At 73.5% G+C, this 227690-nt stretch carries 203 protein-coding genes, 5 tRNA genes, 1 pseudogene and 1 riboswitch (1 of these 210 running past the window's edge); of the genes and pseudogenes, 92 read left to right on the top strand and 117 right to left on the bottom strand.

Features of this window, described 5'->3' with window-relative positions:
- Positions 1–726 carry the 5' portion of a hypothetical protein gene (locus OG689_RS20375; RefSeq protein WP_266322287.1) on the bottom strand. 345 nt of this gene lie to the left of the window's left edge, so the window shows 726 of its 1071 coding nt (coding positions 1–726); its start codon is at positions 724–726; its stop codon lies beyond the left edge, outside the window.
- A gap of 95 nt (positions 727–821) precedes the next feature.
- Entirely contained in the window at positions 822–1277 is a 456-nt protein-coding gene (locus OG689_RS20370; protein WP_266322286.1) for a hypothetical protein, read from the bottom strand.
- A gap of 293 nt (positions 1278–1570) precedes the next feature.
- Here OG689_RS20370 and OG689_RS20365 point away from each other — a divergent pair, with 293 nt between their 5' ends.
- Positions 1571–2173 carry a DUF6083 domain-containing protein gene (locus OG689_RS20365; protein WP_266322285.1) on the top strand — a complete coding sequence of 201 codons (603 nt, stop codon included), beginning with the start codon at positions 1571–1573 and terminating at the stop codon, positions 2171–2173.
- 67 nt (positions 2174–2240) lie between these two features.
- Here OG689_RS20365 and OG689_RS20360 read toward each other — a convergent pair whose 3' ends face one another.
- Both OG689_RS20360 and OG689_RS20355 read right to left on the bottom strand, forming a co-directional pair.
- On the bottom strand, positions 2241–2933 hold the full coding sequence (locus OG689_RS20360; RefSeq protein WP_266322283.1) for an SDR family oxidoreductase: 693 nt from the start codon (positions 2931–2933) through the stop codon (positions 2241–2243).
- Complete coding sequence (locus OG689_RS20355) at positions 2930–3853, bottom strand: SGNH/GDSL hydrolase family protein (protein WP_266322281.1); 924 nt, start codon at positions 3851–3853, stop codon at positions 2930–2932. The genes OG689_RS20360 and OG689_RS20355 overlap by 4 nt, the downstream gene beginning before the upstream one ends.
- A gap of 69 nt (positions 3854–3922) precedes the next feature.
- On the opposite strand from OG689_RS20355, the gene OG689_RS20350 reads away from it, so the two are divergent.
- From OG689_RS20350 to OG689_RS20340, 3 genes are all read left to right on the top strand, one after another.
- Positions 3923–4438, top strand: coding sequence for a MarR family winged helix-turn-helix transcriptional regulator (locus OG689_RS20350; protein WP_266322280.1), 516 nt, complete (start codon positions 3923–3925; stop codon positions 4436–4438).
- 225 nt (positions 4439–4663) lie between these two features.
- Positions 4664–5188, top strand: a complete 525-nt coding sequence (locus tag OG689_RS20345; RefSeq protein ID WP_266322279.1) for a luciferase family protein — start codon at positions 4664–4666, stop codon at positions 5186–5188.
- Positions 5189–5327: 139 nt separating this feature from the next.
- A complete protein-coding gene (locus OG689_RS20340; protein WP_266322277.1) occupies positions 5328–5492 on the top strand; it encodes a hypothetical protein in 165 nt (54 codons plus the stop codon).
- A 67-nt stretch (positions 5493–5559) separates the two neighbouring features.
- Here the strand turns inward: OG689_RS20340 and OG689_RS20335 are convergent, their stop codons facing one another.
- Positions 5560–8595, bottom strand: a complete 3036-nt coding sequence (locus OG689_RS20335) for an AfsR/SARP family transcriptional regulator (RefSeq protein WP_266322275.1) — start codon at positions 8593–8595, stop codon at positions 5560–5562.
- A gap of 248 nt (positions 8596–8843) precedes the next feature.
- Here OG689_RS20335 and OG689_RS20330 point away from each other — a divergent pair, with 248 nt between their 5' ends.
- Positions 8844–9824: a helix-turn-helix transcriptional regulator gene (locus OG689_RS20330; protein WP_266322273.1), complete on the top strand. Its 981-nt coding sequence runs from the start codon at positions 8844–8846 to the stop codon at positions 9822–9824.
- A gap of 31 nt (positions 9825–9855) precedes the next feature.
- On the opposite strand, the gene OG689_RS20325 is transcribed toward OG689_RS20330, so the two are convergent.
- The 10 genes from OG689_RS20325 to OG689_RS20280 all read right to left on the bottom strand — a co-directional run bounded on the left by OG689_RS20325 (position 9856) and on the right by OG689_RS20280 (position 23715).
- Entirely contained in the window at positions 9856–10872 is a 1017-nt protein-coding gene (locus tag OG689_RS20325; protein ID WP_266322271.1) for an NADP-dependent oxidoreductase, read from the bottom strand.
- Positions 10872–12236: an MFS transporter gene (locus OG689_RS20320; RefSeq protein ID WP_266322269.1), complete on the bottom strand. Its 1365-nt coding sequence runs from the start codon at positions 12234–12236 to the stop codon at positions 10872–10874. Before OG689_RS20320 ends, OG689_RS20325 begins: the two co-directional genes overlap by 1 nt.
- A 2-nt stretch (positions 12237–12238) precedes the next feature.
- On the bottom strand, positions 12239–13657 hold the full coding sequence (locus OG689_RS20315) for a hypothetical protein (protein ID WP_266322267.1): 1419 nt from the start codon (positions 13655–13657) through the stop codon (positions 12239–12241).
- A gap of 74 nt (positions 13658–13731) precedes the next feature.
- A complete protein-coding gene (locus tag OG689_RS20310) occupies positions 13732–15672 on the bottom strand; it encodes a phenylacetate--CoA ligase family protein (protein ID WP_266322266.1) in 1941 nt (646 codons plus the stop codon).
- A complete protein-coding gene (locus OG689_RS20305) occupies positions 15669–16955 on the bottom strand; it encodes a hypothetical protein (RefSeq protein WP_266322264.1) in 1287 nt (428 codons plus the stop codon). The genes OG689_RS20310 and OG689_RS20305 overlap by 4 nt, the downstream gene beginning before the upstream one ends.
- On the bottom strand, positions 16952–17911 hold the full coding sequence (locus OG689_RS20300) for a 3-oxoacyl-[acyl-carrier-protein] synthase III C-terminal domain-containing protein (protein ID WP_266322263.1): 960 nt from the start codon (positions 17909–17911) through the stop codon (positions 16952–16954). Before OG689_RS20300 ends, OG689_RS20305 begins: the two co-directional genes overlap by 4 nt.
- Entirely contained in the window at positions 17908–18783 is an 876-nt protein-coding gene (locus OG689_RS20295; RefSeq protein WP_266322261.1) for a TauD/TfdA family dioxygenase, read from the bottom strand. Before OG689_RS20295 ends, OG689_RS20300 begins: the two co-directional genes overlap by 4 nt.
- Before the next feature lie 50 nt (positions 18784–18833).
- The gene (hemA, locus tag OG689_RS20290) at positions 18834–20042 is read right to left on the bottom strand and encodes a 5-aminolevulinate synthase (RefSeq protein ID WP_266322260.1); all 1209 of its coding nucleotides are present in this window, start codon (positions 20040–20042) and stop codon (positions 18834–18836) included.
- Between the two features lie 564 nt (positions 20043–20606).
- Positions 20607–22553 (bottom strand): hypothetical protein, encoded by a 1947-nt coding sequence (locus tag OG689_RS20285; RefSeq protein ID WP_266322258.1) that lies wholly within the window; start codon positions 22551–22553, stop codon positions 20607–20609.
- A 304-nt stretch (positions 22554–22857) separates the two neighbouring features.
- Entirely contained in the window at positions 22858–23715 is an 858-nt protein-coding gene (locus tag OG689_RS20280) for a helix-turn-helix domain-containing protein (protein ID WP_266322256.1), read from the bottom strand.
- A 165-nt stretch (positions 23716–23880) separates the two neighbouring features.
- Here OG689_RS20280 and OG689_RS20275 point away from each other — a divergent pair, with 165 nt between their 5' ends.
- Entirely contained in the window at positions 23881–24483 is a 603-nt protein-coding gene (locus OG689_RS20275) for an NAD(P)H-dependent oxidoreductase (protein WP_266322254.1), read from the top strand.
- A gap of 48 nt (positions 24484–24531) precedes the next feature.
- Positions 24532–25385: pseudogene (locus tag OG689_RS20270) on the top strand (IS5 family transposase).
- A gap of 269 nt (positions 25386–25654) precedes the next feature.
- Here the strand turns inward: OG689_RS20270 and OG689_RS20265 are convergent.
- Genes OG689_RS20265 through OG689_RS20255 form a run of 3 tightly spaced genes read right to left on the bottom strand, consistent with a single transcriptional unit; the run spans position 25655 to position 29189 of the window.
- Positions 25655–28396 (bottom strand): right-handed parallel beta-helix repeat-containing protein, encoded by a 2742-nt coding sequence (locus tag OG689_RS20265; protein WP_266322252.1) that lies wholly within the window; start codon positions 28394–28396, stop codon positions 25655–25657.
- A 50-nt stretch (positions 28397–28446) separates the two neighbouring features.
- On the bottom strand, positions 28447–28878 hold the full coding sequence (locus tag OG689_RS20260) for a hypothetical protein (protein WP_266322250.1): 432 nt from the start codon (positions 28876–28878) through the stop codon (positions 28447–28449).
- A complete protein-coding gene (locus tag OG689_RS20255) occupies positions 28875–29189 on the bottom strand; it encodes a hypothetical protein (RefSeq protein WP_266322249.1) in 315 nt (104 codons plus the stop codon). Before OG689_RS20255 ends, OG689_RS20260 begins: the two co-directional genes overlap by 4 nt.
- An 80-nt stretch (positions 29190–29269) precedes the next feature.
- Between OG689_RS20255 and OG689_RS20250 the strand changes: the two genes are divergently transcribed.
- The 9 genes from OG689_RS20250 (at position 29270) to OG689_RS20210 (ending at position 38452) form a co-directional block, all read left to right on the top strand.
- Positions 29270–30157 (top strand): LLM class flavin-dependent oxidoreductase, encoded by an 888-nt coding sequence (locus OG689_RS20250; protein WP_266322248.1) that lies wholly within the window; start codon positions 29270–29272, stop codon positions 30155–30157.
- A 290-nt stretch (positions 30158–30447) separates the two neighbouring features.
- Positions 30448–31437, top strand: coding sequence for a hypothetical protein (locus OG689_RS20245; RefSeq protein WP_266322246.1), 990 nt, complete (start codon positions 30448–30450; stop codon positions 31435–31437).
- Positions 31438–31654: 217 nt separating this feature from the next.
- On the top strand, positions 31655–32518 hold the full coding sequence (locus tag OG689_RS20240) for a hypothetical protein (RefSeq protein WP_266322245.1): 864 nt from the start codon (positions 31655–31657) through the stop codon (positions 32516–32518).
- A complete protein-coding gene (locus OG689_RS20235) occupies positions 32515–33534 on the top strand; it encodes a hypothetical protein (protein WP_266322243.1) in 1020 nt (339 codons plus the stop codon). Before OG689_RS20240 ends, OG689_RS20235 begins: the two co-directional genes overlap by 4 nt.
- Positions 33531–34607 carry a hypothetical protein gene (locus OG689_RS20230; RefSeq protein ID WP_266322241.1) on the top strand — a complete coding sequence of 359 codons (1077 nt, stop codon included), beginning with the start codon at positions 33531–33533 and terminating at the stop codon, positions 34605–34607. Before OG689_RS20235 ends, OG689_RS20230 begins: the two co-directional genes overlap by 4 nt.
- A 178-nt stretch (positions 34608–34785) precedes the next feature.
- Positions 34786–35814: an ABC transporter ATP-binding protein gene (locus OG689_RS20225; RefSeq protein ID WP_266322239.1), complete on the top strand. Its 1029-nt coding sequence runs from the start codon at positions 34786–34788 to the stop codon at positions 35812–35814.
- Positions 35798–36700: an ABC transporter permease gene (locus OG689_RS20220; protein WP_266322238.1), complete on the top strand. Its 903-nt coding sequence runs from the start codon at positions 35798–35800 to the stop codon at positions 36698–36700. The genes OG689_RS20225 and OG689_RS20220 overlap by 17 nt, the downstream gene beginning before the upstream one ends.
- A gap of 26 nt (positions 36701–36726) precedes the next feature.
- Positions 36727–37644: an ABC transporter ATP-binding protein gene (locus OG689_RS20215; protein WP_266322237.1), complete on the top strand. Its 918-nt coding sequence runs from the start codon at positions 36727–36729 to the stop codon at positions 37642–37644.
- A gap of 91 nt (positions 37645–37735) precedes the next feature.
- Positions 37736–38452 (top strand): ABC transporter permease subunit, encoded by a 717-nt coding sequence (locus OG689_RS20210; protein ID WP_266322236.1) that lies wholly within the window; start codon positions 37736–37738, stop codon positions 38450–38452.
- Between the two features lie 139 nt (positions 38453–38591).
- On the opposite strand, the gene OG689_RS20205 is transcribed toward OG689_RS20210, so the two are convergent.
- Both OG689_RS20205 and OG689_RS20200 read right to left on the bottom strand, forming a co-directional pair.
- Entirely contained in the window at positions 38592–39821 is a 1230-nt protein-coding gene (locus tag OG689_RS20205) for an MFS transporter (protein WP_266322234.1), read from the bottom strand.
- A gap of 69 nt (positions 39822–39890) precedes the next feature.
- Positions 39891–40622 (bottom strand): FadR/GntR family transcriptional regulator, encoded by a 732-nt coding sequence (locus OG689_RS20200; protein ID WP_266322232.1) that lies wholly within the window; start codon positions 40620–40622, stop codon positions 39891–39893.
- 314 nt (positions 40623–40936) lie between these two features.
- On the opposite strand from OG689_RS20200, the gene OG689_RS20195 reads away from it, so the two are divergent.
- Positions 40937–41704, top strand: a complete 768-nt coding sequence (locus OG689_RS20195) for a sporulation protein (protein WP_266322231.1) — start codon at positions 40937–40939, stop codon at positions 41702–41704.
- Between the two features lie 77 nt (positions 41705–41781).
- Here the strand turns inward: OG689_RS20195 and OG689_RS20190 are convergent, their stop codons facing one another.
- The 10 genes from OG689_RS20190 to OG689_RS20145 form a co-directional block, all read right to left on the bottom strand.
- On the bottom strand, positions 41782–43527 hold the full coding sequence (locus OG689_RS20190; protein WP_266322230.1) for an LCP family protein: 1746 nt from the start codon (positions 43525–43527) through the stop codon (positions 41782–41784).
- A gap of 434 nt (positions 43528–43961) precedes the next feature.
- Positions 43962–44804, bottom strand: a complete 843-nt coding sequence (locus OG689_RS20185) for an HAD family hydrolase (RefSeq protein WP_266322228.1) — start codon at positions 44802–44804, stop codon at positions 43962–43964.
- A gap of 67 nt (positions 44805–44871) precedes the next feature.
- A complete protein-coding gene (serS, locus tag OG689_RS20180) occupies positions 44872–46149 on the bottom strand; it encodes a serine--tRNA ligase (protein WP_266322226.1) in 1278 nt (425 codons plus the stop codon).
- 1022 nt (positions 46150–47171) lie between these two features.
- Positions 47172–48107, bottom strand: coding sequence for a prephenate dehydratase (pheA, locus tag OG689_RS20175; RefSeq protein WP_266322225.1), 936 nt, complete (start codon positions 48105–48107; stop codon positions 47172–47174).
- A gap of 210 nt (positions 48108–48317) precedes the next feature.
- Positions 48318–49574, bottom strand: coding sequence for an iron uptake transporter deferrochelatase/peroxidase subunit (gene efeB, locus OG689_RS20170; RefSeq protein WP_266322223.1), 1257 nt, complete (start codon positions 49572–49574; stop codon positions 48318–48320).
- Between the two features lie 5 nt (positions 49575–49579).
- Positions 49580–51775 carry a FixH family protein gene (locus tag OG689_RS20165; RefSeq protein ID WP_266322221.1) on the bottom strand — a complete coding sequence of 732 codons (2196 nt, stop codon included), beginning with the start codon at positions 51773–51775 and terminating at the stop codon, positions 49580–49582.
- Positions 51776–51787: 12 nt separating this feature from the next.
- Positions 51788–52282 carry a copper chaperone PCu(A)C gene (locus OG689_RS20160; protein WP_266322220.1) on the bottom strand — a complete coding sequence of 165 codons (495 nt, stop codon included), beginning with the start codon at positions 52280–52282 and terminating at the stop codon, positions 51788–51790.
- Complete coding sequence (locus OG689_RS20155) at positions 52279–52971, bottom strand: SCO family protein (protein WP_266322219.1); 693 nt, start codon at positions 52969–52971, stop codon at positions 52279–52281. The genes OG689_RS20160 and OG689_RS20155 overlap by 4 nt, the downstream gene beginning before the upstream one ends.
- Positions 52972–53074: 103 nt before the next feature.
- Positions 53075–53821, bottom strand: coding sequence for a YcnI family protein (locus OG689_RS20150; RefSeq protein WP_266322217.1), 747 nt, complete (start codon positions 53819–53821; stop codon positions 53075–53077).
- A gap of 157 nt (positions 53822–53978) precedes the next feature.
- Positions 53979–54803: a hypothetical protein gene (locus OG689_RS20145; protein WP_266322216.1), complete on the bottom strand. Its 825-nt coding sequence runs from the start codon at positions 54801–54803 to the stop codon at positions 53979–53981.
- A gap of 308 nt (positions 54804–55111) precedes the next feature.
- Here OG689_RS20145 and OG689_RS20140 point away from each other — a divergent pair, with 308 nt between their 5' ends.
- The 7 genes from OG689_RS20140 to OG689_RS20110 all read left to right on the top strand — a co-directional run bounded on the left by OG689_RS20140 (position 55112) and on the right by OG689_RS20110 (position 61699).
- Positions 55112–55768 (top strand): ATP-binding protein, encoded by a 657-nt coding sequence (locus OG689_RS20140; protein ID WP_266322214.1) that lies wholly within the window; start codon positions 55112–55114, stop codon positions 55766–55768.
- Positions 55769–55967: 199 nt separating this feature from the next.
- On the top strand, positions 55968–56882 hold the full coding sequence (locus OG689_RS20135; protein WP_266322213.1) for a LysR family transcriptional regulator: 915 nt from the start codon (positions 55968–55970) through the stop codon (positions 56880–56882).
- 102 nt (positions 56883–56984) lie between these two features.
- Positions 56985–58100, top strand: coding sequence for an allantoicase (alc, locus tag OG689_RS20130; RefSeq protein WP_266322211.1), 1116 nt, complete (start codon positions 56985–56987; stop codon positions 58098–58100).
- Positions 58101–58226: 126 nt separating this feature from the next.
- A complete protein-coding gene (locus tag OG689_RS20125; protein WP_266322210.1) occupies positions 58227–58457 on the top strand; it encodes a hypothetical protein in 231 nt (76 codons plus the stop codon).
- A 28-nt stretch (positions 58458–58485) separates the two neighbouring features.
- The gene (locus tag OG689_RS20120; protein ID WP_266322208.1) at positions 58486–59799 is read left to right on the top strand and encodes an amidase; all 1314 of its coding nucleotides are present in this window, start codon (positions 58486–58488) and stop codon (positions 59797–59799) included.
- 220 nt (positions 59800–60019) lie between these two features.
- Positions 60020–60658, top strand: a complete 639-nt coding sequence (locus tag OG689_RS20115) for a TetR/AcrR family transcriptional regulator (RefSeq protein WP_266322206.1) — start codon at positions 60020–60022, stop codon at positions 60656–60658.
- Between the two features lie 120 nt (positions 60659–60778).
- Positions 60779–61699, top strand: coding sequence for an alpha/beta fold hydrolase (locus OG689_RS20110; protein WP_266322205.1), 921 nt, complete (start codon positions 60779–60781; stop codon positions 61697–61699).
- A 92-nt stretch (positions 61700–61791) separates the two neighbouring features.
- Here the strand turns inward: OG689_RS20110 and OG689_RS20105 are convergent, their stop codons facing one another.
- The gene (locus OG689_RS20105; protein WP_073925038.1) at positions 61792–62028 is read right to left on the bottom strand and encodes a DUF5302 domain-containing protein; all 237 of its coding nucleotides are present in this window, start codon (positions 62026–62028) and stop codon (positions 61792–61794) included.
- 450 nt (positions 62029–62478) lie between these two features.
- Between OG689_RS20105 and OG689_RS20100 the strand changes: the two genes are divergently transcribed.
- Positions 62479–63300 (top strand): protein phosphatase 2C domain-containing protein, encoded by an 822-nt coding sequence (locus tag OG689_RS20100; RefSeq protein WP_266322204.1) that lies wholly within the window; start codon positions 62479–62481, stop codon positions 63298–63300.
- A gap of 135 nt (positions 63301–63435) precedes the next feature.
- Here the strand turns inward: OG689_RS20100 and OG689_RS20095 are convergent, their stop codons facing one another.
- Both OG689_RS20095 and OG689_RS20090 read right to left on the bottom strand, forming a co-directional pair.
- The gene (locus tag OG689_RS20095) at positions 63436–64386 is read right to left on the bottom strand and encodes a pirin family protein (RefSeq protein WP_266322202.1); all 951 of its coding nucleotides are present in this window, start codon (positions 64384–64386) and stop codon (positions 63436–63438) included.
- A 120-nt stretch (positions 64387–64506) separates the two neighbouring features.
- Positions 64507–64935: an SseB family protein gene (locus OG689_RS20090; protein WP_229927140.1), complete on the bottom strand. Its 429-nt coding sequence runs from the start codon at positions 64933–64935 to the stop codon at positions 64507–64509.
- Positions 64936–65263: 328 nt separating this feature from the next.
- On the opposite strand from OG689_RS20090, the gene OG689_RS20085 reads away from it, so the two are divergent.
- Positions 65264–67093 (top strand): acyl-CoA dehydrogenase, encoded by a 1830-nt coding sequence (locus tag OG689_RS20085; RefSeq protein ID WP_266322200.1) that lies wholly within the window; start codon positions 65264–65266, stop codon positions 67091–67093.
- Between the two features lie 186 nt (positions 67094–67279).
- On the opposite strand, the gene OG689_RS20080 is transcribed toward OG689_RS20085, so the two are convergent.
- The 3 genes from OG689_RS20080 to OG689_RS20070 form a co-directional block, all read right to left on the bottom strand.
- On the bottom strand, positions 67280–68527 hold the full coding sequence (locus tag OG689_RS20080) for an ABC transporter permease (RefSeq protein WP_266322199.1): 1248 nt from the start codon (positions 68525–68527) through the stop codon (positions 67280–67282).
- Positions 68527–69210, bottom strand: coding sequence for an ABC transporter ATP-binding protein (locus OG689_RS20075; protein WP_266327291.1), 684 nt, complete (start codon positions 69208–69210; stop codon positions 68527–68529). The genes OG689_RS20080 and OG689_RS20075 overlap by 1 nt, the downstream gene beginning before the upstream one ends.
- A gap of 101 nt (positions 69211–69311) precedes the next feature.
- Positions 69312–70967, bottom strand: coding sequence for a hypothetical protein (locus OG689_RS20070; RefSeq protein WP_266322197.1), 1656 nt, complete (start codon positions 70965–70967; stop codon positions 69312–69314).
- A 504-nt stretch (positions 70968–71471) separates the two neighbouring features.
- Between OG689_RS20070 and OG689_RS20065 the strand changes: the two genes are divergently transcribed.
- Positions 71472–72782: a M18 family aminopeptidase gene (locus tag OG689_RS20065; protein ID WP_073925032.1), complete on the top strand. Its 1311-nt coding sequence runs from the start codon at positions 71472–71474 to the stop codon at positions 72780–72782.
- A gap of 72 nt (positions 72783–72854) precedes the next feature.
- Here the strand turns inward: OG689_RS20065 and OG689_RS20060 are convergent, their stop codons facing one another.
- Both OG689_RS20060 and OG689_RS20055 read right to left on the bottom strand, forming a co-directional pair.
- Complete coding sequence (locus OG689_RS20060) at positions 72855–74690, bottom strand: NHL domain-containing thioredoxin family protein (protein WP_266322194.1); 1836 nt, start codon at positions 74688–74690, stop codon at positions 72855–72857.
- Positions 74691–74759: 69 nt separating this feature from the next.
- A complete protein-coding gene (locus tag OG689_RS20055; protein ID WP_266322192.1) occupies positions 74760–75287 on the bottom strand; it encodes a GNAT family N-acetyltransferase in 528 nt (175 codons plus the stop codon).
- A gap of 91 nt (positions 75288–75378) precedes the next feature.
- Here OG689_RS20055 and OG689_RS20050 point away from each other — a divergent pair, with 91 nt between their 5' ends.
- Both OG689_RS20050 and OG689_RS20045 read left to right on the top strand, forming a co-directional pair.
- Positions 75379–75867 (top strand): LURP-one-related family protein, encoded by a 489-nt coding sequence (locus tag OG689_RS20050; RefSeq protein WP_266322190.1) that lies wholly within the window; start codon positions 75379–75381, stop codon positions 75865–75867.
- Positions 75868–76035: 168 nt separating this feature from the next.
- Complete coding sequence (locus OG689_RS20045; RefSeq protein WP_266322189.1) at positions 76036–76458, top strand: DUF350 domain-containing protein; 423 nt, start codon at positions 76036–76038, stop codon at positions 76456–76458.
- A 79-nt stretch (positions 76459–76537) separates the two neighbouring features.
- Here the strand turns inward: OG689_RS20045 and OG689_RS20040 are convergent, their stop codons facing one another.
- Together OG689_RS20040 and OG689_RS20035 are read right to left on the bottom strand one after the other, a co-directional pair.
- Complete coding sequence (locus OG689_RS20040; protein ID WP_266322187.1) at positions 76538–77140, bottom strand: GNAT family N-acetyltransferase; 603 nt, start codon at positions 77138–77140, stop codon at positions 76538–76540.
- Positions 77141–77271: 131 nt separating this feature from the next.
- The gene (locus OG689_RS20035; protein ID WP_266322185.1) at positions 77272–78555 is read right to left on the bottom strand and encodes an adenylosuccinate synthase; all 1284 of its coding nucleotides are present in this window, start codon (positions 78553–78555) and stop codon (positions 77272–77274) included.
- Between the two features lie 135 nt (positions 78556–78690).
- On the opposite strand from OG689_RS20035, the gene OG689_RS20030 reads away from it, so the two are divergent.
- The 3 genes from OG689_RS20030 to purM all read left to right on the top strand — a co-directional run bounded on the left by OG689_RS20030 (position 78691) and on the right by purM (position 82593).
- A complete protein-coding gene (locus OG689_RS20030) occupies positions 78691–79533 on the top strand; it encodes a diacylglycerol kinase (RefSeq protein ID WP_266327289.1) in 843 nt (280 codons plus the stop codon).
- Positions 79534–79852: 319 nt separating this feature from the next.
- Positions 79853–81436, top strand: a complete 1584-nt coding sequence (gene purF / locus OG689_RS20025) for an amidophosphoribosyltransferase (RefSeq protein WP_266322184.1) — start codon at positions 79853–79855, stop codon at positions 81434–81436.
- A gap of 71 nt (positions 81437–81507) precedes the next feature.
- On the top strand, positions 81508–82593 hold the full coding sequence (purM, locus tag OG689_RS20020; RefSeq protein ID WP_266322182.1) for a phosphoribosylformylglycinamidine cyclo-ligase: 1086 nt from the start codon (positions 81508–81510) through the stop codon (positions 82591–82593).
- 242 nt (positions 82594–82835) lie between these two features.
- Here the strand turns inward: purM and OG689_RS20015 are convergent, their stop codons facing one another.
- On the bottom strand, positions 82836–83090 hold the full coding sequence (locus OG689_RS20015) for a DUF3073 domain-containing protein (RefSeq protein ID WP_190209048.1): 255 nt from the start codon (positions 83088–83090) through the stop codon (positions 82836–82838).
- Positions 83091–83467: 377 nt separating this feature from the next.
- Positions 83468–84628, bottom strand: a complete 1161-nt coding sequence (locus tag OG689_RS20010; protein ID WP_323189310.1) for a Glu/Leu/Phe/Val dehydrogenase dimerization domain-containing protein — start codon at positions 84626–84628, stop codon at positions 83468–83470.
- Positions 84629–84847: 219 nt separating this feature from the next.
- Here OG689_RS20010 and OG689_RS20005 point away from each other — a divergent pair, with 219 nt between their 5' ends.
- Positions 84848–85747 carry a hypothetical protein gene (locus OG689_RS20005; protein WP_266322180.1) on the top strand — a complete coding sequence of 300 codons (900 nt, stop codon included), beginning with the start codon at positions 84848–84850 and terminating at the stop codon, positions 85745–85747.
- A gap of 624 nt (positions 85748–86371) precedes the next feature.
- Entirely contained in the window at positions 86372–86578 is a 207-nt protein-coding gene (gene bldC, locus OG689_RS20000) for a developmental transcriptional regulator BldC (protein ID WP_014137253.1), read from the top strand.
- Positions 86579–87071: 493 nt separating this feature from the next.
- Here bldC and OG689_RS19995 read toward each other — a convergent pair.
- Together OG689_RS19995 and hrpA are read right to left on the bottom strand one after the other, a co-directional pair.
- Positions 87072–87145 (bottom strand) — tRNA-Asp (locus tag OG689_RS19995).
- A gap of 103 nt (positions 87146–87248) precedes the next feature.
- Positions 87249–91202, bottom strand: coding sequence for an ATP-dependent RNA helicase HrpA (hrpA, locus tag OG689_RS19990; RefSeq protein ID WP_266327285.1), 3954 nt, complete (start codon positions 91200–91202; stop codon positions 87249–87251).
- A 321-nt stretch (positions 91203–91523) separates the two neighbouring features.
- On the opposite strand from hrpA, the gene OG689_RS19985 reads away from it, so the two are divergent.
- Positions 91524–92045 (top strand): SigE family RNA polymerase sigma factor, encoded by a 522-nt coding sequence (locus tag OG689_RS19985; protein WP_266322179.1) that lies wholly within the window; start codon positions 91524–91526, stop codon positions 92043–92045.
- Positions 92042–92983, top strand: a complete 942-nt coding sequence (locus OG689_RS19980) for a hypothetical protein (RefSeq protein WP_266322178.1) — start codon at positions 92042–92044, stop codon at positions 92981–92983. Before OG689_RS19985 ends, OG689_RS19980 begins: the two co-directional genes overlap by 4 nt.
- Before the next feature lie 90 nt (positions 92984–93073).
- On the opposite strand, the gene OG689_RS19975 is transcribed toward OG689_RS19980, so the two are convergent.
- The 22 genes from OG689_RS19975 to OG689_RS19870 form a co-directional block, all read right to left on the bottom strand.
- Positions 93074–94603 (bottom strand): DHA2 family efflux MFS transporter permease subunit, encoded by a 1530-nt coding sequence (locus tag OG689_RS19975; protein ID WP_266322177.1) that lies wholly within the window; start codon positions 94601–94603, stop codon positions 93074–93076.
- A 372-nt stretch (positions 94604–94975) separates the two neighbouring features.
- A complete protein-coding gene (locus OG689_RS19970) occupies positions 94976–95326 on the bottom strand; it encodes a hypothetical protein (protein ID WP_266322175.1) in 351 nt (116 codons plus the stop codon).
- 167 nt (positions 95327–95493) lie between these two features.
- Entirely contained in the window at positions 95494–96609 is a 1116-nt protein-coding gene (locus OG689_RS19965; RefSeq protein WP_266322173.1) for an alpha/beta hydrolase, read from the bottom strand.
- Between the two features lie 50 nt (positions 96610–96659).
- Complete coding sequence (locus tag OG689_RS19960) at positions 96660–97136, bottom strand: DUF4260 family protein (RefSeq protein ID WP_266322171.1); 477 nt, start codon at positions 97134–97136, stop codon at positions 96660–96662.
- A gap of 28 nt (positions 97137–97164) precedes the next feature.
- Positions 97165–98427, bottom strand: a complete 1263-nt coding sequence (locus OG689_RS19955) for an FAD-dependent oxidoreductase (protein ID WP_266322169.1) — start codon at positions 98425–98427, stop codon at positions 97165–97167.
- Between the two features lie 182 nt (positions 98428–98609).
- Positions 98610–99485: a 4'-phosphopantetheinyl transferase superfamily protein gene (locus OG689_RS19950; RefSeq protein ID WP_266322167.1), complete on the bottom strand. Its 876-nt coding sequence runs from the start codon at positions 99483–99485 to the stop codon at positions 98610–98612.
- Positions 99397–100272: a 2-oxo acid dehydrogenase subunit E2 gene (locus OG689_RS19945; RefSeq protein ID WP_266322165.1), complete on the bottom strand. Its 876-nt coding sequence runs from the start codon at positions 100270–100272 to the stop codon at positions 99397–99399. The genes OG689_RS19950 and OG689_RS19945 overlap by 89 nt, the downstream gene beginning before the upstream one ends.
- Positions 100269–100505, bottom strand: a complete 237-nt coding sequence (locus OG689_RS19940; protein WP_229912177.1) for an acyl carrier protein — start codon at positions 100503–100505, stop codon at positions 100269–100271. Before OG689_RS19940 ends, OG689_RS19945 begins: the two co-directional genes overlap by 4 nt.
- 129 nt (positions 100506–100634) lie before the next feature.
- On the bottom strand, positions 100635–101657 hold the full coding sequence (locus OG689_RS19935) for a 3-oxoacyl-ACP synthase III family protein (RefSeq protein ID WP_266322160.1): 1023 nt from the start codon (positions 101655–101657) through the stop codon (positions 100635–100637).
- A 199-nt stretch (positions 101658–101856) separates the two neighbouring features.
- Positions 101857–104898 (bottom strand): beta-ketoacyl synthase N-terminal-like domain-containing protein, encoded by a 3042-nt coding sequence (locus tag OG689_RS19930; protein WP_266322158.1) that lies wholly within the window; start codon positions 104896–104898, stop codon positions 101857–101859.
- Positions 104895–105194, bottom strand: a complete 300-nt coding sequence (locus OG689_RS19925) for an acyl carrier protein (protein ID WP_073925013.1) — start codon at positions 105192–105194, stop codon at positions 104895–104897. The genes OG689_RS19930 and OG689_RS19925 overlap by 4 nt, the downstream gene beginning before the upstream one ends.
- Before the next feature lie 62 nt (positions 105195–105256).
- Complete coding sequence (locus OG689_RS19920; RefSeq protein WP_266322155.1) at positions 105257–107020, bottom strand: acyl-CoA dehydrogenase; 1764 nt, start codon at positions 107018–107020, stop codon at positions 105257–105259.
- The gene (locus OG689_RS19915) at positions 107014–108792 is read right to left on the bottom strand and encodes an acyl-CoA dehydrogenase (protein ID WP_266322153.1); all 1779 of its coding nucleotides are present in this window, start codon (positions 108790–108792) and stop codon (positions 107014–107016) included. Before OG689_RS19915 ends, OG689_RS19920 begins: the two co-directional genes overlap by 7 nt.
- Before the next feature lies 1 nt (position 108793).
- Complete coding sequence (locus OG689_RS19910; protein ID WP_266322151.1) at positions 108794–110593, bottom strand: fatty acyl-AMP ligase; 1800 nt, start codon at positions 110591–110593, stop codon at positions 108794–108796.
- A 222-nt stretch (positions 110594–110815) separates the two neighbouring features.
- Complete coding sequence (locus OG689_RS19905; RefSeq protein ID WP_266322150.1) at positions 110816–111070, bottom strand: DUF6059 family protein; 255 nt, start codon at positions 111068–111070, stop codon at positions 110816–110818.
- Positions 111071–111389: 319 nt separating this feature from the next.
- Positions 111390–113606, bottom strand: a complete 2217-nt coding sequence (locus OG689_RS19900) for an MMPL family transporter (protein ID WP_266322148.1) — start codon at positions 113604–113606, stop codon at positions 111390–111392.
- 391 nt (positions 113607–113997) lie between these two features.
- Positions 113998–114222, bottom strand: coding sequence for an acyl carrier protein (locus OG689_RS19895; protein ID WP_190209031.1), 225 nt, complete (start codon positions 114220–114222; stop codon positions 113998–114000).
- 91 nt (positions 114223–114313) lie between these two features.
- A complete protein-coding gene (locus tag OG689_RS19890) occupies positions 114314–116242 on the bottom strand; it encodes an HAD-IIIC family phosphatase (RefSeq protein WP_266322145.1) in 1929 nt (642 codons plus the stop codon).
- An 86-nt stretch (positions 116243–116328) separates the two neighbouring features.
- Positions 116329–117375, bottom strand: a complete 1047-nt coding sequence (locus tag OG689_RS19885) for a ketoacyl-ACP synthase III family protein (RefSeq protein ID WP_266322143.1) — start codon at positions 117373–117375, stop codon at positions 116329–116331.
- A 124-nt stretch (positions 117376–117499) separates the two neighbouring features.
- Positions 117500–118717: a cytochrome P450 gene (locus OG689_RS19880; protein ID WP_266327283.1), complete on the bottom strand. Its 1218-nt coding sequence runs from the start codon at positions 118715–118717 to the stop codon at positions 117500–117502.
- Between the two features lie 5 nt (positions 118718–118722).
- Positions 118723–119523 (bottom strand): alpha/beta fold hydrolase, encoded by an 801-nt coding sequence (locus OG689_RS19875; protein WP_266322142.1) that lies wholly within the window; start codon positions 119521–119523, stop codon positions 118723–118725.
- A 115-nt stretch (positions 119524–119638) separates the two neighbouring features.
- Complete coding sequence (locus OG689_RS19870) at positions 119639–120676, bottom strand: alpha/beta fold hydrolase (protein WP_266327281.1); 1038 nt, start codon at positions 120674–120676, stop codon at positions 119639–119641.
- A 276-nt stretch (positions 120677–120952) separates the two neighbouring features.
- Between OG689_RS19870 and OG689_RS19865 the strand changes: the two genes are divergently transcribed.
- From OG689_RS19865 to OG689_RS19850, 4 genes are read left to right on the top strand one after another with little or no spacing between them, the layout of a single operon-like run.
- Positions 120953–122860 carry a 2-oxoacid:acceptor oxidoreductase subunit alpha gene (locus tag OG689_RS19865; RefSeq protein ID WP_266322140.1) on the top strand — a complete coding sequence of 636 codons (1908 nt, stop codon included), beginning with the start codon at positions 120953–120955 and terminating at the stop codon, positions 122858–122860.
- Entirely contained in the window at positions 122853–123962 is a 1110-nt protein-coding gene (locus tag OG689_RS19860; RefSeq protein ID WP_266322138.1) for a 2-oxoacid:ferredoxin oxidoreductase subunit beta, read from the top strand. Before OG689_RS19865 ends, OG689_RS19860 begins: the two co-directional genes overlap by 8 nt.
- The gene (fdxA, locus tag OG689_RS19855; protein ID WP_266322136.1) at positions 123959–124297 is read left to right on the top strand and encodes a ferredoxin; all 339 of its coding nucleotides are present in this window, start codon (positions 123959–123961) and stop codon (positions 124295–124297) included. The genes OG689_RS19860 and fdxA overlap by 4 nt, the downstream gene beginning before the upstream one ends.
- Positions 124294–124968, top strand: a complete 675-nt coding sequence (locus OG689_RS19850; RefSeq protein ID WP_266322134.1) for a TetR-like C-terminal domain-containing protein — start codon at positions 124294–124296, stop codon at positions 124966–124968. Before fdxA ends, OG689_RS19850 begins: the two co-directional genes overlap by 4 nt.
- A gap of 87 nt (positions 124969–125055) precedes the next feature.
- Here the strand turns inward: OG689_RS19850 and OG689_RS19845 are convergent, their stop codons facing one another.
- Positions 125056–125802: a response regulator transcription factor gene (locus OG689_RS19845; RefSeq protein WP_266322132.1), complete on the bottom strand. Its 747-nt coding sequence runs from the start codon at positions 125800–125802 to the stop codon at positions 125056–125058.
- A gap of 332 nt (positions 125803–126134) precedes the next feature.
- Here OG689_RS19845 and OG689_RS19840 point away from each other — a divergent pair, with 332 nt between their 5' ends.
- On the top strand, positions 126135–127334 hold the full coding sequence (locus OG689_RS19840; protein ID WP_266322130.1) for a transaldolase family protein: 1200 nt from the start codon (positions 126135–126137) through the stop codon (positions 127332–127334).
- Between the two features lie 146 nt (positions 127335–127480).
- Here OG689_RS19840 and pabB read toward each other — a convergent pair whose 3' ends face one another.
- The 3 genes from pabB to OG689_RS19825 form a co-directional block, all read right to left on the bottom strand.
- A complete protein-coding gene (gene pabB / locus OG689_RS19835) occupies positions 127481–129655 on the bottom strand; it encodes an aminodeoxychorismate synthase component I (RefSeq protein WP_266322129.1) in 2175 nt (724 codons plus the stop codon).
- Between the two features lie 140 nt (positions 129656–129795).
- A complete protein-coding gene (locus tag OG689_RS19830; RefSeq protein WP_266322127.1) occupies positions 129796–130503 on the bottom strand; it encodes a class I SAM-dependent methyltransferase in 708 nt (235 codons plus the stop codon).
- A 466-nt stretch (positions 130504–130969) separates the two neighbouring features.
- Positions 130970–131242, bottom strand: coding sequence for a hypothetical protein (locus OG689_RS19825; RefSeq protein WP_266322125.1), 273 nt, complete (start codon positions 131240–131242; stop codon positions 130970–130972).
- Between OG689_RS19825 and OG689_RS19820 the strand changes: the two genes are divergently transcribed.
- Complete coding sequence (locus OG689_RS19820; protein WP_266322124.1) at positions 131222–132823, top strand: helix-turn-helix domain-containing protein; 1602 nt, start codon at positions 131222–131224, stop codon at positions 132821–132823. The genes OG689_RS19825 and OG689_RS19820 overlap by 21 nt on opposite strands.
- 135 nt (positions 132824–132958) lie before the next feature.
- On the opposite strand, the gene OG689_RS19815 is transcribed toward OG689_RS19820, so the two are convergent.
- Positions 132959–134245, bottom strand: a complete 1287-nt coding sequence (locus OG689_RS19815; RefSeq protein WP_266322122.1) for a transposase — start codon at positions 134243–134245, stop codon at positions 132959–132961.
- Between the two features lie 617 nt (positions 134246–134862).
- Between OG689_RS19815 and OG689_RS19810 the strand changes: the two genes are divergently transcribed.
- Both OG689_RS19810 and OG689_RS19805 read left to right on the top strand, forming a co-directional pair.
- Positions 134863–136017, top strand: a complete 1155-nt coding sequence (locus OG689_RS19810) for an AfsA-related hotdog domain-containing protein (protein ID WP_266322120.1) — start codon at positions 134863–134865, stop codon at positions 136015–136017.
- A 157-nt stretch (positions 136018–136174) separates the two neighbouring features.
- The gene (locus OG689_RS19805) at positions 136175–139057 is read left to right on the top strand and encodes an AfsR/SARP family transcriptional regulator (protein WP_266322118.1); all 2883 of its coding nucleotides are present in this window, start codon (positions 136175–136177) and stop codon (positions 139055–139057) included.
- A gap of 77 nt (positions 139058–139134) precedes the next feature.
- Here OG689_RS19805 and OG689_RS19800 read toward each other — a convergent pair whose 3' ends face one another.
- From OG689_RS19800 to OG689_RS19785, 4 genes are all read right to left on the bottom strand, one after another.
- Positions 139135–139992: a hypothetical protein gene (locus OG689_RS19800; protein ID WP_266322116.1), complete on the bottom strand. Its 858-nt coding sequence runs from the start codon at positions 139990–139992 to the stop codon at positions 139135–139137.
- Positions 139992–140516 carry a SigE family RNA polymerase sigma factor gene (locus OG689_RS19795; protein WP_266322115.1) on the bottom strand — a complete coding sequence of 175 codons (525 nt, stop codon included), beginning with the start codon at positions 140514–140516 and terminating at the stop codon, positions 139992–139994. Before OG689_RS19795 ends, OG689_RS19800 begins: the two co-directional genes overlap by 1 nt.
- A gap of 126 nt (positions 140517–140642) precedes the next feature.
- Positions 140643–142031 carry a polysaccharide lyase family 1 protein gene (locus OG689_RS19790; RefSeq protein WP_266322114.1) on the bottom strand — a complete coding sequence of 463 codons (1389 nt, stop codon included), beginning with the start codon at positions 142029–142031 and terminating at the stop codon, positions 140643–140645.
- 105 nt (positions 142032–142136) lie between these two features.
- A complete protein-coding gene (locus OG689_RS19785; protein WP_266322113.1) occupies positions 142137–142829 on the bottom strand; it encodes an NAD(P)H-binding protein in 693 nt (230 codons plus the stop codon).
- Positions 142830–142912: 83 nt separating this feature from the next.
- Here OG689_RS19785 and OG689_RS19780 point away from each other — a divergent pair, with 83 nt between their 5' ends.
- From OG689_RS19780 to OG689_RS19770, 3 genes are all read left to right on the top strand, one after another.
- Positions 142913–143527: a TetR family transcriptional regulator gene (locus OG689_RS19780; protein ID WP_266322112.1), complete on the top strand. Its 615-nt coding sequence runs from the start codon at positions 142913–142915 to the stop codon at positions 143525–143527.
- Between the two features lie 89 nt (positions 143528–143616).
- Positions 143617–144372, top strand: a complete 756-nt coding sequence (locus tag OG689_RS19775; protein ID WP_266322110.1) for a hypothetical protein — start codon at positions 143617–143619, stop codon at positions 144370–144372.
- Complete coding sequence (locus tag OG689_RS19770) at positions 144369–145658, top strand: nucleotidyl transferase AbiEii/AbiGii toxin family protein (RefSeq protein ID WP_266322108.1); 1290 nt, start codon at positions 144369–144371, stop codon at positions 145656–145658. The genes OG689_RS19775 and OG689_RS19770 overlap by 4 nt, the downstream gene beginning before the upstream one ends.
- A 205-nt stretch (positions 145659–145863) precedes the next feature.
- On the opposite strand, the gene OG689_RS19765 is transcribed toward OG689_RS19770, so the two are convergent.
- From OG689_RS19765 to OG689_RS19745, 5 genes are all read right to left on the bottom strand, one after another.
- Positions 145864–146106, bottom strand: a complete 243-nt coding sequence (locus tag OG689_RS19765) for a hypothetical protein (protein WP_266322106.1) — start codon at positions 146104–146106, stop codon at positions 145864–145866.
- A gap of 472 nt (positions 146107–146578) precedes the next feature.
- A tRNA-Phe gene (locus OG689_RS19760) sits at positions 146579–146652 on the bottom strand.
- Positions 146653–146679: 27 nt separating this feature from the next.
- A tRNA-Asp gene (locus tag OG689_RS19755) sits at positions 146680–146753 on the bottom strand.
- A 58-nt stretch (positions 146754–146811) separates the two neighbouring features.
- Positions 146812–146884, bottom strand: a tRNA-Glu gene (locus OG689_RS19750).
- A gap of 163 nt (positions 146885–147047) precedes the next feature.
- Positions 147048–147389 carry a metallopeptidase family protein gene (locus tag OG689_RS19745; protein ID WP_266322104.1) on the bottom strand — a complete coding sequence of 114 codons (342 nt, stop codon included), beginning with the start codon at positions 147387–147389 and terminating at the stop codon, positions 147048–147050.
- A 69-nt stretch (positions 147390–147458) separates the two neighbouring features.
- On the opposite strand from OG689_RS19745, the gene crcB (OG689_RS19740) reads away from it, so the two are divergent.
- The 6 genes from crcB (OG689_RS19740) (at position 147459) to OG689_RS19715 (ending at position 153175) form a co-directional block, all read left to right on the top strand.
- On the top strand, positions 147459–147983 hold the full coding sequence (gene crcB / locus OG689_RS19740) for a fluoride efflux transporter CrcB (protein WP_266322102.1): 525 nt from the start codon (positions 147459–147461) through the stop codon (positions 147981–147983).
- Complete coding sequence (locus OG689_RS19735; protein WP_266322100.1) at positions 147980–148357, top strand: DUF190 domain-containing protein; 378 nt, start codon at positions 147980–147982, stop codon at positions 148355–148357. Before crcB (OG689_RS19740) ends, OG689_RS19735 begins: the two co-directional genes overlap by 4 nt.
- Entirely contained in the window at positions 148354–148728 is a 375-nt protein-coding gene (gene crcB / locus OG689_RS19730; protein ID WP_266322099.1) for a fluoride efflux transporter CrcB, read from the top strand. The genes OG689_RS19735 and crcB (OG689_RS19730) overlap by 4 nt, the downstream gene beginning before the upstream one ends.
- A 286-nt stretch (positions 148729–149014) precedes the next feature.
- The gene (locus OG689_RS19725) at positions 149015–149620 is read left to right on the top strand and encodes a hypothetical protein (protein WP_266322097.1); all 606 of its coding nucleotides are present in this window, start codon (positions 149015–149017) and stop codon (positions 149618–149620) included.
- A 194-nt stretch (positions 149621–149814) separates the two neighbouring features.
- A complete protein-coding gene (locus OG689_RS19720; RefSeq protein ID WP_266322096.1) occupies positions 149815–152160 on the top strand; it encodes a DEAD/DEAH box helicase in 2346 nt (781 codons plus the stop codon).
- A gap of 178 nt (positions 152161–152338) precedes the next feature.
- Positions 152339–153175 (top strand): TIGR02452 family protein, encoded by an 837-nt coding sequence (locus OG689_RS19715; RefSeq protein WP_266322095.1) that lies wholly within the window; start codon positions 152339–152341, stop codon positions 153173–153175.
- Between the two features lie 22 nt (positions 153176–153197).
- Here the strand turns inward: OG689_RS19715 and OG689_RS19710 are convergent, their stop codons facing one another.
- Positions 153198–153500 carry a hypothetical protein gene (locus tag OG689_RS19710; RefSeq protein ID WP_266322093.1) on the bottom strand — a complete coding sequence of 101 codons (303 nt, stop codon included), beginning with the start codon at positions 153498–153500 and terminating at the stop codon, positions 153198–153200.
- A gap of 106 nt (positions 153501–153606) precedes the next feature.
- Here OG689_RS19710 and OG689_RS19705 point away from each other — a divergent pair, with 106 nt between their 5' ends.
- From OG689_RS19705 to OG689_RS19695, 3 genes are all read left to right on the top strand, one after another.
- On the top strand, positions 153607–154854 hold the full coding sequence (locus OG689_RS19705; protein WP_266322092.1) for an SLC13 family permease: 1248 nt from the start codon (positions 153607–153609) through the stop codon (positions 154852–154854).
- Positions 154855–155067: 213 nt separating this feature from the next.
- Positions 155068–156294: a low temperature requirement protein A gene (locus OG689_RS19700; protein WP_266322091.1), complete on the top strand. Its 1227-nt coding sequence runs from the start codon at positions 155068–155070 to the stop codon at positions 156292–156294.
- Positions 156295–156358: 64 nt separating this feature from the next.
- Complete coding sequence (locus tag OG689_RS19695; RefSeq protein ID WP_266322089.1) at positions 156359–156811, top strand: RICIN domain-containing protein; 453 nt, start codon at positions 156359–156361, stop codon at positions 156809–156811.
- An 88-nt stretch (positions 156812–156899) separates the two neighbouring features.
- On the opposite strand, the gene OG689_RS19690 is transcribed toward OG689_RS19695, so the two are convergent.
- From OG689_RS19690 to OG689_RS19680, 3 genes are all read right to left on the bottom strand, one after another.
- Positions 156900–157292, bottom strand: a complete 393-nt coding sequence (locus OG689_RS19690; RefSeq protein ID WP_266327279.1) for a very short patch repair endonuclease — start codon at positions 157290–157292, stop codon at positions 156900–156902.
- A gap of 323 nt (positions 157293–157615) precedes the next feature.
- Entirely contained in the window at positions 157616–158380 is a 765-nt protein-coding gene (locus OG689_RS19685; RefSeq protein WP_266322087.1) for a tyrosine-protein phosphatase, read from the bottom strand.
- Positions 158381–158431: 51 nt separating this feature from the next.
- Positions 158432–159178, bottom strand: coding sequence for an SDR family oxidoreductase (locus OG689_RS19680; protein WP_266322086.1), 747 nt, complete (start codon positions 159176–159178; stop codon positions 158432–158434).
- A gap of 246 nt (positions 159179–159424) precedes the next feature.
- On the opposite strand from OG689_RS19680, the gene OG689_RS19675 reads away from it, so the two are divergent.
- Together OG689_RS19675 and OG689_RS19670 are read left to right on the top strand one after the other, a co-directional pair.
- The gene (locus OG689_RS19675) at positions 159425–160207 is read left to right on the top strand and encodes a nucleotidyltransferase domain-containing protein (protein WP_266322084.1); all 783 of its coding nucleotides are present in this window, start codon (positions 159425–159427) and stop codon (positions 160205–160207) included.
- A gap of 156 nt (positions 160208–160363) precedes the next feature.
- Positions 160364–160439 (top strand) — tRNA-Lys (locus OG689_RS19670).
- 84 nt (positions 160440–160523) lie between these two features.
- Here OG689_RS19670 and OG689_RS19665 read toward each other — a convergent pair.
- Together OG689_RS19665 and OG689_RS19660 are read right to left on the bottom strand one after the other, a co-directional pair.
- A complete protein-coding gene (locus tag OG689_RS19665) occupies positions 160524–161732 on the bottom strand; it encodes a site-specific integrase (protein ID WP_266322083.1) in 1209 nt (402 codons plus the stop codon).
- A complete protein-coding gene (locus OG689_RS19660) occupies positions 161732–162304 on the bottom strand; it encodes a helix-turn-helix transcriptional regulator (protein ID WP_266322081.1) in 573 nt (190 codons plus the stop codon). Before OG689_RS19660 ends, OG689_RS19665 begins: the two co-directional genes overlap by 1 nt.
- Before the next feature lie 125 nt (positions 162305–162429).
- On the opposite strand from OG689_RS19660, the gene OG689_RS19655 reads away from it, so the two are divergent.
- The 9 genes from OG689_RS19655 to OG689_RS19615 all read left to right on the top strand — a co-directional run bounded on the left by OG689_RS19655 (position 162430) and on the right by OG689_RS19615 (position 168267).
- Entirely contained in the window at positions 162430–162630 is a 201-nt protein-coding gene (locus tag OG689_RS19655; RefSeq protein ID WP_266322079.1) for a helix-turn-helix domain-containing protein, read from the top strand.
- A gap of 124 nt (positions 162631–162754) precedes the next feature.
- Complete coding sequence (locus tag OG689_RS19650; protein WP_266322077.1) at positions 162755–163435, top strand: hypothetical protein; 681 nt, start codon at positions 162755–162757, stop codon at positions 163433–163435.
- On the top strand, positions 163432–163650 hold the full coding sequence (locus tag OG689_RS19645) for a hypothetical protein (RefSeq protein WP_266322076.1): 219 nt from the start codon (positions 163432–163434) through the stop codon (positions 163648–163650). The genes OG689_RS19650 and OG689_RS19645 overlap by 4 nt, the downstream gene beginning before the upstream one ends.
- Positions 163644–165989: a DUF3987 domain-containing protein gene (locus OG689_RS19640; protein ID WP_266322074.1), complete on the top strand. Its 2346-nt coding sequence runs from the start codon at positions 163644–163646 to the stop codon at positions 165987–165989. Before OG689_RS19645 ends, OG689_RS19640 begins: the two co-directional genes overlap by 7 nt.
- Positions 165986–166243, top strand: a complete 258-nt coding sequence (locus tag OG689_RS19635) for a hypothetical protein (protein WP_266322072.1) — start codon at positions 165986–165988, stop codon at positions 166241–166243. The genes OG689_RS19640 and OG689_RS19635 overlap by 4 nt, the downstream gene beginning before the upstream one ends.
- Positions 166240–166419: a hypothetical protein gene (locus OG689_RS19630; RefSeq protein WP_266322070.1), complete on the top strand. Its 180-nt coding sequence runs from the start codon at positions 166240–166242 to the stop codon at positions 166417–166419. Before OG689_RS19635 ends, OG689_RS19630 begins: the two co-directional genes overlap by 4 nt.
- Positions 166420–166427: 8 nt before the next feature.
- Positions 166428–166814, top strand: a complete 387-nt coding sequence (locus tag OG689_RS19625) for a helix-turn-helix domain-containing protein (RefSeq protein WP_266322068.1) — start codon at positions 166428–166430, stop codon at positions 166812–166814.
- An 11-nt stretch (positions 166815–166825) separates the two neighbouring features.
- Positions 166826–167449 (top strand): hypothetical protein, encoded by a 624-nt coding sequence (locus OG689_RS19620; RefSeq protein WP_266322067.1) that lies wholly within the window; start codon positions 166826–166828, stop codon positions 167447–167449.
- Positions 167446–168267 (top strand): hypothetical protein, encoded by an 822-nt coding sequence (locus tag OG689_RS19615; RefSeq protein ID WP_266322065.1) that lies wholly within the window; start codon positions 167446–167448, stop codon positions 168265–168267. Before OG689_RS19620 ends, OG689_RS19615 begins: the two co-directional genes overlap by 4 nt.
- Before the next feature lie 409 nt (positions 168268–168676).
- Here the strand turns inward: OG689_RS19615 and OG689_RS19610 are convergent, their stop codons facing one another.
- Entirely contained in the window at positions 168677–169432 is a 756-nt protein-coding gene (locus OG689_RS19610) for a GntR family transcriptional regulator (protein WP_266322063.1), read from the bottom strand.
- A 114-nt stretch (positions 169433–169546) separates the two neighbouring features.
- Here OG689_RS19610 and OG689_RS19605 point away from each other — a divergent pair, with 114 nt between their 5' ends.
- A complete protein-coding gene (locus OG689_RS19605) occupies positions 169547–169771 on the top strand; it encodes a hypothetical protein (protein WP_266322061.1) in 225 nt (74 codons plus the stop codon).
- The gene (locus OG689_RS19600) at positions 169768–169995 is read left to right on the top strand and encodes a hypothetical protein (RefSeq protein ID WP_266322059.1); all 228 of its coding nucleotides are present in this window, start codon (positions 169768–169770) and stop codon (positions 169993–169995) included. Before OG689_RS19605 ends, OG689_RS19600 begins: the two co-directional genes overlap by 4 nt.
- A gap of 212 nt (positions 169996–170207) precedes the next feature.
- On the opposite strand, the gene OG689_RS19595 is transcribed toward OG689_RS19600, so the two are convergent.
- The 9 genes from OG689_RS19595 to OG689_RS19555 all read right to left on the bottom strand — a co-directional run bounded on the left by OG689_RS19595 (position 170208) and on the right by OG689_RS19555 (position 175539).
- Positions 170208–171221, bottom strand: a complete 1014-nt coding sequence (locus OG689_RS19595; protein WP_266322058.1) for a hypothetical protein — start codon at positions 171219–171221, stop codon at positions 170208–170210.
- On the bottom strand, positions 171221–171745 hold the full coding sequence (locus OG689_RS19590; protein ID WP_266322056.1) for a hypothetical protein: 525 nt from the start codon (positions 171743–171745) through the stop codon (positions 171221–171223). Before OG689_RS19590 ends, OG689_RS19595 begins: the two co-directional genes overlap by 1 nt.
- A 1-nt stretch (position 171746) precedes the next feature.
- Positions 171747–172199 (bottom strand): hypothetical protein, encoded by a 453-nt coding sequence (locus OG689_RS19585; RefSeq protein ID WP_266322054.1) that lies wholly within the window; start codon positions 172197–172199, stop codon positions 171747–171749.
- Positions 172192–172341, bottom strand: coding sequence for a hypothetical protein (locus tag OG689_RS19580; RefSeq protein ID WP_266322052.1), 150 nt, complete (start codon positions 172339–172341; stop codon positions 172192–172194). The genes OG689_RS19585 and OG689_RS19580 overlap by 8 nt, the downstream gene beginning before the upstream one ends.
- Positions 172342–172349: 8 nt before the next feature.
- Entirely contained in the window at positions 172350–172502 is a 153-nt protein-coding gene (locus OG689_RS19575) for a hypothetical protein (protein ID WP_266322051.1), read from the bottom strand.
- Positions 172503–172516: 14 nt separating this feature from the next.
- Positions 172517–173944, bottom strand: a complete 1428-nt coding sequence (locus OG689_RS19570) for a DUF2637 domain-containing protein (protein WP_266322049.1) — start codon at positions 173942–173944, stop codon at positions 172517–172519.
- Positions 173944–174459 (bottom strand): hypothetical protein, encoded by a 516-nt coding sequence (locus tag OG689_RS19565; protein ID WP_266322047.1) that lies wholly within the window; start codon positions 174457–174459, stop codon positions 173944–173946. The genes OG689_RS19570 and OG689_RS19565 overlap by 1 nt, the downstream gene beginning before the upstream one ends.
- Complete coding sequence (locus tag OG689_RS19560; protein ID WP_266322046.1) at positions 174456–174761, bottom strand: hypothetical protein; 306 nt, start codon at positions 174759–174761, stop codon at positions 174456–174458. The genes OG689_RS19565 and OG689_RS19560 overlap by 4 nt, the downstream gene beginning before the upstream one ends.
- A gap of 508 nt (positions 174762–175269) precedes the next feature.
- Positions 175270–175539 (bottom strand): hypothetical protein, encoded by a 270-nt coding sequence (locus OG689_RS19555; RefSeq protein ID WP_266322045.1) that lies wholly within the window; start codon positions 175537–175539, stop codon positions 175270–175272.
- Positions 175540–176180: 641 nt separating this feature from the next.
- On the opposite strand from OG689_RS19555, the gene OG689_RS19550 reads away from it, so the two are divergent.
- The 11 genes from OG689_RS19550 (at position 176181) to OG689_RS19500 (ending at position 191478) form a co-directional block, all read left to right on the top strand.
- Positions 176181–176417 carry a hypothetical protein gene (locus OG689_RS19550; protein ID WP_266322044.1) on the top strand — a complete coding sequence of 79 codons (237 nt, stop codon included), beginning with the start codon at positions 176181–176183 and terminating at the stop codon, positions 176415–176417.
- A gap of 69 nt (positions 176418–176486) precedes the next feature.
- A complete protein-coding gene (locus tag OG689_RS19545) occupies positions 176487–177446 on the top strand; it encodes a hypothetical protein (RefSeq protein ID WP_266322042.1) in 960 nt (319 codons plus the stop codon).
- 66 nt (positions 177447–177512) lie between these two features.
- Complete coding sequence (locus OG689_RS19540; RefSeq protein WP_266322041.1) at positions 177513–177770, top strand: hypothetical protein; 258 nt, start codon at positions 177513–177515, stop codon at positions 177768–177770.
- Positions 177771–177857: 87 nt separating this feature from the next.
- Positions 177858–178751 (top strand): S8 family serine peptidase, encoded by an 894-nt coding sequence (locus OG689_RS19535; RefSeq protein ID WP_266322039.1) that lies wholly within the window; start codon positions 177858–177860, stop codon positions 178749–178751.
- Positions 178752–179004: 253 nt separating this feature from the next.
- Positions 179005–180078 (top strand): LacI family DNA-binding transcriptional regulator, encoded by a 1074-nt coding sequence (locus tag OG689_RS19530; RefSeq protein WP_266322038.1) that lies wholly within the window; start codon positions 179005–179007, stop codon positions 180076–180078.
- A gap of 429 nt (positions 180079–180507) precedes the next feature.
- Positions 180508–181911, top strand: coding sequence for an extracellular solute-binding protein (locus OG689_RS19525; RefSeq protein ID WP_266322036.1), 1404 nt, complete (start codon positions 180508–180510; stop codon positions 181909–181911).
- Between the two features lie 88 nt (positions 181912–181999).
- Positions 182000–182977 carry a carbohydrate ABC transporter permease gene (locus OG689_RS19520; RefSeq protein ID WP_266322035.1) on the top strand — a complete coding sequence of 326 codons (978 nt, stop codon included), beginning with the start codon at positions 182000–182002 and terminating at the stop codon, positions 182975–182977.
- 14 nt (positions 182978–182991) lie between these two features.
- Positions 182992–183882: a carbohydrate ABC transporter permease gene (locus OG689_RS19515; RefSeq protein ID WP_266322033.1), complete on the top strand. Its 891-nt coding sequence runs from the start codon at positions 182992–182994 to the stop codon at positions 183880–183882.
- Positions 183883–184001: 119 nt separating this feature from the next.
- The gene (locus OG689_RS19510) at positions 184002–185639 is read left to right on the top strand and encodes a glycoside hydrolase family 13 protein (protein WP_266322031.1); all 1638 of its coding nucleotides are present in this window, start codon (positions 184002–184004) and stop codon (positions 185637–185639) included.
- 725 nt (positions 185640–186364) lie between these two features.
- Positions 186365–190630 (top strand): discoidin domain-containing protein, encoded by a 4266-nt coding sequence (locus tag OG689_RS19505; RefSeq protein ID WP_266327277.1) that lies wholly within the window; start codon positions 186365–186367, stop codon positions 190628–190630.
- A 185-nt stretch (positions 190631–190815) separates the two neighbouring features.
- Positions 190816–191478 carry an HAD family hydrolase gene (locus tag OG689_RS19500; RefSeq protein WP_266322029.1) on the top strand — a complete coding sequence of 221 codons (663 nt, stop codon included), beginning with the start codon at positions 190816–190818 and terminating at the stop codon, positions 191476–191478.
- Here OG689_RS19500 and OG689_RS19495 read toward each other — a convergent pair.
- On the bottom strand, positions 191459–192733 hold the full coding sequence (locus OG689_RS19495; protein ID WP_266322027.1) for a transcriptional regulator: 1275 nt from the start codon (positions 192731–192733) through the stop codon (positions 191459–191461). The genes OG689_RS19500 and OG689_RS19495 overlap by 20 nt on opposite strands.
- 409 nt (positions 192734–193142) lie before the next feature.
- Here OG689_RS19495 and OG689_RS19490 point away from each other — a divergent pair, with 409 nt between their 5' ends.
- Positions 193143–193430, top strand: coding sequence for a hypothetical protein (locus tag OG689_RS19490; RefSeq protein ID WP_266322025.1), 288 nt, complete (start codon positions 193143–193145; stop codon positions 193428–193430).
- 241 nt (positions 193431–193671) lie between these two features.
- Here the strand turns inward: OG689_RS19490 and OG689_RS19485 are convergent, their stop codons facing one another.
- From OG689_RS19485 to OG689_RS19460, 6 genes are all read right to left on the bottom strand, one after another.
- Complete coding sequence (locus tag OG689_RS19485; RefSeq protein WP_266322023.1) at positions 193672–196563, bottom strand: discoidin domain-containing protein; 2892 nt, start codon at positions 196561–196563, stop codon at positions 193672–193674.
- Positions 196564–197169: 606 nt separating this feature from the next.
- Positions 197170–198636 carry a cytochrome P450 gene (locus OG689_RS19480; RefSeq protein ID WP_266322021.1) on the bottom strand — a complete coding sequence of 489 codons (1467 nt, stop codon included), beginning with the start codon at positions 198634–198636 and terminating at the stop codon, positions 197170–197172.
- Between the two features lie 189 nt (positions 198637–198825).
- Positions 198826–199443 carry an ATP/GTP-binding protein gene (locus tag OG689_RS19475; protein WP_266322020.1) on the bottom strand — a complete coding sequence of 206 codons (618 nt, stop codon included), beginning with the start codon at positions 199441–199443 and terminating at the stop codon, positions 198826–198828.
- The gene (locus OG689_RS19470) at positions 199424–199783 is read right to left on the bottom strand and encodes a DUF742 domain-containing protein (RefSeq protein ID WP_266322018.1); all 360 of its coding nucleotides are present in this window, start codon (positions 199781–199783) and stop codon (positions 199424–199426) included. The genes OG689_RS19475 and OG689_RS19470 overlap by 20 nt, the downstream gene beginning before the upstream one ends.
- Complete coding sequence (locus tag OG689_RS19465) at positions 199780–200187, bottom strand: roadblock/LC7 domain-containing protein (RefSeq protein WP_266322016.1); 408 nt, start codon at positions 200185–200187, stop codon at positions 199780–199782. The genes OG689_RS19470 and OG689_RS19465 overlap by 4 nt, the downstream gene beginning before the upstream one ends.
- Positions 200184–201743 (bottom strand): ATP-binding protein, encoded by a 1560-nt coding sequence (locus tag OG689_RS19460; RefSeq protein WP_266327275.1) that lies wholly within the window; start codon positions 201741–201743, stop codon positions 200184–200186. Before OG689_RS19460 ends, OG689_RS19465 begins: the two co-directional genes overlap by 4 nt.
- 624 nt (positions 201744–202367) lie before the next feature.
- On the opposite strand from OG689_RS19460, the gene OG689_RS19455 reads away from it, so the two are divergent.
- The 6 genes from OG689_RS19455 (at position 202368) to OG689_RS19430 (ending at position 209366) form a co-directional block, all read left to right on the top strand.
- Positions 202368–203153 (top strand): VOC family protein, encoded by a 786-nt coding sequence (locus OG689_RS19455; RefSeq protein ID WP_266322014.1) that lies wholly within the window; start codon positions 202368–202370, stop codon positions 203151–203153.
- A 167-nt stretch (positions 203154–203320) separates the two neighbouring features.
- Complete coding sequence (locus OG689_RS19450; RefSeq protein WP_266322012.1) at positions 203321–204070, top strand: beta-phosphoglucomutase family hydrolase; 750 nt, start codon at positions 203321–203323, stop codon at positions 204068–204070.
- Entirely contained in the window at positions 204067–206478 is a 2412-nt protein-coding gene (locus OG689_RS19445) for a glycoside hydrolase family 65 protein (protein ID WP_266322010.1), read from the top strand. The genes OG689_RS19450 and OG689_RS19445 overlap by 4 nt, the downstream gene beginning before the upstream one ends.
- Before the next feature lie 125 nt (positions 206479–206603).
- Positions 206604–208337, top strand: coding sequence for a pyruvate dehydrogenase (locus OG689_RS19440; protein ID WP_266322008.1), 1734 nt, complete (start codon positions 206604–206606; stop codon positions 208335–208337).
- Positions 208338–208465: 128 nt separating this feature from the next.
- Entirely contained in the window at positions 208466–209071 is a 606-nt protein-coding gene (locus OG689_RS19435) for an XRE family transcriptional regulator (RefSeq protein WP_266322007.1), read from the top strand.
- Between the two features lie 115 nt (positions 209072–209186).
- Positions 209187–209366 (top strand): DUF6126 family protein, encoded by a 180-nt coding sequence (locus OG689_RS19430; RefSeq protein ID WP_266322005.1) that lies wholly within the window; start codon positions 209187–209189, stop codon positions 209364–209366.
- Positions 209367–209422: 56 nt separating this feature from the next.
- On the opposite strand, the gene OG689_RS19425 is transcribed toward OG689_RS19430, so the two are convergent.
- Entirely contained in the window at positions 209423–210850 is a 1428-nt protein-coding gene (locus tag OG689_RS19425; RefSeq protein WP_266322003.1) for a PLP-dependent aminotransferase family protein, read from the bottom strand.
- Between the two features lie 50 nt (positions 210851–210900).
- Here OG689_RS19425 and OG689_RS19420 point away from each other — a divergent pair, with 50 nt between their 5' ends.
- Together OG689_RS19420 and OG689_RS19415 are read left to right on the top strand one after the other, a co-directional pair.
- Positions 210901–211413 (top strand): carboxymuconolactone decarboxylase family protein, encoded by a 513-nt coding sequence (locus OG689_RS19420; RefSeq protein ID WP_266322001.1) that lies wholly within the window; start codon positions 210901–210903, stop codon positions 211411–211413.
- A 98-nt stretch (positions 211414–211511) separates the two neighbouring features.
- Positions 211512–212360, top strand: a complete 849-nt coding sequence (locus tag OG689_RS19415; RefSeq protein WP_266321999.1) for an isocitrate lyase/phosphoenolpyruvate mutase family protein — start codon at positions 211512–211514, stop codon at positions 212358–212360.
- A 52-nt stretch (positions 212361–212412) separates the two neighbouring features.
- Here OG689_RS19415 and OG689_RS19410 read toward each other — a convergent pair whose 3' ends face one another.
- The 12 genes from OG689_RS19410 to OG689_RS19355 all read right to left on the bottom strand — a co-directional run bounded on the left by OG689_RS19410 (position 212413) and on the right by OG689_RS19355 (position 223781).
- Positions 212413–212646: a hypothetical protein gene (locus OG689_RS19410; protein WP_266321997.1), complete on the bottom strand. Its 234-nt coding sequence runs from the start codon at positions 212644–212646 to the stop codon at positions 212413–212415.
- Positions 212647–212714: 68 nt separating this feature from the next.
- Entirely contained in the window at positions 212715–213821 is a 1107-nt protein-coding gene (locus OG689_RS19405) for a cytochrome P450 (protein WP_266321995.1), read from the bottom strand.
- Positions 213785–215293 carry a cytochrome P450 gene (locus OG689_RS19400; RefSeq protein WP_266321993.1) on the bottom strand — a complete coding sequence of 503 codons (1509 nt, stop codon included), beginning with the start codon at positions 215291–215293 and terminating at the stop codon, positions 213785–213787. The genes OG689_RS19405 and OG689_RS19400 overlap by 37 nt, the downstream gene beginning before the upstream one ends.
- On the bottom strand, positions 215290–215907 hold the full coding sequence (locus OG689_RS19395; protein ID WP_266321991.1) for an ATP/GTP-binding protein: 618 nt from the start codon (positions 215905–215907) through the stop codon (positions 215290–215292). Before OG689_RS19395 ends, OG689_RS19400 begins: the two co-directional genes overlap by 4 nt.
- On the bottom strand, positions 215885–216229 hold the full coding sequence (locus tag OG689_RS19390) for a DUF742 domain-containing protein (protein ID WP_266321989.1): 345 nt from the start codon (positions 216227–216229) through the stop codon (positions 215885–215887). Before OG689_RS19390 ends, OG689_RS19395 begins: the two co-directional genes overlap by 23 nt.
- Positions 216226–216639 (bottom strand): roadblock/LC7 domain-containing protein, encoded by a 414-nt coding sequence (locus tag OG689_RS19385; RefSeq protein WP_266321987.1) that lies wholly within the window; start codon positions 216637–216639, stop codon positions 216226–216228. Before OG689_RS19385 ends, OG689_RS19390 begins: the two co-directional genes overlap by 4 nt.
- On the bottom strand, positions 216623–217879 hold the full coding sequence (locus tag OG689_RS19380) for an ATP-binding protein (protein ID WP_266327273.1): 1257 nt from the start codon (positions 217877–217879) through the stop codon (positions 216623–216625). The genes OG689_RS19385 and OG689_RS19380 overlap by 17 nt, the downstream gene beginning before the upstream one ends.
- A 163-nt stretch (positions 217880–218042) precedes the next feature.
- Positions 218043–220334: a SpoIIE family protein phosphatase gene (locus tag OG689_RS19375; RefSeq protein ID WP_266321986.1), complete on the bottom strand. Its 2292-nt coding sequence runs from the start codon at positions 220332–220334 to the stop codon at positions 218043–218045.
- Positions 220335–220408: 74 nt separating this feature from the next.
- Positions 220409–221569 carry a PP2C family protein-serine/threonine phosphatase gene (locus OG689_RS19370; RefSeq protein WP_266321985.1) on the bottom strand — a complete coding sequence of 387 codons (1161 nt, stop codon included), beginning with the start codon at positions 221567–221569 and terminating at the stop codon, positions 220409–220411.
- Positions 221570–221805: 236 nt separating this feature from the next.
- Positions 221806–222375: a TetR-like C-terminal domain-containing protein gene (locus OG689_RS19365; RefSeq protein ID WP_266321983.1), complete on the bottom strand. Its 570-nt coding sequence runs from the start codon at positions 222373–222375 to the stop codon at positions 221806–221808.
- Positions 222376–222462: 87 nt separating this feature from the next.
- Positions 222463–223317, bottom strand: a complete 855-nt coding sequence (locus OG689_RS19360; protein WP_266321981.1) for an alpha/beta fold hydrolase — start codon at positions 223315–223317, stop codon at positions 222463–222465.
- A 173-nt stretch (positions 223318–223490) separates the two neighbouring features.
- Positions 223491–223781: a YiaA/YiaB family inner membrane protein gene (locus tag OG689_RS19355; protein ID WP_073925623.1), complete on the bottom strand. Its 291-nt coding sequence runs from the start codon at positions 223779–223781 to the stop codon at positions 223491–223493.
- A gap of 232 nt (positions 223782–224013) precedes the next feature.
- Positions 224014–224176: riboswitch (cyclic di-AMP (ydaO/yuaA leader) on the top strand.
- Positions 224177–224188: 12 nt separating this feature from the next.
- Here OG689_RS19355 and OG689_RS19350 point away from each other — a divergent pair.
- Positions 224189–225040, top strand: coding sequence for a M23 family metallopeptidase (locus tag OG689_RS19350; protein WP_266321979.1), 852 nt, complete (start codon positions 224189–224191; stop codon positions 225038–225040).
- A gap of 142 nt (positions 225041–225182) precedes the next feature.
- Here OG689_RS19350 and OG689_RS19345 read toward each other — a convergent pair whose 3' ends face one another.
- Complete coding sequence (locus OG689_RS19345; protein WP_266321977.1) at positions 225183–226226, bottom strand: hypothetical protein; 1044 nt, start codon at positions 226224–226226, stop codon at positions 225183–225185.
- Between the two features lie 34 nt (positions 226227–226260).
- Between OG689_RS19345 and OG689_RS19340 the strand changes: the two genes are divergently transcribed.
- Both OG689_RS19340 and OG689_RS19335 read left to right on the top strand, forming a co-directional pair.
- The gene (locus tag OG689_RS19340; protein WP_266321976.1) at positions 226261–226824 is read left to right on the top strand and encodes a GNAT family N-acetyltransferase; all 564 of its coding nucleotides are present in this window, start codon (positions 226261–226263) and stop codon (positions 226822–226824) included.
- Positions 226825–226944: 120 nt separating this feature from the next.
- Positions 226945–227667: a sensor domain-containing protein gene (locus tag OG689_RS19335; RefSeq protein ID WP_266321975.1), complete on the top strand. Its 723-nt coding sequence runs from the start codon at positions 226945–226947 to the stop codon at positions 227665–227667.
- Positions 227668–227690: the final 23 nt, after the last annotated feature.

Raw genomic sequence — 227690 nt, 5'->3', positions numbered from 1 at the left:
ACCGGTGGCGGTGCCGGCCGGAGCGGGCCCGGCCGCGCCCGGCACCTTCACCGGGCGGCTGAGGACCAGTCCGGTGCCCTTCCCCGGCCCGCTGTCCGGGGTGAAGGAGGCGTACAGCCGCCAGTCGCCCGGGGCCAGCGCGTCCAGCGGGGCCGTCCAGGTGCCGTCGGCCGCCATCTCCGGGTGCAGGTGCTGGAAGCCCGTCAGGTCCGCGCGGATCGCGTAGAAGTGCAGCCGCTTGGTCTGCTCGACGGCGAACGCGGTGACCGGGCCGCCGTCCGGGCCGGTGACGGTGAACCGGTACGCGGTGGGCACGCCGGTCGGCAGCGTCTCGGCGGCCCCCGTCAGGCGGTAGCCGTTCTGCTCGGACGCCAGACCGGCGCCGCCGGCCGACCCGTCGGGCGTCGCCGCGGTCATGCCGGGCATGTCGTGGCCCGCGTGGGCGCCGCCGGAGGCGGCGGAGGTGGCGCCCGGGTGACTGTGGCCGGTGTGGCCGTCGCCCGCGCCGGCCTTGCCGGCGGGGGAGCCGCAGGCGGCCAGGGTCAGGGCGAGCGCGGCGGCCGCGCCGGCCAGAGCCGTGCGGGTGGCGAGCGCCGTGCGGGTGGCCAGAGCCGTGCGGGTGGCGAGCGCCGTGCGGGTGGCCAGAGCCGTGCGGGTGGCGAGCACGGCCCGGGCGGGCGACGGGCGGTGGCGCGCGGACGTACGCGGGGGCAGGTGAGCTGACATGGTTCGGTGACTCTCCAGGAGAAGCGGCCGCCACGGCGGCACGCGAAAGGGCAGGACACGGCACCCGGACTCACGGTGGAGCCGGGCGGTGCCTGTCACGTCCGCGCGACGCAGACCTGGAGCAGGATCTGCCGCCCGCCCCCGGGCCCGGCCCGGGCACAGCCCGCGAACCCGCCGAAGCCCGCGGCCACCACGGCCGGCAGCACGACGGCCGAGGCGCTCGGGGCCGGTCCGGGGGCCGGCAGGGCCGCGCCGTCCCGGGTCTTGGTGGCCAGGCAGAGGGTGTCGCGGGCATGCGGCCCGGGCGCGGCGGGCGGCGGGGCCGAGAGCTCGGCGGCCCGCGCGGACATGGCACCGGAGGCCGCGGTCGGGTGCCGGTGCGCATCGAAGGACGCCGCCGGTGACCCCGTCATCGCGCCGAGGGCACGGTGGCAGTCACCGGCCGCCGCCGGGGCGCCGTGCATCAGGAAGAGACCGGCCAGCACCGCGCAGAGCAAAAGCAGTTGGGCCGTCGCCCGGTCGCGCGTCCTGCTGCCGCCGCTCGTCGTCATCCGGCCCTGTCCTCGGTGGGGGCTTTCGGCTGCCGACAATACCCGGGTCCGTACGGGGCGGCGGATTCCCGCACCCGGCGGCGCACCGGGCCGGGGCGGTCGGCTAGGCCGCCGGGTGCGGGCAGGACCCTCTCCGGGCCCGGTCAGGCCTGTTCCGTCCCCGATCGGGTCCTTTTTCGGACCGCTTTTCCGTTCGGTGTCCGGCAGTTGCCCCGGATTTGTTCCCGATCGGGGAATCACGGGTAGGGATGCGGGCAGGAATGACTCGGCAATCCCCCTCCGCAGGAAGTCCGATGCCGCCTCGCTACCGCAATGACGAGCGTGACCCGGCCGGTGCAGCAGAATCGCACCGGGCCGACCGTCCTGGACCCTCCGTCTGCGATTCCTGCCGCCGGCCGCTCACCCGGTGGACGACCGCCGTCGGCGGCACCCGCTGCACCGGCTGCGCACCCGCCGCCGCCGACCCGACGGACCGTGAACCCGTCACCCTGGGCGAGGCGTTGGCCGGGGCCTTCGCGGAGGTCGCCCGCAGTGTCCCGGCCGCGCCGCTGCTGCCCGCGCAGCGCACCGGCCCGGCGGCCGCCGAGGCTCATGCCGAGGCCGGTCTCGACCCCGGCGCCGAAGCCGGCGCCACCTGCCGCCGCTGCGGCGCCCGGGCGGTCTGGCACCTGACCGTCCGGGGCCGGTGGATCCTGATGGAGCCCGGCGAGTGGCCGACCGGCGCCGTCCCCGTCGGCAAGCGGTGGCGGATCACCGCCGACGGCATCGCCGTCAACCTCGGCGCGTCCGGCCGCACCGACACCTGCCGGATCAGCCACTTCGACACCTGCTCCGAGGAGCCGGCCCCCTACGAGTCCTCGGTGATGCTCGGGCTCTGGCACCAACACGCGCGCTGATCCGTCAGGTCGGCGTGCTGCTTCGCCGACTCATGCTCCGGGCGGGCCGGTCCGGCCGGCCGGTCGGTCAGGCGGAGATCTCGACCACCGCCCGCCAGGTGCTCCGGTCGCCGACCCGGGTGAGCAGGTAGTCCGCCAGGTCGGCGCGGGAGAGCGACCTCCCGTCCGCGAGCGGGCCGTTGACGGCCGTCCGGTACCGGCCGCCGAGCGGCCCGTCGGTGAGCATCGGCGGCCGGACGATCGTCCAGGCGAGGTCGCTCTCCCTGACCAGGGCCTCCATCCGGGCCATGTCCGCGTATCCGTGCCGGTAGAGCCGCTGGACCACCAGGCGGGTCACCAGGCGCTGCGGCAGCGGCGTGCCCGGTGCGATCTCCAGTCCGGCGGAGGACAGGCAGAGCAGGCGGCCCACCCCGGCCGCCCGCATCGCTCCGACGATGTTCCGGGTGCCCTGCGAGTAGACCGTGGTGGGGTGCCGGCGGTCGATGCTGCCGAGGCAGGACAGCACGGCGTCCTGCCCGGCGAGCGCTTCCGTCCAGGCGCCGGGGTCGAGCACGTCGCCGCGGACCAGGGTGAGCCCGTCCGGCCCGTCCGGCCCGTCCGGCCCGTTCGAGGCGCCGGTGCTGCCCGGTGCGACGCCTGGCGGGCGGGTGACCCGGGCGGGATCGCGGACGACGGCGGTCACCTGGTGGCCCGCCGCGAGGGCCTGCTTCAGGAGCTGGGCGCCGGTGCCCCCGGTGGCGCCGAAGAGCGCGAGTCTCATGCCGGCTCCGCGAGGCGGCGGACCAGCGCGGCGACGACCGACCGCTGGCCCGCCAGGGTGAGGTGGAGCCCGTCGGGCTGGTGCGGGTCGTCCGCGCGGTCCGTGCCGTCGTCGGCGGTGGTGGTGGCGGGGCGGGTGTCGACGGTCGGCTCCGGACGGGACAGCAGGAAGGCGGCGAGGGCGTCGATGTCCTCGTTCGCCCAGCCGATACCGGCCCGCCGGAAGTGCGGGTAAGCGGCCACCCGCTCGGCGTGCACCCCGGTCGGGGTGAGCCAGATCCACCGGGCGGAGGTCCGGCGGCCCGCCAGCTCGCGCAGGAGCAGCAGGTTGCGCCGGGTCTCGTCCGCGCCGACCAGGCTGACCGCGTCCGGGCCCAGGCGCTGGACGTCGTTGGCGCCGAGCATGCACAGCACCCGGTCGGGGCGCAGCAGGGCGAGGGCCGGCAGCTGGGCCAGTGCCTGGGTGGTCGTGCAGCCCGGGACGGCCAGACTGCTGAGGCGGACGCCGGGCGGAAGCAGCCGGCGCAGGATCTCGAACCAGGACAGCCGGTCCGCGGTGGTGCTCTCGCCCAGCGCCACGATGTGCTCGCCGGGCCGGAACGGCAGCCGGGCGACCAGGTCGGCGAAACCGGTGTCCGCCAGCAGCTCGGCGGCGGCCTGGCGGACCTGTTCCTCGAAGCCCAGCAGCAGCTCGCGGTGGGCCGCCGGGTCGAGGCCGAACCGGGCGGCCTCCCGGGCGTCGTCCGGCTCTCCGGGGGCGGCCGGTGCCGGCTGCCGGAACCGGACCAGCCGGGCGGTCTGCTCGGCGCTCGGGGTCGGGGCGGTCCCGGTGGTCGGACGGCCCTCCGCCCGTGGGTCGGTGCTGGTGGGCGGCAGGAGGGCTTGTGGTGCGTGAGGGGCGTTCGGGTGCGTCGGCTGCACGGCAGAATCCGTTCTCTCGCAAGAATCGTTCACCATGGAGAATCATTCCTCGTCGCGTACGATAGTCGGGTGAGCAGCGAGCGGCAAGCAGTCGAAGAACCCGGCGGACCGGCCCCCGCACCCCGGGGCGCGGCCTTCCTGCTCACCCAGCTCGGCACCCACGCCGCCGACCGCTTCGCCACCCGGGTCGCCGAACTCGGCCTGACCCCGCCCGACATCGGGCTGCTACGCACCATCGCCACCCGCCCCGGGCGCAGCCAGCGCGCCCTCGCCGCCGATCTCGGGGTGGTGCCCAGCCGGGTGGTCGCGCTGATCGACCGCCTCGACGGCAAGGGCCTGGTGGAGCGCCGGCGCAGCACCGAGGACCGCCGCAACCACGAACTCCACCTCTCCGCGGAGGGCGGACGCGTGCTCGGCGAGGTGTGGCGGATCGCCGCCGCCCACGAGGACGACATCCTGAGCGCGCTGGACGACGACCAGCGCGCCCGGCTCACCGAACTGCTCGGGCTGGTCGTCGCCCAGCAGGGCCTCACCCCCGGGGTCCACCCGGGATACCGCAACCTGCCCGGCGGTCAACGGAGTTAGCGCAGGGCCGACCAGGCCCGCCCCGGCGGTCCGACCTGCCGCGCGGCGACGGCACCGCCCCGGGTCTCCCAGGGGATCGCCCGCGCCCGGGCCGCCGGCTCTGTAGCATGACGGTGCATCAGGACGAGTATCGGGGCGGGATCGGCACGGGAACGGCCGACACCAGTGTGGGCAGCCGGTACTTGGCGGGCCCCTGCGCCGCGCCGACTTGAACAGGAGGATCCCATGACCTCGCCCAAGCGCTCCGGCCATCCTCCGCTGGTGTCGACGGACCTCCCCGTCGAGCAGCTCACCCAGTCCGCGCCCGTCCCGCTCCAGGAGCGGCTCCGGACGGCGTTCGCCGCGCTGCCCGGGGTGCAGCTCGGGCCCTCCTTCGTCTGCGTACCGGGCACCCGGGCCGGACACCTGGCCCCCACCGTGGCGCACGGCCCCGTGGAGGCCTTCCTGGCGGGCACCGAGTTCGGCCACCTGCACCCGCCCTACGACGGCAGCGTGCACCTGATGCTGCCCGGCCCGGTGGCCCGCCGGGCGGTCGCCGACGGCTGGGGCGAGCCCGCGCAGCCGCCCGGCTCGGTGCTCGTCTACGGACCGCGCGACGACGAGGAGGCGGAGACCGTCCGGGCCCTGGTGCTGGCCTCGTACCGGTTCGCCTGCGGCGACGGCGCCACCGCCCCGGACTGCGGCGACACCCCGGACTGCGCCGCCACCCCGGACGGCGGCGACGCGGCCCGGATCGTTTCAGCCGTGTGAACTCTCCCGGACCCGCCACGCCCGCGGCCGGTTCCCTGGATACTCGGCCGAGCGGTATCGCCAGGGGAACGGTCCGGGAACGGACGTGGCGAGTATCTGCGGTGTCGGAACAGGACACCACAAACAACGGGGTGGGAACATGCGCGGCAAGCTCGTCGGTCTGGTCGGAATCATCGCGGCGGCACTGGTGGCCGGCCTGGGTGCACAGGTGCACCAGGACGGCCGGGCCACCGACCGGCCGGGCGGCCCGGTCGTGGTCGTGGCGGACGACCGCCCGGTCTCCAACACCATCGGCCCCTTCTGACCGGCGGGGGACGCACGGCGCGGGCGGACCTCCGGGTGACACCCCGGCCGGTCCTGCCCGCCCACGCTCAGCCCGGCCGGCGGACGTGCTCGGGGATGCCCATCCCGTCGAAGAGCCGGTCGGCCCGGGCCCGGTAGGTCCGGGCCTGCGCCGTCTCACCGAGCGCGGCGGCCGTCGCCGCCAGCCCCTCCAGGGCGTGGGCCGCCTCGATGCCGGAGCCGATCTCCTCCGCCAGCCGCAGCGCGTGCGCGTGCCGCTCCTGGGCCTGCTGGTACTCGGAGCGCCCGCGGTGGATCCGGCCCAGGATGTTCTCGACGGTGGCCTTCCAGCCCGCCGACCCGCTGGTCCAGACGAGATCCAGCGCGCGCAGCCCGAAGTCGTACGCCTCGGCGAGCCGCCCGGCCCGGTGGTAGGCGTCCGCGAAACGGGCCAGCACCAGGCCGGCCGTGGCGGGGCGGTTGAGCCGCTGGTGCCGCTCCTGGGCGGAGGTCAGTGCGGCCAGCGCGGCCTCGTGCTCACCGAGACCGAGGTAGGCGTTGGCCAGGTTGACCAACGCCAGCACCCCGTTGTCCAGTTCGCCGAGCCGGCGGCTCAGTTCGTCGGCGGCCAGCGCCGCCTCGGCGGCCTCCCGATGGCGGCCGAGCAGGGCGCTGACCGAGCTGATGCTGATCAGCGTCACCGCCTCCTCGCGCGCACTGGCCAGCTCCCGGTGCAGCGGCAGCGCCTGCTCCAGCCTGGCCAGGCCCTCGCCGTAGTGGCCGAGACCGTTGTGGAACGCGCCCAGCCGGCTGAGGCAGGCCGCCTCGCCCTGCCGGTCGCCGATCTCCACCGCGATGTCGAGCGCCTGGTTCAGGCAGTCGATGCCCTCCTGGAACCGCCCGAGCGGCCAGAGCGCCACCGCCAGGTTGGTCAGGCTCACCCGCAGCAACAGCCGGTCGGCCGACCGGCGGGCGGCCTCCACCGCGATCCGCCCGGTCTCGTACAGCTCGGCGGAGAAGCCCCACATGTTGAGGTACATGCCGAAGCCGCGCGGCAGGTAGGCGGCCTGCCGGTGCAGCCCGTCGGCGGCCGCGCGGCGGACGGCCGCCAGCAGGCTGCGGTGCTCCCGCTCGAACCAGGCCATCGCGGCGGCGGTGTCCGCCATCGGCGGCAGCGCGAAGCCCGGGGCCGGCAGGTCCAGACCCAGGTCGACCCGGCCGGGGAACAGCAGGTCGCAGGCGGCCTCCACGGCCAGCACGTAGTAGTCCATCAGCCGCTCGACGGCCGCCGCGTCCGCGCCGGCCGAGTCCGGCCCGCGCAGGCTCTGCGCGAAACTGCGGACCAGATCGTGGAAGGCGTACCGCCCCAGCTCGTACTGCTCCAGCAGGTGGGCGTCCAGCAGCTGCTCCAGCAGGTCCTCGGCCTCGACCACCGGCAGGCCCAGCAGTGCCGCCGCCGAGTGCGGGTCCAGGTCCCCCGCCGGGTGCAGGCCCAGCAGGCGGAACGCCACCTGCAACTCGGGCTCCATCACCAGGTACGACAGCCGCAGGCTCGCCGCCACGCTCCGGTCCCCGGAACTCAGCTCGGCCAGCGTGCGGCTCTCGTCCAGCAGCCGGTCGACCAGGTACCGCACCGTCCAGCGCGGCCGATTGCGCAGCCGCGCCGTGGAGATCCGCAGCGCCAGCGGCAGCCGGCCGCACAGCCGCACCAGCTCCTCGGTGGCGGCGGGCTCGGCCGCCGCCCGGCCGCCGCCGAGCGTACGCTCCACCAGCTCCATGGCGTCGGCCATCGGCAGCAGCCCGACCGAAACCCCCTGCGCGCCGTCCAGGTTGACCAGCCGGACCCGGCTGGTGATCAGCACCAGGCAGCCGGGGGAGGCCGGCAGGAGCGGGCGCACCTGGTCCGCGCCGACGGCGTTGTCCAGCAGGATCAGCAGCCGGCGCCCGGCCGTGACGACCCGCCAGAGCGCGATCCGGCTGAGCAGGTCGTCCGGGATCTGGTCGCCGGCCAGCCCCAGCGTTCTCAGCAGGATGTCCAGCACCTCGGCCGGTGCCAGCGGCCGCTGCTGCGGGGTGAAGCCGTGCAGGTCGATGTAGAGCCGGCCGTCCGGGTAGTCCTCGGCCAGCCGGTGCGCGGCGTGCACGGCCAGCGCCGTCTTCCCGCTGCCGCCCATGCCGTCGACGGCGATGATCCGGGTGCCCCGGCCGGCCGGGGTGGCGGCCGCGCCCACCAGCTGGCCCAGCTCGGCCGCCCGGCCGGTGAAGTCCGGCAGGTCGTAGGGCACCGAGTTGGGAGCCGGGCCGAGCCGGCGGACCTCCGGCGGCCCCGGGGCCTCGGCGGCCGGCCGCTGCGGGGCGGCGAGCTCGGGGCTGCTCCGCAGGATGGCCTGGTGCAGGGCGGTCAGCCCGTCCCCCGGGTCGATCCCCAGCTCCTCGGCCAGCAGATCGCGGACCCGGCCGTACTCCTCCAGCGCCTCGGCCTGCCGGCCGGACCGGTACAGCGCCAGCATCAGCTGCCCGCGCAGGGTCTCGCGCAGCGGGTGGGCCTGCGCGACCTCGGTGAGGTCCACCACCAGCTCGGCGGCCTCGCCGAGCCCGAGCCGCAGCTCGAAGAGCTGCTCGGTGGCGGTCAGCCGGCGCTCCTCCAGGGCGGTGGCGGCGGCCTGGATCACCGGGCTGCCGTCGCCGGCCAGCACGGCGCCCCGCCAGAGGTCGAGCGCCGCGCGGAGCTGGCCGACGGCGTTCTCGCGCAGTCCGGCGGCGGCGGCCTCCCGGGCGCGCTGCAGCCGGATGCCGAACAGCACCAGGTCCAGCTGGTCCTCCTCGACCGCGATCCGGTAGCCGGGCCCGTCGGTGAGGATCAGATCGGCGCCGCCGGGGATCCGCCGCCGCAGGTCGGCGACGATCTTGCGGACCTGGTGCGAGGCGGTGGCCGGGGGCAGGTGGTCCCAGGCGGCCTCCACCAGCCTGGCGACCGGGACGACCCGGCCGTGCTCCAGCAAGAGGGTGACCAGCACCCGCTCCTGGAGGAGCCCGCCGAGCTTCAGCCGCTCGTCCCCCACCCAGCATTCGAGCGAGCCGAGGATCTTGAAGCCGACCCGGCCCGGTGGGGCGTCGACCCGCATGCGTGGATCACCTCGAGGCTCTGCGTCGGCCCAGGTCCGGGCCCATCGGCCCTGGTCCGGGCCACAGCGCGCGATCATACAGAACAGGTCCGGACCAGGCCCCGCCGACGTCCGGGACCGGATCGGGACCGGACGGGGAACGCCCCCGCCGATGCTGCGAGGGTCGGCAGGTCCCCGGGACTCCAGGGCGACCGCAAGCAGCCGGCCGGGCGATACCCGCCCGCCACCCCGGCCTCCGGAGACGAGCCGTGCTGAACCTCACGAACCTGGATGCGACGTCCATCGCCGTGTACCGGACCCGCGTCGCCCACCCCGCCGCCACCGCGCAGCAGGTGTCCGCAGAACTGGGCATCCCGGTGCCGGAGGTGCACCGGGCGGACGGCCGGCTGGCCGGACTCAGACTGCTGCGCCCGGCGCCCGCCGACGGGTGGGCCGCGGTCAGCCCCGAGACCGCCTCCGACCTGCTGCTCGCCGAGGCGGAGCGGGCCCTGCTCGAACAGCGCACCGCGGTGGCCGCCGCCCGGGCCGGGCTGAGCGCGCTCACCGGCGACTACCTGGACGCCCGCAGCCGGCGCACCGGCCCGGGCGGGGTGGAGACCGTCGAGGGCGAGGACGCGCTGCGCGCCGTCGTCCAGGAGCTCAGCCAAGCCTGCCGCTCCACGGTCGACGCGATGGTGCCGGTCGGCGCCGGCGACCGGACACCGCTGCCGGAGATGCCGCTGGACCTCGCGGTGCTGGCCCGCGGCGTGACCGTCCGCACGCTCTTCCAGCAGGCCGGCCACGGCCACCGGGCCACCGCCAGCTACGCCCGGGCGATCTCCACCGCCGGCGCGCTGGTGAAGAGCGTGACCCTGCTCCCCGCCCACATGCTGGTGTACGACGGCACGGTGGCCGTGCTGCCGCTCGGGCCGGGGCCGTCCGGGGCGGACGCGGTGGTGATCCGCGACCCCGCGGTGCTGCAGGTCCTGATGCAGCTCTTCGACCAGCATTGGGAGCGCGCCAGCGACTTCGGCGCGGTCGAGCAGCCGGGCGGGGAGGGCCCCTCCGACCTGGAGCGGGCCGTCCTGCGGCTGATGGCCGCGGGCAAGAAGGACGAGGTGATAGCCCGGCAGATCGGGGTCTCGCCGCGGTCGATCAGCCGGATCGTCGCCACCCTGATGGAGCGCCTGCAGGCGGCCAGCCGGTTCCAGGCGGGGGTGCGGGCGGCCGCCAACGGATGGCTGGCCTGAACCGTGGGCCCCGGCGACCCGGCCGGCCCGCTCACTCCTCGGCGACCCGGACCAGCATCTTGCCGGTGTTCTCCCCCCGCAGCACACCCAGGAAGGCGTCCACCACCCGGTCGAAGCCGTCCACCACGGTCTCCCTGCTGGTGATCCGCCCGGCCAGCAGATGCGGGACCAGCCACTCCTCCGCCTCCGGCCGCAGGTGCAGGTGATGGCGCACCTGGTAGCCGCGCAGGTGGATGCTCCGGTCCGACACGGCGTACAGGTTGCGGGGCGCGGCCGGCGGCTCGTCCGGGGTGTTGTACTGCGAGATCGCGCCCACCCAGGCGATCCGACCGAACTCCCGGGTCGCCCCGATGGCCGCTTCGAGGTGGTCCCCGCCGACCCCCTCCAGGGCCGCGTCGATCCCGTCCGGCGCGGCGGCCGCGAGCAGCTCCGACACCGGGCCGTCATGGTGGTCGAAGGCCGCGTCGAAGCCCAGCTCCCCGGTCAGGTAAGCGACCTTGGCAGCCGAGCCCGCGCTGCCGATCACCCGGCCCGCGTCCAGCAGCCGGGCGATCTGCCCGGCCACGCTGCCCACCGCGCCGGCCGCCGCCGAGATGTAGATCGACTCGCCGGCCCGCAGCTTCAGGATCTCCCGCACGCCCACGTAGGCGGTCAGCCCGGTCCCGCCGAGCACCGAGAGGTACGCCGAGAGCGGGATGCCCGCCGGCGGCCGGACGATCCGCACCCCCGGCCGCCCGGGGGCGACCACGGCATGGGTGCTCCACCCCTCGCTGTGGGCCACCAGGTCGCCCGGGGCGAACTCCGGGCTGCGGGACTCCAGCACCCGGCCCACCGCCCGGCCGTACCCGAGCGGCTCGCCGATCTCCCACCCCGCGTCCATCAGCTCCCGCATGTACGGGTCCACCGACAGGTGGATGTTCTCCACCAGCGCGGTGCCCGGCGCGAGCGCGGGCAACTCCTCCTCGACGAAACGGAAGTGCTCCGCCGTGGGGAACCCCTTCGGCCGGGCCGCCAGCCGCACCGACCTCGTCACGGTCTTCTTCGTCATCACACACTCTCCTTGGCACCAGGAACGGACCCGGCACTGCCGGCGGGGACGTAACTCTCGGCGGGGACGGGACTCTCCGGGACTGTGGCGCCGATGCCACTCGCGGACGGCCACCGCAGCATGGTGGGCACGAACAGCAGCGCCACCACCAGATTGAGCAGCCCGCCCACCACCCACGGCGCCCGCAGTCCGTAGCCCGCCGCCACGAAACCGCCGGCCAGCGCGCCGAGCGGGATCGCGCCGAAGCAGACCATCCGGGTACTGGTGCTCACCCGCCCCCGCAGCTCGTCCGGCACCAGCCGCTGACTGACCGACTGCGCCATCACGTTCCACAGCGACAGACCGGCCGACCAGACGCAGAACAGGGCTACCACGACGGCGGTCTGCCGCCCGAACAGGCCGATCGCCAGCAGACTCGCCGCACCGGCCGTCGACACGGTGATCGCCACCGCCCGGGCGCCGCAGCGCTCCACGATCCGCCGGCTGGCCAGCGCCCCCACGACACCGCCGATCGCCATCGTCGCCACCAGCACCCCGTAGCCGCTCCGGCCCACGTGCAGGACATCCGTCGCGAACAGCACCAGCACCGACTGGGCCATCGTGACGCAGAAGTTGCTGACGGCGGCCAGCACCACGATGGCCCGCAGGACCGGGTGCCGGACCAGCAGCCGCAGCCCGCCGGTGGCCTCCGCGAGCATCCCGCGCAGCCCCGGCCCGGCCGCCAGGTCGGGGGCCCCCCGGTCGGCCCGGAAGCGGCCACCGCCGCCGCGGATCCGCGAGATCAGCACCAGCGAGCCGACGTACGTCAGGGCGTTCGCCCAGAACGGCAGCGGCAGCAGGAAGGCGAACAGCGCGGCGCCCAGCGGCGGGCCGACGAACTGCCGGCCCAGCGTCTCGGCCGTCACGTTGCGCCCGTTCGCGGTCTCCAGCGCGGCGCTCGGGACGACGTTGGGGATCACCGCCCGGTTGGCGCCGGTGAACAGCACGTCGCCGGCGCCCAGCCCGAAGGCGAGCAGGTAGAGCATCCAGATCCGGGTCAGGCCGAAGGTCGCCAGCAGGGCGACCGCGACCAGCAGGACGGCCTGCACGGCCTGGGTGACGATCATCAGCCGGCGCCGGTCGTAGCGGTCGACGATCATGCCGCCGGGCAGCGCCAGCAGCAGCCAGGGCAGGCCCTCGGCCAGCGCGACGCCGGAGATCAGCTCCGGGTCGCTGGTGATCGCGCCCGCCAGCAGCGGCAGGGTCGCGAGCAGCATGCCCTCGCCGAGGGTCTGGATCGAGTAGGCGGACAGCAGGTGGTGGTAGTCCCGGCCCAGGCCGGGCTTGCGGTCCGGGGGCGCGGTGAGGTCGACGGTCCGGGACATGGTCAGCTCTCCTCGGTCCGGTCGGCGGCGGCCGGATACTCGGCGGCGTCGGCGTGTTCAGCGGTGTCGGGGTGCTCGGCTGTGTCGGGGTGCTCGGCGGCGTCGGGGTACAGGTAGATGCCGGCCAGCCGCTTGTGCTCGGCCTCCAACGTGAACGGCCGGCCCGAGGGCACCAGCCGGGCGCCGCCGCCGGCGAAGCCGCCGGGCATCCAGTACAGGCCGAGGCAGGAGTCCCACGCCTCGGTCCGGCCGGTGGCCGGGTCGAACACCGGCTCCTGCCGGGGAACGACCCGCTCCTGCACGACCGCCCCCACCGAGGCGGCCTGACGCAGCGCCTGCTCCCACTGCCGGTCGTCGACCAGCCAGCCGCAGGTGATGCCCTGGCTGGCGAAGCTCTCGTCCAGCTTCAGGATCAGGTGCTCGCGGCGCTCGCGGCACAGCTCCAGCAGCTCCCGCCCGTGAGGCGTCGTCGCCCCGGGGGTCAGCGCCCTGGTCCAGGGCAGCACCCGGTCGACCAACTGCCGCTCCTCGGTGGAGAGGTGGGAGCGCAGCGCGGGATCGGAGAGGTAGGCCATCCAGCGCTTGTTGGCGTTCAGGTCGGTCTCCAGCGGGCTCCAGAGCGCCACCCGCCCGTCCCGGTGGGCGTCCCGCAGCTGCTCGGCCAGCTCCCGGCCCTGCGGATGGCCGACCACCTGGTCGAGGTCGAAGAGGCGGTAGACCACGTCGACCGTCACCTCGCCGAGCAGGACCTTGCCGCCGCGCACCCGCAGGTCGCCGATCTCCCCGAGGTGGCACTCCAGGCCCTCGGCGCGCAGCAGCCGCTGCAGCGGACGCCAGGCGTGCCCGTACGCGGCCATCCCGCCGGGGCCCTCGATCAGCGCCACCACCGGTTCGGGCGCCGAGACGGCGGCGCCGACCCCGCGCAGCGCCTCGGCGAGCAGCGCGGTGGTGTCCAGGTGGTGCAGCCCGTGCCGCCCCGCGAACGAACGGAAGCCGTCGAACTCCAGCAGCGCGGCCGCCGCCGGGCCCACCCACTCCTGCCCGCCGGTCTGGCTGGAGGCGTTGAACTCCAGGATCTTCAGCGACTCGCCGTCGTGGTACGCGTCGACCCGCCCGAAGCGGGCCGGTCGCTCCTTGCCGAAGCCGCCCACCAGCGCGGCCTTGGCCGGGTCGACACCCAGCGCCCGGCAGACCCGCTCGGCGTCGCCGTCGAAGAGGCGCTCAGGCAGCGAGGTCAGCAGGTCCACCACGCCCAGCAGGTCGGCCTCGAAGCGGCGCATCTCGCCCTCGCCGAAGAACATCGGCCGCGAGAGGTACCGGTAGCCGAGGCCGGTCAGTTCGGGGAACCGGCCGGAGCCGAGGTCGATGCCGAGCAACGGGCTCCCCGGCCGGGCCAGTTCCTGGTTGAACAAGCGAGTCATGCGGTCAGTCACGGGATTTCCATTTCTGCGTCCGGCCCGCGGGCGGGGAGCGTACGGCGGGGTGGGCGGTCGGGTTACCGCAGCCGGAGGTCGATCACGGTCTTGATCTTGCCGCTGACGGTGTTCCGGGGCAGGCCGCCCTCGGGGTGGCACTCCACGGTGAACTCGAAGACGTCCAGCGACTCGTCGAAGGAGTGGTAGTCGCTGAGCACCTCGAAGCGGGCCTTCAGGTGGTCGCGCAGCTCGTCCGGGTCCAGCTTCCCGGGCGACTCGGTGCGGACGGTCACGCTCTCCCGGCCGCCCTGCGAGTCGATCTCCACCTGGAGCTGCGACACCTCGAACCGCGCCAGCTCGGCCATGATCTCGCCGTACAGGACGGTCCGGCCCTTCACCTTGATCTGGCCGTCCGAGCGCCCCAGGTACTCCAGCACCCGGCCGCTCACCCCGCAGCCGCAGTCGTGCGGGAAGATCCGCCCCAGGTCACCGATCCGGTAGCGGATCAGCGGGCCCTCGAACTTCTGCATGCTGGTGACCAGCAGCTCGCCCGGCTCGCCCTCGGGCACCGGGCGGCCCTGCTCGTCCACCACCTCGATCAGGTTGTAGTCGTCGCAGAGGTGGTGCAGGGTGCCCGCCAGGTCGCTGCACTGGTAGCCCAGCTGCGCGCCGTCGTTGGCCGCCAGCACGCTGGAGACGACCCGGGTGCCGAGCTCCTCGCGCAGCCACCGCTTGTCGGACTCCGTCATCGGCGTGCCGCCGTACAGCACCTTCTCGATCCGCAGCCCGGGCTCGCGCGCCTTGGCGTCGCGCAGCACCGGCAGCAGCAGGGCCGGCTGGCCGAGGATGACGTTCGCCGAGAAGCTGCGGGTCAGCATCAGCACATCGTCCGCGGTGATCATCTGTGCGGTGCTGTACGCCTCCACCGGCATCCGGGACAGCTCGCTGCTGCTGGTGATCAGACCGCCGTAGAGGCCGCCGCCGAACAGCGAGTTGATCAGCCGGTCGCCCGGCCGCACCCCCAGCGCGTAGAACAGCGGGACGGCCTCGCGCACCATGTTGTCCCAGTCGGTGCGCGAGTACACGATGTAGCGCGGCGGGCCGGTGGTCGCGCCGCTGCGCAGCACCTCGCCGCTCGGCCGGTCACCGCTGCACAGACCCCGGGCGGCCGGCAGCGAGTGCCGCTCCAGCGCGGACTTCTCCAGCACCGGCAGCCGCTGCAGGTCGGCCCGCTCGTCGATCCGGGGCAGGTCGCGGTAGTACGGGGTGCGGCGGGCCCGCTCCACCAGGTACCGCAGGCGGGCGGCGATCCGGCCGTCCTCCTGCGCGGTGTCCGCGCCACGCGCGTCGGAGAGCCGGGTGCCCCGCAGGTAGGTGCGGTACTGGAGGGCGCCGGCCCACCCGGAGCGGCAGTCCAGCCGCAGGACCTCACCGGCGAACGGGCCGCCGGTGCCCGCGCGCCCGGCGGCGTCCACCCGGATCCGCAGCACCGGCACGCCCTCGGCCTGTGCGGTGGCGTACAGCGCCTCGTCCGCCCAGTCCTCGCCGGGCAGCAGGTCGGGCACCAGCACCGGGTGCCCGCCCGGCACGTCCGTGCCCGGCGCGACCGTCCGGCTCGGCGGCAGCGGGAACCCCGCCTCCCGCAGCAGCCCGGTCAGCGCGGCCCAGAACTCCTGCCGCTCGCCGCGGATCACCACCTCGTTGCCGGTCGCCCAGCCGAGCAGCAGGCCGCGCAGGGTGTTGCCCGGACGGCGGTCGTCCAGCACCACCGTGCCGAGCGGCGAGAACTCCATCACGTCGTTGCTGTCGACCAGGGGCTGCCAGGGGTACTGGCTGAGGCCGTCGAACAGTTCGTCCAGGCCCTCGGCGAGTTCGGCCGAGGCGAACAGGCCGGCCAGGCCCGGCAGGCCGGCTCCGGCCAGCAGCCGGGCGAGCTCCGGGTCCGGGCCCTCGGCGAGTGCCCGCTCGGCGTGCTCGACCGCGAGCAGCAGGTCGGTCGGGTAGTGGCGGGTGGCGCTCATGCCGCGGCCCCTGCGAGCACGGCGGGCAGCGGGGCGGCGGCGGCCGGCTCCCGCTCGGCGGCCGGCACCGCGGTGGCGGGCACTGCGGGCGCGGCCGGCTCGGCGGCGGGCAACTCGGTGACCGTGACGGCCCGGGCGCACTCCGTCAGGAAGCCGGCGACCACGGCCGGGTCGGGGTGCGAGGCCTCGATGAACACCGGGACCTCCCACTCCTGGTAGGAGATGCCGCCCGCCCCCGCCGACTCCTCCAGCAGGTGCAGCCGGTCCACGCACGGGTGCTCGCGCAGGTGGTCCGGGAAGGACACCACCGTGCGGGCCCCCGGTGCCAGCTGGTGCCCGGGGAAGATCAGGAACCCGTGGTGGCGCCCGCTGGGTTCGGCCGGCTCCGGCCGCTCGAAGCCCAGCCGGACGGCGATCTCGTGCGAGGGCAGGTGGACGCCGGTGTGCCGCAGGTGCGAGTCCACGATGCCGCCGCCGCCCAGCCGGTTGGCCACCTCCAGGAAGACCAGCTCACCCTCGGCGGTCTCGAAGAACTCCAGGTGCAGGCAGCCCTCCTCGATCCCGAGCGCCGTCACCGCCCGCGCCACGAAGGCGGCGTAGCGCTCGTCGAACGGCAGCTGGCTCGACCCGACCGGCGCGCCGTTCGCGAAGTCGACCGGCTTGCCGATGTACCGGCTGACCACCAGGTCCAGCACCGTTCCGGCGCTGATCAGCCCGTCGGCGTGGAACAGCTCACCCTCGACGTACTCCTCCAGCTGGTACTCGCCGGGGTCCGGCAGCGTGCGGTAGAAGGCGAGTGCCTCCCGGGCCGTCGGGTGGATGCTGACGCCCTCGCTGGACGCCCCCTGGCGGGGCTTGACCACCGTCTTCCCGGGCCACGGCAGCGGCCCGCAGGCGGGGGGCGCGGCGACGAACCGTGGGTGGCGCACGTCGGCGTCCACCAGGGCCTGCTTCATCGCGACCTTGTCGCGGACCTTCTCCAGCTGCGCCAGCGACGGCCCGGGGACGCCCAGGTGCTCGCGGATCCGATGGGCGCCGAGGATCCCCGACTCCGACAGGGCCAGCACCTGCTCGAAGCCGTCCGCCCGCGAGGTCCGGGCGATCACCTGCTCGGTGAGGTCCAGCGTCGGGTCGATCAGCAGCCGCTCGCAGCGCAGGCCGGCGGGCAGCTGCGCGTCGCCGATCGGGCCGCAGACGTAGGTCACGTCGTGCTGCTCGTGGTCGATCCCCAGGTGGTACTGGATCTTGCGGTAGGGGACCTGATTCATCACCAGGATCTTCATTCGTGATACTCCAAAGCCGTGATGCCCCAGCTGAAGCCCATCGCGCTGGTGGCCAGAATGATCAGGTCGCCGGGCCGCAGCTTCCGCTGCTCCCGCAGGTCCTGCAGGGCGATCAGGGTGTCCGTCCCGCCCATGTGCCCGAACCGGTGGTAGTTGAAGACGCTCTTCTCCGCCGGGAGGTCCAGCTCGCGCAGCAGCCGTTCGTGCATGTCCCGGTCGCCCTGGTTGATCAACAGGTGGGCGACGTCCGGGAGTTTCGCCCCCACCGCGTCCAGCGTCCGGTCGATCAGCGCGGTGAAGTTCGCCACGTACGCCGCGGCCAGACCACTGCGGTGCGCCGCGCGGCGGATCGCCACCCGGTCGCCCCGCTGCTCGCCGGCGTAGTAGTCGGACCAGCTGGGGTCGGTGCGCATCTCGCTGTGCAGCACCGAGAAGGCGCCGCGCCCCGGCTCGACCAGCATCGCCCCCGCCGCGTCGCCGAAGTTGAACAGCGCCTTGGACGCCGGGTCGGTGTAGTCGACCATCCGGCTCAGCCGGTCGCCGACCAGCACCAGCCCGTAGCCGCCGCCGTCCAGCTCGACCCGGTCGGCGACGATCTTCAGGGCGGCCATCCCGGCGTTGCAGAAGTTCGCCACCTCGAAGCAGTGCGCCCGTTCGATCCCCAGCTCGTGCGCCACCTTGGCGGCGGGCGACCAGAACGGGTGGTCCCACTGGCCGGAGCCGGCGACCACGACGTACCGGATCTCGTCCACGTCCACCGGCTGGCGGCCCAGCAGCTTCCGCGCCGCGCTCAGCGCCAGCTCCCAGGCCTGCTCCCCGTCGGCCAGCGCCGGGAAGCTCTCGGCGTGGGTGATCGCCAGGATGTCGGCCACCGGGACCCCGGAGGCGGCGTGCATCGCTTGCACGTCGGCCCGCCCCCGGGGGTAGCTCACGGCGAAGTCGGCGATGCCGCTCACTGAACCTCTTCTTCGACCAGCTGCACCTCGGCGTCGACGGCCTCGATGCTGACCCGGTGCACGGTGCGGCCCACGCCCGGCTCCACCTCGGTGGCGATGTGGTACGTCGTCCGGGTCTTCCAGATCACCAGGTCGTTCTGGGTCCAGCGGTGGGTGTAGACCCGCTCCTCGTCCTGGATCAGCTCGTCGAGCAGGGTGAAGAAGGCCTCGTTCTCGTTGGGGTCGAAGCCCGCCACCGAGTCCATGTACTCGCGCGAGCCGTAGATGTACTCCCGGCCGGTGTACTCGTCCTTGCAGATCAGCGGGTGCTCGACCTTCGGGTGCTCGACGTCGATCAGCGCCTTGAACTCCGCGACCGACAGGCCGACGTGCTCCGGACGGATGCGCAGCCGCTTGCCGACGGTGTGCACGCCGATCCGGTCGGCCAGCCGGGCCTTCCACTCCTCCGGCAGCCGGTCGTGGACGTCGACCGCACTGGCGAACTTGGTGTGGCCGCTGGTGGACGGCACGTTGACGCCGTGCAGCATGGTGAACGGCGCCGGCTCGGCCACGAAGGACGAGTCCTGGTGCCAGAAGTTGCCGACCCGGGCGACGCCGATCGGCTTGTCGTCCTTCTTCTCGTTCGAGGAGATCATGATCTCCTCGAACTCCGGGTGGCGGTACTTGCTGATCACGAAGGGCACCGGCCGGCCCAGCCGGGAGGCCAGGTCGATCTGCTGCAGCGGGGTCAGCTCGATGCCGCGCACGACCACCAGCTCACGCTCGCGGACGCCCTCGACCAGCTTCTCCCAGACCTCCGGCCGCACCAGGTCGTCGTAGCCGACGCCGGTCAGCTCCAGACCGATGAAGGGGGTGATCTCGGTGATGTTCATGGTTCCTCCGGTTGTGTGCCCTGAGGCCGCATCGGCCCAGGTGCTCGGTTTCAGTTCTCCTGAAGGCACTTCTGCATGGCGTCGGCGAAGTTCGCGATCTGCTCGGGCGTGCGGAACGGCGCGACGGTGACCCGGAACCGCTCGCCACCACGTGCCACCGACGGGAAGTTGATCGGCTGGACGTAGATGTCGTGCTCCTCCAGCAGCTGCCGCGACACCCGCCGCACCCGCTCGCCGCCGGGCACCATCACCGGCACCAGGTGGCTGTCCGCGTCGATGAAGTCGATCCCCCTGGCCCGCAGTTCGGCCTTCATCAGCTCCGTCTTGGCGGCCAGCTCGGCGCGCAGGGCGTCGCCCTCCTGGACGAGCCGCAGGCTCCGCAGGGTGGCGTCCATGGCGGCCTGCGGCAGCGCGGTGGTGAAGATGAAGCCCGGCGCGAACGAGCGGACGTAGTCCAGCGCCGCGTCGGGGCCGGCCACATAGCCGCCGACCGTGCCGATGGCCTTGCCGAACACCCCCTGGACGAAGGTCGCGCGGTGGTCGCCGATCTCCGCGCTCAGCCCCGCGCCCAGGGGCCCGCGGACCCCGATCGAGTGGGTCTCGTCGAGGAAGGTCAGCGCGTCGTACTTCTCCGCCAGGTCGAAGACGGCGGACACCGGGGAGGTGTCACCGTCCATCGAGTACACCGATTCGAAGACGATCAGCTTCGGGCGGTCCGCCTCGTAGAGGGCGAGCTTGGATTCGAGGTCCGCCATGTCGTTGTGCGCGAACACGTGCTTCTTCGCACCGGAGCGGACGATTCCCTCGATCAGCGAACGGTGGTTCAGCGAATCGGAGAACACCACCAGTCCGTCGATCGCGGATATCAGGGTGCTCAGCGTCTCGAAATTCGCGACGTATCCGCTGGAGAAGACCAGGGCCCGCTCCTTGCCGTGCCAGGCCGCCAGCCGGTCCTCCAGCTCGACGTGCGCGGTGCTGGTGCCGGCGATGTTCCGCGACCCGCCGGTGCCGGTGCCGTGCCTGCCCGTGGAGTCGATCTGGGCCTGGATGACCTCGGGGTGCTGGCTCATACCCAGGTAGTCGTTGCTGCACCAGACCTGGACCTTCCGGCCGCGGTACCCGGTGTGGCCGCGGTCCGAGGCCAGGTGCCCGACCGGGAGGAACTCCCGGTAGAGCTCGCTGGCCTTCAGCTCCTCGATCTTCTGCCCGAAGATGTCGAGAACGGCGTTCCGCTGGCTTTCGAGAATGGAGACGGACATGTCGGCCTTTCCAGGAGGATCTGCAATCGGCGCTCGGTGATGGCGGTGCCGCCCTACCGGCCGGAGGCATGGGTGTGCCCGGGCGGCAGGCGATCGTGAATTCCGGTGCGCGGGGAGCGGGCGGTCGATCGCCGCCCCGTTTCCGCGGTGCTTTCTCTGCAGACATCCTGACCCGGCGCCAGGTCCCTCACCAAGGGATTCCGCTGGCGCGAGATCGCCTGGCGTCAGCACGCCAGCGGGCGCGGAGCGCGGCGGGGGGAAGCAGGCGGCGGGGTGGGCGCGCGGGACGGGGCCGACGGCGGGTGGGCGCGGTCGGACGGGGACCGACGGGGACCGACGGCGGGGTGGGCGCGCGGGGCGGGAACAGCGCACCGGCCCGGCCCCCGCGTCACGGGCGGGGGCCGGGCCGGTGGGTGGCCGGTGGCGGCCTGGTCAGCCGGTGGCCGTCCGGGCGGCCGGCCGTCGCAGCGGGAAGCTGGACGGTGGGCCCGAACGGCGGAGGCCGGCCGCGCCCCACCGCCCGAGGGCGGTTTCCGGGGCGCGGCCGGCCTCGGCCGGAATCGGTCAGTTGGAGCGGACGTAGTAGCTGAACGACATGGTCTGGGAGGTCCAGCCGGAGACGGTGGACGCCGAGACGTACTGCACGTGGGTGCCCCAGCCGGAGGCGGTGACCGTGATGCTGGCCTTGCCGTTCGTGGCGGCCAACCTGGTGCACATCTGCGGCGTCTCCGAGTAGCAGAAGCTCGCGATCCGCTGGCCCTCGGTGGCCCCCACCGAGGTCGCGGCCAGGGTGAAGGTCACCTGCTGCCCCTGGACGATCTCACCGGGTGCGCGGTCCGAGGTGATGGTCACTCCGGTGATGCCGGAGTCCAGGTCGGCCTGGAAGTAGCAGGGCCGGCTGGGCGCCGAGACCACGGTGCCGTTCGTCTCGTAGGCGTACCAGCTGTACTCGCCCGGCCCGGACTTCGCCAACTCGACAGAGGTGTCGGCCGGTGTCTGCGGGAAGGCCAGGCCGCCCTCGTAGGAGGCGACGCTGCCGTCCGGCGCGGTGACGACCACGACCAGCCACCCCCGAGCAGTGGTGCCGCCGGTGAGGCCGGGCATGGTGGCGCCGAGGCGGTACCTGGTACCCGGTGCGACGGGGACCCACGGTCCCGGGGCGGCCGTGGCGCACGCCGAGGCGGGGAGTTCCGGCATCCGCAGGTTGGTCGGCCCGCCCTCGGGGAGGCTGAACCAGCCGAAGATGTCCACGATCACGTCCACCCGGCCGAGGTGGTTGTAGACGTTGACCAGCCCCGTGTCGTCGACCGGCACGATCACCAGGTTCGGCACGGTCTGCCCGGCACGGAAGTTGAGGTTCGAGGTGCTCGGCCGTCCGGTGCCGTTGCCCGGGAAGACGGTGAGGAAGCTGTCGTCGGTGGCGTTGGTCGCCGTGACGTTGAGGACGACGGCGGACACCTTGGTGGTGCCCAGGCCGCCGGTCGCGACCGGCAGGTTCATGAGGCCGTCCGCGCCGAGGGTGTGGAAGATGTCGCTCGTCCGGGTGTCGACCATGCGCTTGGGGCCGGTGGCCGAGTAGGCCGAGCCGGCGGGGCTGCTCTGGTAGTAGCCGAAGACGTCCGCCACCACCTGGGTCGCCCCGATGTGGTTGTACAGGTCCACCGAGCCGTCCGCGCCCAGCGGGACGGTCACCAGGTTGGGGGTGGTCTCCCCGGCCGTCCAGTTGAGGTTGGAGGTGCCGGGCCGCGCGGTGCCGTGCGGATACACGGTCAGGAAGCTGTCCGAGGTGGTTCCGGTGGCGGTGACGTTCAGGACGACGGCGGTCGCCCCGGCGGCAGGCACCCCGCCGGTGCCGGTGACCTTGAGGTTGACCGTCCCGTCCGCGCCCACCGGGCCCGCCCCGCCGGAGCGGGTGTCGAGCAGCCGCGCCGGGCTGACCGGGACGTAGCTGGACCCGGGGATGCCCACGCTGTCCGTGTAGTAGCCGGCCAGGTCGGCGACGACGTCGGTGCTGCCGGAGTTGTTGTAGAAGTCCACGAAGCCGTTGGAGACCGGCACCGTGACGGCGTTGGGGACGGTCTGTCCGGCCGTGAAGTTGAGGTTCGAGGCGGTCGGCAGCGGGGTGCCGTCCGGGAAGACCGTCAGGTGGCTCTCCTCGGAGGGCCCGGTGACCGTCACGTTCATGACGACGGCCTTGACGTCCCCCGCGGGCAGGCCGACCGGCACCCGGATGTGGGTCCCGCCGGGGACCTTGCCCGCCGTCGGAACCCCGACCGCGGACCTGGTGTCGAGGATCCGGTGCGGATCCGTCGGGACGAACTTGCCGCTCTGTGCCGCGGGCGGCAGGGCCGCCGCCTGCTGGGCGGCCGGTGCGCCCGTGGCGGCCGGCGCGCCGGTGGCCGCGATCGCGGGCGTTGCCACGGTCAGGGCCAGCGTGCTGGTGGCGGCCACGGCCAGGGCGAGCCGGCGTACCGGCCCGGCCAGCCGTGCGGGAGTGCGATACCGGTCCAACTGGTACTCCTGCGAGTGAGGTTGACGGAGTGCTGATGGGCCGGCCCGGGGCAGGCCTCGCCGTCGACGGTGCGCAGCGCGCAGCCACGTCGACTTGACCCCCCGGCCGGCCGAACGCACCAGCTGCTGATTCATATCATCAGTACGCAAGCGGTTTTCCACTCGGAGCGGGTGCTCGGCCCGGGGCCCCCACACCCGCTGACCTCCACTGTCCGGCCATGGGCGGACATCACCCGACCGGTGCCCCGACGAGGGGTTTCGCCCGGCATGACCCGAGCTTCCACCCGCCGGAGCAGTCGGCGCCCTACCGGGCCCGGACCGCTCGTAGAGCACCCGGCCGGCGGCCGCTGAGCCGGTCGAGAGCGGCGGAGGTCGCCTCGTCCGCGGGCAGGTGGACGACGAGGCGTTGGTCGTCGTCGGCGGCCAGTTCGAGCATCTCGTACGCCAGTCGAAGCTCCCCCGTCGCCGGATGGACCATCCTGGTGACTCCGCTCGGCCTGGGCAGTCCCGGCACGCGGTCCAGCCGTCCGGTGAAGTCCGCCCCGGCGGAGACCGTCAACTCGTCCATCAGTGCCGCGACATGGGGGTCGGACCGACCGGGCCCCTGCTTCAGGGCGGCGACCTGCTCGTCGGCGACGTGCTCCCAGTCCGGGTAGACGGCCCGCGCCCGTGGGTCGGTGAACACGAAGCGGGCGAGGCTCGGCGGGACGCCGTCCAGCAGCCCGACCGGCCCGGCCAGGCGCCGGTAGCCCTCCGTACGGGCGAGCATCTCGCCCAGCCGGTTGACCAGCACGGCAGGCGCGGGTTCGAGACGGTCGAGCAGCGCCCGTACGGTGGGACGCACCGCCCGGTTCGGCGCCGCACCCCCCGTACAACTGAACCCGCCACCAGCCCCCTTGGCGAGTCGGTGCACGTGGACCCGCTCGCCCGTGGTCAGCCGCAGCGCGTCGGCCAGGGCCGAGAGCACCTCTGCGGACGGCCGCCGGTCCCGCCCCTGTTCGAGTCGCGTGACGTACTCGACGCTGACCCCGGCGAGCGTCGCCAGCTCCGCCCGGCGGAGCCCCGGCGTACGGCGGCGGGGGCCGGCGGGGAGCCCTACCTGCGCCGGTGCGACGGCTTCACGGCGCAGGCGCAGGAACAGTCCCAGCTCGTTGTCGCTCACCCGCCGAACCTAACAGCCCGGCTCCGCCGGGTCGTGGCCCTGCCACTACCAGCCTCGGCCCGGCCTTCCTCCCGCGGCGCCGGCGCGCCAGTTTGGAGTTCGCACCCCACGGGGGCCACCCCGGCAGCCCGCAGCCACATCCGGATCCGCATCAGGAGCACAGTCATGTCCAGCCAGCAGCTCAACCTCGTCGTGATCACCGGGAGCGTCCGGGAAGGCCGGTTCGGCCCGGTGGTCGCGAACTGGTTCGCCGAACAGGCCCGGCAGCACGGTCGGTTCACGGTGGACGCGATCGATCTGGCCACCGTCGACCTGCCGCTCGAACTACCTTCGCTGTCACCGGCGATGCAGGCCGACCCGATCCGCCCCGCCGGGGCGGCCGCCCTGACCCGGGCGCTCGCGGCGGCCGACGCGATCGTCGTCGTGACGCCGGACTACAACCGCAGTTTCCCGGCCGCGCTGAAGGCCGCCATCGACTGGCACCACGCCGAGTGGCAGGCCAAGCCGATCGGTTTCGTCGGCTACAGCGGGGCCAGCGGCGGCCTCCTGGCCATCGAGCAACTGCGCCAGGTTTTCAACGAGTTGCAGGCGCACACGGTCCGCGACTACGTCTCGTTCCCCCGCTACTACGAGCTCTTCTCCCCGGAGGGCACCCTGCACGCCCCCGAGGGCCCCGAGGGCGCCGCCAAGGTCATGCTCGACCAGCTCCTGTGGTGGGGAGTCGTCCTCCACGACGCCCGACGCGACCGCTCGTACGCCGCGAGCTAGAGCGCGTCTTCAAAGGCGATGGGCTGATGAGCGATCATGTTGGTCGTGATTCGTCGTCATGAGCTGTCGGACGTGGAGTGGGAGGTGCTGTCCCGTCTCCTGCCGCGAGCGGGGACGGGACGGCCTCGGGCGGACGACCGGATGGTGCTGAACGGGATCGTGTGGAAGCTGCGGACCGGCTCGGCGTGGCGGGACGTGCCGGAGCGGTACGGCTCGTGGCAGAGCCTGTACACGCGTTTCCGCAGGTGGGCCTTGGACGGGACCTTCACCCGGATGCTGCGCTCGATCCAGGCGGAGAAGGACGCGGCCGGAGACATCGACTGGCTGGTGTCGGTCGACTCCACGATCGCCCGTGCCCACCAGCACGCGGCCGGCGGCCGCAAAGGGGGGCTCCCGACTGGGACAAAGCGGATGATCACGCCCTCGGTCGATCCCGGGGCGGACTGACCACGAAGCTCCACCTCGCCTGCGACGGGCGGGGACGCCCACTGGGCCTGGTGGTCACCGGCGGGAACGTCAACGACTGCACGCGCTTCGAACAGGTCATGGCCGACATCCGCGTGCCCCGCCTCGGGGCGGGCCGCCCGCGCACCCGCCCCGACCACGTCCTGGGCGACAAGGGCTACAGCTCCCGCGCCATCCGTACCTACCTCCGTCGGCGCGGCATCGCCCACACCATCCCGGAACGCGCTGACCAGGCAGCCGGCCGCCGCCGAAGGGGACGACACGGCGGACGGCCGCCCGGTTTCGACAGGGAGAAGTACACCCACCGGAACACAGTCGAACGCTGCTTCAACCGGCTCAAGCAGTACCGCGGCATAGCAACCCGCTACGACCAGACCCGCGAGTCCTACCAGGCCGCCGTCACTCTCGCCTCAACCCTGCTCTGGATCAACCTTTGAAGACGTGCTCTAGCGCCTGCCCGACGGCCGAGGCCCGGCCGGCCCCCCGGTGCCATGGGGTCTGGGCCGGCCAGGCCGCCCGGGGCCGCCGGAGGGCCGTGTGCGCGGCGGCCCGGGCGGCGTGTCGGAGAGCGACGCGAGAGAGGTGCCTTGCGTGCCGGCCGGCCGGAAGCATCGGGAGCTTCCGTCGTCCGAGGCACAGCAGGCACCTCTCGGCGTCGTCCCCGCCCCGGTCGGCCATCGGCCGGCGGCAAGGGACTGAGAGTACGTCAGTCGTTCTGGTAGTAGCCGAAGATGTCGACGACCAGGTCGATGTTGCCGTCGCTCTCGTTGAAGAAGTCGATCAGGCCCCGGCCCGGCGCGACCTGCACCAGGTTCGGCACGGTGCTGCCCCGCCGCCAGTTCAGCGAGGAGGTGTTCGGTGCGTACACCGGATACGGGTAGCCGCCCTTGTAGTCGGCCAGGGTGTTCGGGTCGGAGGCGACGGTCAGGTGGCCGTCGTCGCCGGTGTTGGTGACGGTGGCGTTGAAGACGAACGCCGGGATGTCGGTGCGCGTGGTCATCGGCAGGTAGGCGTAGTAGCGGCCCTTCAGCGGGCCGCCGCCCCAGGTCGCCGGGTCACGGGTGTCGATCAGCCGCTCCGGGTCGACCGGGATGAACGCGCCCTTCTCGGAGGTGCTGTAGTAGCCGACCACGTCGACGATCACGTCGGTCCCGGCCCAGGCGCCGTTGAACACCTGGACCCGGCCGTCCGCGCCGACCGGGACGACGACCGAGTTGGCCACGGTCTGCCCGGCGGTGAAGTTCAGGTTGGACGCCGTGGGCACGGCCTGCCCGCTCGGGTAGACGATCAAGTGGCCGTCCTGGTGCGGGTTGGTGACGGTGACGTTCAGCGCGACCGCGGTGATGCCGGCGCCCGGCAGGCCGGGGGTGGCGCCGGCGATCTGCACCGGGATCGAGCTGCGGCCGGGGATCTGGTTGCGCGGGGCGCCGGTGCCGTCCCGGGTGTCGACCAGCCGGCTCGGGCCCACGGGCGTGAAGCCGGCCGCGGCCGTCGGGGTGAAGTAGCCGGTGATGTCGGCGATCAGGTCGGTGGTGCCCCAGCTGCCGTTGTACAGGTCGACGTAGCCGTTGGCGCCGATCGGCACCATCACCAGGTTCGGCACGGTCTGCCCGGCCCGGTAGTTGACGTTCGAGGTGGTCGGCGGCTGCCCGCCGTCCGGGTACGCCGTGATGTGGCCCTCGGCGGCCGGACCGGTCACGGTCAGGTTGAGCACCGCGGCGGTGGCGTCGGCCGGGACGCCGCCCGCGCCGCCGACCTTCAGCTTGACCGTCCCGTACGCCGGGATCCGGCCGGCCGCCGCGAGACCGGTGCCGTCCCGGCTGTCCAGCAGCCGCTTCGGGCCGTACGCGGTGTACTGCGAGCCGAGGGTGGAGACCTTCACCGTGTTGCGGATGGTGTTGCCGGTCTTCTCGTAGTCGGTGACCGTGATCGTGTAGTCGCCGAGCTTCTGGTAGCTGTGACCCGCCGTCGTCGTCACCGGCTTGTCGCCGTAGAAGTTGAGGACGTCGGTGGCGCCGTCGCCCCATTCGACGTAGATGTCCTGGGCGACCGGCAGGGTGGTCACGTCCAGCTTCAGCGAGATGCCGAACGCGCTGGAGTTCTTGGCGGTCAGCGCCATCGCGAAGCCGGGGTTGTTGCTCCGGAACCTGACCGCGCCGCGGTCGGACATCGGGCCGTGGCCGAAGTAGTCGGTGGTCAGCGCGCCGGGCGCGGACTGGTTGGCGGTGCCGATCGCGGCGGAGCCGGCCTGCAGGGCGTAGGCGACGCCCCAGTCCGCACCGTTGTTGACCGGCTGCGGCGCGACGGGTTCGACGGTGTCGTGCGCGCCCTGCGTCTGCGCGGCCCGGAAGACGGCGACGGTCGGGTACGCGGTGCCGGCCCACTGGTAGGGCCCGGCGCCGGTGGCGGACGCGGTGTAGAAGTCGTTGTAGTCGGTGGTGGTCGCCGGGGCGGACTCGGCCGAGACCGTCACGGCGGGCCGGCCGGCGTCGCAGGCGGCCGCGTTCTCGGTCTCGACCAGCAGGTTGTTCTGGATCGACACGGCCGTCGAGGCGCCGTCGACCACGATCCCGGGGAGGCAGCCGCGCTGGACGGTGTTGCCGGTGATGTTCAGGCCCTGCACCCCGGTCGCGGTGATGCCACTGATCTGCTGCTCGTACGTTCCGGAGTTGGTGATGCCCGAGGCGCCGATCAGGTTGCCGGCCAGCGTGACGCCCTTCGCCCCGGCGGCCACGGAGATCGCCGTGGCACCGGCGCTGAACAGTGCGACGTGCGACCGGGTGACGGCGACCGTGTCGGACGCGCCGTCGACGGCCACGGCGGTGCCGTACGCGCCGACGTTGACGGAGTCGAGGGTGATCCGGCTGGAACCCTTGACGGTCAGTGCGGCCGGCACGCCGGCGGTCAGGACCGTGAGGTGGCTGATCGTCACATCGCTCACCCCGTCCAGGGTCAGCCCGGGCTTGGTGGAGCCGGTGTTGTCCCCGTCGATCCGCGGGGCGTTGGTTCCGCCGGTGATGGTCAGCCCGGAGGTGTGGACGACCACGTTCTCCGCGGTGCGCGGCGGGCTGATCCCCTCGTCCTTCCCGTCGACCCGGACGGTGTCGCCGGGGGCGGCCGCGTCCACGCCGTGCTGCAGGGTGCAGAACGGCGCCGCCTGGGTGCCCGTCCCGGTGTCGGAGGTGCAGGTGGTGCGGGTGAGCACGTAGACGGTCCGGCCGGTGGACGGCGCGGCGGCGGACCGGGCGGCAACCGCGGCCTGGCCCTGCACCCGGTACGAGTTGCCCGCCGGGCTGGTGAACGTCTTGGCGTCCGGCAGCTCCCACCCGCTGGGCGCGGGAGCCGGTACGGCGTTCGGGGCCGGGTCGGCGGCGTACGCCTGCCCCGGCAGGAAGGCGAGCCCGGCGGCGAGAGCCGCAGAGGTCGCAACGAGACGGCGGTTGTGCACCGGTCCCCCATATTTGAAAGTCTGACAATCGCCCCAATGGCGGGGTCACCTTACAAGGGGCCGTTCCCGCACCGGTAACGGGTTTCCCTCCCGGCCGAGCCCGTCAGCTTCGGTCGTTGCGACGGGTGTTGCCGGTCGGACCGCTTGAACCGCGACGCGGCGGTGGCACCGGCTTCGGTCAGGTCCCGCCGCCCGGCGACGAACCGGTCCACCACGGTCGAACCGTCCGGCAAGCGGTACCGCAGGATGAAATGGTCGGTGATCCGGATTGCCTCACCCTCATCCAGCAGCCGCTCAGGGCCCGCGCCCTCCAGCAGGAGGGGAGTCAACCACCGGTCGAAGCGCGCGCTCCGCGCGAAGGCGACGAGTTCGCCCTTCAGTTCGGAACATCGCTCGATCAGGCCTCGCAACGACGCCTCGTCCTCGCTCCGTACAGCAGCAGTCATGCGAGCCCTCTCGGTCTTGAAGGCGCCGACGCTCACTGCGCCCAGTAGTAGCGATATGCCTCGACCCACTCCGCTCCGGCCGGAGCCGGGTCCGGCAGTGGAAGGTCCAGCAGCCCGATCGTCTGCCGGAATCCGTCACGGGTGCACAGGGCGACGATCCTTCCGTCCCGCGACAGGTCGACGCCGCCCACGGTCACCTCGACGCCCAGCACCAAAGTGCCGAACGGCACCGCCAGGTTCTCCTCGACGGCGGTGAACAGAGCCGACACCTGCTCGTGCTCGTCGTAGGTGTCGACCGTCGCCTCATCGACCAACGCGGCCAGTTCTCGCCTGCTCGACGTGCCCATGGCGCCACGCTAGCCGACCTGCCCGTGCCGTCTCACGGGCGGTTCGAAGCACCGCCGATTTGCGCGCGTATCGTCGCTGCATGCGCTTGAGTACCGTTATCCTCCCCATCCACCGGTGGAGCGAGGGGCAGAAAGTCTGGCGGCGGGCCGAGGACCTCGGCTTCCACGCCGCCTACACCTACGACCACCTCTCCTGGCGGAGCTTCCGCGAGGAGCCCTGGTTCGGGGCCGTTCCCACGCTGACGGCCGCCGCGACCGCCACCGAGCGGATCCGCCTCGGCACCCTGGTCACCTCGCCGAACTTCCGGCACCCGGTGACCCTCGCCAAGGAGCTGATCTCGCTCGACGACATCTCCGGCGGGCGGATGACGGTCGGGGTCGGGGTCGGCGGGGCAGGCTTCGACGCGACGGCGACGGGACAGGAGGCGTGGACGCCCAAGGAGCGGGCGGACCGCTTCGACGAGTTCCTGCCGCTGCTGGACAAGCTGCTCACCCAGGACGCCACCACCGACCACGGCCGCTACTACTCGGCCATCGAGGTGCGGAACATCCCCGGGTGCGTGCAGCGGCCGCGAGTGCCGTTCTACGTGGCCGCCACCGGACCGCGCGGGCTGAAGCTGGCCGCCGAGCACGGGCAGGGCTGGGTGACGTACGGCGACCCGCGTGGCCCGGCGGACGTGCCGGTCGAGCAGGCGCCGGCCGTGATCGAGGCTCAGCTGGCCAAGCTCGCGGCCGCCTGCGAGGCGCGCGGGCGGGACGTGGCGACGCTGGAGAAGGTGCTGCTGCAGGGCTCGACGGCCGAGCAGCCGCTCGCCTCGCTGGACGCTTTCGTCGACTGGGCGGGGCGGTACCAGGAGTTGGGCATCACGGAGCTCGTCATCCACTGGCCGGTCCCGGACTCGATCTTCGCGGTCGACCCGGCGGTCTTCGAACGGATCGCCACCGAGGGTCTCGCGCAGCTGAGCTGATGCTCGGACGGACTGCCCGCCCGTCTGCCCGTCCTCGGGCGGGCGGGCGCCGTCGTCAGGGCCGCGGGTGCTCCCGGGACGAACGGCGGTGCATTCTCATTGCGGTTCGATCACGGCATGTCCGATTGATTGATCATTGTGCGGAGTGTGTGGGTTAACTCGGTTGGCGGGGGGGAGCGGCGGCTCTCATAATTCCAGCTGACGCGCGTGGCGGTCGGTCCGGAGAGGCCTCGGGGGTGGCCTGTGGTGGGCCCGCACGCGGCCCATTCCACATGCTCTGGGGGAACCCCTTGTCCGCGCCCGAAAACGTGCCGTCGGCCGCTCCGGCCGACGCCGCGCCGCCCGCACCCGAGCGCGCACCCGTGCCCGCGCCCGAGCCCGGAGCCGAAGCCGGCCCGCAGGCCAAGCCCGCCGCGCCCGCCGCCGAGCCCGCCACCGCGCCTGCCGACTGGCCGGCCGGCGTACCCACCGACGTCGCCGACGTCCCTGCCGTGGCCGAGGCGTCCGCCGACGGCCGTCGGCTGCCGCGCGCCGCCGGCGTGGCGCTGGCCGCGTTCGCGCTTCTCGCGGTCACGGCGACCAGTGCCGCCGTCACGGTGGCGGTCGGCCGTCCGGACGCCCGGACCACGGTGGCCCAGGGCGTCCCGTCCCCGGCGGCGGCCCCGGCCTCGGCCGCCCCGACCGCCTCGCCGTCGCCCACGGCCTCGCCGTCCCCGGTGGTGACGCTCGCCGCGCCGCCCGCACCCGCGCCCAAGCCGAGCAGCACCCTGCACGGCACGGTCAACGGCAGCACGCACGGCGGCGACCTGAGGTACTTCTTCGCCCCCATTCCGGACGGCGCCGAATCCTTCGGCCCCGCCGACGGCTTCAAGATGACCGACGAGGAACTTGTCGCGGAGTACGACAACCAGAAGAACATCATGTCCGTCCTCGGGTCGTACGGGTACAAGGAATCGGCGGAACGCTCGTACCGGACGGCCGACGGAAAGGCGAATGTCCGGATCCGGCTGATGCGCTTCTCCAGTGCGGGCAACGCCTCGGAGTTCGCCAAGGGCGGGAGCTTCTCGGAGAGCGAGAGCATCGACGTCAGCGGTGTCCCGGGGGCTCGCGGTTTCCTGTTCAAGCCCGAGCAGAAGGCCTACACCGGCGCGATGGTCGGCATCGCCAGCAAGGGTGATGTGGAGTTCGAGATCACCGTCGAGGTGAAGGGCGATCCCGACAAGGCGGTGCTCGGCGACGTGATGAAGCGTCAACTCGACCGCCTTTCCTCCGGCGGCTGAACCCCGCTTCCCTCTTCTTCCACCTTTCTGGAGCCACCTCGTGAGCACCGAGCCCGTGGAGCCGTCGCCGGCCGACGCGCCTCCCCCCGCCGCCGTACCGGCTGTCGTGACCGAACCTGCCCCACCTGCCCCACCTGTGACCGCTGAGGCCCCTGAGGCGCCCCAGGCCACCGAGGCCTCTGCGGCCCCCGTGTCACCTGCCGCCCCCGTGCCGCCGGTGGCGGTCAGCCCCTGGGCCGCGCCGGGATCGCCGGCCGCCGCCCCGTACGCCCTCCCCGACGAGTCGGCCTCGGCGCCCGCCGGTTCCGCCTCCGCCGGCGCACCGGTCGCTGGGGCACCCGTCGTGGACGTCCTGGTGGCGGGCGGTGTCGAGTCCGGGGTACCGGCCCCGGTACGCCGGCCCCGTCCCGTCCTGCTGCTGACGTCCGCGCTGGTGCTCGGCGTGCTGCTGGGTGGCGGCGCCGGGTACGGGATCCAGGCGGGTCGCCCGCCGACGCCGCTGCCGCCCCTGCAGGTGGCACTGCCCAGCTACCCGGCGGCCGTGCTCGACGCGGCGGCCGCCGCCGAGGCCGCGCCCAAGCCGCTGGCGATCGACGGCGACCTGCGCAAGCTGGTGATGGAGCGTCCGGGGGGCACCGAAGCCTGGGGGGACAACCCGGACGTGCCCAGCTGGATCACCGTCGGTGAGCTGGCCGAGCGCACCGGCAACGCCAAGCGGACCTTCGCCGACTTCAACCGGGACGGCTTCCGCCGTGCGGCGGGCGTCGACTGGAAGCAGGGCGGCACCAGGTACCGGGTGACGCTGCTCCAGTACGGCCCGGACGACGCGGACCGTGCCCTCGCCGAGGCCCGGAGCATGAACGGCGCCGCCGTCACCAAGTTCGCGGACGGGGTCAACGGCGGCTACCAGGTCGAGTCGGAGCCCGAGAACTGGGCCGAGAGCACCGAGAAGTACTACTACGGCTCCGCCGTCGCGCGGCGCGGCACCGTGGTGATGGAGATCGAGGTCTTCGCACCGCAGTCGGTGGACGCCGCCGCACTCAAGGATCTCGCCAAGAAGCAGTGGGAGCGGCTGGCATGAGCGACACCACCGTGGGCCCGGTCCCGTCCGACGCGGCCGACACCCCGCCGAACGACCGGACCCCGACGCCCGACCTGCCGCCCGAGCAGGCCCTGTCCGGCACCCCCGCGGGGCCGGACACCGCCGCCACGGTCCCGGACACCGCCGCCACGGTCCCGGACCCCGCCGCCACGGCCCCGGCCGGGAACCCCCTGACCCCGGACACCCCCGGCCTCCCGTACCCCATGCCGGAGCAGGCCGCCCTCGTCCCGGCGCCGCCGGCCGCCCCGCGCGGCACCGGCAGCCGGGTCCTGCGCGGCGCCGCCGCGACCGTGGCCGCCGCGCTGGTCGGCGTGGTCATCGGCGTCGGCATCATCGAGGTCCGGTACGACGACCCGGCCCCCGTGGCCGCCGCCGGCCAGGGCGGCGGTCCCGTCCCGGCCCCGGCGCCGAGCCCGACCGCCTTCGGCGCCAAGTCCAACGGCAACCACTTCGGCGGGCTGCGCGACCTGCTGCTGCCCGTCCCGGCCGGGTTCGCCCTCGGGCCGGACTACGGCAGCTACGGCAACGACACCGAGCTGACCGCCGAACAGCTGGCGGCCGAGGTCGACGAGGGCGTCAAGGACGTGCCCGCCGACAAGCGCGAGCGGGTGAAGGAGTACTGGAACGGACTGCACGTCAAGGGCACCGGGGTCCGGACCTTCAAGTCCTCGGCGGGTGATCTGGTGGTCAGCCTGAAGCTGCGCCAGTTCAACCAGCAGGAGGTGCAGAAGGAGAACGAGTACACCGCCATCTTCACCGGCGACACCGGCCTGTTCCGGACCGGTCCGGAGATCCCGGGCCACCCCGAGGCGCACTGCTACCTGATGCCCGTCGCGCCCAGCGCCCAGATCGACTATCTGGAGTGCTCCGCCGCCGAGGGCGACCTGCTCGTCGTCATGGACGTCGAGGGTGTGGCGCAGCTGCCCAAGGACAAGATCGTCAGCCTCTTCACCGCGCAGCTCGACCGGCTCGCCAGCCCTGGAGCGTCAGCATGACCGACAGCATCGCCCCGGCGGAGAACCCGCCCACCGCGGCGGAGAACCCCGCCACCCCGGCCGGCACCCCCGCCGGTGCCGTCCCCGCCGCCCCGGGCCGGGGGAGCGCCGCCCCCGCGACGGGCATCGTCCTGGAGGACGGCCCGGTGCCGGCCGCCGGGGTGGTGGACGTCTGGGCGGCCGCCGGCCTCGGTCACGGACCGTACGGACCGACCGAGACCGACGAGCAGCGCCTGCAGCGCATCCGCCGCCGGCGCCGCACACTGCTGCGCCGCGGCGCGGCCGCGTTCGTCCTGGTGATCGCGGGCACGGCGAGCGCCTACGCGGTCACCGTCCCGGACCGCACGGACATCCCCGGCCTGGCCACGCCCAAGGACGGTCGCTACACCTTCCCGGTGCTGGTGCTGCCGCCGCTGCCCTCCGGGAAGCCCGCCCCGGGCGCCCCGGGTGCCGAGCTGCGCCACGAGGCGGACCTGCGCCGCCTGGTGCTCCCCGCGCCCGACGAGGCGACCGACCCGGCCGCCGCCACCGGCAGCGCCTCGCCCGCGGCCTCGCCGTCGGCCACCGCCGCCGCCTCGGGCACGTCGGCCGCTTCGCCCGCCGCCGTTCCGGTCGGGCCCGCTCCGGCCCGGTGGGCCGCCTGCGAGGACCTGGCGGCCGAGCTGGCCCAGCCGGAGTCGCTGAAGTCCGACCTGATGACGAACGCCTGCCGGGCCGGCGTCGTCCGGGAATGGACGGCGACGGACGGGACGAAGACCCGGATCCGGCTGCTGCGCTTCGGCTCCCGGGAGGAGGCCTCCAACGTCTCCAACTCGCTCTGGCTGACGAGCGAACTCAAGGGCGAGGGCAAGCTGGAGCTGGAGAAGGACGCCAAGGGCCTGCCCACCACGGTCGGCGTCGGGGCCCAGCTCCGGCACAACGGCGACCCGGACAAGGACAAGCCCGACACCGTCCGGGCCGGCTACCTGCTCTCGGGCGACGTGGTGGGCATGATCGTGATGTCCAACCCGGCGGGCGTGCCGGAACAGGCCTTCCACCAGGTCGTCCTGCTGCAGTCCGACCTGCTGGCCTGAGACCGGGCCGGTCCGCCCGGTCCGCCTCCGCCCGGTCCGCCTCCGCCCGGTCCCGGGCCGTCCCCGGGGAGTGCCGCACTCCCCGGGGCGGTCCCGGCCGGTCCCGGCACGGCACCCCTTAGGGGACGGGTGAGCCCCCGTCATCCCGGAGTACCGCAAAGGGTCGTCATTCCAGCCCATGTCCAGCGCGGCCTCCGGCCACTACCTTGTGAGCGTGTCCACTGTCATCAAGACGGACGGCCTCACCAAGAGGTTCCCCCGGGTCACCGCCCTCGACCAGCTCACCGTAGAGGTGCAGCCCGGGGTGGTCGGTCTGGTCGGGGCGAACGGCGCGGGCAAGTCCACACTCATCAAGATCCTGCTCGGACTGGCCCCGGCCACCTCCGGCACCGGCCAGGTCCTCGGCCTGGACATCGCCACCGAGGGATCGGCGATCCGTGAACGGGTCGGCTACATGCCCGAGCACGACTGCCTCCCGCCGGACGTGTCGGCGACCGAGTTCGTGGTGCACATGGCCCGGATGGCCGGCCTGCCGGCCGCCGCCGCCCGCGAGCGGACCGCCGACACGCTGCGCCACGTCGGCCTGTACGAGGAGCGGTACCGCCCGATGGGCGGCTACTCCACCGGCATGAAGCAGCGGGTGAAGCTCGCCCAGGCGCTGGTCCACGACCCCCGGCTGGTGCTGCTGGACGAGCCGACCAACGGCCTCGACCCGGTCGGCCGGGACGACATGCTCGCCCTGATCCGAAGGGTGCACTCCGACTTCGGCATCTCCGTCCTGGTCACCACCCACCTGCTGGGCGAGCTGGAGCGGACCTGCGACCACCTGGTGGTCATCGACGGCGGCCGGCTGCTGCGCTCCTCCTCCACCGCGTCCTTCACCGAGGCCACCCAGGTGCTCGCGGTCGAGGTCACGGACCATCCGGACGACGCCTCGTACGACGCCGGCGACGCCGTCCGCCGGCGGCTCGCCGACGCCGGGCTGACGGTCGGCGCGGAGGGTACCCGGGTGCTGCTGGTCGGCATCGAGAACGACGGCACCTACGACACGATCCGCGACACGGTGGCCGGCCTCGGCCTCGGCCTGGTCCGGCTGGAACAGCGCCGCCACCGGGTCGCCGAGATCTTCACCGACGAGGCCCCGGCGCCGGCCGCCGGGGCGGCGGACGCACCCGAGGGAGGTACCGCAGATGTCGCTGCCTCCTGAGACCAGGACGGCCGAGACCGGCGTCATCCACGACATCGGCTACCGCGGCTACACCGGCCCGCGACTGGGCCGCGGCTACGCCACCCGCTCGCTCTTCACCCAGGGCCTGCGCGCCGCCTACGGGCTCGGCCGCTCCGGCAGGTCCAAGGTGCTGCCGATGCTCGTGCTGGCCGTGGTCGCGCTGCCGGCCGTGGTCGTCGTGGCCGTCGCGATCGTGCAGGGCCGCGCGGAGCTGCCGCTGGACTACCCGAACTACCCGAGCGCCCTGGGGCTGGTCGTCGAACTGTTCGTCGCCGCCCAGGCACCGGTGCTGATGTCCCGGGACCTGCGCCACAACACCGTCCCGCTGTACTTCTCCCGGCCGATCACCCGTGGCGACTACGTCCGCGCCAAGTTCGGCGCCATGGTCGTCGCGATGCTGCTGCTGATGACCACCCCGATGGTGCTGCTCTACCTCGGCGCGGTGCTCGGCGGGATGCCCTTCGGCCACAACACCGCGCACTTCCTGTACGGGCTGGCGGCGGCCCTGCTGTACGCCCTGGTGTACTCGGCGGTCGGCCTGCTGATCGCGGCGAGCACACCGCGTCGCGGCTTCGGCGTCGCGGCGATCATGGGGTTCCTGGTGGTCAGCCAGGGCATCGCGACCGTCATCCTCGGCATCGCCGGCGGCCTGGACGGCCGGGTGCCGCCGGAGTCCGCGAACTGGGTCGGCCTGCTGTCGCCGGGCTGGCTGGTGGGGGGCCTGGTCACCCGGCTCTTCGGCCTGGGCACCGCCGCCGACCTGCACGCCCCCGGCGCCCTCGGCGTCACCGTGTTCGCCCTGGAGGCGGCCGTCATCGTGGCCGGCTCGTACGGGCTGCTCCGGCGCCGCTACCGCGGCATCTGACCGATCCGACTGTTCGAGAGGGCGCCATGGCCACCATCACCATCGACAAGGTCTCCCGCTGGTTCGGCAACGTGGTCGCCGTCAACGACGTCAGCATGACGATCGGCCCCGGCGTCACCGGTCTGCTCGGCCCCAACGGCGCGGGCAAGTCCACCCTCATCCACATGATGAGCGGCTTCCTCGCGCCCTCGGCCGGCGAGGTCACCCTGGACGGCGCCCGGATCTGGCGCAACCAGGAGGTCTACCGGCAGATCGGGCTCGTCCCGGAGCGGGAGTCGATGTACGACTTCCTCACCGGCTGGGAGTTCGTCCTCGCCAACGCCGAGCTGCACGGCCTGGCCGACCCGGGCGCCGCCGCCGAGCGGGCGCTCGGCCTGGTGGAGATGACGTACGCCCAGGACCGGAAGACCGGCACCTACTCCAAGGGCATGAAGCAGCGGGTCAAGATGGCCTCGGCCCTGGTCCACGAGCCGGCGGTGCTGCTGCTCGACGAGCCGTTCAACGGCATGGACCCGCGCCAGCGCCTGCAGCTGATGGAGCTGCTGCGCCGGTTCGGCGCCGACGGCCGGACGGTGCTGTTCTCCTCGCACATCCTGGAGGAGGTCGAGCAGTTGGCCCGGCACATCGAGGTCGTGGTGGCCGGCCGGCACGCCGCCTCCGGCGACTTCCGCCGGATCCGCCGGCTGATGACCGACCGCCCGCACCGCTACCTGGTCCGCTCCAGCGACGACCGCAGGCTCGCCGCCGCGCTGATCGCCGACGGTTCGACGGCCGGCATCGAGCTGGACCGGCAGGAGAAGGCGCTGCGCGTCCAGGCGATCAACTTCCAGGGCTTCACCACCCTGCTGCCGAAGGTCGCCCAGGAGGCCGGCATCCGGCTGTACACCGTCTCCCCGGCGGACGAGTCGCTGGAGAGCGTCTTCTCCTACCTCGTCTCCTCCTGAACCGGCCCGCTCCCGAAGCGGTTCGGACCCGGCGCCGCCCGCCCCGTCCAGACCCGGCACCGACCCGGTCACCGAAAGAAGGCCGATCACCGTGAACACGACCGTCGCCAGGCTGACCGTACGCGGCCTGCTGGGCCGCCGGCGCGGCGTCCTGCTGCTGGTCGTCCCCGCCCTGCTGCTGATCATCTCGGTGATCGCGGCGAACACCGACGGGGACAAGCACGACCTGACCGTCAAGATCCTCGGACAGCTGTCGCTCGGCACCCTGGTGCCGATCCTCGGCCTGGTCGTCGGCACCGGCGCGATCGCCACCGAGATCGACGACGGCTCGATCGTCTACCTGCTGTCCAAGCCGCTGCCCCGCCGGCTGATCATCACCACCAAGCTGGCCGTGGCGATCGGCACCACCTGGGTCATCGCGGCCGTCCCCACCTTCGTCGCCGGGCTGATCCTGTACGGCACGAAGGACGATCTGGCGCTCGCCTTCACCGTCGGCACCCTGGTCGCCGGCGCCGCGTACAGCGCGCTGTTCCTGCTGCTCGGCGTGGTCACCCGGCACGCCGTGGTGGCCGGCCTGGCGTACGCGCTGGTCTGGGAGAGCCTGATCGGCAACTTCGTGAAGGGCGCCCGGACGCTGAGCATCCAGCAGTGGGGCCTGTCGGTGGCCGAGGCGGTGGCCGGCGAGGGCGCGATCACGGCGGACGTGGCGCTGGGCGTGGCCGTCCCGCTGCTGGTCGTGGTCACGGTGGCGGCAGCGGTGCTGGCCTCGGTGAAGCTGGCCGGGCTGACGCTGGCCGCCGAGGACTGAGAGCGCCGGCCGCCGCTTCCGCAGGCGCTCCGGCCCGCCGACACGACTCGGGCCCGGGCGGTGATGCCCGGGCCCGAGGTGCGTACGGCCGGTGGGGTGGTGCGTCCGGCGCCCGCGTCGCGGCCGGTACGCCGGCCGGTCAGAGCGTGCGGTTGCGGCCCGCGCCCCAGCCGGCCACCGCGGCCACGCCGGCCAGCACCAGCAGCAGCACCAGCGGGGTCGTCCAGCTGCCGGTCAGCTGGTGCAGGGCCCCGGCGCCGACCGGGCCGGCCGCCGCCACCAGGTAGCCGACCGCCTGGGTCATGCCGCCGAGCTGGGCGGCGCCCGCCGCACTGCCGGTCCGCAGCACGATGAAGGCCAGTGCCAGGCCCAGCGAACCGCCCTGGGCGATCCCGAGGACGGCGGCCGACACCCAGGCGCCGGACACCGGGGCGAGCAGCAGGACGGCGATGCCCAGGCCGTTCAGGCCGGCCATCGCCACCGCCAGGCCGCGCTGACGGGTCATCCGGCCGGCCGCGAGCGGCACCAGGAACGCGCCCGCCACCTGGACCAGGTTGCTGAACGCGAAGACCAGACCGGCCTCGCCGCGGTCCATGCCGTGGTCGGCCAGGATCGTCGGCAGCCAGGCGACCAGGGTGTAGACCAGCAGCGAGGAGATGCCCATGAAGAGGCTGATCCGCCAGGCCAGCGGGGAGCGCCAGATCCCCTCGATCGGCCGCCCGACCGGGGCCGCGGCCACCACGGCCCGCTCCTGGCGGGAGCGCAGGACCTGCGGCAGCCAGGCCACCGCGGCGATCAGCGCCAGCACCGACCAGGCGCCGAGCGAGGCCTGCCAGCCGCCGCCGAGCGCCTTCTCCAGCGGCACCGAGACACCGGCCGCCAGCGTCGCGCCGACCAGCATGGTGGTCGAGTAGACGCCCGTCATGGTGGCCGCCTTGGTGGGGAACTCCCGCTTGACCAGCCCCGGCAACGAGACGTTCAGGACGGCGATCGCCACCCCGATCACCACACAGCCCCCGTACAGCGCGGCGATCGACGGCAGCACCCGCAGCAGTACGCCGGCGCCGAGCACCAGCACCGCGCCGAGCACCACCCGCTCGGTGCCGAAGCGCCGGGTCAGCCGGGGGGTGAGCGGTGCGCCGAGGCCCTGGAACAGCACCGGCACGGTGGTGATCAGTCCGCTCGCGGTGGAGGACAGGCCGAAGGTCTGCTGGACCTCGCCGACCATCGGCGAGATCGCGGCCAGGCAGGCCCGCATGTTGAGGGCGACCAGCAGGATGCCGGTGAGCAGCAGCGCCGGGTGGGCGAGCCTGCTGCGGACGGGGAGCGCGGGGGTGACCAGCGGCTGCCGGGCACGGGTGACTGCCATGGAACGGGGCTCTTTCCGAGGTGCGGGTGCGGGTGCGGGAGACGGACGGGGGCAGCGGTGCCCCACGGGTCACTTCCGCGCGGCGATGCTGGCGAGGAGCTGCTCGACGGCGGCGATCGGCTCGTCCAGCAGGGCGCGACAGGCGGCCTCGGCACGGTCCGGGTCGCCGCTCTCGATCGCGTCCACCAGGGCCTCGTGGGTGGCGACCACCACCTCGGGCATCTCGTGGTCGCCGAAGGCCGTCCGCATCGACTCGCGCACCGAGGCGCCGAAGTAGCGGTACACCTCGGTCAGCGCCGGGTTGTTGGCGGCCTCGACCACGGCGGTGTGGAACTCCAGGTCGTGCTCGACGGTGGCCTCGCGGCCGGCCCGCTCGGGGTGCGAGGCGATCACCTCGGCCTCGCGGGCCAGGACGGCCCGCATCCGGACGATGTCCTCGGGCGTGTGCCGCAGCGCGGCCAGCCGGGCCGCCTCGGTCTCCAGCGCGGCGCGGACCTCCAGCACGTCCCGGACGCCGGAGCGCTGGACGCCGCGCAGCACCGAGGCCGGGTCGCTGCTGCTGCGTACGAAGGTGCCCTCGCCCTGCCGGGTGACCAGCATCCCGGCGTGCACCAGCACCCGGATCGCCTCCCGGACGGTGTTGCGGCCGACCTTGAGCCGCTCGGCCAGCTCGTGCTCGGTGGGGATCCGGGCCCCGACCGGCCAGCTGCCGCCGGCGAGCTGCTCGCGCAGCTGCTCGATGGTGGCGTCCACCAGCGAACGCTTGCCGGCGGCCTGCAGACTGTCGTTCGCGCTGGTCACGGTGATCCCCTCGGGTCGGTCGCGGTGTCGGCGCGGGCCCGCCCCGATGCGGAGGCGGCCGCTCCGGCAGTCATCCTACAACTGCTTGTCCGGTCATCCTACAACCCATTTGGGGCGGGGCCGGGAACCGCCCGGTACCGTGTGGCGTTCCTCCGATCGGCCCCGCGAGCGGGCCCGTACCCGCAAGTCCCGCGGGCGCGGCCCCGTACCCGCGGGCCGGTACCCCGTACCGAGCCCGAACCCGCACCCGTACCAAGCCCGTACCCGTACCAGCCCGCACCCGTGCGGATCCGACATCCAAGGAGAGCACCCGCATGGTGTTCAAGAAGCTCCTCGGCGCCCTCGGCGTCGGCGGCCCCGGCGTCGACACCGTCCTGTCCACCCCCGTGGTGCTGCCCGGCGGGTTGCTCCAGGGGCAGGTCAACCTGACCGGCGGCACCGTCGCGGCGGACATCGCCGGCATCACGCTGACCCTGGTCGCCCGGGTGGAGATCGAGCACGAGGAGGGCGAGAGCACCGGCCTCCGGTCCTTCGCCCGGTTCTCCGTCACCCCGCCGCTGCACCTCGCCCCCGGCGAGAACCGCAGCATCCCGTTCGCCTTCCCGGTGCCGTACGAGACCCCGGTGACCACCATCGCCGGGCAGCGGCTGTCCGGCATGGCGCTCGGCGTGCGCACCGAGGTGGACATCAGCGGCGCCCTCGACAAGGGCGACTCCGACCCGCTGGACGTCGAGCCGCTGCCCGTGCAGCGCCGGCTGCTGGACGCCTTCCTGGCGCTCGGGTTCCGCTTCCGCTCCGCGGACCTGGAGGCCGGCCACATCCGCGGTACCGGCCAGAGCCTGCCGTTCTACCAGGAGATCGAGTTCTCGGCCGCGCCGCAGTACGCGCACGCCTGCAACTCGGTCGAGGTGACCTTCCTCGCCGACCCGCACCGGGTGGAGGTCGTGCTGGAGGCCGACAAGCGCGGCGGCATCTTCGGCCACGGTGGTGGCGACGTCATCCGCACGCACGTGGTGGAGCACTCCGCCGCCGACCAGGACCTCACCGCCCTGGTCGACAGCTGGGTCCGCGCGGCCCTCTAGCCCTGCCGGTTCCACGAGAACGGGTGTGCCCGCCGGTCCCGACCGGCGGGCACACCCGTTTCCGCGCGGGGCCGGGATCAGCCGCCGGCGCCGTAGGTGGTGTTGGCGCAGATGTCGTCGTCGGCCGAGCGGGCCTCCGCGGTGACGCTGGTGGGCAGCGGCGGCGGATCGGCCGGGGTCGCGGCGGTGCCCGGCGTGACGGCGGTGGCGTTGGCGGCCGCGTAGTCCTTGCCGAGGACGAGGCTGATGCCCGGGGCGCTGGTGGTCACGGTGGTGGCACCCGGGAACAGGGCGGCGACCTTGTCCGCCTTGGCCTTCATGCCGGGGCCGTACTCCACCACGGTGGTGGCGTGGGTGGTGGAGGAGGCGGTGGCGACCTTGGTGACGGTGAACTTCGCGCCCTTGAGGGTCTCGCTCGCCTTGCCGGCCATGCCGGTCGCCGTGGTGCCGTTGTAGACGGCGACCTTGATCCCGGTGCCGTCGGTGTCGGCGGCCGGGGCGGGCGCGGCCGGGGCGGGCGCCGCGGCGCTCGCCGGCGCGGCGGGGGTCGCCGCCGCGTCCGGCTGCTGGCCGGTGGCGTCCTGGCCGTCGATGGTGCGGTCCGCCTTCAGCGTCGCCCACAGGTTGTCCACCGCGGGGTGGACCAGGTCGATCCGGCCCTCGTGGGCGGTGCTGAAGGCCCAGGGGGTGGTGATGAACTTCAGGTCGTGCATGTCGATGTTCTTCATCGACAGGGCGAAGGAGAGCAGCTTGTCCGCGCTGCTGAGCTCCGGGTCGACGGTCATCGACTTGGTGGCCGCGTCGGCCAGCGGCAGCAGCGTGGTGGGGCTGAGGCCCTGCTTCTTCACCTTGGAGATGAGCGAGCCCATGAAGGCCTGCTGGCGCTTCATCCGGCCGACGTCGGAGCCGTCGCCGATGCCGTGCCGCAGTCGCACGTAGTCCAGCGCCTGCTTGCCCTGCACGGTCTGCGGGCCCTTCTTGAAGACCTCGGCGCCCTTCTTGGGCAGCTTCTCGTTCAGGTCGTTCTCGTAGATGGCGTTCGGCAGGCAGACGTCGACGCCGTTCACCGCGGCGGTCATCGCCGCGAAACCCTCGAAGTTGACCTCGATGGTGTGGTCCACCCGGATGCCGGTGAGCTTCTCCACGGTGTTCTGGGTGCAGGCCGGGTTGCCCTCCTCGGAGTTGCCCACCGAGAAGGCCGAGTTGAACATCTGGTTGGTCAGTTCCTTGGTCCATTTCCCGTTCGGGAGCTTGCAGGACGGAACGGTGACCAGGGCGTCGCGGGGGATGGAGATGCCGACGGCGTGCTTGTGGTCGGCGTAGACGTGCAACAGGATCGTGGTGTCGGAGCGGGCCCCGCCCTCGTCACCGCCGCCGAGGTCGCTGTTGTTGCCGCTGCGGCTGTCGGAGCCGATCAGCAGCACGTTGACCGGCTTGTTGCCGTTGGCGTCGGCCTGGGTCTCGGGCGGGCGGTCGGCGCTGATCGCGTCGGAGTCGAAGGTCTTGATGTTGCCGTTGATCTTCAGATACAGCGCGCCGCCCGCGGCGACTATCAGCACCATCGCGCCGGCCGCCGTCCAGGCGATGTACTTCTTCTTGCTGCGCTGCGGCTTCTTGCCGCGTCCGCTGCCCGCCGCCCGGCCCCCGCCGGACCCGCCGCGGCCGCCGCGCCCCTGCGCCGCCCGCCGCGCCTCGGCCCGGCCCCCGGTTCTCGGGGCGGGTACGCCCGCGCCGGCCGGAGTGGTGCGCACGGCACCGTCCGTCGTGTCGTCACGCCACTGCCCGTCGCCCCCGTAGGGGCTCTCGTCCCACTGGCCTGACATGCGCGTACCTTTCACCGGCGGAAGCAGCACCTCGCACTGCCCCTGGGAGCACCGCACCCGAAGAGCGCCGTGTGCAAAGGAGCACCACACCCAAAGAGACGATCGAGAACGCCCCCAGGTTGCACGGACGAGGATCGCAGGAGCTGCCGAGCGCACCGGTGGTGCTCTCGGTGGTACCTCCTACAGAGCTCCGGCCTGGGCCTGGAGCTTCAGCGGAGCATACAAACTCTTCCTGGGAGAACGGCATCCGGGTGGCGACGATCACGTTCGCAGGCCCTGCTCCGGCCGGCGCGAAGGCCCGGTCAGACCACCGGAAGGGGTGTCGGCAGGGGCATCGGGCCGGGCACTGCGGGGGCGTCGGGAGGGCGGCCGGGGCCGGTCCCGGCCGGGCGTCGGCCGGGTCCCGTCAGGTCCCGACCGTCGGGCCGGCGCCGTCAGGCGCCGAGGAACAGCCGCTCCAGGACGACGGCCACGCCGTCCTCGTCGTTGCTCACGGTGACCTCGTCGGCCACGGCCAGCAGCTGCTGGTGGGCGTTGGCCATCGCCACGCCGTGCGCGGCCCAGCCGAACATCGGGATGTCGTTGGGCATGTCGCCGAAGGCGATGGTGTCGGCCGCGCGCAGGCCCAGGCGGCGGGCCGCCACGGCGAGGCCGGTGGCCTTGCTCAGCCCCAGCGGGAGCAGCTCCACGATGCCGGGGCCGGCCATCACGACGCCGACCAGGTCGCCGGCCACCTGGCGGGCGATCTCGGCGAGGCCGTCGTCGGTGAGGGTCGGGTGCTGGATGTAGAGCTTGCTGACCGGGGTGCTCAGCAGTTCGTCGGTGGTCACGTCGACCATCGGCAGGTCGGCGCCGATCAGCAGCGCGTACCCGGGGCCCGCCAGCACCTGACCGTCCAGGCCGTCCTGGTTGGCGGCGACGGCGAGCGTGCCGGTCTCGGCCTCGATCTTCCCGATCGCGAGGGCGGCGAGCCGGCGGTCCAGGGTCAGCGAGGTGAGCAGCTGGTGCGCGCCGGCGTCGTAGACCTGGGCGCCCTGCCCGCAGACCGCTATGCCGGTGTAGCCGATCTCGTCGAAGACCGGGCGGGCCCAGCCGGCCGAGCGGCCGGTGACGATGATGTGCGAGGCCCCGGCGGCGGTCACGGCGGCCAGCGCGGCGCGGTTGCGCGCGGAGACGGTCTCGGCGGTGTTCAGCAGGGTGCCGTCGAGGTCGGTGGCGACCAGCCGGTAGGGCAGGTCGCCACCGGGGGAGACGGAGTCGGCGCTTGCGGTGCTCATGGGCCTTGCGTCTCCCGGGAGTTGCGTGCGTGCGGGGGCCGCGCGGCAGGTCCGCGCGGCGGTCCGGCTACTTGACGGGTTCCAGCACCGTGCGCCCGCCGAGGTACGGCCGCAGCGCCTCCGGGACCACCACCGAGCCGTCGGCCTGCTGGTGGTTCTCCAGGATCGCCACGATGACCCGCGGGACGGCGACCAGGGTGCCGTTCAGGGTGGCCAGCGGGCGGACCTTGTTGCCCTCCTCGCGCACCCGGATGGAGAGCCGGCGGGCCTGGTACTCGGTGCAGTTCGAAGTGGAGGTGACCTCGCGGTACTTGCCCTGGGTCGGGACCCAGGCCTCGATGTCGAACTTGCGCGCGGCCGAGGAGCCGAGGTCGCCGGAGGCGAGGTCGATCACCCGGTACGGCAGGTCGAGCGCGTTGAGGAAGTCCTTCTCCCACTGGAGCAGGCGGCGGTGCTCGGCCTCCGCCTCCTCCGGGGTGGTGAAGACGAACATCTCCACCTTCTCGAACTGGTGCACCCGGATGATGCCGCGGGTGTCCTTGCCGTACGTACCGGCCTCGCGGCGGAAGCAGGAGGAGTAGCCGGCGTAGCGCAGCGGAAGCTTCTCCGCGTCGATGATCTCGTCCATGTGGTACGCCGCGAGCGGGACCTCGCTGGTGCCGACGAGGTAGCGCTCGTCGTCCTCCAGGTAGTACACGTTCTCGGCGGCCTGGCCGAGGAAGCCGGTGCCGTCCATGGCGGCCGGGCGGACCAGGGCCGGGGTGATCATCGGGGTGAAGCCGGCCGCGACGGCCTGCGCGATCGCCATGTTGACCAGGGCGAGCTCCAGCAGCGCGCCGACGCCGGTCAGGTAGTAGGAGCGCGAGCCGGCCACCTTGGCGCCGCGCTCGGTGTCGATGGCGCCGAGGATCTGGCCCAGCTCGACGTGGTCCTTGGGCTCGAAGCCCTCGGCCGCGAAGTCGCGCGGGGTGCCGATCTCCTCCAGGGTGACGAAGTCCTCCTCGCCGCCGATCGGCGCGGCCGGGTCGATCAGGTTCGCCAGCCGGCGGACGAGGCCGTCGGCCTCCTCCTTGGCGGCGTTCTGCTCGGCGTCGGCGGCCTTGACCTCTTCGGACAGGGCCTTGGTGCGCTGGAGCAGGGCGGTCTTCTCCTCGCCCTGGGCCTTGGCGACCTGCTTGCCGAGCGTCCTCTGCTCGTTGCGCAGTTCGTCGAAGCGGGTGCCGGAGGACCGCCGCCGCTCGTCGGCGGAGAGAAGGGCGTCGACCAGGTCGACGTCCTCGCCACGGGCGCGCTGCGAGGCGCGCACTCGGTCTGGGTCCTCACGAAGCAGGCGAAGGTCAATCACGGGGCCAAGCCTACCGGGACGGGGCCGGGGCATCGGTACCGGTTTACCGCCCGGGGTGGCGGTCGCCCGGCTGCCGGGGCGTGGCCGGCGGCCGATCGCGGCCGGGAGGGCGCCGCCGGAGCGGAGGCGCTCCGACGCCGGGTCGTTTCGTCCGGCGGATTCACGGCTTTCGCCGGACCGGCACCGGGCTGTGGTCGGTCATCCGGATATGTCGCTTTCTGTCCGGTTCTCTGTCACCATACGCCGGGCCGCCGGCCGGGTCGCAGGTCGCAGGGCCGGGGAGGGGTTGTGGGAGTGCGGTCCGGGCCCTGCGGGCCTGTTGATCCGGGCTGGGGATAACCGCCCCGATCCTGTGGATAACTCCGGTGGACGACGCCCGGAAGGGCGCTTATCCACAGGCGGCGGCGAGCTCCTGTGGATCGTGGAGAACTCAAGGTTCATCCCGAGATCCACTGAGGAATTGAGGTTTCAAACCTCAATCAACCTTCTCGGGCGAGGGAATTGGTCCGCTCGGACGGGTGATTTGATGGTACAAGGGTGACTCCGGTCCGATTAGTCAACTCTGCGGCGCTAACCGATGATCTGACCGGTACTGCTAGTGGCTATACCGTTATGTCGACTAACGCCCGGACCTGTGGATAACTCCGGGCTGTGGATACCACGGGCCGCCTGTGGATAGCTGTGGACGGCCACCGCCGCCGGGAGCACCTGTGGACGACGCTCCCCGACCGGCCGGGAGGGCCTTCGCGGGCGGAGGCCCTCCCACCCCTCCGAGCCGTCCGGCGGCCGCGGCCACCGGACGGGTGAACTCACCCGCGTGTCGAAAAAGGCCGAATTCGGTCGTCATCAATCACAAATGATCCGCCGATGACACCCGGACCGGACCGACCCGCCTCGGCGCCGCCTCGGCGCCGACCCGGCGCCGAGGCGGCGCCGAGGCGGACCGGCAGAGCGGCGGACCGGCGGACCGGCAGCCGGGCGGCGGAAGGCCCCGGGGCCGCGCGGCCCGGGCAGGCCCGCCCTCAGACCTCGCCGCGCCCGTCGAGGCAGCGCGACAGCCAGTCCGCCGCCCGCGTGAAGTCGCTGTCGGTGGTGCCCGGCCGCTGGTACGTGGAGGGCTGCCGGTCCGCGCGCGGGTAGGAGCCGAGGAAGCGCACCTGCGGGCAGATCCGCTTCAGCCCCATCAGGGCCTCGCTGACCCGGCGCTCCGCCAGGTGCCCCTCGCAGTCGATCAGGAAGCAGTAGTTGCCGAGCCCTTCGCCGGTGGGGCGCGACTCGATCCGCATCAGGTTGACCCCGCGCACCGCGAACTCCTGCAGCAGCTCCAGCAGCGCACCCGGGTGGTCGTCCGGCAGCCAGGCCACCATCGAGGTCTTGTCCAGGCCGGTGGGCGAGGAGACCCGGCCGGGCGGACCGACCAGGACGAACCGGGTGGTCGCGTTCTCGGCGTCGTGGATCTCCTTGACCAGCGGCTCCAGGCCGTACAGCGCCGCGGCGAACTCGCCGGCGAAGGCCCCGTCGAAGCGGCCCTCCTGGACCAGCCGGGCACCGTCGGCGTTGGAGGCGGCCGACTCCCAGCGGGCGTCCGGCAGGTTGGCGGCGATCCATTTGCGCACCTGCGGCTGGGCCACCGGGTGGCTGGTGACGGTCTTGATGTCGTCCAGCGTCGTCCCGGGCCGCACCAGCAGTGCGAAGGAGATCGGCAGCAGCACCTCGCGGTAGATCATCAGCGGTGTGCCCGAGGCCAGTTCGTCGCTGGTCGCGGTGACGGCGCCCTCGACGGAGTTCTCGATCGGCACGAACGCCCCCGACGCCTGCCCCTCGCGCACCGCGTCCAGCACCGCGGGCACCGAGGTCAGCGGCACCAGCTCCCGGGTCCCCGCCTCGGGCAGGGTTCGCAGAGCCGCTTCGGTGAAGGTGCCCTCGGGCCCGAGGTAGGTGTAGCGGGTGGCCGACATTGCCGCCTCCGTACGAGAAAGGGTGCCGCGCAGCGGTCTGTGCGCAGGTGTTGCAGAGCGGTACCAGGCTTGCCACCTTAGTCACTCCCCGGGCGGGGCAACGAAGCATCCGCATGATGGGCATGCGAACCCTCCGGCCCGCGCGGCGCCCGGGTCGTCCCGGCGTCCCGCCGCCCCGGATCCAGGACGGCGCGGCCGGGACCGGCCCGGTCAGCCCTCCAGCAGGGCCTGGCCCACGTAGCCGCCCTCCGGCGCGCCCGGCGGCACCGCGTACAGGCCGCTCGCCTCGTGCCGCAGGAAGCGGGACAGGCTGTCCCCGCGGGCCAGCTTGCGCTGCACCGGGACGAACCCGCGCCCGGGGTCGGCCTGGAACGCCAGGAAGAGCAGCCCGGCGTCCGGGGAGCCGTCCGGCAGCGTCCCGTCGTGGAAGGAGAAGCCCCGGCGCAGCATCGCGGCCCCGCCGTTGGACGCCGGTGCGGCCACCCGGACATGGGCGTCGGCCGGCACCGCCAGGGTGCCGTCGGCGTTCTGCGCGGCCAGGTCGACGGGGGTGCGCTCGCCGCCGCCGGAGAGCGGGGCGCCGTCCGACTTGCGCCGGCCGATCACTCGCTCCTGCCGGTCCTCGGGCAGGTTCTCCCAGTTGTCCAGCAGCATCCGGATCCGCCGCAGCACCACGTACGAGCCGCCGGTCAGCCAGCCGGGCTCGTCGGCGCCGCAGAAGATCCTCGTGGCGAAGTCAGGGTCCTGCGGCCGCGGGTTGTTGGTGCCGTCGACCTGGCCCATCAGGTTGCGGCCGGTCGTCGGGCGGGCGGTGGCGCCGGGGGTGCGGCCGAAGCCGGCCATCTGCCAGCGCTGCGCGGCGGTGCCGGCGGCCTGCCGCTGGAGCACCCGCAGCGCGTTGAAGGCCACCAGGGCGTCGTCGGCGCCGATCTGCACCCAGAGGTCGCCGTCGCTGCGGGCCCGGTCGATCGCGTCCTCGGGGAAGTCCGGCAGCGGGTCGAGCGCCCGCGGCCGCTGATCGGCCAGGCCGGCCTTGTCGAAGAGGGTCGAGCCGAACCCGAAGGTGACGGTCAGCGAGCAGGGGCCGGCGTCGGCGGCGATCCGGCTCTCGTACTCGTCGGCGGGCTCGCCCCGGCCGAGCCGGGCGGAGGTCCCGGACCAGCGCCGGAGCAGCGCCCGCAGCTCCGGCCGGCCGGCGCCGGGCAGCAGGTCGAAGGCGGCGAGGTGGACCCGGGCCTGCTGCGGCTCGACGATGCCGGCCTGCCGGGGCCCGTGGAACGGGACCTGCCCGCTGCCGACCGCGCCGCTCCCCGCCTGCCCGGCGGGAGCGGACGCGGACGCGGTGGCCCGGCCGAGCACCGCGCCGCCCGCCGCCCCGGCGACCAGCCCGGCGCCGGCCCCGCCCAGCAGGGTGCGCCGGGAGAAGCCCGCGGCGGCGCCCGCCTCGGGCCCGGTCGTGCTGTTCATCGTGCTCAGCCGATCTTCAGGGACTTGGTCTCGGTGGCCTGGTCGATGTCCGAGGAGCGGACCACCACCGACACCACCCAGTTCCCGGCCAGCGGCAGCTGCGCGGTGCCCGTCCAGCGTCCGGTGCCCTCCGTCGTGAGGGCGACCGGCAGGGGGCCGAGGTCGCGGTCCGGCAGGGTGAAGGCGAGCTGCACCTCGGGCACCTCGACCGGCTGCCCGTCCGGGCCGTCCAGCTTGAGGTGCACCTCGTTGGCCCCGGCCCTGGCCGGGTTGAGGGTGACGGTGGCGGTGCCCTTGGCGTTGGCGGTGCGGCCGCCGGTGTCGTAGGGCAGCTTCAGCTCCATGGTCTGCCCGGGCACGGTCTGCGGCGCCTGCGCGCCACCGGCGGCGCCGCCCGCCGGGGCGGACGCGGCGGGCCGGTCGGCGCTCGCCGCGACGGCCTGGGCGACCCGGCCGGGCGGGGAGTTGGTGAGCATGGTGGTGACCACCAGGACGGCGACCGCCACCCCGGCCTCGACCAGCACCGAGCGGCGCAGCCCGGCCTTGGCCGGGGTGAAGTCGCGCTCCCGGCCGGCGTTCCTGCGGGCGGCCCGCTGGCGATCCAGCTGGGCCTGCCGGGCGGGGTCCACCGGCCCGGTCGCGCCGTTCGACCCGGTGCCGGCCGTGACCAGCTCCTCGGCGGGCCGCTCGATCCTCGCGTCCCGTTCCTCGCTGCTGTCCCGCTGCTCGGCCGCGCCGGCGACGCCGGTGGCCTCCTGCTCCGCCGCTGCCGCCGCTGCTGCCACGGCGGCCGGCTCGGCGCCGGCGGTCCGGAGCCGGGCCACCCAGGAGCGTGAGATCCAGGCCACCCCGAGCATCGCGGCCACGCAGCCGACCTTGATCAGCAGCAGCCGGCCGTACTCGGTGTCGACCAGGGCGCCCCAGCTGCCCAGCCCGCGCCAGGACTGGTAGATCCCGGTCACGGTGAGCGCCGCCACCGAGCCGAAGGCGATCTTCGAGAAGCGGTCGGCGGTCTCCGCGCCGAGGCCGTGCCGCAGCCCGACCAGCAGGGTGGCCAGGCCGCCCAGCCACAGGGCCATCGCGATCAGGTGCAGGATGCCGAAGGGCAGGGCCAGCCAGACCTGGATGCCCACCGAGGCGTGGTCGGCGCCGACCCAGGTGGCGGAGAGTGCGACCGCCAGCAGCAGCCCGGCCACCCCGAGACCGATCCGGGCCTCGCGTTGCGGCCGGTCGGCGGCCCGCTCCTCCAGCCGGCGCAGCTCGTCCTCGTCGGCGTCCTCGTCGGCGTCCTCGTCGGGGCCGGTGCCGGGGCCGGTGCCGGGGTCGGTGCCGGGGTCGGTGCCGGTGTCGCTGCCGGTCGCCGTGCGCGTGTCCGGGTCCGTCCCGCCGTCGGCCTTCGCCGGCACCGGGCCGCCGAGCTGGCCGACCAGCAGGGAGAGGAAGACGCCGGCGGTGGCCAGCAGCAGCAGCCGGGCGGCCAGCGCGGTGCCGATCCGCTCGTCCAGGGTGGTGCGCACCAGCGAGAGGTCGAAGGCCTGCCCGAGGCCCGAGCCGCGCTCGTACGGCCCGCGCAGCAGCAGGACCGCGATGGTGGACAGCAGCAGCGCGACCCAGCCGGTCATCAGCAGCCGCTGCACCGTGCGCACCGCCGCGCCGGCCGGCCAGCAGAGCAGGACGAAGCCGGCGGCGCCCATCAGCAGGGCGAAGGCGCCGTACGCGACGGTGCGGCCGGTGCCGTAGAGGGCGGCGACCAGGCTGTCGGCCTTGGCCTGCTGCAGGGCGGTGGTGGACACCGAGGTGTCCGAGGGGGCGCCGATGGAGAAGGTGAAGGCGCCGCCCACCGGGTGCGAGTCGTCCGACACGGCGCGCCAGGCGACGGTGTAGGTGCCGCCGGCGAGCCCGCTGTTCAGGCCGACCCGGGCGGTGTTCTCGCGGCCGTCGGCGTGCCCGGGGTTGCCGGAGTCGACGGGCCGGCCGGCCGGGTCCAGGACGCGGACCGAGTCGCCGGAGAGCGAGACGCTCTCGCTGAAGGTCAGCGTGACGAAGCTCGGCGCGGTGGCGACCACCGAGTTCTGCGCCGGGTCGGTGGACTGCAGTGTGGCGTGGGCGGAGGCGGGCCCGGCGCCGGCGACCATCAGCGCGAGCAGCGCGCCGAGAATCCCGAGCAGTCCGGTGAGCCTGCGGTGGCTGGCCTTCGGCATCTGGCGAATCCCCTAGTTTCCTGAGTCCTGCTGGCCGGGCCGGTAGGTGAGCGGCTTGACCGGCACCCGGACGGCGATGGTGCCGGACCTGGCGAAGGTCAGGTCGAGTTCGATCACGTCACCGAGGGCGGGCTGCTTCGACCACCCCATGATCATCAGGTGCGTCCCGCCCCGGGCGAGCTCCAGGGCGCCGCCGGCCGGGACGGCCAGCGGTCCGGCGCTCTCCATCGAGGTCTCCGTCGAACGGTGCATGGTGACCGAGGATGCCCCGGGACTGCTCACCTTGACCAGCTCGTCCTCGCCGCCCGCGTTGCGCACCGTCAGGTAGCCGGCGGCCATCGCGCCGCCGGCCGGCAGCGGGATGTACGGGTCGGCGATGCTCAGCCGCGCCTCGCCGCCGGCTGCGCCGTGGTCCGGTCCCCAGGCGACCAGGATGGTCCCCGCGCCGAGCACGGTCGCCACCACGGCGCCGGCGATGGCGGTGGTCCGGAAGGAGCGGCTGCTCACGCCGGGACCCCCTGGGCGAGCAGCGGCAGGTCGTGCTGGTAGGTCTGCACCGAGGTGGCGCTCAGGTAGAGCAGGTGCGCCTTGTCGTCGGGCAGGAAGGCCAGCACCTGCGCGCCGTGGGTGGAGGTGACGCTGCCGTCCTTGTTGACCACCGGGTCCTCGACCAGGATGCCGAGGGGCTTCGCGGCCGCCTTGACCTTGTCGAGGTCGCCGGTGAGGCCTATGAAGTTCTTGCCCATCGAGTCGAGCCAGGTGCGCAGCACCTGGGGGGTGTCCCGCTGGGGGTCGGTGGAGACGAACACCACGTCGACCTTCTGCTGCTCCTCGGGGGAGAGCTTCTGCATGGCCACGCCGATGTCGCCCATGGTGGTGGGGCAGACGTCGGGGCAGCTGGTGTAGCCGAAGAACAGCAGCGTGCTGCGGCCCGCGGTCTGCTTGCGCAGGTCGTACGGCCGGCCGTCGGTGTCGTTCAGCAGCAGGTCGGGCTTGTCGAAGTGCTTGCTGAGCACCGTCCCCTGGTACGGGGTGTCCTTGGCCTCCTTGGAGACCTTCGCCGGGCCGGCCTGGGCCTGGCCGCCGGAGCCGCAGGCGGTCAGCGCGAGGACGGCGGCCAGGCCGACGGCCGCCGCGCCGAGCAGCCGGGATGCGCCGTGGCGGGCGGCGCGGGTACGCGTGGTGCTACGAGACATTGCTGGTTCCGATCGTGCGCGCTGGTCTCACCGGCCGGGCCGTACCAGGTGGGTACGGCCCGGCCGGCGCGGGGACCTCCCGGCCGGGGCCGGGGGGGGAGGGTCAGGAGGCGGCGCTGTCGCCCTTGCGGCGCAGGCCGAGGAAGCCGACGCCGGCGCCGATCACGCCGACGACGATGCCGACCACGCCGAGCACCCGGGCGGTGGAGTCGCTGCTGGAGCTGCTCGACGTGCCGGCGGAGTCCTGCGAGGCGGTGGCCTCGGCGTGGTGCCCGTCGGCGGCCGGGGAGGCGCCGGCGGCCGCGGCGGCCTTGGTGAGGGTCAGCACGGGCGCCGGCTTGGCGGGCTCGGGCTGACCCTCCTTGGCCTCGTCGATCCAGCGGACGACCTCGCCGTTGTCGTAGCTCTGCAGCGCCTTGAAGGTCAGGCTCCCGGTGTCGGTGGGCAGCGGGCCGAGCGAGACCCGGAACTCCTGGAACTGCCCGGCGGCGATCTTGGTGCCGGGGTCGGCGGTCCAGGTGATCTTCGAGACGGCCTCGTTGACGTCGCTGCCGTGCACCTTGATCGGCTTGTCGAGCTTGGACTTCTCCAGCGTGGCGGTCCAGCCGGGCAGCGGCAGCGTGCGGACCGAGGCCAGCGGGTGGTCCATCGGGAGGTTGACCTCCAGCTTGACGGTGCTCGCGGTGTCGCTCTCGTTGGGCACCCGGAAGTCGACGGCGGTGTACGCACCCTGCTGGGCGTTGCCCGGCTGCACGGTGACGTGGGCGAAGGCCGGGCCGGCCAGGGCCACGACGCCCGCGGTGGTGGCGAGGGCGAGGGCGGCGATGCGGCGGGCAGGAGTGGAACGCATGGCTGTGGGTCTCCGATCGGAGGAGGGCGGGCCGCGACCGGGTACGGGGGTTCCCGCACCACGGGCGGACCGCGCCGTGGGGTGGCCGGACAGCCGTACCGCTCGACGGGTACGGCTCCGTGTGCGCACCCGGGCGGCCGCTGTGGCGGCGCTCCCGTCAGTGCGCGAAGGCCACCTTCGGCGGACCGCGCCGCACCACGCTGTGCCGCAGGGCGGCCGCCACCGGCAGCCGCAGGTTCCCCGTACCGGCGCCGGTCCGGCGCACCGAGCCGCCGGGCGTGCCGAGCAGCCCGCGCAGCAGTACCGCGACCAGGGCGAGCACCGTGCGCAGCGGGGTCGCCAGTTGCTTCGCGGCGGCGGCGGTGATCCGCAGCAGCCGCCAGAGCGCCGCCTCGCCGCGCCGCAGCCACCAGCCGGCCACCAGCGCGGCGGCGAGGTGGCCCGCGAACATCCCCGGGGTCAGGCCGAACAGGCCGTCCTGCCACCAGGGCGCGGCCGCGTACGCCGTCGGGTCGAGACCGGCGTCGCTGATCAGCTGCTCGGCGGTGGTGCCGGCGGGCAGGCCGGCGAGGGTGCCGGGGTGGGTCTCGTTGCAGAGCAGCCGGACGGCGAGCTGCGGCGCCGTCATCGGGCCGGTCCCGCCGTGCGTCATCCCGGTCATCGCGGTGGCGTGGGCGGCGGTGCTGTGGAAGAGGCCGTGCAGGCCGAGCTGACCCGCCGCGAGGGCGCCCGCGATGCCGGCCAGCGAGCGCTCCCGCCCGCCGAGCAGGGCCGCGAACGCGAGCACCGCCGTGAAGCCCGCCGCCAGGGCGGGCAGGGCGACGTTCCCGCCGCCGGACGCGGCGTGGCCGACGGCCGCCGCCAGGGTGCAGACCAGCGCGAACGGGAGTGCCCGCGCCAACCGCAGATCCCAGGCGGCCGCCCGGACCGGGGCATCCGGTACGGCGGCACCCGGACGCGCGGTGGCGGGGTGGTCAGTCATGGCCGGGACATCATCTCACCGAGCCTCCGGCGCCAAGGGGGAGGGTGGGAGTTAGTCCTTCCGGCGGCCGGAAAACCCCGATGGCACGGCCGGATCCCGCTGCTCGGGGATGCGGTCGGAGCGGAGGGATTGGCTGCCGAATAGCCCGTTCGGCCCCGGCGCGCGGGCGCTGCCGTGCGCCGCTCGGCATACACCCGGGCCCCCGTCCATCCGCCGTACGAGTGATGGCTTGCCGTCCGGACGGTTCGCCGCCGGATCGCCCGGAGATAACTGGAGACATGTGGAGCCGCAGCCAGGAGGGACCTCCCGTGGACATCTGGTGGACTCTGCACCTCAAGCGCGACCCCGCCAGCGTGCCGCTGGCCCGGCGGCTCCTGCTCGGCGCGATGGACAGCGCCGGGGTGGACCCCCAGGTCTCCTACGACCTCGGCGTCGCCCTCACCGAGGCCTGCGCCAACGCCGTCGAGCATGCGGCGGCCGGCTGCCCCGACGAGAAGTTCCAGGTCACCGCCTCGATCAGCGGTGACCGGCTGCGGATCGAGGTCACCGACTCGGGCCCCGGGCTGCCCGCCGCCCTGCCGGCGGCCCTGCCCCGGCCGCCGAGCCGTCCGGCCGGGGCGGCCACCCGCCCGGCGGTCCGCTGCCGTACCCGCCGGGGCCGCGCCTCGCTGCCCGCCGCGGCGCTGACCGCCCACCGCACCCGGCCGGTCGGTGCCCCGGCCCCGTACGACACGCATGTCCTCCCATCCGGGGCCTTCCCGGCCGGCCGCCCCTCCCCGGCGCCGCGGACGGTCGACCCGGACACCCTCCCCGACCTCGGCGCGGAGAGCGGGCGCGGGCTCTTCCTCATCCACGCCCTCACCGACCACGTCCAGCTGCGCAACCACCCGCTGCGCGGTGCCATCGTCAGCTTCGACAAGATCCTCACCTGGCGGGACGGCGCCCGGCTGCGGGTGGCCTCCTGAAGCCCTGGGCCCTGGGCCCCGAGCCCCGAGCCCCGAGCCCCGAGCCCCGAGCCCCGAGCCCCGAGCCCCGAGCCCCGAGCCCCGAGCCCTGGGCCCCGAGCCCCGAGCCCCGAGCCCCGAGCCCCCCAGCCCTGCCGTCCGGGCCCCGGGCGCCCCGGCCCCGCCCGGCCGCCCGCCGTGCGCCGCCTACCCTGGCCCGATGACCGACTGGGACCTCAGGAAACTGCGCGTGCTGCAGGCGCTGGACGAGTGCGGGACGGTCACCGCCGCCGCCGAGCGGCTGCGGATGTCGCCCTCGGCCGTCTCGCAGCAGCTGTCCGCGCTGGCGAAGCAGCTGGGCGCGCCGATGCTGGAGCCGTACGGCCGGCGGGTACGGCTGACCAGCGCGGCCCGGCTGGTGCTGGGCCACGCCGAGCGGGTGTTCGGGCAGCTGGAGCGGGCCGAGGCGGAGCTCGCCGGGTACCTGCACGGTGAGGCGGGCGAGGTGCGGGTGGGTGCCTTCGCCACCGCGATCGGCGGCCTGCTGGTGCCGGCCGTCACCCGGCTGCGGGTGCAGGCCCCGGGCCTGACCGTGCGGGTGGTCGAGGCCGAGGCCGCCGAGGCGTACGGGCTGCTCGCGGCGGGGGAGGTCGACCTGGCGCTCTCGCTGTCCGTCCGGCCGCCCTCGGCCGGCGACCCGCGCTTCGTGCGGTACCCGCTGCTCAGCGACCCGATGGACGTGGCGCTGCCGCCGGGCCACCCGCTCGCCGCGGCCCCCGGGCTCCGGCTGGCCGACCTCGCGGCCGAACCGTGGATCTACGGGGCGGCCGGGCCCTGGCGGGACATCACCCTCGGGGCCTGCGCCGACGCCGGCTTCGTGCCGGAGCGGGCGCACACCGCGTCGGACTGGTCGGCGATCCTGGCGATGGTGGCGGCCGGGATCGGGGTGGCGCTGGTCCCCCGGCTGGCTTCGGCGGGGCGCGGCGGGGCGGCGGTGGTCCGCCCGCTGCCCGCCGATCTGCCGGCCCGCCGGGTGATCGCCGCCGTCCGGATCGGCACCGAGCAGGCCCCGCCGCTGCGGCGGGTGCTGGCGGCGCTGGAGGCCGCGGCGGGCGGGATCGTGAAGACCGGCTGAACGTTTCGGGCAGATCTTTGCGATGGACCTGATGGTTCGTCCGGCGCCACAGTGGAGCGACCGGCCGACCGCACCGTCCGCTCCGTCCGAGAGGTGACCCGCATGCCCGCCAGCCCCACCGACCCCGAGAGCACCCCCGGCGCCCCCGGCACCCCCGGCACCGACAGCGCCGACGCCCGCCCCTACGCCGGGGGCAACCCGTACGCCGACTACCGGCACGGCGCGTTCGCCTTCGCCGCGCTGACCGACCTGGCCGACCGCCGGCTCGGCGGCGCCGTCCTGGCCGCCAACGACGAACTCTTCGCCGAGCGGGAGAACCTCCTGCTGCCGGAGCCGGCCGAGTTCCGCCCGCACACCTTCGGAAACAAGGGCCAGATCATGGACGGCTGGGAGACCCGCCGCCGGCGCGGCGCCGCCACCGCCCGCCCGCACCCCGCCGCCGAGGACCACGACTGGGCGCTGATCAGGCTGGGCGTGCCCGGGATCGTGCACGGCGTGGTCGTCGACACCGCGCACTTCCGCGGCAACCACCCGCGGCAGATCGCCGTCGAGGCCACCGAACTGCCCGGCACCCCCGGCCCCGAGGAGCTGCTGGCCGCCGACTGGGAGCCGCTGGTGCCCCGCTCGCCGGTACGCGGCCACGCCGCCAACGGCTTCGCCGTGGCGAGCCGGCGCCGCGTCACCCACCTGCGTCTCAGCCAGTACCCCGACGGAGGCATCGCCCGGCTGCGGGTGCACGGCGAGGCCCGGCCCGACCCGGCCTGGCTGGCCGCGCTGGGCACCTTCGACCTGGCGGCCCTGGAGTACGGCGGCGCCGTCGAGGACGCCTCCGACCGGTTCTTCTCGCCGCCCGCCAACATGATCATGCCCGGCCGGCCGCGGGCGATGGGCGACGGCTGGGAGAACCGCCGCCGCCGCGACGAGGGCCACGACTGGGTCCGGCTGCGGCTGGCCGGCCGCGGGGTGATCCGGGCCGTCGAGATCGACACCGGCTACTACGTCGGCAACGCGGCCGGCTGGGCCGCCCTGCACGGCCGCGACGAGCACGGCGGCCCGGACGACTGGTTCGAGCTGGTGCCGCGCACCCGGCTCCAGCCGGACGCCGTCCACCGCCTGCTGCTCCCCGGCGCCCGGCCGGTCACCCAGGTCCGGCTCGACGTCTTCCCGGACGGCGGGATCGCCCGGCTGCGCCTGCACGGCAGCCTGCTGGACGGCTGAGCGGGTCGGACGGCGCCCCAAGGCGGCCCGCCGCCCCCGCCCCCGCCCCGGAGCCGGGCCGGCCCGCCGGCGAGGGTGATCGGGGCCCGGGTTGCCGGGCCCGAACGGCCGCCGGACGATGGGGACATGTTGCATCAGATGCGTGCCGAGTACGGGTCCGGCGGCCCCTCCGCCGGGGTGAAGATCTGGCACATGGTCCGGGAGGGCGAGGCGGCAGCGATGTGCGGCCGCGAGATCGCCCCCGGGGCCGCCACCAAGGAGCCGACCGACTGGGGCAGCACGGCCGAGCTGTGCTGCCACACCTGCGGGGCGGTCTTCCTGCGTGAGGCGCCCTACCTGCCCGCCGAGCACCAGTAGCCGGCGGGCGCAGAGGGACGGCGCCGACGTGCAGCCGCCGACCGCCCCGCTTTCGCTGACCCGCGAGGCCGCCGCCCTGCGGGCCGGCCGGCCGCCGCTCCCCGAACACACCGACCGGCTCTGCGCCCGGATCGAGCAGGTCGACCCGCTGCTGCACGCCTTCGTCCCCGAGCCCGGCCGGCACCACCGGCTGGCCGGCGAGGCCCGCGCGCTGGCCGCCCGGTACCAGCGGCCGGCGGACCGGCCCCCGCTCTACGGCGTGGCGGTCGGCGTCAAGGACATCGTGCGGGTCGACGGCCTGGCCACCCACGCCGGCTCGGCGCTGCCGCCCGGGGTGCTGGGCGGGCGGCAGGCGGAGCTGGTGGGCCGGCTGCGGGCGGCCGGCGCGCTGGTCGCGGGCAAGACGGTGACCGCCGAGTTCGCGATGAACGCGCCGGGCCCGACCCGTAACCCGCACGGCCCCGCGCACACCCCGGGCGGTTCCAGCAGCGGATCGGCCGCCGCCGTCGCGGCCGGGCTGGTGCCGCTGGCGGTCGGCACCCAGACCGTCGGCTCGGTGATCCGCCCGGCGGCCTACTGCGGGGTGGTGGGGTTCCGGCCCACGTACGGGCGGATCCCGTTCGACGGCGTGATCCCGAACGCGCCGAGCCTGGACACCGCCGGGTTCTTCACCGCCGACGTCGCGGGCGCCGCACTCGCCGCCTCGGTGCTCTGCGACGGCTGGCGGCCCGGCGGCGACGCCGACGACCCGCCCGTGCTGGGCGTCCCGGCCGGCCCGTACCTCGACCAGGCGGGCCCGGCCGCGGCCGCGGCCTTCGCGGCGCAGCTGGAGACCCTGGCGGCGGCCGGGCTGACACTGCGCCGGGTGGAGCTGATCCCCGACTTCGACGAGGTCGCCCGGCACCTGCGGACCGTCTGCCGGTACGAGGCGGCGCAGGCGCACGCCGACTGGTTCGCCCGCTTCGGCGGGCTCTACCGGCACGAGACGGCGGCCGCGATCCGGCACGGCCAGGAGATCGACCCGGACGACTACCTGGCGGCGCTGCGCGCCCGGGCCCACTTCGCCGCGCGGGTCGCCGAGATCGCCGTCCGCGAGGGCGTCGGCCTCTGGCTGGCGCCGGCCGCCACCGGGCCCGCGCCGCTCGGGCTGGAGAGTACCGGCGACGCCGTGATGTCGGTGCCGTGGAGCTGGGCCGGGCTGCCGGCGGTGACACTGCCGGCCGGACGGAGCGCGGACGGGCTGCCGCTCGGGCTGCAGTGCGTGGGGGCGGCCGGCGCCGACGAGCGGCTGCTGGCCGGGGCGGCCCGGCTGGAGCGGGCGCTGGCGGCCGGCACCCGGTAGCGGCGCCCCCGACCCCCCGGCAGCACCCGACCCCTCGGCAGCACCCGACCCCCTCGGCAGCACCCGACCCCCCCGGCAGCACCCGACCCCCCGGCAGCCCCCGGCCGAACGGGCCGCCGCTCCGGCGCCGGGCTATACGCTGGCGGGACCAGGGCGTGCGGGCGGTTCGCGGGTGCGGACGGCGGCCGGCGCCGTCCCGTCGCGACAGCTGAGGTGGGCAGTGGCCGGCTCTTCCACGGACGGACGTGTGCTGCGCGGTGAGGAGACCCGCCGGGCGGTCCTGCGGCGCGCGGTCGAGATCGCCTCGGTGGAGGGCCTCGGCGCGCTGTCGATCGGCCGGCTGGCCACCGATCTGGGCCTGAGCAAGAGCGGGGTGTTCGCCACCTTCGGGTCCAAGGAGGAGCTGCAGCTGGCGACCGTCCGGGCGGCCCGGCGGATCTTCTTCGACGCCGTGGTCGAGCCGGCCCGGTCGGCTCCCCCGGGGCTGGCGCACGTGTGGGCGCTGTGCGCGGGCTGGCTGGCGTACTCCCGGTCCAGGGTCTTCCCCGGCGGGTGCTTCTTCTACGAGGTGGGCGCCGAGTTCGACGCTCAGCCGGGGCCGGTCCGCGACCTGCTCGCCGAGGCGGCCCGGGACTGGGACGCGTTCGTCCTCGGTGCGCTGGCGAACGCCCGCGCGGCCGGCGAACTGCGCCCGGACGCGGACCTCGAACAGCTCGCCTTCGTGCTGATCGGCGTGATGGAGACGGCCAACTCGCACGGGCTGCTGTACGGCGGGCCGCTGCCGTACGACCGGGCCGAGAAGGCGGTCCGCAGTCTGCTGCGGGCCGAGGCGGCCGATCCGGCGCTGCTGCCCGGCTGAGAACGACCGGGGCCGGGCCCTTGCCAGGGGGCTTTTCCTGCCCCGAAAACTGCACGAACGATCGTGCTAATATCTCCGCAAGTTCGGCCCCCACTCAGCCAACCCCGACAGGGAGAACAGATGGATCCGGCCGTCGCACTCATCGGCAGTACCCTCAACGCCACCTCGCTGCTCTCGCCCCGCGCGGCGGGCCGGGGTGCCTTCGAGATCTTCCTCCGCCCCGGCCGGCGGGGCCGGGTGCGCCCCGCCGAACGCGAGGTGCACGAACGTGCGGTCACCGAGGAGCTGACCGTCCACGGCACCCGGGTGGTCGCCTACCGCTGGGGCGACGGTGCCCGGCCCGTCCTGCTGCTGCACGGCTGGCAGTCCCGGGCGTCCCGCTACGCGGCCCTGGTGCCCCGGCTGCGCGCGCTCGGCCTCACCCCGGTCTCCTTCGACGCGCCCGGCCACGGCGACTCCGGCGGCCGGACGACCACGATCCTGGAGTACCGCGAGGCGATCCGGCGGATGCAGGACCGCTACGGGGTCTTCGACTCCGTCGTCGCGCACTCCTTCGGGGTGACCTGCGCCTTCCTGGCGCTGCGCGAGGGCGTCCGGGCCGGGCGGCTGGTCGCGGTGGCCGGCGTCAGCGAGTTCGGCTACCTCCCGGCCCGCTTCTCCGCCGGGCTCGGCCTGCACGCCAGGGTCGAGCGGGAGCTGCGGCGCCGGATCGAGCAGGAGCTGTTCGCGGGGACGGACGACGTCTGGGAGCACTTCGACGCCGCCCACGACCCGGCCGCCGTCCCGCTGCCGATCCTCGCCGTGCACGACGAGGGGGACACCGTCGCCCGGATCGGCCAGGCGCACCGGCTCAAGGCGGCGTACGGGGACCGGCTGGAGCTGCTCACCACCCGGGGTCTCGGCCACAACCGGATCCTCACCGCCCCGGCCGTGATCGACAACATCGTCGGCTTCCTGGGCGAGGCCAGGACCGGGGGCGGCGGCGAGGGCCGTCCGGCGGCCCACGCCGGGTCCGGGTCCGCTGCGGGCGCCGCCGGGTGACCGCCCCCCGGGTGACCGCGGCAGTCGGGCCGCACGACGGAGCGGGCGGCCCCCTGGGGGACCGCCCGCTCCGTCAGCCACCCGGGGGAGGCTCAGCCGCCGCTCTTGCGGCGGAAGTTGCGCTTGCCGCCGGCCGCGCCGTGGGTGCCGTGGATCTTCCCGTCGGCGCCCGGGCCGCCGCCGGCCGCGTCCGACCGGTTGCCGTGCTTGCGCTCCAGCGCGGCGAGGAACTTCGCCTTGACGTCGTCCTGGGCGGGCGCCTCGGTCTCGGGCGTCTGCGCCGTCGCGGCCTGCTCGGTCTCCGCTGCTTCGCTCGTGTCGCTGGTCATTCAGGACCTCCTGGACGGGGGTGGCGCCGGATCATGCGTTCACGGACACGATGCCACGTCCGACAGGGGGCGGCGGCCCGATTGCCGCCCGTCCGGCGCACCGGCCGCCACCGCGGGAAGCCCCCGGGTGCCGCAGCGGGGCCCGCGGGCCAGGGTCAGTGCGGGCGCTCGCCCTCGTCGGGGAAGCGCGGCCCGCCGATCAGGAACAGCAGCGCGGCGGTGGGGAAGCCGATGGAGGCGGCCACCAGGACGATGAATTGCCAGACCATCGGAGCTCTCCTCGGTCGGGTTCGGGGCCGGGCCGCCGACCCGGCCAAGGCCGGAAGGCGATGGTGGACGGCGGTGATATACGACGGTATGTCGGCATCCGTCCGGTGGCCACCGGACACGTGCGAGGGATCGCGTGCAGGGGTATGGGCACCGCGCCCACCCGGCGGCCACACTGGCGGGATGCACGTACAGCTCGCAGGGGAACCGCAGGAGCCGGGCCGGGAGAGCGAAGACTTCGCAGTGGCCTCCTCGGAGGCGCTGGTGCTGCTCGACGGGTCGAGTTCGCCGGAGGCGATGGAGTCGGGGTGCCGGCACGGCACCCCCTGGTTCGTGCGCAGACTCGGGGTGCACCTGCTGGCCCGGCTGACCGACCGCGCCGACCGCTCGATCGCGCAGTGCCTGGCCGACGCCATCGCGGAGACGGCGGCGCTGCACGGCGGGCGCTGCGACCTGGGGCACCACAACACCCCCGCCGCGATGGTGGTGGCCGCCCGCCGGCACGGCGCCTCGCTGGAGTACCTGGTGCTCGGGGACTCGCTGCTGGTCCTGCAGTACAAGGACGGCCCGCCGCGGGTGATCGGCGACAACCAGCGCTTCCCGGACGGGGAGGAGCTGCGCCGGCAGATCTGGACGACGGTGCCCGGCTCGGCCGAGCGCGAGGAGCTGCACCTGCGGTACGCGCTGGCCGTCCGCGCGGCCCGCAACAGCGGGAACGGACCGTGGATCGCGGCGGCCTCGCCCAGGGCGGCCGGCCACGCGGAGACCGGCTTCGTACCGCTGGAGGACCTGCGGGCGCTCGCCGCCGTCTCGGACGGCGCCTCCCGGTTCACCGAGCGGTTCGGTCTCGGCAGCTGGTCGGACGCCCTGCAACTGCTCGCCGAGTCGGGCCCGGCCGAGCTGATCGCGCAGGTCAGGGCGGTCGAGCGGGCCGATGCCGGGTGCGAGCGCTGGCCGCGCGGCAAGGCGCACGACGACGCCTCGGCCCTCTACGCCAGGATCTGACCGGAGGCCGGGATCCCGGGCGCCGAGGGCCGAGGCGGGGTGTGCCGGGGCGGGCTGCGCCGAACGTGCTGCGCCGGGGCGGCGCGTCCGTGCCCGCGCACGGTCGCGCCCCGGTGAGTCGGTCGATCGGGTGGGTCAGTCGATCGGGTGGCCGAAGGAGCCCGACTGGAAGTCCTTCATGGCCTGCTCCAGTTCGCGGTGGCTGTTCATCACGAACGGACCGTGCCAGGCCACCGGCTCCCGGATCGGCTGCCCGCCCAGGATGATCACGTCCAGGTTGGGGTGCCGGGAGTCCTGCAGGGCGTCGGCGGAGATGGTGAGGGTGTCGCCCTCCCCGAAGACCGTCGCCTGGCCGGTGCGTACCGGGCGGCCCTCGGCGCCCACCTTGCCGTCGCCGTTCAGGACGTACGCCAGGGCGTTGAAGTCCCGCCGCCAGGGGATGGTGACCTGCGCGCCGGGGGTGATCGAGGCGTGCAGCAGGGTGATCGGGGTGTGGGTGGCCCCGGGGCCCTGGTGGCCGTCCAGCTCGCCGGCGATCAGGCGCAGGATCGCGCCGCCGTCCGGGGTGGAGAGCAGCTTGACGTGCCCGCCGTGGATGTCCTGGTAGCGCGGGGCGGTCATCTTGTCGGAGGCCGGCAGGTTGACCCAGAGCTGGATGCCGTGGAAGAGACCGCCGGTGGCGACCAGCGACTCCGGCGGGGTCTCGATGTGGAGGATGCCGGAGCCGGCCGTCATCCACTGGGTGTCACCGCCGCCGAGGTGGCCGCCGCCGCCGTGCGAGTCCTTGTGGATGAACTCGCCGTCGATCAGGTAGGTGACGGTCTCGAAGCCGCGGTGCGGGTGCCAGGGGGTGCCCTTGGGCTCCCCGACGCCGTACTCCACCTCGCCCATCTGGTCCATCATGATGAACGGGTCGAGGTACTTGGTGTTGATCTTCGCGAAGGCGCGGCGGACGGGGAAGCCCTCGCCCTCGAAGCCCTCGGGGGCGGTGACCACCGTCAGGACCGGACGCGGCGTGTTGGCTGCGGGGTCGGGGGTGGCGACGCGCGGGAGGGTCAGCGGGTTGTCGACGGTCACGGCGGGCATGTCGGCCTCCTTCGGGGTGTGTGGCCTACGTCCAACAGATTAGTTCAATTCTCAACCACAGGCAAGTTGAAGGTTGAACTAAATGGGTGGACCAATGCCCGTCGGGCACCGCCCGCCGGATCAGCCGTACATCCGCCGCATGGTGAAGTCCACCATCTGCTCCACGGCCTTGGCGTCGAACACCATCCGGTGCTCGCCCTCCATGTCCAGCGCGAAGCCGTACCCCGTCGGCAGCAGGTCCAGCACCTCGGCGCCGGAGACGCTGAAGTGCTTGGACTCCTTGCCGGCGTAGCGGCGCAGCTCCTTCAGCGAGCTGAACATCGGGATCACCGGCGTGGGGGTGTTGTGCAGGGCGAGGAAGCCGGGGCGGTCGCCGCGCGGGCAGTGCACCTTGGAGGTGATGAAGATGGCCTGGAAGTCCTCCACCGCCATCGAGCCGGTGGTGAAGGCCCGGACCGCGTCCGCCAGCGAGGGCGGGGACGGTTCCGGGTACAGGGACTGCTGCGGCGCGGCCTGCGGCTGCTCGCCGTACGGTCCGGGGCCGGGCATGCCGTTCATCCCCGGCTGCGGCCCCGCCTGCTGGTAGGGGTCGCTCGGGTATGCGGTCTGGTCATAGCCGTACACACGGACAGGCTATCGGGAGCGCGCTCCCCTGTGGGGCGGTCGATCCTGACAAGGACTACCCGTTCGGCGTTGTGGAAGGTTGCCACGGGTACACGTCCTGGTGACGTGACAACGTTCATAGCTGATTCGCCACTGATTCGCCGCGAAGGGCTTGAACAAGTTACCGCCGGGTAGCATCATGATGTCTACTGGTGGGTAAGTGGGGTGCCCGGCGCGGCGAACCCCCGGAAGCGACGAACCGGAGAAAACGGCCATGGGTCACTACAAGTCCAACCTGCGGGACGTGGAGTTCAACCTCTTCGAGGTGTTCGGCCGCGACCAGGTGTACGGCACCGGTCCGTTCGCCGACATGGACGTCGACACCGCGAAGAACATCCTCAGCGAGATCGCACGCCTCGCCGAGAACGACCTCGCCGCGTCCTTCACCGAGACCGATCGCACCCCGCCGGTCTTCGACCCCGCGACCAACACCGCGCCGATCCCGGCCGCGTTCAAGAAGAGCTACCAGACCTTCATGGACGCCGAGTGGTGGCGCCTGGGCATCCCGGAGGCCATCGGCGGCCAGGTCACCCCGTCCTCGCTGATCTGGGCCTTCGCCGAGCAGATCCTCGGCTCGAACCCGGCCATCTGGATGTACTCCTCCGGCCCGGCCTTCGCCGGCGTCGTCTACGAGGAGGGCACCGAGGAGCAGGCCAAGGTCGCCCAGCGCATGGTCGACCGCCAGTGGGGCGCCACCATGGTGCTGACCGAGCCCGACGCGGGCTCCGACGTCGGCGCCGGCCGCACCAAGGCGATCAAGCAGGAGGACGGCTCCTGGCACATCGAGGGTGTGAAGCGCTTCATCACCTCGGGCGAGCACGACATGTCCGAGAACATCATCCACCTGGTGCTGGCCCGCCCCGAGGGCGGCAAGCTCGGCACCAAGGGCCTGGGCCTGTACATCGTGCCCAAGTACGACTTCGACTGGGAGACCGGCGAGCTCGGCGAGCGCAACGGTGCCTACGCCACCAACGTCGAGCACAAGATGGGCCTCAAGGCCTCCAACACCTGCGAGATGACCTTCGGCGCCAAGCACCCGGCCAAGGGCTGGCTGCTCGGCGAGACCGTCGACGGCATCCGCCAGATGTTCAAGATCATCGAGTTCGCCCGGATGATGGTCGGCACGAAGGCCATCGCCACCCTCTCCACCGGCTACCTGAACGCCCTCGAGTACGCCAAGGAGCGCGTGCAGGGCGCCGACATCTCCAACTTCCTGGACAAGGCCGCCCCCCGGGTCACCATCACCAACCACCCGGACGTCCGCCGCTCGCTGATGACCCAGAAGGCCTACGCCGAGGGCATGCGCGCGCTGGTCCTGCTCACCGCCTCCACCCAGGACGACGTCCTCGCCGCCCGCCTGCGCGGCGAGCACGACGAGGCCGCCGAGCGCCTCAACGACCTGCTGCTGCCGATCGTCAAGGGCTACGGCTCGGAGAAGTCGTACGAGCAGCTCGCCCAGTCCCTGCAGACCTTCGGCGGCTCCGGCTACCTGCAGGAGTACCCGATCGAGCAGTACATCCGGGACGCCAAGATCGACACCCTCTACGAGGGCACCACCGCGATCCAGGGCCTGGACTTCTTCTTCCGCAAGATCGTCAAGGACGGCGGCCAGGCCCTCACCGCCGTCTCCGAGCAGATCCAGAAGTTCCTCGGCGCGGGCGAGGGCGGCGACGCCCTCGCCACCGAGCGCGAGCTGCTCGCCAAGGCCGCCGGCGACCTGGAAGCGATCGTCGGCAAGATGCTCGCCGACCTGTCCTCGGTCGAGCAGGACGTCAAGAACATGTACAAGGTGGGCCTCAACAGCACCCGCCTGCTGATGGTCTCCGGCGACGTCGTCATCGGCTGGCTGCTGCTGCGCCAGGCCGCCGTCGCGCTCGCCAAGCTGGAGGCCGGCGCCTCGGAGAAGGACGTCGCCTTCTACCAGGGCAAGGTCGCCGCCGCCCGCTTCTTCGCCCGCAACATCCTGCCGACCATCACCCCGCAGCGGGTGATCGCCGAGGGCGTCGACAACGAGATCATGGACCTCGCGGAGGACGCGTTCTAGGAACGCCCGCCGGTCACCGCGACCACCCCGACCGGGGGCGGACCGCGCCCGGCACCTCCCGAACGACCGCCTGATCCACCCTCAGCACGAAGGGGGCCCGCCGCACCGGTGGGCCCCCTTCGTGCTGCCCGCCGCCGCCCGGCCGCCCGGCCGCCCGGCCCCGACGGCGCGCCCCGGCTGCCGGGCTCAGCCGCTGCGCAGCGCCTTCAGCGGATCCGTCCGCGCGGCCCGCAGCGCCGGGTACAGGCCGGCCAGCAGGCCGACCACGCTGCCGACCAGCGGGGCCGGCAGGGTCGCCGCCGGCTGCAGCACCGCCGTCCAGTCCCGAGCCGCGGCCACCGCCAGCACCGTCACCACCCCCAGCCCGGTGCCGACCAGCCCGCCGAGCGTGCCCAGCGCCGTCGACTCGGTCAGGAACTGCGCCGCGATGTGCCGCGTCCTGGCGCCCAGCGAGCGGCGCAGCCCGATCTCCTCGGTGCGCTCCAGCACCGCCACCAGCGTGGTGTTGGCGATCCCGACCGCGCCGACCAGCAGGCAGATCGCCGCCAGGGCCAGGAAGAGGCCGGTCAGGTCCGAGGTCACCCTGTCCTGCAGGCTGTGCGGGTCCGGCGGCGGCACCACGGTGAAGGCCTCCGGCGCGTCCGGGCGCAGGGCGAGCGGCAGCTGCCGCGCCACCACCTCGGCCGCCCCCACCCGGGTCGAGACCAGCGCCTGGGTGCCCTGGTCACCGCCGGCCGGCGGACTGCCGAAGCGCTCCAGCGCCGTGGACGCCGGGATGATCACCCCGAGCAGTGCCCCCGACTGCCGCCGCACGTCCGAGTAGATCCCGACCACGGTGTACGGGATCCCGGCGATGAAGATCGCCGGCTGGGCGTCCAGCCGGCTCACCCCCAGCCGCTTGGCGGCGGCCGCACCGATCAGCGCCACCGGCTGGCGGGACTCCTGCACGTACGGGTCGAAGGGGACCCCGGCGACCATCGTCGGCTCCATCGCCGCCACCGCGCCGGGGGTGGCGGCCAGCAGGGCCAGCCCCTGACCGGCGTCCGGCCCGGTCGGCGTGGCGGCCATCGGCGCCACCGCGGGGACGGGCCACCAGACCCCGCCCGCGCGCACCCCGTCGATCCGGGCCAGCCGGGCGTCGGTGTCCGGCGGGAAGCTGGTCGGCGGATTGACGCCGGCCGGCAGGCCGTCCCCGGACGGGTGGTCGCCGGCCGTCACCGTGGTGGCCCTGGTCAGGCTGAACTGCTCGCCGATCTGCCCCGAGGCGGTCGCCGTCAGGCCCAGCACGGCCACGAACGCACCGATGCCGAGCACCGTGCCGAGCATGGTCAGCGCGGTACGGCCGGGGCGCTGCAGGGTGCCCGACAGGGCCTCGGCGAACAGGTCGCGCAGGCCCAGCCGGGAGGCCGGCCCGGGCAGGACGCTCCGGGCCATCAGCCGTCCACCGCCGGCCCGGTCAGCTCGCGGAGCCGGCCGTCGCTCATCCGCACCGAGCGCTGCGCGCGGGCCGCCACGGCCGGGTCGTGGGTGATGACGACGAGGGTGAAGCCCTGGGCGTGCAGGTCGTCGAACCGGGCCAGCACGGTGTCGGCGTTGGCCGAGTCCAGATTGCCGGTCGGCTCGTCGCACAGCAGCAGGCTCGGGCGGTTCACCAGCGCGCGGGCGATCGCCACCCGCTGCCGCTCGCCGCCGGAGAGCGTGCTGGGCAGCGCCTGGGTGCGGTGCGACAGGCCGACCCGGGCCAGGGCCTCGCGGGCGGCGTCCCGGCGGCGGGCGCGCGGGGTGCGGTTGTAGAGCTGGGCGAGCAGGACGTTCTCCTCGGCCGTGCGGTGGGCCAGCAGGTGGAAGGACTGGAAGACGAAGCCGATCCGCTGCCCGCGCAGGGTCGAGCGGTCCCGGTCGCCCAGCCGGGCGGTGTCGATCCCGTCGAGTTCGTAGCCGCCGGTGCTGGGGGTGTCGAGCAGGCCCAGCAGGTGCAGCAGGGTGGACTTGCCGGAGCCGGACGGGCCGGTGACCGCCACGTACTCCCCCCGGCGGATCTCCAGGTCGGACGGGTGCAGCGCGGTCACCGGCGGCGGGCCGGGGAAGCTCCGGCCGACGCCGGCCAGCCTGATCACCGGGGGGTCGGGGCTGCTGTCGGGCGCGGTGTCGGAGGCGGGGGTGGGCGCGGGCGCGGTGTCGGGGGTGGGGGTGGGCGCGGGCGCGGTGTCGGGGGCGGTCACTGCCCGACCACCACCAGGTCACCGGCGTTCAGCTCGCCGCCGTCGGCGGGAGTCACCGCCACGAAGCCCCTGTCGGTGGCGCCCAGGGTGACGGCCAGCGTGCTGCGCAGGCCCGCCGCGTCGACCCGGGTCACCGACGTCCGGCCGGCGGAGGTGGTGAAGACGGCGGCCACCGGCACGCTCAGCACCGGCACGTCCGAGGTGCCCTTGAGAACGGTGATCCGGACGTTCTGGCCGTTCAGCTCGGCCGGCAGCGGCGCCTTCGGTGCGACGGACAGCGGAACGTACGGCGCGCCGCCGGCCCCGCCGGCCTTCCCGCCGCCCTGGCTGCCCCCGCCGCCCTGGCCGACCGCTCCGCCACCGGATGCGGCGCCCGCCCCACCGCCCGCGCCGCCGATCGGGATCACCTTGCCCGCCGGTGGCACCGTGGTCGGCGCGCCCAGCGCCCCGACCGTGCCGGTGACCGTGATGTTGCCGGCCTCCGAGAGCACCTCCACCGGCATCCCGGGCCGCACCGCGGCGGCCTGCGCCTGGGTGAGCTGCCCGGTCAGCGACAGGCCGCCGCTGGTGAGGGAGAGCAGCGGGCCGGATACCGGTGAGCCCACCGAGCCGTTCACCGCGGTGACGGTCGCGGGGAAGGCCGGCAGGAAGACCACATGGGCGGCCGGCACCATCGGGCCGTTCAGCGACTCCGCCTTGGCCAGGGCGGCCCTGGCGGCGGTCAGCTCCTTCTTCGCGGTGGCGAGCTGCTGGTCGAGGCCGGGCCCGGGGGCGGAGTCGGCCCCCACCCTGGCGGGCGCGGCCGACGGGTCCGTGGTGGCGCCGGCGGCCGCCTTCTTCCGGACGGTCAAGGCGTCCACGGTCTGCTGGGCGGTGTCCGCCGCCTTCCGGGCCGTGTCCACGGCCTGCTGGGTGACGGCGCCGGTGGTCGGCACCGGGTGGCCCAGCCGGGTGTAGAAGTCGGTCACCGCCCGCGCCGTGCCGGCCGCGAACTCGCCCCGGTCGTCGCCGTGCGCAGGTAGGCCGAGCGCGGCCAGCGCGTCCTGCAGCTCCGCGACGTCGGGGCCGGTGCTGCCCGGCTTGAGGTCGCGGTACGCGGGCACCGCCCCGGCCAGGGCGAACAGCGGCTGCCCCGACACCTCGGCCAGCAGCCGGCCGGCGACCACCTGGTCGCCCGCCTTCACCTCCAGCCTGGACACGTACAACTGGGTGATCTCGGTGGAGGCCGAGGCAGGGGTGACGTCGTACTGCGTCGGCGGGTACACCGTGCCGCGCAGCACCACCGAGGGGTTGAGCACCTGCAGGGTCGCGGCCGCCGTCAGCGTCGTGTTCGGCGGCGGAGCCGTGCGGGCGGCCCGCTCGGCGGGGGACTGGATCAGCGAGGAGGCCGCCAGGCCGCCGACGGAGACCAGCGCCGCGACGGCGGCCACGGCCAGCAGGACGCGCCGGCGGCGGGCCGTCCGGGACAGGCCGCCGGCCGGGTCGGCCCCTGTCGGGTCGCCACCCACCGCATCGAGGCTCCCGGCGAGGTCCCGGTCGAGGTCCCGTTCGAGTGCCACCCCGGGCGCCTCGCCGGGCCCCTGGTCCGGCCGTCCGCCCCCGGTGCCGTCGGTGCTGTGCTGCGCGCGCCCGAACAATCCGCTCTCCCCCAAGACCTCTGATCCTCAGTCCACGTCGTCGCGGCGGCCGGGCCGGTTCGCACACCGACGGGCGCCCGGGCTCCGGCCCGGGCCGTCCGGCTCCCGGTGGCGTTCGGTCGCCCCCGCCGCTGCCCCGCCGCTGCCCCGGTGCTGCCCGGCGGGGCGGGCCCGGTACCGATCCTTGCGGCAACTCTGCAGCAAGAACAGGCAGTTCCGGCGGAAAATCGCGAAGACTCGGGCCTGGGCGCCGCAATCGTCCCGAAACGCCGGGCCGGCCGCCCGCGCGGGCGTCCACGGCAACCCCGACGGACGGTCAGCCGCCCCCCGCGCGAAGGCAGTTGCCGACGTCCGTCGAAAGAGCTGACGGAGCGCGTTCGCCCCGTTACTTTCACGGCGCTGTCCGCGTTCTGTACCCGTTCACGGGTTCCGGCTGTCATGTCCGTGTACGGGCATATGCTCAATGATGCCAAGCCGACCCCCCATCCGGTTTCGGCCCTCCCTCGACCCAGGAGCAGCATGTCGACCGCCGCCCGCCAGGCCTTCTTCGACCGGACGCACACCGATGACCTGATCGCCTTCCTCGGCTCCTCGCCGTCGCCGTACCACGCGGTGGCGAGCGCGGCGCAGCGACTGGAGAAGGTCGGCTTCCGCCAGGTCTCCGAGACCGACGCCTGGGACGGGACGACCGGCGGCCGGTACGTCGTCAGAGGCGGTGCGCTGATCGCCTGGTACGTGCCGCAGGGGGCCGGCCCGCAGACGCCGTTCCGGGTGGTCGGCACCCACACCGACTCGCCGAACCTGCGGGTCAAGCCGGTGCCGGACACCGGTTCGGCGGGGTGGCGGCAGGTGGCGGTGGAGATCTACGGCGGCGTCCCGCTGAACACCTGGCTCGACCGGGACCTCGGCCTCTCCGGCCGGCTGGCTCTGCGGGACGGCAGCGTGCGGCTGGTCCAGATCGACGAGCCGCTGCTGCGGGTGCCGCAGCTGGCGATCCACCTCGACCGGCAGGTCAACGACGGCCTCAAGCTCGACAAGCAGCGCCATCTGACGCCGATCTGGGGCCTGGGCCCGACCGACGAGGGATCGCTGATCGAGTACGTCGCCGAGCGGGCCGGCGTCCCCGCGGACGACATCGTCGGCTGGGACCTGATGACCCATGACGTCCAGCCGCCGTCCTACCTGGGCCGGGACCGCGAGCTGCTGGCCGGCCCCCGGCTGGACAACCTGCTCTCGGTGCACGCCGCCACCGCCGCGCTGGCCGCCACCGCGGCGGCCGCGGCCGAGGGCGCCGAGCTGCCGTACATCCCGGTGCTGGCCGCCTTCGACCACGAGGAGACCGGCAGCGAGTCGGACACCGGCGCCCAGGGTCCGCTGCTCGGCAACGTTCTGGAGCGCAGCGTGCACGCGCGCGGCGGCAGCCCGGAGGACCGCGCCCGCGCGCTGGCCGGCACGGTCTGCCTGTCCTCCGACATGGGCCACGCCGTGCACCCCAACTACAGCGAGCGGCACGAGCCGGGCCACCACCCGATGCCGAACGGCGGCCCGATCCTCAAGGTCAACGTCAACAACCGGTACGCGACGGACGCCGTGGGCCGGGCGGTCTTCGCCGCCGCCTGCGAGCGGGCCGGCGTGCCGTGGCAGACCTTCGTCTCCAACAACGCGATGCCCTGCGGCACCACCATCGGCCCGATCACCGCGGCCCGGCTCGGCATCACCACCGTGGACTGCGGGATCGCCGCGCTGTCCATGCACTCGGCCCGCGAGCTCTGCGGCGCCGACGACCCGTTCCTGCTGGCCGGCGCGATCAAGGCCTTCCTGGAGGGCTGACCGACGCGCGAAGGGCCCCCGGAAGCCGCTCACGGCGGTGTCCGGGGGCCCTCGGCACGTGCGGGCGCGCGGCTACTCCATGCCGGCCAGCACCAGCGGCAGCCGGCGCACACCGCCCGGGGTGAGCTTCACCGGCACGCCCCAGTCCTGCTGGTGCACATGGCAGGCCGGGTACTCGATCTCCGGGTCGTCGTCGCAGGACGCGGCCATCGCCGACACGTGCAGCACGCCCTCGGTGATCTCCTCGGAGAGCACCAGCTCCCGGTTGAGCGCGGAGTCCGCGCCCGCGCCGGAGAGCAGCAGCTCCGGCGGGGTGGAGCTGATCAGCAGCCGGGTGGACGGGCCGTAGCGCTCGTCCAGCTTCTGGCCGCTCGGCGCGGAGAACACCACGTCCAGCTGGAACACGCCGGGCGCGACCTCGGTGGCCGCGCGCCGGGTGCGGTGCGCCACCGACTCGACCTGGACGGCCTCCTCGGGCAGCCGCAGCCGGGTCAGCCGGTGCCGGGCGGACTCCACCACGACGATGTCCCCGTCCACCAGGACGGCGCCGGAGGGCTCGCGCAGGTCGGTGGCCAGCGTGGTCACCTCGCCCTCGCCGCCCTCCTCGGCCGCGGGGACGTACCGGCGCAGCGCGTGGTTGTAGGTGTCGGCGATCGCCACCGAGCCGTCAGGCAGCACCGTCACCCCGAGCGGGTGCTGGAGCAGGGCCTGCCCGGCGGCGCCGTCCCGGTGCCCGAAGTCGAACAGGCCGGTGCCGACAGCGGTGTGCACCGTCCTGGTTTCACGTGAAACCCAGCGGACCGCGGAGGTCTCCGAGTCCGCGACCCAGAGCTTGCCGCCGTCCGCCGAGACCGCCAGGCCCGAGGGCTGGGCGAACCAGGCCTCGGCCACCGGCCCGTCCACCAGGCCCTCGTTGGTCGTGCCGGCCGCCACCGCGACCGTGCCCTCGGCCGGGTCGAACGCCCAGAGCTGGTGCACCCCGGCCATCGCGATCCAGACCCGGCCGTCGAACCAGGCGACGTCCCACGGCGAGGAGAGGTCCACCTCACGGGCCGGGCCCTCGGTCGCCGTGCCCTGCCACCACTGCTTCCCGGTGCCGGCCAGCGTCCGGACCTCGCCGTCCGAGAGCCGCACCCCGCGCAGGGCGTGGTTCACCGTGTCGGCGACCACCACGTCGTACCCGAGGTCCAGGCCCGCCGGCACCAGCACCAGTCCCTGAGGCTCGCTGAAGCGGGGGGACGTCCCGTCCACCAGCCCGCGCTCGCCGTCGCCGATCCGCCGCACCACCCGCTCGCCGTCCTCGGCCAGCTCCACCAGGGAGTGGTGACCCGAGTCGGCGACCAGGAAGTTCCCGTTCGGGAGCCGGACCGCCTTGCCGGGGAACTTCAGGTCGCCCGCCACCGGCTCGGGTGCCACGTACGGGCCGTCACCGCGCCGCAGCGTGCCCTTCGCCGCGTGCTCGGCCTCCAGCTCCTCGACCAGCCGGGCGATCGCGTGCGCGTGCCCCTCGCCGGCGTGCTGCGCGACCACGTACCCCTCGGGGTCGATCACCACCAGCGTCGGCCAGGCCCGGACCGCGTACTGCTTCCAGGTGGCCAGCTCCGGATCGTCCAGCACCGGGTGGTGCACCTCGTAGCGCGCCACCGCGTCCACCACGGCCTGGTGGTCCGCCTCGTGCACGAACTTGGGGGAGTGCACGCCGACGATCACCAGGGTGTCGCGGTGCTTCTCCTCCAGCTCGCGCAGCTCGTCCAGGACGTGCAGGCAGTTGATACAACAAAAGGTCCAGAAATCAGCGATCACGATCTTGCCGCGGAAGTCCGCGAGGACGAGATCCTTGCCGCCGGTGTTCAGCCAACCGCCTGCCCCGACCAGCTCGGGGGCGCGTACACGTGCACGAGATGCCATACCCCCATCAAACCGCACCGCTGTCCTTCGCATTCCGGACGGTCGGCCGCATCGTGGCCGCGGGGCCGTTCAGCCGGCGGGCCGCTCCGGGGAAAGCTCCGCCCGCCAGCGGACCTCCCCGTCCTGCCGTTCGGCGGTGGGGGTGAGGCCGGCGGCGCGGGCGACGGCGGCGGAGGCCTCGTGCCCGGGGTGGATGTGGGCGACGACGGTGCGGACGCCCTGGGTGCGGAGCCAGGCGAGCAGGGCGCGGGCGGCCTCGCCGGCGAGACCGCGGCCCTGCCAGGGGGTGCCGACCACCCAGGCGATCTCGGCGCTCTGTGCGGTGAGGGTGCCGGTGGCCTGGACGTAGCCGACGGCGCGGCCGTCGACGCGCAGCCGCAGGATCCAGTTGCACCAGCTGACGTCGGGGTCGGGGGAGCCCGCGCCCAGGCGCCGGTAGCGGGCCCGCAGGGCGTCGGGGCCGTCCGGCTCGCCGCCGGTGAAGGCGTGCAGGGCCGGGTCGGCCAGCACCACGGCCATCTCCTCGGCGTCCGCCGGCTCCAGCGGGAGCAGGTCGAGGCGGTCGGTACGGATGGCGGCTGCTACCAGGGTTCGCATACCGGGATTCAACCCGGCCCGCGCGGGTGCTGGGCATGCGGCCCGGCATCGGGTCGAATGGAGGCCCGACACGGAGCACGCAGGAGGCGGCATGAAGTACCTGATCAGGGAGCGGCTGTTCGCGATCGGCGACGACTACTGGATCGAGGACGAGGACGGCCGCAAGGCCTACCTGGTGGACGGCAAGGTGCTGCGGCTGCGGGACACCTTCGAGCTGAAGGACGCGGACGGCCGGGTGGTGGCCGTGATCAAGGAGAAGGCGTTCACCGTCCGCGACGCGATGAAGATCGAGAACACCGAGGGCGACGTGGTCGCGACCGTTCGGGAGAAGCTCTTCACGCCGTTCCGCGACAAGTACCGGGTGGAGCTGGCCGCCGGCGGTGAGCTGACGATCCACGGGAACCTGATCGACAAGGACTACCGGATCGAGGACGACAACGGCGACGAGGTGGCCCGGATCTCCCGCAAGTGGTTCCGGATCCGGGACACCTACGGCGTGGACATCGTCGACGGTGCGGACGCCGGGCTGCTGCTCGCCGTCGCGGCCTGCGTGGACCACCTCGTCGACGAGGAGGACTGAGCCGGCCGCCGGCGCGCCGGGACCCGCGACGCGGGCCGGTACGGCGGGGCGGGGAGCGGATGTCGCCCGGGCCTGCCGGGGCCGCGGGGTCATGGGATATGTTTTGCCGATCCTTGACCCGTGCCCGGGAGATCCGGCGCGGGCACCGGCGGACCTGGGGGAGCGCCCATGAACGACATCGTGCACGGTCTGGGCGCCGCCGCGGCCTTCGGCGGCGTGGGCGTGGTGCTGCTGCTGCTCGGGGTCGGGCTGGTCGACCTGCTGACCCCGGGCAAGCTGGGCCGGCAGATCTGGGTGGAGCGCAACCGGAACGCGGCGGTGCTGCTCAGTTCCGCGCTGCTCGGGATCGGCGGCATCGTCTTCACCGCGATCCTCTACACCTACGAGGAGTTCGGCAAGGGGCTGGCCTCCACCGCGCTGTTCGGGCTGCTCGGCCTGGTCCTGATGGCGGTGGCGTTCTGGGCGGTGGACCTGCTGACCCCCGGCAAGCTCGGCGCGATCCTGGTGGACCCCGAGCCGCACCCGGCGGTGTGGGTGACGGCCAGCTGCAACCTCGCGGTGGCCGCGATCGTCGCCGCGGCCATCGCCTGACCCGGCCGGCCGGCCGCCGGCCCGCTCCGCCCGCGGCCCGACCTGCCGTCCGCGAGCGGCCCGCCGGGCCCCCGGGCCGTCAGCCGCGGGCCAGACGCTCCGTCAGCCGCCGCTTGGCCGGCGGCCACTCGTCCGCGAGCATCGAGAAGTACACGCTGTCGCGCCAGCTGCCGTCGGCGCGGCGGCGCTCCCGCCGGTGGATGCCCTCGAAGGTGGCGCCCAGGCGGAGGATGGCGTTGCGGGAGCGCTCGTTCAGGTGGTCGGTCTTCCAGAACACCCGCCCCATGCCCAGCTCCTCGTAGGCGTGGGTGAGCAGCAGCAGCTTGGCCTCGGTGTTCACGGCGGTCCGCCAGGCGGACCGGGCGTACCAGGTGCCGCCGATCTCGACGAGTTCGTCCTCGGCGTCGAAGTCGTAGTAGCCGGTCATGCCGACGGCCCGGCCGCTCTGCCGGTCGATGACGGCGAAGACCACGGCGGTGCCGGCCTCGATCTCGGCGAGCCGCTTGTCGATGACCGCGCCGAGCTCGTCCGCGCTGCGCGGGGTCCCGGAGGGGATCCAGCGCCAGACCTCCTCGTCCCCGCCGGCGGCGGCGAACAGGTCGGGCAGGTGGTGCCGGCCGAGGGGCTCCAGACGGATGGTCCGGCCGGTCAGGGTGAGGGGTGCGGGCAGCTTGGCGGTCATGCCCGGCAAGGTAGCCCGAGTTTGCACTAGATGCAACAGCATTATGCACTAGTTCAAATGCCCGGGCTGGCGGCGCCGGGCAGCCGAAAGGGCCCTGCGGCGAACCGCAGGGCCCTTCGACAGCGGACGGACTAGATGAACGAGTTGATCTGGATCGTCTCGGTCCGGCCCGGGCCGACACCGATGGCGGAGATCGGGGCGCCCGACATCTCCTCCAGCGCCTTCACGTACGCCTGCGCGTTCTTCGGCAGGTCGGCGAAGGTCTGCGCCTTGCTGATGTCCTCGGTCCAGCCGGGGAGGTTCTCGTAGATCGGCTTCGCGTGGTGGAAGTCCGACTGGTTGTACGGGAGCTCCTCGACGCGCTTGCCGTCGATCTCGTACGCGACGCAGACCGGGATCTGCTCCCAGCCGGTGAGCACGTCCAGCTTGGTGAGGAAGAAGTCGGTCAGGCCGTTGACGCGGGTGGCGTAGCGGGCGATGACCGCGTCGAACCAGCCGCAGCGGCGGTCACGGCCGGTGGTGACACCGCGCTCGCCGCCGATCCGGCGCAGCGCGTCGCCGTCGGCGTCCAGCAACTCGGTCGGGAACGGGCCCGAGCCGACGCGGGTGGTGTACGCCTTCAGGATGCCGATGACCCGGTCGATCTTGGTCGGGCCGATGCCGGCGCCGGTGCAGGCACCGCCGGCGGTCGGGTTCGACGAGGTCACGAAGGGGTACGTGCCGTGGTCGACGTCCAGCAGGGTGCCCTGGCCGCCCTCCAGCAGGACGACCTTGTTCGCCTTCAGGGCCTCGTCCAGGACGAGGGTGGTGTCGGCGAGGAAGGGGCGCAGCTTGTCGGCGTAGCCGAGGTACTCCTGGACGACCAGGTCGGCCGGGATGGCGCGGCGGTTGTAGAGCTTGACCAGCAGCTGGTTCTTGTCGTGCAGGGCCGCTTCGACCTTCTGCTGCAGGATCGACTCGTCGAAGAGGTCCTGGACCCGGATGCCGACGCGGTTGATCTTGTCGGCGTAGGTCGGGCCGATGCCGCGGCCGGTGGTGCCGATCCGGCGCTTGCCGAGGAAGCGCTCGGTGACCTTGTCCAGGGTGCGGTGGTACGGCGTGATCAGGTGGGCGTTGCCCGAGATCAGCAGCTTCGAGGTGTCGATGTCGCGCTCGTTCAGGCCGTTCAGCTCGGAGAGCAGCACGCCCGGGTCGATCACGACGCCGTTGCCGATCACCGGCACCACATTCGGGCTGAGGATGCCGGAAGGGAGCAGGTGCAGGGCATACTTCTGGTCGCCGATGACCACCGTGTGACCGGCGTTGTTGCCGCCCTGGTAGCGGACGACATAGTCGACGGAGCCACCGAGGAGGTCGGTCGCCTTCCCCTTGCCCTCGTCCCCCCACTGAGCGCCAACGAGCACGAGTGCCGGCACAGGCGTACACCCCTTCCGGTTGGGGCATCCTGCGTAGGCCGCAGTCTGCCCCGAGATAGACGAAGCCCCTGGCGCAATAGCGCAAGGGGCTCTTGCACCGAGAGATTACCTGAGGAAGGACCGGTCGTGTCGTCCCTGTCCACGCCCGCATCCCACGCTGCCACCCCCGGCAACGGCGAGCCACTGCTCGTCCTGCTCGACCCGGCCGCCAAGCAGACCGACGGAGAGTCGGTCCGGATCGCGAAGGATGTGCTCTGCGGAGGAGCGGACGTCAAGGTGGCGCACCCGGAGAGTCCGTCCGAACTGGACCGGGTGCTTTCGCACCGGGGCCGTCGTCGACCGGTCGTGATCGGGTCCGATCTGGCGCTGCAACGGGTCCTCCAGGCCCTGTACCGGCAGCGTGAACTGGGCAGCGACCCGGTCGGGCTGATCCCGGTGGGCCGGCCCGCCGAGCTGAACGCGGCCCGGGCCCTGGGGGTGCCCGCGGAGCCGGTCCGAGCGGCCCGGGCGGTCCTCACGGGGGCGCCGCGCGAGCTGGACCTGCTGGTGGACGACGGCGGCGGGGTGGTGCTGGGCGCGGTCCGGATCGCGGGGACGGGCGTCCGCCGCGGGCTGGGCCGAACGGGCGGTTGGCGTTCGCTATGGGCGAAACTGGCTGCGGCCGAGCAGGCGACCGGCAAGCCGCCGCAGGGGGCCGGCGAGCACCCCGAGGCGCGGCTGCGGGTGGAGGCGGACGGACGGCTGCTGGCGGACGTCCACCGGCCGGTGCGGGTGGTCCAGGTGAGCCTGCCGCTGGGCGAGGGCGTGATGGAGATCGTGGTGCGCGCCCCGGGCGCGCTGGTCCGGGCCCGCGCCGGGTCGGTCACGGTGGCCGGCCGCGGCTTCGGCTACGAGGCGGACGGGCACCCGGTCGGCCCGGTCCGCACCCGGACCTGGACGGTGCACCCGGCCTGCTGGCGACTGCTGCTGCCGGGCTGACCCGCGGGCCGACTCCGGGCGGCCGCCGGGAGCCCTGCGGCCCCGGGGAGCGGGGTGCGCCGGGGGCGCGCGGCCCCGGCCCGGACGGACCCGGGTGAGCAGGGTCACGTTTTCGCCGTCCGGGGCGCCTCGGGCGGCCCGGCCCGGCCGAGGCCAACGGGCGCGCGTCGCAAGGCAGGGGGGGTGGTCGGGCCGATTCCCGGATTCGAAATGCGCTGACGGTAAGGGGTTTTGTCTACGCGCGTCGCCGGTTGATCGTCCGACCGCTGCCCCCTCCCCCGTTCGGGAAGGCTGTGCCAACTGCCCTAGACTCGAAGACGTGCCACGTGGTGACGGAAGACTCAACCACGATCTTCTTCCCGGCGAGAAAGGCCCCCAGGACGCTTGCGGCGTCTTCGGTGTCTGGGCTCCCGGCGAGGAGGTCGCCAAGCTCACGTTCTTCGGCCTTTATGCCCTGCAGCACCGTGGACAGGAATCCGCGGGCATCGCAGTGAGCAACGGCTCCCAGATTCTCGTCTTCAAGGACATGGGACTTGTCTCCCAGGTCTTCGACGAGGCCTCCCTGGGGTCCTTGCACGGGCATATCGCCGTCGGACACGCCCGCTACTCGACCACCGGTTCCTCGGTCTGGGAGAACGCCCAGCCGACCTTCCGCGCGACCGTCAACGGTTCGCTGGCCCTCGGGCACAACGGAAACCTGGTGAACACCGCCGAACTGGCGGAGATGGTCGCCCGACTGCCCGGTGAGGAGCACGTCTCCCGCTCCGGCCGCAGCGCCGCGACCAACGACACCGATCTGGTGACAGCCCTGCTCGCGGGCCACCCTGAGCTCTCCATCGAGGAGACCGCCCAGCAGGTGCTGCCCAAGGTCAAGGGCGCCTTCTCGCTGGTCTTCATGGACGAGCACACGCTCTACGCCGCCCGTGACCCGCAGGGCATCCGCCCGCTGGTCCTCGGCCGGCTGGAGCGCGGCTGGGTGGTCGCCTCCGAGACGGCCGCCCTCGACATCTGCGGCGCCTCCTACATCCGTGAGGTGGAGCCCGGCGAGCTGATCGCCATCGACGAGAACGGCATGCGCAGCAGCCGGTTCGCCGAGGCCAAGCCGAAGGGCTGCGTCTTCGAGTACGTCTACCTGGCCCGCCCCGACACCTCCATCGCCGGCCGCAACGTGCACCTCTCCCGCGTGGAGATGGGGCGCAAGCTGGCCAAGGAGGCACCCGTCGAGGCCGACCTGGTGATAGCGACCCCGGAGTCCGGCACCCCGGCCGCCATCGGCTACGCCGAGGCCAGCGGCATCCCGTACGGCTCCGGCCTGGTGAAGAACGCCTACGTGGGCCGTACCTTCATCCAGCCCAGCCAGACCATCCGCCAGCTCGGGATCCGGCTCAAGCTCAACCCGCTCAAGGAAGTCATCGCGGGCAAGCGCCTGGTCGTCGTCGACGACTCCATCGTGCGCGGCAACACCCAGCGCGCGCTGGTGCGGATGCTGCGTGAGGCGGGCGCCGCCGAGGTGCACATCCGGATCTCCTCGCCGCCGGTGAAGTGGCCCTGCTTCTTCGGCATCGACTTCGCGACCCGCGCGGAGCTGATCGCCAACGGGATGACCGTCGAGGAGATCGGCCGCACGCTCGGCGCGGACTCCCTGGCGTACATCTCGATCGACGGCATGATCGAGGCGACCACGCAGCCCAAGGACAAGCTCTGCCGGGCCTGCTTCGACGGGGTCTACCCGATGGAGCTGCCGGACCCGGCACTGCTGGGCAAGCTGCTCCTGGAGGCCGAGATCAAGGGCAGCCAGCAGCCGCCGGCCGTCCGCGGCAAGCCGCACTCCGGAGCGGACCTGGACGGTGTCCAGTCGCTGCTCGGCGGTGGCGGCGCGGCCGACGCGCTGCGACGCCCGTAGTTTTCCCGCTGCGGGGCCCGTCACCGGGCCCCGCGGTCGTTCACCCCCCTGACCCGAGAGGGCCGCACGCAGTGACCAGCAACGAGAGCGGTGCCACCTACGCCGCCGCAGGTGTCGACATCGAGGCGGGCGACCGCGCCGTCGAACTGATGAAGCAGTGGGTCAAGAAGGCCAACCGCCCCGAGGTGGTCGGCGGTCTCGGCGGCTTCGCCGGGCTGTTCGACGCCTCCGCCTTCAAGCGCTACGAGCGGCCGCTGCTGGCCTCGGCCACCGACGGCGTGGGGACGAAGGTCGCCATCTCCCGGGCGATGGACAAGCACGACACCATCGGCCACGACCTGGTCGGCATGGTCGTCGACGACCTGGTGGTCTGCGGCGCCGAGCCGCTCTTCATGACCGACTACATCTGCGTCGGCAAGGTCGTCCCCGAGCGGGTCGCCCAGATCGTCAAGGGCATCGCCGAGGGCTGCGCGCTGGCCGGCTGCGCGCTGGTCGGCGGCGAGACCGCCGAGCACCCCGGCCTGCTCGGGCCGGACGACTACGACGTCGCGGGCGCCGGCACCGGTGTGGTGGAGGCCGACGCGCTGCTGGGCGCGGAGCGGGTCCGCGCGGGCGACGTGGTGATCGCGATGGCCGCCTCCGGGCTGCACTCCAACGGCTACTCGCTGGTGCGCCACGTGCTGCTGAACGAGGCCGGCTGGAAGCTCGACCGCAAGGTCGAGGAGTTCGGCCGGACGCTGGGCGAGGAGCTGCTGGAGCCGACCAGGATCTACTCCCTGGACTGCCTGGCGCTCACCCGCGCCACCGAGATCCACGCTTTCTCGCACGTCACCGGCGGCGGCCTGGCCGCCAACCTGGCCCGGGTCGTTCCGGCTGGCCTGCACGCCCGTCTGGACCGCGGCACCTGGACGCCGCTGCCGGTCTTCCAGACCGTCGCCCAGGTCGGCAAGGTGGCCACCCTGGAGATCGAGAAGACCCTGAACATGGGCGTCGGCATGGTGGCCGTCGTCCCGCCGGAATCGGTGGACACCGTGCTCGCGATCCTGGAGGACCGCGGCGTGGAGTCCTGGCTGCTCGGCGACATCGTCGACCGCACCTCGGAGCACGCCGACGGCGCGGCCCTCTACAACGAGTACGAGGGCTTCACCGCGGGCTGACCGGGCGCACGGGAGCCCTCCGCCGGTGACCGGTGGAGGGCTTTGCGCTACCCGGTTCACGCTGCCGGGCGGTACCGGGCAGGCCGGTGACCGGGGCCTGGTGGTGCGCTCCCGCCGGGCCGAGACGGCCGGTACGGGCCCGCCGGCCCGCTGCGCCGCCGGTCGAGGGGCGACCGGTGTCCGGGAACGGCGAAAACCGGCCCGGCGCACTGGGCGCCAGGGCCGGTCAGGCCAGGCTGTGACTACGCTCGGCGGCGGGCCTGGGTGTGGCCGCTTTCCGCCTCGGTGTCGTCCTCGTCGTCCTCGTCGGCGTAGAGATTCGCATACGCCGCGTAGGGGTCGTCCTCGTCCTCCTCCTCGACCGGCTCAGGGCTGATCGGGATGGAGGGCGAAACGCCCAGCTCGCTGGACAGACGGTTGGCGTCGAACCCGCCGCTGTTGTACTTCAGCTCGCGGGCGACCTTCGTCTGCTTGGCCTTGGCCCGGCCGCGCCCCATGGGTCGACCCCCTCAACGATGGGGCTCACGGCCCCGAGTCTGACACGTGTTCATGATCAGGAGCGGCCTGCCCGAATGGGGAGAACCGTCCCTTGGAGCATTAACGGTACCTGTTTCTGCCGCCGGGCGGTACGTCGTCAGTGTGACGTGGCGCGCACCGCTCGCACCCAAGACCCGGTCTTTCCAGGTCACAGGCGGTTTTCCGGGGTTCAGCAAGCTGTCCGGAGGTGATTCAGGTCCGTCGTTCCAGGCTCGATTATCCCCCCAAGGGGGGTCCGGGATCGCCCGATCGGGTGCGGAAGTGAGAATCCGGTTCCACATGGTGATGCGTGGGGGGCGGGGGATGACCCCGCGGGGAGCCCGCCCCCCACGCCCGGTCAGTTGCCGCGCGCGCCCGGCAGCAGGATCGTGCGCAGCGAGCTGATCTCCCGCATCCGCTTCTCCGCGAGGCGGTCCGCGGCGACGGCCGGCGGCACGCCGTCGGTGGTGGCCCGGGTGAAGATCTCCAGGGTGGTGTCGAAGATCTTCGTGGCCTTGTTCTTGGCCCGCTCGAAGTTGAAGCCCTGGATCTCGTCGGCGACCTGGATCACGCCGCCGGAGTTCACCAGGTAGTCGGGCGCGTACAGGATGCCGCGGTCGGCGAGGTCCTTCTCGACGCCCGGGTGGGCCAGCTGGTTGTTGGCCGCGCCGCAGACCAGCGAGGTGCCGGCGGCGCCGAGCGCGCCCACCGTGTGGTCGTCCAGCGCGCCGCCCAGCGCGCAGGGGGCGTAGACGTCCAGGGCGGCCGCCAGCAGCGCCGCGGTGTCGGCGACCACCTCCACGTCCGGGTGGGCGGCCCGCACGCGGTTCACGGCCGCCTCGGAGACGTCGGTGACGATCACGTGGGCGCCGTCCGCGACCAGGTGGCCGACCAGGTAGTGGCCGACCTTGCCGACGCCGGACACGCCGACCCGGCGGCCGCGCAGCGTCGGCTGGCCCCAGCGGGCCTGCGCGGAGGCGCGCATCCCCTGGAAGACGCCGAAGGCGGTCAGGATGGAGGAGTCGCCGGCGCCGCCGTGCTCGGGCGAGCGGCCCGTCACGAAGCTGGTCTCGCGGGCGATCACGTCCATGTCCTGGACGTAGGTGCCCACGTCGCACGCGGTGACGTAGCGCCCGCGCAGGGACTCCACGAACCGGCCGTAGGCGCGGAGCATCGCCTCGTTCTTGTCCTTGCCCGGGTCGCCGATGATGACGGCCTTGCCGCCGCCCAGGTCGAGCCCGGCCAGCGCGTTCTTGTAGCTCATGCCGCGGGAGAGGCGCAGCGCGTCCTCCAGCGCCTCCTCCTCCGTCAGGTACGGGAAGAAGCGGGTACCGCCGAGGGCCGGGCCCAGGGCGGTGGAGTGGATGGCGATGATCGCCTTGAGTCCGGAGCTGCGGTCGTGGCAGAGCACGACCTGCTCGTGGCCGTCGCCGGGGGCGCCGTCCTGCTCGGTGCGGAAGATCCTGCTGAGCACGCCGGGTGCGGGGTGCGTCGCGGATGCGGTCTGTACGTCGGTCACTGTGGTGACTCCAGTATCCGAGGCCCGCTGCTGTGGTGCGGGCGCCTAGGGCGAAGCGTAGTCCGCGGGGGCCCGCCGATCTCCCCCTCGGCGGGGTCCGGCCCAGGTTGTCCGGCCGTCGCCCCGGCCCGCCCGGCGGGGAGCGCGGGCCGGGCCGGGCCACGCCGTTCCCGTGCGCACCCTCCCGGCCTGTGGGTGGTGCGTGCGACGATGCAGAGCGTGACCGCCGTGCGTACCTCCGTGCTCCCGCCCTACGCCGCCCACCTGCGGGTCTACGAGCCGCTGGCCGCCTTCCCCGAGCCCGACCGGGCCCACTGGCAGGCGTACGCCTCGGCGCACGGGCCCGACGCGGGCGCGGTGGAGCAGCCGGTCGCGCGGGCGGCGCTGGAGGAGCAGCGGACGGCGCTCGCCGACCTGGTGGGGCGTACGCCGCGCGCGCTGCCCGAGCGGGAGAGCGGGCGGGCCTTCGTACGGGCCGTGGACGGGGTCACGTACGTCTGCCCGTGGGCCACCCGGCTGCGCAGCTGGCAGGCGCTGGACGAGCTGCGGGAGAGCGCCCCGGTGGCGCTGCTGGACACCGCGCTGCCGCCGGCCACCCGGGCCGCGGCGGAGGCCGACCGGGAGCGCTGGCGGGCCGGGCACCCGGACGCCCGCCCGTGGATCATGACCAGCCGGTGGGAGGTGCCGGTGCGCTGGTTCCTGCCGTTCGGGGAGGAGGACCGCTGTTTCGTGCCGCCGGCCCCGGCCGGACCCGGCGAGGGGGAAGAACAGGTGCCGGCCGCGCTGTTCTACCTGACGCCGATGGCCCAGGCCCGCCGTAGGGTGGCCAGGGCCTACCGGGCGCTGCGGACGGGGGTCGCGGAGGGGGAGCCGGCCCAGGGGGCGGAGCAGATCGGGCGGTGGCTGGAGGAGTTCCATCCGCGCTCGCTGGTGGAGCTGGACTACGGGGGCCTGGTGCATCTGCTCGGCCCGGAGCGGCTGGCCGAGGACCGGTCGGCGGGGGAGCTGGAGGAGGGCCTCGCCGCGCTGCGGGCCGGGGACACGGCGACGGCGGTGCGGGCGTACGAGACGGTGACCCTGCGGTGGCGGCGGGTGCTGGCGCTGCGACAGGCGAACTGAGGGGCCCCCGGGGCGGTGCGGTGCGGGGCCGGGGAGGAGACGGCCGTGGGGGTCCGGCGGGGGCCGGGTCGCAGGGCGGGAAGGGGGCGCAGTGTCGGGGGCCGAGGGCGGATGAGCCGACGTCAGCGCAGGTGGGGGCGGGTGCCGGTGGCGGCGGTCGGACCGGTGGGGCCTTGGGCCCGGCGGTCGTGACCTAGGTCCCGGTTCGGGTCAATACCTGTCGAACGTGACACTACTCACCGTTGACGTGAACTTACCCCTATGTGTAAAAATGGGACAACCAGCCCACCTCCACACGAGCATGCCCACTTTTGGGTGGTTCTGGAGTTGATGCGTGCTTTGTAGGGAATCAGCGGGTCTGGCCCCATCATCACCGAATGTCACGAAAATGTGACTGTCCGTTATGGGATAGTCCATCGCCTTCCGTCGCTCTTGGCCCTTGTAGGGGTCAATTTTGCCGGTTTGGCCGATGGGGCTGGACGGATGGTGTAGTTGTAGACACCAGGACAAGCCGTTCGTCCTATAACCGACTCGGCCTGTGTATGTCATTTCGGGCATCGCGGGCCAAGGTGCAGAATTTGAAGGATAGAACCGCCCTGGTTCGGTTCTCCGAGGAGGCCGCTCATGACCGCTCGTACCCCTGATGCTGAGCCTCTGCTGACGCCGGCAGAGGTAGCCACCATGTTCCGCGTTGACCCGAAGACGGTGACGCGTTGGGCCAAGGCAGGCAAGCTCACATCCATTCGCACGCTCGGCGGTCACCGCCGTTACCGTGAGGCGGAGGTGCGCGCCCTGCTGGCCGGTATTCCGGCGCAGCGCACCGAGGCCTGACAGCGCTAAAACGCACTTTTAGTCCGAAGGGACCGTTCACCAGACTCCGCCGGGTCTGGGAGGCGGTCCCTTCGGCGTTCCCGGAGATGGATTCGGCCACCCGGAATGCTTTCTTCCGCGTAACGATCGGAGTAACGATCGGATATCCGTGGGGCGGGGGGGATTCCCGGCCAATGACTATGCAATTTTATATATTAAATTAGGGGCGTCCTGAGGGGGGTCGCTGGTGTCCGGTCTCAGGAAAAGCCGAGTGATGACCGTCACACTTGCCCGGCTTGTGGTCTAGACCTGGCGTGGGGTACATCGGTCCCCGGCCGCCCGGTCCGCCTCCCGGGCCGCAGCCGCCCCCGGAGGCGGGTCGCACGGGCCCGCCGGACCGGAGGGGTGGGCGGTGACCTGGGCCGCTCCGGCTGCCACCGGGAGCGGCCGGAGCTGACCGCACGTCAAACACAAGAGGCCCGGAACCTCGCGGTTCCGGGCCTCTTGCCTACTGCGATCCTGACGGGACTTGAACCCGCGACCTCCACCTTGACAGGGTGGCGAGCTAACCAACTGCTCCACAGGACCAGATTTTCACTCTGTTGTCCGCCCCGCTTGCGCTGCGAACAAGACAGATCGTACTGCATGGTGGGCCCCCAGGTCGAACCGGCTCCCGGAGGCCCCTCCCAGCTCACAGCGTCGCCTGCGCCGCCTCCATCGCCTTCATGATCCGCTTCTCCGAGACCGGGGTCGGCGTGCCCAGCGACTGGGCGAAGAAGCTCACCCGCAGCTCCTCGATCATCCAGCGGATCTGCCGGACCTCGGGGGTGGGCCGGCGCCCGGCCGGCACCGCCGCCAGCAGGTCGCCGTAGGCCCGCTGCACCTGCTGGACCTTCAGCAGCTGCTGGGCGTCCCGCTGCGGGTGGTTGGGCAGCGCCTCCAGCCGGCGGTCCACCGCCAGCAGGTAGCGCTTCAGGTCGCCCAGCCGGCGCCAGCCGGTGTCGGTGACGAAGCCCGGGTGTACCAGCGAGGCCAGGTGCAGCCGGATGTCGTTCACCGCCGTCAGCAGGACCGGACTGCTCACCGTCTTCAACCGGGTCGAGGCCTTGTGGAAGGCGATCAGCGCCGTCGCGGTCTTCAGCGTGGTGTCCGCCGAGACCTCGTACAGGTCGGCCCGCACCTTGTCGAAGAGCTTGCCGAAGGCCGCCTCGTCCCAGGCCGGGCCGCCGGCCGCCTCCATCAGGCGGTCGGTGGCGCAGGCCACGATGTCCTCGAACAGCGCCGGGATCGAGCCGTGCGGGTTGTGCGAGAGGGCGAGCTTGGCCTGGTTGCCGAGGCGGCCCTGGATCGACTTGGCGGGGGAGTTGGTGGTCAGCATCAGCAGCCGTCGGGTACCGGCCCACATGGCCGTCTCCTGGGCCTCCGCGGTGTCGAAGAGCTTCACCGCGGCCGAGGTGCCCTCGTCCACCAGCGCCGGGTAGGCCCGCAGCGAGTGGCCCCGCGAGCGCTGCTCGAAGGTCCGCTGCAGCACCGGGAGGGAGGCCGGCCAGGCGGTCAGCCCGCTCTGCTCGATGCCCTGCCCGGAGGCGGCCGAGGAGAGCGTCTCCTTCAGCTTGGGCTTCAGCTTCAGCCGCAGCTCCTCCAGGTCCTTGGACTCCGCGAGCTTCCGCTTGCCGTCCACCACCCGGAAGGTGACCTTGAGGTGGTCGGGCACCCGCTCGTCGTCCCAGGCCTCCGGCGGGATCGTGACGGCCGTCAGGCGGCGCAGGATGTGCTCCAGCGAGGGCAGCAGCGGCTCGGTGGACCCGAAGGTCCCGGCCGCCTGGCGCTCCCTCACCTGGCGCAGCGCGGCCCGGGCGAAGTCCGGGGCGGGGACGAAGTTGCGGCGCAGCGCCTTGGGCAGGGCCCGGATGTAGGCGGTGACCAACTCCTCGCGCAGACCGGGGATCTGCCAGTCGAAGCCCTCGGAGGTGACCTGGTTGAGCACCGGCAGCGGGATGTGCACCGTCACGCCGTCGGCGTCGCTGCCCGGCTCGAACTGGTAGGTCAGCTTGAAGCGCAGCTTGCCCTGCTGCCAGTAGTCCGGGTAGTCCTCCTCGGTGATGCCGCCGGCCGCGTCGTTGATCAGCATCGACTTCTCGAAGTTGAGCAGGTCGGGCTGGTCGTGCCGGGTCTTCTTCCACCAGGAGTCGAAGTGCCGGGTGGAGACGACGTCCTCGGGCAGCCGGGCGTCGTAGAAGTCGAACAGGGTCTGGTCGTCGACCATGATGTCGCGGCGGCGGGCCCGGTTCTCCAGCTCCTCGACCTCGCCGAGCATCGTGCGGTTGGCCGCGAAGAAGTCGTGGTGGGTCTCCCAGTCGCCCTCGACCAGGGCGTTGCGGATGAACAGCTCGCGGCAGAGCTCCGGGTCGATCCGGCCGTAGTTGACCTTGCGCTGGGCGACGATCGGCATCCCGTAGAGGGTCACCTTCTCGAAGGCCAGCACCGCGCCGGCCTTCTTCTCCCAGTGCGGCTCGCTGTAGCTGCGCTTGATCAGGTGGCCGGCCAGCGGCTCCACCCACTCCGGTTCGATCTTGGCGTTGATCCTGGCCCACAGCCGGGAGGTCTCCACCAGCTCGGCCGACATCACCCAGCGCGGCGGCTTCTTGAACAGGCCGGAGCCGGGGAAGACCGCGAACCGGGCCGCCCGGGCGCCGCCGTACTCGCGCTTCTCCACGTCGTACAGGCCGATGTGCGAGAGCAGGCCCGCCAGCAGCGACTGGTGGATCCGGTCCGCGTCCGGCTCCGCGTCGGGGTGGGGCTCCTCGATGGTGACCCCGAGCTGCTTGGCGACCGTCCGCAGCTGGGAGTAGATGTCCTGCCACTCCCGTATCCGCAGGTAGTTCAGGAACTCGGCCTTGCACATCCGGCGGAAGGCCGAGGAGGAGAGCTCCTTCTGCTGCTCCCTGACGTAGCGCCACATCGCCAGGAAGGCCAGGAAGTCGGACGTCTCGGAGTTGAAGCGGCGGTGCCGTTCGTCGGCGGCCTGGCGCTTCTCGGTGGGGCGCTCGCGCGGGTCCTGGATGGAGAGGGCGGCGGCGATCACCATCACGTCCCGGACGCAGCCGTTCTTGTCCGCCTCCAGCACCATCCGGGCCATCCGCGGGTCGACCGGCAGCTGGGCGAGCTGGCGGCCGAGCGGGGTGAGGCGCTTGCGCGGGTCCTTCTCGGCGGGGTCGAGGGCACCCAGCTCGTGGAGCAGGTTGACGCCGTCCTTGATGTTGCGCGAGTCCGGCGGGTCCAGGAACGGGAACGCCGCGATGTCGCCGAGGCCGGCCGCGGTCATCTGCAGGATGACCGAGGCCAGGTTGGTGCGCAGGATCTCGGCATCGGTGAACTCGGGGCGGGAGAGGAAGTCCTCCTCCGAGTACAGCCGGATGCAGATGCCGTCCGAGGTACGGCCGCAGCGGCCCTTGCGCTGGTTGGCGCTGGCCTGGCTGACCGCCTCGATCGGCAGCCGCTGGACCTTGGTGCGGTGGCTGTAGCGGGAGATCCTCGCGGTGCCCGGGTCGATCACGTACTTGATGCCGGGGACGGTCAGCGAGGTCTCGGCGACGTTGGTGGCCAGCACGATCCGGCGGCTTCCGGAGCGCTGGAACACCCGGTGCTGCTCCGCCGAGGAGAGCCGGGCGTACAGCGGCAGGACCTCGGTGAACTTCAGCTTCAGCTTGTTCAGGGCGTCCGCGGTGTCGCGGATCTCGCGCTCGCCGGAGAGGAACACCAGGATGTCGCCCGGCCCCTCGGCCTGCAGCTCCTCGGCCGCGTCGCAGATCGCCTGGATCTGGTCGCGGTCGCGGTCCACGTCGCCGCGGTCGTCGTCCTCCTCGTCGGCCTCGTCCAGGATCGGGCGGTAGCGGACCTCGACGGGGTAGGTCCGGCCGGAGACCTCGATGATCGGGGCGTCGCCGAAGTGGTTGGCGAAGCGCTCCGGGTCGATGGTCGCCGAGGTGATGACGACCTTGAGGTCGGGGCGGCGGGGGAGCAGCTGTTTGACGTACCCGAGGATGAAGTCGATGTTGAGGCTGCGCTCGTGCGCCTCGTCGATGATCAGGGTGTCGTACTGGCGCAGCTCGCGGTCGGTCTGGATCTCGGCCAGCAGGATGCCGTCCGTCATCAGCTTGACCAGGGTGTCCGGGCCGACCTGGTCGGTGAAGCGGACCTTCCAGCCGACCGCCTCGCCGAGCGGGGTGCGCAACTCCTCGGCCACCCGCTCGGCGACCGTGCGGGCGGCGATCCGGCGCGGCTGGGTGTGGGCGATCAGGCCCTTGACGCCGCGGCCCAGCTCCAGGCAGATCTTCGGGATCTGGGTGGTCTTCCCGGAGCCCGTCTCACCGGCCACGATCACCACCTGGTGGTCGCGGATCGCGGCGAGGATGTCGTCCTTCTTCTGGCTGACCGGCAGCTCGGCGGGATACGTGATCTCCGGGACGGCGGCCCGGCGCTGCTCGACCCGCAGCTCGGCCCGGTCGATCTCGGCGGCGATCTCGGTGGCGGCCTTCTGCCGGGCCTCGGGCTTGCGGATCCGCCGGGCGCCCTCCAGCCGGCGGCCGATCCGCTGCTGGTCGCGCAGGGTCAGCTCGGGCAGGCGGACGGCCAGCTCGCCGATGCCGCTACCCCGGCCGGGCCCCTTGCTGAGACCGCCCTCGGGGGCGTCGGCGGGGGCGTCGGCGGGCTGGGCTACGGGAGAACTCACTGCGGGCATCCCTCTAGGTTCGCAAGGAGGTGCGGCTGCGCGCACCTCGGTTTTCGAGCCCCTCCAGTGTCACAGCCCCCGGGCACGACTCGCGAACCCCGGCTGCCCGCCCCGGGTGTCCGGGCCGGGCGGGCAGCCGTCCGGCCGGACGGCGGTCGGGGGCAGCGGTCGGGGGCAGCGGTCGGGGGCAACGGTTGGGGGCCCGTACGGACTCAGGGAGGGCAGGAGGTGCTCATGGGAGAGCGGAAGGCCGAGCGGGACGCCGAGTTCCAGCTGTTCGTCACCACGGCCTGGCCACGCCTGTCCAGGACGGCGTTCCTGCTGGCGGGCGACCGGCACACGGCCGAGGACCTGGTCCAGACGACGCTGGAGAAGACCTACGCGGCCTGGGGGCGGGTGCGGCGGACCGACGAACCGTACGCGTACGTGCGCCGGATCCTGCTGAACGAACAGGCCGGCCGGTTCCGCCGGCGGCTGCCGGAGTTCCTGGTGCCGGCCGTCCCGGAGCGGGCGGCGCGCGACGCCTACGACCGGGCCGACGACCGGGCCGGGCTGCTGCGGGCGCTCGCCGCACTGCCGCCCCGGCAGCGGCAGGCGGTCGTCCTGCGGTACTGGGAGGACCTGAGCGAGAGCCAGGCCGCGGCCGCCATGAACTGCTCGGTGGGCACCGTGAAGAGCCAGGCGTCCAAGGGCATCGCGAAACTGCGCGCCGCCGCGGCGCTGGGCGCACTGACGAGGGTCGGAGGAGCGGTATGAACGGCAGCAGGGGTACGGACGGGCGTCCGGGCGGCTCCGACGACCCTGAGGGCCTCGACGGCCCCGACAGCGGGGAGCCGCTGGTGGCCAGGGAGCTGGCCGGGCTCGCGGAGGGGCTGGAGATCGGCCCCGTCCCGTACGAGCGGGTGCTGGCCGGCGGCCGGGCGCGGCGCCGGCGCCGGGGCCTGGCCGCGGTGGTGGCCACGGCGCTCGCCACGGCGGTCGTGGTCGGCGCCGGTGCGGTGCTGGCCGGCACCGGGCCCGGGACGGGCGCCCCGGCGGTGGCCGCGGCGCCGGCCGGTACCGGCACCCCGGTGGTGACCCCCGCCGCGGCGGCCCCGGCCGGCCGCGACCCGCTGACCCCCGTCCGGGCGGTGGTCGGACAGGGGCGGACGGCGGGTGGCCAGGAGTGGCAGGCCTGGGTGGCGATCTGGCCGGCCGTCGCCACCCGGGAGCAGGCCCGCGGGCAGCTGGACCGGATCTGGGAGGAGCGGCACGCCGTCATCCCGCAGCTGCCCGAGGAGGACGACGCCTACGCGGAGCAGCGGCTGCGGTCGGGCACGGACCAGGCCAACCTCTACCTCACCGTGGACGGCCGGCGGGCCGTCGACGACACCGTCCACGACGTGCCGCCGCCCACCGCCGGGCCGCTACCCGCCACCGACCGCAGCCACGGCCTGGACGGCGCCCTGCTCGGCTTCAAGGGCGGCGAGCTGGGACACACCCCGGTGCTGGTCGCCTCGGTCGGCCCGGACGTCGCCACGGTACGGGTGACCTGGTCGGACGGGACCAGCACCGAGGTCGCCCCGGTGACGGTGGCCGGCAGCGCCCCGCACTGGTTCGCGGTGCCCCGCCGGGCCGGCGCCGAGGCCGACGCGATCCGGCTGTACGGCGCCGACGGCGCCCTGCTGCACACCAGCACCGACTGGATGCGCTGACCCCGGCACGGCAGCGGTCCGCCCCCGCCAGGCGTCCTGGCGGGGGCGGACCGGTCCGGCCGTGGGCCGGCCTCCGGGGGGTGACGGGCCTCAGAGCACCGCCGCCGCCTGGTCGGCCGACTTCACCGGGCCGGACGTCTCACGGGCCAGGACGGCCTGGGGAGCAGCCTGGGACACCTTCGCTGCGGGAGCCTGGGAGCCGGCCTGGGAGGCGGCCGCCTCCTGCGGGTTCCCGCCGCGGATCAGCAGCGCCGCCAGGGCGCCGAGCCCGACCACCGCCGCGCCGACCCACATGGCCGGCTGCATGCCGGCCACCATCTCGTGCTTGGAGGTGTAGCCGCCGGTCGCGGCGAACATCGCGCTCAGCACCGCGACGCCGAAGACGCCGCCGATCTCGCGGATCGCGTTGTTGGCACCGGAGGCGATGCCCTCCTCGGAGCGGCTGACCGAGCCGAGCGCCAGGTTGGCCGCCGGGCCGAAGTAGAGGCCCATGCCCAGCCCGCTGACCAGGAAGGCCGGCAGCAGGTCGGGGAAGGTGGTGGTCTCGGAGAGCACCACCGCGATCCAGGCCAGGCCGAGCGCCTGCAGGACCATCCCGACGAACACGATCGGCTTGCCGCCGATCTTGTCCGAGAGGACGCCGCCGATCGGCGCGCCCACCAGGGTCAGTGCCGTCCAGGCGAGCAGCCGGACACCGGCGCCCAGCGGCGAGACGCCCTGGACGTTCTGGATGAACTGGGTCAGCAGGAAGATCGCGCCGAACATCCCGAAGTACATCAGCATCGCGACCGCGTTGACCGCCGAGAAGCTCACCGAGCGGAACAGCCGCAGCGGCAGCATCGGCGTCGGCGTACGGGACTCCCAGACCAGGAAGAGCGCCAGCAGGCCGGCGCCGGCGATCAGGCTGAGCACCACCTCGGCGCTGGTCCAGCCCGCGGTGTTGCCCCGGATCAGGCCGAGCACCAGGCCGAACAGGCCGGCGCTGGCCAGGACCGTGCCGGTGATGTCCAGCCGGGTCGAGGCGCCCTTGCTCTCGGCCAGCCAGCCCGGCAGCAGGACCAGCAGCAGCACGCCGATCGGCACGTTGATCCAGAAGATCCACTGCCAGGACACCGAGTCGATCACGATGCCGCCGGCCACCGGGCCGAGGGCGACCGCGAGGCCGCCGATGGTGCCCCAGATGCCCAGCGCCGCGCCGCGCTTCTCGGGCGGGAAGGCCGCCGAGAGCATGGTCAGGGTCAGCGGCATCACGATCGCCGCGCCCAGACCCTGGGCGGCCCGGGCGGCGATCAGGGTGCCGATGCCGGGTGCCAGGGCCGCGGCGGCCGAGGCCAGCGTGAAGATCGCCATGCCGATGCCGAACAGCCGGCGCCGGCCGAACCGGTCGGCCACCGCGGAGGCGGTGAGCAGCAGCACCGCGAAGGTGAGGGTGTAGGAGTTGACAGTCCACTCCAGCCCGGAAAGGCCGGTGTGCAGCGACTCGCGGATCTTGGGCAGTGCCGTGGTCACGACCAGGTTGTCCAGCGACACCATGAACAGGGCGGCGCCGGTCATCACCGCCGTGCGGGTCGGGTCGCCGCGGGTCTCCCCGGCGCCGGTCAGCAGAGTCTCGTCTGCCATGTCTCCATCCTTTCGCCTACCGAATCGAGCGTGGGTTTCCGAGATCCGGCCGGGGGCGCGTCCCCCGCCTCGACGGTGGCGTGGGGCGCTTAAGGCTCGGTTGGGCCCGAGGTCGGAGGCCTGCGGGTGCCCTCGCGGGTCGTCGGGCGCTCCGGCGCTCCGGCGCTCGCAGCGACGGGCCGGCGGGGCGGGGCAAGGCCGGGCGGGCCGACGGGCGGCGGGGCCGGGAAACGGGCCGGCCCCGGCGGACGGGCCGCCGGGGCTGGTCGTGGTGCCGGCACCGCGGTCTGCCTCGACCGCGGTGCCGGCGGGACGGGGACGGGGACGGGGACGGAGGGGCGAACGGGTACGAGGAGCCGGTCCCGCCCGGGCTCAGCGGGCCAGCTGGGCCCAGAGCAGCCCGACCGCCCAGCTGCCGAACAGCAGGAAGCCGATCATGCCCATCCCGAAGTGGCCGTTCAGGACCATCATCACGATGTACCAGGCGCACAGGGCGGTGAGCAGCACGGCGCCCGCCACGCTCACCTTCGGGGCGAACAGGCCGATGGCCACCAGCAGGGCGCCCAGGGCGTCCAGGCCGGCCACCACGAGCATCGCGGTGCGGCTCTCGATGCCGGTGAACTCGGTGAACAGGGGCGCGTTGCGACCGGTGATCAGATTCACGGGGGCGAAAACGAACTCAAGGATCAGCAGGATCGACAGGATCCAGATCAGGGCGGTCACGGTCTTCCTCTCAGCGCGCGGGCGCGAGGCCCGGACAACCGCCGACCGCAGCGGTGCGGCCAGCGACGGACGCCCTGGCCCGGCGGCACGCAGCAGCGAAATCCCCCGGCCGGACGGCAACTTGGCGAAACGTACCCACTTCATCGGGTTACCTCACGTCATTTCGGTCAGTGGTGGACGGGAGTCTTCCGAAACCGGGAGACCACACCCTGCACGCCGAGCACCAGGCCCAGCGCCGCGGTGCGTCTGTCGTCCACACCGCGGGCCCGCAGCAGGCCGTGCAGCAGCCACAGCCGCATCTCCCCGAGGTGGGCCGGGGAGCCGTGCACGTCGTCGAACTCCTTGAGCCGGACCCGGCCCAGGTTCGCGCCGAGCAGGGCGTGCTCGGCCGGCGGGATGATCTCGTCCCGGGTGCTGACCACGTAGCCGACCGGGACCTTCACCGCGGAGAGCTGCTCCGGGGTGAGCGCCCAACTCCGTAGCCGGGCGAAGAGTTCGTCGTGGTCGGCGGCGCCGGTGAGGCGGCGCAGGGTCTCCTTGGTGACCGCCGGCACCCGCTCCCACCAGGCGGCGTCGGTGAAGAACCGGGAGACCGGCGCCCCGACCGTGTGGATGCTGCGGATCCGGGTGTCCTCGACCGCCGCGCGCAGCGCGAGGTGGCCGCTGAAGCTGAGGGTGAGCAGCGAGGTGTCGTCCACCTGGGCCCGGCCGGTGAGCTGGTCCAGCAGGTACGGCAGCAGACGCCAGGACCGCTCGTCGTACGGCACGGTGTTCTCGCCGACGCCGGGCAGCTCGGCGACCACGGCGGCGAAGCCGAGCTTGGCGAACTTCGGCAGCAGCTGCGCCCACTGCTCCTTGACGCTGACGATGCCACCCATCACCAGCAGCAGCGGTCTGGGCTCGGGGGCGTCCAGGCCGATCGTCCAGCAGGCCAGGGTGCCGTCGGGGTGGGTGAGTTCGAGGCGCTCGATGCCCGGCTGGGTGCGCCGCCAGCGGTCGAAGGCGGCCACCGAGGCGCTCTGCGCGCGCCGGCGCTCCGGATCCGGTTCGGTGCCGCCGGGGTGCGGGAAGCGGGCCAGCGCGTAGTGCCGGCAGGCCTCCAGCGGGCGGCCGCGGGCGAGCAGGGCGTCGGCCTGCGCGTTCCAGACCTTGGCCCAGGAGCCGGCCGCGCCGGGATCGTCGTTGCTGATCCGGGCGAGCAGGGCGGCCACCTGGCCCTCGGCGAGGCCTTGGCCGCGCGCGTGCAGCCGGGCGAACTCCTTGAGTTCTTCGAGGTGTTCCACGTCGGGCTTCTCCAAGTCGGGGTGGCCGGGGCGGCCGGGCGGTCGGCGGATCAGCAGCGGCGGCCGTCGGGCAGCCGCTTGCCGTAGCCGAAGGACCGGTCGAGGGCGACGTGCGCGAGCCAGGCCAGGCCGCCGACGACCAGCGGCTGCCCGAAGGTGGTGACGCCCAGCGTGATGACCGCCGCGGGCAGCGCCGGGTGGTGCAGCAGGTTGTAGAGCCGGGCCGCCTTGGGGCTCAACTGCCCCATCTCCGGGCCGGCGTTGGCCAGGTCGTAGAAGAGCGCGGTGTCGGGGGCGAGCAGGGCCACCCAGTACGTCCAGGTGGTGAGCCCGCCCAGGGCGGCGCCCAGGGCGAGGGCGCCCAGCCCGAGGCCGGCGCTCAGCACCCGGCCGACCGGGTGCCGCCAGGTCCAGGAGTCCCAGGGCAGCCGGTCGGGGGCCGGCGCGGCGGGCGGGAAGGCCTCGTCCAGCAGCCGGTCGACCGGGTCGGGGCGGGGCGCCGTACGCGTGGCGGAGTACTCGGGCATGCGCGTGTTCCTTCCGTACGGGAGGGGCTCAGACCCCGGCCTTGGTGGGCGTCGGCCGGTCGGCGGGCCGGCCGGGCGCGGTGAGCGGCTCCTGGAGCTGGAAGTAGGCGCCGGCCAGGATCTTCTGCTTGAGTGCCGGGCTGCGGTCGACGAGCCGGTAGAGGGCGCGGCGGCCGGCCACGGCCATCGTCCCGGAGAGGGCGAACATCCGCTCCTGGCGCAGCTGCAGGCCGCGCGAGCGGGCTATCGAGCCCTCCCGGCGCTGCTGGAAGTCCCGCAGGACGGGCATCAGCGCGGCGTGGTCGGCCGGGCCGTCGCCGAGCACCGGGGCGATCATCGGGGCGAGCGTGACGGCGTCGATGATGGCGTGGTTGACGCCCTGGCCGAGGATCGGTGACAGGGTGTGCGCGGAGTCGCCGATCAGCAGCAGGCCGGGCATCGACCACTCGGGCACGAGGGTGGTGAAGATGTCCAGCATCGAGGTGTCGGACCAGCCGCGGATCTCGGCCCGGACGGCGTCGGAGAGTTCGGGCGCCAGCTCGTCCAGCCGGCGGTGCAGGGCGCCGATGCCCTCGGCGCGCAGCGCCTTGAGCCCGCCCTTGGGGATGTTGAAGCCCACCCGGACGTCGTCGGGGTGGGTGGGGATGAACAGGCCGTGGTGCTCGCCCTTGATCCGGACCCGGTAAGTGGTGTCGTCCCACTCCTCGGGGAACGGCAGCTTGAGCCAGACCACGTCCCGGTCGAGCGGGATCTTGGTGTAGCTGAGGCCGGACATCTCGCGGACCTTGCTGAACCGGCCGTCCGCCGCGACGGTGAGGGCGGCGTGGATGTCGACCGGTCCGTCCGGGCCCGAGCAGCGGACCCCGGTCACGGTGTCGCCGTCGCGCAGCAGTTCGACGGCGGTGGCGCGGCGCAGCAGGGTGAAGCCCTCGTGTCGGGCGCCCTCCTCGGCCAGCACGGTGAGCAGCGCCGGCTGCGGCAGCTCCACCGGGTACGGGTGCGGGTAGGGGAAGGTGGAGAAGTCGGCGGTCAGCACGGTGCGGCCGCCGTCGGTGATCTCCATCCGGCGCATCTCCAGGAAGGAGCCGCGCAGTTGGTCGAGCAGTCCGAGCTGGTCCAGCAGCCAGACGGAGTCCGGCGAGACCGACTCGCCGCGGAACGAGCGGTTGAAGTGGCCGCTCTGTTCGACCACCACCACCCGGGTACCGCGGCGGGCGAGTTCCAGACCCAGTGTCAGGCCGGCCGGGCCACCGCCGACCACGCACACCTGAGCGGACAATTCCTCAGCCATCATCTCCCCTAGCGCCCGAAGCCGGCCAAGGCCGCCTGCCGATGCGGGTGGCCCGTCGTACCGCACCAGCGTGGGCGCCGCCGCTTAAGTCCGGCTTGCGGCCGGCCGGCCCGCGCACGGGCACGCGTGCGGGGCCCGCGCACGCGTCCGGTCGCGTGCTCGGGCCCGTCGGTCCGGTGGGATCACCAGGTGTCCCAGGGGTCCTCCTCGTCCTGCGGGTCGTCCCCGCCCAGGACTTCGGTGAGCATGTCGACGAAGCCGCCGTCCAGCATGGAGCTGGCGGCGGTGTCGTCGGTGCCGCCGAAGCCGGCGTCGCCGACCGCGACGCTGACGATGTAGTCCTCGTCGACGACGTAGGTGCGGAACGACCACTCGGTGCCGGTGCCCGGTTCGCCGTCCGGCCGGTCCAGGCCGGTCGGGTCGGAGCCGGGCCGGAAGCCGAACTCGGTGAAGCGGAACTGCATGCCGAGCCCGCGGGCCTTGCTGTACGCCTCCTTGAGGGTCCAGACCCGGACCAGCGCGTCGTCGCGCTCGGCCGGGTCCAGGCCCTCCAGGAGGTCGAGTTCGTGCGGGGTGCAGACGTGCTTGCCGAGGCCGCTGGAGTACATCGGCCGGTCGGCGCGCTCGGCGTCCACGCCGATCACGCCGCGGGTGGTCAGGCCCACCAGCAGCAGGTCGTCGGTGTGGCTGAGGCTGATGTCGACGGCGTCGTAGCCGCGCAGGTACGGCCGCCCGGTGGCGCCGTAGCCCAGCTCGACGCTGTCCGGGGGGACGTCCAGCACCTGGCCGGCCGCGTACTTGAGCAGCACCCGGGAGGCCGCGAAGCGGCGGCGGACGTCGGGGTGGGTGAGGTCCAGGTAGCGGGCCCAGTCGCGGCCCAGCAGCGCGCGCAGGCGCGGACCGGCGGCACGGTCGGGCCGCCAGTCCGCCAGCCTGGCGTAGAGCACGGCGACGCCGTGGCGGGTCAGGTCAACGCGTACCTGCTGCCATCGGCCGTCCCGCTCGGAGATCCTGATCAGCTCCCCGTAGGTCGGACCCCGCACTGCCTTCCCCGTCATCGAAACCCTCCAAGGTCACTTTGAGCTCTCCGAGCAGGTCGGCGGCGGCCCCGCCGTCGATCACCCGGTGGTCGAACGTCAGGCTGAGCCGCATCACCGGCGCCACCACGACCACGCCGTCGCGGACCACCGGGCGGTCGGTGATCCGGCCCAGGCAGAGCGTCACCGCGGTGCCGCCGGTCGAGTAGAAGCCGTCCACCGGCCGGTGGCCGAGCGAGCTGACCGACACCGTGCCGAAGATCCCCGGTCGGCGGGCCGGGCTGCGCAGCACGGCCCCGAACAGCAGCCGGCCGAGCGGGACGGGCAGCCGGCCGAGCAGCCGCGGGCCGCGGAACTCCGGCAGGTCCGAGAGGTCGCCGTCGCGGTAGCGGTCGATCTGCCGCTGGATGTCGGCCATCGCGGCGTCCTGCAGGCCGGGCAGCAGGGCGGAGAGCACCGTGCGCTCACCGTCCACCGTGCGGTCCAGCGCCAGCTTGGCGGTGACGCCGTCGAAGCGGGCGGTGCGCGGGGCGCGCCACCGGCTCGGCCAGCTCGGCAGGGTGACGGCGTTGGCCTCGGGGTGGCGGGCCAGCGCCCGGCCGGCGCTGTGCAGCAGGTAGCTGACCACCGAGTAGCGCACGCCCCGCTCGCGGGCCGCGGTCCGGTGGGCCAGCACCCGGGTCATGTCGATCTCGGTGTCCAGGTGGACCGGGCGCAGCGCCTCGGCGTACTCCAGGAAGTACAGGGTGTGCCGGCGGCGGCGCTCGACCAGGACGGTGGCGCCGGTCTGTCCGGGTGTCTTGGTCATGATTGCGCCGCCAGCCGGTGGATCGCGCTCAGGCTGCGGGCCTCCAGCAGGCTGCCGAGCGCCACCCGCTGCCCGGTGTGCCGCTCCAACGCGCTGACCAGTCGCAGCAGTTGCAGCGAGTCCCAGCCGGGTACGCGGTCCAGGTCGTGGTCGAGCTCGCTGTCGGTGAGCGGCAGTCCGAGCTCGTCGCGGACCAGGACGGTGAAGTCTTCCAGGGTCAGCACGGCGGTCATCAGGGGCCCTTCGGTGGTCGGTACGGTGAGGTGGCTCCGGCCGGACGGCGTCGCCGGTGCGAGCGGGGACGGTGCGAGCGGGGACGGCGCGAGCGGGGACGGTGCGAGCGGGGACGGTGCGAGGGCGGGTCAGAAGGCCTCGACGGCGAAGCCGGCCTTGATCCACTTGCTGGACTCGACCGCGACGGCGAGCGCGCGCTGGCCCGGTTGGATCCGCTCGGCGAGCCGCTCCAGCTGCAGGAACGGCAGCGCGTTGCCGTTGTTGCCGGTCTCGGCGACGCAGGAGATCTCCTCGGCGCCGGGGACGTCCAGCTGTGCGGTGATCTTGGCGGTCATCCGGCCGGAGAGCTGCGGCGGCAGCAGGAAGTCCAGGTCGTCGGCCGACCAGCCGAGGTCCCCGAGCAGCTCCCAGAGGATCTCCACGGCCATCACCGGGACGGCCTCCTCGATCGCCTTGTAGTCCTCCACCAGGGCCTGCCGGTCGCTGTCCCGGTCCGCCATGCCGAACCACTCGATCACCTGCCCCGGCTCCCGGCCCAGGCCGGTCAGCTGGTTCAGCACCCGGACCAGCGCGAGGCGGCGCCCGGCCGGCTCGGCGCTGATCACCGCGGCGCCCGCGCCGTCCCCGAAGAGGACGAAGTTGACCAGCTCGCTCGGCGCCTTGCCACTGAAGTCCAGGCTGGGGTCGAGGTGCTTGCTGCTCACGTCGCCGCCGATCACCAGGCCGGTGCGGTGGCGGCCGGCCAGGACGAGGGTCCGGCCCAGGTCGAGGGCCTGCACGGCGCCCGCGCAGCCGGACTGCAGCTGGTAGGTGGGCAGGTGGTTGAGGCCGAGCTGGTCGGCGACGTGGTTGACGGTGGCCGGCATCAAGGTGTCGGGGGTGGCGGTGCCCATCACGATGAACTCGATCTCGGACCGGTCCACGCCCGCGTCCTCCAGCGCCTGCTCCGCCGCCTGGGCGCACAGGTCGGCCAGCGACCACTGGATCTCGCCGGTGCCGACGTCCCGGGCGAAGTGCCGGGTGCGGGTGCCGATGAAGACCTCGATCCACTCCTCGCTGACGCCGAGCATCTTGGCCAGCGTCGCGTTGTCCACCGGCGGGCCGGGCAGGAAGGTGCCGACTCCCGTGAGGTACGCCTCGGTCGATTCCATCTCTACTCCTTGGGTGCGCTCGTCGGATGCGTTCGTCGGGCGGTGCTCGGTCAAGGCGACACCTTGCGGGGCGGCTCGGGTCGGGCGATGCGGCTCGGGGCTGTACGGGACGTGCGCTGCGGCTCGGGGCCGGGTGGTCCGGGGCGCCACGGGCCGGGCGGCCGGCGGGGGCCGGGGGTGGGACCAGCCCCCGGCCCGCTCAGGCGGAGGTCATCCGCCGCTGCTCCTCGGCCACGGCGGCCGGGCCGCACGCGCCGCCGGTCAGCTCCCGCAGGTGGCCGACCAGCTCGCCGACGGTCGCCAGCCGGGGCAGCAGCTCCTGCACGGACAGCTCGCCGACGGCCGGCAGTTGGGTCTCGATCCGGCTCTTCAGCTCCATCACCATCACGGAGTCGAAGCCCAGGTCCTGGTAGAGCCGGGAGCGGACCGAGATCTCCTCGGGCGGGTACCCGCCGACCCCGGCGACCGCGCCCAGCACCGCGTGCGCCAGCGCGTCCGGCGTGTGCGCGGAGCGGTCGATGTCGACCACCCGGGCGCTGCCCTCCGGTGCCGGCGCGGGCACCGGGCCGGCCGCCGCGACGGCCGCGACCGCGGGACGGGCCGGTGCGGCCTGCCCGGGGGCGGCCACCGGATTGCGGCTCCAGTAGCGGTGCGCGGTGGAGAAGGCGTACGGGGAGAGCCGCTGCGCGGCCGGCTCCCGGCCCTCGTACAGCGCCTCCCAGACCGGGTCGACGCCACCGCGGAAGAGCTCGGCGACGGCCGCGTCCAGCTCGGGGCCGCCGGCCTCCTCGGTCGGCGTCAGGTGCACCGAGCGGACCCCGGCCGGCGGGCGCAGCCGCCGCACCATCGAGGTCAGCACCGGCCGCGGGCCGATCTCCACCAGATGCGTCGGGCCGCTCGCGACCAGCCGCTCGGCGGCCTCGGCGAACCGCACCGGCGCGCTCACGTGCCGCACCCAGTAGTCGGCGTCCAGCGTGGCCGGCTCGCCGCCGGTCACCGTGGAGAGCACCGGCACGGTGGCCCGGCCCGTCGCGGCCTGCCGCGCCACCTCGGCGAAGCGGTCCAGCATCGGCGCCATCAGCGGCGAGTGGAAGGCGTGCGAGACCTGCAGCCGGCGCACCGCCGTGCCGCGGCCCGCCAGCGTGTCGGCGATCCGCCCGAGCGCCGCCAGGTCGCCGGAGAGGACGGTGGCCCGGGGGCCGTTCAGGGCCGCCACGCCGACCAGCGGCTCGTCGGCCAGCAGCTCCGCCAGCTCCTGCGGGGTGGCCCGGGCGGACAGCATGCCGCCGCCGGCCGGGAGCTCCTGCATCAGGGCGCCGCGGGCGGTGATCAGCCGGGCCGCGTCCGGCAGGTCGAGCGCGCCCGCGACCACGGCCGCAGCGAACTCCCCGACACTGTGGCCGAGCAGGACGTCCGGCCGGACCCCGAGCGCGTCCAGGGCGCGGGCCTGCGCGTAGCCGACCGCGAACAGGGCCGGCTGGGCGAAGGCGGTGCGGTGGATCCGCGGGTCCCCGCCGAGGATCAGATCCCGGACGGACTCGCCGAGATGCGGGCGCAGGGCCTCGTCCGCCTCGTCCAGGAACCGGCGGTACAGCGGCCAGTCGCGGTACAGGCCGGCCGTCATGCCCTCGAACTGCGCGCCCTGCCCGGTGAACAGGAAGGCGATCCGCGGGCGGGCCACCGGCTCCTCGGCCAGGCCGGCGAGCAGCTCGCCGTCGGCCACCGCCGAGCGCAGGCCCTCCTCCAGCTCGCGTACGTCCCGGGCGGGCAGCGCGAAGCGGTACCGGTGGCCGGTCTTCACCTGGTTGCTGGTCCGGCACAGGCCGGCCGCCGGGCCGCGCCCGCGCGGCAGCGCGCCGGCCTGCGCGAGCAGGTTACGGCGCAGCGCCTCGGGGGACGGCGCGGTCAGCGTGAAGACCCCGCCGCCGTGCACCGCGCCCCGGCCGCGTCCGGCGGCCGTCCGGGCGCCCGAGCCCGGGGCGGATTCCAGCACGGTGTGCACGTTGGTGCCGCCCATGCCGAAGCTGCTCAGCCCGGCCACGGTGGCCCCGGCGGGCAGCCGCAACGGGGCCTTGAGCAGCCGCAGGCCGTTCCTGGCCAGCTGCAGCTTGGGGTTCTCCTTGGCGGCGAACCGGCTGGCCGGCACCACCCGGTGGTGCAGCGACAGCGCGACCTTGATCAGGCCGGCGATGCCCGCCGCGCCCTCGGCGTGGCCCAGGTTGCCCTTGACCGAGCCGATCGCCAGCGGCTGCCCGGGCCGGCCGGCGTGCAGGTGGCCGAGGGCCTTCACCTCGATCATGTCGCCGAGCGCGGTGCCGGTGCCGTGCGCCTCCATGAAGGAGACCTCGGCCGGCTCCACACCGGCCCGGCGGTACGCGGCGGCCAGCACCTCCTGCTGCGACCAGCGGTTGGGCGCGGTGATGCCGTTGCTGCGCCCGTCCTGGTTGACGGCGCTGCCGCGGATCACCGCGTACACCTGCTGGCCGTCGGCTATCGCGTCCTCCAGTCGACGCAGCACCACCACGCCGACGCCCTCGGCCCGGCCGATGCCGTCGGCCTCGGCGCTGAACGGCTTGCAGCGGCCGTCCGGCGCGGAGAGTCCGGCCTGGGTGTAGAAGATGCTCAGGCCGGGGGTGACCGCCACGTTGACGCCGCCCGCCAGCGCGTAGTCGCACTCCTCGGCGAGCAGCGCGTTGCAGGCCAGGTGGACGGCGACCAGCGAGGACGAGCAGGCGGTGTCGACCGCCAGGCTGGGGCCCTTGAGGTCGAGGTGGTACGACACCCGGTTGGCGGTCATGCAGTAGCCGTTGCCGGAGCCGACCTGGGCGGTGACGTTCGGGTAGTCGGTCATGTGCACCTGGGCCCACTCGTTGCCCATGATGCCGACGAACACGCCGGTGTTGCTGCCGGCCAGCTGCTTGGGGGAGATCCCGGCGTCCTCCAGGGCCCGCCAGGAGGTCTGCAGCAGCAGCCGCTGCTGCGGGTCGAGGGCGGCCGCCTCGCGCGGCGAGACGGTGAAGAACTCGTTGTCGAAGGCGTCCACGTCGTCGATGAAGCCGCCCTGGGTGGTGTTGCTGCGCCCCTCACCGCCCGCCCGGTCGTAGAAGTCGGAGGCTCTCCAGCGCAGTTCCGGCACCGGCCGGACTCCGTCGGCCGACCTGGTGAGCAGGTCCCAGTACGCGCCCGGGTCGGGCGCGCCGGGGAACCGGCAGTCCAGGCCGACGATGGCGATCGGCTTCATCGACGGCCGACCTCCCCGGCCAGATCCTCCAGCAGGTGCGCGGCGAGGGCCTCGACGGTCGGGTAGTCCCACGCGACGGTGGGCTCCAGCACCAGGTCGAAGTCCTCCTCGACGTCACCGCAGAGGCTGAGCGCGGCGACCGAGTCCAGGCCGTACTCGGCGAGCGGCACGGTCGGGTCGATCTCGCCCGGCGAGCGGCGCAGGTACACGGCGATCCGGTCGACGAGCCAGACGGTGAGGCTCTCGGAGGTGTGTACGGCCGACTCGGCCGGGAGGTCGTGGATCTCGGTGGTCATGGCTGACTCCTCGTGAACAGTGGTCGGGACGGTTCCGGGGCCGAGGGCGCCTCGGCGGGCCCTCAGCCCGCGAGCGGGCTGTCGTACAGGTCGTAGCTGCGCCGGTCGTGGAAGCGCCGGAGCACCTCCTCGCGCACCCGCTCCTCGCAGCCGTCCGGCAGGTCCGGCTGGCGCATGCCGAGCCGCCGGCCGAGCCGGTACAGCGCGGCGGCGGCCCAGGACGGGTCCGCCAGGAAGGGGTCCTCGCCGCTGCGGGCCTGGCGCCAGACGCCGATCACGGAGGCGGCGGCGAGCAGTACGGCGTAGCGGTCGGCGAGCGCGAAGCTGGCCGGGCTGGCGAGCGCGGTGCGGTCCTGCGGGGAGAGCGCCAGGGCGTCCTCCTGCAGCTGGCGCAGCTCGTCCATGAAGCGCAGGGCGGCGCCGTGCACCGAGAGTTCCACCGGGTTGCCGCTCGGGAGCTGGTCCACGGCGGCGATCAGCGAGGCGCTCAGGCCGTCCCGGCCGCTGGCCAGAGTGAGCCGGCCGAACGGCAGCTCGGGCAGGTCGTCGCCGGGGCGGAACAGGGTGTCCGGGGCGGGCTCGCCGCTGAACCAGGCCCGCCGGGCCAGTCGGGGCAGCTGCGGGATGATCGTCGCCTGGCAGGCGGCCGACCCGGCGTGGCCCAGGCTCAGCACCGGGAGGTCCCGGACGTGCTTCTGGAAGACGCCGAACTCGCCCTCGCGGACGTAGAACCGGGCGCCCAGCACGATCGACAGGTCGTGCATGGCGTCGTTGAGCATCCGGGGCACCAGGTACTTCACCGCGGAGGCGTAGACGCTGGTCTCCTCGGGCAGCAGGTGCACGGCGCGGGTCGCGGTCAGCGAGAGGCTGTCGGAGATCAGCAGGTCCAGGAAGGCCGCCGACAGGGTCTCCCGGGCGTGCGGGATGTCCATCACCGAGCGCTTGTAGAGCTGCCGGCCGAGGGCGAAGCGCACCACCGTGCGCAGGGCGGTGTCGGCCGCCCCCATCGCCATCCCGGGGACGGCGCTGCGGGTCATCTGGAAGGACCGCAGGGCGAGTTCGACGCCCTGGCCGAGCTCGCCGACCAGCGCCGAGCCGGGCACCGGGCAGTCGGTGAAGGAGAGTCCGGCCAGCTGGCAGCCGCGGACGCCGACGCTGCTGTAGCGGGGCAGCACCTCCACCCGGGCCTGGTCGAGGAGCTCGCGCTCCACCATCAGCACCGAGTGGCTGCGGCTGCCCGGCGCGTCGGAGGTGCGGCTGAAGAGCGTGAGCACGTCCGCCCGGCCGGCGTTGTTGATCACCTGCTTGCTGCCGTTCAGCCGGAACCCGCCGGCGCCGTCCGGGATGGCCGCGAACTCGTTGCGGACGAAGTCGTTGCCGTGCGCCAGCTCGTGGTACGCCACCGCGGCCTTGCGGCCCGCGAGCAGGACCTCGGCGAGCCGGCGCTGCTGCTCGGCGTTGCCGGTGGTCCAGACGTTGACGGCGGCCATGAAGGTGGTGGCGCCGTAGCCGAGCCCGAGGGTGACGTCCCGGCGGAAGACCTGGCGCATCACCCGGACCAGCGTGTCCAGCCGGTCCAGGCGCCCGCCGAGCGCGCGCGGCACGAAGTCCGCGTTCAGGTTGAGCCCGTCCAGCACGGCCTCGCCGGCCGCGGAGATCTCGCCCGCCTCGTCGGCGGCCAGCAGCTGGTGCTGGCCCATCGGGTTGGCCTGGTCGTACGGGTCACCGAACCGGGCCTCCAGCTCGGCGACCCGGGCCCGGGCCTCCTGCTCCTGGCCGCCGGCCGCCGTGGCCGGCCGGGCCGGGTCGACGGTCTCGCTCAGCATGACGCCCCCTCAGTCGTGGTCCTTGCGGTGGTGCGGGCCCCGGCCAGGGCGAGCGGAAGCAGCGAGAAGAGCTCGCCGCCGGCTCTCGACCCCCGGAGCAGGCCGAGGAGTTCCTCGTATCCCTCCGGGTCGTCCAGGGTGGTCTCGCCGAGCCGGCGCAGCACCCGGTCCAGCGCGGGGCGCAGCCAGCGGCCGTCCTGCCAGAGCCGGCCGGTGCGGCCGGCGGCGGCCTGCTCGCGGTTCTGCTCCCAGAGACCGAGACAGGCCGCGCCGGCGAAGCAGAGCGCGTACTGCTTCGCCGTCTCGAAGGCCTCCACCGGGACGTCGCCGACGACGTTCTGGTGCAGCTCCATGGCGTCGTGGACCTGCGCGGTGCGGGCCTGCAGCCGCTCGGCCGAGGCCAGCGCGCTCTTCAGCGCGGGCTCGGTGGCGGCGGCCGCGCGCAGCGCCGCCACGGTGCCGGGCAGCGAGGCGATCACCGAGCTGCCGTGCCGGGCGACCAGCGAGAGCCGGCCCGGATCGAGCTCGGAGTGCGGGGCGGCCAGCCGGAAGGCGGCCTCCGCGCCGGCCGGGTCGCCCAGCCCGCGGCGGTACGCCCGGACCAGCGAACGGAACTGGCTGATCAGCGAGTTCAGGTTGACCAGGGTGTTGCCGTCGAACAGGCCGACGATCCGGTGGTCGCGGTCGACCTTCTGGAACATGCCGCCCGCGTACACGTCCTTGAGGAAGGCCCGGGCGCCGAGCAGTCTGGTCAGCTCGGCGATCACACCCTCGGTGCCGGTCGGCACCAGGTACTTGGTGACCGCCGCGGTGATGCTCAGCTCGCCGGTCAGGGTGTGCACCGAGCGGGAGGCGACCAGCGCCAGCGCCTCGCCGACCAGTACGTCGGCGGCGGCGTCCGCCAGGGTGCGGCGGGCCTTGGGCAGCTCGATCAGCCGGCGGCCGTACAGCTCGCGCTGCTCGGCGAAGTCCAGGGCCAGGGTGAGCGCGTGGTCGGCGGCGCCGAGCGAGAGCGCGGCGCACATCGTCCGGGTCAGCTGGAGGGCCTTGAGGACGGTCTCCACCCCGCCGCCGACGGTGCCGACCACGGCCGAGGCGGGCACCGGGGCGCGGTCGAAGGCGATGCCGCTGATGTCGGCGCCCCGGATGCCGTGGGTGGGGATCTTGTCCAGGCAGCGGTAGTGCTCCGGGCCGAGGGTCCGCTTGTCGACCAGCAGCACGCTGAACCCGCGCGGGCCGCCGGCCTCGGCGGTCCGGGTGAGCAGGGACAGCACGCTGCCCCGGGTGGCGTTGTTGATCAGCCACTTCTCGCCCGAGACCAGGTAGCCGCCGGCGCCGTCCGGCTCGGCCACCAGCTCGCCGGCCAGCAGGTCGCTGCCGTGCGCGCGTTCGGTCAGGCCGAGCGAGACGGGGACGCAGGCCTCGATGTCCGCGGCGAGCGCGGCGGCCTGGCCGGCCGAGCCGGAGGTCCAGACGCAGACGCCCCCGAGGTACGTCTTGCCGTGCCCGATCGCCACCGTGAGGTCGCGCCGGGCGACCGTGCGGATCAGCTGGAGCAGCTGCTCGTAGCTCTCCAGCCGGCCGCCGTGCGCGACGGGGACGTAGTAGTCCTGGATGCCCCAGGCCTCCAGCTGCTCGCACAGCTCGGCCGGGAACTGCTCCCGCTCGTCCAGTTCGACGCAGCGGGCCGTGGAGAACAGGGTGGCGGGGTCGGCCGGGTCGCCGAGGTGGGCCTCCAGGCGCTCGGCGAGCCGGTAGGGGGCGTGGTCCATGTCAGGCCACCGGTTCCAGCACGGGCTCGGCGGTGGCCCGGAGCAGCGCGGCGACGTCGGTGTCCAGCGAGGAGTGCAGGGCGGTGATGGCGCCGTCCAGGAACAGTTTGCGCATCAGGGTTCGCTGGATCTTGCCGCTGGTGGTCTTGCGGATGGTGCCGGGGCGCACCAGCAGCACGTTGCCCGCCGGGACGTTGAACTCCTTGCCGACCAGCTGCCGGATGCCGGCCAGCAGGGTCGGCAGGTCGGTGCTCACGGCGGTGGCGCGTACCTCCTGGACGACCACCAGGTGTTCCCGGTCGGTGTCCACCGCGAAGACCGAGCCGGCGCCGGCGCCGAGCGCCGGGTCCATCGCCTGGACGGCGCGCTCCACGTCGTGCGGGTAGAGGTTGCGGCCGTTGATGATGACCATTTCCTTGAGCCGGCCGGTGACGTACAGCTGGCCCTCCTCGAGCACGCCCAGGTCGCCGGTGCGCAGCCAGCCGGCCGCGTCCGGGCCCTCGGTGCCCGCGATGCCGGCGTCGAAGATCTCCCGGTTGGTCTCCGGGCGGGCCCAGTAGCCGGGGGCCACGCTGTCGCCCTTGATCCAGATCTCGCCGACCCGGCCGTCCGGCTGCTGGGTGAGCGACTGCGGCTCGACGATCCGGACGTCGAAGTCCTCGATCACCCCGCTGCTGACCAGGGTGCGGGCCGCGCTGCCGTCGGCGGCGGCGAGCAGCTCGCCGCGCTCCAGCGCCACCGCGTCGGCGGTCCGCTCGATCGGGGCCTGGCCGAGCGGGGTCCCGGAGACCAGCAGGGTGGTCTCCGCCATGCCGTAGCAGGGGAAGAAGGACTCGGCGCGGAACCCGGCCGGGGCGAAGCGCTCGGCGAAGGCGCGCAGGGTCTCGGCGCGGATCGGCTCGGCGCCGTTGCAGGCGGCCACCCAGCTGGAGAGGTCCAGGGTGGCGAGCTGCTCGTCGGTGACCCGGCGCAGGCAGAGGTCGTAGGCGAAGTTGGGGCCGCCGCCGACGGTGACCTTGTACTGGTCGATCATCTGCAGCCAGCGGAACGGCCGCTTCAGGAAGGACACCGGCGACATCAGCACCGCCGAGCCGCCCAGCCAGAGCGGCTGCAGGATGTGCCCGATCAGGCCCATGTCGTGGTAGAAGGGCAGCCAACCGCCGAACCGGGACTCGGAGTCGGAGCCGACCGAGCGCTGGATGGCGGCCTCGTTGGCGAGCAGGTTCCGGTGCGAGACCATCACGCCCTTGGGGGCGCTGGTCGAGCCGGAGGTGTACTGCAGGAAGGCCAGGTGGTCGGGGCCGAAGCTCGGCCGGGTCCACGCCTCGGGGTCGCCGTAGGCCGGCTCGCCGTTCTCGTCCACGCCGTCGACGGCGAGGCAGGAGATGTGGTCCAGCCCCTCGGCGGCGAGCCAGGCCGAGATCTGCGGCTCGTTGGCGGCGTCGGTGAGCACCGCGCGCACCTCGGCGTCGTGCAGGATGCCGGCCACCCGCTGGAAGTGGTGGCCCTGGTCGCCGGGCAGCGGCGCGGGAACGGCCACCGCGCCGGCGTACAGGCAGCCGACGAACGCCTTGACGAACGCCATGCTGGACGGGAACAGCAGCAGTACCTGCTTGCCGAAGGTGCCCTTGCTCTGCAGCCAGGACGCCACCCGCTTGGCCTCGGTGTCGAGGTCGGCGTAGGTCAGGTGGTCGGCCTCGGAGCCGGTCGCGCCGTCCCGCAGGAAGATGAACGCGTCCTTGGCCCCCAGGGCGCCGGTGCGCGCGAGAACCAGTTCCGTGAAGGTCTCGAACCTCGTCAACGTCTTTCCCTCGCCTCGATCGTGGACCTGGACCCGAGGGGCCGGTCGATGGGATGAGGCCATCGTGACCGGGGGCGCTTTAGCGGCTCTTGCGCGCCGCCGGTGCGCCCCCGGGCCGACTTCGGCCCGGGGCCGGGGCGGGCCGGCGACGCAGGGTGGCGGCACGAGGCCGGGCGGGGTCGGGCGGGGTCGTCGGGTGAGGTCGGAGGTGCTCGGGCGGGGTCAGACCAGGCGGTCGAGGAACTCCAACTGTCGCCACAGTTCCGCCTCCTGGGCGGTGGGCGGCAGGTCGGGGACGAGCCGCTCGGGGTGCCCGGTGGGCAGCTCCGGTGATCGCTCGCCCTCGATGATGAGCTCCAGTGCGCCGGCCGGCGGTACCAGCCCGGCCATGCTGCCGATCGCCACCAGGCCCGCCCAGAGTTGATGCATCATCAGGTGCAGGAATCTGGGTACCCGCCACCACAACCGATCGGCCATCTGGTCCTCCCGCTTGTTCCGTAGGTGTTCCGTACGCGCGTTTCGCCGGGTGCTGCCCGCCGGAGTGCTGCTCGGGTGCTCCCGGCCCGGACCGGATCGGCCCGGACCTCCGCCCGCCGGTCCGTACGTCCTGGCTGTCGGCGTCCGGGCGCGGTTCCATGAGCACCCGGCCGGGGGAACGGGCCGGGGAACGAGGCAGGGCGTCCCGCCGGGCCGTGGTGGCCCGGCGGGACGCCGCCCCGGGAGGTTCCCGGTCCGCGTGCTGCTCGGTCGTCCGGCCCGGTCGTCGCCGACCGGGCCGGTGCTGCCCCGCCGCGGGTCAGGCGGTGGTGACCAGCTTCGGTGCCGCGGCCCGGGCCCCGGCCGGGGCCGGCTCCTCCTCGTCACCGGCGCCGCCCTCGTCGACGCCGAACCGCTCGTGCAGCCGCTTCAGCGGGCCCGGGGCCCACCAGGCGGCCTTGCCGAGCATGGCCATCACGGCGGGGACGAGCAGGGTGCGCACCACCGCCGCGTCGATCAGCACCGCGAAGGCGGCGCCCAGGCCGAGCTCCTTGATGAACGCCAGCCGGGACAGGCCGAGCGCGCCGATCGCGACGAAGAACAGCAGGGCGGCCGAGGTGACGATGCCGCCGGTGCGGGAGATGCCGACCGCGACGGCCGAGCGCTCGTCCAGGCCGGTGCCGCGGGCCTCCTTGATCCGGCCCAGCAGGAAGACGTTGTAGTCGGTGGAGAGCCCGAAGGCGAGGGCGAACAGCACCACCGGCGAGGTCTCCTCCAACGCGCCGGTGGCGGTGAAGTCCAGCAGGCCGGACAGGTGGCCCTGCTGGAAGACCCAGACCAGCATGCCGAACGCGGCGGCGACGGAGAGGGCGTTCATCAGCAGGCCCTGGAAGGCCAGCCAGACCGAGCCGGTGAACAGGAACAGCAGCAGGACGGTCAGCCCGGCCAGCACCAGGCCGGCCGGCAGCAGGTGGTCGCCGATGCTGGCACGCTGGGCCAGGAAGTCGGCGCTGGCACCGGTGAACCGGGCCTGGAACGGCGCCGCCGTCCGCTGCACCTGCTGGACCGTGTCCAGTGCGGCGGCCTGCAGCGGCTCGCCCGCCACCGAGGCGTCGATCTGCCAGTGGCCGTCGTCCAGCCGGACGGGGTCGGCGACGCGCTGGACGCCCGGCACCTGCCCGACCCGGGTGCTGTACTCGCCGAGCGCGGCGCTCGCGCCGGCCGGGGCGTCCAGCACGATCCGCACCGAGGCGGGCTGCTGGGCGTACTTGGTGGTGAGCTCCTCGGCGACCTGCCCGGCGGAGACCGAGCGCGGCAGCACCGACTGGTCGACGCCGGTGAACTTGATGCCGGTCACCGGGGCCGCGATGCCGAGCAGGACGACCACACCGGCCACCGCGTACAGCAGCGGGCGGCGCATCACGCCGTACGCGAGGCGCTCCCAGCGGCGCACCACCTTGGCCGCGCCCTCGGCCCGGCCGCGGCGGAAGGACAGTGCGTCGATCTTCGGGCCGAGCACGGCGAGCACCGCGGGCAGCACGACCAGCGCGAAGAAGGCGGCCGAGAGCACCGTGAGGATGCCCGAGCTGCCGAGTGAACGCAGGTACGGCAGCGGGAAGATGAGCAGCGCGGAGAGCGCCACGGCGACGGTGAAGGCGCTGAACGCGACGGTGCGTCCGGCGGTCAGCACGGTGCGGCGGACGGCGCGGGCGGTGCCCTCGACGCCGGCCTCGACGCCGGCCGCGTACTCCTCGCGGAAGCGGGAGACCATCAGCAGGCTGAAGTCGATGCAGAGCCCGAGTCCGAGCGCGAAGATCAGGTTCATCGCGCTGGTGGAGACGTTGGTGAACAGGGTGAGCACCCGGGTGCCGAGCATCGCCAGCATCATCGCGAAGACCCCGCCGAGCAGCGGGATCAGGCCGGCGATCAGGCCGCGGAAGACGATCACCAGCAGGACCAGCAGGATCGGCAGCGAGAGCGTCTCGGCCATCCCCAGGTCCTTCTCGGACACCTCGCCGACCTGGACGTGGCCGACGGTCGCACCGCCGAGCAGGGTGCGGTCCTTCAGCAGCGGGTCGGCGGCGACGACCTGCTCCAGCGCCTTGACGGCGTCGACGTCGGACGGCGAGCTGAGGCTGCCCAGGTCGGCCAGCACGACGGTGGAGCGGCCGTCCTCGGCGATCAGCGCCGGCAGGTGGGCGCCGGAGTAGTCCAGCACCCGCTTGACCTCGGGTCGGGCCTTGAGCAGGTCGACCGCGGCGGCGACCTCCGGCGGGGCCGGCGCGTCGGCGGTCAGCGGGGCGTCGGTCCTGACCAGCAGGACGTAGCCCTGCTGCGGGTCGATCCCGGTGGCCTGCTGGATCACCTTGCGGGCGGTGACGTTGCCGCCTCCGGGGTCGTCGTAGTCGGAGGCCCCGTTGGTCAGGTGCTGCTGGAGCGAGGAACCGATGGCTCCCGCGACGACCAGCAGCACCAAGGATGCCAGCAGGACCAGCCGCCGCCTCTGGTGGAGGAGGGATGCGAGTGCTTTGAACATGGCCTCAGCGCTTTCGTCGGTGGGTCTGGTGGTTCGGCGGTGGTGCGGCAGGCCGGCCGCGACGCTGCGGTGCGGGCTGCTGGGCTATGGGGGGGGGTGCCGGGGGTGCCTTGGGGTGGCGGTCCGGCGGAGGGCGGGTCGTACGGGTCGTGCGACGTGAGGGGTGGGTGGGGCTTCCCGCTTCCCGACCGGCGCCCTGATGTTCGGTGCATGACAGCCGGGGGGAATCGCGGCCCGCAACGGCAGCCGGTCGACCGGCCCTGGGGTGGCGGGGCCGGCCGACGGTGGCCGGGCCCCGCTCCCTCCTCGGGACGGGAGGGAGCGTCGGCGCGGCGGGGACGTACGGGCCCGGGTGCGCGGCGAGGGGGCGCGCCGCACACCCGGGCCGGTCTCAGGCGGCCAGCAGCGTGTAGATGCCGCGCAGGCTGCGCTCGGAGAGCAGCTTGCCGACCGACACCCGCTTGCCGGTCTCCTTCTCCACCGCGGCGATCAGACGCAGCAGGTGCAGGGAGTCCCAGGAGACGACCTTGTCGAAGTCGTTCTCAAGGTCGGTCTCGGCCAGCGGGAGGGCGAGCTCGTCGCGGACGATCTGGATGAAGGCGGTCTCGGTGATCATGCCTACGGCCTCTTTCGGATGTCGGGTTTCGCGTCGCGGTGGGGCGCCGTCCGCGGGGCCCGCCCGGGAGGTCCGGGCCCCGCGGGGCGGCTCAGAAGTCGGTGTCGAGCCGGAGGTGGGACGGGACGGCGGGCAGCTCGCCCAGCGGGTGCGAGAAGGAGAGCTCCTCCTCGTCGCCGCCGCTCGGCTCGAAGCCCAGCGAGGGCCAGAAGTCCCGGACCCGGTGGTTCTTCTTGGTCGGGCGGTACGCGGCCGTCACCGGCCCCAGGCCCTGGGCGGCGGCGTACGCCAGCACCGAGGTCACCGCCGCCTGCTCGATGCCGCGGGAGAACACCCGGCAGCTCAGCAGCAGGTTGTCGATGTGCAGCCCCTGCGGGGTGCGGTGGGCGAACAGGGCGCCGACCACCCCGTTGTCGCCGAACCGGTCGCCCGAGCGGACGGAGAGCACCAGGTGGTCCGGGTCCTCGATCCGCTCCCGGACCTCGGCCGGCTGCAGCCGCTCCGTGGTCAGGTTGAACTGGTTCGTCCGCAGGGTCAGTTGGGCGACCCGGGCGAGATCGGCCTCGCCCACGGCGGCGACCTTCACCTGGACGTCGAGCTGCGCCAGGTACTCCTCCATCGACCCGCTGCTGTCCAGCAGGTCCTGCCGGTCGGACTCCACCCGGTACAGCGCGGCCCGGGCACGGTCCTCCGCGGTCAGCTCGCGGACGTCGAACCACCCGTCGGCCAGCAGCCGTTCGACGTGCAGGGCCGGCTCCTCGTCGAGGCGGACCACCGCGACCTCGGGCAGGCTGGACGCCACCAGGCCGGTCTCGAAGGGCGAGTCGTCGGCGAACACGAAGCTGTCCACCCCGAGGTTGAGCTTCGCCGCGATGTCCCGCAGGTTGCCGTCCTTGGGGTTCCAGTTGGCGTTCACCCGGACGAAGTCCGTGTCGCGCAGGACCATGTCCGGGTGGGTGCGCAGGACTTCGAGCACCGGCTCCTGGTCGTTCTTGCTGCTCACGGCGAGCAGCACGCCCTGCGAGCCGATCTGCTTCGCGATCTTCTGGAAGTTCCCGAAGGCCTCGCCGCGGAAAGTGGTCGCGGCGGCGATGCCGTCCGCGCCGTCGTCGCCGAGGACGCCGTCCCAGAGGGTGTTGTCCAGGTCCAGCACCAGGACCTTCTTGGCCCGCCCACGCAGGGTGCGGGCCAGGTGGCCGATCTCCCGGGCGTAGCGGCCCAGCAGCTCGTCACCCAGGTTGGCCTTGGCGTAGGACGCCATCCGGGGCTCGTTGAGGGCCCCGCCGAGGGCCACCAGCGGGTCCAGGTCGATCACCACGACCCGCTCGTGCGCGGCGGCCAGCCGCAGCAGGCCGGCGTTGAACTCGCGCCAGGCGACCCCGAGCGCGGCCCGCGAGCGGAGGTCGACCAGCTGGTGGGTGTGCAGCCGGTGCAGCGGCAGGGTGTTCAGCACCAGGGTGCCGGTGCCGTGCTCGACGTACCGCTCGACCAGCTTGCCGAGCTGGGCGAGCTTGCCGCCGGCCGCCTTCTCCAGGTCCTCCACCCGCCAGACGACGGGCAGTTCGTCGAAGACCGCCTGCGCGTCCAGGACGACCAGCGCGAGGTCCAGCCCGGGGGCGTAGAGCTGGCTGCCGGTGTCCTGCAGCTCGCGCAGGTAGCCGTCGAAGTCGCCGAGGGTGAGCCGCAGCAGGATGCCGTGCCGGGCCAGTTCGGCGGTCAGCGGCGCGGCCAGCGCGCCGACGGTGGAGTGGCCGGCCACCGCCACCGAGACGGTGAGCGTGCCGGGGTTGGCGGCGGCCACCTCGTCCGGGTCGAGCCGGGAGAGCAGCTGCCCGGCCCGGACGAGATCGGCGGCGCCCTTGTCGCCGTACGCGAGGTCCGCGAGCAGCGGCGCGACGGACGGGTACTCGGTGACGAGCCGGCCCTCGGACTGCAGGGCGCGCAGCCGGTCCAGCGGGGCGGCCGGCCCCGACGGGTCTGCCGTGCCCTGGGGGCGCGGGGTGTTCACGACCGTGGACATGCTTCTTCTCTCCTCGGGGGTCCGTTCACCGGTCCGGCCGGGCGGGCGCGGGTGGGGTGCTGCGCGGTGCGCGAGGGCGCGGTGGGTCAGGAGGCGGTGTTCCAGGAGGGGGTTTCGAGGATCTCGATGATGAAGGCGGTCCACATGAAGCCGGTGCCGACACCGATGGTCAGGACCTTGTCGCCGGGGTTCAACTGCCGGGTCTCCACCAGGTGGTTCAGGTTCACCAGGTGGTCCGCGGCGCCCATGTGGCCGTAGTCGCGGCCCCAGTCGTAGACGGTCTGCGACACGTCGACGCCCAGCGGGTGGTAGAAGCCCCAGTCGACGATGGTCTGGCCGGTGTTGGCGTGGATCAGGTACCTGATCTGGCTGATGTCGGTGCCGGCGTCCTCGAAGACCTGGCCGACCACCGCGAACAGGCTCTTGGTCATCCGCTCGACGGTCTCCTCGTAGAGGTTCTCGCCGGTCTGCAGGTAGGCGCGCTTGCGGGCACGCAGGGAGACGGTCCTGCCCTCCGCGAACGGGCCGGTGGTCCAGGCGCCGCCGCGGTAGATCGGCTCCAGGGTGGAGTCCGAGAAGGAGGCGCTGGCCACCACCTTGGCGAAGCCGGTCCGGCTGGAGAGGATCAGCGCGCCGGCGCCGTCGCCGAAGACCTGCTGGTCGTCGGTGTTCCAGCGGTCGAAGTACGGCAGGTGGAAGGAGTCGCCGGCGCTGACCAGCGCGGCGGTGTCGGTGCGGGCCGCCACCCAGGAGGCCGCGAGCTCGAAGGCGGCCAGGCCGCTGTTGGAGCCCTGGCGGATCTCGGCGGTGGCGCCGTTGCCGCCGACCGAGTTGTTCTGGACGTAGGAGGCCGGTGTCCAGAACTCCTGCCCCTGGTGGCTGTTGTGGCCGTGGACGACCAGGCCGATCTCCTCGGTGGTGTGGCCCGAGCGCTCGAAGGCCTGCCGGGCGGCGGCCGAGGCCATCTCCACCGGGCTCTCGTCCTCCAGGCGGGCGACGTGCACGCCGCGGATGCCGTTGGCGAGGTGCTCGTCCAGGGTGTAGCGGCCGGCCTCGATCGCCTGCTCGGCGGTCTCGACGGCCTCGGGCAGGTAGGCACCAAGGCCCGCCAGGTACAGATTGTCCCAGCGCATCTTCAACTCCCCTGATGAGAAACGATTTTGACTTCCCTGCCGAGGTTTCCAGCCCCCGCTAAAGGCCTTCTTGTGCTGGCCGCCGGGTCGCCGCGCCGCCGGCCGGCGCCCGCCGTCGCCGCCCTCACCAGGTCACCGGCAGCGCGCTGACGCCGTGCACCAGCAGCCCGGCGGCCCGCGGGATCTCGGCCAGCGGCACGGTCAGCCGCAGCCCCGGGAACCGGCGCAGCAGCGAGCCCAGCGCGATCTGGAGCTCGGCCCGGGCGAGCGAGCCGCCCAGGCAGTAGTGGGCCCCGTGCCCGAAGGTCAGGTGCGGGTTGGCGGCGCGCTCCGGGTCGATCTGCTCCGGGCGCGGGAACGGGCAGCCGTCCCGGTTGGCCGAGCCGATGCCCGGCAGCACCGCGCTGCCGGCCGGGATCCGGACGCCGTCCAGCTCGACGTCCTCCAGGGCGATCCGCAGCAGCCCCTCGTCGCCCGGCGGGTAGAGCCGCAGCAGCTCCTCGACCGTCCGGTTCAGCACCTCGGGCCCCTGGGCCGCCCAGTCCTTCCCGCGCGGGTGGGTGAGCAGCGCCAGCAGGCCGTTCGCGATCTGCTTGGCGGTCGTCTCGTGGCCGTTGACCAGCAGGCTCACCCCGAGGAAGAGCAGCTCCTCCTCCGACAGCCGGCCGTCCTCGGCGTCGCCGACGGCGACCAGCGCCGACAGCAGGTCGTCGCCCGGCCGCTCCCGCTTGGCCGCCACCAGCTCCACCAGGTAGCCGCGCAGACCGGCCTGGGCGGCCAGCATCTCCTCGGCGGAGCCGGCGCCGGTGGACAGCCAGCCGCTGGAGAACGCCGCGAAGCGGTCCTGGTCGGAGCTGGGCACGCCGAGCAGGTCGCAGATCACCAGGACGGGCAGCCGCAGGGTGAACTCCGGCACGAGGTCCACCGGCGGGTTACGGGTGTACAGCCGGTCCAGCAGCGCGTCGGTGTGCTGCTGGATGAGCGGGCGCAGCGCCTCCACCCGGCGGGCGGTGAACTCCCGGGAGATGATCCGGCGGACCCTGGTGTGCTCCGGCGGGTCCATGTTGAGCAGGCTCGGGAAGGTCTGCGGCGCCGGCCCCACCCGGGGCGCGCCCGGCCTGGTGGTCGCGGCCCGGCTGAACCGGGGGTCGGAGAGCACCGCCTTGGCGGCCTCGTAGGAGGCGGCCAGGTACGCCTGGTCGCCGCTCGGCAGGCGGACCGGCGCGACCGGGCAGCCTGCGCGCATCCGGGCGTACTCGGGGGCGGGTTCCAGTGGTCCGGGGCGGTGGAACGGCAGCGCGGGCGGCGCCTCGGGCGCGGTGACGGTGTCCAGGGGCAGCATGTCGGTCACGAGGAGACGCCTTCCAGCAGTCGCAGCGACCGGGACTCGGACGCCGTCCCCGCCGCCGCGTGGCGGCGCAGCAGCTGCGCCACCCGGGCGAGGAACTCGGTGTCGCAGTCCCGGATGAAGAAGTGGCCACCGGCGAAGGTGTCCATCTCGAACGGGCCGGTGGTGTGCTGCTCCCAGAGCCGGATCGCCTCCGGGGCCACCAGCCGGTCCTCGGAGCCCGCGAAGACGTACAGCGGCACCGGCAGCGGGGCGATCGCCCGGCTCAGCGGGCCGGCGCAGAGCAGCAGGTCGTCGCGGGCGACCGGCAGCAGCGCGGACAGCCACTCGGGGTGCTCCAGCAGCCGCTGCGGGATGCCGCCGAGTGCCGCCAGCACCGCGGCCAGCTCCTCGTCGGAGGCGTTCCGGTCGGCGATCCGCGGGGCCGGCAGGTGCCGGGCCCGGTAGCCGCTGAGCAGCAGCGCCTCGGGCAGCTGCCGGCCCCGGGCGTGCCGGCGCTCGGCGAGCGAGAAGGCGATCAGCGCCCCCATGCTGTGGCCGAAGAAGACGTGCGGTTGGTCCAGCTCCGGGCCCAGCTGCTCGTCCAGCTCCGTTATCAGGGCGTCCAGGTCGGTGAACCGCGGCTCCGCGAGCCGGTCCTCCCGGCCGGGCAGCCGCACCGGGACGACCTGCACCTCGGGCCCGAGCCTGCGCTGCCAGCCCACGTAGGAGGACGCGCCGCCGCCCGCGAACGGGAAGCAGAACATCCGCAGGGCGCCCGTGGGCAGGTCGATGTGCCGGTCCGACAGATAGCGCGTCATTGCTGCTCCCCCTTGAACCCGGGGCCGGGGCCCCTGTGCTGTGGTTGCTTCCTGTCGCTGTCGTATCTCTGTGCCCGCGCTGCCGCCTGCCCGGTCGCGGGCCGCGGCCGGTGCTTCAGGCGGCGGCGGGCGGCGCCGGGGCGCGGGTGCCGGCGACCGGCACAGCGGCCGGGGCCGGGGCGGGCCGTGCACCGGCCGCCCGGGCGTGCGGGCGGCGGGTGCGCAACATCTGGCGCCACTCCTCCGCGCTGAAGTGCGCCGGTTCGGTGGAGGCGATGAAGTCGTGCAGCACCGACACGAACCGCTGCGGGTCGGTGCGGAACGGGAAGTGCCCGGCGTTCTCGAAGAGTTCGAGCCGGCTGCCGGGCATCGAGACGTGCGCCATCCCGCCGTGGATGGCCGGCACCACCTGGTCCCGCTCGCCCCAGACCAGCATGCTCGGCATGCCCTGGGCGAGGTAGCAGCGGTCCATCAGCGTCCCGACCTGGCCGCGCCAGTCGACCACCGCCCGCAGGGTGCGGATGAAGGCGCTGCGGGCCTGTGCGTCGGGCAGCGCGTCCACCACCCGCAGCAGGTCGGGGGCGTCCAGGCCGAGCCCGGTGTCCAGGGTCTGCATGACCTTCACGAAGGCCCCGAGCTGCCACCGCATGGTGGGCAGCCTCAGCGCCGCCAGGGCGAGTTCGGCGCCCGGCAGGGAGGCGGCCCGGAGCACCGGGGTGACCTGCCGGCCGACCCCGCCGCTGCTGACCAGCACCAGCCGCTCGGTCCGCTCGGGGAACTGGTAGGCGAACTGCATCGCGACCCCGCCGCCGAGCGAGTGCCCGACCAGGGTGACCCGCTCGACGCCGAGCACCGACAGCAGGTCGCGCATCCCGTTGGCGTAGCCGCCGACCGAGTAGTCCGCGCGCGGCTTGTCCGAGGCGCCGTGGCCGAGCAGGTCGGGCACGATCACCCGGTAGCGCTGCGCGAGGCCCGGGACGACGTCGTTCCAGGTCTCGGAGGAGTCGCCGATCCCGTGGATCAGCAGGACGGCCGGCCCCTTGCCCGCCATCCGGAACGCCCGCCGGTAGCCGTGGACGGTGCGGTAGCGCAGCCGGGCGGCCTGGCCCGACCCCGGTCCCGTCCGGGTGGCCGTCGTCGTGCCGGCCGTGATCCTGGTTGCCACGTCGCCTCCGTTCCTGGCCCCCGGTCGGAGCCTCCTGCGGCCGGCCGGGTCGGCTGGGTTGCCGGGCGCCGCCGGCCCAGGGTGTTGCCGGTGGCTTGCGGCCCCCTAAAGGACCGGGGGCTCCGGCGACGGGCTTTAGTGCGCGCTCAGTGCCGCACAAGTGCCCGACAGGGGGGCGGCTGTTTGCTCCGTCCCCATGTCGGAGGAAGCACGCGACCGGGACGTGACGACCGGAAGTGCCGAGCGGAGAGCGGGTCTTCGAGCATGAGTACAGAGGCGGTACGGGCCGTTGCGCCCGCGAAGGCGGTCAAGCAGCTGGACCGGGTGGTCATCCGCTTCGCGGGTGACTCGGGTGACGGGATGCAGCTGACGGGGGACCGGTTCACGTCGGAGACGGCGTCGTTCGGTAACGATCTGTCGACGTTGCCGAATTTTCCGGCGGAGATCCGGGCGCCTGCGGGGACGTTGCCGGGTGTGTCGAGTTTTCAGTTGCATTTCGCGGATCATGACATTTTGACGCCGGGGGACGCGCCGAATGTGTTGGTGGCGATGAATCCGGCGGCGTTGAAGGCGAATGTGGGGGATCTGCCGCGGGGTGCGGAGATCATTGTGAACACGGACGAGTTCACGAAGCGGGCGTTGGCGAAGGTGGGGTGGGCGGTGGATCCGTTGGGGGACGGGTCGTTGGAGGCGTATCACCTGCATCGGGTGCCGTTGACGACGTTGACGTTGGAGGCGTTGAGGGACAGCGGGCTGGCGCGGAAGGACGCGGAGCGGGCGAAGAACATGTTCGCGCTGGGTCTGTTGTCGTGGATGTATCACCGGCCGACGGCGGGGACGGAGGCTTTTCTGCGGTCGAAGTTCGCGAAGAAGCCGTTGATCGCGGAGGCGAATGTCCGGGCGTTCCGGGCGGGGTGGAATTTCGGGGAGACGACGGAGGATTTCGCGGTTTCGTACGAGATCGCGCCGGCGGCGTTGCCGGCGGGGCGGTACCGGAACATTTCGGGGAATCTGGCGTTGTCGTACGGGTTGATCGCGGCGGGGGTGCGGTCGGGGTTGCCGTTGTTCCTGGGGTCGTACCCGATCACGCCGGCGTCGGACATTTTGCACGAGTTGTCGCGGCACAAGAATTTCGGTGTGCGGACTTTTCAGGCGGAGGACGAGATCGCGGGGGTGGGGGCGGCGCTGGGGGCGGCGTTCGGTGGTGCGTTGGGGGTGACGACGACGTCGGGTCCCGGGGTGGCGTTGAAGTCGGAGGCGATCGGGTTGGCGGTGTCGTTGGAGCTGCCGTTGCTGGTGGTGGACATCCAGCGTGGTGGTCCCTCGACGGGGTTGCCGACGAAGACGGAGCAGGCGGATCTGTTGCAGGCGATGTTCGGGCGTAACGGTGAGGCGCCGGTGCCGGTGGTGGCGCCGGCGACGCCGGCGGAGTGTTTCGACGCGGCCCTGGAGGCGGCGCGGATCGCGGTGCGGTACCGGACGCCGGTGTTCCTGCTGTCGGACGGGTATCTGGCGAACGGGTCGGAGCCGTGGCGGATCCCGGAGGTCGGGGAGTTGCCGGGGATCGATCCGGACTTCGCGTCGGGGCCCAACCATGAGTTGGAGGACGGGTCGCGGGTGTTCTGGCCGTACAAGCGGGATCCGTTGACGTTGGCGCGGCCGTGGGCGGTGCCGGGGACGGCGGGGTTGGAGCACCGGATCGGCGGGATCGAGAAGCAGGACGGGACGGGCAGCATCTCCTACGATCCGGCGAATCACGATCTGATGGTGCGCACCCGTCAGGCGAAGGTCGACGGGATCGAGGTGCCGCCGTTGGTGGTGGACGATCCGGACGGCGTGGCCCGGGTCCTGGTGCTGGGGTGGGGTTCGACGTTCGGGCCGATCGCGGCGGCGGTGCGGCGGGTGCGGGCGGAGGGTGGCCGGGTCGCGCAGGCGCACCTGCGCAACCTGAACCCCTTCCCCGCCAACCTCGGGGCGGTCCTCGAGGGCTACGACCGGGTGATCGTGCCGGAGATGAACCTGGGGCAACTCGCCATGCTGCTGCGGGCCAGGTACCTCGTCGACGCGCAGCCCTTCACGCAGGTCAACGGGATGCCCTTCAAGGCGGCACAGTTGGCGGACATGCTGTTCGCGGCGATCGGGACGCTGGACGGGGATGAGAGCGATGACTGAGGGTCTGTCCGGCGGTCTGCCCGAGGGGTTGCGGTCGCTGAGTCTGGTGCCGCGGGCCGAAGGGCCGCAGAGTGCGCGGGATTTCAAGACGGATCAGGAGGTGCGGTGGTGTCCGGGGTGCGGGGACTACGCGATCCTGGCGGCGGTGCAGGGGTTCATGCCGGAGTTGGGGATCCGGCGGGAGAACACGGTGTTCGTTTCCGGCATCGGGTGTTCGTCGCGGTTCCCGTACTACATGAACACCTACGGGATGCATTCGATCCACGGGCGGGCGCCGGCGATCGCCACGGGGTTGGCGACGTCGCGGCAGGACCTGTCGGTGTGGGTGGTGACGGGTGACGGTGACGCGTTGTCGATCGGCGGCAACCATCTGATCCACGCGCTGCGGCGGAACGTGAACCTGAAGATCCTGCTGTTCAACAACCGGATCTACGGGCTGACGAAGGGTCAGTACTCGCCGACCAGCGAGGTCGGGAAGATCACCAAGTCGACGCCGATGGGCTCGCTGGACGCGCCGTTCAACCCGCTCTCGCTGGCGATCGGCGCGGAGGCGACCTTCGTGGCCCGCACCATCGACTCCGACCGCCAGCACCTCACCTCGGTGCTGCGGGCGGCGGCCGAGCACGAGGGCACCGCCCTGGTGGAGATCTACCAGAACTGCAACATCTTCAACGACGGCGCCTTCGAAGTCCTCAAGGAGCCGGGGACCCGCGACGAGGCGTTGATCCGGCTGGAGCACGGCCGCCCGGTGCGCTTCGGCACCGACGGCGCCCAGGGCGTCTTCCGCGACCCCGCCACCGGCGAACTCCACGTCGCACCGGTGACACCCGACAACGAGAACGCCGTCCTGGTCCACGACGCCCACGCACCGGGCCCCTCCACCGCCTTCGCCCTCTCCCGCATCGCCGACGCCGACACCCTCCACCACACCCCCATCGGGGTGCTGCGCAGCGTCGGGCGGCCGGTCTACGACGTGCTGATGGCCGAGCAGCTGGCCACCGCCACCGCCCGGCAGGGGCCCGGCGACCTCGCCACCCTCCTCGCCGGCACCGACACCTGGACGATGGCCGACCGGCCCATCACCGAACGGAGTGACTCATGACCTACGTCATCGCCGGAGGCTGCGTCGACGTCAAGGACAAGGCCTGTCTGGACGAGTGTCCGGTGGACTGCATCTACGAGGGCCCGCGCTCCCAGTACATCCACCCCGACGAGTGCGTGGACTGCGGCGCCTGCGAACCGGTCTGCCCGGTCGAGGCGATCTACTTCGAATCCGAACTGCCTGACCGGTGGAGCGACTTCGCCCGGGCCAACGCGGAGGTCTTCATCCCGCTGGGCTCGCCCGGCGGGGCCTCCGGGCTCCCGGTGCTGGCGGCCGACCACCCGCTGGTGGCCGCCCTGCCGGTGGGTGAACCGGTGGCCGGGGGCACGCGGTGACCGGGCGGGCGGCGCCGGGCGGGCGGGCCGTACTGACGCCCGCCCGCGTGGTGGGGACGGCGCTGCTCGTCCTCGACCGCGGCGGGCCGGCCGCCCTCACCCTCACCGCGGTGGCCGGGCAGGCGGGGGTGGCCGTCCCCTCACTCTACAAGCACGTCCCCGGCGGCCTGCCCGACCTGCGGGCCCTGGTCCGGGTGCAGGTCCGGGCCGAACTCACCACGGCCCTGCGCCGGTCGGTGGCGGAGCTCAGCGGCGACGACGCGATCCGGGCCCTGCTCGGGGCGTACCGGGCGTACGCCCTGGGGCACCCGCACCGCTACGCGGTGCTCACCGCGGCCGAGGCGGTCACGGACGGCGAGGCGGTCACGGACGGCGTGGCGGGCCAGGCCGGGCCGGTCGCCGCCGGGCCGTGCGCCGGCCGACCGGACGGCGAGCCGGACGTGTTCGCCGCCGCCCTGGCCGGGCACGGGCTGGCCGGCGAGGAGCTGCTGCACGCCGCCCGCTGCCTGCGGGCGGTGGCCCACGGGTTCGCCGCGCTGGAGACCACCGGGGGCTTCGGCCTGGCCGTGGACGCCGGCGCCACCCACGCCCGGCTCACCACCCTGCTCTCCTGGGGCCTGCGGCCGAGCCAGGCCTTCCTCACCGCGAGCCGGGCCTGGGTGGCGGCCTGAGGCGGCCTCCTGAACGGCCGGCCGGACGGCCCGAACGACGAGGACGGGCCCGGTCCACCTGGACCGGGCCCGTCCGTGCGGCGCGGTTCAGCGCGCACCGACCTGGCTCATCCGCGGCCACGGGTCGGTCCGGCGGGCCCAGCCGTGCAGCTCGCGCCGGGAGGAGACCTCCAGCTTCTGCATGACGGTGCTCACGTAGTTCTTCACGGTCTGCCGGGCCAGGTGCAGGTGGGTGGCGATCTCGTCGTTGGAGTAGCGGCGGAGCAGGAGCTCCAGCACCTCGCGCTCGCGGACGGTCATGCACTCCGTCAGCATGTCCCGGCCCGGTTGCGCGTCCCCGGCCGGCCAGGCCGGCTGGGTGGAGGGGCCGAGGCCGTCCAGGGCGCTCTGGTCGGAGGTGATCCAGGTCGGCCGGCCGGCCGCGAGCCGGCGCACCGCCTCGACCAGCGTCTCCGGTTCGACGGAGCGGTGGACGAAGCTGTCAGCCGCGCCCTCCAGGCATTCGAAGACGATGTCCGGGTCGTTGTGCTCGGAGTAGACGAGCACCAGCGGCGGCCGCCGGGAGTCCTTGAGGTGGCGGCCGAGCCGCAGGCCGTCCCGCGGCTTGCGCAGGTCGCAGTCGGTGATCACGATGTCGGCGCGGGTGTCGCGGTGGTCCAGCCAGGCGGCCTCGGCGCTCTTCGCCGTGGTCACCGTGCCGACCGCGCCCGAATCCCGCAGCAGCGCCGAGAGCGCGGTGCGCGCCAGCGGCCAGTGGTCGACGACGAGAGCCCGTGGGCGCGCCGTCCATTCCTGCCGGTTCCAAGGCACCGACGTGCCCCCGTTCTCCTCCATGCCTCTCACCATCCTTCCCCGTGACCGGTGGTACGACCCGATCCCCCCTGATGACATGCCGATTGTCAGGACCGGGCGAGCGGCCGGTCAACGCGGGCCGGGCTTGTTTCGCAAGTGCGGGAGAGCAGCCAGGCCAGCGGCGATCCGGGAGGTGACAAAGTACGAGGACGATCATTGCGCCCGCCTCGGGGCCCGCGCAGACTGTCCGTGTCGGCACGGCTGCCCGGGCCGCGCACCCGGTGCGCGCCCGGCGATTCGCCGCAGACGGTGAGGCCTTAGGCATCTCGCGTGCCGCGTAACGATATTGAGAATCCGTCAGGTACGTTCGGCGGGTGACCACCGACACGCAGCAGGGGAGAGCCGGGATGAGGGGTGCCACCTGGAAGCAGCTGGCCGCCGAGGGGGCCTCCGTCTGGCTGGACGGGTCGGTCCGGCCGGCGGCCGCGCGGCCGGACGGCGCCGCCCCGGGCGGTACCGGCCGGGCGCCGGCCCCCCGGACCGCCGAGGAGCTGGTCGCCGGGGGCTGGGTCACCGGCCTGGTGCTCGGGCCCGAGGCACTGGCGGACAGTGTGGACTCCCCCTCCCAGCGGGCGCTCCTGCGGGATCTGGCGAGTCTTGAGGTCAGCCCGCAGGGCGCCGTCCGGCGGTTGTCCGCGCACCGCGCCCGGGAGGCCTGCGACCTGCTCGGCCGGGTGTACGAGGAGAGCGGCGGCCAGGACGGGTACGTCTCGGTCGACCTGCCGGTGTGGTCCCCGGCCGACCCGGCGGCGCTGCTGGCCGAGGCGCGCACCCTGTGGTGGCTGGTGGACCGGCCGAATCTGCTGGTGCGGATCCCGGCGACGGAGGCCGGCCTGGCCGCCATCGTCGGCTGCCTGGCCGACGGGATCGGGGTGGACGTCGCACCGCTGCTCACCGTCGAGAGCTACCGCCGGGTGCTGGACGCCTTCGACGAGGGGCTGGAGCGGGCCCGGGCGGCCGGCCGGCGGCTGGACCGGATCGCCGCGCTGACCTCCTTCGCCGTCCGGAAGGTGGACGCCGAGGTCGACGCCCGGCTGGCCGAACTGCCCGGCGCCACCTCCGCCGCGCTGCGCGGCCGGATCGGCCCGGCCCTGGCCAGGGTGGTCTACCGGCTGCGGGAGGAGCACCTGGACCGCGCCCGCTGGCGTTCGCTGGCGGCCGCCGGCGCCCGCCCGCACCGGCTCGCCTGGCTGGCCTGCGGCACCCCGCCGGAGCCGCAGGCCGGCGCCGGCTCGGGCGGCCGCTACCTCGGCGCGCTGCTGGCGGAGGGCGTCGTGCACGTCCTCCCGGCGGAGCTGCTGGCGGGGCTGGAGGAGGAGGTGCCGCTCTTCGGGGACATGCTGTCCGGCCGGTTCGTCAGCGCCCAGCGCGACCTGGAGGGCCTGGTGGCGGCCGGGGTGCCGCTGGCCGAGGTGACCGACGAGCTGGGCACCAGGTACCCCGCGGACTTCGCCCGGGCCTGGTCGCGGCTGCTGGCGGCGACCACCGCCGGGCTGCGGCCCGCGCAGGGGTGAGGCCGGTGGGCGCGGGGGCCGGGGCCGTCCCGGTGGCCCGGACGGTCCCCGGCCCCGCGGCCGACCTGCTGCTGCCGTCCGCCGGGGCCGGCCGGGCCGGACTCGGGCAGGCCCGGATCGGCCAGGTCCGCGGCCGGTGCGCCGTTCTAACGGACGGGCCCGGCGGGCCGGGCGGCGAGGGCGGGCCGGGCCGGTACGCGTCCGGGGAACCCGTCGGCGCAGAGTCCCAACAGGGGGGCCGCCTTGACCGCGGTCTCCTCGAACTCCTCCTCGGGGTCCGAGAGGGCCACCACCGCCCCGCCGACGCCGTACCGCACCCGGCCCTGCTCCGGACCGGCCACCAGGGTGCGGATCACGATGCTCAGGTCGGCCGCGCCGGAGAGCGAGAAGTAGCCGACCGCGCCGGAGTAGACACCGCGGGGGCCGGCCTCCAGCCGGTCGATCAGCTGCATCGTCCGCCGTTTGGGGGCGCCGGTCATCGAGCCGCCGGGGAACGCCGCCCGTACGCAGTCGACGGCGCTGGCGTCGCCGCGCAGCTTTGCGCGCACGGTGCTGACCAGCTGGTGGGCCCGGGCGAAGGTCTCCACCTGGAAGATCTCCTGGGCCTCCACCGAACCGACCTCGGCGCAGCGGCCCAGGTCGTTGCGGACCAGGTCGACGATCATCAGGTTCTCCGAGCGGTCCTTCTCGCTGGCGGCGAGCTCCAGGCGCAGCGCCTCGTCCTCGGCCGGCGTCGCGCCGCGCGGCCTGGTCCCCTTGATCGGACGGGACTCGGCGACGCCGTCCCGGTCGATCCGCAGGAACCGCTCGGGCGAGGTGCTGAGCACGGTCGTCCGGCCGAACTGGAGCAGGGCGGCGAACGGCGCGGGGCTGGCCCGGCGGAGCCGGCGGTAGGCCTGCCAGGTGTCGAAGGTCCCGCTCGCGGTCAGCTGGTTGGTGAGGCAGACCTCGTACGTCTCGCCGGCGGCGATCTCCTGCTGGCAGGCGCCGATCAGGTCCAGGTACGTCTCCCGGTCGTGCCGCAGCCGCAGCCCGTCGAGCTGCGGCTCGCGGCCGACCGGCGGGTCCTCGGCGGTGCGGCCGGCCAGGGTGTCCAGCTGCCTGGCGGCGTCCGCCAGCCACTGCCGGGCCGCCGCCTCGGAGGCGCCGCCGTCGCCGTCCTCGACCAGGGCGAGCAGGTGGCTGGTCCCGGTCGCGTGGTCGAGGACGACGGCCCGGTCGGCGAAGACCAGGACGGCGTCGTCCTCCTCGGCGCGGTGCACCCGGTCACCGCCGGTCTGCGACTTCAGCTCGTAGCCGAGGTAGCCGACCCAGCCGAGCGCGAAGTCGAAGGGGAGTTCCGGAAGTTCGGTCCGGCAGGAGCGCAGGTCCTGGTCGAGCCAGGGCAGGAACTCGCCGGCCGTGGTGGTGGCGAGGCCACCCTGTTCGACGGTGACGGTGTCCCTCCAGGCGTCGGCCCTGGCCACCCGGGCGAGCGGGCCGCAGGCGTCGCCGAGGATCGAGAAGCGGCCGCGGGCGGTGTCCCGGGCACTGCTGTCGAGCCAGAACGCGTGGTTGCCGCCGCGGAACAGGTGGTCGAAGACCAGCTCGTCCTCCCAGCGGGTCGGCAGGGCCTCGGCCAACACCCGCAGGCGGCGGACGGGCCCGGACGGTGCCGCCGCCACACCCGCGGTATTCCCGCCGGCGGTGCCGGCGGCGGGAGCCGGGGCCGGGCCGCCCGCCGGCCGGGGCGGGCGGTGCTCGGCCGCCAGCCGGAGGAAGTTCGCCAGCAACTGGTGGCCGTGGCTGGTGGAGACCGACTCGGGGTGGAACTGCACGCCCCAGAGCGGGCGGTCGCGGTGGCGCAGGCCCATCAGCACACCGTCCGTGCTCCACGCGGTGGCCTCGATCTCCTCGGGGAGGTCGGTGACGGCGAGCGAGTGGTAGCGCACCACCTCCAGCGGGGACGGCAGGCCGGCGAAGAGGCCGGTGCCGTCGTGCCGGACGGCGGAGGTCCGGCCGTGCCGCGGCTCCGGGGCCCGGCCGACGGTGGCGCCGAACTCCCAGCCGATTCCCTGGTGTCCGAGGCAGATTCCCAGGATCGGCAGTTCGCACTCCCGGACGAGCCGGCGGCAGATGCCGAAGTCGGCCGCGCGGGCCGGCGTACCGGGCCCGGGGGACAGCACCACACCGTCGAATCCGGCCAGCCTGGCCGCTAACGGCCCCTCGGCCCAGCCGGGTTCGTCGTTGCGGACGACCACCGGTTCGGCGCCGGCCTCGGCCAGGTAGTGGAACAGGTTGTAGGTGAAGGAGTCGTAGTTGTCGACCAGAAGAATGCGCACCGCAGCCTCACAGACTTGGCGGGGAAGGGGAGTTGGGGCATCGCGTCGCAGCCGGTGGGCAGTGTCGGGGCATGCCGCCCACCGGTCCGGCGGGCGCGGCCGCCGGCCGGACCGGACGGCGCTCGGAGCCGGGCGCGGCCTCAGGCGGCGATGACCTGCAGCAGCATGTGGTCGACCGCGTCCTGGCCCTCCTGGACCACGACCCGGCGCAGTTCCCGCAGGTCGCGGCCGGTCTCCTCGGCGGCCCGGCCCAGCTCCGCGAGGTCCCCGCGCGAGCTGAAGTGCAGCAGCGCGGCGCCGCCGGGGGTCAGCCAACCGGTGACCTGGTCGAGGAACCTGCGGTGCGCGGCGTAGCCGGTGTCGACGTAGGCCCGCTCGTGCATGCTGCGGTACTGGTAACCGCTGGGCGCCAGGACGTAGTTGGAGCTCCAGAAGACCAGGTCGAAGCGCTCTTCGGCGGGAACGGCGTCGAACAGGTCGCCCTGGACGGCGCGGAACCGCTCCGCCACCCCGTGCCGGCTGGCGTTGAGCCGGGCGTTCGCCGCGGCCTGCGGGTTGATGTCGGTGGCGACCACCCGGTCGCAGCCGGCGAGGGCGGCGGTCACCGCGATCACCCCGGTGCCGCAGCCGACCTCCAGGAACGACCCGGAGCGCGGTACCTCGACCGGCTCCGACCAGCCCAGGAAGTCCAGGGCCACGCCGGTGCTGGGCGAGTAGATCGGTGCGAAAACGTCGTCGAGCAGGTCCCACTCACGGCCGCGCAGGGTGAACCTGGACGGCCGGTCCGCCCGGGTCCGGGCCTCGTGGCTGCGGCGAAGGGATCTCAGGTAGCTCTGGATCTCGGGCATGTGGACTCCCCCGGTCTCGATGATCGGCCTGGCCGGCCTCCCTCGGTGAGCGCCAAGTGTTCACAACCCGGCACGGGTGGGAGAAGGTGATGCCGTCACACAACCCCTCAATCGGGTGGTGACCGGATCACACCCTGTCATCAGAGCGGGTCGCCCACCTCGGCGCTAAACGCTCCCGTAACGGCCCGGACATCGCCGGTCCGTTTCCATTCCGGATTGTGGAAGGCATTGCCGGCCGTCGGGTTCCCGTTGCCCGGGCGTTGCCGAATGCTGGCGCAAACGTCATACGGCCGGACCCGCAGGGGAATTGGCGGGCGTTCCGGTGCTTGACGCGGAGTGGCGAGACCCATACAGTCCGACTCTACGGACGGCGGTACCAAGATCTCAGAGAAGGGTCCGGGGGGACTTGCGTATCGACTCTGTCGAGGCGGGCGCGCTCGCGGCTCTTCAGCTCCTTGCCGCGGAGTCACCACCCAGCGCCTTTGACGATCTGCTGCATGAGGCAAGGCGCGAAGGACTGTCCCCCGACTCGGTCGAAAAGCTGACCCAGGTCAAGTACCTGACGCTGAGAATTCACGCACTTCTCGGTAGACAGGGCCAGCGCGAGGCCGAGCTTTCGGCGCTTGTCGATACCGCCCGGGATCTCTCCTCGCCGTTCGAGCTGGACGCCCTTCTGAAGGTAATCTCGCGAAGAGCCCGCCTTCTGCTCAATCTCGACATGGCGTACATCAGTTTCCATGATTCGGATTCCGAGGACTCCTACATCCGTGCCGCCGACGGTCATGCGACCGCGCTCACGGTGGGATTCCGGGTGCCCGGGGCGGCCGGCCTCGGCGGCGACGTCAGATCCGGCGGCGCGCCCTTCTGGACCCCCGACTATCTCGCCGACGACCGCATCCGGCACGTCGGGCCGATCGACGAGGTGGTCCGGGCCGAGGGCCTGCGCGCCATCCTGGCCGTCCCGCTGCGGTACGGGGACTCCGCCTTCGGCGTCCTCTACGCCGCGGACCGCGGCATCCGGCACTTCACGCCGGCCGAGGTCGCCCTGATGACCTCGCTGGCCGACCTCGCCGCGGTCGCCATCGAACGCACCCAGCTCACCGGCCAGGCGCTGGCCGAGATCATCAGCCTGGAGCAGTACTCCTCCCGGGCGAAGGGCGAACTCGGCGCGCTGCGCCGGGCCCACGACAGCCACTCCCGGATGGTCGACCTGCTGCTCGACGGCGGCGACCTGCAGGCGCTCACCGCGATGGCCGCCGAGGCGCTCGGCGGCCCGGTGGCCGTCCGCGACGGCGGCGGCCGGATCCTCGCCTTCAACGGGGAGATCCCGGGGGTGGACGAGAGCGCCGTCGTCGGGGCGGCCCTCGACTCGTACGCCTCCCGGGAGCCGGTCTGCCTGCCGGACGGCACCTGGGTCGCCGCCGTGACCGCCCACAACCAGGACTTCGGCCACCTGCTGGCCCGCCCGGAACGCCCGCTCGGCGAGAGCGGGGTGCGGCTGCTCGCCCTCACCGCCAAGTCGGTGGCCCTGCTGGTGCTGATGCACCGGACCACGGCCGCCACCGAGAGCCTGATGCGCGACGAGTTCTTCGACGACCTGCTCGCCGAACCCCAGCGCCCGGTCGCCCAACTGCGGGAGCGGGCAAGGCGGCTGGGGCTGGACCTGAGCAGCCCGCACGTGGTGGTGGTGGCCCGGCTGGAGGGCGGCCCCTCGGGTCGCGCGGTGGTCTGGGCCTCGTCCTACGCGCTGCGGATGAGCGGACTGAAGAGCATCCGCAGCGGCTGCATCGCGCTGCTGCTGCCCGGGGTGGACGCCAGCGCGGCGGCCCGCGCCGTCTCCGGCGAACTGTCGCCGATCCTCGGCCACCAGGTCACCGCGGGCGCGGCCGGCCCGGTGTCCGGGATCGAGGAGATCGCGCCGATCTACCACGAGGCGCAGCGCTGCCTCAGCGCGCTGTCCGCGCTCGGGAGCGACGGCGGCAGCGCCTCGCTCAGCGAACTCGGCTTCATCGGGGTGCTGTTGGGCGACAGTCACAGCGCCACCAACTTCATCGACAACACCATCGGCCCGGTGCTCGACTACGACACCCGCCGGCTCAGCACCCTGGTCCGCACCCTGGAGGCCTACTTCGCGGCGGGCTCCAGCCCCACCTACGCGGCCGAGGCCCTTCACGTGCACCCCAACACGGTGTCGCGCCGGCTGGAGCGGATCACCGAACTGCTCGGCCCGGACTGGCAGAAGCCCGCCCAGGCCCTGGAGATCCAGCTCGCCCTGCGGCTGCAGCGCACCCGGGACGCGCTCCAGCCGTCGGCCGACTGACCCGGGGCCGACCCCGCTCGCAGCACCACGGCTCCCCTCCCGTCCGCCCGCCCGGGCCGACCGTTCCTGCTCGCGGCGCCGGCTGTCCCCGCTCGGGCCGCCGCTGTTCGAGCTGCCTCCGCTCGTGCCGCCCGCTCAGGACGCCCGCACCAGCGCGGGCGCGCCGCCGGCCGTCAGGATCCTGACCGCGTGCGCGACCGAGGCCAGCGTGGCGTGCCGGTGCCACCCCTCGAAGGACCGCCCCTCGAACTCCCGCAGCCCGACCGGCTCCCCGACGTCCTCGAAGTCCCGCTCGACCCGGCGGGCCAGCTTCGCCAGCCGCAGCAGCGCGGCGGGCGGGCCGTTCAGATCGGTCAGCCAGTACTCCGCCGGCCAGGGCAGGCCGTCGCTCCACTCGCCCAGCAGCGTCAGCGCGCCCCGTCCGCCGGCCCGGACGGCCGCACCCGGGTCCGTACCGCCCGGCCGGGCCGGCAGTGGCCGGGCCGCCCCGGCGGCGCCCGGCCGGCCCGCGGGCGCCCCGCCGGGACGCTGGCCCGCCCGCTCGGCCCGCTCGTCCAGCCGTACCGTCACCGCCAGGCTGCTCCGGGGCCGGTCCCGGACCGGGTCCCACCACTGGACGGGGACCCGCGCGGTACCGGCCGAGGCCGTGCTGAGCAGCTGCTGGGCGCGGGCCTCGCGCCGGCCCACGCCGCCGGACGGGCCGGCCGGCAGCAGCAGGGACTCGTCGATCCGGGCCAGGAAGGGGATCCCGGCGGCCTGGCAGGCGGCGACGGCCGCCGCCGACTCCGGGCCCTCCAAGGCCAGCACCACCGGGCGCCTGGGCAGCCCCCAGCCCCGGGCGGCCTCCACCACGGCCCGGCCGGCGCACTCGCCGGGGCTGCTCTCCCCCCAGCGCTCGGGAATCTTCGCCCGGCTGCGCCTGGCCCGGTCGGCCAGCCACCCGGCCGGCAGGTGCAGACCCCAGTTCACCGGGCTGCTCCCGCGCGCCGAGACCGCCCAGAGGCCGTACGCCCGCTGGCTGTTGACGACCCGGCCGGAGTCCGGGTCGAGCCGGCGCTCGACCCCCACGGTGTGCTCGCCGGCCTTGGGCACGGTCATCGGGCGCAGCACCCAGGCCTGTGGTCCGAGCACCGTCTCCAGATGCCGGGCGAGGGCCGCCCGGACGGGCCGCCAGTCCCAGGTCGAGCAGCTGATGAAGTGGTGCATGCTCTGCCCGGCCGCGTCGGCGCCCAGGTGCAGGGCGATGTTGCGCATCGACTTGCGGCCCTCGGTCATCAGCAGGCCGCGGACGTAGCGCTCGCCCTTGGTCCGTTGGTCGCTGCGCTGCATGGAGGCGAGCACGGCGGCGCACAGCGTGCCCACCGTCTCGTCGAGGTCCCCGTCGAGCAGCGGAAGGCTGCCGGGTGCCAGACCTGTGCTCATCGGATCCCCTGTTCTCCGGTCGGCTCGCGGTGCTCCGCCGCGGTGTTCGCGCACCGGTGGGTGGAGCCCACCCGGCGGGCCGCGGGAGCCCGAAGGGTGGTCGGTCCACCATCGCCGGGAGCCGGGCCGGCGCACAGGTGCGGCCGTCACACACTCGGGGCCGCCCGGTGCTGGCAAGGCAACCATCGGCCCGGCGGGACTCCCCGCGGGCCGTCCGGGGCGGCGCCGGGGTGGTGGCCGGACCACACTCCCCCGTACATCCGGCCGACCGCTCGCTCGTGGGCGCGAGCCGTCCGGCGGCCCGTGCGGAGGGCGGGTACCGCCGGTACCGCCCGCTCCGCGGATCCGAGTACCGCCGGTCCTAACGGTGGCGCGGGCCGGGTTCCTAGCCTGGGCCAGGACGGGGGAGGCGTCAGGCAGCCGACCTCACCCGCCAGGAGGAGCCGCCGCCGGAGCCGTCACCACGGACCCGCCGTCCGACCCTCTCCGCGAGGGCCGGACGGACCCGTCGACCGGGCCCGCCGGGCCACCGGCGCGGGGACGCCCCGGCCGCAGGCTCAGGGAAGGACCGCATCGCTGCCAGAGACTGCCCAGAACGCCGACGAGCGGAGTTCTCCGTGCCAGAGCAAGTACCCGGTCTCACCCTCGCCCAGGCCGTACGCCCCAGGTCGGAGGCGGGGCCCCGGCCCACGTCCGCGGCGATGTCCGCCTCGATCGCCCCTTCGATCTCCGCCCTGGTGACCGGCGCACCGGCGCTCGCCCCGATGGTCGTGGCGGCCCCGGCGGCCGCGCCCCCGAGGTTCACCCCGGCCGCGCCGGCGTCCCCCGGCTTCGTCCACCACCTGGTGCACCGCCCGAACACCCCGGAGGGGGTGGTGCTCGGCACCGCCGCGCCGGTGACCCAGGAGTTCGCGGTCTCCGCCGTGCTGCCCGAACGGCACCCGCTGTTCAACGACGGGGCCGACGCGTTCCACGACCTGCACTCGCCGGCCGAGGCGTTGCGGCGCACCGCGCTGTTCGTCGCCCACCGGTACTTCCGGGTGCCGCAGGAGCGGCCCGCGGTGTTCGCCTCCACCGAGGTCGAGCTCACCGAGCTGGAGCCCTGGCGCCGCACCGCCGGGCCGGCCCACCTGACCATGGACATCACGCTGCGCCCGGCCGACGTGGTCAACGGCGTGCCGCGCGGCCTGGAGTGCGAGAGCGCGCTCAGCTTCGAGGGCGTGCGCTGCGGCACCGCCCGGGCCCGGCTGGTCTTCCTGATGCCGAAGGTCTACCAGAACCACCGGGAGCGGGGCCGTGCCGCCAGCCGCTCCAGACCCGTCGAGGTCGAGGGCGCCGAGCCCTGGCCGCTGCGGCCGGAGCCCAGGGCGGTGGGCCGTACCGACCCGCTGAACCTCGTCCTCGGCACGCCGGCCCAGAACCGGGCGGGCGAACTGCTGGTCCAGGTGCTCGCCGACCCGGCCAACCCGGTCTTCGCCGAGGCGGCGGGCGACCACGTGCCGGCCGTGGTGCTGCTCGAAGCCTCCCGGCAGACGGCCTTCCTGCTGGCCGGTGAGCTGCACGGCTTCACCGTGGCCGGCTGCGTGCTGAGCCGCTGGAGCGCGCGCTTCCAGGGCTTCGCCGAGCCCGACCTGCCGCTCTGGTGCCGGGCGCTGGCCGGGCCGCTGGGACGGGCCGCCGACGGCCGGCCCGCGCTGCCGGTGACGCTGGTCCTCTTCCAGGGTTCCCGCCAGGTCGGCTCGGTCGAGACGACCGTCCTCCAGGACTGCTGATGAGCCGGTCGCCGCTGCGCACCCGCCCGACCCCGTACGCCGCCGGCCGGCGGCACCGGTTCACCCCGGCGCCGCCGGCCGGCCCGGCCGCGATCACAGTCACGGCCGCCACCACAGTCACGGCCACCCCGGCCGTCACGCCCCGCGGGAGAACGAGATGAGGTTCCGGATCCTGGGGCCGGTCAGCATGACCCCCCGCACCCCGACCGCCGCCAAGGTCCGGGTGCTGCTCGCGGCGCTGCTGGTCCGGGCGAACGAGGTGGTGTCCACCGAGAGCCTGATCGACGAGCTCTGGGACATCGACCCGCCCAGGACCGCCGCCACCACCCTCCAGGTCTACGTCTCCCAGCTCCGCAAGGCGCTGGCCGACGCCGACGGACCCGACGACGCGTTCGCCGCCGGTCGGCGCCTGCACACCGTGCCGCCGGGCTACCGGCTGCACGTCGGCGAGGACGAACTGGACCTCAGCCGCTTCGAGTTCCTGCGCCGCAGCGGCAAGGAGGCGTACGAGCGCGGCAACTTCGCCGCCGCCTCCGGCCTGCTCCGCGAGAGCCTGGACCTGTGGACGGGCGTGGCCCTGTCCGGCGTCCCGCACGGCCCGGTGCTCGCCACCACCGGCGTCCGCCTGGAGGAGCTGCGCACCGTCACGCTGGAGCAGCGGATCGCCGCCGACCTGCGCCTCGGCCGGCACCACGAACTCACCGGCGAGCTGATGGAACTGGTCAGCCGGCACCCCTACCGGGAGACCCTGCACGCCCACCTGATGGTGGCGCTGTTCCGGGCCGACCGGCAGTCCGACGCGCTGCGCGCCTTCGGCCGGGCCCGGCGCTCACTGGTGGAGGAGCTCGGCGTGGAGCCCGGCGCGGGCCTGCGCAAGCTGCACGACCGGATCCTGCGCTCCGACCCGACCCTGGCCTGGCAGGAGCCCGTGGCCCAGGCCGGCCAGGAACCGGCCCCGGCGCTCTGGCTGCCGCCCGCCACCGCCGACTTCACCGGCCGCGAGGACGTCCTCACGGTCGCCGGCAAGCTGCTCCCCGAGGCGGCCGGCCCCGCGCCGCAGCCCGTCCTGGTGGTCAGCGGCCGGGCCGGCGTCGGCAAGAGCGCCCTGGCGGTGGAGCTGGCCCGGCGCAACGCCGACCGGTTCCCCGCCGGTCAGGTGCTGCTGCACCTGCGCGGCCCCCGCGACATGGCGCTGGACGCCGGCCAGGCGATGGCCGGCCTGCTGCGCCGGATCGGCCCGGGCAGCGAGGGGGCCCCCGCCGACCAGCCGCCGCCCGCCGGCGGGGAGGAGGCGGTCGCCGCCCCGGCCGGCGACCGGGAGGAGCTGGCCGAGCGGCTGCACCGCGCCGTCCAGGGCCGCAGGCTGCTGGTCATCCTGGACGACGCCTCCTCGGAGGAGCAGGTCAGGCCGCTGCTGGCGGCCCTGCCGGACACCTTCACCGTGGTCACCAGCCGGCGCACGCTGGCCGGCCTGGACGGGGCCCGCCACCTCACTTTGGACGTGCTGCGCCCCAACGAGGCGCAGAAGCTGCTGGCGTCGATCGTCGGGCCCCGGTTGGCCGACGACCCGGCCGCCGCCCAGGAGATCGCCCGGCTCTGCGGCCACCTGCCGCTCGCCGTGCGGGTGGCCGGTACCGGTCTGGCCGCCCGGCCGCACTGGACGGCCGCCGCCTGGGCGGCCCGGCTGGCGGACGAGAGCGCGGGCCTGAGCCGCTTCGTGGCGGGCGACCTCGACGTCCGGGCCAGCCTGCTGGCCGGCTACCGCGAGGTCGGCCCGGCCGAGCAGCGTGCCTTCCGGCTGCTGTCGCTGGCGCCCGTCCCCGACTTCCCGCTGTGGAGCGCCGCAGCGCTGCTGGGCCTGCCGCCGGCCGAGGCCGAGCAACTGGTGGAGCGGCTGGTGGAGTCCCAGCTGCTCGGGGTCCGGCGGGCCGCCTCGGGCCAGGCGTACCGCTACAGCTACCACCGGCTGCTCAGGAAGCTGGCGCTGGAACTCCTCGCGGACGAGCTGCCGGGCGAGGTGGAGTCGGCCACCGAGCGGCTCGGCACCGCCTACCTGGGGTACGCCCGGTACGCCGACGCGCTGCTCGCCCCGGGGCGGCTGGCCCGTTCCGGTGAGCCCGGCTCCGCCGGGTCCCGTTCGCTCGGGTCCCGTTCGCTCGGGTCCCGCTCGGTCGGGACCAGCTCGGTCGGGACCAGCTCTGCCGACTCGCGATCCGCCGAGCCCCGACCCGCCGCCGCGCGGGCGGCCGCGGCCGGTGCGGCCGGCGGGTCCGACCCGGCCGCCGTGGTCGGGGACACCCCGGCCCGCTGGTTCCAGGACGAGGCGGCCGGGCTGGTCGACGCCGTCCGCCAGGCGCACACCGCCGGGCTGTGGCGGCTGACCTGGGAGCTGGCCGGCGTCCTCACCGGCTGGTTCGAGGCCGGCTCGGTGTGGGGCGACTGGGCGGCCACCCACGAACTGGCCCTGGACGCCACCCGGCTGGCCGAGCGCCCGGCCGAGCGGGCCGCGGTGCTGCACTCGCTCGGCGACCTGGCCTGGCAGCAGCGCCGGACCCGCCCGGCGGCCGACCGCTACGAGTCCGCCCGGGCCCTGTTCGCGGCCGCCGGCGACCGGGCCGGCGAGGCCCGCTGCCTGGTCGGACTGGCCGACGTCGCACTCAGCAGCGGCGAGGCCGGCCACGCCGGCAAGCTGTACGCGCAGGCCGCCGAGCTCTTCGCGGCCGACGGTCCCGGGCACGCCCGCGGCCAGGCCGACGTCCTGCGCGGCCTGGCCCTGGTGAGCCTGCTCGGCGGCCGCACCGAGGAGGCGCTGCACCGCTTCGGCGACTTCGTCGAGGCGGCCCAGCGGCTCGGCGACAAGCGCTGGTCGCAGTTCGGCAGCCGCAGCATCGACCGGATACAGGAACACGTCGTGGACTGGGCCACCGGCCGCCGGCTGGAGGCCCTGGAGGTCCGTCCGGGCGTCTGGCTGGTGGGCGTCCCGTACGCCGGGGTCACGCCCGCGGGGGGCGTGCACACCGGCGGCGTGTACACCGGCTGACCGCAGGTCGGCCGGGCCCACGCGGCCCGGCCGGTGCGGTGCGTCCCCGTCCCGGCCGGCTCTCACCCGGCCGGCTCTCAGTGAGTGCGGGCGAAGTCGCCCCACACCGAGGCACCCGCGTCGGCCGACCGGGCGTCGGCCCGGTAGGTGTCGTCCTTGGCGTCCCGGCCGCCCGGTGCGTGGTCGTACCGTCCGGCGAAGAGGTGCTGGCCGACCGGCACGCTCCGGCCGGCCCGCAGGGTCCAGCGGTAGACGAGGACGTCGCCCTCCACCCGCACGCTCACCGTGAAGTCCTCGGCGGGCAGGCTCTGCCGGCTCCCGGCGTCCTGGACGCCGGCGGTCCGGGCGATCCGGAGCTCCACCGTCAGCGAGGTCAGCGGCTTGCGGGCCTTGAGCGTGACGTTGCTCTGCGCCCAGGTCGTGGTGCTGTCCGGGTCTACCGAGCCGTCCGACCAGAGCGGGCCGTCCTCGGTGTGCGAGCCGCCGGCCGGGGCCGTCGGTCCGGCCGTGGCGGAGGCCGGGGCCGTTGGTCCGGCCGGTGCGGACGCGGCCCCGGTTGCGGTGGCGGGCGAAGCCGTCGCGGAGCGGGCCGGGGCCGGTTCGGCCGGCGTCGTGGGGGCCGGCGGACCGGCGGACCGGGACGGCGAGCGGGACGGCGAGGGGCTCGGCGCCGTCGGGCCGGTGACGCCGGGCGGCCGGGGAGTCCGCTCCCGGACGACGGAGGCCACCGCGAAGCCGCCCACCACCAGGGCGCCGGCGGTGGCGAGGGCGGTGATCCAGACCCGCGGCCAGGAGGCGGCGCCGGTCCGTGCCGGGGCCCGGTCGGGCCGGGCCTCGCGGGCGGTGCCGCGCTCCACCCGGGCGAGCATCCGGGCCCGGTCGGGCCGGTGCGCGGCCGCCGCCTCGCGCAGCCGCGCGCGCAGGTCCTCGTCCATCAGTTCCTCCTCCCCGCCAGTACGTCGGCGGTGCGCCCGCCGAGCATCCGCTCCAACTCGGCCAGGCCCTTGGAGGTCTGGCTCTTCACCGTACCGACCGATATGCCCAGGGCCAGCGCGGTGTCCTTCTCCGAGAGGTCGAAGGCGTGCCGCAGCACCACGCAGGTCCGCTTGCGGAACGGCAGCCGGCCCAGCGCCTCCCGGACGTCCACCACGGCCGCGACGTCCGGCCCGTCCGCGTGCTCGGCACGCCGGTCCCAGAACAGCGTGACCCGGCGGCGCTCGCGGACGGCGCTGCGGATCCGGGCGCGGGCCATGTTCGCGACCACGCCCCGGGCGTACGCGACCGGACTCCCGGCCCGCCGCACCCGGTCCCAGCGGTGCCACAGGGCCACCAGCGCGTCCGCCGCGAGGTCGTCGGCGGCGTCCGCCTCACCGGTCAGCAGGTGGGCGAGCCGGGCGAGTTCGGCGTAGTGACGCTCGAAGAAGTCGTGGAACTCCGCGGATGCGTCGTCGACGGCCATGCCGTAGGTGACCTCTCCGTGTGATGCGCCCCTTCCCGCCGGGAGCGGGGCGGCAGCCTACCAATCGGTACGCGGGGGCGGCGGGGGCGGGCGGGCCGCCCCCGCCGGACCTCCGCGGCCCGGCCGTCAGCCGGTGACGGTCCCGGTCGCCTGGCGGGGCGCGACGGTGCCGGCGGCGGTGAGCACGCCCGCGCCCGCCGCCTTGGCCAGCTCCCCGGGCAGGCCGGCGGCGTCGGCGCGGTAGCCGGCGGTCAGCGTCGGGGTCCAGTTCACCGTCGCCTTGATCTTCTTCGAGTTGGCGGCGTTGTACGCGGCCACCAGGTCGGTGACCTTCCCGTCGACCAGGTTCCCGCTGCCCGCGACCGCGCCGGTACCGTCGCCGCTGAGCAACTGCGAGACCTTCCGGTCCGCCGACAGGGCCCAGTAATTGCCCTGCGCCACGACCTGCGCGCCGGCCCGGGAGTTGATGCTGTAGCTGGCGGTGTAGCCGTTCAGCGGAGCGGTCTCGTAGTAGTTGTTGTACAGGTGGATCTGCCCCACCCGGGCCAGCGGTGCCCGCTGGACGATGCCCTGGAAGACGTTGTGGTGCAGGGTGACCCGCAGCTTGGTGTCGTTGTCGCTGCTGCCGATGAGCATGGTCTTGTCGTGGTTGGTGAACCGGTTGTACTCCACCGTCACCAGGTCCGAGGCCTTGGTGACGTCGAGTGCGCCGTCGTGCACCTGGTACTCGCGCCCGAAGTAGGCCGGGTTCGACCGGTCGTAGTGCGGTCCGTCGCCGAAGGTGTTGTGGTCGGCCCACACATGGGTGGCGCCGCGCAGGGTCACCGAGTCGTACGCCGAGTTCCAGTTGCCCGAGGAGCCGTCGGTGGGGTCCCACTGCGGGAAGCAGTCCCGGGTGTCGGTGAAGGAGAGGTTGCGGATGATGACGTTGTCCGCGCCCTTCACCTGGAGGCTGCCGCCGGTGATCGTCGCGCCCGTCCCGGGCACCCCCACGATGGTGGTGCGGGACGGTACCGACAGCACCACCCGGGCCGCCTGCCTGCCCTGGGCGGCCGCCCTGGCGTCCTCCTGCGCGCCGGACGGCAGCTTGGAGCGGCCCCAGGTCGCCGGGTCGTACGCCTTCAGGTAGCCGGCGAGCGAGTACCCGGTGCCGGAGGCGTAGTCCGCGCAGTCCAGGGCCTTGCCGGAGTCGTCGGTGTTGGCGTCGATGACGCCCTTGACCTGGATGATCCGCGGCGCGCCGGCCTTGCCGGCCTTCAGCGCCTTCACCAGCCCGGCCCGGTCGGTGATGGTGAAGACGTGCGCCGCGTCGGCGGCGCCGCCGCCGGTGGTGCCGGAGCCGGCGGCGGCCCAGCCGTCCTTGGCGGGCAGTGCCGCGTGCCCGAGGTCGGCGACGGCCGCCTGGGCGCTCATGACCAGCGGTACGGCGCCCAGGCCGGCGGCGGCCAGGACGGCTGCGCCGAGCAGGGCGAACCGCCGGGCGGCGGGGGAGCGGCGGTGCGAGGGAGCAGACACGTGAGGTGTTCCTAACGGTGAGGGGCCCTGTCCGGTCCTCAGTTGCCGCCGCCGCGGGAAAGGTTGCCGCGGGGTGGAGCGAATTCTCCGGGGCCGGATCCGCCGCTACTTCTTCCGGGTGGCCTCGCGCCAGATCAGCCGGGGGATGCTCGGCCGGACGTCCGTGGTGACCACGCCCATCGCCTTCCGGACGAACCGGCCCTCGGCCAGCTCCCGCAGCATGGCCGCGGCGAGGTCGGCCCGGGCGGTGAACACCCCGTCGCCGCTGTTCTCGGCCACCTGGAAGTCCGTCACCACCGGGTGGTCGAAGAGACCGGACGGGCGGGCGACCGTCCAGTCCAGCTCGCCGGCCGCCAGTACCGCCTCCATCCGGCGCATGTCCTCGTGCGCGGTCCGGGCGATCACCCGGTTCACGTACGGGTCCAGCACGTTGTTGAAGAAGAAGGCGCCGCTCGGGCGCCAGGCCGGGTCGGTGACGCTGGAGCCGACCGCCACCAGCCGCTTCACCCCGTGCCGGGCCATCGCCGCGGCGGCGTTGCGGACCCCGGCCGAGTAGACGTCGACCGGCCGCCGGCTCGGCGGCACCCCCAGTGCGGAGACCACGGCGTCGCTGCCCTCGACCGCCGCGTCGAGCGCGCCCGGGGCGGTGACGTCCGCGGCGACGATGGTGAGCCCGGCCCGGGGCGCCAGCGCCGCGGCCCGGCGGGCCACCGCGGTGACCCGGTGGCCGGCGGCCAGGGCCTGTTCGGTGAGCTCGCGGCCGGTCGGACCGGTGGCGCCGAGCACGACGATACGCATGGGGTTCCCCTCTCCCGCCCCGGACGTTCCGGGGCCTGTGAACGCCTTGACACTGCCGCCCGGCGGCGCGATATTCCACCGTGATGAATAAATTACGAGGCCGCCCGCGCGGCAATCCGCCCACCAAGGACCTGATCACCGAGGCCGCCCGCGGCCTCTTCCTGCGCCACGGCTACCGCGGCACCACCGTCCGCGCCATCGCCGCCGAGGCCGGCGTCGACTCGGCGCTGATCAGCTACCACTTCGGCTCCAAGCAGGGCCTGTTCGGCGTGGTCACGCAGGTCCAGTGCGCGCAGTCGCTGGCCCTGGCCCCGGCCCTGGCGGGCGACCCGGACGGCCTGCCGGACCGCCTCCTGCGGGCCGTCACCGATCTCTGGGACGACACCGAGTTCAACCGGCTCGCGGTCCAGAACGAGGACGTGATGCGGGTCTTCCGGGAGTACCTGGACCAGGAGGTGCTGGCCCGGATCGCTGAATATCTCGGCGGCCCCGACGCCACCGACCGGGCCACCGCCGCCGTCACCGTGATCGGCGGCCTGATCTTCACCCGCTACCTCAACCCGCTCCCCACCCTGGCCCGGCTGACCTCCGCCGACGTCCGCCGGATCCTCGCCCCCACCCTGCACGCCGCGCTGCGGCCCCGCCCCCGCCCCGTCCTGCGGCCGGACGCCCGGTACGTCCTGGCGGGGCGCCGCTGACCTCGGTGCCGGTCCCGGCAGCGTGGCCCGGGCGCCGGCGGCGCCGAATCCTGTTTCCGCCGGCCGGGAGCCCCTGGGATCATCCAGCCATGCCGCTGTCCACCCCCACCGCCGGGCGCCCGGCCGCCACCGCCCCGCCCGGCGCCCGCCATGACGCCGTCGACCGTACGGACGCGCTCTTCACCGGCGAGTTCGAGATCCACGTCACCGTCCGCTGCGAGGGCCGCGAGCTGGACCGGCTCGACCGGTGGGCGGCGGACCGGGGTCTGAAGCTCACCCACATCGTCCTGGCCCGCGGGCGGACCACCTCCCAGCCGATGCTCACCCTGGGCGGCCCGGGCACCCTCCGCGAGCAGCGGGAGACCGCCAGGGCCACGGCCGAGGACTTGCGGGACGCGGGCTTCGAGCCGATCCGGGTGAAGATCGAGGCGGCCCCGTGGGCCGGTGGGGTGCCGGCCTCCGACGCCGAAGCCGCACGGCTCGGCCCCGCCTTCCACTTCGAGCACCACCTCAAGGTGCGGCTGGGCCCGGGCGCCGGCCGCGAGGACCTCGCCGCGGTGTCCGGCGGGCACACCGCCCACGTCTCCTGGAACGCCCGGCGCACCGACCGGGCCGGCCGGCAGGAGCGCTTCGTCACCCAGCGCTGTCACGGCGTCGGCCTGGAGACGGCCGGCCGGCGGCTGGCCCGGCTGGTCGACGCGGTGTCCGGCGCGGGCTTCGAGATCGTGGCGGTGGAGCGGGAGTTCGTGGTGCACGACAGTGACGTCACGGTCGACGACGGCTGGATCGAGCCCGGTACGGTCGAGGACCTGCCGGTCGTCGGCCGAGGGGAGGAGCAGGCATGACCGGCAGCTGGGGTTCGTTCGACCGGCGCAGCACCGAGGTGCCCCGGGAGCCGCTGGAGGAGGATCAGCGCACTCGCCTCGACCTCCCCCGCACGCTCCGTCCGGTCCCGGGCGACGGGGTGGTGCAGCGTCCGGTCTTCGACCCGGCCCTGAAGCAGTACTCGAACGCCTACCGCGCGGCCGACCCGCGGTTCGCCGACCAGGCCGTGGAGGCCCGCTGGGTCGCGGCCCGGCGGCTGGCGATGGACCTGGTGCTGACGGCGATCGCGGGCTCCGAGTGGGTCGACCACCTCGTCCTGCGCGGCAGCGTGCTGCTCAGGACCTGGTTCGGGGAGGCCGCGCGCGAGCCCGGCGACCTCGACTTCGTGGTGGCCCCGCAGTCCTGGCGGATCGAGGAGGGCCGCACCACCGTGATGCTGGACGGCCTCGCCCGAGCGGCCCAGCGGGCCGGCGAGCGCGAGGGCGGCACGGTGCGCTTCGACGCCTCGGCCGCCGTCGGCGAGGACATCTGGACCTACGAGCGGGTGCCCGGCCGCCGGCTGGTCCTGCCCTGGACGGCCGAGGGGCTCCCCGGGGGCGTGGTCCAGCTCGACTTCGTCTTCAACGAGCGGCTGCCCGTCGAGCCGGAGCCGGTCCTGCTGCCGAGGCTCTCCGGCGGCCCCGGTGAAGCCCTGCTGAACGGGGTGACCGCCGAACTCTCGCTGGCCTGGAAGCTCATGTGGCTGGTCTGCGACATGCACCCGCAGGGCAAGGACCTCCACGACGCGGTACTGCTCGCCGAGCACTGCGAGCTGCGGTACGACGTCCTGCGGGACACCTTCCTCGACGGCGATCCCGAGGAGGCGCTGCGCCCCGTGCGGCCGGAGACCGTCACCGCGCTGGCGGCTCAGGTCGAGTGGACGCACTTCGAGACGGAGTACCCGCACCTCGCGGGCAGCGCCGCCGACCAGGTGGCCCGCCTGGCGGCCGCCCTCACCCCGACCTTCCGGGCGGTGGCGGACGCCGACGGGCGGGGGCTCGGCAGCTGGTGGCTGGAGCCCTGGGTGGCGCGCTACCGCGACCTGCTGGCCCGCAAGAGCATGCGCTCGGTGCAGAAGCGGATGTCGGCCGCCCACATCCCGACGGCCGCCGCCGTCGCCATCACCCGCGAACTGTCCGGCCCCGACCGCCGCACCCCGGCCGAGGCCTACGCCCTGGTCGCCCAGGACCCGGCGCGCGCCCGGGCCGTCGAGCACTACCGCCGCAACCCGGGCGCCCTGGCGTCGGACCTGGACAGCTGGGCCTGACGGCGGCGGCGGACCCGACCTCCGGGCGACCACCGCCCGGCCGGGGCAAGGACGTCGCGCGCCTGCGATCACGATGAGAAGGGGTCGGTGTCGTCACGTGGATCGCGTGCGTCGACGACGGCTGTTCGTTGCGCCGTCAGACCGGGCCCCGCGATGTGGTGGCGCCCGCATTTGGCACCCCGCGGTTCGAGGAGCCCGGTCCCGCTCAGCTGTCGGAGGTCCTTGCCGGCGGTGATCTCGGCGACCGGCCCTCCCCGGAGCGTTTCGGTGCGGCGCGATACGTGGAGTTGCGTACGCGCAGGCCCGTGGCGGCGTCGAACGGCGCGGTAAGGGTGCGTTCGGGCAGTCGGTGCCGGGCGGCGGGGGTGTCCAGCTCGACCCACGGCCGACTGCTCTCCTCGATCCGGCGTGAGACCGTGCGCGCCTGCCGCAGGTGCGCCGTGAGCATGGAACGGAGCCATGGCCGTGCGTCGCCGTCCGGTTGCCATGCTCCGCGTCCTACCCGTGCCAGGACCTGGCAGCGGCTGCGGCCTGCCGGGCCTGCGGTTCGTCCTGCGCTTCGAGCCGTGGAATCCCGCCGCCTCTCCGTTCGACGCGCCCCCGCGAGGAACCCTTTGGGCGAGCACGACGGCCCTCCCCAAGGCGTCGCTGCCGAACCGCGGCGCCGTGTTCGCGGGGGCGGTGCTGCGTGGATCCGGGAGGCCGGCGAGGCCGGATCGCGAACGGCCATCCCGCATCGGGGCGGGGGCGGGGCACGGCTGAGCGGTGACCAGGTCAAGCGGTGTCGCCACCGTCGGGGCCGGCTCCCTCGGGGCCGCTGTCGTAGGCCGAAGGTCCCCCGAGCCGTCGGCATACCGCTTGGCATGCCGGACACGAGAAAGCCCCCGGTGAGTGAACTCACCGGGGGCTTTCAGCAGCTGTGGCCAGGGCCGGGGTCGAACCGGCGACCTTCCGCTTTTCAGGCGGACGCTCGTACCAACTGAGCTACCTGGCCGTACTGCACCATCTCTTGCGAGACGAGCGATCCTGACGGGACTTGAACCCGCGACCTCCACCTTGACAGGGTGGCGAGCTAACCAACTGCTCCACAGGACCTCGTGCGGATCTCATCCGCCTCGGCTTCTTGCGATGCCGACTTTACTACGTTACTACGTGCCCCCAACGGGATTCGAACCCGTGCTACCGCCTTGAAAGGGCGGCGTCCTGGGCCACTAGACGATGAGGGCTTGCGGCCTGTCCGGTTCTGAAGTTTCCAGCGTTCGGGGACGTCGAGAAGCATATGGGATGCCGGGCGGATCGCCAAAACGGTTTCGTCCGGTCAGGCGTGGCGCGGGTTCCGCGGGGCTTCGGGGCGGCCTGGGGAGTGCCCCGGGCGGTGCCGGGGGCGGCTCAGGACCAGCCGAGTTCGTCCAGCTCGTGGTCGTCGAAGCCGAAGTGGTGGGCCACCTCGTGGATCACCGTGGTGCGGACCTCGGCGACCACGTCCTCGCGGCTGTCGCACTGCCGCAGGGTCGGGCCGCGGTAGACGATGATCCGGTCGGGCAGGACGCCGGCGTACCACTCGCCGCGTTCGGTGAGCGGTGTGCCCTCGTAGAGGCCGAGGAGGTCCGGGGCGATCGCGTCGGGTTCGTCCTCGACGAAGACGGCGACGTTGTCCATCATGGCCGCGAGCTTCGGGGGGATCTGGTCGAGGGCGTCGCTCACGAGCAGCTCGAAGTCTTCCCGGGTCATCTCCACGGTTCATTGTCGGCTCTGGGGTGACGCGGTGCCAGGTCATCGGCCCAGGTGTTTCATGGGGTCATGAGTTCGGAGCGGACCGTGCGGCCGGAGGCCGGGAGCGGGAGCGGTGGCGGGCACGGCGGCGGCGCGGTGCGCCGCCCGCCGGTGCTGCGCGGGCAGTGGCCGGCGGTGGGCGTGGTCGCGGTGGGCGGCGCGCTGGGGGCGTCGGCGCGGTACGGGGCGGGGCTGTGGTGGCCGACCGGCGGGGCGGAGCAGTTCCCGTGGACGACGCTGCTGGTGAACGTGGCCGGCTGCGCGGTGATCGGGGTCTTCCTGGTGGCGGTGACCGAGGGCCGGCCGGTGCATCCGCTGGTCCGCCCGTTCTTCGGCACGGGGGTGCTGGGCGGGTTCACCACCTTCTCGACGTACGCGGTGGACGTCCACCGGCTGTTCGACGAGGGCCGGCCCGGGGCGGCGGTGGCCTACCTGGGGCTGACGCTGCTGGCCGCGCTCGGCGCGGTCGGGGCGGCCGCCGCCCTCACCCGGTGGCTGATCCGCCGTCCGGCCCGCCGCCGGTCCGGCCCGGCCGGTGGGGGTGCGCGGTGAGCCGGCCGGTGGGGGCGGCGCTGCGGCTGACTGTGATCGTCGGCGAGAACGACACCTGGCACCACCGGCCGCTGTACAGCGAGATCGTCCACCGGGCGCACGCGGCCGGTCTGGCCGGGGCGAGCGTGTTCCGGGGCGTCGAGGGGTTCGGGGCCTCGTCGCTGATCCACACCTCCCGGCTGCTGTCGTTGGGGGAGGACCTGCCGGTGGCGGTGGTGCTGGTCGACACCGAGGAGCGGGTACGGGCCTTCCTGCCGGAGCTGGACGGGCTGTCCCCGGAGGGGCTGGTCACACTGGAGCGCTGCGAGGTGCTCCTCCCGCGGCCGCCGGCCGCCGGGGGCCCGGCGGCCGGGGCCGAGGGGGAGCGCGGATGAACTGGCTGCTGGTGGTGGCGGGTGCGATGGTCGGCGCGCCGCTGCGGTACTTGACCGACCGGTCGGTCCAGTCGCGGCACGACTCGGTGTTCCCCTGGGGCACCTTCGTGGTCAACGTGGCGGGATGCCTGGTGCTCGGACTGCTGACCGGCGCGGTGGCGGCCGGTGCGGCGTCCTCGCGACTGCAACTCCTGCTCGGCACCGGGCTGTGCGGGGCGCTGACCACCTACTCGACCTTCTCGTACGAGACGTTGCGGCTGGCCGAGGGCGGGGTCCGGCTGTACGCGCTGGCGAACGTGGCGGGCAGCATCACGGCCGGCCTGGCCGCCGTGTACGCCGGGACGGGGCTGGCGCACGCCCTCTGGGGCTGACCCGGGGCCGGCGGGCGCCCGGAGGCGCCGGCCGGCCGCGCCGGGTTGCGCCGAGCGGATGGCCGGCGCGGCGTTCGTGGCCGGGCGCCCGTGTCCCCGTCGGCCGGAGCGCGTTGGGCACCGGAAACGGCCGTGCGCAGCGGGGCGGCCGCGGTGGGGCGGCAGGAGAGGGAGCTCGGTGACTGCGGTGCGTTCGGTGCGTTCGGTGCGTTCGGTCCAGGCGGTTCGTGCGGTGGAGGCGGGTGCCGGCCGGCCGGGTCGTCCGCCCAGGGTGTCGGCGGCGCGGGTGGCGGCCCCCCGGGCCCGGCGGCTGCGGGCGGGCGCGCTGCGGGCGGCGGCCGCGCTGGCGGTGGCGGGCCTGGGGCTGACGGGTTGCATGTCGGTCGGCCCCAGCTCGGACAAGCAGGGCGGGTCGGTGCCGGTCGGCTCGGCCGGTACGGCCGGCCGGAGCGGCGCGGCCGGCGGCGCCGCGGGCGCGGGCCACGCCGGTCCCGGGCGGACCGAGCGTCCGACGGTGGCGCAGGGGGACGGGACGATGTCGCCGGCCGCGTCGGTGCCGGGCGAGCCGCTGCCGGTGCTGCCCGGCGCCGCGCCGGCGGGGGTGGTCGCGGTGCCCGGCGCAGCGCCGGACGAGCCGGAGCGGACGGGCCCGGCGGCGAGCCCCGCGGCCGGGGGCGGGCTGTCGCCCGAGCCCACGGCGGGGAGCGGCTCGGGCGGCTCCGGCCCGGTCGGCGGCGGGGTGGGCAGCCCGGCGGCCAGCCCCAGCGCGCCGTCCCAGCCGTCACCCGCGCCCGATCACTCCACGGCGGCCCCGTCGGCCACCTTGATCGTGCTGCCCTCGCCCAGTAACTCCGGATCCTCGGCGCCGACCCAGGCGACGAGCGGCCATTAGCGGTCTGGCCAGGGCATTTGCCTATGATCCCGAGGTTCGTCTATGGTAGTAGATCGTTACTTTGAACCATTTGCTTGGCGCCCTATTCCCATCTGGCGCCCTTGGCGCGTTCCGGCGATCCGTGGCTGACCGCATAGAGGCGGTTGAGACCAGAACCCCGGACTTAGGCGCGTGCCACTTCCGGAAGGTTTTGCATGTCTCTCGTTGACGACGCCCGCTTCGCCATGCCCGCGAACGAGTCCGCCGCCGATGTTCCCACCACCGAGACCGAGCTCACCGAGCTGACCGGCCTCGACGACTTCACCGACGAGATCGAGGCCGACGAGGCCGAGGACGTCGAGCCCGCCGAGCCCACCGTCACCTTCGGCGACCTCGGTCTGCACGACGACGTGGTGCGGGCCCTGGCCAAGCGCGGCGTCACCACCCCGTTCCCGATCCAGGCCGCGACCATCCCGGACGCGCTGGCCGGCAAGGACGTGCTGGGCCGTGGCCGTACCGGCTCCGGCAAGACCCTGAGCTTCGGCCTTCCGCTGCTCACCCGCATCGCCGCGGCCGAGGGCCGCACCAAGCCGAAGCACCCCCGCGGTCTGATCCTGGTCCCGACCCGTGAGCTGGCCATGCAGGTGGCCGACGCGCTGGAGCCCTTCGGCTCGGTGCTCGGCCTCAAGCTCAAGGTCGTCTGCGGCGGCACCTCGATGTCCAACCAGATCTACGCGCTGGAGCGCGGTGTCGACGTCCTCGTCGCCACCCCCGGCCGTCTGCGCGACCTGATCAACCGCAACACCGCCAAGCTCGACGAGGTCATGGTCACCGTCCTGGACGAGGCCGACCAGATGGCCGACATGGGCTTCCTGCCCGAGGTCACCGAGATCCTCGACAAGGTGCCGTCCGGCGGCCAGAGCCTGCTCTTCTCGGCGACGCTCGAGAACGAGATCGACAGCCTGGTCAAGCGCTACCTGAAGAACCCGGTCACCCACGAGGTCGACGCGGCCCAGGGCGCGGTCACCACCATGAGCCACCACATCCTCGTGGTGAAGCCCAAGGACAAGGCGCCGATCACCAACGCCATCGCCGCCCGCAAGGGCCGGACGATCATCTTCGTCCGCACCCAGATGGGCGCCGACCGCGTCGCCGAGCAGCTGATCGAGGCCGGCGTGAAGGCCGACGCGCTGCACGGCGGGATGACCCAGGGCGCCCGTACCCGAGTGCTCGGCGACTTCAAGGACGGCTACCTCAACGTCGTCGTCGCCACCGACGTCGCCGCGCGTGGCATCCACGTCGACGACATCGACCTGGTGCTCAACGTCGACCCGGCCGGCGACCACAAGGACTACCTGCACCGCTCGGGCCGCACCGCCCGCGCCGGCCGCTCCGGCGCCGTCGTCACCCTGGTGCTGCCGCACCAGCGCCGTGGCGTGTTCCGCCTGATGGAGGACGCCGGCGTCGACGCCAGCCGTCACATCCTCGACCACGCCTTCGACGCCGAGGTGGCCCGGATCACCGGCGCCCGCTCGCTCGTCGAGGTCCAGGCCGAGAGCGCGGCCGGCATCGCCGGTGCCGCCGAGCGCGAGCTCGCCGACATGACCCGCCAGCTGGAGCGCGCGCAGCGCCGCGCCACCGAGCTGCGCGAGGAGGCCGACCGCCTCGCCGCCCGCGCGGCGCGCGAGCGGGCCGAGCTGGGCATCGAGGACGAGGCCCCGGTCGCCGTCACCGAGGCCGACGCGGCCGAGGCCGGCACCGAGACCGCCGCCCCGGCGGCGGTCGAGGAGGAGCGCGTCCCCGCCTACCGCGAGGCCCGCACCGAGCGCCCCTCCTACGGCGACCGCGACAGCCGCGACAGCCGTGGCTCGGGCAGCTTCAACCGTGACCGTGACGACCGCGGCGGCCGCTCCGGCGGCTTCAACCGTGACCGTGACGACCGCGGCGGCCGCTCGGGCGGCTTCAACCGTGACGACCGTCCGGCCCGTTCCGGTGGTTTCAACCGTGACGACCGTCCGGCCCGCTCCTTCGGCGACCGTGACAACCGCGGTGGTGGCTCGGGCTTCAACCGTGACGACCGCGGCGGCCGCACCGGCGGCGGTTTCAACCGTGACGACCGCGGCGGCCGTTCGTTCGGCGACCGTGACAACCGTGGCGGTGGCTCGGGCTTCAACCGTGACGACCGTCCGGCCCGTTCCGGTGGTTTCAACCGTGACGACCGTCCGGCCCGCTCCTTCGGCGACCGTGACAACCGTGGCGGTGGCTCGGGCTTCAACCGTGACGACCGTCCGGCCCGCTCCGGTGGTTTCAACCGCGACGACCGTCCGGCCCGCTCCTTCGGCGACCGCCCGGCCCGCCCGTTCGGCGACCGTGACGAGCGCGGCAGCAGCAGCCGTCCGTTCTCCCGTCGCGACGACCACCGCTCCGGTGGCCGCCCGCAGGGCACCGGCGGCGGCTTCAACCGTGACGACCGTGGCGGCCGCACCGGCGGCGGCTTCAACCGTGACGACCGTGGCGGCAGCTTCAACGGCGGCGACCGCAAGCCGCGTTGGAAGAACTGACGCTTCGTAGGTCCGTAGGACCGACGTAGTACTGCTTGGTACCAGGCCACGGGCCCGCTCCACTTCGGTGGGGCGGGCCCGTCGGCGTTCCCCCGCTGCGGGCGCCGCCCGGCCTGTTGTTCTTGGAGTGAGAATAACCGGTGGCGCCCGACCGGTCCGCTCGCATACCGTTCCCGGCATGAGCAGCAGACTGCACGAAGTGGCCGCGGTGAACGAGCAGATCGTCGCCCGGGGGAGCTACCGGGCGGCCGGGGGCGAGGAGGTGGAGCTGGCCGGGCGGCTGACCGCCGCCCGGGCCGGCACCGTCTCCTACACCCCGGACGCACTGGCCGCGCTGGTGGCCCGGAGCAGGCCGGGGGCCGGTGCCAAGGCCGTCGAGGTGACGGCGGAGGGCAGCATGCAGGCCGCCCGCCGGCTGGTCGCGGCCGGCGGCCGCCAGGTGGGGGTGCTCAACTTCGCCTCCGCGCGCAACCCGGGCGGCGGATACCTGCGGGGCGCCAAGGCCCAGGAGGAGGACGTCTGCCGAAGCGCCCTGCTGTACACCTGCCTGCTGGAGGCCCCCGACTACTACCAGGCGCACCGCGCGTCCGACGACCTCCGCTACAGCCACCGGGTGATCTACTCGCCCGCCGTACCGGTGCTCCGGGGCGACGACGGCGCCCTGCTCGCCCAGCCGTACGAGGTCGACTTCCTGACCTCGCCGGCACCCAACGCGGGCCAGCTGGCGCTGCGTTCGGCCGGCGTGGACGTCCGCGAGGTGCTGGCCGAGCGGGCCCTGCGGGTGCTCGCGGTGGCCGCCCGGCACGGCGTACGGGAGCTGGTGCTCGGCGCCTGGGGCTGCGGGGTGTTCCGCAACGACCCGGCCCAGGTGGCCGAGGCCTTCGAGGCGGGGCTGGCCGAGTACGGCGCGGCCTTCGACCGGGTGGTGTTCGCGGTCTGGGACCGCACCCGCGTCTCCGCGAACCGGGCGGCCTTCGAGGTCAGGTTCGGTACGGCCGTCCAGCCCGGAGCCTGATCCCCGGCCGGGTGGGGCCGACTCAGCCCTGGCGGGCCGTCACCACGGCCGAGGTCGCGGCCACCACGCCGGTGACCGTGAGCACGGCCGGCCAGGCACCGATCTTCTTCGCGAGCGGGTGCGAACCGCCGAACGCCGCCACGTACAGACCGGTCAGTGCCGCGGCGGCGACCGGGCCGGCCTGCCGCCGCCATCCCGCCGCGGCGGTCGCGCCGGCCACCGCCAGGACGGCGCCGCCCAGCTCACGCCGGCCGCTCCAGCGGGCCACGCCGTAGCCGCCGACCAGACCGGTCGCCGCGACGAGCGCGGTGGGGATCTTCGCCATCATCCACTCCAGAGCCGGGGCGCCGGCCCTGCGGCTGCAGCACCGGTCCCTCCGACCATAACCCGGCCCCGGAACGCGACCGCCGGCACCGTGTCATGATCGGCCGATGAGCACCGCCGTCGCCGAAGCCCTCTCCGTCGTCCTGCTGATCGTGGTGCTCGCCTTCGCCGTGGTCCGCCCGCGCGGCTGGCCGGAGGCGGCCGCCGCCGTCCCCGCCGCCGGACTGCTCCTGGCCGTGGGCGCGGTCGGCCCCGCCGACGCCTGGGCGCAGACCCGCGAACTGCTGCCCGTCGTGGGCTTCCTCGCCGCCATCCTGGTGCTGGCCAAACTCTGCGCCGACGAAGGGCTCTTCGAGAGCGCCGGACAGCTGGTCGCCAAGGTCTGCCACGGGCGGCCCGGGCGGTTGCTCGGCGGGGTCTTCGGCGTCGCCGCGCTGGTCACGGCGGTCCTCAGCCTGGACGCGACGGTGGTCCTGCTCACCCCGGTGGTACTGGCCACCGCCACCCGGCTCGGCGCCCGCTCCCGCCCGCACGCCTACGCCTGCGCACACCTGGCCAACTCGGCCTCGCTGCTGCTGCCCGTCTCCAACCTGACCAACCTGCTGGCGTTCACCGCGAGCGGGCTGACCTTCACCCGGTTCGCGGTGCTGATGGCGCCTGCCTGGGTGGTGGTGATCGGGATCGAGTTCGTGGTCTTCCGGCGGTTCTTCCGGGCCGATCTCGCGGCCGGCGCGCCGCTGCCGCCGCCGCAGGGCCCGGTGGCCGTCCCGCTGTTCACCCTGGTGGTGCTGGGCCTCACCCTGCTGGGCTTCGCGGTGACCTCGCTGGCCGGCGTCAACCCGGCCTGGGCGGCTCTCGGCGGGGTGCTGGTGCTGGGTACCCGGGCGCTGCGGCGCGGGGACGCCACCGTCCGGGAACTCGCCGGCGCGGCCGGGGTGTTCTTCTGCCTCTTCGTGCTCGCGCTCGGCGTGGTGGTCAAGGCGGTGGTCGACAACGGGCTGGGCGCCGGCCTGGACCACCTGCTGCCCGGCGGCGACAGCCTGCCCGAACTGCTCGCCGTCGCCGGCATCGCCGCCGTCCTCGCCAACCTGATCAACAACCTGCCGGCCACGCTCGCCCTGCTCCCGCTCGCCGCGGCCGGCGGGACCGGGCCGGTGCTGGCCGTCCTGGTCGGCGTCAACCTCGGCCCGAACCTCACCTATGTCGGCTCGCTGGCGACCCTGCTGTGGCGGGGACTGCTACCCGAGCCGGTGGAGCTGAAGGTGTTCACCCGGCTCGGACTGATCGTCGTCCCGCTGACCGTGGTCGCGGGGACGGTGTGCGTCTGGGGGATGCTGGGCCTGGTCGGCACCTGACGGGCGGCAGGGCGCCCGGTCCCGCCTGGTCGCGCGCCCGGCCCCGTCCCGGCCGACCGGCGCCCGATATCCGAAACCCGGCGCTCCCGCCTGGCGTCGGCCGGGCCTCGCCGGATTCCGCGCTTCGAGACGAAACGCCGTTTTCGGTTCGCTGATGGCTGACTGTGGCCGAAAGTGCCAACTTCCCTGCGCTCAAAGTTCGATACTCGCGCCGTGACCGCTCTCATTCCTGAACCCGCACCGCCTGCAGCCACCTCGGCCCCCGACGCCTCGGCCCCCGACGCCTCGGACGCTTCAGCCGTCGCTGCCGTCTCGTCGACCTCCGCCGCCGGGGCGACCGCCGCTCCCGAACCGGCGCTGCGCGTGAGCGCGTTGGAGCTCTTCTTCGACCTCGTCTTCGTCTTCACCATCACCCAGCTCACCGGCAGCCTGGCCCACCACCTCACCGTCGGCGGGATGGTGCAGGTGCTGGTGATGCTGGCGGTGATCTGGTGGATGTACGACGCGTTCATCTGGCTGACCAACGCCATGCCGCCCTCGACCCACGGCCGCCGGGGCATGCTGCTGCTCGGGATGGCCGCGTTCCTGGTGGTGTCGCTGGCCGTACCGCACGCCTTCGAAGGCAGCGGGCTCGCCTTCGGCTGGGCCTACCTGGTGATCGTCGCCGTCCACACCGGCATGTTCGCGGCCGCCGGGGTGGCGGTCGCCTCGGTCCTTCGGATGGGCGGCCTCAATCTGGTCAACACCGGCCTCGTGGTCACCGGCGGCTACCTCTCCGGCAGTGCCCAACTGGGTTTCTGGGTCGCGGCCTTCGCGCTCCAGTTCGCGATCCCCCGGCTGGTCGACCTGCCCCAGTTCCAGCTCCGCGCCGACCACTTCGTGGAACGCCACGGCCTGATCGTGATCATCGCGTTCGGCGAGTCCGTGATCGCCATCGGCGTCGGCGCCGGCGACGCGGACCTGTCCGCGCCGCTGATCGCCACCGCCCTGCTCACCCTCGCCGTCTGCGTCGGCCTCTGGTGGGCCTACTTCGGCCACGACGACGACACCCGGGCCGAGCACCACATGGCCGGTCTCGGCGATGCCCGGCGCAACCAACTCGCCGTCAGCGTCTACAACCTGGGCCATTACGGGCTGCTGCTCGGTGTCCTGCTCTTCGCCGCGGGCGTCAAGTCGGCGGTCGGCCACCCGGGGAATCCCGTCACACTGTCCCAGGCCGCCGCCCTGGCCGCCGGCGTCGCGCTCTTCCTGGCCGCCAACGCCGCCGTCCGCCGCACCTTCGGCCTCACCCCACTGCTGCCCCGCCTGGTCGCCGCGGCCGCCCTCACGGTCACCGTCCCCCTGGGCACCGGCGTCTCCGCCCTCGCCCAGGTGGCTGCCACGGCCGGCGTCCTGGCGGCCGCCTTCGGCTACGAGGAGTGGACTGTCCGAGCCCGGTGAAAGACTTGCCCGAGGCGAGCAACGGCACCGAAACGGCACCGAGTGGATGGGGAGTGGTCCCGGGATGATCATCAAGGACGGCCTGTACCGGGTACGCAACGTCGCCGGCGGCCTCCTGCTGGAGATCGCCGACGGCAGCAGCCGCAGCGGTGCCAAAGCCCAACTCGGCCAGGACAACGGCGCCCCGGCCCAACTCTGGAAACTGACCGCCGTCCACCCCGGCGGCGCCCTCTACCACTTCGAGAACGCCGCGAGCGGCAAGCGCCTGGACGTCACGGGCGCCTCCACCGAGAACGGCACCCTCGTCCAGCAGTGGTCCGCCAACGCGTTCGGGGCCCAGGAGTGGCTCCTCGAACAGCACGTCGAGTCTCCCGGCACCTTCACCCTCACCAGCTTCGTCAGCGGCAAGGCCCTCGAAGCCGTCGCCCCCGCCACCACCCCGGGCACCCCCGTCCGCCAATGGGAGGACGAGGACAGCCCGGGGCAGTGGTGGCGGCTGGAGGCGGCGCCGGAGTAGCGGGGCCAATCTCCCCCGGGCCGTCGCGGGCAGCGCCAGTCGGGGAGTCGGCCGGGACGAGGCCTACGTTCCCCGGTTCATCGGCTGGTCACCCTCCTGGGGCCGGTGGCCGGTCCCTCGACACGGCGGAAGCGATCTCGGCCGCGACGGACTCGGCCGGCTGGTGCTCCCAGAACCGGAGGACCACCCAGCCGGCCTCCTCCAGGTGCTGCGAGGTCTCCGTGTCGCGCGCGATGTTCCGGTCCAGCTTCTCCGCCCACCAGCCGCTGTTCGCCTTGGGGCGGGTTGCGTGCTCCGGGCACCCGTGCCAGAAGCAGCCGTCGAGGAAGACGGCCACCTTGGCACGGGTGAAGGCCACGTCGATGGTGCGGCGGCGCATCCCGGGCACGGGGAGACCGACCCGGTAGCGCAGACCGGCGGCGTGCAGCTGTTTCCGCACGGCCAGTTCGATCTCGGTGTCCTTCCGACGCTGCCGGCTCATCCGGGCGGAGACGCCGTCGGAGGACGGCACGAGGGCGGGCGCTGCGGAACGCCCGGGCCGCCCCTGGCCGCCGGCGCCGCTCCCGGCGCGGGCGGGTTCGCCCGTTGTGGCGGGCCGGGTCGGGGCCGGGGAGACGGAGTCGTCCCGTCCTGCGGGGCGGACGTCGTCGCCCGGCTCGTCCTCGGGCCGACTCATGTGTGCGTTCCCCTTGTCCCGGTGCAGGTGTTCCTCTGCACCCACCGTAGGTCGCACCACCGACACCCACCGGCCGCCCGGCCGTCCCTGCCCCGGTGACCGTCCCGCGCCAGGGGTGGGCCGGGGCGCTACTGCGCCAGCGTCTTCCGCAGCTCCGCCAGTTCCCCCTCCGTCACGCCTTGGGCCAGGACGTAGCCCTCCACCGAGCCGTGGGTCTCGCGGATCCAGGCGAGGGAGGAGTGCAAAAGGGCGGCGGTGACCGGGCGGGAGGTGCGTTCGGTGCCGGTCTCGTCGACGTAGGGGGTGGGGCCGTCGAGGAGGTCGAGGCCGGTGTTGGAGAGGAGGAAGTCCGCGGTGATCTCGGCGTCGGTGGCGCCCAGCAGGGACTGGAGGACGGCGATGGTGAGGCCGGTGCGGTCCTTGCCGACGGCGCAGTGGATCAGGGCGGGCAGCGCGCCGGGGGTGATCAGGCGGCGGATGGTGGCGGCGACGGAGGGGCCCGCGTACCGGGGGAGGTAGAGGTACAGGTCGGCCTGGTTGTCGGGCCAGGGCTGGTCGCTCTCCCGGTCGGCGGGGAAGGTCGGCAGGTGGAGGGCCTCGTGGTCGAGGCCGTGGCGCCGGTCGGGCCAGTTGTCGAGTTCGGCGGCGCTGCGCAGGTCGACGACCGTCCGCAGGCCGAGGGCCTTGAGCCGCTGGGCTCCCTCGGGGGTGAGGGTGTGCAGGGAGCCGGAGCGGTAGATCCGGCCCGGGCGCAGGCCGCCCGTGCCGTGGACGCCCCCGGCGTCGCGGAGGTTGCGGACGCCGGGGACGGTGACGAAGGCGCCGTCCGCCTCGGGGGCGACGGCGGTCTGCGGAGCGGGCGTGGGCGCCGAGTCGAACTCGCGGTCGGTCATGGGCTCCACGGTAGGGCGGCGGGCCCGACCGGGCGGGGAGATCGGGGGAAGTCAGCGGCCGCCGGCGAGGTCGAGGAAGGCGCCGGTGGTGTACGAGGAGGCGGGCGAGAGCAGGAACAGGATCGACTCGGCGACCTCCTCGGCGGTGCCGCCGCGCCGCATCGGCAGGTCGGGGGCGACCCGGTCGACCCGGCCCGGTTCGCCGCCCAGGGCGTGGATGTCGGTGTGGATGAGGCCCGGTCGGACGGCGTTGACGCGGATGCCCTCGTCGGCCACTTCCAGGGCGAGCCCGCGGGTCATCGAGTCGACGGCACCCTTGGACGCTGCGTAGTCGACGTACTCGTTGGGCGAGCCGAGCCGGGCGGCCGCGGAGGAGACGTTCACGATGGCCCCGCCCTTGCCGCCGTACCGGGTGGACATCCGGCGGACGGCCTGGGCCGCGCAGAGGAACGGGCCGGTGATGTTGGCGGCCCAGATCCGGGTCAGCCGTTCCTCGTCCAGTTCGTCCAGCCGGGCCTGGCGCTCCAGGGAGCCGGCGTTGTTCACCAGGGCGGTGAGCGGGCCGAGTTCGGTGTCCACGGTGGTGAAGAGCCGCTCCACCTCGGTGCTGCGGCTCACGTCCGCCCGGACGGCGATCGCGGTACCGCCCGCGGCGCGGATGCCGTCCACGACCCGGGCGGCGGATTCCTCGTCCGCACGGTAGTTGACGCAGACGCGGTAGCCGCGCCGGCCGGCGAGCAGGGCGGTGGCGGCGCCGATGCCTCGGCCGCCACCGGTGATGAGGATGGTCTCGGACATGCTCCGACCGTAGCCCACGGGCTCGCCGTGCCGGGGCGCGACGGCGGTACGGTTCGGCCGGTCTGCCTCGGCCGGTCTGCCTCGGCCGGTCTTGGTCGGTCTCGGCACGGAAGTCGCGTCCGGTCCCCTCCGCGGTGGCTGCAGCCAGGTCCGGAACTGGTTCGCCCTGCGCTCCCGCCCACGGCAGACTCGGCGGTACCCCTTCGTACCGGTCGCCCCCGACCAGGGCCCGACCGAGGAGCCGCCATGACCGTGCCCACCGCGCCCGCGCCCGTGCCCGCATCCGCTGCGCCTGCTGCCCCCGCCGGGTCCGCGGCGCCCGCTGCGTCCGCTTCGTCCGAGCATGTCCTGCTCTCCGGCATCGTCGGTTCGACGGCGTACGGGCTCGCGCACGCCGGCTCGGACCTGGACCGCCTCGGGCTGTTCGCCGTCCGCACCGAGATGCTGCACGGCCTCGACCGCCCGGCCGAGTCCCATGTCACCACCGAGCCGGACATCACCCTGCACGAGGCCGCCAAGTGGTGCCGGCTCGCGCTCGGCTGCAACCCGACCGCCTCCGAGCTGGTCTGGCTGCCGGACGAGCTCTACGAGATCCGTACGCCGCTCGGTGACGAGCTGATCGGGATACGCACCTCCTTCCTGAGCGCGAAGGCGGTCCGTGGCTCCTATCTCGGTTACGCCCAGCAGCAGTTCCGGAAGCTCCTGACCCGCGACACCGCCGTCCGCGCCACCCGGGCGCGGGCCGCCAAGCACGCCCGGCACCTGGTCCGGCTGGTCGAGCAGGGTGTCCGGCTGCACGAGACGGGGGAGGTGGTCCTGCGGATCGACGATCCGGAGCGGGTCCGCGACCTGGGCGAACGGATCGCCGACCGTCCCACGCTCGCGGCCGACCTGCTGGCCGCGGCCGGGCAGCGCTTCGACCGTCCCGGCGTCCTGCCGTCCGCTCCGGACAGCGCACCCGCGGAGGCCTGGCTGCGCCGGGTCCGCGCCGCCCACTGGACCCCGCCGGCGGACCCGGCCGGGCCCTGAGCCCTGCCCGCCGCCGCGGCGCCGCCCGAGCCGCTGGCCGGCGCCGTTCACGACCCCGACGCGCCCCCGGCAATCCGCTGGCGGATGCCGGGGTGTCAGCAGGTAGGATCACCCCGGCAGGTGCCGTACCGCGACGAGCGGCCGGCGCAGGCCGGCGGGCCGCTAGCTCAATTGGCAGAGCTGCGGACTTTTAATCCGTAGGTTCAGGGTTCGAGCCCCTGGCGGCCCACCAAGTTTGTGCATTGATGCAGTTCAACGGGTGGTTGAGTGGCTCAGTCCTGAGACTGCAGCCGCCGCATGACGTATTTCTGACACGTCATTCGGAAGTCGTGGGCGTTCCGGGCTGCTTCGGGACCTTCCCGAGAGCCTTCGCGCGGGCCTCGCTGAGCCGGTCCGCGACGTCGTCGAGGCGGTCGGACATCAGGTGCCCGTACGTGTCCAGGGTGAGCGTCGCCGACTTGTGCCCGAGCATGGTCTGCAGGGTCTTGATGTCCGCGCCGGCGGCGATCGCCAGCGAGGCGGCGGTGTGCTTGAGCACGTGCGGGTGGATCCCCAGATCGGCGAGGCCGGCAGCCTTCACCGCCTGGTCGAACACGCGCGGCCGGAAGTTGTGCAGGCGGAGCGGACCACCCTCCGGCGCCGTGAACAGCAGGTCGTCCGGCTTCAACTTTGCCAGCAGCGGGCGCAGTTCGTCGACCAGGAACCCGGACAGCGGGACCTTCCGTCGGGCCCACGACTTCGGGGTGTCCTCGTACAGCTCGCCGCCGTCCTCGGCGTACGCCTTCACCACGTGCACTCGTCGGGCCTCAAGGTCCACCCGGCGGGCCCGCAGGGCTGAGACCTCGCCCCAGCGCATCCCGGTGTACGACGACACCAGGATCAGCGGACCGTACGGCCCGGCTGCCGCGGCGAGCGCGTGCACCTGGGCGTGGTCGAGGTAGACGTGATCGGAAGGGACGGGCCGCGGCATCGCCAGGCCGGCCGCCGGGTTGAACGCGATCCGGTGCGTCTCGACGGCCCAGTTCATCACCATGCCGAAGACGATCCGGGAGCCCTTCACGGACGACGCCCCGAGGGGCTTGCCGTTCTTCCCGCCCGACTTGCCGAGCTCCACCGACCAGGCAGCGATGTCCTCCCGGCGGATCGCCGACAGCGGCAGATCCTTCCACCTCGGCAGGATGTACAGGTCGAGCGAGTGCCGGTAGCGGCCGAGCGAGGATCGCTTGACGGCGTCCCGGGAGTCGAACCACTCGGTGGCCAGCGCCCCGAACAACATCTTCGAGGCGGCCCGGTCCCGGTACGAGCCGTCCCTCAGGCGTGCCTCGACCTCGTGCACGTGGTTCTCGGCCTCGGGCTTCTTGCCGAAGACCCGCCCCTTCGACTTGCCGTCCGGGTCGTACCAGCGGACCCGCCACCGACCGGGCGGCTGCCGGTTGCTGCCGGCCTTCTTCGCCGCCCGCCACTTCTCCATGGCCGCAACGTAGTCCTTCTGCGTCGCGCGGTCCTCAATCCAGACCCTGGCCATCAGTCCCCCTCGAAGGCTTCGGGGTCGCGCTTGCGATTGCCCTCTAGGTCCGCTCCCCCGATGGAGGCGAGGAACTCGTACCGCTGGCGGGCCTCCGCTAGCTCCTGAGCGCTGCGCTCGCCCCGATGGTGGAGGTACTGCGGCTCTCGGCGGCCGGCGGGCCGACTGTGGAGGGCGTACTCAAGGACCGCGGTCCGAGTGTCTCCGCTCGGAAGCCGCAGGGGTCGCTTCCCGTCCGCCCAATCCCAGGCGACATCCGCGGGGACGGATCCGGCGCCAGCGATCTCGACCGTGTGTTCCGGAGAGTCGTCGAGGGGCAACAGGAGTGCACTGGGGGATACGTTCAGCGCAACTGCCAGGGCCAGCAAGTCATCGACCGTCACCTGCCGCTCGCCCTTTTCCATGCGGGTGATCCCAGAGGCGGGGATGGGGCGCCCCTGTCGCTCAAGGTCGGCGGAGAGCTGCCGGGTGGTGAGCTGGCGAGTCTTCCTCAACCGGCTCAGGTTGCGCGCCACGGTCATGCCGGTCGCGCCGATCTCGATTGCGCGTCGTCCCTTGGGCTGCTCAGTCATAGCTCCCAGGGTAAGCACCAACGAGGTACTTGTTAGTCGCCTGGTATCGAGTAGCATCGTGTCCATGGGTGCAGCATAGCCACATCTGGTGCTAACCTGCAACACACGATCCTCGAAGGGATGCCATGAGCCACGACGACGTACTGACCCCGAAGCAGGTGTGCGAGCAGTACGGGATCTTCGGTAGTCCGGCTGCGCTCGCCGACAGGCGCTGGCGCGGCACCGGCCCCGCCTACATCAAGACGTCGACTGCACGGTGTGGGCGGGTCTTCTACCGCCGCAGCAGCATCGAGAAGTGGCTCGACTCCCAGACCATCGCCGCCTGAAAACGCGAACGGCCCCCACCAGGACGGCAATCCGGGCAGGGACCTGACGCACTCCGACACGACGAAGCCCCGGGCTCATCGCTCGCCAGCGACCCGGGGCAACGACCTCACGAAGGAGAACGCTGTGTTCAACAGTAAGGGCACCACCACCAAGACCACCAGTCCGACCGAGCTGGTCGCCCCGTTCGGCAGTGACCACCTCTGGCACGACGCCGACCGCCGCACCAAGCACCCGCACCTCGACCAGATCGCCGCCGTCACCCTCGCTCTGCCGGCCGCCCCCGCGGGGCAGTACAACGGCCTGCAGCTCGACGGCGGAGAGTGCGCCGTCCACGGCGTCGACCCCGGCGACGACGTTCCGCTGCTGCCCTGGGCCATCACCCCCGACGGTCACGTGCTCCACGCCTGCGGGGACATCCAGTGCCCGCCGGCCGCCGAGGTTCTGCCCGCCGGGATCCGCCTCGCCGAGCAGGCCATCCGGGCGGCGCTCACCGCCGCCGACCGCCCCCACGACGTCGTCCGCAGACTCCTGCTCGCCGTCATCGAGATCGCCGAGGACGTCAGCCCGTTCTGCGACCAGTCCGACTGGAGCAACGCCGACCGGGCGTCCAACCCGTTCTACCGCGCGGCGGACACGCTGATCAACGAGGTCGTCCGGCGTCACGCCGAAGGCGCCCAGGCCGACGGGCTCACCGCGGCCGCCGGCGCCCTCGACACCCGCGACGGGCTGCAGGCCTCCGTCGAGCTGGCCATCGCGCGGTGCGCCCGCCCCGAGCTGTACGCCACCTCGGGCGAGGACGAGTGACCAGCCGCACCACCCCGGAGGTCCCCGCCACCACGGCGGGGGCCCCCGGGCCGTCCCCCTACGGGCTCACCCGGCGCGAGACGCAGGCGGAACTCCGCCGCCTGGCCGCCGCCGGCTGGCAGCTCTGGGAACTCCACCGCCGCTTCGGCCACCCCCGCCAGTGGCACACCGCCACCCCCACCACGAACAGCGAGAAGGAGGTGACCGCATGGTGAGCGCCCTCGACCGCGTGCGCGACGCCCTCATGAGCCACGGCTCCCGCAGCGACCAGACGGGCCGCTCCTGGCAGTGCCCCGCACACGAGGACCGCAACCCGTCCCTATCCGTCGGGGCCGGCACCAAGGGCGCCGACGTCGTCCTGCACTGCCACGCCGGATGCGCCAATGAGGACGTCGTCGCGGCGCTCGGCCTCACGCTCGCCGACCTGTACGACGAGCCCGCGCAGAAGAAGGACATCCGCCCCGTGAAGGTCGCCGAGTACCCGTACTGCGACGAGAACGGCGAGCTGCTGTACAAGGTCGCCCGCTACACCCCGAAGACGTTCCGCCAGTTCGCCGCCGACGGCACCCCCAGCGTCAAGGGCATCCGCCGCGTCCCGTACCGGCTGCCCGCCGTCCTCGCCGAGGTCCGCGCCGGCGGTCTGGTCCTGGTCGTCGAGGGCGAGAAGGACGTCGACAACCTCGCCGCCGCCGGGGTCGTGGCGACCTGCAACGCCGGGGGCGCCGGGAAGTGGGCCGACGACCACACCCGGCACCTGGTGGGCGCCGGCGAGGTCGTCGTCGTCGCGGACAAGGACGGCCCCGGCCGGGCGCACGCCGCCCAGGTCGCCGAGTCCCTGCGGCGCGCCGGGATCACGTACCGGGTGGTCGAGCCCGCGTCCGGCAAGGACGTCTCCGACCACCTCGCGGCCGGGCTCGGGTTCGCGGAGCTGGTGCCCGTGGCAAGCACAGCCCCCCTCAAAAACGATCCCAGTAATTCCAGCAAACCCGTTGAGGACCTCTGGGAGGGGTTTGCTGGAATTGCTGGTATCGAAAATGAGGGGGGCTATGCATCCTGGGACGACCCCCTCCCCGTCCCCACCTTCCGGGTGCCAACCTTCCCCACCGACGCACTCGGCGACCTCGCCCCGTGGGTCAAGGCCCAGTCCGCGTCGCTCAACGTCTCCGAGGATCTGGTCGCCCTCGCCGCCCTCGGGGCGATCTCCGCCGCGGTCGGCGGCCGGCGCCGCGTCCACGTGAAGGACGGGTGGTCGGACGAGAACGTCTGTCTCTACCTGCTCGGCCTCGCCGGATCCTCCGCCCGCAAGACCCCGGCGCTCGACGCTGCCTCCGCCCCGATCCGGGAGCGCGCCGGCGAACTGCGTGAAGACCTGCGCGCCGAGGTCGAGCAGAACGAGCAGATGATCCGCATCACCGAGGCCGAGATGCTCGCCGTCGAGCGCTCGGTGTCGCAGGGCAAGAAGGACAAGGTCGACGCGCACGCCGTCCTCGACGACCTGCGGACCCTGCGCGAGAAGCCCGGCCTGCCCAAGCCCCTCGCCGGTGATGTCACCCTCGAGGCGCTCGGCAAGCTCATGGGTGCCAACGGTGGCCGGATGGCGATCATGGAGTCGGAGGCCGGGTTCTTCAAGGCCTGCGCCGGCCAGTACGGCAACGGCAAGGCCGACATCAGCCTGATCCTCAAGGCGTACACCGGCACCAGCCACGACATCGACCGCGTCATGCGCGGCAACACCTGGATGCCGCACACCGCGCTGACGATCGTCCTGATCATCCAGCCCGGGATGGTCGAGCACATGGAGAAGGACAACCCCGAGTTCAAGTCCAGCGGGTTCCTGAACCGGTTCCTGCCGGCCCTGCCGGCGCCCATGCCGCCCGGCACCTTCGACACCCCCGCGGTCCCGGCCGAGATCCGCGACGACTACGACCGCAGGATCCGGCGGATCTTCGACCGGATCTGGACCGCCGAGAACATCGGCACCATGCACCTGACGGCCGACGCCCGGAAGCGGTTCGCCGACTTCTACAACGAGGTCGAGCAGCGCAAGGCCGAGACCGGCGACCTGCACGACCTCGCCGAGTGGGCCGGCAAGCTCTGCGGCCAGATCATCCGGCTCGCCGCAGTGCTCTCCCTGTACGACGACCACGGGACGGCCGAGATCGGCGACGACACCATGCGCCGCGCCCTCGACCTCGCGCCCTACTTCATCGACCACGCCCGCGCCGCGTTCGCTCTGATGAGCCGCGACGGTGACGCCGGCCGCAAGCTGCTGCGCGACATCCTCGACCGCCTCCGCAACCTCGCGGACAACGAGGGCCTGGTGACGGAGCGGAAGGTTCGCGAGAGCTTCCGGGGCCGTCACGGGGTCGACGCCGAGGTCATCCACGAGGCCCTGCACAACCTCGAAGACCTCGGGTGGATCGCCGAGGTCCCCGCACCCCCACGCAGGGCCGGGCAGCGGGGCGCCAAGCCCTCACCGAAGTACGACCTGCACCCCCGCATCCTGGCCGGCGCCGTAGTGCCGCAGCCCCGACAGAAGGAGACCCCCGCATGATCGAGCGCCACTACATCCCCGGCGGCGGCTGGCAGGTTGCCGGCCTCAACGACGACGGCACGGGCTGGTCCGAGCCCGTCATCGCCTGGGAACTCCGCGGGGGCGTCGGCTGCCCGATCCTCGCCGACATCGGCTCCCTCCTGATCGGCGAGCCCGACATGGACAGCAGCTCGGGCTACTGGCTGGTCCCGCCCGGCGAGAAGCCCGAGACCAGCCGCTACCGGCCCACCGCCGCGAAGGGGGCGGCCCGGTGACCGCCGACGACCGCGTGGCCGACCTCATCGCCCAGGCCGGCCGCCGGCGGGACGCGGGGAAGGCCCGGCGCGCCCGGTACGCCGCCGCCCGGGCGTACGGACTGCAGGCCCGCGTGCGGGCCAAGCTCGCCCGGCTCGGCCAGCAGGACGACGACACCCCCGACGACGCCGCGTAGGCCACACCGTGACCCCCACCCACCTGTACGGGGACGGCGGCCCCATCGTCGTCGTCCCCGCCCGCATCGCCGCCTGGCTCGAACGCCACGCCGGCCTCGACCAACTCCGCGTCGCCCAACGCGCCGGCGACCCCGAGGTCTACGACACCCTCCTGTCCCTCCACCTCGCCGCCCTCGCCTGGCGCGCTACCGCCACCGGCACACCAGTACGGCAAGAACCGGCACCCGCCCCACTGTGGTTGGGCACCACCGCAGCAGCCGGCCAGCTCGGCCTCGCACCCCGAACCGTCCGCCTCGCCTGCGAAACCGGCACCCTGCCCGCCCGCCGCATCGACGGCCGGTGGCGCATCGCCCTCGAAGACCTGAAGCACTACCGAGCCACCCGAGCAGCCTGAAGGAGAACACCATGACCAGCCAGTACGACACCGACCCCACCCTCGTCACCACCGCCGACGACGTCGCCCGCATCCACCGCACCATGGCCACCCAGGTCGAGCGGATCAACGCAAACAAGACGCTCAACGACCACGCCCGGCGCGTGTACATCGCCCGCGCCTACGCCACCGCCCGCGACCAGGCCACCGCGCTGCGCGAGAAGGCCGAGCAGCAGGTCCGCGACCGGCAGACCCGCCTGGAGAAGCAGCTCTACGGCGCCGCCGGCAGCAACGACCCCGGCGCCGTCCTCGCCCGGCGCGACGCCCACGAACGCGCCGCCCAGCTCGACGACCCCCGCGAAGCCTCCGCCGCCCTCAAGCGCGCCGAACGTGACGGCGACACCAGCATGGCCCAGGCCATCGCCGCCCGCGCCGTCGAATGGGGCTGGGCCGACCTCATCAACGAGTACGCCGCCACCCGCCCCAACTGGGCCGGCAACATGCGGGCCCTGCAGGAACTCCCCGACGTCGACAGCGGCCCCGCCAAGCTCCGCGCCGCCATCACCTACGGCGTGCCGCAGCCCAGCGAACTGAACGGCCTGCCCGAGTACTCCGTCAACTCCCTCGCCGCCACCGACCTCGGAGACCAGCAGTGATCATCGGAGCAGGCGTCCACGACGCCGAGCAGGCCACCGCCGCCGCCCGCCGCCGCAAGCTCAAGACCCCGGCCGCCGTCACCGACGCCGCCGCCGTCCTCGCCGCCGTACAGGCCGTCGCCACCGGCGCCGACCCCGAACAGCCGCCCCTGCCCGCCAAGGCCGGCGACGTCGCCCAGACCATCGCCGAACACGCCGCAGCCCTGCGCCTCGCCGACCACACCCGGCGCACCGCCGACCGCTACCAGGACCAAGCCGCCGACCGGTACATCCTCGCCGTCCGAGCCGCCGCACCCGGCTGGATCACCGCCCTCGGCAAGGAGTTCACCGCACTCGTCACCGCACTGCGCGAGGCCGCGCCCAAGCTGCCCGCCGACACCGACACCACCCGAATCGACTGGACCGACCCCAAGGTCAGCGCAGCCTGGCAGCAGGCCGAAGGCGCCGCCGTCCAACTCGACCAGCTCGTCTCCGACCGCGACGTGATCTCCCGGGTGTGCGGCCGCGACGCCGCCCGGGACAACCAGCTGTACGCCATCGCCGCCGTCCCGCAGCCCACCGTCGACCACGTCGCCGCCGACCAGTGGCGCCGGCACATCGCACCCGCCATCGCACAGTGGCGGGAGCTGCGGCAGCAGCCCGTCAGCCGATGGGTTCACCTCGCCCGACAGGACGCGCTCACCCTCGACCTGGCCACCACACCCGCAGAGGTCCACCAGCGGGCAGCGACCGCCGAGACGTGGCGCGAGGCGACCATCGCCCAGATCAGCGGCGGCGACCCCAGCAGGCCCATCACCCGGCTGCACGCCGGACGCTGAGCCTGCCGGACGGCGAGGAGGCCGGGGGCGACGCGGACGCGCGGGCCCGGTCGTCGCAGGCCCGGCACGCTGCCCTCGCCCGGTGGGGAACGGGCCGGTGAGCCGGCGGCGGGCGGGGGCATCACCGACGGATCTTCCGCCCAAGCTGCGGGAGTTCGACCCTGCGGACTGGTCGTCGGACCCGGACGACTGGATCGAGTGGTACTACTTCGGCTGGTTCCGCTGGTACGACGCCCGAGCGGAGTGGTTCGCGGCCCGAGGCCCAAATCCCCCAGACCCGTAGGAATCCAGTCCTTCAACACGGCACCGGTCAGCGTGAGGGCCCTTGGGGGTCCCCTCCCCACCCCCTTGACGTGCTGTGATGCGCCCGGTTGCTTCGGAGGCCGGGCGCATCGTCATGTTCGGCGGGTCAGGCCTGGGGCCGGGTCCCGTACTCCGCGACCCACCGGCTGCCGAGCATGACGACGTCCGCTGTCTCCACCGGTCGGCCCGTCACCTGGTCGTAGTAGGTGCGCACGACCGCCAGCACGGGCACCGCGGGCGCCACGCCGAGGGCAGCAGCTTCCGTGCGGCTCGCGGCCCGGGCGGTGACACGCTCGACCGGCATGCCGACGTCGATCCCGATCAGCGCCATGCGGTCCGCCACCCCTATGCCCGCGTGCGGCCCGGCCTCGGGAAGGACGATGAGGCTGCCGCCCGTGACGGCCATCGGCTCCCAGGACTCGGCGAGCATGAGCGGCACCCCGTCGGCCAGGTAGACGTAGCTGGTGTGCATGACCGGGTCACCGGCCGGGATCTCCAGTCGGGCCGCAGTCTCGGCGGTCGCGCGGACCGGGGAGGACTCGCTCCGCCAGGTGCCGGCGATGCCCTGCTCGGCGAGGACGGCGGCGGTGGGTGACCCGTCGCCGGAGGCGGCGCGCGGCCGGCGGACCATCACCTCGGGCGGCTCCTGGGAGCGGACGTAGTAGCCGGCTCCCGGCCGGGCGAGGACGAGGCCTTCCTCGACGAGGACGGCGTACGCGCGCTGCACCACCCCGGTCGAGACGCCGTGCTCCGCGCCGAGGGTGCTGATGGACGGCATGCGGGTGCCCGCGGCCGAGCGCTGTGCCGTTGCCCTGAGGTCGTCGGCGATGCGCAGGTAGGAGGGTGTGGCGTCGGCGGCCAAGGACTCCTCCTCCGTAATCGGATGGTGTGGTCTGAGTGACACCGTAGCGCGCATACCTCTACTCTATCGATACGATCCATCCGTGCCGATAGGGGAACTTCGGTGCAATCCAGCATGCGCGCAGACGAACTACGGGCTGCCCTGCAGCACGCGACCGGCCAGCACGTCACCAGCAGCCAGACCACCGCCGGCCTGCGCCTCACGGCCCCGGTGCCCACCCCGTGCGTGGCGGAGCGGTGGGCCGCGATCCTGCGGGTCGTCGAGGCAGCCGACCAGTGGGGCGCCACCGACGCCGCCGGCCGGCAGACCGTCTGGGCCATCGTCCGGGAGGACTCATGAGTACCGACCTCGCACCGGTGGGCATCGGCTCCACCGAGGACATCGTGATCGACTTCGACTGCCGCAAGTCCGGTACCTACGTCAGCGCGGAGTGCCAGCTCGACGCGCACCACGGCTGTCCGGGCGGCATCCGCGACGAGGGCCGCGCGCTGGTCCTGGTGTGCCGCTGCCCGCGCTCTGACTGCACCTGCAACAGACGACGGCGACCATCCGACGAGACATGACGAAGGGGCCCCAGCCATCCGGCCGGGGCCCCTTCTGCTTGTCCTGCAGCTGCGGGGATCGAGTGATCAGAGCCGCCGTACCGTGAACGCGTGAGCCCCCGCCAGCAGGGTGCTGACGGGGGCTCCGGTCGTGATCCACATCCCCTTCCGGGGGGCGGTAAATCCGGGGGTAAAGGTAAACGGTAAACGTGTGGCCTGCGTGTTTACCCGGTTTACCCGGCGTGCCGGCTGGTGGGGGAGGGGTTGGGAGAGGGGTACTCCCCCGCGTCCTGGTGGTTCTCGGCGGTGTAGTCGCGGACCAGGTGGGCCGGGATCCGGGGCTGATGGCCGAGGGCCGGGCCGAGCTTGTCGTAGCGGACGCCGAGGCCGCTGCCGGACGACTTCAGGTTGATGACCTGGACGGGGATCCCGGCGTCTCGCAGGACGCCGGGGAAGGTCTTCGTGCTCTGGCCGAGGTGGAGCCCGGAGGACTGCAGTCCGGCGAGCAGGTCGGCCACGTGGACACCGGCGAGGCCGTCGAGGTCGGCCAGGGCGACGGAGTGCTCGACGTACAGCCGCAGCTCCTCCTTCCACGCTCCGGTGTCGACGGCGACCGGCTCGACCACCACGTCGGCCGTCACGGTCGGCAGCACCAGCGGTGTGGCCGCCAGCAGTTCGGCCGGGACCGGCCGCACGGTCAGTTCGAACGGGCGGTCGCCGCGGGCGAGGCAGGCCGCGAGGCCGCCGACGACGGAGAACAGGAACACCGAGCCGGAGACCATCCAGGAGCCGGCGACGACGGCGCCGACCGGCAGGGTCAGCACCACGCACCGCACGGCGGCGATGCGGTGGCGCCGGTGGCGGATCTGCCCGGGGTCGAGCATCGGGACGGTGAACTCCCCCAGCGCGCTGATCGCTGCGTCGTGGCGCTGGGCCTCGTGCTCGGCCGCCGCCAGGGTCGTGATGTCGGCCGGGACCAGGCCGCCGTTCAGGCTGGCGCGGTTCTTCAGCCGGCGGACCTTCTTGCCGGCGGCCCGCCCGGCCCGGCCGTGCTCGGCGACGGCTTCGGCGTGGGCCTCCGCCCGTGCCTTGACGATGCGCCGGGTGATCTCCTCCGGGCCGATGGTGTGGCCACCGGCCCAGTGGGCGACGGCGACGGCGATGTGTCCGGCGCCGGCGCCGACGCGGGCGAGGGTCGGCGGGGTGCCCGGCTTGGGCGTCTTGGTGGTCTCGGTGGTGGTGGACATCAGCCGATCACGACCTTTCCGATCCAGGAGACCAGCGGGACGCCGATCATGGCGGCCCAGCCGCCGAGGGCGGAGGTGATGCCCCAGGTGGCGCCGGTGAGGGCGCCGGAGACGGCGAGGGCCCTCTCCTTCCAGGACTTGGCGAACCAGATGAACAGGATCACGGCGACGAGGAGGACCAGGACGATCCAGGAGCCGGAGTAGGACAGGACCCGGGCTGCGGAGACCTTGACGGCGCCGTCGGCGTCCTGGCCGAGGGCGGCGTGCCCGACCACGGCGCCGCCCTTGTTCCCGGTGCCGGTGAGGCTGCCGGAGAGGCTGCTGATGAAGCCGCCGGTGACCGCGCTGGCCAGGACCATGGTGACGGCGGTCAGGGACCAGGGCAGCCACACCGACTTGGACTTGAGGGCGGTGAAGCTGCGGCCGCGGCTGTAGTAGATCGCCATGCCGGTGATGGCCATGACGGCGAACCCGAAGGCGGCGCCGGCGCGGCTGACAGCGTGGGTGATTTCGATCGGGTTCACGTCAGTTCTCCATGAGGGCGGTGGTGATGGCGGCGGGGACGAGCCAGAGGGTGCCCGCGCCGACAGCGACGAGGGTGACGGTGACGAGGGCGTTGGGGATGTAGCCGAGGCCCCGGGCGATGCCGGTCCAGACGGCGGTCATGAAGGCGAGGCCGACTACGGCCGGGAGGCCGTGGTCGAGGACGAGCGAGTAGGTGGTGCGGGCCCAGGCCGGGGAGAGGGCGAGGCCGGTGAGGGCGGCCGGGGTGCAGCAGGCCCGCGCCGCGCGCCGCACCCGGGGCCAGTCGACGGCCTGGTGGTGGTCGGCGGGCAGTTCGCGGATGACGGCGGCCGGGTGGGCGAGGACCGTGACGGCCGGGGTGGCCGGGGCCGGCGCCCGGCCGGTGGTGTGCCAGGGGGTGACCAGGCCCGGGGTGGGCGCGTAGTCCGGCGGGGGCGGGACGGTGTCAGCCACGGCCGGGCTCCGGCTGCTGGGGCTGGGCGCCGGGGCCGAGCCGGTCGAGGACGTGCTGGGGGTCGGGGGTGGGGCTGGGGAGCCGCTGCCCGTACTGGTCGGTCCTGGCAGGGTCAGGGTGGGGCTCGCGGTTCTCGAGCATGGGGTTCCTCACAGGGTGAACAGGCCGGCGACGCAGGCGCAGGCGATGACGATCAGGGCGGTGGTCCGCAGGACCGCGGGGAGGGCGTGGGGCGCGACGACGGCCAGGCCGGTGAACCCGGCCGCCGTCAGCAGCAGCCACGCCGCGAGGGCGAGCAGCATGGGAAGGGGGCCCCTTAGGCGTTGGCGAGGATGCGCTGCAGCTGTTGCGCGCGGGGCTGGCCGATGCGCAGTTCGGCCTGGAGTCGGCGCAGGGATGCGGCGCGGCCGGTCTCGGCGCGGGCGGCCCGGTCGACGGCGCGGGCCGTGGCGATCAGGGCGGCTTCGGGTGCGTCCGCATCCGGGAGTGCATCCGGTGCGTCCGGTGCATCCGGCCCCGGGGTGGGGTCAGCTGCACTGACGTCACCGGTGATCACTTTGCGGCTACCCGCAAAGTGATCAAGGTCGTCCTGACCTGCGGCGGATGCGGCCGGATGCAGGGCCGGATGCACGGATGCGCCGTCCAGTCCGGGCCACGGGATCGGGCCGAGCACGGGTACCGTCCGGCCGGCGGACGGAACCTCGGGCAGTCGTTGGTCAGCCGCCCACGGGTGCCCGGATGCAGCATCAGATGCAGCCGGATGCGGTGCATCTGGGGTGGCCTCGACGGCATCGAGGGCACTGGCGTCGGCCGGGCCGACGCCATCCGTTGCGGTACCGCCACGGTTGCCCCCGGGGGTGTCCGTGGCCGTGGACGCCCTTTCCGTTACGAATTCCGTCACGGCGGCTGACGGAACCTCGGGGGTGTGCACGGTCTGCACACCCTTCCGGGCGGCGCCGCCAACATGGTCGGGGGTACTCGCCGGGTGAGTACCCTCCCCGTTTGCAAGGTCCCCGGGGGACCCAACAGACAGGGGTCCCGCCGGGACCTCTGACGGGGTCAACTTGACCCTCTCAACCGACAGGGGGACGGACTGTCCCTCTGTGAGGGACTGGCTGTCCCTCACAACCGTTGCGGTACCGCCACGGTTGATCCCTGTTTCGGCGATCGCCGAATCGGCCGGGGCTTCTTGCGGGACCGCGCAAAAAGCCTGGTCAGCGCCCTGGGCATTTTCCCGGATCCGGGAAAATTGCAGGTCAGAGGGGGTGTGGGCGACCTCGTTGACAATGTGAACGAGGTCGCGGCTCGCAGGGGTCTCAGCAATGCTTAGGGCGGTCTGACCTGCACCGTTGCTCAGCGCGTCGTGGACCTGCCGCATCAGGGCGCCGAAGGCCAGCAGCGCGGCGGTCGGCGGCACCGCGGCGACCACGTAGTCCAGCGGGTCGGACCCCTGAACACCGGCGATGTTCAGCGCGATCGACCCGCCCGAGCCGACCACGGTCAGCCCGATCGCCCACCAGTCCGTACGGCGGGACAGCGAAGCGCGGAGCATCAGCAACTCGCCCGCGACGATGAACAGGTCCAGGCAGCCCGGCCACGCCCACGCCCGGGCCGGGGAGCCGCCGAGCCCGTGCTCGGCGGCCACAGTGTGCAGGTGCGCGTAGGACAGCCAGAACGCGGAGCCGGTCAGCAGACCGATCACGGCGGCCGCGGCGGCGGTCAGCCGGCTGGAGTGGTCGCGCATCACAGGGCACTCTCCGCATCCTGAACCGCGGTCAGCTCGGCCGCGAGGTCACGCACCCGGCCGGCACGGACCACCAGCTCGGCGGCCAGCATCCGCAGGGCGCTCTCCTCCCGGAAGCGGTGGCACTCGCTGCCGATCTCCACCACCAGGCTGGTGCGCCGGTCCTCGGGCCGGCCGGAGTGCGGGGACCGCGTGAGGAACAGGCGCATCAGCTCGACGTCGCCGCGCTCGGTGCCGACGGTCAGCAGGGTCTCGGGGCCGTCGTGGGAGAGGTCGACCAGGTGCAGGCCGTCCTCGTGCCGGCCGGTGCACCAGGCGGGCTCAGGGAGGGTCACGGGCCCGTGGTCGCAGGTGTGCACGGTGACGACGGGCTCCTGCCACGTCTCGCCGAGGGCGTCGCGGTGCCGCGGGCCGTGGCCGGCGGGCAGCACGCAGGGAAGGCGGTGGCGGCCGATGGCCGGGCCGTCCGTCCATCCGGGGCGGCGGACACCGCACGCCGTGGTCGGGGCGCTCACCGGGGGCTGCTCTGCAGCTCGGTGTAGCCGGCGACGCGGGCGGCCAGGTGGACGCTGCACGGGCCGGCCGTGAGCCGGTACGAGGTGTGCGCGTCGAGCAGGTCGAGGCCTTCGGCGTCCCACGGCGCGATGTGGCGCTCGAGGCGGGCGGCCAGCTGGTAGGCCGCGGCGAGCAGGACGTCCCGCGGGTCGTCGACGCTCAGGCCCATCTGCAGCATGAGCAGGTACAGCGGGCCGGTGGCCGCGTAGTCGGGCAGCCTGCGCCGGCGGGCAGGCATGGCGGGGGTAGGGTCGTGCGTCAAGGTCGGACTCCCTGTTACCTAGGGGCCCCGGCTCAGGCGCCGTCCGGTGGTGAGACACCGGGCGGCGCCGTCCTGTCTCGCAGTACACATTCGTGACACATGAGGCAGTGATAAGCCGAGATAACGAGAGATAAGGCGAGATGCCTTTTCCCAGGTCAACCGACCGTTGAGCTGTATCGCTGCAGGTGAGCCAACTACGTGAAACGAACCGTAGGTTCAGGGTTCGAGCCCCTGGCGGCCCACCTCGGCGACCCGGTCCGCGACACGCGGACCGGGTCGCTCCCGTTCGAGCGGGCTCCCTGCGATTCGGCCCCTGTCCGGGCCCGGGCGCCCGTCCGGGCGTCGGACCCGCGGCGCCGGAGTGACGGCCTCGCCGACAGCGGCTGCTCCGGCCGTCGAACATCCCCGCCAGGCACGGCGGTTGACACTTTCGTGTGCCGTGTGCCGTGTGCCGTGTGCCGTGTGCCGTGTGCTGGGTACCGGGTACCGGTTGTCCGGCCACCGGCTGTCAGGCGTTGGAGGCGGCGCAGGCGTCGTAGTCCTGATTGCACTCGACGTTGCACTGCTGCCGCAGCTCGTACGGGCCGTCGGGGAACTGGACGTCGCACCAGTACTCGCAGTTGGTGTAGCGCCGATCGCACTCGATCAGCCGCTGCCGTTCCTCGTCGCTCCACATGGGAACGACCAGGGCACCGGCGGTGGCCGGTCGGGGCGCCCTGGCGTACGGTCCGGGGCTCCGACGGAGGGACGCCTCGGCCTGGAATCCGGGCATGGTCATGATGCCGCTCCCGTCTGGGTGGTCCGGGTCCGGAGGCCGTCGACCCCGGTCGGCCGGTGCCCCCGCGCGGGCCTCCCGGAAGGCCGTCGCGGCTGCCGGCCCTCTCTTCGAGCCTACGCTCGCCGACCGGTTCCGACCTGCTCGCGGCGGCGGTCAGCCCGGGCCCGCTCAGGGGTTGACTCCCTGTGGTCGCAGGCTGTGGCCGCCGGGGCCCGTCGGTGCCTCCGCCGGGCCCCGCGGCGCGCTGCTGACAGGCTCCGGTCGGGCTCCCTCGACCCCGAGGTGCCGACCGGGGCGAGGCGGAGCAGGCTGGAAGGAGGCGGATGACCACGGCTCTGGCTCTCCGGAGCAAGGTTCGGAGCAGTGCACGCCGGTCTTCCCGCAGGCCGCGGATCGCGGGCGCCCGGAACCCGACAGACCGAGTGCCCGGGCCCCGGACGCCGTCGGGCGCTGTCCCGACGTGGGCGAGGCCGCCCGGTGGGACCGCGGCGCTCGTTGCGGTGCGAGGCGATGCCCTGCGAGGCGGGACGCCCGGGCCGAGTTGCCTGCCCGGGTCGAGCCGCCGCCCGGGTCGAGCCGCCTGTGGTGACAAGCCGACCGACAAGCTGCCGAGGGCGAGACGTGCGAGGAGTGAGGGCGCGATGAGCGAGGACGAGTGGCGTGACGGTCCGGCCGGGGAGAGCAGGGGGACCCGCCAGCGCCGGGTGCGCCTGCCCGGGTTCGTCACGGACGAGGAGATCGGCCTCGGTGACGCCGTGCGGCAGGTGACCTACGCGATGGGGCTCCGGCGTCCCTGCGGCGGCTGCGAGCGGCGAGCGGCGGCGCTCAACCGCCGGGTGCTGCTGGTGAGGGGGGCGGGTGGCAGGCGGGGCCGGTGACAGGCCAGGTGCCGGATGCCCGGAGCGCGTGTGCCGAAGCCACGCGTCGGCTCGTTCTAGGAGTAGCTGATGGAGCAGGAGTACCGGGAAGAGGCCGAGGAACAGCAGGCGCAGGGCCGGCCTGCGGACGAGCCGGATCTGCTCGCCCCGGCCTGCGGATCCACCGCGCCCCCGGCGGCGTCGGGCTGCGGCTGTCGCGCCGGGCACGGCTGCTGCGGTGGCCGGTCGGCGTCGGAGACGGCCGGTGGAGCGGTCGTGGAGCCCTCCTACGTCTACGTGCTGGGCCAGATCGACTTCCGGATCCCCAGCCTGGGGGTCGAGAAGGAGATCGCCCAGAACATGGCCCGGTCCGACACCAGGGAGCGGACCGATCGCCAGGCCGTCCGGTCCGTCCTGGCCCAGCGCGAGAACCGCTATCTGGCACGGCAGTTGTGCTACGTGCTGAGTGTGCAGGGGATCGAGACGTACATTCTGCGGCCGCGCGATCCGCTCGATTTCGACCTCCTGGTCGAGGCCGTACGCGCGGAGCCGCGCGCGAGTGACCTGGACGTCGTCATCGGACTTCGCGGGTCGCTCGCGCCGCCCGGCCTCTGCAACGGGCTGACCCTGCCGGTGGTGGGGGTCGACCAGATCTACTCCTTCGACAGCGGGGATCTGGTGCGGGCGATCGAACGGCCCGAGCGGATCAGTGCCGAGCAATTCGAGCCCGCCTCGCACGAACTGCTCAGAAGGATCATGCAACTGGGCGACAACGCGGGTGACACCGACGAGCACCGGGCCCTGAACTACCTGGCGGTCCGGTACCCGCGCATCTACGAGAAGACCGTGGAGGCCTACGCGGACGACTCCTCGTTGAGCGCGGTCGGGTTCTGCGAGTCGCGATTGAGCGGGACCCGCAGAATCATCGATGTCCTGCTCTCCTTCACGGGCCGCCGCACGGATGTCACGGAGAAGTTCTTCGTACGCGTCGATGTCACCGAGGAATTCCCCTTCCTGGTGACCAAGTTGTCGCCCTACTACGACCGCTGACCAGGTGCGGGGCGGCTTTTCGGGAGAGGGGCCGGCAGAGGGACGGGAAGAGAGAGGTGAGCAGCGATGAGAATTCCGGGTTTCACGGCCGAGTCGGCGCTGTACCGGGAGAGCGGGCAGTACCGGGCCGCACCGTCCGGCCGGTCGATCGCCCGGCCGATCGGGCCGCAGCTCGTGCCGCAGACGGCCGGCGTCCCGCTGGCGTACTGCCGGCTGGAGTGCCGGGAGCTCTGCCGGGACGTCTGCGCCCGGCACCCCGGCAGCAGCGTCTGCCGGACCTGCCAGCGGAGTTGCCTGCACGAGTGCCTGCTGAACCCGAAGTGAGCGGGGCGGCGATGCCGCGACCGGGCGGCGGAGTGGTCCTACGGCCCGCTGCCGGCCGTACCGTCCCGGTGCACGGAGGGTGAGGCCATGGCGGGGCCCTTGGAACTGGTCGGGCTGAGCTCGGTGATGGCGCGCTCCGCGGGGCGGTCGGAGGTGGTCGTCGGCCTGATCGACGGTCCGGTGGCGGTCGGCCATCCGGGGCTGGCCGGCCGGCGGGTGGTGGTGCTCCCGGGCGGCGGTGGCGGTACCCGTGCCGGAGCCTGCGACGTGGCGGACGGGGGAGCGTCCTGCCTGCACGGCACCTTCGTCGCGGGTGTGCTGAGCGGCCGTCGGTCGTCCGGGGCGCCCGGTGTCTGTCCGGGCTGCACACTTCTGGTCCGGCCCATCTTCGCCGGGGACGGGCCCGGGCGCCGGACGGGGCCGGCCGCCCGGCTGGAGGACCTGGCGGCCGCCGTCGTGGAGTGCGTGGACGCGGGGGCCCGGGTGTTGAACCTGAGCGCGGCGCCCGAGCGGCCTTCCAGTGCGGGGAACCGCGAGCTGGAGGGGGCGCTGGATCATGCGGCGGCCCACGGCGTGATCACGGTCGTCGCGGCGGGGAACCAGGGGGCGCTCGGGTCCTCGGCGATCGTCCGCCATCCGTGGGCAGTCCCGGTGGTCGCGTACGACCGGCGGGGCAGGCCGATGGACCTCTCCAACCTGGGCGGTTCGATCGGCGGCCGGGGCGTCGGGGCGCCGGGTGAGGCGGTCGCGAGCCTGGGCCCCGGTGGGCGTCCGCTGGTCCTGACCGGGACCAGCGCGGCCGCGCCGTTCGTCGCCGGGACGGTCGCGCTGCTGCTGTCGGAGTTCCCCGGCGCGACGCCGGCGGCGGTCCGGGCGGCGGTGCTGGCCTCCGGACGGGGGCCACGCAGGTCGGTGGTGCCGCCACTGCTGGACGCGGGGGCCGCCCGCGCCGGCCTGCTGGCCTCCTACGGGCGACGGTAACCCGGGTCGCGCACGCCCGTCGGGCCCTCGCCCGAGCTGTCGCCCGAGCTGTCGTCCGGGCCCTCGTCCGAGCTGTCGCCCGAGCTGTCGTCCGGGCCCTCGTCCGAGCTGCCCGGGCCCTCGTCCGGGTCGTCGCCCCGCAGGTCGATTGTCGCCCGGAGGGCATGATACGAGCACTAGTCATGCAGAGTGGAGAAAAATACGAGCATCGTTGTGAAAATAATTGCGATCATTCTGCTCTAGGATCGCAATCATGACTCGACGACTTGCGGCAGTGGCGAAGAAGGTCGGGATGAGCGAGGCGACGGTCAGTCGTGTGCTCAACGACAGGCCCGGCGTGTCGGAGAGCACCCGGGTGGCGGTGCTGACGGCGCTGGACGTGCTCGGCTACGAACGGCCGACGCAGCTGCGCGGGCAGCGGTCCCGATTGGTGGGCCTGGTGCTGCCGGAGCTGCAGAACCCGATCTTCCCGGCCTTCGCCGAGAGTGTCGGGGCGGCGCTGGCCCAGAACGGGTTCACGCCGGTCCTCTGTACCCAGACGGCCGGTGGGGTGTCGGAGCCGGAGTACGTGAACCTGCTGCTGCAGCAGCAGGTGTCGGGGGTGGTCTTCTTCGGCGGGCTGTACGCGCAGGACGACGCCCCGCACGGGCACTACGCCCAGCTGTACGAGCGCGGGGTGCCGACCGTGCTGCTCAACGCCGGCAACGGCACGCTCGACTTCCCGCGGGTGTCCTGCGACGACGCGGTGGCGGTGGAGCAGGCCTTCGGGCACCTGCGGCAGCTGGGGCACGACCGGATCGGGCTGATCCTGGGGCCGCAGGACCACGTCCCGTCGAACCGCAAGCTCGCGGCGGCGCGGGCGACGGCGGCCCGGTCGGGGCTGGAGCTGCCCGCGGAGATGGTGGAGCGGGCGCTGTTCTCGATCGAGGGTGGCCAGGCGGCGGCGGGCCGGCTGCTGCGGCACGGGGTGACCGGGATCATCTGCGCCAGCGACCCGCTGGCGCTGGGCGCGATCCGGGCGGCGCGGCGCCACCGGCTGGCCGTCCCCGAGGACCTCTCGGTGATCGGGTACGACGACTCCTCCTTCATGACCTGCACCGATCCGCCGCTGACCACGGTCCGGCAGCCGATCGAGGCGATGGCGAAGGCGGCCGTGGACCTGCTGGTCAGCGAGATGGCGGGGGCCCGGGTGGACCACGACGAGGTGTCCTTCGAGCCGGATCTGGTGGTGCGCGCGTCCAGTGGTCCGGCGCCCGGTCGCGGTGGGGCGTCCGGGCGCCGCGGCGCTGGTCCGGCGGTGGTGGCGGGGCCGGCCCCGGTGTCGTAGTCGGGGCCGTCGGCTGCCTGCGCGAGGGGTCGCCGGGCGCTTGCGGCGGGCTTTTCAGGAGGGTGCGTGCTGCGGCACGCGCCCTCCTGTCATGTCCAGGATCGCCTGGTTGCGGTCCGACGGTTCGCAAAGTCACGACTAAGCATCGTGTTTTTGCGAAATCCTGTAGACATCTTGTGGTCATCTGTCGAGGAGTGGTTAAGTGAGCGGCGCCGCCAGGGGGCACCCGCCGGAGGGCCCGCACAGGGTCCGCGACGGACGCCCCCGGGTGGCACCAAGAGCCGCGCAACCAGGTGCATCACCTCCCCGCACGTCGCACGTCCCCGCACCGTCCGCAGGACGGGGCGGCCCCCACCGGAACCACATGGGCTCTCCTGCGCCCCGAGCGCCAACCGTGCCCACCGTGCTTGTAGAAGGGTCCACCCGAACATGAAGACAAACGGGCTTCTCCACAGATCGGCCGTCGCGGTCGTCGTCGCCGGCCTGGCGTTCTCGGCCGCCGCGTGCAGCAGCTCCGGCGGCGGTTCGTCGTCGGGTGACGGCAGCAAGGCGAGCGACGCCGCCGCTCCGCTGGACCCGGCCACCAAGGTCACCATCACCGCCGACTGCCAGCCGCCGACCACCAAGCCCGCCGAGCGCAAGCAGTGGGACGACGACATCGCGGCGTTCAACAAGATCTACCCGAACGTCACGATCAAGGCCACCGACGGCTCGCCGTGCGAGGAGCCCGCGAAGTTCACCGCCCAGCTCGCGGGCAAGACGCAGCCGGACCTCTTCTACGCGTACTTCACCGACACCAACCAGATCCTGGACGCGGGCGGGGCACAGGACATCTCGGCGTACGTCAACGAGAAGACCGTCCCCGCGCTGAAGGACATCGACCCGTCGGTCCTCAGCACCCTCAAGGACGCCGACGGCAAGCTCTACGGTCTGCCCGTCACCAACTACAAGATGGGCCTGATCTACAACCGCAAGCTCTTCACCCAGGCCGGCCTGGACCCCGACAAGCCGCCTACCACCTGGGCCGAGATCCGCGAGGACGCCAAGAAGATCGCCGCGCTCGGCAACGGCGTCAACGGCTACGGCGACTACAGCGCCACCAACCAGGGCGGCTGGCACTTCACCGCCGAGCTGTACGGCCTCGGCGGCAAGATGCTCTCCGACGACGGCAAGAAGGTCGCCTTCAACAGCGCCGAGGGCAAGCAGGTCCTGCAGAACCTGTACGACATGCGCTGGACCGACAACTCCATGGGCGCCACCCAGGGCCTGAAGTGGCCGGACCTGATGACGCAGACCTCGACCGACAAGCTCGGCATCTACGTCGGCGCCCCGGACGACATCACCTACATGGTGCAGACCCTCAAGGGCAACTACGAGGACTACGGCATGGGCCCGATGCCGGGCGGCAAGGCCGCGCTGCTCGGTGGTGACGGCCGCTTCTTCAAGAAGGGCTCCACCCCGGACCAGATCAAGGCCGGCGTCGCCTGGGTCAACTTCAAGTACCTCACCATGGGCAAGGGCCAGTTCGACTACTCCCGCAACAAGACCGACGGCCTGCCGGTCGGCATCCCGCAGCCGAGCTTCTTCGGCGGCGCCTCGCTCGCGGCCGACAACACCGCCAAGGCCGCCAGCGCGACCGTCCCGGTGAAGAACTACGCGCCGTACGTCTCGACCCCGGTCCCCGGCAAGACCGAGCCGGCCAACGCCCAGCAGCTCTACAAGGTGCTGGACGCCGCCGTCTCCGCCGTGCTGACCGACAAGAACGCGGACATCACCAAGCTGCTCACCGACGCCGAGAGCCAGGCCAACCAGGTCCTCAGCAGCCTCCAGTAGCAGCGGACGGGGGCCGGCCGACCGGCCGGCCCCCGTACCTCTGGCACCCGTCCGACCAGCCTGTACAGCCAGCACACCAGGAGAACCGATGGCCGGGACCATCTCCCCCTACAAGACCAACCGCCGGTCCGCGCCGGCGGGCAGCGGCTCCGCCGGGCAGGGCACCGGCGGCCGGGAGCGTTCGGGACTCGGCCAGAAGGTCCGCCGCAACCTGTCGGCGCACGGCTTCCTGTTCGGGGCCCTGGTGTGCTTCGGCTTCTTCACCTGGTATCCGATGGTCCGCGAAGTGATCATGAGCTTCCAGAAGACCAAGCGGGGCAAGACCACCTGGGTGGGGTTCGACAACCTGCAGCGGATCTTCGACGACCCGGACTTCTGGCACGCCTGGCGGAACACCTTCCTGTTCACGGTGCTCGCGCTGGTGCTCGGCTTCGCGCTGCCGTTCTTCGTCGCGGTGCTGCTCAACGAACTGCGGCACGCCAAGGCCTACCTGCGGATCCTGGTGTACCTGCCGGTGATGATGCCGCCGGTCGCGGCGGTGCTGCTCTTCAAGTACTTCTACAACCCGGACTACGGCCTCTTCAACGACATCCTGAAGACGCTGCACCTGCCCACCTCGGCCTGGCTCAACTCGCCGGACACCGCGATGGTCTCGGTGGTGATCGCGGCCACCTGGATGAACATGGGCGGCGCCACCCTGATCTACCTCGCGGCGCTGCAGGGCATCCCCGGCGAGCTGTACGAGGCGGCCGACCTGGACGGTGCCGGGCTGCTGCGCAAGATCTGGCACGTGACCATCCCGCAGACCAGGCTGATCCTGTCGCTGCTCCTGCTGCTGCAGATCGTCGCGACCATGCAGGTCTTCGTCGAGCCGTTCCTGCTGACCGGCGGGAACGGGCCGCAGAACTCGACCATGACGGTCGTCTACCTGGTCTACGAGTACGCCTTCGACCTCGGCGGCAACAACTACGGCGTCGCCTCGGCCCTCGGCCTGGTGATGCTCGTGGTCCTCGCCGGATTCTCCGCCCTGTACTCGCGGCTGAGCCGCAACAGCGACAACGACTAGGAAGGGAGCCGACCATGGCAGCCAAAGAACCGCAGATGCGGACGATCGTCCCGCAGACCCAGCTCGACCGGCCGCTCGGGAAGGCCGTCTACTGGACGGTCCTGACCGTCGTGGTGGTCGTCTTCACCCTGGTCTTCATCGGCCCGCTGTACTGGCTGGTGACCGGTGGCCTGAAGTCCACCCAGGAGGTGGTCCAGAGCCCGCCGACGTTCTTCCCGTCCAAGATCCACTGGGACACCTACGCGACCGCCTGGAGCCAGCTCAAGATCGGCCGGCTGCTCTTCAACACCTGCTACTACGCGTTCGGCGCGCTCGCCTTCCAGCTGGTCTTCGACGTGGCCGCCGCCTACTCGCTCTCCAAGCTGCGGCCGGTGCTCGGCAACCTCATCCTCGGGATGATGCTCGCGACGCTGATGATCCCGTCGGCGGTGCTGATCGTGCCGCAGTACCTGACCGTGCTGGACCTGCCGCTGCTGCACCTCAACCTGATCAGCACCCCCTGGGCGATCTGGCTGCCGACCGTCGCCAACGCCTTCAACATCTTCCTGCTGAAGCGTTTCTTCGACTCGATCCCGCAGGACCTGCTGGCCGCCGCCGCCATCGACGGGGCCTCCCCGCTGCGGACCCTGCGCTCGATCGTGCTGCCGATGTCCAAGCCGATCCTCGGCGTGGTGTCGATCTTCGCCGTGGTGAACGTCTGGAAGGACTTCCTCTGGCCGATGCTGGTCCAGCCGAACCCGGCCGACCAGACCCTCAACATCGGCATCAGGTCGCTCGCCACCGGCGTCCCGCAGAACGTCATCATCGCCGCGCTGGCGATCGCCTCGGCGCCGACCATCCTCTTCTTCCTGGTCTTCCAGCGCAGCATCATGTCGGGCCTGACCTCCGGCGGCCTCAAGGGCTGACCGGCCGAGTGCAGTACCCCGCCAGACCGGCCGCCGGCCCCACCTGCCATCCCCGCGAGCGGGCCGGCGGTCCATCCCACCACGCTCGTCTCCGCTTCCGGTCGAAAGGACCCCCCACCGTGGGACAGAACTCCAGGCACCCGTCCGAGCAGTCGGACTGGTGGCGCGACGCGGCGATCTACCAGGTCTACCCGCGCAGCTTCGCCGACGGGAACGGCGACGGCACCGGAGACCTGGCCGGGGTCCGCTCCCGCCTCCCGTACCTCGCCGAACTCGGCGTCGACGCCATCTGGTTCAACCCGTGGTACCCGTCCCCGATGGCCGACGGCGGCTACGACGTGGCCGACTACCGCGACGTGGACCCGCTGTTCGGCACCCTGGACGAGGCCGAGAAGCTGATCGACGAGGCGCTGGGCCTCGGCATCCGCACCATCGTCGACATCGTCCCCAACCACGTCTCCTCCGAGCACCCGTGGTTCAAGGAGGCGCTGGCGGCGGCGCCGGGCAGCCCGGAGCGCGAGCTGTTCCACTTCCGGCCCGGCCGCGGCCCGGCCGGCGAACTGCCGCCCAACGACTGGGTGTCCGAGTTCGGCGGCTGCCCCTGGACCCGCACCACCAACCCCGATGGCACCCCCGGCGACTGGTACCTGCACCTGTTCGCCGTCCAGCAGCCGGACCTCAACTGGGCCCACCCGCAGGTCCGGCACGAGCACGAGTCGATCCTGCGGTTCTGGTTCGACCGCGGCGCGGCGGGGGTGCGGATCGACTCCGCGGCGCTGCTCGCCAAGGACCCGGCGCTGCCCGACTTCGTCAAGGACGTCGACCCGCACCCGTACGCCGACCTCGAGGAGCTGCACGAGATCTACCGCAGCTGGCGGGCGATCGCCGACTCCTACGCCGGCACCCGGATCCTGATCGGCGAGGTCTGGCTGCCCGACGCCGAGCGGTTCGCCCGCTACCTGCGCCCGGACGAGCTGCACACCGCCTTCAACTTCGACTTCCTCGCCCGGCCCTGGGACGCCGAGGGCCTGCGCGCCTCCATCGACTCCACGCTGGCCCTGCACGCCCCGGTCGGCGCCCCCGCCACCTGGGTGCTCTGCAACCACGACGTCACCCGGACGGTCACCCGGTACGGCCGCCGCGACACCCGCTTCGACTTCGCCACCAAGGCCTTCGGCACCCCCACCGACCTGGTGCTGGGCCTGCGCCGGGCCCGGGCGGCGGCGCTGCTCTCGCTGGCGCTGCCCGGCGCCGTCTACCTCTACCAGGGCGAGGAGCTCGGGCTGCCCGAGGTCGAGGACCTGCCGATCGAGCGGCTCCAGGACCCGATGCACCTGCGCTCCGGCGGCACCGACCCCGGCCGGGACGGCTGCCGGGTCCCGCTGCCGTGGGCCGGCACCGAGGCGCCGTACGGCTTCTCGCCGGCCGGCGTCGAGCCCTGGCTGCCGCAGCCGACCGACTGGGCGGCGCTCACCGTCGAGGCGCAGGCCGCCGAGCCCGGCTCGATGCTTTCGCTCTACCGCACCGCACTGGGCGTCCGGCGGGCCGAGGCCGGCCTGCGCGGCGACAAGTTCGAGTGGCTCGCGGGCGACGCCGGCGTCCTGGCCTTCCGCCGGGGCACCGGCTTCAGCTGTGTCGTCAACCTCTCCCCGAACCCGGCGCCGCTGCCCACCGGCTGCGCCGTCCTGCTGGCCAGCGGCCCGCTCACGGACGGTCTGCTCCCGGCGGACACCGCCGTCTGGCTGCGCGGGGCGTGAACGGCCGGCCTGCGCGGGGCAGGCCCGGCCGGCACCGCGTACGCGGTGGGTGCAGCGCCGCCTGACAGTGCCGCCGCCCGCCGTAGGCCGCGTCGTCCTTGAGGGGGGACGGCGCGGCTCCTCCCCGCCCGCACGCCCACCCCCTCCGCTCCGCCGCTCCGCCGTACGACCGCTCTGCCGCTCCGCCGCGCCACCGCCCTGCCGTACCACCGCTCCGCCGTACCGCAGCTCCGCCGCACCGCCGCCTTGCCGCGCCACCGCCCTGCCGCCCTGCTGCCTGCCGTACCGCCGCTCCGCCGTACCGCCCGCACCGCTGCACCGCCGTACCGCCCCGCACCGCCGCACCGCCGTAGCCGCACCTCCGCACTCCCGTACCTCCGCACCGCCGCTTTGCCGTACCGCCGCGCCTCCCCGGCGCCGCGCCGGCCGCTTCGCCGCGCCGCCGTTCGACCGCGCCGCCTCCCCGGCGGCGCGCCGCCGCCCCGCCATGAGTACGTCGGCCCTCCACCGGAGGCTCCAGATGATCTCGGCCCGCGCACCACCCGCAGACCACCCCTCACGCCGCCGGACGCCCGGGCATCCCCGTGCCCGGACAGCACCGGACGGCACTCACGGATCGGCACCCGAGCAGGCCCGCCACCACGGGCCGACCTCGCCCCCCACCCTGTCATCCTGACGAGATCCAGAGGACCCCAGTGAGATCGACAGCTCCCATCCCCCGGCTGATGGCCGCGCTGGCCTCGGCCAGCCTGCTGATCGTCGCCGGCCCGCTCCTGCCCGCGCATGCCGCGGGCGGCCCCAACCTGGCGGCCGGCAAGGCCGTCTCCGCCAGCAGCGCGACCGACGGCCGGGCCGCGGGCTTCATCAACGACGGTGACCAGAACTCCTACTGGGAGAGCAGCAACAACGCGCTCCCGCAGTGGGTCCAGGTCGACCTCGGCAGCAGCACCAGCATCGACGAGCTCGTCCTGAAGCTCCCCAGCGGCTGGGAGACGCGCACCGAGACGCTCGCCGTCCAGGGCAGCGCCGACGGCACCAGCTTCACCACCATCACCAGCGGGGCGACGTACTCGTTCAGCCCGGGCAACAGCAACACCGTGAAGATCTCCTTCCCGGCGACCAACACCCGGTTCGTCCGGCTGGCGATCTCGGCCAACACCGGCTGGCCGGCGGCGCAGATCTCCGAGTTGGAGGTGCACGGCACCACCAGCACCAGCGGCAACCTGGCGCTGGGCCGGACCCTTTCGTCCAGCAGCACCTCGCAGAGCTACTCGGCGGCCAACGCCAACGACGGCAACCAGGCGAGCTACTGGGAGAGCAGCAACAACGCACTCCCGCAGTGGATCCAGGCCGACCTCGGCTCGGCCGTGCCGGTCAACAAGCTGGTGCTGAAGCTGCCCGGCGGCTGGGAGACCCGGACCCAGACGCTGACCGTCCAGACCAGCAACGACGGCACCACCTTCTCGGACCTGGTGGCCTCCGCCGCCTACGTGTTCAACCCGGCGTCCGGCAACACGGTGACGCTCAACCTGAACACCACCACGGCCCGGTTCGTCCGGCTGAAGGTCACCGCGAACACCGCCTGGCCGGCCGCCCAGCTGTCCGAGTTCGAGATCTACGGCCCGGCCACCGGCGACACCCAGGCGCCGACCGCGCCCTCGGGCCTGGCGTACACCCAGCCGGCCGCCGGCCAGATCAAGCTGACCTGGAACGCCGCCAGCGACAACACCGGTGTCACCGGCTACGACATCTACGCCGACAACACGCTGGTCAGCAGTGTCGCGGGCAACGTCCTGACCTACACCGACAGCCGCCCGGACAGCGCCACCGTCTCGTACTTCGTCAAGGCGAAGGACGCGGCCGGCAACCAGTCCGGGAGCAGCAACACCGTCACCCGGACGGGTGCCTCCGGCGACACCCAGGCGCCGTCCGCGCCCTCGGCGCTGGCGTTCACCCAGCCCGCTTCCGGCCAGGTCAAGCTGACCTGGGGCGCGTCCGCCGACAACACCGGTGTGACCGGCTACGACGTGTACGCGGGCGGTGCCCTGCGCGGCAGCGTGGCGGGCAACGTGCTGACGTACACGGACAGCCAGCCCGACACCGCGACCGTCTCGTACTTCGTGAAGGCGAAGGACGCGGCCGGCAACCAGTCCGCCAGCAGCAACACCGTGGTGCGGACCGGCAACGGCGGTGGCGGCGGCACCAACCTGGCCGGCGGTAAGCCGATCTCGGCCAACTCCAGCGTCTTCACCTTCGTCGCGGCGAACGCCAACGACAACGACACCGCGACCTACTGGGAGGGTTCGGGCGGCAGCTACCCCAACACCCTGACCACCCAGCTGGGTTCGAACGCGGTCGTGAACTCGGTCGTGGTCAAGCTCAACCCGGCGGCCGCCTGGGCCACCCGGACCCAGACCATCGAGGTGCTCGGCCGCGAGCAGAGCGCGAGCGGCTTCACCAGCATCTCGGCGGCGAAGTCGTACACCTTCGACCCGGCCTCGGGCAACACGGTGACCATCCCGGTGTCCGCCACGGTGGCCGACGTCCAGCTGAAGATCACTGCCAACTCGGGCTCCTCGGCCGGTCAGGTCGCCGAGTTCCAGGTGATCGGCACCCCGGCGCCGAACCCGGACCTCCTGGTCACCGCCACCTCGGCCTCGCCCGCCTTGCCGGTCGAGACCGACCCGGTCACGCTGTCCGCCACCGTGAAGAACAACGGCACCGCGGCCTCCGGCGCGACCAGCGTCAACCTGTACCTCGGCGCCACCAAGGTCGGCACCGCCCAGGTCGGCGCGCTGGCCGCGGGCGCGTCCAGCACCGTCTCGGTCTCCGCCGGCCTGCAGAACGCCGGCAGCTACCAGGTGATCGCCAAGGTAGACGAGGCCAACGCCGTCATCGAGCAGGACGAGACCAATAACACCTACACCAACCCGGCCGCGCTGGTGGTCGCCCAGGTCGCCAGCTCGGACCTGGTCGCCGCGCCGGTCAGCTGGACCCCGGGCAACCCGGCGGCCGGCAACAACGTCACCTTCACGGCGGCGATCAAGAACCAGGGCACGGTCGCCTCGGCGGGCGGCGCGCACAGCGTCACCCTGACCGTCGCGGACGCCACCACCGGCAGCGTGGTGAAGACCCTGACCGGCTCCTACACCGGTGCCATCGCCCCCGGCGCCACCAGCACCCCGGTGAACCTGGGCAGCTGGACCGCCGGCAACGGCAAGTACACCGTGAAGACGGTGATCGCCAACGACGCCAACGAGCTGCCGGTCAAGCAGGCCAACAACACCAGCAGCCAGCCCCTGTACGTCGGCCGCGGCGCCAACATGCCGTACGACACCTACGAGGCGGAGGACGGCGTCCTCGGCGGCGGCGCGGCCGTGGTCGGCCCGAACCGTACGGTCGGCGACCTGGCCGGCGAGGCGTCCGGCCGCAAGGCCGTCACCCTCAACTCCACCGGCAGCTCGGTGGAGTTCACCACCAAGGCCAGCACCAACACGCTGGTCACCCGGTTCTCCATCCCGGACGCGGCCGGCGGCGACGGCATCAACTCCACGCTGAACGTCTACGTCAACGGCAGCTTCCTCAAGGCCATCGACCTGACCTCCAAGTACGCGTGGCTGTACGGCAACGAGACCGGCCCCGGCAACTCGCCGGGTGCGGGCGGCCCGCGCCACATCTACGACGAGGCGAACATCCTGCTCGGGACGACCGTCCCGGCCGGCAGCAAGATCAAGCTGCAGAAGGACGCCGCCAACACCACCAACTACGCGATCGACTTCGTGAGCCTGGAGCAGGCCACCGCGATCCCCAACCCGGACCCGGCCAAGTACGTGGTGCCGACCGGCTTCGCGCAGGGCGACGTGCAGGCCGCCCTGGACAAGGTCCGGATGGACACCACCGGCAACCTGGTGGGCGTCTACCTGCCGGCCGGTGACTACCAGACCGCGAACAAGTTCCAGGTCTACGGCAAGGCCGTGAAGGTCGTCGGGGCGGGCCCCTGGTTCACCCGGTTCTACGCGCCGACCGACCAGTCCAACACGGACGTGGGCTTCCGCGCCCAGTCGACGGCCAACGGCTCCACCTTCTCCGGGTTCGGCTACTTCGGGAACTACACCTCCCGGATCGACGGCCCCGGCAAGGTGTTCGACTTCGCCAACGTCTCGGGCATCACGATCGACAACATCTGGACCGAGCACATGATCTGCATGTACTGGGGTGCCAACACCGACTCCATGGTGATCAAGAACTCGCGGATCCGGGACACCTTCGCCGACGGCATCAACATGACCAACGGCAGCACCGACAACCTCGTCAGCAACAACGAGGCCCGCTCGACCGGTGACGACAGCTTCGCGCTGTTCTCCGCCATCGACGCCGGCGGCGCGGACGAGAAGAACAACATCTTCGAGAACCTCAGCACCATCCTGACCTGGCGCGCGGCCGGTGTCGCGGTCTACGGCGGGTACGACAACACCTTCCGCAACATCTACATCGCCGACACCCTGGTCTACTCGGGCATCACCATCAGCTCGCTGGACTTCGGGTACGCCATGAACGGCTTCGGCACCATCCCGACCAACCTGCAGAACATCTCCATCGTCCGGGCCGGCGGCCACTTCTGGGGGTCGCAGACCTTCGGCGGCATCTGGGTCTTCTCGGCCTCCAAGGTGTTCCAGGGCATCCGGGTGAGTGACGTCGACATCGTCGACCCGACGTACCACGGCATCATGTTCCAGACGAACTACTCCGGCGGCCAGCCGCAGAACCCGATCACCGACACCGTCTTCACCAACATCTCGATCACCGGAGCCCAGAAGAGCGGCGACGCCTTCGACGCCAAGTCCGGCATCGGGGTCTGGGCCAACGAGGCGGCCGAGTCCGGCCAGGGCCCGGCGGTCGGCTCGGTGACCTTCAACAACCTCCGGATGAGCAACAACTTCCAGAACATCAAGAACACCACCTCGACGTTCACCCTCACCGTCAACCCGTAGTGTTCGCAAGGTAGTCAGCAGACCCGGTGCCGCCGGGAGGCCTCAGCCTCCCGGCGGCACCGCCGTGTCGACGGCTGTGCTGCGGCGCCGGGTGGTTGTCAGCCTTAGCCTGCACGAACCCTCAGGGTGTCCGCTCGCCCCGCCGGCTTCGGACCACTGCGTAACGCGGTCGATAGGCTGGACACATGATTCGTGCGGTGGTGTTCGACGTGGGCGAGTGTCTGGTGGACGAGACTCGGGAGTACGGGACGTGGGCCGACTGGCTCGGCGTGCCCCGGCACACGTTCGTTGCCCAGTTCGGCGCCGTGATCAGCCAGGGCCGGGACTACCGCGAGACGTTCCAGGTGTTTCGCCCCGGCTTCGACCTGTACCAGGAGCGGGAGAAGCGGGCGCTGGCCGGAAAGCCGGAGTGGTTCGGCGAGGAGGACCTCTACCCGGACGTACGTCCGGCCCTTTCCCGGCTTCGCGCAGACGGTCTGTGGCTCGCCATCGCCGGGAACCAGACCGTTCGGGCCGGCGGACTGCTACGCGAACTGTTCACAGGTGACGTCGACCTGATCGGTACCTCCGACGACTGGGGCGCGAGAAAGCCCGACGTGGCCTTCTTCGATCGAGTGGCTGAGGTCACCCCGGTTCTACCGGGGGAGATCCTCTACGTCGGGGACCGTCTCGACAACGACATCCGTCCGGCTGCCGCGGCGGGCATGCTCACCGCCTTGATCAGGCGTGGTCCATGGGGATGGATCCAGCAGCACGACCCCGCCGCCGATGAGCTCGCGACGTTCCGGGTCGATTCCCTGCTGGAGCTGGGGGACCTGGTGGGGAAGTTCAACGCTGAAGTGAATTGAGAGTCGTCGACCAGCTGTAGAGCCGGTCGTCAATCTGACGGACCGCCGTCGAGTCCTGCCAGCGGGCCAGGGCTCGGCGCGCCTCCCGCACTCTGTCCATGCCGGTTGCGTACCAGGTGATCGAGAGCTGGTCGAGAGCCTGCTCAAGCCGAGCGCATGCGGCATCAGGTTGGTCGCAGGCGGCTTCGAGCGCTGCCAGATCCCCGAGAACGACGATGCGTTGCTTCCCCTCGGCGTGGTCCAGGGATACGAGCACATTCTCCAGAGTAGTTCGGGCCTGGGGAAGTTGCCCGGCGCTGAGTTCGGTGTTCCCCTTGAAGGCGGCGAGCCGGACGGGCGAGAACCACGTCAACCAGTCCGGTGACTTGTTTGTGTTTCCCGCCTTGAGCGTCTCCTCGGCTTGGCGAAGCATCGAGAGTGCGCCGCGATGGTCCCCGCACCGGGTGAGGCATTCGGCCTCGACCGCGTCCAGCCAGGCCAGTAGTTCGGCAGAGGCGGGGCCGCGCCGGGCATAGGCGCGCGCCGCCTGCATGCGCTCGGATGCCTCGTCGCGTCGGCCGGTCCAACCAGGAATGAATGCCGAGTGGCCCAGGACGGCAGCCCCAAGAAGCGTGTCATTCGCTTCACCGGCGGCCTGGAGCGCGCGAACCAGGGTGACGTCGGCCTGCTCGGGCTGCCGCAGGTCGAAGAACTGGATGCGCCCGGCCAGCAGGAGTGACTCGGTGAGAGCTGTCGCGAGGATGCGGCGGGTGACGCCGGAGGTCTCCCCGAGAAGTGTGGTGCCGAGATTGGCGTGCTCCGCCACGGCCAGGTGCAGGGTGGCAGGTGCGACGCTCCAGTACAGACGGCGGTGTGCCTCGGTCACCAGGGCGAAGTCGGCCCCGATCGTCGCCGGTTGGAGTGCTGTCGAATGTGCTGGGCGCGGAAGGGCGGATCGTAGTGCAGTCGGGAGCGCCGCTCTCCGTGGAGATGCGGATACCGGCCGGGTTTCGGGTCCCTTGTCCCAGGGGGCACGGAATCCCAGGTCCTCGACCGGCAGGTGGAGGACCTGCGTGAGGAGGCGCTGGTAGTCGTCCTGCGGCCAGGGCGGGGAATCGGACTCCCACCGTCGGATCTGGCGAGTGCTGACCAGTACCGATCCCATGCCGAGCTGCAGAGCCGCCGCATTGAGCGCCGTCGCGAAGGCCTGCTGGGAGGAGAGGCCGGCGCTCTGCCTGGCCGCCTTGAGCGCGGTGTTTCCTGAGGATCGGGTCACGGCGGCCTCCAGAGCTGACGGAAAGTCAACCATACAGTCCGATGGGCCATATACAGGACGCCCGTCCGAGGTAATTGCCCTAGAAGTCCTCAAGAGGTCCCATGAAAGTCCTCATTGCGGCCTTCAGGGAGATCCTGCCCGGGTCGACGATGTAGCAGTCATCACTTTCCGGTGGCCTCTGAGTACTGAACGTAGGGGTGATTGTGTCCGACCCATCTGCACTGCCGGCAACGGCTCCACCCACCGACGCGCAGCGACATGCGAAGGCCTGCATCCGGTGCGGCTCGTCCGAGCCCCCGCTCGTCCCCGCCGGTCACGTCCACACCCCGACGGCTCCCGGTTCGGCGCCGCTCGGCTGGGCCGTCGTCGCCTGCCCCGGTCACGCACCGGCCGCCGAGGCGGCGGGCCGGTGAGCGAAGCGTCGAGCATGCTGGTGACGGCGGAGATCGAGGACGTGATGGAGCCCCTCACCGCGGCGTTGCCGGGGGTGGTGGAGCGGCTCCGGGAGGAACTTCGGGCGCTGCCGCTGGGGAGTTTCCAGTACGAGGCGTACCGGCGGTTCCTGGGGCCCGGGGTGATCGAGCGGGTCACCGAGGCGATGGAGTGCGACGGGGAGCTGCACCTGACCTTCGCCATGCGGGGGCGGTTGCACTCGGTGCGGGTGGTGCCCGCCGTGCGTGCGGGGAGGGGCCGGTGAGCGGGGGTGAGCGGACGGCGGGGTACTGCGTCGGGTGCGGTGACTACGTTCTCGGGCGGTTCGTCCGGGTGATCGGTGCCTACGCGGACGCGGTCGACGGGCATCGGGGCTGCCCGGAGCGGCCGGCTGCCCCGGGACGGGCCAAGGCCCCTCCGGCCCGCGAGGGGCGGGTCGGAGGGGCCTCGGTGGGGGCTCCGGGGCGCCGCTGGGCGGGCCCCGGAGGTCCGGAGGGTGGTCCGGGTCAGGAGGTGTAGGCCTGGAACTCCGAGACCTGGGCGGCGGGCCAGCCGGTGTTGCCGGTGAAGGACAGCCGCAGGTAGCGGGCGGTGGTGCCGGGCACGTTGACGGTGACCGTGTTGCCGGTGGCCGGGTCGAAGGTGTAGCCGGCCGAGGCCTTCACCGTGGTCCAGTTGGTGCCGTCGGTGCTGGCGAGCACGCTCAGGGTCTCGGTGCGGGTGGCCCAGGCGGTGGCCGGGGGCAGCTTCAGGACCAGGCGGCCCACGGCGGTGGAGGCGCCGAGGTCGGCCGTCAGCGACTGCGGGAAGGCGTTCGCGGCGCTCTCCCAGTAGCTGTTGGCGTCACCGTCGTTCGCCTTGCCGGCGCCGTAGACGTCCACGGTGCTGGTGGCGGTCAGGGACTTGCCCGCCAGCAGGTTGGTGTTGGCCGGCGGCGTGGTCGGCGGGGTCGTGGTGGGGGGAGTGGTGGTGGGGGGAGTGGTCGGGCCGGTGGCCCGGATCTCCAGCTCGGACAGCTGGGCCGCGGGCCAGCCGGTGTTCCCGGTGACGGTCACCCGGACGTAGCGGGTGTTGGTCTGGGCGAAGCCGACGGTCGCGGTGTTGCCGGTGGCCGGGTCGAGGGTGAGGCCCGTCGAGGGGGCCAGGGTGCTGAACGAGACGCCGTCGGTGGAACCCTGGACCGTGACCGCCTCGGTGCGCTTCTCCCAGCCGGACGGGAGCTTGGCGGTGACGCTGCCGACCGCGGTTACGGCGCACAGGTCGACGGTCAGCGACTGCGGGAACGCGCTGTTGGCGCTCTCCCAGTAGCTGGCGGCGTTGCCGTCCACCGCGTTGGCGGCGGTGTACGTCTGGTTGGTGCTGGTGGCGGTGGCCGCCTTGCCCTGGGCGAGGTTGCCGGTGCCCGGGTTGCACGCCGGCGGGGTGGTCGGGGTGGTCGGTGACGGGGAGGGGCTGGCCGGCGGGGTGGTCGGGGTGGTGGGCGACGGGGACGGGCTCGGGGAGGAGGTGCCGCCGCCGGTGGACGGCTGGCCGCCGTAGGTCCACTGCGGGGTGGGCCAGTTGCCGCTGCAGGTGGTGCCGTTGTTCCAGCCGGAGTTGCCGCCGCCGTCGACGATCACGAAGCCGCTGCCGACGCAGTTGTGGATCGGGGTGGCCGCCTGGGCGATGTTCTTCGCCTTCACGTTGGTGAACTTCATGTTGGCGTTGGCCTGGGCCTGGATGGCGTAGGTGCCGGCGCCGTCGATGTTCACGTTGGTGAAGTTGATGCCGCTGGAGGCGCCGTCGATGGTCTGGACGGCCTCGTAGGAGCTGTCCAGGATGTCGGTGTCGGTGATGTTGATGGTGGCACCGGCGATCGGCTCGTTCAGGCCGTCGAACCAGATGGCGCCGACGCCGAACTGCCAGTTGAAGTCACTGTTGCCGGTGCGGATCAGGGTGTTGCGGGCGGCGGTGATGGTGCCCGCGACGGCGGTGCCGCTGCCGGAGTTGACCCCGGGGTAGCGGTTGGCGATGTGTAGGCCGCCGCCGTTGCTGATGGTGTCCGACATGACGTTGTCGGAGATGGTGAAGTCCTTGCCGCCGTACGTGACGATGTTGTTCGCCAGGATCGGCAGCACCACGGTGTTGTGGGTGAAGCTGTCGTTGACGTTCGGCACCCGCTCGGGCCAGGAGGCCAGGCCGTCGTCGCCGGTGTTGCGGACGAAGGTGTTGGTGACGGTCGAGTTGGTCACGCCGGTGTGGAAGTTCACGCCGTCGGCCGTCTGGTCCAGGATGCGGCTGTTCTTGATGGTGAAGCGGTCCATCGGACCGTCCATCCAGGCGCCGACCTTGGTGTGCTGGAGCCACAGGTTGTCCAGCGTGGAGTTGGACATGGCGCCGCCGACGGCGTTGACCTGGTCCTCGTCGACCCGCTCGCGGATGTCGCCGATGATGGCGAAGTCCTTCAGGTTGACGTTCTGGCTCGGGCCGCCCTGGCCGACGTACTTGCCGTAGATCCCGGCCGCCTTCTGGCGGTTGTTCGGGTCGCGTCCGCCGAGCACGCTGTACCAGGGGCCGGCTCCGGCCAGGGTGACCCCGTCGACCACGACGTGGTCGTAGAGGGTGAAGGTGCCCTGCGGGATGAAGACGGTCTTGCCCTGTGCCTGGCCGGCGTTGACCGCGGCCTGGAACTTGGCGGTCGAGTCGGTCGCGCCGGTGGGGTCGGCGCCGAAGTCGGTGACCACGTCGAGGGCCCCGGCCGGCTTGGCGACGGGGGCGCCGACCTGCTCGAAGTCGGCCAGGTCGATGGTGAAGCTGGGGGACTGCGCGGTCGAGGAGACCTGCAGGCGGATCTTGGTCCCGGTCGGGTAGGTGGACCCGAACATGGTGCGGGTCTCGTCGTAGAAGTGGTGCGGGTTGGTGTCGCCCGGGTTGTTGTTGAACGGGTAACCGCCGTAGTACCAGCTGTACTTCGAGGTGACGTCGACGCTCTTCAGCTTGCTGCCGTTGACCAGCAGGTCCATCGAGGCGTCCCGGCCCTTGCCGTCCCCGGTGTCCGGCAGGCTGTACCGGAAGTCGATCGAGTTGGCCGGCGCGGAGAGGGTGAACTCCACGTACTGGCCGACCGAGTTGAGGGTGACGGCCTGCCGGCCGGAGGCCTCCGAGGGCAGGTGGCCGTAGAGCCGGTCGGGGCCGATCACCGAGCCGTTGGTGGCCGCGTACTCGGCCTCCTGCTCCTTGAACGGAACGGTGGCGCCACGCCCGGAGACGTTCAGCGGGGAGAGCGTCGGGACTCCGGCGGCGCTGGCGGGGGTGGCGGAGCCGACGACGGCTGCCGTGAACAGGCCGGCGCTGCCGAGGGCGACGGCGGTCAGCGCGGCGACGCTGCTCCGTAGCCGGCGAACGGGTGGTGACTGCATGACGGTTGCACATCCTTGCTGGTCGTGGGGGCGGGCCAGGGGTGGGGACCAGGCGGCTGGGCAGTCGGCACCGGTAGGGACTCTGCGGCGCTGCGCTCCTTCGGTGTTGCGCAGATGCTTCGAGCGCGTGGCGCGGTGGTTTCCGCCGAGCGAGGAGAGACTATGGGCGGCGTCGCATGAAGTCCATATGAAAGAGCAAAAATCTGACACTAACAACGCAAGTTTCGTTCATCGTCATGGGATTGGCGATGTGAACCCATGAGGAAGCAGAGGCGCCAGGGCCGCCGGGCTCACCGTCGCGCGCGGAACCGACGAGGCGTCAGCCGGGTCACCGCGGGCAGTGCCGCGCGGGTGCGGTGGGCGGGTGCGGTGGGCGGGTGCGGCGGGTGCGGTGGCTGCGGTGGGCGAGCCGGGCGCGGGTCGGAGTCGTACGGGGAGACCCGCGTCCCCGGGTACGCCGAACGGCCCGCCCCTCAGGGGTCGGGCCGTTCGGGTGTCGCCGTCCGGGCCGGTGCTGCCGGCCCTACGAGAGCCGGCCCTGCGAGAGCCGGCCCTGCGAGGGCCGACTCGCGAGAGGTCCGCCCGGCCGGGCCGGCGGCGGACCGGTCAGCGCCGGAAGCGTCCGGTCAGGGTGCTCCACCAGCTGCGCCGCTGCCGGGGGACGGTCACGCCCTGGGCCGGAGCGGCGGACGGCGCCGCGGCGGGCGCGCCGGCCTGCGCCGGCACCGTGGCGGTCGGGGCGGCGGTCGGGGTGGACGGCACCGTGCCGGGGACGGCCCCGCCGGCCGTCCCGGTGTCGCCCTCGTTCCTCGCCCGGGGGGTGAAGCGCACCGGCAGCCCGGTGAGGTGCCGGGAGAGCCAGGCCGAGGTCCAGGTCAGCTCCTCCTCCGGGACGGCGAGCTGGAGGTCCGGCAGGCGGGTGAGCAGGATGTCGATGCCGGTCTCGGCGATGGCCCGGCCGATGTCCTGGCCGGGGCACTCGTGCGGTCCGCCGCCGAAGGCGAGGTGGGAGCGGTTGCCGTAGAGCGGGGTCGACAGGTCGGGGCGTACGGCCGGGTCCACGTTGCCCGCGGCGAGGCCGAGCAGCAGCATGTCGCCGGTCCTGATCTGCTGGCCGCCGAGCTCGGTGTCGCCGGTGGCCCAGCGTCCGGCGACCACGGACATCGGCGCGGTGTCCCAGAGCACCTGGTCCAGGGCGTCGGGCAGGGTCATGTGGCCGCCGGACAGGTGGGCGCGGAACCGGCGGTCGGTGAGGACGAGCTTGAGGGTGTCGGCGATCAGGTTGACGGTGGTCTCGTTCGCGGCGAGCAGCACCACCCGCAGGTGCTCCAGCACCTCGTCGTCGGTGAGCCCGGCGTCGTGCTGCATCAGCCAGGACACCAGGTCGGCGCCGGGGGCGACGCGCTTGCGCTCCATCATCCGGCGCAGGGTCGCCACGACGTAGTCGTTGCTCGCGATGGCCGTCTCGGTGCCCTTCATCAGGTCCCGGGCGGCTTCGACCAGTCGGGGCCCGTACTCCTCGGGCATGCCGACCACCTGGGTCATCACCAGCATCGGCAGGTGCTCGGCGAACTGCGCCACCAGCTCGGCCTGGCCGGTGGGCCCGAACTCCTGGATCAGCTGGTCGGTGAAGCGGGTGACGTAGCGGCGGATCCCGCGCCGGTCGAAGCGGTTCAGGCTGTCGGTGACCGCGCCGCGCAGGCGCTTGTGCTCCTCGCCGTCCGCGAACACGCACAGCGGCTGCCAGGCGATCACCGGCATCAGCGGGGAGTCGGGGGTGACCAGGCCCTCCTGGAAGGCCGTCCAGCGGCGGGAGTCCCGGGAGAAGCGGGAGGGGGTGCGCATCGCGGTGAGGTTCGCGGAGTGGCCGAGGATCAGCCAGGCGGGGAGGTCGCCGTGCAGCAGGACGGGTGCCACCTCGCCGTGTTCGGCGCGCAGCTTCTCGTACAGGCCCGCCGGGTCGGCCTCGGCCTCGGGGCCGTACATCCGGCGGAGGCCGTCGGCGCCGAGCCCGTGGGCGGGGCAGCCGGGCGGCGGGGTGAGGGAGGCGTCGTCAGCGAACGGGGTGGTCACGGTATCTCCGGGGTCGGCGCGGGGCGGTCGTCGTGAGGCGGCCGCCGTGGACGGTCCTCGTGAGCGGTCGTCGGGTGCGGTCGGTGCGAAGGGGCCATCGTGCGGGGGTCGGCGGTCGGGCAGGAGTCGGTGGGGCGTGGTCGGTGCGGCGGCCGGGGGAACAACCGGTTGCGGCGAGGGGCCTGGCGGTCATCGCGCGGGCGGCGCCGAGAGGTTGTACAGGTACCGCATCAGGGCCATCAGGACGTCCCGGCTGGATTCCCTGGTCCGGGCGTCGCAGGCGACGATCGGCACCTCGGGGGGCAGGTCGAGGGCGGCCCGCAGCTCCTCGGTCGGGTAGGTCGGCGATTCGGGGAAGGTGTTGGCCGCGACGACGAAGGGCACGCCGCGCTCCTCCAGCCGCCCGATCACGTCGAAGCTGACCTCCAGCCGGCGGGTGTCGACCAGGACGACCGCGCCCAGGGCGCCCTCGAACAGGCCGTTCCAGAGGAACCAGAACCGCTCCTGGCCGGGGGTGCCGAAGACGTACAGCACCAGTTCGTCGCTGATGCTGATCCGGCCGAAGTCCATCGCGACCGTGGTGGAGGTCTTGCGTTCGACCCCGGCGACGTCGTCGACGTCGGCGCCGGCCTGCGTCATCGTCTCCTCGGTGGTCAGCGGGCGGATCTCGCTCACCGAGCCGACCAGGGTGGTCTTCCCGACGCCGAAGCCGCCCACGATGACGACCTTGACCGCCATCGCGGCCGAGGCCGGCAGCAGGTCCGTGCTCTGCGGCCCCACCACCGTGTCAGAGCTTCTGAAGTCCATGCATCACCGCCTCTATCAGGGCACGGTCGGGAAGGATCGCCTGCGGGACGGAGGACCGGGCCTCGATCCGCTCCTCGGCGAGGAGGTCGGCCAGCAGCACGGTGACCACGCTGATCGGCAGCCGCAGGTACGCGGAGATCTCGGCCACCGAGAGCGGCGAGCCGCAGATCCGCAGGATCGCCGCGTGCTCCGGCTGCATCGTCGGGGTCGCGTCCGAGCGGGCGACGATCAGGGTGACCAGGTCGAACGTGGTCTGTTCGGCCAGACCGCTGCGGCCGCGCGTGATCACGTAGAGACGTTCGGGGTTGCCTTCGTCCCAGTCCTGGTCGGCTGCGCTCATGCGACCTGCTCGCCGTTGCGCGGGGGCGTACTGAGGTGTTCCCCGATCCGCGCCACCAGGTCCCGCATCCGCTGGCCCATCAGCCCGGCGTCGACGCCCTCGTCGGCCAGCACCGCGAGGTAGGCCCGGGCGCCGGCCGCCATCAGGTAGAAGAAGCCGCCGCCCATCTCGATCACCACCAGCCGCATCCGGCCGTCGCCGTGCGGGAACTCGTGCCCCACCGCGGCGGCCAGGCTCTGCAGGCCGGCGCAGGCGGCGGCGAGCCGGTCGGCGGTGTCGGTGTCGGTGCCGTACTGGGCCATCCGCAGGCCGTCGGCGGAGAGCACGACCACGTGACGGGCGTGCGGGACGCTCTCCGCCAGCTCCTTGAGCATCCAGTCCATGTTGGTCCGCTGCTGAATCACTGTTCGCCCTTCCCTGCCGACTCGTCGTCGCTGGTCCGGCCGGCCGCACCGGTGGCCGGCCCGTGGCCGTTCACACCCTCGTGGAACGCGGCCAGCCACATACCGGGTTGCACCGGCGCCTGGGCCGGCTCGGGGACCCTGGGGGTCTTGGCGGCGCTCGTCCGGGACGGCGCCGCGTGGCGGCGGCGCTGCGGCAGCCCGTTCGCCGTCCGCTCGCCCACCACCGGGACCGCGCTGTCGGCGGCCGGCCCGGGCAGGGCCCCCCGGGAGGACCCGAAGGAGTGGTCGGACGAGGCGGTGGGGACCACCCGCGACCCCCACGGCCGCGGGCCGGAGGCGGGCCGCGGAATGGCGGCGGGGACCGGCCGGGGGCCGGAGGCGATGCCGATGCCGTGGGCCCGGCCGGTGGCCGGCGCGGTGGTGATGAGCTCCTGCGGGACGATCAGCACCGCGCGGACGCCGCCGTAGGCGGAGGGGCGCAGCGAGACCTGGAACCCGTACGCCTGGGCGAGCCGGCCGACCACGGCCAGGCCGAGCCGGGGGGTCTCGCCGAGGTCGTTGAGGTCGATGCCGGCCTGGGCCTCCTGGAGCATCCGCTCGGCCCGGGCCCGGCCCTCCTCGCTCAGGCTGAGGCCGCCGTCCTCGATCTCGATCGCTATACCGGTCTGCACCTCGACGGCGGTCAGGTGGACGCTGGTCTGCGGCGGGGAGTAGCGGGTGGCGTTGTCGAGGAGTTCGGCGAGCGCGTGGATCAGTGGTTCGACGGCGGGCCCGACCACGGCGACCTCGGACACCGGGTGCAGTTCCACCCGCTGGTAGTCCAGGATCCGCGAGATGCCGCCGCGCAGCACGCTGTACAGCGGCACCGAGCGGCTCCACTGCCGGCCGGGGCGGGCACCGCCGAGGACGGCGATGCTGTCGGCGAGGCGGCCGACCAGCGCGTTGCCGTGGTCCAGCAGCAGCAGGTCGTCGAAGACGGCCGGGTCGCTGCCGTGCCGGTCCTCCATCTCGCGCAGGTCCTGGGCCTGCCGGTGGACGATCGCCTGCACGCGGCGGGCGATGTTCACGAAGGCCCGCTGGGCGGACTCGCGCATGCCCTCCTCGTTGTCGACGGCCTCCAGGACGGTGCGCAGCACGGCCTGCCGGGCGGCCTGGAACTCCGGGCCGACCACGCCGTCGGGGGACTCGTACGCGAGCAGCAGGTCCTCGGTGGACTCGCCGCGCTGGAGCCGGGCGACCGCCTCCGGCAGGGCGACCTTGGCGAGTTGGACGGTCTCGGCCTCCTGCCGGGCCAGCCGGCGGCGCAACTCGCTCTCCTGCTGGGCGTACCGGTCGCGCAGGGTCGCCAGGGCCCGTCCCCGGCGGGCCGCCTCGGCGGCCACCACGGCCACCGCCGCCGTACCGACCACGCCGCACCAGACGACGCCCGCGCGGGCACCGGTGGAGGCGACCGCCGCGGCGACCGCGGCGGCGACCGCCGTCACGGCGGTGGGCAGGAGCCACACCAGAACGGGAGCGGAGCGCCGGCCTCCGGGTGACGATCCAGCACGAAGCATCAGCATCCTCAAACGATCGGAAGTGTACGGAAGGGGGCGGTGGGCCGACTCCGGCTCTGTGGGGGCTGTGTCTCGTGGCGGACCGGCACCCGCGGCGGCCTTCGCCGACCTGGTGAGGGGGGTGTTGCGGGACGGGCCGGGGAGTAGCATAGCCGGTTTTCGGGAGGTACCTGACGAAAGCTCAGCAAGGCTGCGCTACAGCCGATTTCGTCCCTTCCTGCCGGATTTCGCACGTATCTCGCAGACCGGCCGGAAGTACCCGGCGAGGGGTTCGCGCCCCGCCGTCGGGGTGGTGCTGGCACCAGGTTTGCCCCGCTGCGGGCTTGTCGTACCGGTGTCAGGTCCTGGTTCGCCCATGAGGGGGGACTCCGGGGGAAAGTGCCTTGATCGTCCGCGGATCCGTGCTATATGCCAGGACCGTGGCGCTCCGCCGGCCGTCCCCGACCCGTCCTCCGTGCCGCGCGTGCCGCGCGTGCCCTCGGGCGGCGTCGGGCGGCGGCGGCCGGGTGATCCGAGGGGTGCCCGGCCCGCCGGGTGGCGGGATGGCAGCGGCACGACCATGGTGGGCGGTGAACCCTGCCGCCCGGCCCCTACCCGCGGCGGACCGCCGTCTGGAGGTCAGCGATGCCCCAAGTCACCCACGCCTACAAGCCCGGCACCCCCTGTTGGGTCGACCTGATGGTCAAGGACCAGCAGGCCGCGCTCGACTTCTACCGTGACCTGTTCGGCTGGCAGGGCGAGGTCGGCCCGGCCGAGTTCGGCGGCTACGCGATCTGCACCCTGAACGGGAGGCCGGTGGCCGGCATCATGGCCGCGATGGCCCAGGAGGGCCAGCCCGAGCCGCCCAACGTGTGGAGCACCTACCTCGCCTCGGCGGACGCCGACGCCACCTCCAGGGCGATCACCGACAACGGCGGCTCGGTGATGTTCCCGGTCTCCGACGTCGGCACCACCGGCCGGATGATGGTCGCCACCGACCCGTCCGGCGCGGTCTTCGGCGTCTGGCAGCCGCTCGACTTCTTCGGGGCCCACGTGGTCAACGAGCCCGGCGCGCTGACCTGGAACGAGCTCAACACCACCGACACCGAAGCGGCCGGCCGGTTCTACGAGCAGGCCTTCGGGCTGCGGCCGGCCACCGTCCAGGGCCTGCCCGGCTACTACTCGCTCAACGTCGGCGAGCGGACCGTCGGCGGCATGCAGCCGATCGCCGACTACCTGCCGGCCGGCACGCCCTCGCACTGGATGACGTACTTCTCGGTGGACGACTGCGACTCCGTGGTCGACGCGCTGGTCAAGGCGGGCGGCTCGGTGATCCAGCCGCCCTTCGACATGCAGGCCGGCCGGATGTCCGTGGTGGCCGATCCGCAGGGTGCGGTGTTCGCGGTGATCTCCTCGCCCGACTCGCCCTGACCCCGCATCCCGACTCGCCCTGATCCCGCTTCCCGCCGCCCGTCCGGGCCCGGTCCGAGTGCCCGGGGGCCGGCACCGTACGTCACGCCGGGTGACCGCCCGTTCACGACGCGCCAACGCGCCGCGAATGGGCGGTTTTGTTCGGAATCCGGGGTAAGACTGCCCTCATGTTGGGTCTTCCGGACGACATCCGCGCATTCCTCTTCGACCTCGACGGGGTGCTCACCCAGACCGCCAAGGTGCACGCCGCGGCCTGGAAGGACACCTTCGACGCCTTCCTGCGGGCCGAGGCGGACCGCACCGGCGGTGACTTCGTCCCCTTCGACGCGGTCGTCGACTACGACACCTACGTGGACGGCAGACCGCGGCTGGACGGCACCCGGGCGTTCCTGGGCAGCCGCGGCGTCGAGCTGCCCGAGGGCGCCCCCGCGGACCCGCCGGGCACCCGCAGCGTGCACGGCGTGAGCAGCGCCAAGAACGACACCGTGCTGCGGATGATCCGCGAGCAGGGCGTCCAGCCCTACCGGGGATCGGTGGACTACGTGCACCGGCTGCGCGCGCTGGACCTGCCGTGCGCCGTGGTCTCCTCCAGCGCCAACTGCCGCGACGTGCTGCGCGCGGCCGGCATCGAGGAGCTCTTCGACGTCGTGGTGGACGGCCTGGTCGCCGCCCGCGAGGGCCTGCCCGGCAAGCCCGCGCCCGACACCTACCTGGCGGCCGCCCGCACGCTCAAGGTCGAGCCGGCCCACGCCGCCGTCTTCGAGGACGCGCTCGCCGGGGTCGCCTCCGGCCGGGCGGGCGGCTTCGGCGCGGTGGTCGGCGTCGACCGGACCGGCCAGGCCGAGGAGTTGCGCCGCAACGGCGCCACCGTGGTCGTGGCGGACCTGGCCGAACTGATCGAGGGGGAGCCGCGATGACCGGACAGGACACCTTCGCCGTCGACCCGTGGCAGGTCGCCGAGTTCGGGCTCGACCCGGCCGCGATGGCCCGGGCCGAGTCCGTCTTCGCCCTGTCCAACGGCCATGTCGGCCTGCGCGCCAACCTCGACGAGGGAGAGCCGCACGGCCTGCCGGGGACGTACCTGAACGGGGTCTTCGAGCTGCGGCCGCTGCCGTACGGCGAGGGCGGGTACGGCTACCCGGAGTCCAGCCAGAGCGTCATCAACGTGACCAACGGCAAGATCATCCGACTGCTGGTCGACGACGAGCCCTTCGACCTGCGCTACGGCGAACTGCGCAGCCACCGCCGCAGTCTGGACTTCCGCGACGGCCTGCTGCGGCGCGAGGCGGAGTGGACCTCGCCGGCCGGCCGGACGGTCAGGGTGAATTCCACCCGGCTGGTCTCGCTCACCCAGCGGGCGGTGGCGGCCGTCGAGTACCAGGTGGAGGCGGTGGACGGGCCGGTCCGGATCGTCCTGCAGTCCGAGCTGGTCGCCAACGAGCAACTGCCCGGCGGCGCCGGCGGCGACCCGCGGGCGGCCGCCGTGCTGGAGGCCCCGCTGATCTCCGAGGCGCACCACGCGCTGAACAGCAAGGCGGTGCTGGTGCACCGGACGCGGTTCAGCGGGATCCGGGTGGCGGCCGGGATGGACCACATCATCGAGGGGCCCGAGGGCTTCGAGAGCACCGTCGAGAGCCACGAGGACCAGGGCCGGGTCAGTGTCACCACGGTGCTGCGCCCCGGCGAGCGGCTGAAGGTGGTCAAGTTCATCGCGTACGGCTGGTCCGCGACCCGGTCGCTGCCCGCCGTCCGGGACCAGGTCGAGGCCGCGCTGACCGCCGCCCGGTACACCGGCTGGGACGGGCTGGTGGCCGAACAGGGAACCTACCTCAAGGACTTCTGGGACTCCAGCGACATCGAGATCGAGGGGGACGTCGAACTCCAGCAGGCCGTCCGGTTCGCGATCTTCCACGTGCTGCAGGCCGGCGCCCGCAGCGAGGAGCGGGCGATCCCGGCCAAGGGGCTGACCGGCCCGGGCTACGACGGCCACAGCTTCTGGGACACCGAGACCTTCGTGCTGCCGGTGCTCACCTACTGCCTGCCCGGCGCGGTGAACCAGGCCCTGCGCTGGCGGCACACCACGCTGCCGCTGGCCCGCGAGCGGGCCGGCCAGCTCGGCCTCGCCGGCGCGGTGTTCCCCTGGCGGACGATCCGCGGCGAGGAGTGCTCCGGCTACTGGCCGGCCGGCACCGCGGCCTTCCACATCGGCGCCGACATCGCCTCGGCGGTGGTCCGCTACGTCCGGGCCACCGGGGACGTCGCCTTCGAGAAGGAGTACGGGCTCGAACTCCTGGTGGAGACCGCCCGGATGTGGCGTTCGCTCGGCCACCACGACGCCGAGGGCCAGTTCCGGATCGAGGGCGTCACCGGCCCCGACGAGTACAGCGCGGTCGCCGACAACAACGTCTTCACCAACCTGATGGCGCAGAGCAACCTGCGCAACGCCGCCGAGGCCGCCACCCGGCACCAGCCCGAGGCAGCCGCCCTCGGCGTGGACACCGAGGAGATGGCCGCCTGGCGGGACGCCGCGAGCGCGATGTTCGTCCCCTACGACGAGAAGCTCGGCGTGCACCCGCAGGCCGACGGCTTCACCGACCACCAGTTCTGGGACTTCGAGGGCACCCCGCCGGAGAAGTACCCGCTGCTGCTGCACTTCCCCTACTTCGACCTGTACCGCAAGCAGGTGGTCAAGCAGGCCGACCTGGTGCTCGCCATGCAACTGCGCGGCGACGCCTTCACCGACGAGCAGAAGGCCCGCAACTTCGCCTACTACGAGCGCCTCACCGTGCGGGACTCCTCCCTCTCGGCCTGCACCCAGGCGGTGATCGCGGCCGAGGTCGGCCAGCTCGACCTCGCCTACGACTACACCGCCGAGGCCGCGATGATGGACCTGCACGACCTCGGCGGCAATACCCGGGACGGCCTGCACATGGCGTCCCTGGCCGGGGCCTGCATCGCGCTGGTGGCCGGGTTCGGCGGGCTGCGCGACCACAACGGGACGCTGGCGTTCCGGCCCCGGCTGCCGTCCGGGCTGCGCCGGCTGACCTTCTCGATGCAGATCCGCAAGTGCCTGCTGGAGGTCCGGATCACCCACGCCGGCACCACGTACACGCTGCGCCGGGGCGAGGCCCTGCCGCTCACCCATGAGGGGGAGGACCTGGTGGTCAGGGCGGGCACCCCGGTGACCCGGCCGATCGTGAAGCCGCCGGCGCAGGAGCGCTGCGGCCAGCCGCCCGGGCGCGAGCCGGCCCGCCGGCAGCCGCACGCCGGAGTGGCGGGCGGCGGGACGGTCGGCTCCGCGCCGGACCACCTCGCGGCCGAGTAGCCACCCCGGTCGAGCGGCCGCCCCCGCCGGGCGGTCACCCGGGCGGCCCGCCCGGGGTGCGGGCGGGCGGTCGCCGCCGCAGGGTGCTGGTGACCTGTGACCGGCGGCCGATGAGGGAGTGCCCCGTGGTGAGTGTGGCCGAGCAGATGGTGGAGGTGCTCCGGCAGGCCGGGGTGGAGCGGGTCTACGGCGTGGTCGGCGACAGCCTCAACCCGGTGGTGGACGCGATCCGCCGCACCGACGGCATCAGCTGGGTGCACGTGCGCAACGAGGAGGCGGGCGCGTTCGCGGCGGCGGCCGAGGCGGAGCTGAGCGGCCGGCTGGCGGTCTGCGCCGGCTCCTGCGGCCCGGGCAACACCCACCTGATCCAGGGCCTGTACGACGCCCAGCGCAGCGGGCTGCCGGTGCTGGCCCTCGCCTCGCACATCCCGTCCGGGCAGATCGGCAGCGGCTTCTTCCAGGAGACCCACCCCGACCGGGTGTTCACCGACTGCAGCAGCTGGTGCGAGATGGTCTCCACCCCGGCCCAGCTGCCGCGGCTGCTGCGGATCGCGGTGCAGCACGCGCTCGGGGCGCACGGCGTCTCGGTGCTGGTCTTCCCGGGGGACGTGGCCGCGCTGCCGGCCGCCGGCCCGACCGGGACGGGCGGCTTCCTGACCGAGCAGGCGGTCGCGGCGCCGCCCTGGTCGCAGGTGCAGGAGCTGGCCAAGGCGCTCAACTCGGTCCGCAAGGTGGCGCTGTTCTGCGGCGCCGGGGTGCGCGGCGCCCATGCCGAGGTGATGGACGTGGCGGCCGCCCTGCAGTCCCCGGTCGGGCACTCGCTGCGCGGCAAGGAGTGGATCCAGTACGACAATCCGTACGACGTCGGGATGAGCGGACTGCTGGGCTACGGCGCCTGCCACGAGGCGCTGCACGAGGCCGACCTGGTGCTGCTGCTGGGCACCGACTTCCCCTACGACTCCTTCCTGCCGCAGGCCAGGACGATCCAGGTCGACCACGACGCGACCAGGCTCGGCCGTCGGACCCCGCTGGAGCTGGCCGTGCACGGCGACGTGTCGGCGACCCTGCGGGCGGTGCTGCCGCTGCTGGAGCCCAAGACCGACCGGGCCTTCCTGTTCGGCATGCTGGAGAAGCACTACCGGGCGCTGGACGGGGTGATCGGCGCGTACACCAAGGACATCGAGCGGCACCTGCCGATCCACCCGGAGTACGTGGCCGCCGTGCTGGACGAGGTCGCCGCCGACGACGCGGTGTTCACCGTGGACACCGGCATGAACAACGTCTGGGCCGCCCGCTACCTCACCCCCAACGGCCGCCGCCGGGTGATCGGCTCCTTCCTGCACGGCTCGATGGCCAACGCGCTGCCGCACGCGATCGGGGCCCAGCTGGCCTGCCCCGGGCGGCAGGTGGTCTCGATGTCCGGTGACGGCGGGCTGGGGATGCTGCTCGGCGAGCTGCTGACGGTGGCCCGGCACCGGCTGCCGGTGAAGACGGTGGTCTTCAACAACGGCGCCCTCGGCATGATCAAACTGGAGATGCTGGTCTCCGGCTACCCGGAGTACGCGATCGACAACGGTGACGTGGACTACGCGGCGATCGCCCGGGCGGCGGGCATCCCGGCCAAGCGGGTCACCGACCCGGCGAAGGTCCGGGAGGTGCTGGCGGAGGCGCTGGAGCGGCCGGGCCCCGCGCTGGTGGACGTGGTCACCGACCCGAACGCGCTCTCCATCCCGCCGCACATCACCGCCGCGCAGCTCAAGGGCTTCGCCCTCGCGGCCGGGCGGACGGTGCTGTCCGGCGGCGTCGGCAAGATGATCGACCTGGCGCGCAGCAACCTGCGCAACATCCCGCGGCCGTGACCCGTGTTCCCGCGGCCGTGATCCGCGCTCCCGGACGTGAACCGGCGGGGCTCGGGCCGGACACTCCGGTGATTTGCCTCTGAGGCAAATTTCTTGCCCAGCAGGCACGGCGGGTGTCCACTGGGTCCATGACCACCAGCCCGCCGGACGACCAGGAGGTCGTCGGCCTCGCCGCCCGCCTGCGCGAGCACCGACTCGGCAGCCGGCTCACCCTGGAGGCCGCGGCCGCCCGGGTCGGGCTCTCCCCAGCCTATCTCTCCCGCCTGGAGACCGGACGCCGGCAGCCCTCGCTGCCGGTGCTCCTCGGCCTCGCCCGGGCCTACGGCAGCTCCGTCTCCGGCCTGCTCGGCGAGACGCCGGGCGACCTGGACCCCGTCGTCCGCGGCGGCGCGATCGAACCCGGCCGGGCCGGCGGCTGGGGCTACCGGCGGGCCGGCGCCCCCGGCCGGGCCATGCAGGCGCTGCGGGTCCAGGTGCCGCCGAGCGTCCAGGACGAGGTCGTCCGGGTGCACCCGGGGGAGGAGTGGTTGTACGTCGTCCGCGGCCGGCTGCGGCTGACCCTCGGCGAGCGCGTCCACCTGCTGGCGGAGGGTGACTCGGCCCACTTCGACTCGCTCACCCCGCACTGCATCGCGGCGGACTCGGCGGACGGCGTCGAACTGCTCTTCCTGCACACCCTGCTGCAGAGCCCCGGGGGCGAACTCTGCCTCGGCGGCGGCCCGGTGCCGCACTGAGCGGCGCCCCGCCGTCCCGTGCCGCCCCGGCGCCACCGCACCGACCTGCCCCGCACCGCCGACCCCGCGTCATGATCCGGGCGGCCGGACCGCCCTGGAACGAAAGAGGCCTGCCATGACCGAGCCCGTCGCCCTGCCCGCCACCCCCGCCGAGGCCCCCGCGCCCGCCACCATCGACGCCGGCAAGCGGGCCAACCGCCGGGTCGGGATCAGGGTCCTGATCTACATGGTCGCCACCCACGGCTTCGCCGGCTTCATCATGCTGCTGTTCGAGATCGGCTCGCGGAAGGGCTGAGGCCGGCTCCCCCACCCCTGTCGGCGGGTCGGCGCCCCACGGTCGTCCGGAGCGGCTCAGAGCCGCTCCAGCAGGCCGCAGAGCGCGTCCAGCGCGCCCGCGAAGGCATGTTCGGGCGGCGTGCCGTAGCCGATCACCAGGCCGGGCGGCGCCTGCGGCCCGTCGCCCGCCCGGTCGTCCCGGCACTCGGCCAGTCCGCCCAGCGCCAGGCCGGCCGCCGCACCGCGCCCGATCAGCTCCGCCTCGCCGGGCCCGCCCGGCGGCAGCACCAGGACCGCGTGCAGGCCGGCCGCCACGCCCGTCACCCGTATCCGGGGGGCCCGCTCGGCGAGCGCCGCCACCAGCCGGTCGCGGCGCCGCCGGTAGTGCAGCCGGCAGCGCCGGACATGCCGGTCGTAGGTGCCCGAGGTGATCAGCTCGGCCAGGGTGAGCTGGTCCAGCGCCCCGGACTGGGTGTCGGCCAGCCGCTTCAGCCGGGTGACCGGGGCGACCAGCTCCTGCGGCAGCGCCAGCCAGCCCAGCCGCAGGGCCGGCGCCAGGCTCTTGCTGGCCGTGCCCGAGTAGACCACCCGCTCGGGGTCGAGCGCCTGCATCGCGCCGAGCGGCTGCCGGTCGTAGCGGAACTCGCCGTCGTAGTCGTCCTCGATCACCAACCCGCCGGTGCGCCGGGCCCACTCCACCGCCGCCGACCGGCGGGGCGCCAGCAGTGGTGCCCCGGTGGGGAACTGATGGGCCGGTGTCAGCAGCACCGCCCCGGCGCGGACGCCGGTCAGCAGGTCCGTCCGGGCGCCGCCCTCGTCCAGCGGCAGCGCCACCCGCTCCAGACCGGAGGCCGTCACCACCTGCTGGAGCGGCGCCAGCCCGTACGCCTCCACGGCCAGCGCGGCCGCCCCGCGCTCGCGCAGGGCCGCGCAGAGCAGGTTGAGGGCCTGGGTGTGCCCGGAGCAGATCAGGATCCGCTCCGGGGCGGTCCGTACCCCGCGGACCCGGGCCAGGTAGGCCGCGAGGGCCTGCCGCAGTTCGATCCGGCCGAGCGGGGTGTCGTAGCCGAGCGCTTCGTTCGGGGCGGCGGTCAGGGCCCGCCGGGCGGCGGCCGACCAGGCGGTGCGCGGGAACATCGAGAGGTCCGGCCGTCCGGGCCGCAGGTCGTACCGGACGGCCGGGCCGGGCGGCGGTGCGCCCGGGGCGACGGCCGGCGCGGGCGGCGCGGCCCGGTCCGCGACGGTGGTGCCGGAGCCCTGCCGGGAGGTCAGCCAGCCCTCGGCGGTCAGCTGGAGGTAGGCCTCCACGACGGTGTTGCGGGCGATCCCGAGGTCGCCGCCGAGCGCCCGGGAGGACGGCAGCCGGGTGCCGGGGGCGAGCCGGCCGTCCTGCACGGCCTCGCGCAGCGCGTCCTCCAGGGCGGCCCGCAGGCCGAGCCCCCGGGCCTGGCGGCCGGTGAGGTCCAGGTGCAGGTCGCCGCCGAAAGTGGACCAGGATTCCATGCTCCCAATGAACCATGCCGACGGGCCAGTCTGCTCCTAGGCTGGGCGCCATGACGACGAACGACACCCTTGCCGCCGAGGACCGCGCCGACCGCACCCACGCCCACGCCCATGTCCCCGCCCCCGAGCAGCGGATCTCCCTGCCGGAGCTGCTCCCGGACTTCTACCGGGCGATGAGCGCCCTGGAGCGGGCCTCCAAGGCCGGGATCGAGCCGCAGCTCGCCGAGCTGGTCAAGGTCCACGCCTCGATGATCAACGGCTGCGCGTTCTGCATCGACATGCACGCCGCCGACGCGGTCAAGGGCGGCGAGCAGGAGCACCGGATCCGCTCGCTGCCGGCCTGGCGGGAGACCCCCTGGTTCACCGCCCGGGAGCGTGCCGCCCTCGCGCTGACCGAGTCGGTCACGCTGCTCACCCAGGGCCACGTTCCGGACGCCGTCTACCAGGAGGCCGCCCGCCACTTCGAGCAGACCGAGCTGGCGAGCCTGATCGCGGTGGTCGTCACCATCAACGCCTGGAACCGGATCGGCGTCACCTCCCGGCTGAGCCCGGCCGCGCGCTGACCCGCCGACCCGCCCGGTCCCACCGACCGGCCGACCCGTACCCGTACCCGTCCGAAATCCGCCGGACCGCCGGCCCCGAGACTGGCAGGCTGCCACCCATGACGAGCGATCAGACCAGCGATCAGCAGGACCGGGCCCGACTCCTCCACGCGCTGCACCGCCCCGGCGACCCGGTGCTGCTGGCCAACGTCTGGGACGCGGCCGGCGCCCGGCTGGTCGCCGCCGCCGGGGCGGCCGCCCTCGCCACCGCCAGCGCGAGCGTCTCCTGGACGCTCGGCTACCCCGACGGCGACCGCGCCGACCTCGCCGAGGTGCTGGCGCAGACCGCCAGGATCGTCCGGGCGGCCGGCGCCCTGCCCGTCACGGCCGACCTGGAGAGCGGTTTCGCCGACACCGCCGAGGGCGTCGGCGCGAACATCACCGCTCTGCTCGCCACCGGCGCGGTCGGGGTCAACCTGGAGGACGGGCTGCCCGGCCCCGGCGGCCCGCTGCGCCCGGTCGAGGAGGCGGCCGCCCGGATCGCCGCCGCCCGCGCGGCCGCCGACGCCGCCGGCGTCGCGCTCTTCGTCAACGCCAGGACCGACGTCTTCCTGCTGGCCGTGGGCGATCCGGCCGACCGCCCGGAGCACGCCGTCACCCGGGCCCGGGCCTACCTCGCGGCCGGCGCCGACGGCATCTTCGTCCCCGGCGTCGGCGACCCGGACACCGTCGCGGCGCTGGCCGCGGCCGTGCCCGCCCCGCTGAACGTGCTGGCCGGCCCGGGCGCCCCGGCCGTCCCCGAGCTGGCGAAGCTGGGCGTGGCCCGGGTCAGCCTCGGCCCGGGCCTGGCCCGCGCCGCCTACGCGGCGCTGCGGCTCGCCGCCGAGGAGGCCTACGGGCCCGGCACGTACGACGGCATCGCCGGCGGTCTCGGCTACCAGGAGCTGAACGCCCTGCTGGCGGACTGAGACCGGCCGGGGCCGGCCCGGCCCGGCAGCAGGCCGGATCGGGCGGGCCGGGTCAGCCGACCGTCCCCGGCCGGGGCGTCAGTGCCTGCAGGCCCTTGACCGGGCCGCCGGCCACCGGCAGTCCGGCCGCCTGCTGCAGGACGAGATCGCCGGGCGAGACGCTGAGACCGTCGGCGATCCCGTCGAGGGCGTCGCCGCCCGCCGGGGCGGGGGCGGCGTGAGCGGGGGCGGCGGCCAGCGCGAGGCCCGCCATGGTGAGGGCGGCGAGTGCCGTGAGCTTCTTCATGGCAGGCCAAACGAGCCGGCGGCCCGACGGTCACCCACGCGGGCCGCCGGGCCGTCACCCGGCGCGGTTCAGCCCACCCGGACGGGCAGGGTGCGCACGCTGTTGCTGACGAAGGAGCCGATCGGCTCCGGGGCCGGCCCGTCGGCCGCGGTCAGGCCGGGGAACCGGCCGAACAGGCCGCTCAGCGCGACCTCCGCCTCCAGCCGGGCCAGGCCCGAGCCGAGGCAGAAGTGCGGCCCGTGGCCGAGCGAGAGGTGCCGGGCGTGCCGGGTGATGTCGAAGCGGTCGGCGTCCGGGTAGTGCTCCTCGTCGCGGCCGGCCGAGCCGTAACCGGCGAGCAGCGCCTCGCCGCGCCGGATCAGCACACCGCCGACCTCGATGTCCTCGCTCGCGTACCGCAGCGGGAACTGGCCGACCGGGGAGTCGTGGCGCAGGGTCTCCTCGACCACCGCGGACCAGGGCTGCTGCCCGTCGAGCACCAGCCGCAGCTGCTCGGGGTGGGCGAGCAGCGCGCGGACGGCGTTGGTGATCAGGTTCAGCGTGGTCTCGTGCCCGGCCACCAGCATCAGCAGCAGGGTCCCGACCAGCTCCTGCTCGGTGAGCCGGTCGTCGGCGGCGCGGGCCGCGATCAGGTCGGTGGTCAGGTCGTCACCGGGTTCGGCGCGCTTGGCCGCGACCACCGAGGCGAGCAGCGCGAACAGGCCCTGCTGGGCGGCGACCGCGGCCTCCGGGGTCGCCGAGCTGGAGACCAGGGTGTTGGACAGCTCATGCAGCTCGTCCTGCTGCTTGGCGGGCAGCCCTAGCAGCTCGCCGATCACCTGCATCGGCAGCGGGTAGGCGAAGTGCGTACGCAGGTCGAAGTCGCCCTCCAGCAGGGCGACCCGGTCGAGCAGGGCCGCGGCCCGGGCCTCCACGGCCGGCCGCAGCTCGGCGATCCGGCGCGGGGTGAAGGCCTGGGTGACCAGCCCGCGCAGCCGCCGGTGCTCCTCGCCGTCGGCGGTGACCATTCCGGGCACGGTGACGAAGTTGACCAGCGGCCAGCCCTTGGGCAGCCGGCCCTCGGTGAAGGTGCTCCAGAGCTGCGGGTTCTTGCCGACCCGAGGGTCGGCCAGCAGCTGCTGCAGGGTGTCGTGCCGGGTTATCGCCCAGACCACCACCCCGCCAGGGAGTTCCACCAGGACCGCGGGCCCGGCCGCCCGGAGTCGGGCGTTCTCGCCGTGCTGGTCGCGTCCGAAGGGGTCGAGGGGGACGGGGCTGAGGTCATCGGAGTTGCGGACGGCGGTGTCCATACGGGCCTCTCGGGAACGGCGGGGCGGGGCGGGGTGAAGGCGCTGTAGAGCACGGGCAGGCCGACCAGGGCCCGTGACCAGGGTGACGGACGCCAGGTCAGTTCACCCGCCGGAACCGCGAGTTGGAGGTCGGGCAGGCGGTGCAGCAGGGTCTCGACGGCGGTCTCGACGATCAGCCGGGCCGGCTCCTGGGCCGGACAGACGTGCTTGCCGGCGCCCCACGCCAGGTGGGCGCGGTTGCCGGCCAGGCCGGTGCCGTCGCGCAGGGTCGAGCCGGAGTCCGGGGCGCCGCCCTGGGCGGCCGGGTCGGCGTTGGCGGCGGCCAGGCCGAGCACGAGCATGTCGCCCTCGGTGATGTACTGCCCGCCCAGCACGGTGTCGCCGGTGGCCCAGCGCCCGGGGAAGTTCTGCGTCGGGGGGTCCCGCCACAGCACCTCCTCCAGGGCGTCGGCGACGGTCAGCCGGCCGCCGCTCAGGGTGGCCCGGAACCGGCGGTCGGTGAGCAGCAGCCGCAGGGTGTTGCCGGTCCAGTTGATGGTGGTCTCGTTGCCCGCGACCAGGATCACCACCAGGTGGTGCACGGCCTCCTCGTCGCTCAGCGCGGCCGGGTGGGCCAGCAGCCAGGAGGTGAGGTCGGGGCCCGGCTCGGCCCGGCGGCTGCGGACCAGTTCGGTCAGCGTCGCCTGGAACTCGACGCCCGCCCGGACGGACTTCTCGCTGCTGTCCACGAAGTGGCTGATCAGCTCGATCAGCCTGGGCCCGGCCTCGGCGGGCAGGCCCAGCAGCTGGGTGAAGACCAGCAGCGGCAGCCGGCGGGCGTACTGGGCGATCAGGTCGGCGGTGCCGTCCGGTCCCCAGCCGTCGATCAGCGAGTCGGCGGCGGCCTCGGTGGTCTCGCGCAGCCGGCGCTGGTCGATCCGGGCGAGCGTGTCGGCGACGGCGGCGCGCAGCCGCTGGTGCTCGGCGCCGTCCAGGTTGAGCAGGGTCGGGCGCCAGGAGGTCATCGGCAGCAGCCGCGACTGCGGGCTCAGCCGGCCCTCGGCCGGGACCCGCCAGCGGCGCGAATCCTTGGAGAACAGCTGCTCGTTGCGGGTGAGTTCGAGCAGTTCGGGGTAGCCGAGGACGAGCCACGCCTCGACACCGGGCTCCAGCTCGATCGGCGCGACCGGGCCGTGCCGCTCGCGCAGCCCCGCGTACAGGCCGTGCGGGTCGTCGGCCACGGCCGAGCCGTACAGCGGGGCGGCCCCGCTCGGCGCGGCCCCGGCGTGCATCGGGCAGCCGGGCGGTGGGCCGGGCGGCGCGGCCTGGGCCGGCGGCTCGGTGACGGCCGAGGCGGTGCCCGGCTCGGGTGTGCTCATGGCTGGAGCTCCAGGACGGCGGTGGAGTGCAGGTGGCCGACGAAGTCGATCAGCAGGTCGTAGGCGGCCGTGCGGTCGCGGACGTCACAGTGCAGGATCGGCACGTCGGGCAGCAGGTCGAGGGCGGCGCGCAGCTCGTCCTCGGGGTAGCTGGGACTGTCGGGGAAGGTGTTGACGGCCACGGCGAAGGGGATGCGCTGCTCCTCCAGCCGGCCGAGGATGTCGAAGCTCTCGCCCACCCGGCGGACGTCCACCAGGGCGACGGCGCCGAGCGCGCCGCGCGACAGGTCGTCCCAGAGCGGCTGGAAGCGCTCCTGGCCGGGCGTGCCGAACAGGTACAGCGCGAGCCGGGAGTTGAGGGTGATCCGGCCGAAGTCGAGGGCGACCGTGGTGGTGCGCTTGCCGGCGCGGCCGGTGAGGTCGTCCACGCCGACGCCGGCGGCGGTCATGGTCTCCTCGGTACGCAGCGGGGTGATCTCGCTGAGCGAGCCGACCAGGGTGGTCTTGCCGACCCCGAACGGTCCGGTGATCAGGATCTTCACCGCGCCCCGTACCGAGGACGGCAGGTAGTCGGGCTCGGGCCCGGACGGCTCAGCGGAGTTGGCGGAGGCCAACGAGCACCTCTTCCAAGAGGGTTGCGGGCAGGCGTTCGGCCTGCGGGGCGGGCGGGAGGACCTGGACGGCGCCGAGGTCCCAGAGGTCGCCGACCAGGACCTTGACCACGACGAGCGGCAGGCCCAGGTGGGCGGCGACCTCGGCGACCGAGAGCAGGCTCCGGCAGAGCGTCAGGATCCGCTGGTGTTCGCGGTTCAGCGCCCCGTCGGGCAGTTCCGGGAGGTCCGGCGAGACGCTCAGCAGGCTTTCCAGGGCCAGGCTTTCGCGGCTCGGCCGGCTGCGGCCACCGGTGATCACGTACGGCCGGACCGGGTTGCTCACCGCTGGATCCCCGCCACGTGCTCCGCCCGCGGCGGACTGGTGAGGTGGGCGCCGATCCGCTCGACCAGGACCTGCATCTGGAAGGCCACCAGGCCGGCGTCGACGGCCTCGCCGGTCACCACGGCCAGGTGGGCGCCCGAGCCGGCCGCGACGACGAACAGGTAGCCGCCGCCGTACTCGACGACGATCTGCCGGGTGGAGCTGCCGCGTCCGCCGAAGCCCTGCGCGACGCCCCGGGCCAGCGACTGCAGTCCGGAGCAGGCGGCGGCCAGGCGCTCGGCGTCCTCCCAGGCGATGTCCGCGCTGCGGCCGATCTCCAGGCCGTCGTTGGACACCACGACGGCGTGCTGGACCTCGGGGACGGTGATGATGTCGGCGAGCAGCCAGCCGAGGTCAGGATTGGTGGTCATCGGATTCTCCGGAGCGCTGGGGAGGGCGGGGGGAGGCCTGGTCGGGGCCCGGGCGGGTCGCCGAGCGGCCGGTGGCGGTGCCGGCCTGGAACCGTGCCATGAAGCTCTGTGCCTGGTGGGCCGAGCGGGCCGGCGCCGGTGCGGGCTCGGCGGGCCGGGGGACCTCGGCCGAGCGGTCGCGCCGGTGGCTGCGACGCGGCAGCGGCGGCGGGGTGCCACCGGGGGTGCGGGCTTCCTCCGCCGGTCGGGCGGAGGGGAGCCGGTGGGGTGCGGCCGCCCCGGGGCGGGCCGGTACGCCGTCCGGTCCGGGGACGGCGGGTGCTCCCGCGGTCGGTGCGGTGGGTGCGGTCGGCGGCAGCGGTTCGGTGAGCAGGGCGTTCGGCAGCAGGACCACGACCCGTACGCCGCCGTAGGGGGAGGGCGCCGAGCTGAGGGTGACCCGGAACCCGTACTGCTCGGCCAGCCGCCCGACCGCCGCGAGGCCCAACTGCGGTACCTCGCCGAGCCGGGAGACCTCCAGCGTGCTGCCGCCGGACAGCACGGCGGCGGCCTTGGCGACGGCCTGGTCCGCCATGCCCACGCCACCGTCGTCGATCTCGATGACGGCGCCGTTGTGGACCGGCATCAGGGTGACGAACACCTGGGTGCTGGGCGGTGAATAGCGGGTGGCGTTGTCCAGCAGCTCGGCGACGGCGTGGATCAGCGCCTCGGCGGCGGCGCCGATCACGGCGGTCTCCAGCTTGCTGCGCACGATCACCCGCTGGAACGGCAGGATGCGCGACTGGGCGCCGCGCACCACGTCCTCCAGCGGGACCGGCTCCGGCCAGTGCCGTCCGGCCCGGGCCCCGCAGAGCACGGCCAGGGTCTGTGCCAGCCGGGCCTGTTGGGCGGCGGCGTGGTCGGCCTTGAGCAGGCCGTCCAGCAGTTCCGGGTCGTGGTGGGTGCGTTCCATCTCGTCCAGCAGGGCCTGCTGGTCGTGGGCCATCACCAGGATGCGCCGGGCGACGCTGAGGAAGGCCCGCTGGGTGGAGGAGTTGAGTTCCTGTTCGCGCTGCACGGCGGCGTTCTCGCTGCCGCGGTGCTCGCGTTCGTCGGTCAGCTGCTGCCGCAGCAGGTCGAGTTCGCGCTGCTGGGCACCGAGCCGGCGCCGCTGGGTGCGGGTCACCGCCCGGTACCGCGCGACGGCGAGCAGTGAGAGGGCGGCCAGTACGCCGATCGCGGTCGCGCACCACTGAGTCATCGTCACGGGCGAATTCTAGGGCGGTGATCCTACGATGATGTGAACAGATCCCCGGTCAACTGTGCGGACCTGCCGGGTCCGGCGGTGTGCCCGGCCGTCGTGCCGCCGCCTGGCCTGCGGATTCGCCCGCCCGGTGAGTCCGGCAGGAATAGTCCGGGGCATGTCAGGACGCGGCGGTCGCCGTCCGATGGAGCAGCAGCAGGGCCACGTCGTCCGGGCGGGAGCGGCGCTCGGTCACGTTGAGGGTCAGCAGATCGGCGAGCCGCTCCAGCTCCGGGCCCATCGCGCCCTGGACCGGGCCGGTCCGGGCGGCCCACAGCTCCAGCCCGCCGAGCATCCGGTGGACCGACTCGTCGTAGTCCTCCTCGCGGTCCTCGACCAGGCCGTCCGTGTAGACCAGCAGCGATTCGCCGACGGCGAGGCTGTCCACGGTCAGCCGGTACGGCGCGCCCGGGTCGACCCCGAGCGGCGGGCCGCCCGGCAGGTCCAGCTCCACGGCCTTCGCGCCGGTGATCCGGACCGGCGCGGGGTGGCCGGCGCGGGCCGCGCACAGCGTGCCGTCGGCCGGGTCGAGGGTCAGGTAGAGGCAGGTCGCGAAGAGCTCGGTGTCCAGCTCGGCGAGCAGCCGGCTGGTCCTGGCCAGGGTGGCGGCCGGGTCGTGGCCGTCGGTGGCGTACGCGCGCAGGCCGCTGCGCAGCTGGCCCATCACGGCGGTCGCCTCGGCGTTGTGGCCCTGGACGTCCCCGATCACCAGCCCGACCTTGCCGCCCGGCAGCCGGATCAGGTCGTACCAGTCGCCGCCGATCTGCATGCCCTCGGTGCTGGGCAGGTAGCGGGCGGCGGCGGCGATACCGGGGATCACCGGCAGGGTCCGCGGCAGCATCGCGCGCTGCAGCTCGGTGGCCCGGTGGTGGTGGGTGTCGTACAGCCGGGCCCGCTCGAGGGACTGCGCGAGGATCCCGGCGAAGGCCGAGTACAGGGTGCGGTCGTCGCGGCTGAAGGCCCGCTCGGTGGCGAAGGTGATCAGGCAGGAGCCGACCTGGCGTCCGGAGGCGATCAGCGGCAGCACCGCCCAGGACGGCGGGGTCAGTGCGCCGCCGGAGCCGCCCTGGCCGCCGGTGCTCCGGCCCGGTTCGCTGAACAGCGGGGTGGAGCGCGCCAGCGAGTGCTGCATGACGCCCTCGGAGAGGTCGGCCAGCCGGTTCAGCTCGGTACGCCGCGGGCCGCCGTACACGGTGTGCGAGACGGGCAGCAGCCGGCCCTCGTCGACCAGGTCGAGGACCAGGCTGGCGGCGCCGAGCGCCGGCCCGGCCACGTCGGTGACGGCGGTGGTGACGTCCCGGACGGTGATCGCCCGGGAGAGGGTGCGGGTCAGCGCGAGCAGCAGCGCGGAGCGGGCGCCGACCGCGGGGGACTCCCGCTCCGCGTCGGGGGCGCCGGACCCGGCGGCCGGCCGGTCCTCGGGCGCGCCGGTGCGGTCCCGGTCGACCAGCAGGCCGGCAATCCGGACCGGCCGGCCGTGGATGTCGAGCATCACCTCGCCGCTCTCCCGGACCCGGGTGACGCCGCCGCCCCGGCGCAGCACCCGGTAGGCGAGCCGGTACGGGCCGCCGACGGCCAGCGCGTCGGCGAGGCCGGCCTGGACGTCGGGCAGGTCCTCGGGGTGGACGATCCGGGACAGGTCGGGGGCCTCGGCGGCGCTGCCCTCGGGAGGCGGCGGCAGGCCGACCACCCGGTAGGCCTGGGCGTCCCAGAAGGTCTCGCCGGTGACCAGGTCGCGTTCGAAGGCGCCGGCGCCGGCCGCGTGCACGGCGAGCGAGAGCAGCGGATGGGCGAGCGGGGCGGGGTCGCCGCCGGCGGGGCTGTGGGTACGCACGCCCTTGGGGACGCGGGTGCTCGCGTGGACGTGGTCGAGCAGGTGGGAGAGCCGGTGGGCGCAGGCCTCGCCGATCGTCTCCAGCACGTCCAGGTCGCGGCGCGGGACGGTGCCGCGGTGGGCCAGCGCCAGGGCGAGGACACCGATCGGCCGGTCGTCCACGACCATCGGCAGGGTCACCAGGGCGACCATGCCGGTGCCCATGCCGGAGTTGCGGTTGGGGTAGTCGATGCTGGTGCGCTCGGGGCTGAGCAGGTAGGGGCGGCGCAGCCGGAGCGCCATCGCGGCGGGCAGGTCGCCGGCCGGGTCGACGGTGCCGTAGCGCTCGTGGGCCCATTCCGGCAGGCCGTGCGAGGCGGTCAGCCGGAGCATTCCGGCGGAGTCGAGAAGGTAGATCGCGTTGCCCTCGCCGGTGATCCAGGCGGGGCCCTCGGCGAGGATGGTGCCGAGCAGTTCGCCCGCGCCGGAGCAGTTCAGCAATAACCGCACGCAGCGCATCGGGCTGCGGGCGACGGAGCCGGTGAGCGGGCTCCGGCTCTCGTCCTCGGAGGGGGGGAGCCACGGGGAGGTCAGGTCCATCGGGCTACCCGGCCTTTCCGTTCCGCAGGGGGGTCACGCCCTTGGGGCGAACGTAATTTCTTCATCCTATTTGTTCAACTCGCGAATGGGGGTCCGAGACGCCGGACCACGACCAGGGACCGGTCGTCGGCGACGTCCCGGGCGACCGCGCGCAGCAGCCGGCCGGCCGGGCCGCCCGCGCTCCGCGGCGCCCGCAGCACCGGCTCGGCGGCGGCCAGCAGCCGACCGATCCCGGTCTCGATGTCCTGGCCGGGCACCTCCACCAGGCCGTCGCTGTAGAGCAGCAGGGAGTCGCCGAGCGCCAGCCGCCCGCGCGTCGCCGGGTACGGGCTGCCGGGCAGCAGCCCGAGCGCCGGACCGCCGTCGCCGCCGAGCAGCCAGCTGCCGCCGCCCTCCCGGCGGTAGTGGGCGGGCGGCGGGTGGCCGGCGTTGAACAGCCGGTACTCCCCGCTGGCCGGCCGCAGCGCGAGGTGCACGGCGGTCGCGAACTCGTCCTCCCAGCCGAGCCCCACCAGGTAGTCGTTGGCGGCGGGCAGGAAGGACTCCGGCGGCACCGAGCCCAGCAGCATCGCGAACGCGCCGGACAGGTGCATCGAGCGGGCGGCGGCCCGGCTGCCCTTGCCGGAGACGTCCACCAGGACGACCTCCAGCAGGTCCTGCTCGGGCCGGTCGGCGCAGAGCAGGAAGTCCCCGGAGAAGGAGTTGCCGCCGACGGGCGCCAGCGCCCGGTCGAAGTGCCAGTCCAGCAGCCGGTCCGGCAGGCGGCCGAGGGCGTGGGTGTGCTCGGAGAGCTCCAGCAGCATCGAGTCGCCGCGCAGGCCGCGCAGGCCCAGCCGGTTGCGGAACCGCGCCGTCGCCAGCCCGGCCACCGCGGTCAGCGCGAGCACCACGGTGACCCCGGACCGTACGCCGTGCGGCTCGTGCCAGGCGGCGCTGAGCGCGCTGCCGGCCAGGACCCCGGCCACCAGGGCCAGCTGCCGGCGGGTGCTGAGCACCAGTGCGCCGCAGACCAGCGGGAGCACCAGGGCGGACGGGGGCCAGCTCGCCGGCAGGAGGACCGACATCGCGGTGAAGAGCGCGGTGAGCCCCAGCAGCAGGAGCAGCGCGTCGCGCGCCGCGGCCGGGTCGCCGTCGAGCAGTCGGCTGCCCCAGCGGCCGAGCGGTCCGCGGCGGGCGGCCCGCGCCCAGCGACGTGGGCCGGTCCGGCGGCGGGCGGCCTCCTCGGCTGCGGGCACGGCAACCTCTCCCGGGGTCCGGCGGCCGGCACCGACCGCCTGTGTGATCAGTCAATCTAGTGCCGAATGCCCGTTTGCTCCCCTTCCGGGCCCGGCGGCGCGGCCGGTCGTGGGTCGTCCGGCCGCGGGTCGGCCGGTGCGGCGTCCGGGCGGCGGGAACGCGGTGCGGGAGCGGTCCGGGCGGGCTGCCGGGCGGCTGCCGGGCGGTCAGGCCTCCGGCCGGCCGCAGCGGGCGGTCAGGCCTTCGGCCAGGCCCGCAGCCCGCCGGTGACGACCCCGATCAGCCGGTCCTGGGTGACGGCCTGGTCCTCGGAGCGCTGGAACCCGCCGGCGATCGACAGCGAGGCGAAGCCGTGCGCCACCGAGCGCACGGTACGGGCCGCGTGGATCAGCTCGGGGCCCTGCAGCCCGTAGTCGTACAGCACCGCGACTATCACCTCGACCAGCTCGGCGGCGGCCCGGGTCAGTTCGTCGTCGGGCTGCGGGGCCTGCGGCAGGGCGCTGTACCGGTTGGGGTGCTCGACGGCGTACGCGTGGTAGCCGCGCAGGACGGCCTCCACCGCGTCGTCCCCGCCGCGGCCGACCGCGGACTTGGCCAGCCGGGTGGCCAGCTCCTCGGTGACCCGGACGGCGATCAGCCGGCGCAGCTCGGTGAGGCCGCCCGGGACGTGCTTGTAGAGGGACGGGGTGGCGACCCCGGCCCGCGCGGCGACGGCGGCCAGGGTGAGGGCTTCGGGGCCTTGGTCGTCGATCAGGCCGAGGGCGTGGGTGACGACGGTGTCCGGGGTCAGTCCGGCGCGTGGCATGGGGGCCTCCAGAAGGGTGGTGCGGCGCCGAGGTGCGGCGCGGTGGGGGAAGGCGGCCCGCGCGGGGTGGCCGGGCGCGGGGCGGGCTCAGCCCTGGGTGTCGGCGGTGCTGGGCCGGGACTCGGTGAGCGAGGCCAGGAAGGGCACCAGTGCGTCGGCGGTGGCCTGCGGGAACTCCGCCATCGGGTAGTGGCCGGCGCCCTCGATCATCACCTTGCGGGCGTTGAGCGCGGCGGCCTGGCGGTCGGCGACGACCTCGGGCTTGGGGAAGTCGGGGTCCTTGCTGCCCATCACGACCAGCGCGGGGCAGGTCACCGCGGCCGACCAGCCGACCGGCGCGGAGTCGCCGCGGACGTAGCCGCGGGTGGCGGTCTTCCGCCCCGGGGTGCGCAGCGAGGCGACCAGCTCGGCGCGGTACTCGGCGAAGTCGGCCGGCTTGGCGGTGGGGAAGGCCAGCTTCTGGTACATGCCCCAGAAGGCGGGGAACTGGATCACGGCCGAGCCGAGCACCTTGACCAGGCCGCGCTGGAAGGCGGTCTGCGGCAGGTTCTCGACGAAGGCGTCCAGCAGGGCGATCCCGGCGACCCGGTCGGGGGCGTCCCCGGCGACCTTGACCACGCTGGCGCCGGTGTAGGAGCTGCCGACCAGTACGGCGCGCTCGATGCCGAGGTGGTCCAGCAGGGCCAGGACGTCGTCGGCGATGGCGGCGGGGGAGTAGTCGTCCCACGGGATCGAGGACTCGCCGAAGCCGCGGATGTCCATGGTGATCACCCGGTGGCCGGCCCCGGCCAGCAGCGGGTGCAGGTGGCGGTAGGCGGAGCGGGAGTCGAGCATGCCGGGGACCAGGAGGACGGGCGCGCCGCTGCCGTGCTCGGTGTCGTCGAAGGCGATTCGCCCGCCGGGGACGTCGAGGTAACGGGTCGCGAGAGGAGTGGTGGACATCGCGGGCCTCCTTGGCCTGTGGGCCGTGCCGTCGGCGACTTGCCGATAGCCATAAAGCTAAGGCTAATAGCCTTAGCTGTCAAGGAGTGACGTCCGGTGTCCGATTCGGCCGGCCGCCGTGCGCCCGGCCCGCCGCCGGGATGCGGCGCCCTGCGCACCGGCCCGGCAGGGCGTCAGATGCCCTCCACCTTGAAGGGGTCGTGCTCGGCCAGCAGCTTCTCCAGCCGGGCCTGGTCGACCCGGGTGACGATCTCGGTGCTCTCCTGGCGGTCACGGATCACCTTGGCGAGGGTGAACGAGGAGGTCACCGTGTACAGCAGGCCGATGCCCAGAAAGGCCCTGGTCCATGCGCCTACCGGCAGGTAGGCGATGCCGACGGCCAGGGCGCCGCCGGAGATCGCGAAGGACAGCACGGCCTGGACGTAGTACGCCGCCGTGGTACGTGACTGCATCGAGGTGCTCATGCGGCCAGGATGGCCAAGCGTCATGTCGCGCACATGAGTACGGGTACTCAGATTCAGGTGCGGTTTGTTGACGCCTGTTCACGATCCGTAGTGCCCCCGGATGGTAACCATGCCAAATCGCCCATTCCGCCCCATGAAAATGTTGACTGCCCTCCCTGGACGGCTTGGAATCAGGGGCTCCTAGGATTAACGTTTGATAACGCAGCGCGGTCGGCAACGCCGTATCCACGGCACCGTGCGCTCGCCTAATCCCGCACGACCGGCCCTCCGGGGCAGGTCAGGGAGCCGGGGAACCACCGTTCCTTGGGGTGAATCGGCCAGGCCCAGGCCCGGCCGTAGGAGACCTTCCTGCTCCGAACCCGTCAGCTAACCCGGTAGGCGCGAAGGAAGGAAAGGAGCGCGCCTCCGTGGCGTCGTCGCACTCTCCGGCACACCTCCCGGGTTCCACCGGCACCCAGCTGCTCGACCACCCCTGGCCGCCCGCCCACGGCGGTGCGTACGGCGAGGCCCGGGACGAGACCGCCCCGCCGGCCGACAGCAACCGGCACCGGATGCCCCGTCAGACCCGCGGAACCGGCCCGCTGCTCGGTGTCACCGCGGTGGCCGCCACCCTCGGCGCCACCGGATTCGCCTCCGCGACCCCCGCCGCCGCACCCGCCGTGATCTCGCCGGACGAGACCACCGTGCTCTCCGCCGATCCCGGCCTGGCCCTCGCCGCCCGCATCCAGCTGCAGGCCGACAGCCAGCGCACCGCCGCCGAGGAGGGCGCCCGCCTGCAGGCCGCCAAGGAGGCCGAGGCCAAGCGCGCCACCCAGCAGCAGGAGGCCCAGAAGGCCGCCGCGGCCGCCGAGAAGGCCAAGCTCGCCGCGATCCAGCTGCCGGTCCGCGACTACTTCCTCTCCGCCCACTACGGGCAGAGCGCCTCGTACTGGTCGCACCTGCACACCGGCCTCGACTTCGCCGCCTCCACCGGCACCCCGGTGTACTCGGTCGGCTCCGGCACCATCACCTCGGCCGGCTGGTCCGGCTCGTACGGCTACCGGATCATCCAGACCCTGCCCGACGGCACCGAGATCTGGTACTGCCACCTCTCCTCGATCATCAAGGCCTCCGGCAAGGTCGTGCCCGGCCAGCAGATCGGCAAGGTCGGCGCCACCGGCAACGTGACCGGCCCGCACCTGCACCTGGAGGTCCGCCCGGACGGCGGCGCCCCCGTCGACCCGGAGAGCTGGCTGGAGCAGCGCGGCCTCACCCCCTGACGGATCGGCCCGCCCTGACGGATGGGGCCCTGCCCCGACGGGTCGGCCCTCGTGCCGGCGGGCGGCGGCACGCCCCGCCGGGCCTGCCGCCACCCCCTGACGGACCCTCCCGGCCCCGGCCCCCGCCGGGACCGGCGGGCCGTCACTCCCGCGGGCGGTCCGGCTCCGGCGCCCCGGCCGACCCCTCGGGGGAGCCCGGCGCCGCAGCGTCCTCCTCGGCCCACTGCTCCTCGCCGGCCCACTCCTCCTCCGTGGCCCACTGCTCCTGACCGTCCCACTGCTCCTGGCCGTCCGGGCCGACCTCGCCCTCGGGCTCCTGGGGCAGCTGCGCCAGGTACGCCTCGATCTCCTCCGGGCCCGGCTCCGGCGCCAGGTCGGAGTACTCCTCCACCAGCAGCCGGGGCAGCCCCGGCACCGTCCACTCGCCGAACAGCCGCATCGCCTCCACGGCCGCCGCCGCCTCGAAGGACTCGAAGTCCCCGGCGAGCTCCTGCGGCATCGGCCGGCCCAGCGCGTTCAGCTCGGCCAGGTTGCGGTAGCTGCGCTCCATCAGCCCGTTCTCCAGCAGCATCCGGGCTCCGTCGGTGGCCATCCCGACCGACATCAGCCGGGTGGGACCCCAGCCGCCGTCGCCGTCCACCCGGTCCAGCACGCCGGAGTCCTCCAGCGCCTCGTACGCCGCGATCCGCTCCGCCGGGCCGAGCTCGCGGAACCCGTCCAGCCAGGCCCGGACCGCCGCCGGGTCGTCCACCGCCACGCCGTCCGCGCGCAGCAGCAGGGTGTACAGCCGGGGCCAGGTCACCAGGTCCGCGCGGCGCAGCAGGCCGGTCGCCACCTCGCCCTGCCACTCGGCCTCGGCCAGCAGCCGCTCCTGCCGCTTGGCGTTCAGCCGCTTCGCCGCCCGCTGATGGTCGATCAGCAGCCGCACCGCCGCGCCGTACGCCAGCGGGTCCTCGCCGGGCGCCGGCTGCACGTACAGGTAGAGCCGCTCGTACAGCAGGTGCTCGACGGCCGCCGAGGTCAGCTCGGGCCAGCCGTCGCGGATCCGGCCGCCGCCGAGTTCGAGCAGCGTCAGCACCGCCCGCAGCGGGCCCTCGGCCACCGGCCCGCGGTCCTGGGCCCGCGCCCAGGCGGTCAGCTCGGCGGTCCGGGTACGAGGGGCGAGCCGCAGGTCATCGTCGTTCATGTGACGTACGGTAGCCGCTGTACCGTTGGCGGACATGGTCCCCGTACTGCTCACCGGCCCGCGTCTGGTCATCCGCGAGTTCCACCACACCCCCGGCGACATCGACGCGTTGCACGCCGTCTTCGGCGATCCCGAGACGGCCCGATACCTCCCCTTCGAACCACGCGACCGGGAGACCTGCGCCGACCAGATCGCGCTCTACCTCGAAGAGGCGCAGAAGGATCCGCGCAGCACCTACCGCCTGGCCGTGACCCGCCTGGAGGACGGCGAGGACGCCGTGCCGATCGGTAACGCCGTGCTCGGGGTGGAGCCCCAGCGCGCCGGCTTCGTCGGCTACGCGCTGCGCCGCGACACCTGGGGCCTGGGCTACGCCAGCGAGATCACCCGGCTGATCTGCGGCTTCGGCTTCGGCACCCTCGGACTGCACCGGCTGTACGCCCGGGTCGACCCCGCCAACACCGCCTCCGCCCGGGTGCTGACCAAAGCCGGGTTCCAGCTGGAGGGCCGGATCCGGCACGACCTGTACCTGCGCGGGACCTGGCACGACGCCCAGCAGTACTCGCTGCTGGAGGACGAGTGGACCGCCCAGGGCGGCTGACAGGGGGTTAACCCCACCCCGGACCGGCCGGTGGGCCGGATACCGCCGCCGCGCCGTCCGCGGGACCGTTGAGGTGTCAGCAGGAAGCGAACCGGAACACCACGAGGGACCGAGGCGGCCATGATCAGCAGCAGCGCGGAACGCGGCGAGTACGACGGCTACGAGGCCCACCGCCCGGCCCGGGGCGGCGGGGCCCGGCCGGCCCCCGGGTTCTGGCGGGCGCCGTTCAGCCGCTCGTACTTCCGCGAGGTCGGTTTCACCCTCGGCGGCCTGCCGATCGCCGTCGCCGGGTTCGTCGTCGCCGTCACCCTGTTCTCGCTCGGCCTCGGCACCCTGGTCACCGCGATCGGGCTGCCGGTGCTGGTGGCGCTGCTCGGTTCGGCCCGGGGCTTCGGCGCCCTGGAGCGGGCCCGGGCCCGGGGCCTGCTCGCCCTGGACGTCCCGGCCCCCGCACCGGTCCGGCCGGCCCGTCCCGGATTCTGGGGCGGCGTCACCGGCCGCCTCGGCGACGCGGCCGGCTGGAAGGCCGTGCTGTACCTGGTCCTGATGTTCCCCTGGGCGATCCTCACCTTCACGCTGTCGCTGACCTTCCTGGTCACCGGCTGGGTGGTCGCCGCCTACCCGCTCTACCACTGGGTCTTCGCCCGCTGGACGCCGTGGCCCGGCTACCAGCTCTTCGACTTCACCAAGGACGGCCGGCACCACCAGTACTTCATCGAGTCACCCGTGCAGATCGCCGGGATGTCCGCGGTCGGGTTCGTGCTGGTCTTCCTGACCCCGCTGCTGGTCCGCGCGACGACCAACGTCAACCGGCTGGCGGTCCGCGGCCTGCTCGGCGGCTGAGCCCGACACCTGCGGCGGGCACC

The organism is Kitasatospora sp. NBC_00240 (genome assembly GCF_026342405.1).
Classification (GTDB): domain Bacteria; phylum Actinomycetota; class Actinomycetes; order Streptomycetales; family Streptomycetaceae; genus Kitasatospora.
Note: the sequence above shows the minus strand (reverse complement) of the source record. Positions and strands in the feature narration are given on the sequence as shown.

Coding starts and splice junctions, on each gene's coding strand:
- alc (WP_266322211.1), top strand. CDS start 56,985: ATGCCCGCCAGCCCCACCGACCCCGAGAGCACCCCCGGCGCCCCCGGC.
- OG689_RS19515 (WP_266322033.1), top strand. CDS start 182,992: ATGGCAGCCAAAGAACCGCAGATGCGGACGATCGTCCCGCAGACCCAG.
- OG689_RS20065 (WP_073925032.1), top strand. CDS start 71,472: ATGTCGACCGCCGCCCGCCAGGCCTTCTTCGACCGGACGCACACCGAT.
- OG689_RS20370 (WP_266322286.1), bottom strand. CDS start 1,277: ATGACGACGAGCGGCGGCAGCAGGACGCGCGACCGGGCGACGGCCCAA.
- OG689_RS19945 (WP_266322165.1), bottom strand. CDS start 100,272: ATGACCAAGACACCCGGACAGACCGGCGCCACCGTCCTGGTCGAGCGC.
- OG689_RS20345 (WP_266322279.1), top strand. CDS start 4,664: ATGACCTCGCCCAAGCGCTCCGGCCATCCTCCGCTGGTGTCGACGGAC.
- OG689_RS19745 (WP_266322104.1), bottom strand. CDS start 147,389: ATGACCCGGGAAGACTTCGAGCTGCTCGTGAGCGACGCCCTCGACCAG.
- OG689_RS20080 (WP_266322199.1), bottom strand. CDS start 68,527: ATGGCCCGGAGCGTCCTGCCCGGGCCGGCCTCCCGGCTGGGCCTGCGC.
- OG689_RS19780 (WP_266322112.1), top strand. CDS start 142,913: ATGAATAAATTACGAGGCCGCCCGCGCGGCAATCCGCCCACCAAGGAC.
- OG689_RS19815 (WP_266322122.1), bottom strand. CDS start 134,245: ATGAGCACAGGTCTGGCACCCGGCAGCCTTCCGCTGCTCGACGGGGAC.
- OG689_RS19680 (WP_266322086.1), bottom strand. CDS start 159,178: ATGTCCGAGACCATCCTCATCACCGGTGGCGGCCGAGGCATCGGCGCC.
- OG689_RS20335 (WP_266322275.1), bottom strand. CDS start 8,595: ATGCGGGTCGACGCCCCACCGGGCCGGGTCGGCTTCAAGATCCTCGGC.
- OG689_RS19785 (WP_266322113.1), bottom strand. CDS start 142,829: ATGCGTATCGTCGTGCTCGGCGCCACCGGTCCGACCGGCCGCGAGCTC.
- OG689_RS19720 (WP_266322096.1), top strand. CDS start 149,815: ATGTCTCTCGTTGACGACGCCCGCTTCGCCATGCCCGCGAACGAGTCC.
- OG689_RS19360 (WP_266321981.1), bottom strand. CDS start 223,317: ATGTCCACCACTCCTCTCGCGACCCGTTACCTCGACGTCCCCGGCGGG.
- OG689_RS19375 (WP_266321986.1), bottom strand. CDS start 220,334: ATGGACCTGACCTCCCCGTGGCTCCCCCCCTCCGAGGACGAGAGCCGG.
- OG689_RS19890 (WP_266322145.1), bottom strand. CDS start 116,242: ATGTCCACGGTCGTGAACACCCCGCGCCCCCAGGGCACGGCAGACCCG.
- OG689_RS19710 (WP_266322093.1), bottom strand. CDS start 153,500: ATGGCGAAGATCCCCACCGCGCTCGTCGCGGCGACCGGTCTGGTCGGC.
- OG689_RS20145 (WP_266322216.1), bottom strand. CDS start 54,803: ATGACTGACCACCCCGCCACCGCGCGTCCGGGTGCCGCCGTACCGGAT.
- OG689_RS19550 (WP_266322044.1), top strand. CDS start 176,181: ATGAGCGAGGACGAGTGGCGTGACGGTCCGGCCGGGGAGAGCAGGGGG.
- OG689_RS19570 (WP_266322049.1), bottom strand. CDS start 173,944: ATGCGCGACCACTCCAGCCGGCTGACCGCCGCCGCGGCCGCCGTGATC.
- OG689_RS19415 (WP_266321999.1), top strand. CDS start 211,512: ATGACGAGCGATCAGACCAGCGATCAGCAGGACCGGGCCCGACTCCTC.
- OG689_RS19975 (WP_266322177.1), bottom strand. CDS start 94,603: ATGGCAGACGAGACTCTGCTGACCGGCGCCGGGGAGACCCGCGGCGAC.
- OG689_RS19865 (WP_266322140.1), top strand. CDS start 120,953: ATGAGTACAGAGGCGGTACGGGCCGTTGCGCCCGCGAAGGCGGTCAAG.
- OG689_RS20205 (WP_266322234.1), bottom strand. CDS start 39,821: ATGGCAGTCACCCGTGCCCGGCAGCCGCTGGTCACCCCCGCGCTCCCC.
- OG689_RS19545 (WP_266322042.1), top strand. CDS start 176,487: ATGGAGCAGGAGTACCGGGAAGAGGCCGAGGAACAGCAGGCGCAGGGC.
- OG689_RS20220 (WP_266322238.1), top strand. CDS start 35,798: ATGTCGCTGCCTCCTGAGACCAGGACGGCCGAGACCGGCGTCATCCAC.
- crcB (WP_266322099.1), top strand. CDS start 148,354: ATGAACTGGCTGCTGGTGGTGGCGGGTGCGATGGTCGGCGCGCCGCTG.
- OG689_RS20110 (WP_266322205.1), top strand. CDS start 60,779: ATGGATCCGGCCGTCGCACTCATCGGCAGTACCCTCAACGCCACCTCG.
- OG689_RS20230 (WP_266322241.1), top strand. CDS start 33,531: ATGACCGACAGCATCGCCCCGGCGGAGAACCCGCCCACCGCGGCGGAG.
- OG689_RS19920 (WP_266322155.1), bottom strand. CDS start 107,020: ATGCTGAGCGAGACCGTCGACCCGGCCCGGCCGGCCACGGCGGCCGGC.
- OG689_RS19400 (WP_266321993.1), bottom strand. CDS start 215,293: ATGAGCACACCCGAGCCGGGCACCGCCTCGGCCGTCACCGAGCCGCCG.
- OG689_RS19575 (WP_266322051.1), bottom strand. CDS start 172,502: ATGCTGCTCGCCCTCGCGGCGTGGCTGCTGCTGACGGCGGCCGGGTTC.
- OG689_RS19500 (WP_266322029.1), top strand. CDS start 190,816: ATGATTCGTGCGGTGGTGTTCGACGTGGGCGAGTGTCTGGTGGACGAG.
- OG689_RS19805 (WP_266322118.1), top strand. CDS start 136,175: ATGAGGTTCCGGATCCTGGGGCCGGTCAGCATGACCCCCCGCACCCCG.
- OG689_RS19595 (WP_266322058.1), bottom strand. CDS start 171,221: ATGTCCACCACCACCGAGACCACCAAGACGCCCAAGCCGGGCACCCCG.
- OG689_RS19980 (WP_266322178.1), top strand. CDS start 92,042: ATGAACGGCAGCAGGGGTACGGACGGGCGTCCGGGCGGCTCCGACGAC.
- OG689_RS20055 (WP_266322192.1), bottom strand. CDS start 75,287: ATGCGAACCCTGGTAGCAGCCGCCATCCGTACCGACCGCCTCGACCTG.
- OG689_RS19875 (WP_266322142.1), bottom strand. CDS start 119,523: ATGACGCGCTATCTGTCGGACCGGCACATCGACCTGCCCACGGGCGCC.
- OG689_RS19860 (WP_266322138.1), top strand. CDS start 122,853: ATGACTGAGGGTCTGTCCGGCGGTCTGCCCGAGGGGTTGCGGTCGCTG.
- OG689_RS19800 (WP_266322116.1), bottom strand. CDS start 139,992: ATGGACGAGGACCTGCGCGCGCGGCTGCGCGAGGCGGCGGCCGCGCAC.
- OG689_RS20360 (WP_266322283.1), bottom strand. CDS start 2,933: ATGAGACTCGCGCTCTTCGGCGCCACCGGGGGCACCGGCGCCCAGCTC.
- OG689_RS20305 (WP_266322264.1), bottom strand. CDS start 16,955: ATGAAGATCCTGGTGATGAATCAGGTCCCCTACCGCAAGATCCAGTAC.
- OG689_RS19640 (WP_266322074.1), top strand. CDS start 163,644: ATGGTGAGCGCCCTCGACCGCGTGCGCGACGCCCTCATGAGCCACGGC.
- OG689_RS19365 (WP_266321983.1), bottom strand. CDS start 222,375: ATGCCACGCGCCGGACTGACCCCGGACACCGTCGTCACCCACGCCCTC.
- OG689_RS20195 (WP_266322231.1), top strand. CDS start 40,937: ATGGTGTTCAAGAAGCTCCTCGGCGCCCTCGGCGTCGGCGGCCCCGGC.
- OG689_RS19355 (WP_073925623.1), bottom strand. CDS start 223,781: ATGAGCACCTCGATGCAGTCACGTACCACGGCGGCGTACTACGTCCAG.
- OG689_RS19985 (WP_266322179.1), top strand. CDS start 91,524: ATGGGAGAGCGGAAGGCCGAGCGGGACGCCGAGTTCCAGCTGTTCGTC.
- OG689_RS19895 (WP_190209031.1), bottom strand. CDS start 114,222: ATGATCACCGAGACCGCCTTCATCCAGATCGTCCGCGACGAGCTCGCC.
- OG689_RS19665 (WP_266322083.1), bottom strand. CDS start 161,732: ATGGCCAGGGTCTGGATTGAGGACCGCGCGACGCAGAAGGACTACGTT.
- OG689_RS20365 (WP_266322285.1), top strand. CDS start 1,571: ATGCCGCCTCGCTACCGCAATGACGAGCGTGACCCGGCCGGTGCAGCA.
- efeB (WP_266322223.1), bottom strand. CDS start 49,574: ATGAACAGCACGACCGGGCCCGAGGCGGGCGCCGCCGCGGGCTTCTCC.
- OG689_RS19695 (WP_266322089.1), top strand. CDS start 156,359: ATGATCATCAAGGACGGCCTGTACCGGGTACGCAACGTCGCCGGCGGC.
- OG689_RS19905 (WP_266322150.1), bottom strand. CDS start 111,070: ATGGCCGATCGGTTGTGGTGGCGGGTACCCAGATTCCTGCACCTGATG.
- OG689_RS19935 (WP_266322160.1), bottom strand. CDS start 101,657: ATGGAATCGACCGAGGCGTACCTCACGGGAGTCGGCACCTTCCTGCCC.
- OG689_RS19675 (WP_266322084.1), top strand. CDS start 159,425: ATGACCGTGCCCACCGCGCCCGCGCCCGTGCCCGCATCCGCTGCGCCT.
- OG689_RS19685 (WP_266322087.1), bottom strand. CDS start 158,380: ATGACCGACCGCGAGTTCGACTCGGCGCCCACGCCCGCTCCGCAGACC.
- OG689_RS19950 (WP_266322167.1), bottom strand. CDS start 99,485: ATGACGGGGAAGGCAGTGCGGGGTCCGACCTACGGGGAGCTGATCAGG.
- OG689_RS19660 (WP_266322081.1), bottom strand. CDS start 162,304: ATGACTGAGCAGCCCAAGGGACGACGCGCAATCGAGATCGGCGCGACC.
- OG689_RS19775 (WP_266322110.1), top strand. CDS start 143,617: ATGCCGCTGTCCACCCCCACCGCCGGGCGCCCGGCCGCCACCGCCCCG.
- OG689_RS19345 (WP_266321977.1), bottom strand. CDS start 226,226: ATGAACGACGATGACCTGCGGCTCGCCCCTCGTACCCGGACCGCCGAG.
- OG689_RS20015 (WP_190209048.1), bottom strand. CDS start 83,090: ATGGGGCGCGGCCGGGCCAAGGCCAAGCAGACGAAGGTCGCCCGCGAG.
- OG689_RS20215 (WP_266322237.1), top strand. CDS start 36,727: ATGGCCACCATCACCATCGACAAGGTCTCCCGCTGGTTCGGCAACGTG.
- OG689_RS19915 (WP_266322153.1), bottom strand. CDS start 108,792: ATGGACCACGCCCCCTACCGGCTCGCCGAGCGCCTGGAGGCCCACCTC.
- OG689_RS19825 (WP_266322125.1), bottom strand. CDS start 131,242: ATGGAAACTGATGTACGCCATGTCGAGATTGAGCAGAAGGCGGGCTCT.
- OG689_RS19635 (WP_266322072.1), top strand. CDS start 165,986: ATGATCGAGCGCCACTACATCCCCGGCGGCGGCTGGCAGGTTGCCGGC.
- OG689_RS19450 (WP_266322012.1), top strand. CDS start 203,321: ATGTTGGGTCTTCCGGACGACATCCGCGCATTCCTCTTCGACCTCGAC.
- OG689_RS20040 (WP_266322187.1), bottom strand. CDS start 77,140: ATGACCGCCAAGCTGCCCGCACCCCTCACCCTGACCGGCCGGACCATC.
- bldC (WP_014137253.1), top strand. CDS start 86,372: ATGACCGCTCGTACCCCTGATGCTGAGCCTCTGCTGACGCCGGCAGAG.
- OG689_RS19960 (WP_266322171.1), bottom strand. CDS start 97,136: ATGCCCGAGTACTCCGCCACGCGTACGGCGCCCCGCCCCGACCCGGTC.
- OG689_RS19620 (WP_266322067.1), top strand. CDS start 166,826: ATGACCAGCCAGTACGACACCGACCCCACCCTCGTCACCACCGCCGAC.
- OG689_RS19470 (WP_266322018.1), bottom strand. CDS start 199,783: ATGAGCGCAGCCGACCAGGACTGGGACGAAGGCAACCCCGAACGTCTC.
- OG689_RS20295 (WP_266322261.1), bottom strand. CDS start 18,783: ATGAACATCACCGAGATCACCCCCTTCATCGGTCTGGAGCTGACCGGC.
- OG689_RS19420 (WP_266322001.1), top strand. CDS start 210,901: ATGACGACGAACGACACCCTTGCCGCCGAGGACCGCGCCGACCGCACC.
- OG689_RS20050 (WP_266322190.1), top strand. CDS start 75,379: ATGAAGTACCTGATCAGGGAGCGGCTGTTCGCGATCGGCGACGACTAC.
- OG689_RS19830 (WP_266322127.1), bottom strand. CDS start 130,503: ATGCCCGAGATCCAGAGCTACCTGAGATCCCTTCGCCGCAGCCACGAG.
- OG689_RS20155 (WP_266322219.1), bottom strand. CDS start 52,971: ATGTCTCGTAGCACCACGCGTACCCGCGCCGCCCGCCACGGCGCATCC.
- OG689_RS19900 (WP_266322148.1), bottom strand. CDS start 113,606: ATGTTCAAAGCACTCGCATCCCTCCTCCACCAGAGGCGGCGGCTGGTC.
- OG689_RS20090 (WP_229927140.1), bottom strand. CDS start 64,935: ATGCCCGGCCCCGGACCGTACGGCGAGCAGCCGCAGGCCGCGCCGCAG.
- OG689_RS19505 (WP_266327277.1), top strand. CDS start 186,365: ATGGCCGCGCTGGCCTCGGCCAGCCTGCTGATCGTCGCCGGCCCGCTC.
- OG689_RS19520 (WP_266322035.1), top strand. CDS start 182,000: ATGGCCGGGACCATCTCCCCCTACAAGACCAACCGCCGGTCCGCGCCG.
- OG689_RS20255 (WP_266322249.1), bottom strand. CDS start 29,189: ATGGGCACGTCGAGCAGGCGAGAACTGGCCGCGTTGGTCGATGAGGCG.
- OG689_RS19765 (WP_266322106.1), bottom strand. CDS start 146,106: ATGCTCACGGCGCACCTGCGGCAGGCGCGCACGGTCTCACGCCGGATC.
- OG689_RS20225 (WP_266322239.1), top strand. CDS start 34,786: ATGTCCAGCGCGGCCTCCGGCCACTACCTTGTGAGCGTGTCCACTGTC.
- OG689_RS20185 (WP_266322228.1), bottom strand. CDS start 44,804: ATGAGCACCGCAAGCGCCGACTCCGTCTCCCCCGGTGGCGACCTGCCC.
- OG689_RS19770 (WP_266322108.1), top strand. CDS start 144,369: ATGACCGGCAGCTGGGGTTCGTTCGACCGGCGCAGCACCGAGGTGCCC.
- OG689_RS19455 (WP_266322014.1), top strand. CDS start 202,368: ATGCCCCAAGTCACCCACGCCTACAAGCCCGGCACCCCCTGTTGGGTC.
- OG689_RS19955 (WP_266322169.1), bottom strand. CDS start 98,427: ATGGCTGAGGAATTGTCCGCTCAGGTGTGCGTGGTCGGCGGTGGCCCG.
- hemA (WP_266322260.1), bottom strand. CDS start 20,042: ATGTCCGTCTCCATTCTCGAAAGCCAGCGGAACGCCGTTCTCGACATC.
- OG689_RS20105 (WP_073925038.1), bottom strand. CDS start 62,028: ATGACCAGCGACACGAGCGAAGCAGCGGAGACCGAGCAGGCCGCGACG.
- pheA (WP_266322225.1), bottom strand. CDS start 48,107: ATGTCGGCCACCCGCTACACCTACCTCGGGCCCGAGGGCACCTTCACC.
- crcB (WP_266322102.1), top strand. CDS start 147,459: ATGAGTTCGGAGCGGACCGTGCGGCCGGAGGCCGGGAGCGGGAGCGGT.
- OG689_RS19530 (WP_266322038.1), top strand. CDS start 179,005: ATGACTCGACGACTTGCGGCAGTGGCGAAGAAGGTCGGGATGAGCGAG.
- OG689_RS20045 (WP_266322189.1), top strand. CDS start 76,036: ATGAACGACATCGTGCACGGTCTGGGCGCCGCCGCGGCCTTCGGCGGC.
- OG689_RS20235 (WP_266322243.1), top strand. CDS start 32,515: ATGAGCGACACCACCGTGGGCCCGGTCCCGTCCGACGCGGCCGACACC.
- OG689_RS19460 (WP_266327275.1), bottom strand. CDS start 201,743: ATGCTTCGTGCTGGATCGTCACCCGGAGGCCGGCGCTCCGCTCCCGTT.
- OG689_RS19600 (WP_266322059.1), top strand. CDS start 169,768: ATGAGTACCGACCTCGCACCGGTGGGCATCGGCTCCACCGAGGACATC.
- OG689_RS20340 (WP_266322277.1), top strand. CDS start 5,328: ATGCGCGGCAAGCTCGTCGGTCTGGTCGGAATCATCGCGGCGGCACTG.
- fdxA (WP_266322136.1), top strand. CDS start 123,959: ATGACCTACGTCATCGCCGGAGGCTGCGTCGACGTCAAGGACAAGGCC.
- OG689_RS19605 (WP_266322061.1), top strand. CDS start 169,547: ATGCGCGCAGACGAACTACGGGCTGCCCTGCAGCACGCGACCGGCCAG.
- OG689_RS20190 (WP_266322230.1), bottom strand. CDS start 43,527: ATGTCAGGCCAGTGGGACGAGAGCCCCTACGGGGGCGACGGGCAGTGG.
- OG689_RS19715 (WP_266322095.1), top strand. CDS start 152,339: ATGAGCAGCAGACTGCACGAAGTGGCCGCGGTGAACGAGCAGATCGTC.
- OG689_RS20135 (WP_266322213.1), top strand. CDS start 55,968: ATGACCGACTGGGACCTCAGGAAACTGCGCGTGCTGCAGGCGCTGGAC.
- OG689_RS20150 (WP_266322217.1), bottom strand. CDS start 53,821: ATGCGTTCCACTCCTGCCCGCCGCATCGCCGCCCTCGCCCTCGCCACC.
- OG689_RS19425 (WP_266322003.1), bottom strand. CDS start 210,850: ATGGAATCCTGGTCCACTTTCGGCGGCGACCTGCACCTGGACCTCACC.
- OG689_RS19880 (WP_266327283.1), bottom strand. CDS start 118,717: ATGCTGCCCCTGGACACCGTCACCGCGCCCGAGGCGCCGCCCGCGCTG.
- OG689_RS19340 (WP_266321976.1), top strand. CDS start 226,261: ATGGTCCCCGTACTGCTCACCGGCCCGCGTCTGGTCATCCGCGAGTTC.
- OG689_RS19485 (WP_266322023.1), bottom strand. CDS start 196,563: ATGCAGTCACCACCCGTTCGCCGGCTACGGAGCAGCGTCGCCGCGCTG.
- OG689_RS19580 (WP_266322052.1), bottom strand. CDS start 172,341: ATGCTCGAGAACCGCGAGCCCCACCCTGACCCTGCCAGGACCGACCAG.
- OG689_RS19940 (WP_229912177.1), bottom strand. CDS start 100,505: ATGACCGCCGTGCTGACCCTGGAAGACTTCACCGTCCTGGTCCGCGAC.
- OG689_RS20310 (WP_266322266.1), bottom strand. CDS start 15,672: ATGAGCGCCACCCGCCACTACCCGACCGACCTGCTGCTCGCGGTCGAG.
- OG689_RS20250 (WP_266322248.1), top strand. CDS start 29,270: ATGCGCTTGAGTACCGTTATCCTCCCCATCCACCGGTGGAGCGAGGGG.
- OG689_RS19380 (WP_266327273.1), bottom strand. CDS start 217,879: ATGACTCAGTGGTGCGCGACCGCGATCGGCGTACTGGCCGCCCTCTCA.
- OG689_RS19435 (WP_266322007.1), top strand. CDS start 208,466: ATGACCACCAGCCCGCCGGACGACCAGGAGGTCGTCGGCCTCGCCGCC.
- OG689_RS19535 (WP_266322039.1), top strand. CDS start 177,858: ATGGCGGGGCCCTTGGAACTGGTCGGGCTGAGCTCGGTGATGGCGCGC.
- OG689_RS20060 (WP_266322194.1), bottom strand. CDS start 74,690: ATGGCATCTCGTGCACGTGTACGCGCCCCCGAGCTGGTCGGGGCAGGC.
- OG689_RS19475 (WP_266322020.1), bottom strand. CDS start 199,443: ATGGACTTCAGAAGCTCTGACACGGTGGTGGGGCCGCAGAGCACGGAC.
- OG689_RS20325 (WP_266322271.1), bottom strand. CDS start 10,872: ATGACGAAGAAGACCGTGACGAGGTCGGTGCGGCTGGCGGCCCGGCCG.
- OG689_RS20275 (WP_266322254.1), top strand. CDS start 23,881: ATGTCCAGCCAGCAGCTCAACCTCGTCGTGATCACCGGGAGCGTCCGG.
- OG689_RS19540 (WP_266322041.1), top strand. CDS start 177,513: ATGAGAATTCCGGGTTTCACGGCCGAGTCGGCGCTGTACCGGGAGAGC.
- OG689_RS19335 (WP_266321975.1), top strand. CDS start 226,945: ATGATCAGCAGCAGCGCGGAACGCGGCGAGTACGACGGCTACGAGGCC.
- OG689_RS19445 (WP_266322010.1), top strand. CDS start 204,067: ATGACCGGACAGGACACCTTCGCCGTCGACCCGTGGCAGGTCGCCGAG.
- OG689_RS19845 (WP_266322132.1), bottom strand. CDS start 125,802: ATGGAGGAGAACGGGGGCACGTCGGTGCCTTGGAACCGGCAGGAATGG.
- OG689_RS20315 (WP_266322267.1), bottom strand. CDS start 13,657: ATGACTCGCTTGTTCAACCAGGAACTGGCCCGGCCGGGGAGCCCGTTG.
- OG689_RS19885 (WP_266322143.1), bottom strand. CDS start 117,375: ATGCGCTGGGACAATCTGTACCTGGCGGGCCTTGGTGCCTACCTGCCC.
- OG689_RS19430 (WP_266322005.1), top strand. CDS start 209,187: ATGACCGAGCCCGTCGCCCTGCCCGCCACCCCCGCCGAGGCCCCCGCG.
- OG689_RS19385 (WP_266321987.1), bottom strand. CDS start 216,639: ATGACCACCAATCCTGACCTCGGCTGGCTGCTCGCCGACATCATCACC.
- OG689_RS19925 (WP_073925013.1), bottom strand. CDS start 105,194: ATGACCACCGAGATCCACGACCTCCCGGCCGAGTCGGCCGTACACACC.
- OG689_RS20085 (WP_266322200.1), top strand. CDS start 65,264: ATGGGTCACTACAAGTCCAACCTGCGGGACGTGGAGTTCAACCTCTTC.
- OG689_RS20165 (WP_266322221.1), bottom strand. CDS start 51,775: ATGCCGAAGGCCAGCCACCGCAGGCTCACCGGACTGCTCGGGATTCTC.
- OG689_RS20320 (WP_266322269.1), bottom strand. CDS start 12,236: ATGTCCCGGACCGTCGACCTCACCGCGCCCCCGGACCGCAAGCCCGGC.
- OG689_RS19705 (WP_266322092.1), top strand. CDS start 153,607: ATGAGCACCGCCGTCGCCGAAGCCCTCTCCGTCGTCCTGCTGATCGTG.
- OG689_RS20100 (WP_266322204.1), top strand. CDS start 62,479: ATGCACGTACAGCTCGCAGGGGAACCGCAGGAGCCGGGCCGGGAGAGC.
- OG689_RS20125 (WP_266322210.1), top strand. CDS start 58,227: ATGTTGCATCAGATGCGTGCCGAGTACGGGTCCGGCGGCCCCTCCGCC.
- OG689_RS19820 (WP_266322124.1), top strand. CDS start 131,222: ATGGCGTACATCAGTTTCCATGATTCGGATTCCGAGGACTCCTACATC.
- OG689_RS19690 (WP_266327279.1), bottom strand. CDS start 157,292: ATGAGCCGGCAGCGTCGGAAGGACACCGAGATCGAACTGGCCGTGCGG.
- OG689_RS19410 (WP_266321997.1), bottom strand. CDS start 212,646: ATGAAGAAGCTCACGGCACTCGCCGCCCTCACCATGGCGGGCCTCGCG.
- OG689_RS19795 (WP_266322115.1), bottom strand. CDS start 140,516: ATGGCCGTCGACGACGCATCCGCGGAGTTCCACGACTTCTTCGAGCGT.
- OG689_RS19655 (WP_266322079.1), top strand. CDS start 162,430: ATGAGCCACGACGACGTACTGACCCCGAAGCAGGTGTGCGAGCAGTAC.
- OG689_RS19525 (WP_266322036.1), top strand. CDS start 180,508: ATGAAGACAAACGGGCTTCTCCACAGATCGGCCGTCGCGGTCGTCGTC.
- OG689_RS19555 (WP_266322045.1), bottom strand. CDS start 175,539: ATGACCATGCCCGGATTCCAGGCCGAGGCGTCCCTCCGTCGGAGCCCC.
- OG689_RS19930 (WP_266322158.1), bottom strand. CDS start 104,898: ATGAAGCCGATCGCCATCGTCGGCCTGGACTGCCGGTTCCCCGGCGCG.
- OG689_RS20095 (WP_266322202.1), bottom strand. CDS start 64,386: ATGCCCGCCGTGACCGTCGACAACCCGCTGACCCTCCCGCGCGTCGCC.